The organism is Micromonospora sp. NPDC007208 (genome assembly GCF_042869175.1).
Taxonomy (GTDB): Bacteria; Actinomycetota; Actinomycetes; order Mycobacteriales; family Micromonosporaceae; genus Micromonospora; species Micromonospora foliorum.
In genome coordinates, this window is record NZ_JBIAFG010000007.1 from 56,543 (window position 1) to 280,349 (window position 223,807).

The following is a 223,807-nucleotide window of genomic DNA, read 5'->3' on the forward strand; positions in this document are numbered from 1 at the left end:
CAGATCCCTCTCGTCGGCGGCACGGCGGACGGGCAGACCATCACCGTCGAACTGGACAGCAACGGCCGGCCGCCGCTGACCCACCACCACCTCGGCTCCGGTGGGCTGGCCGACGCGCAGATCTACGAGTTGGAGACGGCCCGCGAGGAGGCCCGCGAGTGGCGCTACCGGTGGACCGGCCCGGCGGTGTGACCGCCCGTCAGACCCGGGTGAGGGCCTGACTGCGCAGGCTCTCCAACACGCCACGGGTGACCTCCGAGGTGCCCCGCGCCTGATCGCACACCTCCGCCACCCGCCGTGCGGTGGCCTCGGCGCGTTGTTCCCGCTCGTCCCAGAGTCGGTCGACCTCGGCCAGCAGCGGCCCCTCGACCTCCCGCTCCACACCACGTAGCGCCGGCACACCGAGCCGTTGGGCCAGGTCGAAGACCTTGCCGGCGTACGGCAGGGGCAGGAACGGCGTACCGACCATCGCCGCGAAGATCAGGAAGTGCAGGCGCATGCCGACGGCCAGGTCGAAGTGGCGCATCAGCCCCAGCACCTGCTGCGGAGAGTAGGTTCCGTGCAGGATTCGGCCCCGCTCGGCGGCGACCATGTGCGACAGCACCCCGTGGGAGTGCCGGATGTCGTCGCGTTCCATCGGCACGAACAGCACGTACGCGTCGATCCGGTGCACCAGGAAGTCACCGATCTGGGCCAGCAGCCGGTGGTAACCATCCACGTCGAGGCGTTCGGCGGCCCGGCCCGGCTCCCGCACGCTGATCCCGACCAACCGTTTGCCGACCGGCACACCCTCCTCGGCCAGCAGGTGGGCCGGGAACTCCTCCGGTTGCAGGAGGAACGCCGGGTCCGCGGTGACCGTGATCGGGTTGAGTAGACCGGCCTCCTCCAGCACCATCCGGGACTCCTGGTCCCGGACGGTCACCTGGGTCGCGCTGGAGAGGGTTTCCCGGACCATGCCGGTGTCCACCCCGTCGCTGAGCGGCCCGACCCCCACCGCGTACGTGATCAGTGGCAGGCCCCGCTCCTGGGCGACCCGGACCACCCGCAGGTAGCGGCGGGCCTCCCGGTCGTAGAGGATGCCGCCGCCGCCGAGGATGAGCAGGTCGAGCTGGGCCAGGACCAGGGCGGAGTCGGTACGGCTCACGCCCTCCCAGGGCACCGCTTCGACGTCCGGGTGCGCGGCCCGGGTGTGCTCCGGGTTCCGGGAGAAGACGATGATCCGGGCGTTCGGTTCCTGCGTACGCAGATCGGTGAGCAGGCCGGTGAGGATCGCCTCGTCGCCGAGGTTTCGGCCACCGTACGAGCCGAGCACACCGATGGTCAGTCCGGCGCCATGCGTCATCCGTCGCTCCTCCCCAGGTGCGGTCCGCGCCGGTTTCCCGCTGGGCAGGTGAACAGTCCTGCCGAGGGGACCCGTCCCTGGGGGTCGCCGGCGGGTCAGCTCGCCGGGGTGAGGCGCTTCGCCATCTGCTGCGAGGTGACCTCGAAGCCCAGACTGCGGTAGAGGCCGATCGCCACGGTGTTCGTACCGAAGACGTTCAGCCCCAGCTCGGGCACGCCGAGGTGGGCGAGTTCGGCCTCGATGAGCTGAATCATCCGGCGCGCGTACCCGCGTCCCCGGTGCTCCTCGTGCACCTCGATGTTGTGGATCCAGGCCTGGTCCGGGGCGGCGGCCGTGGGCAGGGTCACCCAGATCCAGCCGACCTCGGTGTCGTCGACCCGGCCCATCCGCAGCAGCGCCCCCTCGGTGTCCACCCCCGCCGGCAGCGACTCCCGGATCTGGGTGACCGACCGCTCCAGGGCCGCCTCCGGGGTCATCCCCCGGTGCGCCACCAGGTCCTCGGCGTACCCCTGCTCCAGTGACCCCAGCAGGCGGTCCAGCTCGGGTGCGGTCATCGGCGTCAACGTCAACTCCACCGCGTCTCCCCCTTCGTCGTCGGCAGCGGGTAGTGCAGCAGAACCGGCCCGGACACGCCAATGGTTTCCTCGCCCGGACGGACGGCTCGGCTACCCGCTGCCTGTGGCTGACGGTGATCCTGGTCAGGGCACCGTGGGTGCCGACTCCAGTTGGTGCGCCAGTTGGGCCAGATCGGCCAGGCGCAGGTCACCGTCGAGCCCCTTGAGCGCGGCGGTCATCGCCCCGGCCGCCCGCCCGGCCCGCAGGCCAACCTCGGCGTCCTCGACGACCAGGCAACGCCCCACGGGTACGCCCAGCAACGCCGCGCCCCGCAGATAGCCCTCCGGGTCCGGCTTGCCGACGCTGACGTCCTCCACCGTGACCAGCACCGGTGCCTTGATGCCGGCGGCGTCGAGCCGGGCCTCGGCGAGCCGCCTGTCGGCGCTTGTCACCACCGCCCAGGGCAACCCCAACCGGGCCAGCGCGTTCAGCAGCTCGTGCGCCCCCGGGGTGGCCGTCACGTCGGACAGGTCGTCGTACTGCAACGCCAACTGCCGGGCCGCGGCAGCGGCGACCGCCGCCTCGTCCAGCGCGGGCAGCAGCCGGCGGATGGTCCGGTCGGCCGGGCTGCCGTGCGCGATCGCCAACGCCGACGCCGGGTCGACGGCGTACTCGGCGGCCCACCGCTCCCAGGCCCGCTCGACGGCGGCGTCGGAGTCGACAAGGGTGCCGTCCATGTCGAACAGCACCGCGCCAATGCCTGCCAGTTCCATGACCACGCTCCCGAGTCCCCGCCTCACCCTCCCCCACCTCGCAAGATCCGCGCAACTTCGGTGATCCTGCTGTCTCGTCGCCTGGCGAGGCAGCCGGATCACTGAAGTTGCACGGATCATGGCGGCCCGCCGGGTCGGCAGGCCGTCGAGGGTCGCGGGGATCGGACCTGGCGGTCGAAGCGAGGCGTCCGATGACCGCCAGACAGGACATCGGCACGGCCAGATGATCGTTCGCATGACGACGACACTCAACGACAAGGTCGCCCTGGTGACCGGGGGCTCCCGGGGCATCGGAGCCGGCATCGCACTGCGCCTGGCCAGGACGGGGCCGACGTGGCGCTTACCTACCGGCAGGACGCCGAGCGGGCCGCGATCGTGGTGAAGCAGATCGAGGCGCTGGGCCGGAGGGCGCTGGCGATCCAGGCGGACGGCGCCGACCCCGCCGCCGTGCAGGGCGCGGTCGACCGGGCGGCCGCCGAACTGGGTCGGCTGGACATCCTGGTGAACAACGCCGCGGTGTTCCTGGTCGGCGCCCTGGACGAACTCGGCCCGGCGGAGCTGGAGCAGACGATCGCGGTAAACGTCCGGGCACCGTACGTCGCCGCGCGGGCGGCCCTGCGGCACCTGGGCGACGGCGGACGGATCATCAGCATCGGCAGCAACGTCGGTGAACGGGCGGTCTTTCCCGGGCTGACGCTCTACGCGATGAGCAAGACCGCTCTGGTCGGGCTGACCTGGGGCCTGGCCCGTGAGCTGGGCCCACGGGCCATCACCGTCAACCTGGTCAACCCCGGGCCGACGGACACCGACGCCAACCCGGCCGACGGACCGAACGCGGCGGCGATAAGCGGATTCACCGCCGTCGGCCGGTACGCCCGCCCCGCCGACATCGCGGCCACCGTCGCGCACCTGGCCAGCCCCGAGGCCAGCTACGTGACCGGTGCGGTGGTCAACGTGGACGGCGGCTTCACGAGCTGAGGAACCCGGGCGGCGTCGCCGCGCCATCCGGTGCCGCCCGGCCTCAACCATCTCTTGGGCGGGAGGCAGCGTGTGCCCGCCACCGGCTACTGAGCGGCGTCCGGATCCAACACCGGGCGTACCGCGTCGACGAACAAGATCCGCCGATTCGTCCGTACCTCGATCGCCGCGAGCCAGCGCTCCCGGTGCCGGTCGCGCAGCGGCGCGCTCCCGTCGCCCGGCTCGTCACCGAACCGGCGCTGGTCGGCGTACTCGGTGGTGAGGCTTGTCAACACGGCCCGGCCGGCCGCCGCGACCTCCGTCGGGCCCTCCAGCAACACCAGGTTGTACGCCTCGTCCACGGCCCGCATCGCCGCGTACGCCTCGTCGTAGCCGGGCACCGGCTCACCCCCGCCGACGTCCAGCCACCGCCGGTCCAACTGCCGGTACGCCTGGTCGCAGGCGCTCAGGAACCGGACGTACGCGTCCCGCCGCAGCTCGTGCCGACGCGTCGCCCGGCGCTCGACGCTCTCCTGCCGGGCGACGGTGAGCTGGTGGGCCAGTTGCCGACGGGTACTGAGCGCGCCGACCAGCCCGGTCAGGGCGGCGGCGGCCAGGGTGGACAGAGAGGTGATCAGCGCGACGGCGACGGTGTCCTGCACCCGCCCATCATGGCGTCACCGCTTCGGTCCCGCCCACTGGGCGCCGACGCCTTCCTGGTTGACGTGATCAAGTGATGAGAAATAGGTGCCGGGCGCCTTGCTGACCTACTTTTCATCACCTGATCACGTCAGGCTCGCAACCGGCCGATCAGGACGGCCGGTCTCGGCCCCTATCTCACGGCAGTTGGGCGTGACACACTTCGAAAATGAGTGAGCCGCCAACGCCTGACTCTGTTATTGAGTGGTTTTTGGGGCTATTGTTCGGCTCCCCCTCCTTGGTGGTCTCAACATTTCTGGTAGTGAGCACCCTGTGGGCCTGGTGGAGTTTCGGGCGAGATGCGGTAAGTGTGACCTCAGTCTTACTGGACCGCTCGCACGACCAGTTCAGGCTCGGGTCGTTCAAAGTGCAGGCCACGCTACGGATGGCGGTGGCCTGGAGCATCCTCTACCTGGCGGCCTCATTTGTTACCCAGATTTGGGCCGGCTCTCAGTTCTCGCCGGACCAGGGAGGCGGGCTCAGGGAACTCTTGCAGTGGTCGGGCATTTTCGGCCTCATTGCGGCCGCCGGCTGCCTGTACCTTGTTCCGTCGCGAGCGCCGAAGCATGGGGATCAACACTGGGCACCGCTGCTCGGTGTTTTCGGTGGATATCTTCTCGGCCTCGTGTGGGCCGTGCTGGCCTTTACTCAGAAGGGCGGGCCAGACCCGGGGGACTGGTGGGTCTGCCCCGCGATGAGCTGCGTCGGTGTCCTCGGGTCCGCTCTGCGGATGAGGAAGAAGTCGGTTCAGTCGTGGACGGATCACCAACCGGCCTGAGCGACCTGGTGTTTTCAGGCCAACTCCGGCGTGAAGCTGGGCTTCCCATTCCACCGGCTGGTGGCCACGGTGACCACGAGGTGGCGGCCGGCCGGAACGTCGACCTCCTGCTCTCCTGCCTGGAGGTGGCCCTGCTGCAATTGACAACGGATGCGATGAAGGCCCGGTGTGACCAGGCGAGTGACGCTCTCGCCGCCGCCGAGATTTCCCACGTGGTCGGAGTCGATCCACACCGCCAATGGCACCCATTTCCCTTGTACGCGTGCCACTCTCCGGACCTCAAGCCGTGCTTGACCGCCGGGCGAGACCACACCGCAGTTGGGGCAGTTTGGCGCGCTATCCGCCACTCTGTGGCCACATTCACGACACGACACCAGCGCCATATCTGGAACCCTCTCTCCATGCTGGACCCGCTCGGGTATCGCTAGATTCGGTCCCACTAGAGCCTGTCTTTTTACCGTACGGGTGCCACCGAGGATTCTTCGTGTCAGATTGCCGCCAAGGCTCTGGCCAAGGCGCGTACGTCGGCTCGCGCGTCGCGGGCCACACCCAAGCCCACTACCGATGCGCGCATGTCCCGCCGGGGCAGCCCACGCCGGCTCGCTGTGCGGGCCCACCGCCACGAAAGTCGCCGGGTATCCGGCGACCCTCGTCACTTGCTGGTCAAGGTTGTGGGCGCGGCTGGTTTCGAACCTGCGACCTCTCGCCTATATTCTGGGCGCACTGTCCGGCGACATCTGCTTGCGTACGCGACCTCGGACGAGAGTTCACGCTCGTCTGCGGGGCGACTGTCCTCGTCCCGGCTGGTTGCAGTGTCGCATCTGCTGACGTTAACCGTTGCTCACCGCTGTATCGCGCACGGATCGGGCGTGCTTGGACGCTGTGTCAGCCATGCCATCACCGTCGACGGTTCGCCCTCGCAGCCTGGATGGCCCAGACGTTGGCGAGAAAAAGGCCGCCCAGTAGTCCAGCAAAGAGTGCGCCTCCCCCGCCAGCCATGCCGGTCACTTTGAAGAAAATCCAGGCGGCCACGGCAACGACTGCCGAAGTGATGCCGAGCCCTGCCGGAATCCCCTTGCCGGAAAGCCATCGCTGCATCCCGACGACTATCAATGACGATCCGATCAGCAAACCCGCGAGCAGACACAGCGCCGATGTAAGGGCCCGTGCAGAGCTTGCGGTCACTGCGACTCCGAAAGCGATCGCGGCCAGGCCAACGACTAGGGAGATTGGCCCCGCTCCACGCGGCCACGCACGATCATCGCGATGCGGAACCTGCTCGGCTTCAGTCACGGCCCGAGATACTGCCATGCTGGCTGACCACAGATCGAAAGGCCAGCGGCAAGCTGTTGCCATCCCGATGCTCCTATGGATGTCAACCCGCGACCCCTTGACCCCCAGGCAACAATCAAGGCGTCTCCACCTGGCCGGATCGGGGTTAGGCGCTGGCTCTCACGTCCGCTGTCGTCCAGGGGCGTCCCACCTTCTTCACCCCGATGGTCACTCACTCCAGGTTTCGAGTTCCGCCGGCCGAAGCCTCACCTGCTGGTTGTGACAAGCGAAGTCGACGACAACCGCATCGAGCCAGACACCACCGGCCGGAAGTTGGCTGCCGCTCGGGAGCGTGGTGAGCTCCATCAGAGCCAGCGCATCGGGCTGACCTTCGATGTCGGCGAAGACACCAAACGGCATCGTCACGAGCACGCGTGCCCGGACTCGTGCACCCACAGGCAGTGTCGACAGGGTCTGCGACCATGAACGCCTTGCTCGCTCGGCTCTGCCGTCGAGCGGCCTCCAGACGTCCGGGCCCATGGCCGCACATCTTCATGATCACTCTGGACCGGTGCCGAGTGAGCTGGTCTCGACGCAAAGCCTCCCGGGTACGGTCACGCCGTGGACCTTCGATCTCAGCGAGCTGCCAGCAAGCGTGTACTTGGAACGATGGCAATAGCCGGCGGTCTCCTAGCCTCCGTGCTCACCATGGCGAGCGACTCCGGGCAGGCCGAAACGCATGTCATTGCGGGCCTCCTTGTCCTGACAGGAATCGGGCTGCGCATTGAGGCTGCGATCACTGACACTCGGGGTTAGGAGCTTGACCCGGCGCGCCAGGTACGCCGACACGACGGGCCGGGACTGACCTCTTCGGTGTGAACGAATGACCGTGGCGGCACCACCTGTCCCCCTCTACCCGTCCTGGCGAAGCAGTCCGTCATCGTCCACCGACGTCCGGACCTGCTCGCCCGCGTCGTCACTCAGTCGGTGTCGTGACACGATCATGCTCGTGCCTGCTAGTCGATCCTTTGTCCTGCCGCCATCGAGGGGCCGCCGGTGAGTCTGATTGGCCGCCTCATGTGCCTCGGCCTAGTCACCGGTGCAGCATGGCTGGCCCTTCTCTGGATCTGCATCCACCTCTTCGAGGGCATTCAGCGACTATGGCACCGCCTGACCAGGAAGCGATCCCGCCGGCTATGAGACCACCGAAGGTTCCAGGCTCCGCCAAGCGTGGATCGCAGAGAAGATCTGTTGTGGCGACCTGAGCTTTACGACGACTGAGGGCCAAGCGCGGGTTGACGTCCGCAAGGCGCGACAGGGCCGTGGTGGGATGCGGCGCCTGTAACCCAGGGCAGGCCCTCGCCTGCCGGCGACGCCGGCCCTGAGGGGTCGCAGAGGCTCCGGAGTCAAGGGCGGCCCGCAGGGCGGTCGCGCAGCGATGCGAAGCACCCTTGAGGTCGGAGGGGCGGCCCCGCATCCTCCGCGCCGCATCCCCACCACGGCCGGCGCTGACTCGCACTACGGCGCGGCGGTGCGACGGCCGCCGCGCCCCGGCCGGCTGCCGGCCCACGGCCTGGTCTTCCCCTCCGAGGTCGGCACGCCGATGGAGCCGCGCAACCTCAACCCGCACTTCGCCGGCCTTCGGGAGAAAGCCGGCTGCCTGACATCCGGCTGCACGACCTGCGGCATACCGTCGCCTCGCTGCTGTCGCCGCCCCGAGAGCTGATCTTCTCGGGGCGGTTTCGGCTGATGGTGAACGGTGGGCGCGGCAGGTTTCGAACCTGCGACCCCTCGCTTGTAAGGCGAGTGCTCTCCCACTGAGCTACGCGCCCGGATCGCCCTGTGGCGGGCCGGTGGCTGGCAAGCTTACCTGCCCACCACCGACCCGGGCGCACGGCGTACCCCGGTCAGGTGGTCGCTTCGGCGATGGCCTTGCGCCAGCCCTGCTGGTCGCGGGCCTCGCCCGGGCCGTTCATCTCGGCGAACCGGACCACGCCGGTCCTGTCGATGACGAAGGTGCCCCGGTTGGCGAAGCCGGCCACGTCGTTGAAGACCCCGTACGCCTGGGCGACGGCGCCGTGCGGCCAGAAGTCGGCCAGCATGGGGAACTGGTAGCCCTCACGGTCGGCCCAGATCTTGTGGCTGTAGGCCGAGTCGACGCTGACGGTCAGCACCTGGACGTCGTCGTTCACGTAGTCGCCGAGGTTGTCGCGCACCTCGCCCAACTCGCCCTGGCAGGTGCCAGTGAAGGCGAGCGGGTAGAAGACCAGCAGCACGGTGCGCCTGCCCCGGAAGTCCGAGAGTCGGACCTCCTGGTTGTTCTGGTCCTTGAGTACGAAGTCCGGCGCTTCGGTACCAACCTCGATGGGCATGCGAACTCTCCTCGCGTCGAGCCGGGTGAACGGCGCAGCCTGCAACCCGGCGGTGGGCGGACCGTCGGGTCAGCGGAGCGGCGGTGGCTACTTCTTGGCCTTGGCTCCTCGACGCAGCACCAGACGTGCGCCGCTCCAGTCCCGGCCGGCGTTGACGGTCGAGGTCTGCTGCAGGCCGGCGGTGGGCGCGGACTCCGCGACCTCGCTCGGCTCGACGTGCCCCTCGCGCCCCGCCTTCGGGGTGAGCAGCCACACGACGCCGTTGTCGGCCAGCGGGCCGAGGGCATCGACGAGCAGCTCGAAGAGGTCACCGTCGCCGTCGCGGTACCACACCAGCACGGCGTCGACCACCTCGTCGGTGTCCTCGTCGACCAGATCTCCACAGCGGTCGGTCAGGGCGTCTCGGAGATCCTGGTCGACGTCGTCGTCGTACCCCATCTCCATGACGACCATCCCCGGTTCGATTCCGAACCGGTCCGCCAGGCTGCGTACCCCGTCGGCGGCCTGACCAGCGGTCGCGCTCACTGTCGCGTGCCTCCTCATCTCGTCCCTGCTCGCGGCGTCGGCGACGCCGTCAGGCAAAGTCCACACAGTTGTTGGTCTGCGCGCAAGTGGCGCACCGGGTGGAACGGAATTTACCGTGCCAGCAGCGTACGGGCACCGTCGGTAATGGCTTCCGCGGAGACCAGTACGTGACGTGCTGCCGGACCTAATGGTACAAACGAGTCAACTCCGGCCACTCGACGTGCGGCTCCGACATATCCGGCGTCGACCAGCGCGGCGATCACGCCCTCGCCGACCCCGCCGGAGCGGCGCGTCTCGTCCACGACCAGCACCCGACCGGTCGCCGAGGACTCCCGGATGATGTCCGCCACCGGCAGTGGGGCCAGCCACCGCAGATCCACCACGCGGGTGCCCACCCCCTCCTCGGCGAGGACGGCCGCGGCCCGCAGCGACATCCGCACTCCGTTACCGAAGGTGATGATGGTGAGGTCGTCCGCCGAGCCGACCCGGTAGACCCGGGCCCGGCCGATCGGCACGTGCCCGGCCACCCACCCGCCCGGCTCCGGATAGCCGGCCAACCACTCACCGTCACCCTCCGCGTACAGGTCGCGGGTGTGGTAGAGCGCGATCGGCTCCAGGAACACGCAGACACTGCCGTCCACCGCCGCGCTCGCCAGACAGGTTCGCAGCATGGGCGCGGCATCGTCCGGCCGCGCCGGCACCGCGACCACCAGACCGGGCACATCCCGGAGTACGGCCACCGAGTTGTCGTTGTGGAAGTGCCCGCCGAACCCCTCCTGGTACGCCAGGCCCGCCACCCGCACCACCATCGGGTTGCGGAACGCCCCCTGCGAGAAGAACCGCATCGTGGCCGCCTCACCGCGCAGTTGGTCCTCGGCGTTGTGCAGGTACGCCAGGTACTGGATCTCCGGCACCGGCAGCATCCCGGCCAGCCCGGCACCGAGGCCCAGCCCGAGCACCGACGTCTCGTCGAGGAGGGTGTCGAAGACCCGGGCCGCCCCGAAACGGTCACGCAGCCCCTTCGTCACCCCGTACACACCGCCCTTGGCGGCCACGTCCTCACCGAAGACCGCCATCTGCGGGTGGTCGAGCATCCCGTCGGCGAGTGCGGCGTTGATGCTCTGCGCCAGCGTCATCGGCCCGGCCAGCTCCGGCGGCTTGCCACCGAACGCCTCTTCCCGCGCGCCCGCGCCCGGCCCGCTGGCCCGCGCCGCGGCGTCGGCCACCGCCCGCGCCACCCGCACCGGACGGCGAGGTGCCAGCGCCGACACCACGTCGGCCGCGGACGCCAGCTTCGGCTCGCCCAGCACCTCCTCGGCCAGCCGACGTACCTGCCAGCCGGTCTCGTCGTACCGGGCCAACAGCTCCTCGCCGGTCGCCACGCCGGCGTCGACAAGCAGCCGCGCGGTGGCGGCCACCGGGTCCCGGTCCAGGTCCTCGGCCAGCTCGGCCGGGCTCCGGTACGCCGACTCAGCATCCGCCCCGGCGTGCCCCATCAGCCGTACGGTGCGCAGGTGCAGCACCGCCGGCCGCCGGTTGCGGCGTACCCAGGCCGCCGCCTCCGCCGCCACCGCGTACGTCCCCACCGGGTCGGCCCCGTCCGCGCTGAAGTAGCGGATGCCCGGCTTGGCCCGCAGGGTCGCCTCGACCCAACCCTCCGGCGAGCGGACGCTGATGCCCAACCCGTTGTCCTCGCAGACGAAGAGCACCGGGATCCGCAGCCCGGCGTGGTCGTACCATCCGGCGGTGTTGAAGGCGGCGGTGGCGCTGGCGTGGTTGACCGAGGCGTCGCCGAAGGAGCAGACCACTATCGCGTCCGGTGGCCAGGGGGCGTGCGCCGCGCCCGCGCCGCTACCCACCCGCACCCCGGCCCCGGTACGCCGCCCGACGCTGTCCAACCGGCGTAGCCGCTCCACGGCCAGTCCCATCCCGACCGCGCGGGGCAGGTGCGAGGCGATGGTGGAGGTGGTCGGCACGATGGCCAGATCCGCCCGTCCGAACACCTTGTGCCGGCCCCCGGCGACCGGCTCGAGGCTGGAGGCGACCATCCCGCGCAGCACGTCCCGGGCCGCGTCGGCGTACGCCGCGAACCCGGTGGTGGCCCCGGTCGTCGAGGTCGGCTCGGTCCCGGACGGCTCCGACGCCCGCGGATCCGCGGTCGACTCGGGTTCGTGAGCCGATGCGCCGTGGACGGTCGGCTCGGAGTCGGCGGTCCGCGCCGCGTCGGCGATCCGCGCTGAGTCGGTCCGCGCCGCGTCGGCGATCCGCGCTGAGTCGGTCCGCGCCGCGTCGGCGATCCGCGCTGAGTCGGTCCGCGCCGCGTCGGCGGACCGTGCCGCTTCGACGGTCCGCGCCGCGTCGGCGGACCGTGCCGCTTCGAGGGTCCGCGCCGGGTCGGCGGTCTGCCCCCGGTCGGGGGTCAGCGCCGGGTCGGCGGCGGCCTGGGCGGCACGAAGGCAGTAGAAGGCGCCCGAGCGGTAGTGCAGCAACGCCGGATCGGTGGGACGCAGCGCGGCGGCGACCGCGGCGTTGCCCTCGTGCCCCGCCGAGCCGATCGTGTAGAAACCCTCCCCGAAACTGCGCAACCAGCGCCCGGCCAGGTCGAGCTGCCGGCTGGTCACCTGCGCGTCGAACAGGTCCAGCACCTGTGCGCCGGTCAGTGGGGCGTCGTCGGTGACCGGGTCGGCGGGGTCACGCCGCCGCTCGGCGGCGGGCAGCGCCGCCAGCGTCTCCCGGAACCGGTCGTCGAGATCTTGCGGGGTGGTCACGTCGGACAGCATTACCGACGGAAGCCCTGCTCGCCCAGTGGGACACGGCCGGCAGGGTTGCGCTCACTCCGGCCCGCAGGACTCCGGACAACCGCCGTCGGACACCTTCCAGACCAGCTCACGAAGGGTGTTCAGCTCCTCGTCAGTCAGCCCGGACAGGAGTCGGGAGTCGGACATCACCTCGATCACCCGGGCCCGCACGACCCGCCCCTCCCCGGTCACCAGCAGCGTCTTCTGCCGCCGGTCCGTCGGGTCGGTGCGGCGCTCGACCAGCCCAGCCTGCTCCAGCTTGTCGACCAGCACCGTCACGTTCGACCGGTCGCAACCCAGCTGACCGGCGAGATCCCGGGCCGGCAGGGGGTGGTCCGGGTCCAACTCCTGCAGTGCCCGGGCCGCCGCCGGGGTGAGCCCCAACTCGGCGAACGCGGAGCCCTGCCGGTGCCGCAGCGCGTCGGTGACGTGCGCCATCCGCCGCACCACATCGACGGCGAGACCGGCCCGATCCACCGGCTTGCCCACTGCGGAACCCACCTGCCGCGTCACGACCACATCGTACGCAGCACACCCGTCCGGCCAGCTCCGCGATCAGGGCCGGGCACACCGACCGGACGGGCAGGGCCCGACCACACCGGTCCGCAGCCCGGCCCCCGCTCGGCCCGTCACTTCGCAGCCCCGCCCCGCCCCAGCCCGCCACCCCGCCTCGCCGAGTCCACGTAAGCCGCTGCCCACGCAACATCAGGGAAACTGCTGCCTCAGCACGGGTTCAGGCAGCAGTTTCCCTGATGTTGCGCGGATCTTGACAAGGCGACGGACTGCGCGAGGTGCCGATCAGCCGCCAGACGGGGGCGACGGCCCTCCGCCGCGCGCAAAATCCTGGATTTAGTGGCCTTCCGCACGCCAAACCCCACTACATCCAGGATCGAGCACGATCTTGCAGGCGCGGCGCCTGGGGCGCGCGGCGGAGGGCGAGCGCGGGGCTAACCGCCCGCCGGCGGGCGGTTAGGCGGGGAGGAAGGAGAAGCGGACCTGGCGGGTCGGGTTGTCGCCGTTGGTGTCGACGAGACAGATCGACTGCCAGGTGCCGAGCGCGAGCTGGCCGCCGAGCACCGGCAGGGTGGCGTACGGCGGGATGAACGCCGGCAGCACGTGGTCGCGGCCGTGGCCGGGTGAGCCGTGTCGGTGTCGCCAGCGGTCCTCGGCGGGGAGCAGGTCGCCCAGCGCGCTGAGCAGGTCGTCGTCGGAGCCCGACCCGGTCTCGATGATCGCCAGGCCGGCGGTGGCGTGCGGCACGAAGACGTGCAGCAGGCCGTCGCTTTCGCCGGAGACGAACTGTTGGGCCTCCGCGGTGATGTCCCGGACGGTCGGCCGGGACCCGGTCTGGACGGTGATCACGTCGCTGCGCATACGTCGCATTCTGCCGCAGGGCGCGGTCAGGAGCTGCCGCCACCGCCACCAGAGTCGCCGCCGCCGGACCAGCCCCCGCCGGAGTCACCGCCGGACCAGCCCCCACCGGATGAGCCTCCGCCGGAGTCACCGCTGGACCAGCCCCAGCCGGACCAGCCGCCGCCCGAGTCGGTGCTGCCGCCGACCGGTTCCGTACCGTCGGAGTGGTCGTGGTCGCCGTCCCGCTGGCGGTCTGCGTGCCAACCGCTGCCGACGTCCCCGGTCGGCCCGGCGTAGAGGCCGTACCCGGCGCCGTCGGTGTGTGAACGGCGCCGGCGGGCCGCGCGGTTCGTCTGCCGCAGCAGGGCCGCGCCGAGCACGACCAGCAGTACGCCGAGGGCCACCAGTCCCACCATCGGCCAGTTGGTGCCGGAGACGAGGGCGACCGCACCGATGACCAGGCCGGCTGTCCCGACAACGATCATGCTCGTGGCGACCGCGACAGGGCGTCCGTTCATGGTGGTGACGGTAGGAGTGGCGGTCAAACCGCTCAGGTTCGGTCCGGTCGTCGCGCTAAGTTACCGGCGAGTACCTGTGTTCAGCATCGCGTCGGGGGGACCTAGACGTGACGACGGGTGCCACCAGGGGGCAGGATGGCGCTAGAGACCTATCCCACACACAACCGAGGGAACGCCTGTGGCTACGGAACGCAAGCGCCCGGTGATCAGCGACGGCCTACCGAGCCAGCTTCCGGACATCGACCCTGAAGAGACCAGCGAATGGGTCGAGTCGCTTGACGGTGTCATCGACGAACGCGGCGCCAAACGCGCCCGCTACGTCATGCTGCGCCTGCTGGAGCGGGCCCGTGAGCGCCAGGTCGGGGTTCCGCCCCTGACCACCACCGATTACATCAACACCATCCCGTCGGAGCGCGAGCCCTGGTTCCCGGGTGACGAGCACGTCGAGCGGCGGATCCGGGCGTACGTCCGGTGGAACGCCGCCATGCTGGTGCACCGGGCGCAGCGTCCGGAGATCGGCGTCGGCGGGCACATCTCCACCTTCGCCAGCTCGGCGTCGCTCTACGAGGTGGGCTTCAACCACTTCTTCCGGGGCAAGAACCACCCGGGCGGTGGCGACCAGATCTTCTACCAGGGCCACGCCTCCCCCGGCATGTACGCGCGGGCGTTCCTGGAGGGGCGGCTTAGCGAGCACCAGCTCGACGGGTTCCGCCAGGAGCTGTCGCACCCCGGTGGTGGGCTGCCCTCGTACCCGCACCCTCGGCTGATGCCGGACTTCTGGGAGTTCCCCACCGTCTCGATGGGCCTCGGCGGTCTGAACGCGATCTACCAGGCCCGGTTCAACCGGTACCTGCAGCACCGCGGCATCAAGGACACCTCCCAGCAGCACGTCTGGGCGTTCCTCGGCGACGGCGAGATGGACGAGCCGGAGACGCTGGGCGCGATCGGCGTGGCCGCCCGCGAGGAGCTGGACAACCTCACCTTCGTGATCAACTGCAACCTCCAGCGGCTGGACGGGCCGGTCCGGGGCAACGGCAAGGTCATGCAGGAGCTGGAGGCGTTCTTCCGGGGTGCCGGCTGGAACGTGATCAAGGTCGTCTGGGGCCGTGAGTGGGACCCGCTGCTCGCCGCGGACACCGACGGCGCGTTGGTCAACCTGATGAACACCACGACCGACGGCGACTACCAGACCTACAAGGCGGAGTCCGGCGCGTACGTGCGGGAGCACTTCTTCGGCCGTGACGCACGGACCCGCAAGATGGTCGAGCCGCTCAGCGACGACGAGATCTGGAACCTCAAGCGGGGTGGGCACGACTACCGCAAGCTCTACGCGGCCTACAAGGCGGCCACCGAGCACACCGGTCAGCCCACTGTCATCCTGGCGAAGACGATCAAGGGCTGGACGCTCGGCTCGCACTTCGAGGGCCGCAACGCGACCCACCAGATGAAGAAGCTCACGCTGGAGGACCTGAAGACCTTCCGCGACCGGCTCTACCTGGACATCCCGGACTCGGCGCTGGAGGACAACCCCTACCTGCCGCCGTACTTCCACCCCGGTGAGAAGTCCGAGGAGCTGGCGTACCTCAAGGAGCGGCGCGAGCAGCTCGGCGGGTACCTGCCGTCCCGCCGGACCAGCACCAAGCGACTGGCCATCCCCGGCCCGGAGCGGTTCGCCGACATCAAGCGCGGCTCGGGCAAGCAGAAGGTGGCCACCACGCAGGCCTTCGTCCGTCTGCTCAAGGACGTGATGAAGGACAAGGAGTTCGGCAAGCGTTGGGTGCCGATCATCCCGGACGAGGCCCGCACCTTCGGTCTCGACTCGATCTTCCCGACCGCGAAGATCTACTCGCCGCACGGCCAGCGCTACACCTCGGTCGACCGGGAGCTGTTCCTGTCGTACAAGGAGTCGACCTCCGGGCAGATCCTGCACGAGGGGATCAACGAGGCCGGTTCGGTGGCCTCGTTCACCGCGGCCGGCTCGGCGTACGCCACGCACGACGAGCCGATGATCCCGATGTACATCTTCTACTCGATGTTCGGGTTCCAGCGGACCGCCGACGGGCTGTGGGCCGCCGCCGACCAGATGGCCCGGGGCTTCCTGCTCGGCGCCACCGCGGGTCGGACCACGCTCAACGGTGAGGGCCTCCAGCACGAGGACGGGCACTCGCTGCTGATCGCCGCCACCAACCCGGCCGTGGTCGCGTACGACCCGGCGTTCGCGTACGAGATCGCGCACATCCTGGAGCAGGGTCTGCACCGGATGTACGGGGACGCGCAGGAGAACGTCTTCTACTACCTGACGGTCTACAACGAGCCGACGCTGCAGCCGGCCGAGCCGGCCGATGTGGACGTGGAGGGCCTACTCAAGGGCATCTACCGCTACTCGCCGGCACCGCAGGTCGACGGCCCGAAGGCCAACCTGCTCGCCTCGGGCACCGGCATGCAGTGGGCGCTCAAGGCCCAGCAGCTGCTCGCCCAGGACTGGGGGGTGGGCGCCAACGTCTGGTCGGTGACCTCCTGGACCGAGCTGCGCCGCGACGCGGTGGAGACCGAGGAGTACAACCTGCTCAACCCGGGCGCCGAGGCGAAGGTTCCGTACATCCAGCAGAAGCTGGCCGACGCGGACGGGCCGAAGGTCGCGGTCAGCGACTTCATGCGCGCGGTACCGGACCTGATCGCCCGCTGGGTGCCTGGCGACTACACGTCGCTCGGCACCGACGGTTTCGGCATGTCGGACACCCGGCACGCGCTGCGCCGGCACTTCCACGTCGACGCGGAGTCGATCGTGGTGGCCACGCTGCGGCAGCTCGCCCGCAGCGGCGCGGTGGCGACCACGGTTCCGGCCGAGGCCGCCAAGAAGTACGCGATCGACGACGTCAACGCCGCCCCGGTCGGCGAGACCGGCGGCGACAGCTGACCCAGCACCACTGAGAAGGGCCCGGCGCATCCCCGCGCCGGGCCCTTCTCGGTGTACGGAGCGGCGGTGGTCCGGGGGCCCTGGCGGGGATCCGGACCACCGCCGTCGCGGGTGACGCCGGGAGGATGGGCGCTCGTCAGCCGACGGCGGCCAGGTCGGTGAGCCGGGCCAGCGAGTCCTCCAGGTCGGCGCCGACCCGACGCAGTCCGAGGCGCAGCAGGGCCGCCTTGACCGGGCCGGCCGGCCAGCGGACCACGATGAGGCGCACGATGGTCCCGCCCTCCTCCTCGTCTCCGGTGAGCTGGACGTAGATCTCGGTGCGTGCCTCCGCCCGAGATCCGGCGCCCTTGGCCCGTTCCCGCCAGCCGATCAGCGTCGGCTCCTGGTAGGCGATCACCTCGGCCTCATGCGCCGAGCCGCGCCCCGCCTGGACCAGTTGTCGCCGTCCGAAGCCCTCTCCCGAGAGCACTTCGGCCGCGCGGACCCCGGCCAGCCAGGCCGGCAACTGCTCGGCCCGCTGTACGACATCCCAGACCACTTCAATTGGCGCCGCCACGTGCGCACTGCGTTCCACGAGGATCATTTCCGTCTTTCCTCCGGTGAGGACATCCCACGATATCGGCACTCTATGCGCTAAATCGGACTTACCTGGACGGGTTCGGAAAAAGACACGCCGATCAACCATTGCGTATTGCGCCAGGCCGGCCTATGGCGCATTCATCGAGAGCGCCCTAAAGTCCCGAACACGTTTCACGTTGACCGGGAGGGCGCATGTCGACCGCACCGATGCCCCAGTTCCCCACCGGCTTCCGCTGGGGCGTCTCCACATCGGCCCACCAGATCGAGGGCGCCACCACGGCCGGCGGCAGAGCTCCGTCCATCTGGGACACCTTCGCCCAGTCCCCCGGGGTGATCAGCGACGGCAGCAGCGGTGCGGTGGCCTGCGACCACTACCACCGGTACACCGAGGACGTGGCGCTGCTGGCCGGCCTGGGCGTCTCCGCGTACCGGTTCTCCGTCGCCTGGCCCCGGGTCCAGCCCGCCGGCGCCGGCCCGGCCAACGTGGCCGGCCTGGACTTCTACGACCGCCTGGTGGACGAGTTGCTGGCCGCCGGGGTCGACCCGGTGGCCACCCTCTACCACTGGGACCTGCCACAACCCCTCGAAGACGCCGGCGGCTGGCTGCACCGCGACACCGCCGCCCGGTTCGCCGAGTACGCCGAGAAGACCGCCGCCCGCCTCGGCGACCGGGTCCGGCTCTGGATCACCCTGAACGAGCCGTTCATCCACATGAGCCTCGGCTACGGCATGGGCGTGCACGCCCCCGGCCGGATTCTGCTGTTCGACGCCTTCCCGGTGGCCCACCACCAACTGCTCGGGCACGGGCTCGCGGTCGCCGCGCTGCGCGCACACACCGCCAGCCCGGTGGCGATCGCCAACAACTACTCGCCGGTGCGGGTGCTCGGCGACCGCGACGCCGACCGGGCCGCCGGTGCGGCGTACGAGGCGCTGCACAACCGGCTCTTCACCGACCCGCTGCTCGGCCGCGGCTACCCGGAGCTGCCCGGCTTCGACCCGAGCGTCATCCACCCCGGCGACCTGGACACGATCGCCGCACCGATCGACGTGCTCGGGGTCAACTACTACAACCCCACCGCGGTACGGGCGGCCGAGGAGGGTTCACCCCTGCCGTTCGACCTCGTGCCGCTGGACGGCTACCCGCGTACCGCCTTCGACTGGCCGGTGGCCCCCGACGGGCTTCGCGAACTGCTCGGCTGGCTGCGCGACACGTACGGCGGCGCGCTGCCGCCCATCGAGATCACCGAGAGCGGCTGCGCGTACGACGACGCACCCGACGCCGACGGGCGGGTGGCCGACCCGGAGCGGATCGCGTACCTCGACGGACACCTGCGGGCGGTCCGGGCCGCCATCGACGACGGGGTGGACGTCCGCGGGTACTTCGTCTGGTCGCTGCTGGACAACTGGGAGTGGGCCGAGGGGTTCACCAAGCGCTTCGGGCTGGTGCACGTCGACTACGCCACCCAGACCCGTACGCCGAAGTCGTCGTACACCTGGTTGCGCGACGTGATCGCGGCCAGCCGGCCGGGGTCGGCGCGGTGACCACCCTCGACCCGACGCCGGCGTCGCTGCCGGCGGCGCTCGCCGAGCCGACGGTGCCGGTGCGGCGCGGCTGGATCGGCCTGATCTTCGCGGCCAACCTCGGTGTGTGGATGGCGTTCTTCACGCCCATCCAGGTGCTGCTGCCCCAGCAGATCGAGCAGATCGCGCCCGGCGGCAAGGAGAACATGCTGGCCGTGGTCACCGGTCTCGGTGCGCTGGCGGCGGTGCTGGCCAACCCCCTCGCGGGCGCGCTCTCCGACCGGACCTGCCTGCGGATCGCCGGCCGCGAGTTCGGTCGTCGGCACGTCTGGACGGCGGGCGGGGCGGTGCTCGGCGCGGCGGCCCTGGTGCTGCTGGCCCAGCAACGGACCATCCTCGGGGTCGCCCTCGCCTGGGTCGCCGCGCAGGTCTGCTTCAACGCGATGCTGGCCAGCCTCAGTGCCGCCATCCCGGACCGGGTTCCGGTGACGCAACGCGGCGGGGTCTCGGGTTGGGTGGGCATCCCGCAGGCGCTCGGGCTGGTGCTCGGCGCGGTGCTGGTCACCGCCGTGGTCACCGGCAACGCCGCCGGCTACCTGGCCATCGCCGTGGCCGTCCTGCTGCTGTCGCTGCCGTTCGCGCTGCTCACCCCCGACGAACCGCTGCCGCGTACCCATCGGCCGGCGATCCGGGCGCGGGCGCTGCTGGCCTCGATGTGGATCAGCCCGCGTCAGCACCCGGACTTCGCCTGGGCCTGGATCACCCGGTTCCTGGTCCAGTTGGGCAACGCGCTGGGCACCCTCTACCTGCTGTACTTCCTCACCGACGGGGTGCGCCACCCCGACCCCGAGGGCGGCCTGCTGGTGCTGATCCTGCTCTACACGCTCGGGATGATGCTGACCGCGGTGGTCGCCGGCCGGTTGTCCGACCGGTCCGGCCGCCGCAAGATCTACGTGATCGTCTCCGGGCTGATCATGGCGGTGGCGGCGCTGCTGCTCGCGGTCGCGCCGGTCTGGCCGATGGCCATCGTCGCGGCGCTGCTGCTCGGCGCCGGCTACGGCGTCTACCTCTCGGTGGACGCCGCGTTGATCACGCAGGTGCTGCCCCGGGCCACCGACCGGGCCAAGGACCTGGGCGTCATCAACATCGCCAACTCGGCACCGCAGGTGCTCGGCCCGGCGCTCTCCGCCCCGCTCGTGGTATACCTGGGCGGCTATCCCACGCTCTACGCGGTCACCGCCGTGGTCACCCTGCTCGGCAGCGCCCTGGTCGTCAAGATCCGCTCGGTGCCCTAGGGGGCGGTGGCGGAAAGCAGTCGCGTACCGCCGTAGGCTGGGGCACGTGACAGTACGTGTGCGATTCGCCCCTTCCCCGACCGGTATGTTCCACGTCGGCGGCGCCCGCTCGGCGCTGCAGAACTGGATCTACGCCAAGCAGCAGGGCGGCGTGTTCGTGCTGCGCATCGAGGACACCGACGCGGCGCGCAACAAGCCCGAGTGGACCGAGGGCATCCTCTCCGCGCTGGACTGGATCGGGATCTCCCGGGGCAGCTACGAGGGCCCGTACTTCCAGTCGGCGAACGCCGGCGAGCACCGGGCCGCTGCCGCCCGCCTGTACGACTCGGGCCGCGCCTACTACTGCGACTGCACCCGCGAGGACGTGCAGGCCCGTACCGGCTCGCAGTACCAGGGCTACGACGGCTACCACCGCGACCGTGGCCTCGGCCCGGGCCCGGGGCACGCGCTGCGCTTCCGTACGCCGGACGAGGGCACGACCGTGGTGGTCGACCTGATCCGCGGTGAGCCCACCTTCGAGAACAAGCTCATCGAGGACTTCGTCATCGCCCGCGGCGACGGCTCGCCGGTCTTCCTGCTGGCCAACGTCGTCGACGACATGACCATGGGGATCACCCACGTGATCCGGGCCGAGGAGCACCTGCCCAACACGCCCAAGCAGCAGCTGCTCTGGGAAGCCCTCGGGGTCAAGCCGCCGATCTGGGCGCACGTGCCGGTGGTGGTCAACGAGAAGCGGCAGAAGCTCTCCAAGCGCCGGGACAAGGTCGCCCTGGAGGCGTACCGCGACGAGGGTTACCTCGCCGGGGCGATGCGCAACTACCTCATGCTGCTCGGCTGGGCCCCCTCCGGCGACCGGGAGATCGTTCCCTGGTCGGTCATCGAGGACGAGTTCCGGCTGGACGAGGTCAACCTCTCCTCGGCGTTCTTCGACGAGAAGAAGCTGCGCGCGTTCAACGGTGAGTACATTCGTGCGCTGCCGGTGGCCGAGTTCATCGACGCCTGCCAGCCGTGGCTGACCGGCACCGGGACCATCGCGCCGCCGCCGTGGCAGCCGGAGGAGTTCGACGCCGAGGCGTTCGCGGCCGTGGCGCCGCTGGCCCAGACGCGGATCGCGGTGCTCAGCGAGATCGTGCCGAACGTCGACTTCCTCTTCCTGGCCTCGCCGCTGATCGACGAGGCCGCCTGGACCAAGACGATGAAGGACGGCTCCGCCGAGCTGCTGGACGACGCCGTCGCGGCGTTCGAGGCGCTGGAGTCCTGGGACGCCGAGTCGCTGAAGTCGACGCTGGAGGCGGTCGGCGCCGAGCGGGGCCTCAAGCTCGGCAAGACGCAGGCGCCGGTGCGGGTCGCGGTCACCGGCCGCACCGTGGGTCTGCCGCTGTTCGAGTCGCTGGAGGTGCTCGGTCGCGAGCGCACCCTCACCCGGATCCGCGCCGCCCGCCTGCGCCTGGTCTGACGGAGGACAACCGCGCCGATCTTGCAGTTTCGGTTGTCGACATGAGTGGGATGCCCCTTGTGTCGGGACAGCAAGTGCAAGATCGCGGAGCGGAGCGGAGCGCAGTGCGCTCCGCTCCGCTGGTCACTGAGCGCGTCGGCGGCGGAACACGAGGCTGGCTCCTAGCGCGGCGAGCAGGACCAGGGCGCCTAACGCCCAGAGCCACCAGCGACCGCCGGAGTCGGACTGCTCCGACGCCGCCGGCACCGGGGAGGCCGTCGAGCTACCGGGTGTCGCCGACGCGGGCCCGGCGGAGGGTACGCCGACAGCTGTGGGCGAGCCGGTCGGGCTGGTGCTGGCGGCGGCCGACGGCGAGGCGGACGGGTCGGCGGCGGTGCCGGTGGTGAGGGTGAACCGCACCTCGCCCTTCACCGGATGCCCGTCGGACGACGCGAGCTGGTAGCCGACGATGTAGAGCCCCGCGGCGGCCGGCTTGAACGGCACCCGTACGCGACTGCCGTCGAAGGCGGGAGTCCCGCCAGCGACCACATTGTCCGGTCCGGTTATTGTGATCTTCGTCGTAGTCGGCGACGGCTTGGCGAGGAACCGCAGCTCGACCCGAGCCGGTGCCGCCGCCACGCGGGCGCCGTCGCGCGGGTTGCTGCCGGTCAGTTCGTTGTGGGCGGCGGCCGGTGTCGCCGGCACCAGAAACGACACACCGAACGCCACGCCGAGCACCACTGGCACGACCCGGGCCGTACGTGTAACCCTGCCCCCCATGAACCCCTCCGTAAGGGTACGATCCGCCCGCTGATCAAACGGCTCCTCATTAGTCGAGCAGAGATCGCAGATAGTTCCAAATACTGTTCCAAAAGCTGCAACTCATCGACGTTCTGCGGAGTCTGTAGGAGTGGGCGCGACCATCTGGTCGATGTCACACCGGCAGGTCGGTCCGGACGTCACGACGAAGCCATCCATCGAACGGGGCGAGGAGGCGGGATGGTCCGACACATGAGGCGGTTGGCCGCCGTGTTGGCGGGCACGCTGGCGGCGGCGCTGCTGTCGCTTGGCACCGCCGGCTCGGCCTCGGCGGCGCCGAAGCCGGCACCCGCCGGAGTGGACATCACCGGCACGGGGCTGTCCGCGCCGTTGCGGATGCACGCCGACAAGGAGCCCGCCCTCGTGGGCGCGGTCATCGACCAGGTCAACTTCCTCGCTCGCACCGGCATGCCGACCGGTCCGAAGGCCGCCAACCTCGGTCCGAAGTACACGGTCGTGGTGCTCGCCGGCGAGACGCCGAAGCAGACGTACGACCTCTACCCCAAGGCGATCGGCGGCCCCCGCGTCTACCGGCCTGCGAAGCAGCCCGACGGCCGCAAGACCAGCGCCGGCTGGTTCCTGGGTCGGCTCAGCATGTCCGAGACCCTGCGCACCGCCGGTGTGCCGCTGGAGCGGCAGTTCGACACGGTCAGCGGCGGCGCGGGCGGCGGCGAGCGGGTGCTCCCGGAGGACACCCTCGACCCGGCCAAGGACCTCGACGAGGCGCTCGGCGACCTGCAACGCCTGCTGCTGCTCAACGTCGGCGTGATGCTGACCATCACGGTCGGCCTCGCCGGGATCGCCCTGCTGATCCGCCGCCGCACGCGCTGAACTGGCGCACGCGCCGCACCCGACGCACTCGCAGATCAGCGGGTGCGTCGGCGGTGATCGCCACCAGCGTCGGCGGTGATCAGCACCAGCGGCGCGGTGGGCGCTCCCGTCGGGTGGCCCGCGGCCGAGGTCGGACAGCGCCGTGCCGATGCGCCCCGGCCCAGCCGGGAAGTTCGCTGAGGCAACCAGCGGGCACGTCCGAGTCGGGCTCGGCGAGGCCAGTGGGCTCGGCGGAGCGCTGACGCGGAAGCGGGACGTCATCGTCGGCTCGGCCGGCGAGCGGCTCCGCCGGGTGCGATGGTGCGCCGCCGACCGCCCGGCGGTGCTTGCCAGCCGCCTGCGGGTCGTGGTGCCCCGGCCGGCAGGGCTCGCCCTGGGCGCAGCCGTGCTCGGCCTCCCCGTGCGCCATCCCCGGTCTCCTCACGCTCGTCCCACCCTCGGGTGCTCTCCCCGAGGTGCCCTGTCACCGTACTGGCCGGGACCGACGGGCCGCGCGCAGCGTACCCGGGGTCCGGGCCGGCCGGTCCACCACGACGACGGGGAGCGCGGGACCCGGTTGCGCAGTTCACAGCTTCTTCCCGCACCGTTCACCCGCCGTGCCGACGGCCGAGGGCGCACCCGCCGCCGGAGCGGTCCGCGTACCCCTTTCGGCGCATGGCGGTGCCGTCGAGGTCCTCCCCCGGTCGGAGTTCGGCGGGCGGCGGCTGTGGTGGGATCGGGGCATGCGTCCGCCACCGTGGCTCGACTCCGGCACTCTCGGCCGTGACGTGGTGCTGGCCGGCGCGTCGCTGGCCGGTGGTCTGGTGCTGTACACGCTGGGTTGGCAACCGCAGGTCCGCTCGAACGCGGACGTGCCGTCGGCGCTGTTCCTGCCGCCGTTGGTGGCGGTGTGCGTCGCCGTCGGCCTGCGCCGGGTCGCGCCGCGCGTCAGTCTGGCCGTGGGAACGGGCGCGCTGGTGGTCGACACGGTGCTGGGCAGTTCGCTGGGCACGCTCCTGGTCTACACGCAGGTGCTCTACGACGCCTGCGTGTACGGCCCGCCCCGGCTGTGGCGGTGGTTGCTGCGGATCGCCGTGGCGCTGAGCCTGGTCGGGGCGGTCGTCGGCGTGCTCGGGTACGGGCAGTGGAGCGGGGCGGCGCTCGGGGTGCTTGTGGTGCTCGTCGGGCTGCTGCCGGTGCTGACCGGGATCAGTGTGCGGCAGTACCGCGACCAGGCCGCCGCCGAGCGGACGCGGGCCGAGCAGACCGCCCGGCTGGTCGAGTTGGACCGCCGGCAGGCGGTCAGCGCGGAACGGGCCCGGATGGCCCGGGAGCTGCACGACGTGGTCGCCAACCACCTCAGCGCGGTGGCCATCCACGCCACCGCGGTGCTCTCCGTGCCCGGGTTGGATCGCGGTCAGGTGGAGTCGGCGTTGCGGGTCATCCGGGAGAGCAGCGTGCAGGGGCTGGCGGAGATGCGGCAGATGATCGAGGTGCTGCGCGAGCCCGGGACCAGCGGCGGCGCGGCCACGCCGGAGGTGGTCACCGCGCGGCTGGCCGAGGCGGACGGACTGGTCGAGCGGGTCCGGGCGGCCGGCCTCGCGGTGCGGTTCCGGACCGACGGCACGCCCGGCGCGCTGCCGGTGGGGGTGGACCTCGCCGCGTACCGGATCGTGCAGGAGTCGCTGACCAACGCGCTCAAGCACGGAACGGGTGAGGCGGACCTGACGATCGCGTACCGGCCGTCCGAGGTGGTGCTGACCGTGGAGAACCCGGTCCGCCGCGACGGGGCGGGGCTGCCGGGCGCCGGGGCCGGGCTGATCGGTATGCGGGAGCGGGCCACCCTGCTGGCCGGCCGGTTCACCGCCGGGCCACACGACGGCCGCTGGCAGGTGCGGGCGGCCCTGCCCACCGGGGAGGGCGGGTGACCGGGCCGGCGCGGCCACCGGGCGACGCGGGCGCGGCGACGGTACGGGTGGTGCTCGCCGACGACCAGCCGGCGGTACGGGCCGGGCTGGCCCTGATCCTGAACGGCTCACCGGGCGTCGAGGTGGTCGGGGAGGCTGCCGACGGCGACGCCGCGGTGCGCCTGTGCCGGGAGCTGCGCCCCGACGTGGCGGTGCTGGATGTGCGGATGCCGCACCGGGACGGGATCTCCGCGACCCGGGCGATCGTCACCGACGGGCTCGCCGACGTGCTGGTGCTCACCACCTTCGACCTGGACGAGTACGTCTTCGGGGCGTTGCGGGCCGGCGCGGCCGGGTTCCTGCTCAAGGACACCGACGCCGACGGCCTGGTCAGCGCGGTACGGACGGTGGCGCGCGGCGACGGGTTCATCGCGCCCACGGTGACCCGCCGGCTGATCACCGCGTTCGCGGCCACCGCGCCGGGCGCGTCGGCGGACACCCGGGCCGCGCTGGACACCCTCACCCCACGCGAGCGCGACGTGCTGGCCTGCCTCGGGTTGGGCCTGTCCAACCAGCAGATCGCCGATCGGCTGGTGCTGGCGGAGAGCACCACCAAGACCCATGTGAGCCGGATCCTCGCGAAGCTGGACCTGCGCAGCCGGGTGCAGGCCGCGATCCTGGCCCAGGAGGTGGGCCTGCCGCCTCCCCCGCACCGGTGAGACGGGCCCGGTGGGCGCGCCGACGGTGAGCGGCGGACCGGTGCCGACGTGGTTGGCCTGCTCACGACGTGTCAGGCTAGGGCGGTGAGCACGCCGGGCGGTGGGGAGCTGTCGGCCACGCTGCGCCGGATCGAACGATCGGCGGGGGCGTTGGCCACCTCCAGCGTGGCCCGGATGGACGAGACGCTGCCCTGGTTCCGGGCGCTGCCGGCCGACCAGCGCTCCTGGGTGATGCTTGTCGCCCAGGCGGGCGCGAGGTCGCTGGTGCAGTGGCTGCGCGAGGGCGGCGGAACGGCGGACAGCACCCAGGAGGTCTCGGACGAGGTCTTCGCCGCCGCCCCGCAGGCGCTCGCCCGGTCGATCACCCTCCAGCAGACCGTGGCCTTGATCAAGGTGACGATCGACGTGGTCGAGGAGCAGGTGTCGCACCTGGCCGCCGAGGGCGAGGAGCAGCAGCTGCGCGAGGCGGTGCTGCGCTTCTCCCGGGAGATCGCGTTCTCCGCCGCCCGGGTGTACGCGCGGGCCGCCGAGTCGCGCGGCGCCTGGGACGCCCGGTTGCAGGCGCTGCTTGTCGACGCGCTGTTGCGTGGTGACTCGCCGGACGTCCTGGCCAGTCGGGCCGCCGCGCTCGGCTGGACGGACGCGCCGCCGGTGGCGGTGGCGGTCGGTCGGTCGCCCGGCGGCGAGGTCTCCGCGGTGCTGCACGTGGTCTACCGGCAGGCCCGCCGGATCGGCGTGGAGGTGATCGGCGGCGTCCACGGCGACCGGCTGGTGATCGTGCTGGGTGGGGCACCGGACCCGCTGACCGCCACGGCGAAGCTGCTGAGCGCGTTCGGGGACGGCCCGGTGGTGGTAGGTCCCGCCGTTCCGAGTCTGGACGAGGCGACCGAGTCGGCACGGGCCGCGCTCTCCGGCTTTCGGGCCGCGCCGGCCTGGCCCAGCGCGCCCCGGCCGGTGCCGGCCGCGGACCTGCTGCCGGAGCGGGCCCTCGCCGGCGACGCGGAGGCGCGTCGGCGGCTACGCCACGATGTGTACGCGACACTGGTGCGTGCCGGTGGGGAACTGCTGGCGACCCTGGACGCCTTCCTGGCCGCGGGTGGCACGCTGGAGAGCGCGGCCCGGGCACTGTTCGTGCACCCGAACACGGTGCGTTACCGGTTGCGCCGGATCGCCGAGGTGACCGGGTTCTCCCCGCTGTCGCCGCGGGACGCGTTCGCCCTCCAGGTCGCGCTGACCGTGGGTAGGTTGGATCCGGTTGTCCCGCTCGTCTCGCCGGTCCCAACTCAGACAATGACCCCGGCTAACCGGAAATCCGCGCAAACCGAGGATGATCCCCGCCGATCTTTGTAGGAAACCTCCAAAGGTCCTAGTGTGGTTTGGTCGAAGGCGGCACCGCGTTACCCGCCTTTATCCGGGAGAGTCATAGGCGTGCTCGCCGTACTTAGTCCCGGCCAGGGTTCTCAGAAACCCGGCTTCCTGACCCCCTGGCTCGACCTGACCGGCACTGAGGCGCGACTGCGCGAGTGGTCGGCGTTGGCCGGGGTCGACCTGCTGCACCTGGGCACCGCCGCCGACGCCGACGAGATCAAGGACACCGCCCGCACCCAGCCGTTGCTGGTCGCCGCGGCGTTGCTCGCGGCCGAGCAGCTGCCGCTGGACGGCGTCGCCCTCACCGCCGGCCACAGCGTCGGCGAGTTGGGTGCCGCCGCCCTGGCCGGAGTGCTGTCGGCCGACGCCGCGATCACCCTGGCCGGCGTACGCGGCCGGGAGATGGCCGCCGCGTGCGCGCTGGAGCCGACCGGAATGGCCGCGGTGCTCGGCGGTGACCCCGACGAGGTGATCGCCGCGATCGAGGCGAACGGGCTCTACCCGGCCAACCGCAACGGCGCCGGGCAGATCGTCGCCGCGGGCGCCCTGGACGGGCTCGACAAGCTCGCCGCCACGCCGCCCGCCCGGACCCGGATCATCCGACTCCAGGTGGCCGGCGCGTTCCACACCCCGTACATGGCTCCGGCCGAGACCGCGCTCGCCGCGGAGGCCGCCGCGATCACCCCGGCCGACCCGGCCCGGACCCTGCTGTCGAACCTCGACGGCACCGCGGTCGACAACGGCGCGGCCATGCTTCAGCGCCTCGTCCGTCAGGTCACCGCGCCGGTGCGCTGGGACCTGTGCATGCGTACGCTGGCCGACCTCGGGGTCACCGGCGTGATCGAGCTGCCCCCGGCCGGCACCCTCGCCGGCCTGGTCAAGCGGGAACTCAAGGGCGACGGCGCCCCGGAGATCGTCACCCTCAACACCCCGGACGACCTGCCGGCCGCACGGGACCTGATCGCCCGTATCGGAGGTCGTTCATGACTGGCAGTCGCATCGTCTCGATGGGGCACTACCAGCCCTCCCGGGTGGTGACCAACGACGACATCGCCCAGCTCGTCGACACCAACGACGAGTGGATCCGCGACCGGGTCGGCATCGTCAGCCGGCGGATCGCCGACAGTGAGACGGTCGCCGACATGGCCGCCGCGGCCGCCGGCAAGGCGCTGGCCAACTCGGGCCTGACCGCCGCCGACATCGACCTGGTCGTGGTCGCCACCTGCTCCTCCATCGACCGCAGCCCCAACGTGGCCTGCCGGGTCGCCGCCAAGCTGGGCATCACCGCGCCGGGCGCGTTCGACCTCAACACCGCCTGCTCTGGTTTCGCGTACGCGCTGGGCACCGTCGACCACGCCATCCGGGCCGGGGCGTCGCGCAACGCGATAGTCATCGGCGCGGAGAAGCTGTCCGACTTCACCGACTGGACCGACCGCTCCACCTGCATCATCTTCGCGGACGGGGCCGGTGCCGCGGTGGTCTCCGCCACCGCCGACGACGAGCCGACCGGCATCGGCCCGGTGGTCTGGGGCTCGGTGCCGGACAAGAGCGACGCGGTCCGCATCGAGGGCTGGCGCCCGTACATCCAGCAGGAGGGGCAGGCGGTGTTCCGCTGGGCCACCACCGCTATCGCGCCGCTCGCCCTCCAGGCCTGCGAGCGGGCCGGGGTCGACCCGTCGGAGCTGGCCGCGTTCGTGCCGCACCAGGCCAACGCCCGGATCATCGACGGCATCGCCAAGCGGCTCAACATCCCCGACGCGATCATCGCGAAGGACATCGTCGAGTCCGGCAACACCTCCGCGGCGAGCGTGCCGCTGGCCCTGTCCAAGCTGGTCGAGCGCCGGGAGGTGCCCTCGGGCGCGCCGGTACTGCTGTTCGGCTTCGGCGGTGGCCTGACCTACGCCGGTCAGGTCGTCCGCTGCCCCTGATGACCCCCTCGGGCGCGTACGCGTCGAGGAGTGGCGGTCGGCGACGCCGACCGCCGGAGAACCCCGATGAAAGGAACCAACCGCAATGACCCGTGACGAGATCACCACCGGCCTCGCCGAGATCCTCGAAGAGGTTGCCGGGGTGAACCCGGACGACGTGGCCGAGGGGAAGTCCTTCACCGACGACCTCGATGTCGACTCGCTCTCCATGGTTGAGGTCGTGGTTGCGGCCGAGGAGAAGTTCGGCGTCAAGATCCCGGACAACGAGGTGCAGAACCTCAAGACCGTCGGCGACGCTGTCAGCTACATCTCGGCGCAGTCCTGATCATGAGTCGTCCTGACGTCGTCGTCACCGGGCTCGGCGCGACGACCCCGCTTGGCGGGGACGTCGCGTCGACCTGGGACGCAATGCTCGCCGGCCGCTCCGGGGTGAGTGCCCTCACCCAGGAGTGGGCCGAGCAACTGCCGGTCCGGATCGCCGCCCAGTTGGCCGTGGAGCCGTCCGAGGTGCTGGACCGGGTCCGCCTGCGCCGCCTGGACCGTTCCGAGGCGATCGCGCTCATCGCGGCGCAGCAGGCCTGGGCGGACGCCGGCCTGGCCGGCTCCGACCTCGACGGGGAGCGGTTGGCGGTCAGCGTCGGCTCCGGCATCGGCGGTGCCACCACCCTTCTCGCCCAGGACGACATCCTGGAGGCCTCCGGGCCACGGCGGGTCTCCCCGCACACCATCCCGATGCTGATGCCGAATGGTCCGGCCGCCTGGGTCGGGCTGGAGCTGGGCGCCAAGGCCGGCGTGCACTCGGTGGCCAGCGCCTGCGCCACCGGCGCCGAGGCGATCGCCCTCGGTCTGGACATCATCCGCTCCGGCCGGGCCGACGTGGTGGTGGCCGGCGGCACCGAGGCGGTCATCCACCCGCTGCCGATCGCCGGCTTCAGCTCGATGCGGGCCATGTCGGCCCGCAACGACGACCCGGAGCGGGCCTCCCGCCCGTGGGACCGGGGCCGGGACGGCTTCGTCCTCGGCGAGGGCGCCGGCATTCTGGTGCTGGAGCGGGCCGAGCACGCCGCCGCCCGGGGCGCCCGGGTGTACGCGCGCCTCGCCGGCGCCGGCATCACCTCCGACGCGTACGACATCGTGCAGCCGCACGCCGAGGGCGAGGGCGCCATCCGGGCCATCGCCAAGGCGATCGCGGACGCGGACATCGCAAAGCGGGACATCGTGCACGTCAACGCGCACGCGACCTCGACCCCGGTCGGGGACATGCTGGAGATCGGCGGGCTGCACAAGGCGCTCGGCGACCACCCGGTGCTGTCCGCGACGAAGTCGATGACCGGTCACCTGCTCGGTGCGGCCGGTGCGCTGGAGTCGATCGCCACCATCCTGGCGATCCGCGACAGTGTCGTCCCTCCGACGATCAACCTCGACGACCCGGAGCCAGGCCTCACCCTGGATGTCGCCGCGCACAAGGCCCGCCACATGGAGATCCCGGCCGCGTTGAACAACGCGTTCGGCTTCGGTGGCCACAACGTGGCGCTCGTCTTCGCCCGTCCCTGAGACCCTTCGCAAGGGCCCTTCCTCTCGTCGAGGAGGGGCCCTTGCGTCGTTCAGCCCCGGTTGCGGGGGTGCTGTTTCGCGGTGCGCTCGTTGCCGTGGCGGTAGTTGCCCGTCCAGCGGGCCATCACCAACTGCGGGTCGTCGTCGACCTCGGCCAGGAACTCCGCGGCCCGAGCGCCGCGCAGCGTGCCGGCGACCCGGCCGTGGTGGGTGATCACCACAGTGCCGTCCGCCCGTTGCTCGTGCCGGAATCCTGCTGCCGCTCCCATGGGGTGAGGCTGTCAGACCGACCGGGGCGCGGGCGACCCGATTACCGCCGCGCGGGCACGCCGATCCCGATTGACGTCGAGAGACCGCACGGCTTAGATGGGCCGACTGAAGATCGACTGACGGGGATCACCACCATGGACACTCGTACCCGCGTCGCCGTGTCGGCGGCGCTCACCCTCGGCCTGCTGGCCGGCTGCGGCGACGACGCCGCCGCCCCCACCGGGCCCGCGGCCGGCGGTCCGGCCCCACAGGCCACGGGCGAGCCCTGGTACGACGAGACGACCCCGGCGTCGCCCGGCGGCACCACCGGCGGCACGGGTTCCCCCTGCCCGGTGCCAGTGTCGTTTCCGCTGGCCGACGGGTGGACGGCGAAGGCAATCGAGCCGCCCAAGGGCGAGCTGGCCGAGCTGGTCGGCGAGGCGCTCACCAAGCGCGGCGGCACCACCGTGCGCTGCGAGGTGGACGGCCGGCAGGCCGGCGGCGGATTCCTGCGGATCTGGGCGGCGGACTCGCCGACGGTCGCGCCGCGCGCCGCACTGGAGGGTTTCGCCGCTGGGGCCGGCGAGACGGTCGCCGGCCGACAGTTCCGCGACCTCCGCGCCGGCGACTTCGACGCCACCGAGATGACCTGGCTCGCCACCAACCCGCTGGCCGAGGAGGAGTCGCGCAACTGGGCGCTGGCCGTCCAGTCGGCGGGGCAGACGCTGGTCTTCGCGGTCAACGAGGGGCTGATCACCGAACGGACCGACGTGCTGCCGGCGTACCGGCTCGCGGTGCGGGGGCTCGCAAAGGGCGAGTGAGGTCGCCCGAGAGCGGCTGGTCCCGGCGCGCCGAACCGCTCCCCCGGCGAGCCTTCCACACTGGATCACGCGGGACTGGCCGCCTGGTTGGCGACAGCTACCATGCGGGCGTGCCCGACGACAGCGCCGACGGCATCGAGCCGGAGTCCGGTCGACGGTTCGTGGTCTGCGGCGACAACGCTCTGGCCCGCCGACTGATCACCGAACTGGTCGACCGGCACGGCGTCGCGGTCACCGTCCTACTGCCATCGTTGGCCGACAACCACGCACCGGACATCGCCGAACTCGCCTCGGACCCGGACGCGCCGGGCTCACGCCCCGAGGTGGTGGTGGCTCGCCGGCTGACCGCCGAGGTCCTGGACCGGGCCGGCGTACGGGCCGCGGCGGCGGTCGCGCTGGTGAGCGCCGACGATGTGGCAAACGTGGATGCCGCGCTGATCATCCGGGAGTTCGACCCGGACGTACGGATCGTCGTTCGCCTGTTCAATCCGGTGCTCGGCGAGGGCGTGGCCACCATGCTCGGCGACTGCGCGGTGCTGTCCGGTTCGGAGATCGCCGCGCCCGCGTTCGTCGCGGCCACCCTGGGCGACGACACGCCGACCTTCCTCCGGCTGCCCGACGACGAGTTGCTGCGGACGGCGAGCCGGGACGCGCTCGACCCGGCCACCACGGACGTGGTCTGCGCGCTCGCCGACACCAGCGGCCTTGAGCCGATCACGCTGCCCGAGGACGAGGACTCCGCCGATCTCGTGCTGGTGCGGGCGTACGGTCGGCAGCGTCCGGTCCGGGCCCGGCCTCGCCGACAGCTGCTGCAGACCGCCCGGCTGATTCTCGGCAGACGCCTGCGCTGGGCGCTGGGCGCCTCGGCCGCGCTGCTCGCCGTCGGCAGCGTGCTGCTCGGCCAGGCCCGGAACCTGGACCCGGTTGAGGCCGGCTACCTGACAGTGCTCACCGCCCTGGGCAGCGCGGACGCGGATCCGACCGGGTCATCGGTGGAGAAGCTCACCGCCCTGCTGCTGGTGATCATGGGGGTGGCCCTGGTCCCCACGGTGACCGCGCTGGTGGTCGATTCGGTGGTACGGGCCCGGCTGGCGGTCGCGGCCGGTCGGCTCACCGAACCGCTCGACGACCACGTGATCGTGGTCGGGCTGGGCAACATCGGTACCCGGGTGATCCAGGAACTGCACTCGTTCGGCGTGACCGTGGTGGCGGTGGACCGAGCACCGACGGCCCGTGGCGTGGCGGTGGCCCGCGAGCTGGGCCTGCCGTTCCTGATCGGCGACGCGACCAGCCCGGAGACGTTGCGGGCGGCGTCCGTGTCGACCTGCCGGGCCCTGGTGGTGCTCTGTGCGGACGACGTGACGAACCTGGAGACGGCACTGCTCGGGCGTTCGCTGCACAGGGCGGCGAACGGCGGTGTGGCGGCTCCGCTGCGGGTCGTGCTGCGACTGTTCGACGAGGGGTTCGCTCAGCGGGTGCAGCGCGCCTTCGGGATCAACCACTCGCGCAGCGTCTCGTACCTGGCGGCTCCGGCGTTCGCCGCGGCCATGATGGGCCGTGAGGTGATCGACACGATCTCGGTGGGCCGGCGGGTCCTGCTGGTCGCCGAGCTGCCGGTCGGGGCCGGCTCGGATCTGGAGGGGCGTTCCTGTCCGGAGGTCAGCCGCCCGCGCGAGGCGCGGGTGATCGCGATGCGGACCGGGCGGGCTGGGCAGACCATCTGGTCACTGCCGCAACGCCGGCCCCTGGTGCGCACCGATCGGCTGCTGGTCGTCGCCACCCGGGCCGGGCTGGCGGCGCTGCTCGGCCGCACGGCGCCCAGCGCCGACCCGCCACCGATGTCACCGGCCACGGTCGGTGGTACGCCGCTGCGGTTGTTGCGCCCACCGGTGACCCGCCACCCTGCCGACCAGCCGGAAGCGGACGCCCCGCTCGGCCCTGCGCCGGCCGGCGAAGACCGCACCGACCGGCCGACGGCCGAGGGTGGGCGCTGATCCGTCCGCGCCGGCCGGTGGGGTGGGGTGGCCGATGACGCGCGCCGGTCAGGTGCGACAGGTCGTGGCGGGCAGTCCGCGGACGGCAACCGGAGACCGGCCGCCCGGCCGGGCCTTGCCGGCGAGCACGGCGGCCAGGCCGGTCATCGACGCCCGGCTGGAGGAGTACGTGGCCAGCAGAGTCGGTGACTTCGCGTCGGCCAGCACGTACGGGGTGTCCATGGCGACCGTGACCGCCGCGTCGGAGCGCAGGTCGCTGGCCCCGTCGCCGTAGCCCACCAGGTGCACGATCGTGCCGCCGCTCGGCTTGACCTGCACCCCGGCGGCGGTCAACGCGGCGGTGAGCGTGGCCCGGGTGCCGTCCCGACCGCCGGACGAGGTGACGGTGACCGGCCCGCGTACCGCTGCGCCGCAGGCGCCCCGCAGCACGGTGACGGCGGCGGTGGCCAGCGCGTCGGCGGCAGCCCGGTGCGCCGGGGTGTTCAGCGTGGACATCTGCGCCGCCGGCAACTCCGCGAGCTGGAACTTCATGGTCAGCACCCGGGTGACCGCCTCGACCAGCCGGGTCCGGGGCAGCGACCCGCCGCGCAGCGCGGCGAGCAGCCCGTCGTACGCCTGGCCGACGTTCGGGGTCATCAGGATGAGGTCGTTACCGGCGTTGAGCGCCCGGACCGCCGCCTCGCCGGGAGCCCAGCGCTTCGCCGGCGGCATGTTCATGCCGTCGGTGATCACCACGCCCTTGAAGCCGAGTTGGCCGCGCAGCACGTCGGTGAGCAGCTTGTGGGAGAACGTCGCCGGGGTCCCCGGGTCGATCGCACGCGCGTCCAGGTGACCGGACATCACGGCCATCGCGCCGGCCTCCATTCCGGCGGTGAACGGCGGCCACGCGCCGCTCTGCAACGCCGCTGCGGTCTGGGTGAGCACCGGAAGGTCCTTGTGCGAGTCGTCGGCGCTGTGGCCGTGCCCCGGGAAGTGCTTCAGGGTCGCGGCCACCCCGGCCGCCTGGAGGCCCCGGACCGCGCCGCCCACCTGTGTGGCGGCCTGCTTCGGGTCGGCACCGTACGACCGGGAGCCGATCACGGTGCTGCGGGTGGCCAGCACGTCGGCCACCGGGGCGAAGTCGATGTTGATGCCCATCGCGGCCAGCTCGGTCCCGGCGGCCCGCCAGGCGGCCTCGGTCAGCTTCGGGTCACCGGCCGCGCCGGCCGCGAGGGCGCTGGGCAGCACGGTGACCCCGTCGCTCACGCGGGTGACCACGCCGTACTCCTGGTCGGTGCCGATCAGCAGCGGCGCGGGACCGGCGGCGAGCCGACCGGCGGCGGCACGCAGCCCGGTGGTGAGCTCGTGCACCTGCTTCGGATTGTCGACGTTCGTGGTCTCCTGGTTGCCCTTGGTCGGGTCGTCGGCGCTGAAGCCGACCAGGATCAGGCCACCCAGTCGGTACTTGGCGATCATGTCGGCGGGGGTGTCGACCCCGGCGAGGGCCTGGTTACCGGCCGCCGAGCCGGCGGAGACCTTCGTCGCCGAGTCGCCGTAGGCGTACGGTATCAGCACCTGGCCGACCAGATCCTCGTCGGAGAGCGTCGCGACCAGCGCGGCAGCACGGCTGGCGGGGTCGCTGGCCGGCGGCGCGGCCGGGACGCTCGGGCCCGCGGACGTGCCGACCGGGCTCGGGGTCGGGGTGGGGCGCTCCGGGTCACCTGAGCAGCCGGAGACGAGCAGGGCGGTCAGGGCGGCGACAGCGAAACTGGCGCGCCACGGGCGATTCGACACGCCGCCCATCCCACCAGCTTCCCCCTTATCGGGGCAACTTGACCTTACCGGTCGTCACCGGCTCGACGGCGTACGGCCAGCGGCCCGTCGGCCGGGTCAGCCGACCCGAGTGAGCAAGGTCACCGGGGCGCCGTCGCCGGCGTACCGGTAGGGCTCCAGGTCAGCGTCCCACGCCGTGCCGAGCGCCTTGTCGAGGGCGTGCGCCAGCGCCTCCGGCGCCCGGGAGGCCGCCATCAGGGCCCGAAGTCGGTCCTCGCCGAGCTGGATGTCGCCGGCCACGCCGACCGTTGCCCGGAACAGGCCACGGGCTGGCACGTACATGAAGCGCTCACCATCGGCACCGGGGCTCGGCTCCTCGGTGACCTCGAAACGGATCATGGGCCACTGCCGTAGGGCAGCAGCCAGCTCGGCGCCCGTCCCCGGACGACCGGTCCACCCGCACTCTGCCCGGCGTGCGCCGGGGTCGACGGGCTGAGCCGTCCACTGCAGGTTGACCGGCGCGGCTAGGACGCGCGCGATCGCCCACTCGACGTGTGAGCACACGGCGAGCGGGGTCGAGTGGACGTATACGACGCCACGCGTTGGCACGGTGACCTCCCGGAGAGCGAGGTGCGTCTTCCCCTACGACCTCGTCCACCCAGGTGGCTGCTGCAACACATGATGACTCCTGTGACGCGTGGTGCGCCAGGGAATCGGAAAAAACGCCGGCTGGAATAGCCGGACGGGTGGTCGCCGTTGCCTCTCAGGACACCGCGACGACCAGCATGATGTCGTGGTCCTGTACAGTTCCACCGGCGGCTTATGCCGCGTTACACCTTCGCGGGCCGAGTCACGTACGACCCGCACACAGCCCCCGGACGTCCAGTCCTCCCGTACGTCTTGCAAGGAGTACCTCCGTGGCGAGCAACACCTCTAAGACCGCGCGCGCGTCCGTCCGGGCCGGCCAGGCTGGCCAGGGTGGCGCCCTCAGCGTGCTGGGCGAGTTCAAGTACCTCATCCCGCTCAACGGCGGCAAGCACGCCTACGTGCGGAACCTGACCAACGGCAAGACCGCGCACCTGCGCACGGACTCCGACGCCTTCGTCGAGGAGATCCGCGTGCTGGCCGCCGCCGGCCACGCCGCCAAGATCCGGGCGGAGATCAACAACCTGGCTGCCACCCACCCGGGTGACGGCTGGGAGGCCACCGAGAAGCGCCTGGTCGCGGCCGGCGTCTTCGAGGGCTGAGCCCTCCCCCACCGCACCAACCGAACCGCCCGCCGGGAGTTCCCGGCGGGCGGTTTTGCGTATCCGGGGCCGGGTCAGCCTGGATCGAGCAGGGCGACCTCGCCGGTGGCCAGGTCGTAGAGTCCGCCGACCACGGCCACCCGGCCGGCGGCCACCGGCCCGGCCAGCAGGTCGTCCTGGCGCAGCGTACGCACCGTGCGCCGGACGTGCCGGCGGATCGCCAGCGGCTGCACCGCCGGATCGTCGATCCCCGCCTCGATCACCGCCGGGGCGATCTCGTCCACCAGGTGCGCCAGCGACCCTCCGGGACGCTGCCCGGTGCGCAGCGCCTCCACCGTGGCCTGCACCGCGCCGCACCGCTCGTGGCCGAGGACCATCACCAGCGGTACGCCGAGCTGGCCGACCACGTACTCGATCGAGCCGCAGACCGCGCGATCGAGCACGTGTCCCCCGGTACGGATCACACAGATCGCGCCGAAGGTCTGGTCGAAGATCGCCTCCAGCGGCACCCGGGAGTCGATGCAGCCCAGCACCACGGCGTACGGCTGCTGGTCGCCGGAGGCCGCGGCGGCGGCCGTGACGTCGTGTCCGTGCACCGGCTGGCCGCTGACGAACCGCCGATTACCGGCGAGCAGGTCGGCCAGCGCGGCGCGGGGCGTACCGCCGGCCTGCCGCCCCTGCCCCGACGTCGCGCCCATGGGCGCTCCCGACGACCTCATGCCGTTCAGCTTGGCCCGCCGCCGTCCAGCACGGGCGAGGACGGGAATGTTCGCCACGCCGCGATTGGCGTGGTGTCATGGCGGGTAGCCGGTGTTACCGCCGGGTATCCCGGTGCTGGTGGTACTGGGCGGCCCTGGGGAGGTGGCGATGCCGGAGCGGTTCGAGGTCGGTCTGCCGGACGGTGTACGGCTCAACGTCGAGGCGACGGGTCCGACGGACGCCCAGGTCACCGCCATCCTGCTGCACGGCTGGACGCTGGACGGGCGCGCCTGGCACCGGCAGGTCGACGCGCTCACCGAGGCGCCGTTCGGCGGTGCGGTGCGGGTGGTCGCCTACGACGCGCGGGGGCACGGCCGGTCCAGCTGCATGGCGCTGCCCACGGCCACCCTGGCCCAGTTGGGTGACGACCTGGCCGCGGTGATCGACGCGGTGGCGCCGACCGGCCCAGTGGTGCTGGTCGGGCACTCGATGGGCGGCATGACGATCATGGAGTACGCCCACCGCCACCCCGCGCACTTCGCCGCCCGTACCGCCGGCCTGGTCTTCGTCTCGACCACCGCCGAGGGGCACACGCACACCGTCTACGGGCTCTCGCCGCGAATCGCTCGGTTGATCCGGCTGGCCGAGACGACCGGCGCCGGCGTGCTGGCCCGGTGTGGCTCGTGGCGCGCGCCCCGGGCACTGCTGAACGCGCTGCAACCGAGCATCCGGTGGATGCTGTTCGGTGACCGTTGCGAGCCGGCCGACATCCGCCTGGTGACGTCGGCGGTGGCTCGTGCCTCGCTGCGCTCGATCGGCGGGTTCCGCGCCTCGATCGGCACCCAGCACCGACTGGACACCCTCGCCGCGCTGGCCCACCTGCCGGCCGCCGCCCTGGTCGGCGACCGGGACCGGCTGACCCCACCGCCGTGCGCCGAGTCCATCGCGGCGGCTCTGCCGGCCACCGAGCTGACCGTCTGCCCGGGCGCCGGCCACATGCTGATGATGGAACGCCCGGACGAGGTCAACGCCGCGCTCACCAGCGTGCTGCGGCGGGTGCTCGCGGAACCGCCGCCGGCCCACCGTGCCACGACCCCCGCCGAGACGGCTGCCTGAGCACGTTCGCGCACCTCGGGCGCGGCGGGTCGGGCCCGGGGCCGTACTCTTCTCGGTTGGCCCGCGCGGTTCCCGCCGCCTGCCGGCGACCCCTGAAGGAGCGTGCGTTGACCGACCAGACCGGCCTGGAGCAGGAGATCGCCGTCGAGCAACGACACCTCGACCGGGTGTACGCCCGACTGGCCGAGCTGCGGCAGTCGGCCGTCCGCGCCGAGCGCGACGGCTACCGGATGGCGCGGGTGGGCACGCACGGCGCTCTGGTCGAGCGCGACGCGATGGTCTTCCACGCGGCGCAGCGGCGGCACACCCTGGACGCCGAGCACGAGGGGTTGGTCTTCGGCCGGCTGGACCTGCGCGACCGTCAGGTGCTGCACGTCGGGCGACTCGGGATCCGCGACGAGAACGCCGTCACGCTTGTCGTGGACTGGCGCGCGCCGGCCGCCGCCGCCTTCTACCAGGCCACCCCGGCGCAGCCGCTGGACGTGGTGCGGCGGCGCACGATCCAGTCCCGCGCCGAGCGGGTCACCCGGATCGAGGACGACCTGCTGGACCCGACCGCCGCCCCGGAGGGGATGACTGTCGTCGGTGACGGCGCGTTGCTGGCCACCCTGTCCAAGGCCACCGGCCGGGGCATGCGCGACATCGTGGCGACCATCCAGCGGGAGCAGGACGAGGCGATTCGCTCGCCCGGTTCCGGGGTGACGATCGTCGCGGGCGGCCCCGGCACCGGCAAGACCGCTGTCGCCCTGCACCGGGCCGCGTTCCTGCTGTACTCCGACCGCAGCCGCTACGCGGGCGGCGGCATCCTGGTGGTCGGCCCGTCGTCGGTCTTCGTCGAGTACATCGGCTCGGTGCTGCCGTCACTCGGTGAGGACACCGCGACTCTGCACTCACTGGGCACCCTGTTCCCGGGAATGACCGCCACCCGCCCCGACCCACCCGAGGTGGCGGCGGTGAAGGGCTCGCTGCGGATGCGCCGGGTGCTGGAGCGGGCGGCCCGCGACGCGGTGCCGGGCGGCCCGGGTGAGCTACGGCTGCTCTACCGGGGCACGCTGCTGCGGCTGGACCGGGCCGCGCTGGACCGGATCCGGGACCGCGCGCTGCAACGCGGCGCACGGCGCAACGAGGTGCGCCGGGCCGGTTTCGACGGGGTGTTCGCCGCGCTCTGGGCACAGGCCCGTGAGCTGAGCAGCGGTCGACTGCCGGAGCAGCCGGCCTTCGAGGCGGAGATCGCCGAGCGGCCGGAGTTCCGGGAGTTCCTCAAGGCGTGGTGGCCTCGGCTGCACCCCCGGCACGTGCTCGGCTGGCTGGCGCAGCCGGACCGGCTGCGCCGGTACGCCGGGGGAATCCTCTCCTCGGCGGAGATCCGGCTGCTCAACGCCGCGTACCGGAACCTGGACTCGGCCGGGCTGACCATCGCCGACGTGGCGTTGCTGGACGAGTTGGACGCGCTGCTCGGCAAGCCCGCGCAGCCGGCCAAGGCGCGACGCGACCCGTTCCAGCTCGCCGGTGGCGTCCGCGAGCTGAGCACCCTCGGCGAGCGGCAGCGGGCCGCCCGCGCGGCGGCCCGCGAGCGCCCGGAGGACTACCGGGAGTACGCGCACGTGGTGGTGGACGAGGCGCAGGACGTCTCGCCGATGCAGTGGCGGATGATCGGTCGCCGCGGCCGGCTGGCATCCTGGACCGTGGTGGGCGACCCCGCGCAGACCGCGTGGACCGGCGATCCGGAGGAGCTGACCCGAGCCCGCGACCAGGCGCTGGGCCGGCGCAAGCGGCACGACTTCACGCTCACCACCAACTACCGCAACTCGGCGGAGATCTTCGCGGTGGCGGCGGCGGAGATCCGTCGGCTCTACCCGGACCTGCCGCTGCCGACCGCCGTCCGCTCCACCGGGGTCGAGCCGGTCGAGCTGGTGGTGCCCCCGACGGGGTTGGAGACCGCGACCGTGGAGGCCGCCGCCGGCCTGCTGGCCGAGGTGGAGGGCACGGTCGGGGTGATCACGCCGGTCCCCCGCCGGGACGAGGTCGCCGGTTGGCTCGGCGCGCTCGGCGCGCCGAGGTTGCAGGTGGTGACCAGCCTGGAAGCCAAGGGCATGGAGTACGACGGGGTGGTGCTGGTCGCCCCGAGCGAGATCCGGGCGGATCCGGGCGCCGGGGTACGCACCCTGTACGTGGCGCTCTCCCGGGCCACCCAGCGGCTCACCACCATCGACCCGACCGGCTGACCCGTACGGACCGCCGCCGGCGGGAAGGCGCTACCCGTACACTTGCATACATAGCGATGTGAGCATACATTTGACCGGGTCCCGACCAGCGGCGGAAGGTGGTTCTCGTGGGCGCAGGTCATGACCACCACCATGGGTCCGTCGCCAATGCCGCACACCAGCACCGGGGTCGCCTCTGGGCGGCATTCGGTCTGCTCGCCACCCTGATGGTGGTCGAGGCGGTGGCCGCCCTGCACACCGGCTCGCTCGCCCTGCTCTCCGACGCCGGGCACATGTTCACCGACGTGCTCGGCATCGGGATGGCGCTCGCCGCGATCACGGCGACCCGCCGGGCCACCGGCGACCCGCAGCGCACCTTCGGCCTCTACCGGCTCGAGGTGCTCGCCGCGCTGGCCAACGCCGTCCTGCTCTCCGGCGTCGCGATCTACGTGGTGATCGAGGCGATCCGCCGGTTCGGCGACCCGCACCAGGTCATCGCCGGTCCGATGCTCGCGGTGGCCGTGCTCGGCCTGCTCGCGAACATCGCCGCCTTCGCCATGCTGCGCGCCGGGGCCCGGGAGAGCATCAACCTCCAGGGCGCCTACCTGGAGGTGCTCGGCGACCTGCTCGGCTCGCTCGGCGTCATCGGTGCGGCGCTGCTCATCAGCGTCACCGACTGGTGGTGGGCGGACCCCCTGGTCGCGGTCGCCATCGGCGTGTTCATCCTGCCGCGCACCTGGCGGCTGGCCCGCGCCGCCCTCCGCATCCTGGTGCAGGCCGCCCCGGAGCACCTCCAGGTGACCGCCGTGCACGACCGGCTGGCCGCGGTCCCCGGCGTCGTCGAGGTGCACGACCTGCACGTCTGGACGCTCACCTCGGGCATGGAGGTGGCCTCCGCGCACCTGACCATGGCACCCGGCGCGGAGGTCGGCGCCGTGCTCACCGCGGCGCGTACGGCCCTGCACGACGACTTCCGCATCGAGCACGCGACGTTGCAGATCGAGCCGGGCGCCGCCTCCGGGGCGTGTGGCTCCATCGAGTGGTGACCGGGCCGTGATTTTCCGTGGTGACGCACGCACCGTCCGTCACATTGGCTGCAGCCGCCCCACCGGCACCGGTAGGCTCGGTCCCGGCCTCCACCAGGCGGCGCCCTCCCGGCGCCGGTGGCGGTCGCCGCCTAATCGCCCACCTGGGCGAACCGGGGAACCATGTTCCTGGGGTGCATCCGCGTCAGCGGTAGGGATCTTCCGTCCCGAACCCGTCAGCTAACCCGGTCGGCGGCTGACGGAAGGACATGCGCAGTGGCACCAGCACGACCACCCGCCGCCCGACTGGCGGCCCTGATCGTCGCGATGTTCGCCCTCGGCGTCGCGCTCCCGGCCGGCACCGCCTCGGCCGCTCCCCCGACCGGCCTACGGGCCGCCGCACCCGACTCCGACGAGGAGGGCGGCACCCCGGCGCTGCGCGCCCAACTCGAGGCGGCCAGCAAGGGCTACCTGGACGCGAAGCGCGCCCTGGACACCTCCGTACAACGGCAGCAGCAGCTCGCCACCCAGCTGAAGACCATCGAGGTCGAGATCGACCAGCGCAACGGCAAGGTCGGCGAGATCGCCGAAGTGGCCTACCGCACCGGCCGGCTCGGCGCGATGTCGGCGCTGCTCAACAGCAACACACCGGAAGGCTTCATGGACCGGGCCGCCGCGCTCGACGCGGTGGCCGCCAACGAGGACCGGGTGCTGCGCGACCTGCTGAACAGCAAGGACAAGGCCAACCGCACCCGGGTCGCCCTGGACGGCGAGATCAACGAACAGCGCAAGCAGGTCGCGGTGATGGCCAAGCGCAAGGAACAGGCCGAACGGGCCCTGACCGTGGCCACCACACCCAAGCCGCAGACCACCGCGGACACCGACTCCAACCGGGGCACCTCCACCGCCAACGCGACAGCCGCGCCGCGCAACTCCGACGGCTCCTGGCCCTCCGAGTCGTGCAGCATCAACGACCCCACGCCGGCCAGCGGCTGCATCACCCCGCGCACCCTGCACGCGCTCAACCAGGCGAAGGCCGCGGGTTTCACCCGGTACGTCTCGTGCCACCGCCCCAGCGGCTCCGGTGAACACCCGAAGGGCCGGGCCTGCGACTTCGCGGCACAGAAGGGCGGCTTCGGTGGAGCCGCGACCGGTGGCGACAAGACCTACGGCAACAACCTGGCCGCGTACTTCATCCGCAACGCGGACCGGCTCGCCGTGCTCTACGTGATTTGGTACAAGCAGATCTGGCTGCCCAGCAGCGGGTGGAAGTCGTACAGCGGGGCGCAGGGCACCCCGTCGACCGACCACACCAACCACGTACACCTGTCGGTCTACTGACCCCAGCCGTTCCCTACGGGTCGTGATGCCTGTGAGTCATCGTGATGACTCACAGGCATCACGTGCGTCCAGGGACCGGGCTACGTCGCCGGGCGTACCCCTGATGTCGTCGCTCGTCGGACGACCCGGCCGGCGTCGGCGGGCAGCATCGCGGTATGCCTCGGATCCGACCCACCACCCGCAAGGCCCTGCTCACCCTGCACCTCGTCACCTCGCTCGGCTGGCTGGGCACCGACCTGGTGCTGCTCACCCTCGGCATCGCGGTGCAGCGGGGCGCCGACCCGGCGGTGGTCTATCCGGTCACGGCCCTGGTCGGCACGGTGCTGTTCGCGCCACTGAGCGTCCTGGTCTGGCTGATCGGAGTCGCCAGCTCGCTGCTCACCCCGTGGGGCCTGCTGCGCCACCGCTGGGTGCTGGTCAAGCTCGTGCTCACCACGGTGATGGTCGGGCTGGTGCTGTTCCTGCTCACCCCGAACCTGCGCCACGCCGGGGCGGTCGGCGCGACCCTGCCCGCACGCGATCGGGCCGACCTCGTCATCGCGCCGGCGGTGTCGACCAGCCTGATGATCATCGCGACGGTGCTGTCCACCTACAAGCCGTGGGGCCGACGCGCCGCCGCCCGAACCACCCGCACGAACCGTGATCGCGCTGCAACCACGACCTAGCTGCCCGCCCTGCTCCGCGATCTTGCACTTGCTGTGCCGGCATTTGGGGCATCCCACTGATACCGACAACCGAAACTGCAAGATCGGCGCACGGTGGGGGCGCAAGCCCTCGGGGCGGGCGGGTCAGGTGGGCGGGGGGTTGGCGGTGCGGTCGAGGGCCGCGCCCAGCCGGGTGGCGAGGGCGAGGTGAGCGGCTTGGGCCTGGCGGAACGCGTAGCGGAACAGCGGCGTCGGCGCGGTCAGGGTGATCTCGACGTCGATGCGGACCAAGCCGTCCGGCTCGGCGCGCAGTCGGGTGTGGTTGCGCACCGTGGTGGCTGGCCACTGGCGGGCCACCATGACGATCTCGTCGGCCTCGCTGATCAGCACGTCCGCGTGGTAGGTGGTCCGGAAGCGCAGCGGGCCGGCCGCCAACCGGTCGTTGATCGTGTAGCTGGCCTGGGCGCCGGGCCGGGGCGGCACCCGGCGGACCCGGACGATCAGTGGGTGCAGCTCACCCTGCCGGGTCAGGTCGCTGAGCAGAGCCGCCGCCTCGGCGGGTGAGCACCGGGCCTGGACGGTGTAGCTGAAGGTATCGCTGCTGAGCACACCGTCTCCCGCCGTCGTTGGTCGCCCGATCGTCCCGTACCGATGTCTGGCTGGCAACGCCCGACGGCCCCGAGCGCCGCGCCCGGACCGGGTCGATGGCACGACCTGCCACTACCTGCGCGATTAAGGTCGGTTAGTACGAAATCTTCCGAAGGTGCCGGAGGGCGACCAGCATGAACGGCGACGACCGATGAGTGGGCACGTGATGGTCTTCGCGCCCACTCCACAGCTGACGGTGACCGTGGACCAGCCCAACGACCACCCTGAGCTGCACCTGCACCCCGGCGGGCAGGGCGTCTGGCAGGCCCGGATGGTGATCTCCCTCGGTGTCGACGTGGTGCTCTGCGCCGCCCTTGGCGGTGAGATCGGCCAGGTGCTGGAGCCGTTGCTGGTCAGCGAGGGCGTCGACCTCAAGGTGGTGGTCCGTGACTCCGGTAGCGGCGGGTACGTGCACGATCGCCGGGAGGGCTCCCGGCAGGAGATTGCCGACGTGCCCGGGCAGCCGCTGAGCCGGCACGAGATCGACGAGCTGTACAACCTCGCCCTCGGCGAGGGCCTACGGGCCCCGGTGAGCATCCTCAGTGGGCCGAACGAACCATGGCTCGTACCCGCCGACCTGTACCGACGCTTCGCCGCCGACCTCGGGGCCAACGGCGGCCGGGTGGTCGTCGACCTCTCTGGCGACCACCTCGGTTCGGTGCTGGAGAGCGGGGTGTTCTTCCTCAAGGTGAGTCACGAGGAGTTGATCCGCGACGGCCGCGCCCGCAGCGACGACAGCGCGGAACTGACCCGGGCCATGTACGAGCTGCACGTCGGCGGCGCCGAGACGGTGGTGGTGAGCCGCGCCGACCAGCCGGCGTTGGCGCTCATCGACGGGGAGTTGTTCCAGGTCGAGATGCCCCGGCTGGAGGCCGCCGACCCGCGCGGGGCGGGCGACTCGATGACCGCCGGAGTGGCGGCCGTCGTGGCCAGGGGCGGGGACATCCGGACCGCCATCCGCACCGGCGCCGCCGCCGGCGCGCTGAACGTGACCCGACACGGCCTGGGCACCGGGCGGCTGGACTCGATCACCGGCCTGGTGGACCGGGTCCGGCTGGTGCCGGCGGACAGCCGGCAACAGGAGCGGACCACCCCGGACGAGCTGGCCGACCGGGTGGCCGAGCGATGACCCTGCGGGTGTTGATCACCAACGACGACGGGATCGCGGCACCCGGCATCCAGGCGCTGGCCTGGGCGGCCCGGCAGCGGGGCCTGGACGTGGTGGTCGCCGCGCCGATGGAGGAGGCGAGCGGCACCAGCGCCGCGATGAGCGCCATGGAGCGCGACGGGCGGGTGGTCGTGAACGACCACCCGCTGTCGGACCTGGCGGGCGTAGCAGCGTACGGGGTCGCCGGTTCCCCCGGCTTCATCACGCTGATCGCCCTGCACGGGGCGTTCGGCCCACCGCCGTCGGTGGTGCTCTCCGGTGTCAACCGGGGCGCCAACGCCGGCCGGGCGGTGCTGCACTCCGGGACCGTGGGCGCCGCGTTCACCGCCGCCACGAACGGCTGCCGGGCGATGGCGGTCTCCCTCGACGTGCTCTCGGCCGGTGCGGCGACGGCCGCGAGCGGTGGCGCCGCGGTGGACGCCGCCGCCCGCGTACGCGACGCCGAGCGGCACTGGGACACCGCCGCGCGGGTCGCCCTGGACCTGCTCCCCCGGTTGACCTCCGCGCCGCTGGAGAGCGTGCTCAACGTGAACGCCCCGGACCTGCCGCACGGGCAGCTGCGCGGGGTACGGCGAGGCACCCTGGCCAGCTTCGGCCAGGTGCAGATGACGGTGGCCGAATCCGGCCACGGGTACGTCCGTACCTCACTGGAGGAGCCGGGGCAGGCCGCACAGCCCGGCACGGACGTGGCGTTGCTGGCTGCCGGGTACGCGTCGGTGACGGCCATCCGAGCGGTCACCGAGGCGACCGACATCGACCTGACCGGCCTGGACGAGCAGCCCTGACGAGGACGCCTGGCGCGCTCAGGCGCCGGGCAGCACCTCGGGGGTGGCGGCGCCGGCGAAGTAGGGCTCCGGGGCACCGAAGAGGCCGAGCAGGCCGGTCACCCAGAGCTGCCGGTGCACGAACCGGCTCGGTTCGGTGACCACCAGCTTGACGTCGCTGACCTCGGCTGTCTGGAAGCCGGCAACCATGGCGCTGATGCCGACGGAGTCGATGAAGGTGACCAGCCTCATGTTGAGTTCGATGCGCAGCGGGCGGCCCTTGGCCAGCACCTCCGCGATCGCTTCGCGCACCTCGTACGCTGTGTCGACGTCGATCTCGCCCCGCGGGGCGATCTCCACGACACCACCGGACAGAACCGACTTCACGATCGACAGGCTCACGCGAGCACCTCCACCCGCCCGTCCCCCGGGCGCCTCATCAGTACGCGGGCCGCGACCGAGAGTATTCCTCCGACGGCCTCGGTCGCCACCCCTCGGGATGAGCAATTCGCGGATCCCGACCCACAAAGCCGCCCATATCCGCACTTTTCAGTATCTGATTACTCAAGACTTTTTGTTATTTGACCCATCGGCGATCGGTCGTGACCGACGCGCCGCCGAACCAGGGTAGCGGTCCGGACCGGGCGCACCCGACAACCGGCCCGGGATGTACGCCTGCCCCGTGTGCCGTCGGCGTGTCGCCCACAGCCGGCCGGTGCGGATCGCGCCCATGGTTGCCGACGCGCCCTAGCATCGGCCGGGAGACACCACCGCGACGGAGAGGATCTTCGATGATCAAGCGACTTGCCGGCCTGGCCGGCGTCGGCGTCCTGCTCGCCCTTGTCTTGGCCTGCGGTTTCGGTGGCGGAGACGACGATGACGATGACGACGACGACTTCGCCCGGGGCGTCGCCGTGTCCGCGGTCCGCTGAGGTGGTGGCGCGTCGAGTTCCGGCGCGCCGAGCTGCCGGTGCTCCGCGGTGGTCGGGGTTTGCGTCCGGCTGACGCGGGGCACTGCGGGTAGACGACACCGTGACGCGCTGGAAAGACGCCGAAGTCCGAAGTGGCCGGCGGCTTCGGCACCCGAGGAGGTAACCACGATGTTCGGAACCAACCTGCTGGACCGCCGCAGCAAGCCGGAGCGGATCGCGGACCAGGCCTGGGAGCACCTGCTCTCGGCCGTCAGCTATGCCGGAGACAGCGTGCGGGACACCGCCCGCTCGGCCCGCCAGAACAGCAGCGACCTCGCCGACGGGGCGGGTGACCTGGTGGGATCCGCCGCCGAGGAGGCGCGACGCCGCGCCTCGCTGGCCTTCGACGCGCTCGCCGGCCGCCAGCCGGCACTGCCGTGGACGCTCCTGATCGGCGCCGCGCTCGTCGGCGCGGCGGTCGGCTGGGCCGTCGGCTCCGCCGCGCGGGCCGCTGGCAGCCGCGACGACCGTGCCGTCGACGACGTGGAGTTCGTCGACGTCGACCGCCCCAACTCCCCCGCCATCTGAACGACAGCGTCACCACGGGCCCCGATCGACTCAGGTCGAGCGGGGCCCGCCGTCGCACGTCCGCGTCCGCGTCCGCCCGCGTCGATCATGCAGTTGTGGTGGTGGACGAGTGTGGCGGGAACGAGCATTTCTCCCACCACGACTCCATGATCAGCGAGGGTGGATGGGCGCGAGGGTGGGTGGGCCGGCCCGCCGGGTGCCGGACCCCTCAGGCGGCCCGGCGGACCGGTGTACAGGTGGTGATCCGGGTCCCGGTTCCGCTCGGGATTCAACCCCGGGGGACGGGGTCGATCGCCTGGGTGACGCCGTGGCCCGGGGGACGAGCACGACGACGGGAACGGACGGAGCTGCCCCGGCTCCACCACCCGACGCGACGGCTCCCGCAATCGAGGAACGCGATTACCGTAACCGAAAGCCGCTCGCTTTGGAAGCGCTCCCATCATCGATGTTCGTCCTACCTCCGCGCCCGTGCCGCCCTGGTCCGGCCACGCCGTCACCCGTTCCGGGCGAGGACGGCTCACCCCGGGCGGCGGCAGGATCGCAGCAGGGCGGACCTCCGGCCGCAGCCACCACCCCGGTCCGCCACGGAACAGCGGAGGAGGGACAGATGGCCATCGCGGAGATCAACCGCACCGACCAGGACATCCAGTCCGCCGTGCTCGACGAGCTGACCTGGGAACCGCGGGTGCAGCCGCACGAGATCGGCGTGACCGTCGCCGAGGGCGTCGTCACCCTGACCGGCCGGGTGGACAGCTACGCCAAGAAGTGGGCCGCCGAACGGGCCGCGCACCGGGTCGCCTCGGTTCGGGCGGTCGCCAACGACGTGGCGGTGCAGCTCAACAACGGCACCGAGCGCGCCGACAGCGACCTGGCCGCCGCGGCCAGCCACGGGCTGGAGTGGGACGCGTTCGTACCCATCGAGAAGCTCCAGGTCACCGTCTCGGCCGGCTGGGTGACGCTGCACGGCGACGTCGAGTGGGAGTACCAGCGCCGAGCCGCCGAACGCGCGGTCGCCCGGCTAACCGGCGTACGCGGGGTGAGCAACGGCATCACCGTTCGACCGGCCACCGCGCCGGACGGCCGCAACCTGGCCGACCGGATCGTCGACGCCCTCGCCCGGGCCGGAGCGACCGAGGCCGAACGGATCAGCGTCCGGGTGCACGGCGACACCGCGATACTCGCCGGCTTGGTGCACTCGATGCCCGAACGGGCCGAGGTCGAACAGGTGGCCTGGTCCGCGCCGGGCATTCGGGAGGTACAGAACCACATCGCGGTCGCACCGGTGCTGCACTGAGCCGGCGCGGGTGCCCGCCCAGCGGGCGCTGAACAGGCGCGGAACCACCCGGGGTGGGTGAGCCCACCTCACCCACCCCGGGAGCAGGCTGGTGGCATGAGTGATCCGAACGGGCTGATCCAACCGGGGCGCACCGCGCCCGGTTTCACCCTGCCGGCCACCCCGGACGGGGCTTTGCTGGGGCCCGAGCAGTTCCGTGGCAAGCCGGTCGTGCTCGCCTTCTACCCCGCCGACTGGAGCCCGGTCTGCGGTGACCAGATGTCGCTCTACCAGTCGGCGGCACCCGTCTTCGCCCAGTACCAGGCGGTGGTGCTCGGTTTGTCGGTCGACGGCATCTGGTCCCACCGGGCGTTCGCGGAGAGCCGCGGCATCGAGTTCCCGCTGCTGGCCGACTTCGAGCCGAAGGGCGAGGTGGCGCGCCGCTACGGCGCGTACATGTCGAACGGTGAGGCGGCCCGGGCGCTGGTGGTGTTGGACCCGGCGGGGAACGTGGCCTGGAGCTACCTGTCGCCGCCCGACGTCAACCCCGGCGCCGACGGGATCTTCGACGCGCTGGACCAACTCGCCACCGATCGGAAGGTGATGGCCGGATGAGCACGCCACTGCAGGTCACCGCCCGGCTTCGGGACCCGGTGACCACCGACGACCACATCCGGGGGCCGGCCGACGCGGCGGTGACCATCGTCGAGTACGGCGACTTCCAGTGCCAGTTCTGCGGTGCCGCGTACCCGAACCTGCACGAGTTACTGCGGCAGCGGGCCGACACCGTACGGCTGGTCTACCGCTACTTCCCGATCGCCAACGTGCACCCGTACGCCGAACGCGCCGCCGAGACGGCCGAGGCCGCCGGGGTTCGGGGCCGGTTCTGGGAGATGCACGACTGGCTCTACGAGCATCAGGACCAGCTCGACCCGGTGCACCTCTCGCTCGGCGTCGAGCAGGTCGGGTTGCCGCCGGACGAGTTGAACGCCGAGGTGGAGAACCGTGCGCACGCGGACCGGGTGCGCCGGGACTTCGTGGGGGGCATCCGCAGCGGGGTGAACGGCACCCCCACCCTGTTCGTCAACGGCATCCGGCACGACGGCGGGTACGACCTGCCCGACCTGCTGACGGCCGCGGACGCCGCCGCCAACGCCTGACCCGCTCAGATCAGCCGCAACTCGCGCGCCCGCCGGACCGCTTCACGCCGGCGGGTGGCGTCGAGTTTGCGGTAGATGTTGCGGACGTGGGTCTTCACCGTGTTGACCGAGAGGGACAACTCGCTGGCGATCTCCACGTTGGACAGGATGCTCTGCAGGTAGCGCAGGATGGTCAGCTCCCGCTCGGTGAGCGGCTCGTCGAGCGCGCCTCTCGGGCTGGCGGCCGGCCCCGCGGTGCTCTGCCCCGCGCCCCGTACCAGGTCACTGACCAGCGCGAAGTGCGCGGTGCCCGCGTCCAGGTGTGCGGCCAGTAGGTCCCGCACGGGGGGCTCGGCCCGGGTGAACACCCTTCGGCAGCCCTGCGGGCCGGCCAGGTCCAGCGTCTGTTCCAGGATCCGACCCGCGCGACGTCCGTCCCCGGCGCGCTCGGCCAGCACCGCGTCCAGCAGACCGGCGTCCAGACGTACCGGTAGCGGCCAGGCCGTGGCCGCCGGCGCCTGCCAGTCCGGCAGGGTTCGCTCGGCGGCGGCGGGGTCGCCGGCCAGCAGCCGCACCTTCGCCAACGTCACGGCGAGCACCGGGTCGGCCCCCTCGTCGGCGGCGCCGGCCAGCAGGTCACGGACGGAGTCCAGGTCGCCCCGCGCGGCACGCAGTTCGGCTTCGGCGGCCCGCAGCAGACCGGTCAGCTCGGCGGCGGCGGGCCGGCCAGCCAGCGCCTCCCGGGCCCGGACGAGCAGCCGCTGGCCGGCCGCCGGGTCGCCGGAGTCGCGGTGCAGCTGCGCCCGGCACAGCGCGGCCACCGCCGCCGCCACCGGTTCGTCGGAGGCAGCGGCCAGCCGGTCGTCGCCCATCTCGGGGTTGCCGGCCCAGCCGCCCGCCACGTCGAGCGCCGGAAGGGCGAGGGCGAGGTTCGCCGTGGCCTCCTCGGGCTGGTCCCGCAGCAGTGCCACCACGGCGAGGGCCAGGTACGCGTAGCCGCAGTCGAGCCGACAGGACCAGCCCCGGCTGGGTGGCATGCCGAGCGCGTCCCGGGCCGCCTGCTCGGCCGCCCGCAGCTCGCCGCGCACGGCGAGCAGCAGCGCGGCGCGGCTGGTGCCGACCAGCTCGGTACGCGGCCGGCCGGCCTCCCGAGCCGCCGCTCGGGCCCGGACGAACCGGGCCGTGGGAAGCGCGCCGTCGGCCAACTCGACCAACCCGAGCGCGGTGCCGGTGAACGCCCGCAGGTCCAGGTCGTCGGCCGCGCCGCCACCGCCGGCCGTCGGAGCGGAACCGGCCACCCCGGTCGGCACACCGGCCACCCCGGTCGGAACCCGGGTCGGCGTGGCTTCCGCCGGGCGGGTGCGCAACAGGCGAGCGGCGGCGGCCCGGGCCTCGGCACGGTCGTCGGCGAGCCGGGCCACGGTCAGCTCCAGCGCGGTGACCAACCGCAGGAACCGGTCCCGGCGCGGCACCGGTAGGCCCGCGGCGTGTTCGGCGGCGGCCCGCAGGTGACCGGTGGCGGCCGGCAAATCACCGGCGTACGCGCGCTCGGCGGCGCAGGCCAGCGCCACCTCCGGGTCGGCGCGGACCACCTCCGCTGGCGGTGGCGCGGGTGCCGGGGCGTGCACCGGGTCCCGGTCGTAGCGGGCCAACTCGGGCCAGTGCGCGACGAACAGGTCACCGGCCAGGTCCCAGCGGCCGGCGGCCAGGGCGTGCCGCAGACCGTCGGCGGGCCGGCCCTCGGCCGCGTACCAGTCGGCGGCCCGGACGTGCAGCTCGCGCAGTTCGTCGGCGGGCAACCGGGCCAGGCCGGCGCGGAGCAGGTCGGCGAGGAGCGGCTCGCACCGGTACCAGGGCGGCCGGGTGTCCTCCCGGTGCAGTAGACCACCGGTCCCGGCCAGGTCGGCCAGCGCCTGCCCGGCGTCGGAACGACCGGTCAGGGCTTCGGCCAGGTCGGCGCAGACGCTGTCGACGAGGGCGGTCCGGCGCAGCAGGTCCTCCTGGGCCGGGTCGAGCGTCGCGAGCACCTCCTCGTGCAGGTAACCGGCGATCTCCGGTTGGTCTCCGCCGAACTGCCCCACCCAGCGCTCCGGGTCGGGCTGTCCGCGTACCGCCAGGGCCGCGATACGCAGCGCGGCCGGCCAGCCGCCGGTGCGCTCACGCAGCCGCCGCACGGCGGTCGCCGGCAGCGCGGCGGCGTGGGCGGTGAGCAGGTCGGCCACCTCGTCGTCGGTGAACGCCAGCTCGTCCGGGCCGATCTCGGTCAGCTCGCCGGCGAGGCGGAGCCGGTGCAGTGGCAGGTGCAGTCCGGCTCGCGCGCCGATCACCAGACGGAGCCGCCGCCCGGCATGGCGCAGCAGGAACTCCAGGCCGGTCAACGCCGCCGGGTCGGCGACCCGGTGCAGGTCGTCCAGGATCAGCAGCACCGGCCGGTCGGCGGCGGCGAGCGTGGCGGCCAGCGCCTCCAGCTGGTCGGGACGCGGCGGCCGGTCGGGCACCGGGCCGCCCTCCGCCGACCCGGTCGCCGTCCCCAACGCCGCGGCGAGGTACGCCCAGAGCCGGTCCCCGTCGTCGCCGGCCTCCACCGACATCCAGGCGGAGATCGGGTCGTCGGCGGACGAAACCGACAGGTCACCGGAGTCGGGCACGACCGCGCCCGGCTCGACGTCGGGCGAAGCGCCGCCCAGCCGCACCCAGGAGGCGAGCAGGGTGGTCTTGCCCCAGCCGGCGGGGGCGGCCACCAGGGTGACCGGTCCCGCGCTGCCCTCGTCCAACCGGCGCAGCAGGCGGGGCCGGGCCACCACCGGCTCCGGCGGCACGGCCGGCGTCAGCCGAGACGCCAACAGCCGTGGCCCCGGTGCCGGCTCGACCCGTACGCGATTCTGTTCCGGCACCCAGCCCCACCCCCACCACGCGCTCCGCCCCCGGTCGGCGAGCGGTTACCCGGCGCGGGCCGGTTCACCCCTTCCGGGCGAGCGCGCTTCACCCGACCCGGACCGACGATCGGGGGACGTGGACCGGGAGGACGGGTGGTACCGATGGGACGGCTGGCGCGGGCGGGACCCGCCCTCGGCGGCGCGGCGCGGGCCGGGGCGGCACGGTTGCTGCGCGTACCCCGTCGGGGTGGCCGGCCTGGCGCGGACGGCGACCGCGCCGCGCCGGCCCGGTGGGAGGTGGTGACCGTCGACCGGCCGCCGGAGCAGGTGCTTCCCGACGGCCGCTGGCCGGAGCCGCTGCGCCGCCTGGACGGGGCGGTCGAGGTGCGGGTGCGGCCGGCGCCCGGCGACCGGGGCACCGAGCTGGCCGCCCGGCCGCTGGCCGGCGTCACCCCGCCCACCGGGCTGGCCGCGCACCTGGTCGGTGACGACCCGGGTCTGCTGGTCCGCCGGACACTGCGCCAGATCAAGCAACGGGTGGAGGCCGGTGAGGTGCTCCGCGCGGACCGCTCCGCGCTGGACCGTCCCGAGGCCCACGGGTGAGGGCGCTGTGCTGGGAGGCCGCCGGCGAGCTGGGGGTACGCGAGGTGCCCGACCCGGAGCTGCGCAACGAACGTGACGTCATCGTCCGGGTCCGGCGCAGCGCCACCTGCGGAGGTGACCTGCCGCTGCTGGCCGGCCGGCACCCGCTGCTGCGGCCCGGCGACGTGCTCGGCGCGGAGTTCCTCGGCGAGGTGGTCGAGGTCGGCCCCGGGGTCCGCCGACACCGCACCGGCGATCGGGTGGTCGTCGGCGCGAGCGTGGCCTGCGGCGGCTGCTGGTACTGCCGCCGGGGCCTGCACTCCTGCTGCGACAACGCCCATGCCGACCTGGCCAGCGTCGATCCCGACTGGGCCCGCTCGGACACTGGCTGCTTCGGCCGGCCCCGGGCGGCGGGCGGCTTCGCGGGCGGCCACGCCGAGTACGTGCGGGTGCCCTACGCCGACGTGAGCGCCTTCCGGGTGCCGAACGCCGTCGACGACGACCGGGCGGTGTTCGCCGCGGACGTGGCGCCGACCGGGTGGCTCGCCACCGAGTTGGGTGCGGTGCGCCCCGGCGACGTGGTGGCGATCTGGGGCGCCGGGGCGGTGGGCCAGTTGACCGCCCGGGCGGCGGTGCTGCGCGGCGCCGCCCGGGTGCTGGTCGTGGACCGGCACGAGGAGCGGTTGCGGATGGCCGAGCGGCACTCCGGCGCCGAACCGCTCGACTACCGCCGCACCGACGTCGCGACCGAGTTGCGCGACCGCAGCGGTGGGCGCGGGCCGGACGTGTGTGTGGTGGCGGTCGGCCCGCCGCCGGCCCGGTCGATGGCCGACCGGTTCGGTGGCCAGCACGCCGACCGACCGGACGCGCTGCGGGAGGCCGTGCACGCGTGTCGCAAGAGCGGCGTGGTGGTGGTGCTCGGCGGGACGGGCGGTTTCGTCGACGCGTTCCCGCTGGGTGCGCTGACCGAGCGTCGGCTCACGCTGCGCGGCGCTGGTCGGCCGGATCTGCGGGACGTGCCGATGCTGCTGGACCGGATGGCCCGCGACGAGCTGCGGACCGAACACGTGGCCACCCACCGACTGCCGTTGGCGCGGGGCCCCGAGGGGTACGCGCTGTTCCGGGACCGGGCCGACGGCTGCGTACGCGCCGTGTTCACGCCCTGACCGCCTCCTCGTGATCGCTGATCGGCGACCACGAATGGCAGACTCGGAGGATGACTGGCGAGCGAACGTACGACGTGGTGTTGTTCGGGGCGACCGGGTTCACCGGTGGCCTGACCGCCGAGTACCTGGCCCGACACGCGCCGGCCGGGCTGCGCTGGGCGCTGGCCGGGCGCAACCCGCAGCGCCTCGCGGCCGTACGGGACCGGCTCGCCGCGATCGACCCGGGCCTGGCCGACCTGCCGCTGCTCGCCGCGGACGTGACCGACGCCGACTCCCTGCGGGCGGTGGCGGAGAGCGCCCGGGTGGTGGCCAGCACCGTCGGCCCGTACATCCACCACGGGGAGCCGCTTGTCGCGGCCTGCGCCCGGGCCGGCACCGACTACCTGGACATCACCGGCGAGCCGGAGTTCGTCGACCTGATGTACGTGCGTCACCACGCCGAGGCGACACACACCGGCGCGCGGCTGGTGCACGCCTGCGGCTTCGACTCCATCCCGCACGACCTGGGCGCCTGGTTCACCGTCAAGCAGCTGCCCGCCGACGTCCCGATCACCGTGGACGGGTACGTGCGCGCCGGCGGCCGGTTCTCCGCCGGCACCTACCACTCGGCGCTCACCGCGTTCTCCCGTACCGGGCAGGCCAGCCGGGCCGCGCGGGACCGTCGGGCGGTCGAGCCGCGCCCCACCGACCGGCGGGTCCGGGCGGTGCCCGGCCGGCTCGCCCGCTCGGCGGAGCTGGGCATCTGGACCGTGCCGCTGCCGACCATCGACCCGCAGGTGGTCCGTCGCTCGGCCGCGGCCCGTCCCGAGTACGGCCCGGACTTCCGCTACCGGCACTTCGCCGCGGTGAAGCGGCTGCCCACCGTGCTGGCCGGCGCGGCCGGGCTCGGCGCGCTGATCGGGCTGGTGAAGCTGCCGCCCAGCCGGCGCTGGCTGCTCGGCCGGCTCGCGTCCGGGCAGGGGCCCACCGCACAGCAGCGGGCGTCGTCCTGGTTCCGGGTCCGGTTCGTCGGCACCGGCGGCGGGCAGCGGGTGGTCACCGAGGTCGCCGGCGGTGACCCCGGCTACGACGAGACGGCGAAGATGCTCGCCGAGTCGGCGCTGTGCCTGGCGCTCGACGAGCTGCCGCCGACCGCCGGCCAGCTCACCCCGGTCGCCGCGATGGGTGACGCGCTGCTCGACCGGCTGGTCCGGGCCGGCCTCACCTTCCGGGTGCTCGAGCCCTCGGCTTGACCCTCAACCCGGTCGAGGGGGCAGGATGCCCAGCGTGAGTGACCTGCACAGCATCGGCGAGCTGGCCCGGGCCAGCGGCCTGACCGTCAGCGCCCTGCGCTTCTACGACTCGGCGGGGGTGCTGGAGCCCGCCCTGGTCGACCCGGTGACCGGCTACCGCTGGTACACCGAGGAGCAGATCACCCCGGCCCGGCTGGTGGCCGGGCTGCGCCGGATCGGCATGCCGGTGCCGGAGATCGCCGCCGCGGTCCGCGCCGAGGCGGCCGTGGTGCACCACCTGCTCGACGCGCACCTGCGCCGGCTCGCCGACGGGCTCAGCGACGCCCGCCGCGAGGTCGACCGGCTCCGGGCCCTGGTGGATCCGGCCCCGCCGGCCGCCACCACGCTCCTGGTCTCCCCCGCCGCCCTGGCCGCCGCGCTCGACGCGGTGCGCTTCGCCGTCGGCGTCGACCCGGAGCTGCCGATGCTCGCCGGCGTGCTGTTCGACGTGGAGTCCGACGGGGTCCGGCTCGTCGCCACCGACAGGTACCGGCTCGCGCTGGCACGGGCCGGGGCCGACGTCGACGGACCGCCGGTGCGGGTGTTCGTGCCGGTGGCGCTCGTCGACCAGCTCCGGCCCCTGCTCGACACCGCCGGCACCTGGCCGGTACGGCTGACCGTGGCGGGCGCGGACCTACGGGTGCGGGTGGCCGACCGCACGTTGACCGGCACCGCCCTGCCGTACGACTTCCCGGACTACCACCGGCTGCTGCGTAAGTCCGTCGGTGAGCGGCCGACCGCGCGGCGGATCCCGGTGGACGTGGCCGCGCTGCGCGCCGCGCTGGCCGATCCGGCGGCCCCCACTGTCGCCCGCGACCACGACGGCACGACCCGGGCGGTCACCGTGCTCGGCGTCGACGACCAGGGCGGGCTGCGGCTGCTCCCCGCCGCCGACCTGGGCACCGACGCGCTGCGGGTCGGGGTGGACGGTGGTTACCTGTTGGACGCGCTGAACGCGGCCGGCGCGCCGCAACTGGTGCTGGAGCTGGACGGGCCGATCGCCCCGCTGGCCGTACGCCGACCGGACGACGCGGACACCTACTCGGTGCTCATGCCGATCCGGCTCTGAGTCGACTGTCAGCACTCCCCGTCCCGGGAGGAAAAGCCCGCGACGGTAGCATCTGGTGGTTCACCTGTGAACCCCGGACGGAGGCGTACGGAGCAGCATGCTCGACATGGAGTTGATCCGGAAGGATCGCGAGGCGGTGGCGACCGCGCTGGCGAAGCGTCTGGATCCCGCCGAGGTCACCCGTGCCCTGGACGAGATCCAGCGGCTCGACCAGGAACGCCGCGCCCTGATCACGGAGATCGACGCCGAGCGGCAGCGCCGCAAGGCCGAGGCCCGGGCGTACGCGCAGGCGAAGCGGGCTGGCGAGGAGCCGCAGGCCGCCGCTCCGGAGGCGGAGCGTAAGCAGCTCGCCGACCTGGAGTCCCAGCTGGACGAGGTGCAGTCCCGGCTGCGCGACGCGATGAGTGAGCTGCCCAACCTGCCCAGCGACGACGTCGTGGCCGGCGGCAAGGAAGCCAACCGGGTCGTGAAGACCTTCGGCGAGCCGCCGGTGATCGAGAAGGTCCGCGACCACGTGGAGCTGAGCCGCGCGCTGGGCCTGGTCGACTACGAGCGCGGCGTCAAGCTCGGTGGGTCCGGTTTCTGGATCTACACCGGGGTCGGCGCCCGGCTGGAGTGGGCGCTGCTCAACTACTTCGTCGACCAGCACATCAAGGCCGGCTACGAGTTCCTGCTCCCGCCGCACCTGCTGCTCGATTCGGCTGGGTTCGCCGCCGGGCAGTTCCCCAAGTTCTACGACGACGTCTACCACCTGGACTCGGCGTCCGCCCCGCGCGGCCAGTTCCTGCTGCCCACGTCGGAGACGGCGATCCTCGGCGCGTACCAGGACGAGATCCTGGAGACCCCGAAGCTGCCGCTGAAGGCGTTCGCGTACACCCCGTGCTACCGGCGCGAGTCGGCCGGCTCGCACTCGGACGAGCGCGGCACGGTGCGCGGGCACCAGTTCAACAAGGTGGAGATCTTCCAGTTCACCCTGCCGGAGCAGGCCGACGCGGCGCTGGAGGAGATGCTCGCCCACGCCGAGAGCCTGGTCGAGGGGCTGGGTCTGCACTACCAGCGCACGCTGCTCTCGGCCGGTGACGCCAGCGCCTCGATGAAGAAGACCCTCGACATCGAGGTGTGGATGCCGAGCACCGGCAAGTACAAGGAGGTGTCGTCGGTCTCCTGGGCCGGCGACTACCAGGCTCGTCGGGCGGCCATCCGGTACCGCGAGCCGGGCGGTAAGCAGACGCGCTTCGTGCACACCCTCAACGGGTCGGCGCTGGCCACCAGCCGCCTCTTCCCGGCCATCCTGGAGCAGTACCAGCAGGCCGACGGCAGCGTCCTGATCCCCAAGGTCCTCCAAGACCGCCTAGGCACCGACCGCCTAACCCCCCGCTGACCGGACCCCTCCCCCTCCCCGTCCCCCCTCCCGCCTTCCCGCGTCGATCATGACGTTATTGCCCTCCGCCTCGGCGTGTCAGGGCAATAACTTCATGATCAACAGGGCTGGATGGGGGGTGGCGGCGGGGGCGTCTCGTTAGGGCTGCGGTCAGTAGGAGGGCCGCCAGGGCGGCCAGCAGGAGGGCCGGGCCGATGGTGTCCAGGGCATTGGCCACTGTGTGTTGTAGCTGGGACGCCGCTCGGATGACCGGGTCGTGGAGTGCGTCGCGGCGGTTGGCGGCGAGCCGCAGCTCGTACCAGCCGTACCAGGCGACGTAGCCACCGGCGAGCAGCAGCACCAGACCACTGAGGCGGGGCACCAGCGCCCCGGCGACGCGCAGCCGGGCCACCAGGCCGTCGCGCAGCAGCGCCACCCCGAGCGCGGCGACCGCGACCACCAGACCCATCCCGAGGGCGTACGCGCCGAACAGCGCCAACCCCGCACCGGTCGAGCCGGCCTGGAGGCTGGTCACCACGATGGCCAGGAACGGCGCGATGGCGCAGCCGAGCGACGCCAGCGCGTACGCCGCGCCGAACAGCGCCATCGACGGCCAGGACCGGGTCAGCCGGGGCGCCCGGGCGGACCAGCCGGGGGCGGGCAGCCGCCGACCGGCGAGCAACCAGCAGCCGGCCACCACCAGCAGCACGCCGAGCGCCACGGTCAGCCACGGCAGCCGGGGCCGCAGCCAGCCGGCCAGCGGCGCGAGCGCCAGGCCGAACGCGCCGAACACCAGCACGTACCCCACTGTCAGCCCGGCCGCCGCGTTGAGCGCGCGGCCGACCGCGCCCCGGGTGTCCGAGCCGGCGACCAACAGCGAGAGGTACGCGGGCAGCAACGCGAAGCCGCACGGGTTGACCGCGCCGAGCATGCCGGCGGTCAGCGCGAGCAGCAGTGCGGCGGTCACGCCCCGGCCAGTGCGGCGACCTTGGCGGTGAGCGCCTCACCGTCCAGGAATCCCTGGTGGACGACCGTGCCGTTCCGGTCGATGATCACGAAGATGCTCTGCTCGGTCACCTTGAACCGCTTCCAGAGCGCGCCCTTGCTGTCCTCGATCTGGGGCGTCGCGCCGAGGTCGAACTCGGTGACGAACTCCTTCATGGCCTTGCGCTCGCCCAGCCCGGCGACGCCGACGATCGGCACGGTGTCCCGGTACCGGGGTGCGATCTCGGCCACCGTCCAGGCCTGGCTGGCGCAGGTGGCGCACCACGGCGCCCAGAACCACAGCACCACCGGTTTGCCGGCGAGCTGTGCCGCGTCGAACGCGGCCCCGCCGAGGGTGGTCCCGGTGAAGCGCAGCACGTCCGGGACCTGCGCTGGGGCACCGGGCGGGGCACCGGTCGGCGTGCCGGTCGGGGTGGGCGGGGCGCCGGTCGAGGGCGGGGCCGATCCGGCGGTGGGCCCACCCGGCGCGGTGCCGCTACAGGCGGCAATGCCGAGCAGGGCCACCACGAGCGCCCCGGCGGTGGCGGCACGGCGCACCTGCCCGGCCCCTGTCCACGCCATGCCGATCCGCATCCGCTTCTCCGTTCCGGTCCGGAAGGGACCCTTGCTGGGCCTGACGCTTCGCTACTCGGCCTTGGCGAGTCGGAGAGCCAGCTCCGGGCAGACCTTGACCGCCTTCAACGCGCCCTCCCGCAGCCAGGTCGGCACGGGGGTGGCCGGGAAGGCGGGATATCCGTTCGCGTCGAGCCGGATGAAGTCCGGTACGACGTGCGCGCACAGGCCGTGCCCGTCGCAGCGCGACCAGTCCAGGGTGAGCTTCTGCGGGTTCACATCGGGTGCGCCCGGCAGCCCCATCACGCCCTTGACCCGTCGGCCACAGCCGTCACCGGTGCTGTGCAGCCGCAGGTCCTCGGCGAAGACCTCGATCGCGGAGAGCGCGAACCGGGCGGTGCCGTCCGGGTGGCTGCACGCGCCCCGGCCCTTCACCTCGCCGGCGGCGGCGCGCACCACGTCCGCCGGTTGGCTGCCGGCGACGGCCAGGTCCACCGCGCGGGCCAGGTCCGGCAGGCCCATCTTGCACGGTCCGCACTGGCCGGCGGACTCGCCGGCCAGGTAGCGCACCACCTGGGCGGCCTCACCGAGCGGGCAGGTGTCGACACCGAGCGGGATGATGATGCCCGCGCCGAGGGTGCCGCCGACCGCGGCCAGCCCCTTGCGGGACACCTCTGCCTTCTCCGCCGCCTCCGGGGTGATCCACTTGCCGTGGTAGCCGCCCATCAGGATGCCCTGGACGTCCGGGACCTCGCACAGGTCGAGGACGTCGCGCAGCGGCATGCCGGCGGTGCACTCCACCACTGCCGGTCGGCCGGCCGCGCCGGTCACGGTGAGCAGCACGGTGCCCGGCTCGTCGTCGGTGCCCAGCGCCGCGTACTCGTACGGGCCCAGTCGGGCGCCGATGGCGAGCTGGGCGTACGTCTCGGCGTTGGACAGCAGGGTGGGCAGGCCGCTGACCCCGGAGTCGCTGGAGCGCTTCTTGGTGCCCGGCGGGATGTGCGGCAGCCCGTTGATCCCGTTGACAAGTGCACCGCCCTCGCCGGAGATGAACCGGTGCGGCACGGTGACGATCGTCGTCTGCACCGGCATCCGGCGCTCTTCGAGCGCATCCATCAGCGAGTCCCGGCCGACCCCGTCGTCCGCCACGCCGATCACGATCTCGTCGGCGTCCAGCGCGTACGCGGCCAGCGCCGCCCCGTCCAGGATCAGGTGCGGGGCGCGGGTCAGCAGCACCTTGTCCTTCCAGCTGGCCGGCTCCCCCTCGCTGGCGTTGACCACCACCACGGCGGCGAGGTCCTGCCGTTCGCAGGACTCCAGCACCGCGCGCATTTTGCGGGCGAACGGGAAACCCGCCCCGCCCTTGCCCTTGAGCTGCATGCCCTCGGCGAGCTGGAGCAGCTGCGCCGGCTCCATCGGGCCGATCGGCCCGTGCACCTCCTCGTGCGCGAGCAGGTCGAGTCGGCCGTACTCGGCGAAGCCGGCGGTGAGCCGGGGCTCGCCCACACAGGCGACCGGTGGCACGGCGGTCCGCATCACTTCGCCTCACCCCGCAGCCCAGCCCAGTACGCCCCGTCCACCGCGTCGGCGCTGGCCTTGCGGCGCTTGGACTTGCCCTCGCCGGCCGCCCGTCGGGCACGGCGGGACGCCAGGTCGACGAGGGTCGGGGTGTCGTCGACGGGCGGCGCCACCTCGTCCGGCACGTACCGGGCCGGTGGACGCCAGTAGTCCGGCTCCTCGGGCAGGTCGTCGTCGGCGCTGTGCCGGCCGCTGCCGCTGCGCGGCGCCGACGAGATCGGGCTGCTGGAGACCGGGCCGGCCGAGATCGGCTCGACGGAGATCGGGCCGGCGGAGATCGGCTCGTCGGCCTGCCACCGGCGCGGACTGTCCCACGGCTCCTCGGGCTCGGCGAGGGTCGGCTGCGGCGGCGCCGAGTAGCGGGTGCCGTCGTCCTCGCTGCGGGACCGGCGGCGGGACCGCTCGGGGGCCGGCTCGTCGGCGCGTCGCCGGCCGGTCGGCACGGCCTCGTCGCGGGAACGGGAGCCGCGCCGGCGGGTCACCGGCTCCAGTTCCTCCTCGTCGAGTCGGAAGGTGCCGGTGTCCTCCACGCTGCGGCGGGCTGATCGGCTGGTCGTGGTCTCCTCGGTCCGCCGGCTGCGCGAGGACCGTTCGGTGTCACGGCGGGCCGCCGGCTCCTCGTCGCGCCGTCGTCGTCTCGGCCGGGTCGGCTCGACGAGGGAACCGGGCTCGGGCACCACCGGGACGGTGAACCGTTCGGGGTCACGCCGCGCGGCCGGCGCGGCCCAGGTGGCGGTGGTGGTCTCCGCCCAGGCGGGACGCTTGTCGGCGGCCTTGCTGCGCCGACCCAACCCGGCCAGCAGCGATCGGGCGGTCTTCGCCTCCTCGGCCCGGCCTGCCATCACCGCGTTGCGGACCGCGGCCTGGTGCTGCTCGCGGCTGCGCCGACCGATGGTGACCGAGAACCGGACCAGCAGGGCAAGCACCACCAGCAGGATGCAGCCGAGGTAGCTGAACATCACCCAGGGCGCCGCGGCCCGACCGGCGTTGAGGCCGTGAAAGACAGCGAACGGCCAGGCCAGGTACGCGGTGGAGTGCAGCGTGCGCCACAGCCACTTCGGACCGACGCCGGCGAAGCGGGCCCGGATGATGCCGGTCCAGATCACGCTGACCATCAACAGCGCGGCCACCGTGCCGAGCCCGACGTAGAGCCCCCGGCCGCCGACGAACGGCACCAGCGCGTCGGTCGCCGCCGCCCGCCCGGTGGCGATCTTGGTGAGCACGTGGAAGCCGAGCCCGGCCACGCCCAGCACGCCGGTGGCCCGGTGCGCCGACTGCATCAGCACCCGGTGCGAGATGCGCAGCACCAGCCGGTCGGTGGCGAGCAGGCCGAGCATCACCGTCAGGCTCAACGCCACCAGGGAGATCACCCCGGCGAAGAACTCGGTGAAGAAGAAGCCGTACGCGTACGCCGTCTGACCGGCGCCGGTCAGCATGATCGCCGCCCAGAGCGCGGCGAGCACCGACGCGATCAGCAGGGCGCCCGCCGACCGGGACGGGGTACGCACCCCCCGACTGCTGGCGCTGGTCCGGACCGTCGCCGCCTTCTTGTCCTGCTGTGCCCGGGCCATCTGCTCCTCGATCGTCTCGCGGCGGCGCACCACCGGCCGACCCCTGCTCCCCCATCCAGTACGGACCGGCGGGGCGCGCGGATCACCCGCCGACGGAAATTTCTGGGCCGAAATCGAACCGAGGGGCACGGCCGTGCGTTGTCTTCACCCCCACCCACCGATCTGGACAGTGACGACTGTCCATGCATTGACAGTTCCTGCAACACGCTTGTAACCTTTCAGCAAATTTCAGCCAGGCTTGCAAGATTCCGGCAAGCCGGCACTCCCGCACCGCACCACCACCCCCCGCTCCCGTCAGGAGTCCCCATGCACCGACGTCGACGCGGCTCGGCGCTCCTCGCCCTCGGCCTGATCGCCAGCCTGCTCGTCCCCACCACCGCGACGGCACCCCCGGCCGTCGCCGCCCCGTCCGGCGGCAAGAAGGTCATCGTCCAGCTCTTCGAGTGGAACTGGCCCTCGGTGGCCAGCGAGTGCCAGAGCACCCTCGGCCCGAAGGGTTACGGCTACGTGCAGGTCTCGCCCCCGCAGGAGCACGTGCGGGGCAACCAGTGGTGGCTGGCGTACCAGCCGGTCAGCTATCGGATCGAGTCCCGCAAGGGCACCCGGGCCCAGTTCCAGTCGATGGTGAACACCTGCCACGCGGCCGGGGTCAAGGTGATCGTCGACGCGGTGATCAACCACATGTCCGGTCAGGACAACGGCGGCACCGGCTGGGCCGGCTCGGCCTACTCGCACTACGACTACCCGGGCATCTACCAGACCCAGGACTTCCACCACTGCGGGCGCAACGGCGGCGACGACATCGCCAACTACAACGACCGGTACGAGGTGCAGAACTGCGAGCTGGTCAACCTCTCCGACCTGAAGACCGAGTCGGACTACGTCCGTACGAAGATCGCCTCGTACCTCAACGACCTGCTCGCACTCGGCGTGGACGGCTTCCGGATGGACGCCAGCAAGCACATGCCGGCCGCCGACATCGCCGCCATCAGGGGCAAGCTGTCCCGCTCCGCGTACATCGTGCAGGAGGTCATCTACGGCGCCGGCGAGCCGGTCCAGCCGACCGAGTACACCGGCAACGGTGACGTGCACGAGTTCCGCTACGGCAAGGACCTGGCCCGGGTGTTCCGCTCCGAGCGGTTGGCGTACCTGCGCAACTTCGGCGAGGGCTGGGGTCACCTGCCCACCGGCCCGGCCTCGGTGTTCGTCGACAACCACGACACCCAGCGCGACTCCGGTGGGGTGCTGACCTACCGCGACCGGGGCATCTACGCGCTGGCGAACGCGTTCATGCTGGCCTGGCCGTACGGCTCCCCGACAGTCATGTCCAGCTACACCTTCAGCAACCGGGACGCCGGCCCACCGTCGGACGGCGCCAACAAGACGCTCAACACCACCTGCTACTCCGGCTGGGAGTGCGAACACCGCTGGCCGGTGATCGCCAACATGGTCGGCTTCCGCAACGCCACCGAGGGCGCCGGCGTGGTCAACTGGTACGACAACGGCAACAACCACATCGCGTTCAGCCGCAGCGGCAAGGGCTTCATCACCGTCAACGACGAGGACGCCGCGGTGAACGGCCGCTCCTACTACACGGGGCTGCCCGCCGGCCGATACTGCGACGTCATCCACGGCACGTACGCGGGCGGCACGTGCAGCGGACCAGTGATCACGGTGGACGGTAACGGCTGGTTCGTGGCCAACGTGCCGGCGCACGACGCCGTGGCCATCCACATCGGCGCACGAATCTGATTCGACCGGGGCCTCCGGACGGCGGTTCTCGCCGAACCGGGGGCCCCGAGGCATCCGCCACCATAGAGTGGTTTCGTGCCGTTTGACCGAAAGACTCCGTACCGTCGTCGCGGCGTCTGGGTGGCCGCCGCGATAGGCGTACCCGCGCTGCTTGTGACCGCGCTGCTGGTCGGCCAGGCCCTCACCCCCAGTTCGACGGTCCCCGACGACCGCAACGTGGTGGTGGCCGACCCGACGCCGAGCAGTGTGGACCAGAGCCCGGAGGAGTCGATCCCCCCGGCCGCGCCCGCCCCGGACGGGTTGCCGGTGGTCGACTACGACCCCGCACCCGGAGGGTTCCCCGCCGATCCGAACACCATGGACGTCACGCCGCTGACCGACGGCGCGCACCCGACCAGACGGATCGCCGCGTACGACGCGCCCGGCGGTCGGCCGCGCGCCTTCCTCGAACCGACAATCAACGGTGTCGAGCTGACCATGCCGATCGCCCAGCGGCGTGCCGGCTGGACCGCCGTCCTGCTGCCCTCGGCCAACCGACGGCTCGCCTGGCTACCGCCCGGCGGGTTCGAGACCGTGCCGCTGCGCGACCAGATCGTGGTGGAACGCAAGGTCCACCGGCTCACCTGGTACCGGGCCGGCAAGGCGGTGCGCTCCTGGGAGGTCAGCCTCGGCCAGTCGGGCCAGGAGACCCCACTCGGGCGGACCTTCATCCTGGGCCGCACCCCACCGCCGGAGGAGGTCTACGGCGGAGTGGACATCTACGCCCTCGGTTCGGTGCCCGACGACCCGGAGTCGGTGCCGTCCGGGCTGCGCGGGGCGCACATCGGGGTGCACACCTGGCACCACGACGACGAGCTGGGCGAGAACACCACAAACGGCTGTATCCGGCTGACCCGCAGCGGTCAACGGGAACTGCTCGCCGAGGTCCGTCCCGGCAGCAGCGTCGTCGTGGTCGACCAACTGGCCGCCCCGCCGCCGACCGCCTGAGCGCCGGCACGCGCCGTCACTCGCCGAGCAGCCAGCCGTTCTGCTCGGCGACCCGGAGCGCGTCGGCCCGGTTGCGGGCACCGGTCTTGCCGATCGCCGCCGACAGGTGGTTGCGGACCGTGCCCTCGGACAGGTGCAGCGCCCTGGCCAGGTCGGCGACGGTGCCACCGCCGCGTGCGGTGCGCAGCACCTCGGTCTCCCGCTCGGTCAGCGGGCTGACCCCGGCGGCCAGGGTCTCCGCGGCCAGCGTCGGGTCGACCACCCGCAGGCCGGCGTGCACCCGGCGGACCGCGTCGGCGAGCTGCCGGGCCGGGGTGTCCTTGACCACGAAACCGCCCGCGCCGGCCTCCATCGCCCGGCGCAGGTAGCCGGGCCGGCCGAAGGTGGTCACCACCAGCACCCGGCAGGTCGGCAGCGCGGCCCGCAACGCCGCGGTGGCGGCGATCCCGTCCAGACCGGGCATCTCCACGTCCAGCAGGGCGACGTCGGGGGCGGTGCGGCGGGCCTCGGGCACCACCTCGTCGCCCCGGCCGACCTCGGCGACCACTGTCAGGTCCCCCTCCAACGAGAGCAGGGCGGCCAGCGCACCCCGGACCAGCGCCTGGTCGTCGGCGAGCAGCAGCCGGATCGGCGTGGACCCCCCGTTCACCGGGCCTCCCCCGGCGCGTGCACCCGCAACAGAAAACCGTCACCCGCCGGTCGACGACCGACGGTCACCACCGCGTCCAGCCGCCGCGCCCGCTCCCGCAGGCCGACCAGCCCGTGCCCGTTCGCGTCCGGAGTGGACGGGCCACGACCGTCGTCACTGATCTCGACCCGATCCGGGTGCACCCGGATCACGCAGCACCGCGCCCCGCTGTGTCGGACCACGTTGGTCACCCCTTCCCGTACCGCCCAGCCGAACAACCGGTCCCACTCCTCCGGCAGGTCCGGCACCTCGGCCGACACGTCCGCCGCGATGCCCGCCGCGGCCAGCGCGGAGCGGGCGCCGGCCAGCTCCGCGGCGAGACTGACCTCGCGGTACGCCCCGACCGTCTGTCGTACGTCGGCCAGCGCGGCCCGGGCCAGCGCCTCCACCTCGGCGATCTCGGTGGCGGCCCGCTCCCGGTCGACCTCGATCAGACGCCCGGCCAACTCGGCCTTGATCGCCACCACGGTGAGCGAGTGCCCGAGGATGTCGTGCAGGTCGCGGGCGGCCCGGGCCCGCTCCTCGGCGACCGCGAGCCGGCCGATCTCCTGCTGGGCGGCCCGGAGTTCGCTGTTGCGCTGGGCCAGCCGGGAGACCCCGAACATGGCGAACGAGGCGAGCAGCACCGCGAAGGTGACAGTGCTCTCCCCCGTCCAGGTTGGCACCAGCCAGGCCCCCACGAGTGGGATCAGCGCGCAGAGCGCCACGATGATCAGCGCCTGCACCGCCGACAGCAGGAACACCGCCGACGCGGCCACGAACACCAGCGTCGCCGTCCAGTCCCCGGCGGTGCCTGGAATGCTGGCCAAACCCAGCACGACCAGCCCCACCAGCGCGATCCCGGCGCGGCGTGGAGGGATCGGTCGGAGGTGCTCGCGCAGGTTACGGGCCCACTGGAACAGCAGCACGTAGCCGAGGCCGAAAGCGAACAGGGTGGCGACGCCGACGATCCGCCGCCACGGCTGCGGCTGCTGTAGCGCTGTGGAGAGCGGCACGTTGAGAAAGAAAAGCCACACCCCAGCCAGCAGCCAACCGGTGAACCGCCATCGGCGGCCCACCGGTCGGGGTTGACCCGTCAGGGAGTCCATCGGGTTCACGCTAACGGTCGCGGCCGGTCAGACCCGCGCGGTGTCCCGGCGGAACAGCCGGGCCGCTCCGACGCCGAAGAGCAGCGCCCAGACGACGAGGTTCGCCACCGCCGCCATGCTCACCCCGTCGCCGGTCAGTGGGGCGCGGGCCAGCACGCCCATGCCGTACACCGGGGTGAACTTCGCGACCTGCTGGAGCACGTCCGGCAGCACCTCGACCGGGACGAACAGCCCGCCGAACATGGCCAGCACCGCCAGCACCGGGCCGATGATCTGCATGACGTTCTCGGCCGGTGCCAGGTAGCCGATGAAGAGACCGAACGCGGCGAAGACCAGCGAGCCGAGCCAGGCCGCGAGCCCGGACAGCAGCCAGACGTACGCCGGAACGCGGACACCGGCCACGGCACCGACCAGGAACTCGACGACGACCGCGAGCAGACCGAGGCTCATCGCGGTGATCAGCTTGGTGGCCACGTACGCCGCCGGGCGGAGCGGGGTGAGCCGCAGCTGTCGGCTCCACCCCAGCGCCCGCTCGGTGGCCACCGCGCCACCGACACTTGTGGTGGCCACCATGGCCGCGTACACCGCCAGGCTGATCATGACGTACGCCGTCACCGGCCGACCGTTGTCCAGTGACTGCCCGCCCTGCGGCAGGCCGAAGATGAGGAAGAAGACGCCCGGCATTATCAGCGTGAAGGCGAGGGTGCGGCGGTTGCGCAGCACCCGGCGCAGCTCGATGCGCAGGGCGCCCGGGGCGAACCCGCCCAGTGCGGGCAGCCGACGGTCCGGCTCGGTGACACCGGCGCGGGTGGGGGTGGCGGTGGTCATCTCAGGCTCCGGTCTGCGCGGTGGTCAGGGCGAGGAAGGCGTCCTCGAGGTTGCGGGAGGTGATCTCGACGTCCCGGGCGCCGGTCCGGGTCAGCAGGTACCGGGCGATCGCGTCCGAGTCGCCGGTCCGCACCAGCACGCTGTCGCCGCGCACCTCCACGGCGTCCACGCCGGGCAGCGCGGCGAGAGCGGCCTGGTCGGCGCCGGGCAGGGTGGCCCGCACCGTACGGCCGGCGGCCAGGTTCTTGATCTCGGCGGTGGTGCCGTCGGCGACGATCCGCCCCTGCCGGACCAGCACGATCCGGTCGGCGTACGCGTCCGCCTCGTCCAGGTAGTGGGTGGCGAAGATGACCGTCCGTCCGCGCCGGGCGTCACGGCGCAGGGCCTGCCAGAAGTCCCGCCGGCCCTCGACGTCCATGCCTGTGGTCGGCTCGTCGAGCACCATCAGGTCCGGGTCGGGCAGCAGGGCCAACGCGAAGCGCAGTCGCTGCTGCTGACCACCCGAGCAGCGCCCGACCACCCGGTCGGCGATGTCGGTGATGCCGGCGCGCTCCAGCACCTCCGCCGCCGGGCGGGTGTGCCGGTAGAAGTAGGCGGTCATCCGGACCGTCTCGCCCACGGTGAGGTCCTTGAGCAGCCCGCCGGTCTGGAGTACGGCGGCGACGCGGCCCCGGGCCACCGCGTCGTCCGGGGTGCCGCCGAGGACCCGGACGGTGCCCGTGTCCGGACGGGACAGCCCGAGCAGCATGTCGATGGTGGTGGTCTTGCCCGCGCCGTTCGGGCCGAGGAACGCCACCACCTCGCCGGGCTGCACCCGTAGGCTCAACCCGTCGACAGCGGTGACCGCGCCGAAGCTCTTGGTGAGGCCGTCCAACTCGACAGCCGGATGCGTACTGGTCATGCCACTGATGCTCCAGCGGCGCGTACCCCGATGCCCGGAGCGGTCGTCACGCCCCGGCCGTGACATTTGTCAGGGCGGCCGGATTCCGGACGGGCACAACGGGTAACCGCCGGGCCGAGCCGCGACACCGGGAGGACGCGATGGGTGCCACGCCGCAGGGTCAGGTCGACACGGTCGTGCTGATCCACGGGCTCTGGATGACGCCGCGCAGCTGGGAGGGGTGGGCCCAGCGGTACACCGAGCGCGGCATGCACGTCATAGCCCCCGCCTGGCCCGGGATGGACCGGTCCGTGGAGCAGTTGCGCGACGACCCCAGCCCGATCGCCGAGCAGAGCATGGCCACCATCGTGGCGCACTACGACAAGATCATCCGGGCGCTGCCCCGACCACCGATCATCATGGGGCACTCGTTCGGCGGTCTGTTCGCCCAGGTCCTCGCCGACCGGGGTCTCGGCGCGGCGGTGGTGGGTGTGCACCCCGCGGCGGTGAAGGGCGTGCTCAAGGTGCCGCTGAGTCAACTGCGCTCGGGTTTTCCGATCCTGCGCAGCCCCGCCAACCGGGGCAAGGCCGTCCCGTTCACCCCGGACGACTTCGCCTACACCTTCGGCAACACGATGAGCCGCGAGGACTCCGACCGGGCCTGGCAGCGATACGCGGTCCCCGGCGCCGGACGGGTCTTCTTCGAGGGCGCGTTCGCCAACCTCGACCCGCGCTCGCCCGCCCGGGTCGACTTCGGGCGTACCGACCGGGCGCCGCTGCTGCTGATGGCCGGCGAGGTCGACCACGTGGTGCCGGCGTCGGTGGTCCGCAGCAACGCCGGGCTGTACCAGAAGTCCCGCGCTCTCACGGCGTACGAGCAGTTCGCCGGCCGATCACACTTCACCGTCGCGCAGGACGGCTGGGAGCAGATCGCCGACTACGCGCTGGACTGGGCGCTGCGCGCGGCGGCCCTGCCCCGGGAGGCAACCATCGCCAGCGAAACCCCCCGCCGCTGACCTCGGCTCGGCCCTCAGGCAGGCACTCGTTGCGCGGGTTGCCCGGCTTGGAGGTCGGCCCGCCCGTGGTCGGGGCAACCACCACCGCACCTTGGTTCACCCGGGGGCAGGGCCGAGCGGCCAGGTCGATCGAAGGCGATATACCTCAGAGGTATTTTTATGACTCAGAGGTATACCGCTCATTGAGACATCGGGCGGCACGCGCTGAGCTTGGGTCAGGTCGGCATGTCCACGGTCAAGCGGGGTATCTCGGCGGAATGAGGGCCAGTTTCCGGCTTGGCCGGGTCGCGGGAGTGCCGGTCGGCGTCAACTGGAGCGTGCTGGTCATCTTCGCGTTGATCGCGTGGGGGTTGGCCGCGAACCAGTTCCCCCGTTCGTACCCCGACCATTCGCCGGTGGCGTACACCCTCGCCGGGCTGGCCGCGGCGGTGGTGTTCTTCGTCGGCCTGCTCGCCCACGAGGTGTCGCACGCGGTGGTGGCCAAGCGCAACGGGCTGACGGTCGACGGCATCACGCTGTGGCTGTTCGGCGGCGTGGCCGAGTTGCGGGGTGAGCCGCGCGACCCGGGCGCGGAGTTGCGGATCGCGGGCGTGGGCCCGCTGGTCAGCCTGCTGATCGGGGCGTTCTTCGGTGCCATCGCGGCGCTGCTCGCGCTGGCCGGGCAGGGCGGGCTGCTGTTCGGGGCGGTGGCCTGGCTGGCGGGCATCAACGTGCTGCTGGCCATCTTCAACGTGCTTCCGGCCGCGCCCCTGGACGGTGGCCGGTTGCTGCGCGCCGCGGTCTGGAAGGCCACCGGTGACCGGACCCGAGCGTCAGTGGTCGCCGCTCGGGCCGGCTGGGTGCTGGGGGTGCTGCTGATCGGCCTGGGGTTGTGGCAGTTCCTGTCCGGCGTCGGCTTCGGCGGGCTCTGGCTGGCGCTGATCGGCTGGTTCCTGATCGGCGCGGCCGGGATGGAGGAGCGGCAGGCCCGCACCGGCAACGCGCTACGCGGCATACGGGTGGGCGACGTGATGACCCCGCAGCCGCAGACCGCGTCGGCGGAGATGACTGTCGCGGACTTCGTCGACCACTACCTCTTCGCGTACCGGCACTCGGCGCTGCCGCTGACCGAGGACGGCCGGCCGACCGGTCTGGTCACCGTCGACCGGGTGCGGGGCGTACCGCCGGAGCGGCGGGCATCGACCACGCTGGCCGAGGTGGCCTGCCGAGCCGACCAACTGGTGCTTGCCCAGCCCGGTGAACAGCTCAACGACCTGCTCCCCCGGCTCAGCGAGTGCGCCGACGGCCGAGCCCTGGTGGTGAGCGAAGACGGTCACCTGACCGGCATCGTCTCCCCCAGCGACATCAGCCGAGCCGTCCAACGCAGCACCCTCCGCACCCCCACCCCCTCCCGTTGATCATGAAGTTATTGCCCCGACACGCCGCGCCGGGTGGCAATAACTTCATGATCAACGCAGATAGCAGAGGGACGGTCAGCGGGGAAGGTAGCGGTCCAGGGCGTCGGTGCGGAACGTTCCCTTCGGGTCCAGGTCGGCCAGGAGCGCGGCGAAGTCGGCGTACCTCGGGTAGCGGGCGGCCAACTCGGCCGGGTCGGTGACGAAGACCTTGCCCCAGTGCGGGCGGGGCGCGAAGGGCGCCAGACGCTCCTCCACGGCGGCCACCACCGGCAGCACCGCCGCGGTGTCGTCGACCCAGGTGAAGTGCAGCACGAAGCTGTCGCGCCGGTAGTTCGGGCTGAGCCACAGCTCGTCGGCCGCCACGGTCCGCAGCTCGGACACCAGCAGCACCGGGGCGATCAGGTCCGCCACGTCGTCCAGCGCGGCGAGCGCGGCGGCCGCCTCCGTCCGCGCGACGTGGTACTCGGACTGCAGTTCGTCGCCGCTGCTCGGGGTGAAGCCGAGCTTGAAGTGCGGCAGCCGCTCGTGCCACGGGCCCGGCTCGCCGAGCTGTGGGGTGCAGTTCTCCGCCGGCATCCCGAGCACCGGGTGCCGGGGCTGCTCGGCGGCGGCGGTGCCCAGCCACTCCGCCGGGGGCGGCGGCTGATCCGCCAACTGTTTGCGCCACACCTCGCGCAGCCGGGGCGTACGGAAGTCGGTGAAGACACTCACGCTGTACGCCGAGCCGAGCGCCTCGTCCAGCGCCGTCCGGTCGAGGTCGAGGCGTACGTACTGGCACAGCGCGAAGGTCGGCACGACGTCCAGGGTGACGCGGGTGACCAGGCCGAGCGCGCCCAGCCCGACCACCATGCCGGCGAACGTGTCGGTGTCCCGGTCGACCCGGAGCAGGTCGCCGTCGGCGGTGACCAGTTCCAGGGCGGCGACCGCGCTGGCCAGGTTGCCGTGGGTCTGGCCGGAGCCGTGGGTGGCGGTGGCCACCGCGCCGGCCACCGAGATGTGCGGCAGCGAGGCGAGGTTGGCCAGCGCGTACCCCTGGGTGTGTAGCTGTCGGGCGACGTCGCCGTAGCGCAGCGCGCCGCTCACGGTGACCTGCCCCCGCTCGTGGTCCAGCTCGACGACCGGGGGCAGCCCGGCGAGGCTGACCAGGTCGCCGTCGGTGTCGCCGAGACGGTTGAAGGAGTGCCCGCTGCCCACCGCCCGGATCCGGCTGCCGCCGGCGACGAGCCGGCGCAACTCGTCGACGGAGGTGGGCCGGTGGAACGCCTTCGCGGCGTACCGCACGTTGCCGGCCCAGTTGCGGCGCGGAACGTCGGTGGTCGACGCGGTCTGCGGTCCCTGCGCGGTCATGTGGCGGTCTCCCGATCGGTGGTCTGGTGGTCGGCCAACGCGGCGACGAGGGCGTGCAGAACCGTATCCGTCTGGAGCGTGTGGTAGCCACGCTGGGCGATCGGCAGACCAGCCGTGGTGGCGCGTTCGATCTCCCCCCGGGCCGCCTGCCGGGTCGACGCGTCCCCGGACACCAGGGCGTCCTGCCCGCGTCGGATCAACCGGTCGACCCGGTCCATCTGGTAGCCACGCAGGCCGACCGGGAGGGCCGGGGCGTCGAAGGCGGCGCGACGCAGCGCGAGCAGGTCGACGAAACGGCCACCGGCGTGCTGGGTGAGCGCGGCGGACACCTGCTCGGGCTGCTCGCGGACCTGGTCGAGAACGAGCAACTCGACGGCGGGTCGGCCGTCGAGCGGATGACGGGCGGTCACCGGCTCGATCGTCACGCCCGGCACGGGAACCACCAGCAGTCGCGGCGGCTCCGGATGGCCGTCACGCCGGGGCGGCTCGTCGAGGACCAGCACGTCGACCTCGGCCCACCGGATATCCCGACGCAGGCCGGGCCGCCGGATGGTGAGCCCCTCCGCGTGGATTCCGAAGCGGAACGGACGCATCGCGCTGACCAGCGCCACCGCGCCGAGCGCGATCGCCCCCACCGCGATGATCGTCCGTAGCAGGGCGCCGTCGCTGGGATAGACCAACAAGAGCACTCCACCGAGTACGCAGACCAGGGCGAGCAGCCGGGCGCCCCGACTCCGGCGCAGTTCCACGCTCGGACCCCCGTTCATGACCGTGGCGTCGGTCCCCGCATCCTCCGCCAAACCGGGCACCGAGGACACCGGTCGATCGGGCACGGTTGTTCTCGTCATCGTCGGGGAACCCTACGCTCATGAGCAGCTACCGTGATCCGGCCCCGCGGGGCGACGTGTTCCCCTCCGAGGAGGAGCTGGACCCCACCGGCACCGGGGTCGAGCAGGCCAGCGCGCCGCCGGCCGGCGGGTTGCCGAGCCACCCGTCGCCCACACCCGGTCCTCGGCCCACACCGGCGCCCGCGCCCGCCCCGACGCCGGTGCCGACACCCGGCCCGCCGCCGCGCGCCCCCGGCGGACAGTCGATCGTGACCCGCCACCTGGACGGCTCGGTGGAGGTGGTCACCGACCTCGACGGCGACGGCGTCGCCGACGTCGTCCAGATCGACGTGGACGGCGACGGGATTCCGGACATCACCTATGTGGACAGTGACGGCGATGGGCTGCTGGACACCGTGCTGCGCGACCCGAACGCGGTCGGGACCGGCGCGCACCGAGCCTGACCGGCGGCACCCGGCCGACTCAGAGCTTCGCCATCACCTCACTGGCGACCAGCTCCAGGTGCTCCAGGTCACTGAGGTCCAGCACCTGGAGGTAGAGCCGCTCGCTGCCGATCTCCGCGTACCGGCCGATGGTGTCCAGCACCTCGGCGGGCGTCCCGGCCAGGCCGTTGGCCCGCAGCTCGTCCGGTTCGCGGCCGATGGCGGCGGCCCGGCGGGCCACCTCGGCGTCGTCGCGCCCGCAGCAGAGCACCAGGGCGTTGGACCAGACCATCCCGGCCGGGTCCCGGCCGATGTCGACGCAGGCCGCGCGGACCCGGTCGAACTGCGCCGCCGTGTCCGGCACCGAGGCGAACGGCAGGTTGAACTCGTCGGCGTAGCGGGCGGCCAGCCGAGGGGTGCGCTTCGGGCCCGTCCCGCCGAGCAGGATCGGTGGGCGCGGCTGCTGCACGGGCTTGGGCAGGGCGGGCGAGTCGCGGACCGGGTAGTACCGGCCGTCATGGTCGAACCGCTCCCCCGGCGGCGTGGACCAGAGCCCGGTGATGACGGCGAGCTGCTCCTCCAGCCGGTCGAACCGCTCGGCCAGCGGCGGGAACGGGATGCCGTACGCGCTGTGCTCCTCGGCGTACCAGCCGGTGCCGATGCCCAGCTCCACCCGGCCGCCGCTCATCTGGTCGACCTGCGCCACGGTGATCGCCAGCGGGCCGGGCAGCCGGAAGGTGGCGGCGGTCATCAAGGTGCCGAGCCGGATGCGGCTGGTGTCCCGGGCCAGGCCGGCGAGCGTGGTCCACGCGTCGGTGGGGCCGGGTTCGCCGCTCACGTCACCCATCATCAGGTAGTGGTCGGACCGGAAGAACGCGCCGTAACCGGCGTCCTCGGCGCAGCGGGCCACCGCGAGCAACTGGTCGTAGCTGGCGCCCTGCTGGGGCTCGGTGAAGATCCGAAGTTCCATGATCCGAGCATAGGGAGCCGATCGGCGGTGCCGCGTCGGGATGGAGACCACGATCGTATGCTTTGACAGTCATATGACCGATGAGGCATATTGGGCTGGTGTCCACCGACGCCTTCACCGTCCTCGCCGAGCCCACCCGGCGCCGGATCCTCGATCAGCTCCGCGACACCGAACGCAGCGTCGGCGAGCTGGTCGACGGGCTCGGGGTCAGCCAACCGGCCGTCTCCAAACACCTGCGGGTGCTTCGCGACGCCGGCTTCGTCACCTGCCGGACGGCCGCCCGCCAGCGGATCTACCGCCTCGACCCGGGCCCGCTGCGGGCCGTCGACGGCTGGCTCGACCCGTACCGGCGGCTCTGGACCCACCACCTGGACGCCCTGGAACGGCACCTCGACAGTCAGGAGCAGTGAATGGACCGCGACGCGTTCCGCCCGAGCCCACCCGCCGAGGTGCGCGCCGAACCCGCAGGCGCCGGCGCGACCCTGGTCTTCGTCCGCGACCTACGCCATCCGCCGGCCACCGTCTGGGCGGCGCTGACCGACCCGGCCCAGCTCGCGCAGTGGGCGCCGTTCCTCGCCGACCGCGACCTCGGCACCACCGGCACCACCGTGCTCACCCTGATCGACGGCGAGACCACCCAGGAGGACCCGGCGACGGTACGCCGGGCCGAGCCGCCGCACCTGCTGGAGTACACCTGGGGCGACGACCTGCTGCGCTGGGAGCTGAGCCCACTGGGCAGCGGCACCCGGCTGACCCTGCGGCACACCGTCGCCGACCGGGGCATGCTGCCGATGGTCGCGGCCGGCTGGCACCTCTGCCTCGACGTGGCCGACCGGCTACTCGACGGCGACCCGGTCGGCCCGATCCGCGGCGCCGAAGCCAAGGACTTCGGTTGGCCCGAGCTGCGCGACGCGTACGCCGAACGGCTCGGTGAGGGCTGACCGGTGCGGTACCGGCGGCCCCGGAGCCCGGAGCCGCCGGAATCCGGTCAGACGTACGGCCGCTTGGCGTACGCCTCTCGGAGCGCGGCCAACCCGGTGGCCTTCGGCGTAAGGGTGCCCCACCCGGAGTTGAAGTAGTTGGTGCGCACGATCCGTGGCCCACCCTCGGCGTTGAGCTGGGCGATCGCCGCCGGCACGGTGGCGATCCACGCGGCCTGGTTCGGGATCTCGGCCGACCTGACCCCCCACTCGGCGATGATCACGGGCCGGGACAGCGCCACCGGGCCGAGGTCCGCCACCGCCCAGTCCTTGGTGCGCCGAAACCGGGCCAGCGCCGTGTGGCTGGCGTTGGTGCCGTACGCGTTCCACTGGAGATAGTCGAGGCGGGACATCAGCGACTCCGGGTGGGTGCGCTGGTAACAGGCCCGGTCGAAGCCGCCCAGTCCCACCGAGAAGGTCGTCCCGGCCGGCAACGTCCGTGCCTTGAACCACGTCAGGATGTAGTTCATCGCCTGCACCGCCCGAGCGTCCGACTCGGCCCAGTTGTACGCCTTGCCGTCCTCGGTGGTGCCGAACTCGTGGTCGGTGTCCAACTCCGAGGCGAGCTGGATGTTCACCCCGAAGCCGAGCGTCCGGTACTGCGACAGGGCGCGGGCGAACAACCCGTCGCACTGCCCCTTGAGCACCTGGTCGTACCCGTACGCCCTCGGCCAGGTCGTGCCGGGCCGCTGCTGGATGGTCATCGTCGGTGCCGGGACGGTGTAGCTGGTGCCGTCCACCGCGAAGCTCTGCGGTCCGTAGTTCGGCGCGCCGTAGTGCTTCAACTCCAGGACCATGTTCATCTGCACCCCGGCCTTGCCCAGGTTGACCAGCCAGGGCCGGTTGTAGCCGGGGAAGATGTAGCCGTCGGCGAAGCTGCGGTACTGGGTGAGCGACCGGAAGTTGCCGCCGGCCATGTCGGCGGTCGGGTCGGCGCCACCGGAGAGGTAGTAGCCGCCGAGTACGGGTTGGCCCAGGCTGTAGTCGGCGACGGCCGTCGCCGTGTTGCCGGCGGCGTCACGGACCTGGACGGTGACCCGGGCCATCACGCCACCGACCGATAGACAGCCACGGAGCCGTTGTCGGAAACCCGGGTCCAGGTACGCCCGGAGTTGTCGGTGACGGTCACGGTGAGCGGGTCGATGACCGCCGTGACCTTGACCGGCGCGCTGCTGTTGCCCTGCGCGTCGGTGACCACGATGGTGACGGTAAGCGGTTTGGTGTCGGCGTCCGAGTAGGTGACGGTCAGCAGCATCTGGTCACCCGGCGCGAAGACGGATGCGTTCAAGGCTGCGGTTGCGATGGGAGCGGCCATGTCGGGCCCTTTCTGGCTCGGTCGCCAGGGCTCGGCGCGCGGTCGAGCGACGCCGGACCCCGGCGGGGTCCACAGTGCGAAAGGCCGGCGGGGCACGGGGACGGTAGGCACGTCCGGCGGACCGTGTTGCCTGACTGCCGGCGGTGCTGACGTCCTTGTCCCGATGGGCGGAGGCACCGCTGCGGGCGCCCGCAGGGGTGTCGGTGGCAGCCACGGCTTGTCGTACGCGCGATCGGAACGGCAGCTGTGCCGTGACCGCCACGGCTTCGAGGCCGGGCTGGGTGAGGGCGGCACCGGTGCGGACGATGTTGTCCCCGCCGGGCCGGAGGATCGGGATGTGGCCCGCCACCCGTCTACCTCCACCTGCCCCTAACAGTGCTCTACCAGGGGCTTTACCGTCTTGTCCGGTTTGCGACAACCCCCGGTGAGGCCCGGCGAGAGGGGCTACTCGGGCGTCGCGCCCCGCACGGCCCAGGCCCGCGCGGTGAGCCGGATCGACCCGTCCGGCTCGACTGGCAGCCGGGTGGCCAGCAACTCCCGCAACGCGGTCCGGTCGGACTCCGCCAACGTCGCGACGTACCCCGGCGCCGACCCCTGACCGCCGAGGAACGGCGTCCAGTAGTCGGCGAAGTCGGTGAAGGTCGTCCTCACGTCGACCGGCCACACCGACACGTCCCGCAACCCGGCCCGCTCCCACAGCGTGCGCAGCGCGTCGGGCTGGCACACGGTGGTGCGGTTCCCCTCGTCCAGCTTCGCCGACGGCGGGTCGAGCTGTGCGGCGGCGGCCCAGAAGTGCCGCATCATCGCCATCCCCTCGGCGTAGTCCCAGACGTAGGCGGCCACCACCCCGGCCGGCCGGGCCACCCGGGCGAACTCCGTCACCGCCCGCGCGGGCTCCGGCACGAAGTTGAGCGTCAATCCGCTGACCACCACGTCCACGACGTGATCGGGCAGCGGCAGCGCCCGGGCGTCACCGACCTGGAAGGCCGCCCGGGGGTCGGTGACCCGGGTACGCGCGACCGCGACGAAACCCTCCGACGGGTCGACGCCGGTTATCTCGACGGGATCGTCGTGGGTGAGGATCGTCGAGGTCAGCGCCCCGGTGCCGCAGCCCACATCGAGCCAGCGCCGCCCTGGCGGCACGGCCAACCCGCGCAGGAAGTCCACAGCCACCAGGCGGCTCCACCGACCCACGTACGCCTCGTACGCGTCGCCGTTCGCCCACACCGGCTGCGCCATCCCGGAACGATACGACAGGCCAGGGCTGTCGATGCTGGTGTTCAGTCGAGATGGTCGGCGGGGGCGGTCTGGAGCAGCCAGGCCAGCGGCATCCGTGCCCGCGTCTCGTAGGTGCCGTCCCCGCTCAGCCGGTGCAGGGTGACCGTCTGCGCGCCGTCCCGATCGACCACCCAGTACTGCGGGATCCCCGCCGACGCGTACTCGCGGACCTTGGTAACCGAGTCCATCGCCTCCGAGCCCGGCGAGACGATCTCCACGACGAGTACGACGTCGGCGACCGCGGCCCAGACGCTGCGGGACGGCGGCATATGCCAGACACTCAGATCGGGGATGCCGGCGCCGAGCACCGCACTCGGAGGCTCAGCGACGTCGCCGCGCCGGGTCGAGCAGGGCGGGCGGGGTGTCGAACTTCTCGTGTGCGGCAAGGTCGACCCCCGGTGCGACGATGGCGTCGATCGCGTCGAGCACGTCGTTGGGGAGCACGGTGTCCGCGGCGGCGAGCTGGGCGTGCAGGTGGTCGATGGTGCGGGGGCCGATGATCGCGCTGGTCACCGCCGGGTGCGCGGTAACGAACCCGAGGGCGAGCTGGATCAGGGTGAGCCCCGCCTGGTCGGCGACGGTGGCCAGTTGCTCGACGGCGGCGAGGCGGGCCTGGTTGGCCGGGACGCTGAGGTCGAAGCGGGCGGGCAGCAGCGCCGAGCGGCTGGTGGTGATCTCCCGGCCGGCGCGGACCGCACCGGAGAGCCAGCCCGAGGCGAGCGGGCTCCAGGCGAGCACACCGAGCCCGTACTGCTCGGTCACGGGCAGGACGTGGGCCTCGATCCCTCGTTGCAGGATCGAGTAGCTGGGCTGCTCGGTGACGTAACGGCTCAGGTGGTGCTCCCGCGCGGCCCACTCGGCCTGCACGAGGCGGTACGCGGGGAAGGTCGAGGAGCCGAAGTAGCGGATCTTTCCCGCCCGTTGCAGGTCGGTCAGCGCCGACAGGGTCTCCTCGTCGCTGGTGGTCGGGTCCCACCTGTGGATCTGGTAGAGGTCGACATGGTCGACGCCGAGGCGGCGCAGGCTGTTGTCCAACTCGGTGACCAGCCAACGGCGCGAGCTGCCCCGCTGGTTGCGCTCGTCGCCCATCGGCATGCCGGCCTTCGTGGCCAGCACGATGTCGTCGCGGCGGCCGGCGATGGCCTTGCCGACCATCTCCTCCGACTCGCCCTGGCTGTACATGTCGGCGGTGTCGATCAGGTTGATCCCGGCGTCCAGCGCCGCGTCGACGATCGCCGTCGCCTCGCTCTGGGTGGTGTGCCCCAGCTTGCCGAAGTTCATCGCGCCGAGCACGAGGGTGCTGACCTGGACGCCGGTGCGTCCCAGGGTGCGGTACTGCATGGCTGTTCCTCCTTGGAAGGGTGAGGTGGCACCGGCCCACCCGCTCTGGCATCCTGAGCAAGTGGAACCATGTTCCGCTAAGAACGATACGGAACATGGTTCCGTTTGCCAAGTCGAGTAATGGGGGTAACGGCGCGGTGGCCGACATCGACAGCGGGTCGGGGGGATCGACCCCGCGGAAGCGGGCCGACGCCCGGCGCAACGAGGCGACGCTGCTGGAAGCCGCCGCCTCGGCCTTCGCCACCTCGGGCGTGGACGCGCCCGTACGCGACATCGCCGCCCGGGCCGGCGTCGGTGTGGGCACGATCTACCGCCACTTCCCGACCCGCGCCGACCTGATCGTCGCCGTCTACCGGCACCAGGTCGAGGCATGCGCGGCGGCTGGCCCGAGGCTGCTGGCCGACAGCAGCACACCGCACGCCGCCCTCGCCCAGTGGATCAACCTCTTCGTCGACTTCCTGGTCACCAAGCACGGCCTCGCCGAGGCGCTACAGTCCGACAACGCGGCCTTCGAGACCCTGCACGCCTACTTCCTGGACCGCCTCGTGCCGGTATGCGCCCACCTGCTCGACGCCGCCGCCACGGCCGGCGAGATCCGCCCCGACGTGACCGCCTTCGAGTTGCTGCGCGGTGTCGGCAATCTCTGCATCGGCGCCGGCGAACCCCGCTACGACGCCCGTCGCATGGTCGACCTCCTCGTCGCCGGCCTGCGCCAAGGCCGGAACACCGGGCCGCGATAGCTTATTGATCATGGTGGAATGGGAGCTTCGGCCGGCCTCGGTGACGGATGTCGAGGCGGTGGCCGAGTTACGGGCGGTGGTGCTGCGGGCCGATCTGGAGCGGCTCGGGCGGTACGACGACCAGCGGGTGCGGCAGCGCCTGCGGGACGGTTTCGCACCGGCGTACACCTGGGTTGTCGAGGTGGACGGTGCGTTCGCCGGCTGCGTGGCGCTGCGGCCCGACGCGGACGCCCACTGGCTGGAGCACTTCTACCTGGCCCCGCAGCTACAGGGCAGCGGCATCGGCACAGCCGTGCTGCGCGAGTTGCTGGACCGGTGCGACCGTGCCGGCACGCCGGTGCGGCTGAACGTGCTGCGGGGCAGCCCGGCCCGGCGGCTGTACGAGCGGCACGGTTTCACGCTCGACACCGAGGATCCGGTGGACGTGTTCATGGTCCGCGCACCCCGGACGATCATCGAAGAGTTCCCAACGGTGTCAATGTAACGTTGACAGATGACGTCGGAGCTGGCTCGGTTGGTGGAGGTTCGCGCTACCCGCGCCCGTCTGGACGAGCAGGAGCTGGAGATCATCGACCGGGCGCGCCACGACGGTGCTACCTGGGCGCAGATCGCGACGGCACTCGGCCTCGGCAGCCGGCAGGCCGCCGAACAGCGTCGACAACGGCTTGTGGCGGCGCGGTGGTCGCGGCGGCGGCAGCTCGACCTCCAACTGCCCCCGCAGATCTCGGCGTTGCGGGCGGCGGTGGCCGACCTCGGCCGGTGGATCGGTGCCGATCAGCGGTGGGACAGCCGATTTCGTCGGGCGGCCCTCGTACGGAGCACTGTGGACGCCGCGCTGGATGCCGCCCCGGGCTCGCTGCACGCGTTGGCAGTGCACCTCGCCACCGATCTCGCCGAGGCGGGCGAGCGACTGCCCGCGCCCGCCCGCACCGCCGCGACGAAGCTCGACGTCGCCTTGTCAACGTCTCGTTGACAGGGCACGGCGGCATTGCCTGCATTCCGCTCAAGCTTGAGGATGTGAGTCACCTCGACTCAACTCGGAGTGCTCATGCGTCGCAACGCGGGCCTGTTCGTGGCGATCTCCCTCCTGTCCGGCTTCGGCAGCAGCGCCATGTCCCTGGTCGCCGGCATCTGGATCCTGGACCTCACCGGCTCGACCAGCCTCGCCGCTCTCGCCGGGCTCTGCGTGTACGCCCCGGTTCTCGCCGGCCCGTGGCTCGGCGGTCTGCTCGACCGGGCGCCCCGACGGCCCCTGGTCATCGCCGTCAACCTCATGCTGGCCGCCGCCCTGCTGACACTCCTCGCGGTGCGCGGGGCGGGCCAGACCTGGCTCCTCTTCGCCGTCTCGTGCGCCTACGGCGTCAGCTACGTGCTGATCGACGCCGGCGAGACGGCGCTGCTGCCGTCGGCGCTGGCACCGGCCGAACTCGGCGACGTCAACGGGTGGCGCTCCAGCGCACAGGAGGGCATGAAGCTCCTCGCTCCCCTGGCCGGGGCCGGTCTCTACGCGTGGCGGGGCGGCCACGCGGTCGCCGTCCTCAGCGCGGCCATGCCGATCCTGGTCGCCACCCTGTACGCGGCGCTCCGCCTGAACCGGACGCCCTCGGACCAGCCCGCCGAACGCCGCGGCGGCCCGCGTACCGGACCGATGGTCCTGTTTGGACAGCGAGCGACACGTCTGCCGGTCGTGCTCGCCGCGGTGTCGATCGCCATGTCCGGCTTCACCACGGCGGGGATCTACGCGGTCGTCGTGACCGAGCTACGCCTGCCGACGACGTTCCTGGGGGTGCTGGCCAGCGCGCAGGGCGCCGGTTCCATTCTCGGTGGCCTGATCGTCGGTCGGCTCATCGCGGCGAAAGGTCCCGGTGCCGTCGGTGTCGCCGGAACGGCGCTGTTCGCGATCGGCTGCCTGGCACGTTGCCTGCCGTGGTGGCCGGCCACTGTCGTCGGGGCGGTGGTGGCCGGCGTCGGGCTGCCCTGGACCCTGGTCGCGGCGGTGACCGCCGTGCAGACCCACACGCCGTCGGCGCTGCTGGGGCGGGTCTCCGCGACGGCCAACACCGCGATGTTCGGGCCGCTCGTCGTGGCGATCCCGCTCGGCTCCGCGGCCGTGCACCTCGGCGCCCGCCCGCCGCTCATCGCCGCCGCGGCGATCTGCCTGACAGCCGTGGTGGCCACGTTCCAGGTCGCGCGGCGTGGTTGACTATCGAACCATGCCGCTCAGTCCGGACGAGGTCGAGCTGTTCGAGCACTCCAGGGCCCGCCTGGAGGCGATCGCCTACCGCCTGCTGGGCTCGGCCAGCGACGCGGAGGACGCCGTCCAGGACACCTTCCTCCGCTGGCAGGGCGCCGACCGGGAGCACATCGAGACGCCCGAGGCGTGGCTGACGAAGGTCCTCACCAACGTGTGCCTGAATCAGCTGACCTCGGCGCGGGCCAGGCGGGAGACCTATGTGGGCACCTGGCTGCCCGAGCCGGTCCTCGCCGGCGACCGGATGCTCGGCCCGCTCGACACCGCCGAGCAGCGCGAGTCGGTCTCGATGGCGGTGCTCACCCTGCTGGAACGGTTGTCGCCAAACGAGCGCGCGGTGTACGTGCTGCGGGAGGCCTTCGGCTACTCGCACGGCGAGATCGCCGAGATCCTCGGCATCACCGAGTCGAACTGCCAGCAGACCTACCGGCGTGCCAAGCAGCACGTCACCGCCGAGCGGGCCCGCGCGGAGGTCGACCAGGCCGCCGCGCGGAGGATCGTCGCGGAGTTCCTCACGGCGGCCAACAACGGCGAGATCCAGCGGCTGGTGGAGTTGCTGACCGACAACGCGACGAGCACCGCCGACGGCGGCGGCAAGATCCCGGCCCGGGCCGCGCCGATCGTCGGCGCGTTGGCGGTGGCGAAGTTCCTGCGCGGCCTCTTCAAACCGGCCGACGTCAAACGGGACCTGGTCGGTGGCAGCCCCGCCCTGTACGTCACCACCGCCAACGGCGCTCCGGCGGTGGTGGTCGTGATCGACGACCGGGTCATCGGCGTGATGTCCCTGGAGGTGACGCCCGAGGGTGTCACGGCCATCCACAACCAGGTCAACCCCGACAAGCTCGTCCGCGCCACCCGGCAGTGGTCCGCCTCCGAGCACGAGGAGCCCACCCTCCACGTCTGGTGACGTGCGGTGCGGCTGCTCAGTTCTCGCCGGCGGTGATCAGGCCGGTCTCGTAGGCGCAGATCACCGCCTGGGTGCGGTCGCGGAGGCCGAGTTTGGTCAGCACGTTGCTGACGTGGGTCTTCACGGTGTGCTCGCTGACCACCAGGGTCTGCGCGATCTCCGCGTTGGCCAGGCCGCGGCCCAGCAGGTGCAGGGTCTCCCGTTCGCGGGTGGTGAGCACGTCGAGGCGGGCGTCGGGCGCGGCGACCAACCGGGGCGATCCGGGCCGGCGGCGGCCGGTGATGTCCGAGATGATCTGCCGGGTCACCGACGGGGCCAGCAGCGAGTCACCGGCGGCCACGACCCGCACGGCGTGGACGAGGTCGTCGCGGCGCACGTCCTTGAGCAGGAAACCACTGGCCCCGGCGTAGAGCGCCTCGTAGATGTAGTCGTCCTGGTCGAAGGTGGTCAGCATGATCACCCGACTGGCGCTCTCCGCGCAGATGCGGCGGGCGGCCTCGATGCCGTCCATCGTCGGCATGCGGATGTCCAGGAGCGTCACCTCCGGCTGGTGCTCCCGGACGGCGGCCACGGCCGCGGCTCCGTCACCGACGTCGGCGACGACGGTGATGTCCGGCTGGGCGTCGAGGATCATGGAGAATCCGCTGCGGACAAGCTCCTGGTCGTCTGCGATCACCACCCGAATCGTCACGCCGGGAACGGTAGCCGAGCCTCGACGGTGAACCCGCGTCCACCTATGACCGGTTCGGCACGCGCCGTACCGCCGCAGGCGGTCGCGCGTTCCCGGATGCCGACGAGGCCGTGTCCGCCGCCCAGGCCGCCGGTGCCGGCGCCGTCGTCGGTCACGGTGACCGTGAGGGCATCGGGCGACCAGCCGAGGTGTACGTCGACAGTGCTGGCCGCCGCGTGCTTGACCGCGTTGGTGAGGGCCTCCTGCACGATCCGGTACGCGGCCAACTCCACGTCGGCCGAGACCGGGCGCGGCTCGCCGGTCACCCGCAGGCCGGCCACCGGAACACCGTCGATAAGCGTCCGCAGTTGGGCCAGGGTGGGCTGCGGGTTGCGGGGCCCGGGCTCGGAGCGCAGCAGGCCGAGCATGCCGCGCAGTTGCACCATGGCGTCCCGGCCGGCGGAGGCGATCGCGTCGAACGCCGCCTCGGCCCGGTCCGGTGCGGTGCGTACCGCGACCGGCCCGGCCTCGGCCTGCACGATCATCAGGCTCACCGCGTGGGACAGCACGTCGTGCATCTCCCGGGCGATCCGGGCCCGCTCGCGGACGGCGGCCCGATCGGCCTCGAACTCGCGCTCACGCTCGGCCCGCAGCGCCCGGTCCTCCAGGGCGGTCGCGCGCTCCTGCCGGGCGGCGCTGAGCCGACCCAACACGTACGCGGTGAAGAAGACCAGGAAGGTGTAGAAGTACTCGCTGAGGCGGTTGGTGTTGAACGCCACCCCCGCGGCCACCCCCGGGAAGGTCGCGGCGAGTGCCGCCCAGCGCTGCCGGCGGCCACCGAGTGCGGCGACCGTGTAGAGGGCCACCAGCCCGCCGTACGCGAGCGGCTGCCCCGGCGCGTCCGCGGCCTTACCCGCGATCGTGGCCAGTGCCACCACCAGCAGGACGGTGAGCGGCACCCGTCGCCGCCAGATCAGCGGGATCGCCGTACCGGCGGTCAGCAGGTAGGCCAGCGGCCCGGGCTCGCCACCCGGTCGGGGAAGCACGAACGGCAGGGACACCGCGATCAGGACGAACACGGTGACCGCCGCGTCCACCACGTACGGGTTGGTGGTACGCACGAGACGGGCAAGCGACATCGCGACAGTATTCACAGCCCCTGACCTCCTCCCCCATGGGCACCCGATCCCCCGGTGGTTGGGGGGACCGGTTCGGGACTCGTCACTCAGGCGAGAGCGGGCACCGGCTGCGTCGGGGCGGCGACTGCGCCCCGGGCCAGCGGGAGGAAGGAGACCAGCAGCAGGGCCGAGCCCAGCGGGATCAGGTCCTTGTCGATGAACGGCGTGGCGAGGTCGGCCAGCACCAGCACCGGCGTCCACAGCTTGACCCGGCGCTGCACGGCGAGCAGGACGACCAGCACGAGCTGGCCGAGATAGAAGGCGTAGGGCCCGAAGTCGTAGGCCAGCTGCGAGATGCCGGGCAGGGTACGCACATCGTGGATGATCATGCTCATGCCGTAGTTGTCGGTGGCCAGGAAGCCGGCGACGAGGTCGATCGAGAACTGGGTGATCAGCGCCAGCGCCCCGACGGTGCCGGCCGCAGCGCTCACCGTCGCGAGGGTCCGGCCGCCAGCCATGCCGCGCATCTGCCAGAACACCGAGATGAACGCGACGAGCGCGCCGAGGAACGCGAGGTGCCCGATGGTCCAGGCCGGACCGGGACCGCGAACACCGTCCAGGCCGTCGATCAGACGGATGATGCCGTAGCCCATGACCAGGACGGGGGCGGCGATGAATGCGGGGCGAAACTGCATTGTGGTGACTCCTTGGGAGGCGTTTCACGTCGGTTGTTCGACGTGATTGAGCCTGCCGTTTCGCCGCCGCTCGGACATCGCTCCGCCCGGCGATCTTGCCGCTGCCCGGCACCTCCCCCGCACGCATGAGCCTCTCCCTCGCACGGGCGATTGGAGATCAACGCCTGGTGACCCAGGTCATAGCCCGGCCCTGTCAGGAATCGCGCCGCTGTCCGGTTCAGGAAGCGACCACCACCGAGACAGGAGTGCCACCATGAAGCACCGCATCGTCGTCCTCGGAGCGGGGTACGCCGGAGCCATGGCCGCCGGGCGCCTCGCCAAGCGGCTGCACCCGGACGACACCGAGATCACCCTCGTCAACGCCGACGAGGACTTCGTCGAGCGGGTCCGCATGCACCAACTCGCCACCGGCCACGACCTCAAGCGCCGCCCGCTGAGCGAGGTCTACGCCGGCACCGGCGTCAAGCCCCAGCTGGCGCGGGTCACCGCCGTCGACGCCGACCGCCGGACCGTCGCGCTCACCGACGACCACGGCACCGACGAGATCGCGTACGACACTCTCGTCTACGCCCTCGGCAGCGCCGCCGCGGACCATGGCGTCCCCGGGGTCGTCGAGCACGCGTACGACATCGCCGGCCGGCCCTCGGCGCTGCGGTTGCGCGACCGCCTCGCCCACCTCGCGGCCGGCGGGACCGTGCTCGTCGTCGGCGGCGGCCTCACCGGCCTCGAAGCGGTCACCGAGATCGCCGAGACCCGGCCGGACCTCGATGTCGCGCTCGCCGCCCGCGGCGGTCTCGGCGACTGGCTCAACGGCAAGGCGCAGCAGCACCTGCGCGGCGTCTGCGACCGGCTCGGCATCACCGTGCACGAGCACACCGACATCGCGCGGGTCGAGGCGGCCGGTGCGGTCACCCGCGACGGTCGGCAGATCCCCGCTGAGGTGACCGTCTGGACGACCGGCTTCGCCGTGCACCCCATCGCCGCCGCCACGACCCTCGCGGTCGCGGAGACCGGGCAGATCATCGTCGACGCCAGCATGCGGTCGGTCTCACACCCCGAGGTGTACGCGGTGGGCGACGCCGCGATCGCCGAGGGACCGGGCGGGAAGCCACTGCGGATGTCCTGCGCCTCGGGTATCCCGATGGCCTGGCAGGCCGCCGACGCCATCGCCGCACGGCTGACCGGTCGGGCGAAGTTCCCGAAGGCCCCGCTGCGCTACTTCAACCAGTGCATCAGCCTCGGCCGCCGCGACGGCATCATCCAGTACGTGACCGCCGACGACCGGGCCAGGCCGGCCCTCCTCACCGGGAAGCTGGCGGCCCGGTACAAGGAGTTCGTCTGCGCGGGCGCAGCCTGGAGCATCGCGCACCCGGTCCTGTACCCGGTCCGCCGCCACCGCGTCGTCCCGACCCGGACGGAGATCCGCACGGCCGCGTCGTGACCGGACGTGCGCCAGCCCTGGGCTGACGCGACGGCGGCGGCTCTCATGGCCCTACCTGAGTCGGCGCCCCGAACCTGCTAGCTGTCGCCGTAGTGATACCGGCAGGCGATGATCTCGACGTCATCCTTGGCGATCCGGTACACCAGCCGGTGTTCACGATCGATGCGGCGGGACCAGAAGCCGGACAGCTCTCCCCGAAGGGGCTCCGGCTTTCCGATGCCCTCGTACCCGTTGTCGGGCGGGCCACAGCCCCGGTGGGAGCGGCCCGCCCGCATGCACCCGAAGCCGACTATCCGGGGTAGTTCCAACCGGCTTGAGCTGGCGCGGCCATCCAGGTGACGGCCAGGATGGCTCCGAGGGCAGTTGCGTAGATAAGACGACGGATTCGCATGAGCTCTCCCTCTCCAGGGGTGTGTGCTGCCGCTTGAAAGGCGACAGCGCGGACGGATCGTTGGGGCCCCACGTATCGGCGAAACTCGTCACCCAATCCTGCTGGCCAGCGTCCCGGGCGACCTGTCTTCAGCGTATTGACGCCACCTCAGCGTCCGCCACGGTCGATGCCTGTTCCGAACAGAGGCACCCTGTCCTGGCTGCTCACAGGTCTGTTCGGAGTTGTTCGGGCCACTCAGCGCTCGGCCCGCTGTCGCTGCATCAGGGTGTCACCCGGGTGGCCGGGCTGTCGCCCGGCAGACCCCCCGCGTCGCGGTCCGTCTCGACCGGCGGCAGCGGGGTGGTCCCGAGGACACCGCCGGTTCTGGAGTACGCGGTGAGGGTGGCCGGCTGGTCCGGTGGCACCCGGGTGGTGCCGGCGTTCGACGCGTCGAGGGCGACCGTGGTCGGGGGTGCGCCTCCGACCGTCACCATGACGCGGGCCGCGTCCGGCGGGGCGATCACCCGCACCTCGCCGGTGGGGGGCCGGGCGCCGTCCTCGGTCCGGACCCGCCAGCCGACCGGTCGCTGGTCGGCGCCGTCGGCCGGCAACAGCAGCCGCAGGTCGATCCACCAGCCGGTCCGATCGTCGCCGTGCATGGCGTAAGCGATCACTCCACCGCCGGCCGGCTGCACGGTGAGCAGCGCGGCGGCCCGGCCGTTCCCGCTACCCGACCACCGCACCCGTACGGTCGCGCCGGCGGCCGGGAGGTGGCTGTCCTGGAGTGCCGTATGGACGAAGTTGCGGAGGTTGGCGTCGTCGAGCGGCGCGCCTCGGGCGGGTCGGCGAGCACCGGTGAGCAGGGCGTCCATCGCCGGGCCGGTCGGGTCGAGTCCGGCGTACGGGCCACCGCCCAGACCGCCCTGGAAGAACACCCGGTCGCCGCGGCTGACCCGGACGACGGGTTCGTGCGGCAGGGGTTCGGGAGGCAGCACGGCGAACCCGACTCCGCCGCCGTCCGCCCTGGCGATGTCCTGGTACTCCACCGTCCCCGTCGACGTGTATCGGGGGGCGCCACTGATCGTCACTGTGGATTCGGGCGGACCAACGGCGACCGCGAACCCGGCCCGGTCGGGGTAGGCCTGCATCAGCGTCATCACCGGGTCGTCGTCACCCTCGCTGTGACCGCCGTACCGCATCTGCTGGGCACCGGCTCCGGCCGGACCCACGTACCAGACCAGTGCCTCCCTGGTCAGCAGGCCGAACCGCAGCGGCACCGCGACCAGCGCGACCCGGTGGCCCGGCTGGTCACTGCCGTAGACCAGCCGGATCCGGTCACGGTCGCCGACCTTCCATTCACCCACCGGGGCGTCGATTCGCACCGGCGGATCGGCGCTGATCCGCGTCCGGAGCGCGTCCAGCCAGGCACGGTCCCCGGCCAGCGCTCCCCGCGGTGGCGCGTCGAGCAGCGCCGTCGGAGTGGCGGCGACCGCGATGCCCGGTGCCCATCCGGGCAGCGGAACCACGTTGGTCTGGACCCCGACGAGCGCGACCCCGACCGCGGCGGCCAACGCCGTGCGGACCAGCCGCGTCCGCTGGTGCCGTCGCTCCCGGCGGGCGAACCCCGGCCAGGGATCCTCGGGTACGTCGACGGCGTGCGCGGCCTGCCGCAGCGCCGGACTGAGCGTCGAATTGGCGAAGCTTCCGGTCATGCCAGTTCCTCCTCGAGCCGTACCGGGGACTGAGCGGCGGGTGGGGCGGCGAAGTCGCTCCGCAGCCGGGCCAACCCGCGCGACGCCTGGCTCTTCACCGCGCCGACGGAGCAGCCGAGAACCTTGGCGGTGTCCGCCTCGCTGAGATCCTCGAAGTAACGCAGCACCAGTACCGCCTGCGTCCTGGGCGGTAATCGCCGCAACGCGGCGAGGAGCAGTTGCCGCTGCTCCACCTGCACGTACGCGTCATGCGTCGGCTGGCTGTCGCCGGTCAGCAGCGGCACCTCCAACGGCCGCCGTCGACGCCGCCAGGAGATCGCCGTGTTCACCATCGCCCGGCGTACGTAGACCTCGGGCGCGTCCCTGCGCAGCACCCGACCCCAGCGCCGATGGGTCTTCTCCAACGCCGACTGCGTCAGGTCCTCGGCTGTCCCCCGGTCACCGGTCAGCAGGTAGGCCGTTCGGAGCAGCGATCCCCACTGTCGTTGGACGAACAGCCGAAACTCTTCGTCGTCCTCGTGCCGACTCACGCCACCTCCAGGTCGCGTCCACCTCGCGTCTAAGTGCGGACGCAGAGTGAGACGCCACCGGCGGCCTCCGGGGTTGAGTGCAGGGTCGCACGCCGGGCGTCGTAGACATATCCCGCTCCGCGTCGACCGGGTGAGGTCGATGCGGAGCGGGACCGTCGGCGGTCTACCCGTCAGAACCCGGCCATTAGTAGGCCGAGCATTTCCAGGTCTTCCCGCCATCCTTCGAGTCGCAGAGCACGAGGATCTTGCCGAGGACCGGAAGGCTGAAAGTGAAGAGGTGGCCCTTGTTCTTCGCGTACACAACGCCGGACTTCTCGGCGATGTCGGCCAGCGCCCACTGGGGGTCCGGTCCGTTCACGGTCGCCACCCGGCGCATCGACTCGATGTCCTTGCCGTCGAGGAGTTCCTTGATCTCGTCCGCCGAGGGCTCACGATCACCGACCAGTGTGTCCACCGTGTACGGACCGTCGACGGCGACGCCCTTGGCCTTCTCGAAGGCGGCCTTCGTCTCGCCGACCGTGGTGGCGCCGGCGAGGTCAAGGGTGAGGATCAGGTCGCCCGTCCGACGCGACAGCAGGCACTCCCAGACGGACTTGCCCGAGGCGACGCACATGGTGAGGCACCACTCCCGGCCGTCGGGGGTGGACGAGGCGAAGAGCAGGGAGGTCGCTGTCCCGTTGTCGCCCCTGCCGTCGTACGCCCCGTCGGCGAGGTCGGCCATGGTGGTGCCGAGGACGTCCCGGCTGCCCGGGATCGTGCCGACGACCTTGACCCCGTCGACCTCCTTGCCGGCGGCGAGCGCTTCGAGTTGGTCGCCGGTGAGGTTCCGACCGCCGGTGTCGACGGCCAGCACCTTGTCCAGGTCGCCGACGGGCCGGCCGGTCAGGTCCTCGAACTGTCGAAGCATCGTGCCCGGTGCACCGGGGTGGTCGGTGACCGTCGTCCGGGCCTCGCCGTCGGCGGCCTGCGAGGGGGCGTACGAGGCGGTCAGCCCGACGATCAGTGCGGCCGTGACGATGGTGGCGCGCCTGGTGATGTCCCGCAGAGTTGTCATCCTGTCCTCATCTCAGTCGATCGGTGTCGGCGGGGCGGAACGCGCTACCAGCGACACGTGACGATGTCGCCGAAGTCGTTCGGGGAACCGACGTCGCAGTGGTCGTCGATCCACTCACCGATCTCGCCGATCGTGTCCACGATCCAGGCGAACACCGACTTGATCGCGCCCCAGATGCTGAAGTAGACGACTGTCGTCTCGGGGGTGCCGCCGGCCTCGTCGATGACGTCCTTCGTCGACATGGCGGCATTGGGCTTCTCGATGATGTCCAGCACCCGTATTCCGGTGTCGTCCTTGCCGGCCAGCAGCGCCTCGACCTGCTCCGGGGTCCGCTCCTTGCCGTCGTCGACCGCCACGATCGCGCGGTCGACCAGCACCTCTCGGCTGCCGCTGACGGCCTGGGCGATGCCAGCGATCTCGCCCACCGTGAGGTCGTTGCCGAGCGCGGGGCCGGTGAACCGCCGGACCGAGACCGCACCCGCCGGGTCGATCTGGATCTCGCCGGCGGCGATCATGTCGTCCGCAGCGAACGGTGCCCAGGCGAACGTCCACTTCCCGGCGACGCAGCGGAACTGGCCGTACTCCCGGCCTTCGGGCGCGGTCTCGGTCCGGACGATCTCGCCGCGCTCGTCGACGTGCTGGACCACGCAGTCGGCGCCCTTCTGCGGCGGCTTGTCGGCCTGGGCCACGGCGGCGGAGGACATGGCCAGCACCGTCCCGCTGACCACCCCGATCACCGCGAGGCGGTGTGCCAAACGACTCATCGAACGCTCCATTCCTGGTGCGGAAGAAACTGGTGTCCGAAGAGTGCCGGGCCGCGCTGAAGCGGCCCGGAAACGGCGCGGAAAGCGGGGTACGTCAGCGAAACCGCGTGGCGTCGAGCTGTTCGAGGTCGGCGCGGATCGAGTCGGCGTCGGCATCGCCGAGTTCGTCGAGAATGGTCAGGGCTCGGCGCCACGCGGCACGGGTGGCGGCGAGGTCGCCCAGGGTGCGGTGACTGCCCCCGAGATTGACGTACGTGCTCGCTTCGGCGTAGCGGTCGTTGACCTGGGTGAAGAGTTCGAGGGCGTGCTCGTAGCAGGCGACCGCCCGCCGGTCGTCCCCGAGTTGGTGGTGGGCGTGGCCGAGGCTGTCCCAGGTGTCGGCCTGCCCCTGGACGTCGTCCACCTCCTGCAACATCCGCAGCGCCTCGCCGCACGATTCGAGGGCGTGGTGGTAGTTGCCGAGCAGCGCCTCCTGCCAACCGACCGCGTTGAGGGTGTACCCCTGCCCGGCCCGGTTCCCGGCCCCCCGGAACAGGGTCAGCGCCCGCCGGGAATGGCGCAGCGCCTGCTGGTGCTGCCCCTGCCGCTCCGCCAGTTGGCCAAGGTTCAGGCAGGTGTGCGCCCGGCCGGCGTCGTCGCCGACGTCGGTGAACAGGTCGAACGCGCGCCGCAGGTGGTCGTCGGCCTCGTCGTACCGGCGCAGGCGGGAGCAGGCGAGACCGAGGCTGCGGTGCGCGTGGCCCTGCCCCGCCTGATCCCCGATGCGGGACGCGGCGGCCAGGGCGATCCGTTGCGTGCCGAGCCAGTCCTGCCAGTGCCCCTGCCGGTGCAGAAAGCCGGCCATGGTCCAGGCCAGCCGCCAGGCGTGTCCCTCGAACCCGGACCGCGCCGCGAGCGGTACGGCGGCGAGCAGGACGGGGACCTCGGTGGCGAACCACGCCGCGGCGGCCGACCGGCTCCTGGGGCGCTCCGGCGTCACGCCAACCGGGGGTTGCGGGAGGCTGATCGCGCTGAAGTGCGGGTGCAGTGCGAGGTCGGCGGCGTGGGCGGTGTGCAGGCAGTGGTCGAGCAGCCGATGCATCGCGTCTTGACGCTCGGCCGGTGGTTCGGCCTCCTCGGCGAGGTTGGCGGCGTACGCGCGCAGCAGGTCGTGGAACGCGTAGCGCCCGTACGTGTGCTCGGTGAAGAGGTTCGCCCGGGTCAGCTCGGTGAGCAGCGGGCCGATCGCCTGCCCGTCGACGCCGGCCAGGCTGGCCACGGCCGGGGCCGAGACGTCCGGGCCGGGGTGCAGGCTCAGCAGCCGGAACAGCCGGGCCGCCGGCGGGCTGAGGGTCCGGCACGACCAGGAGAAGACCGCCCGTACGTCGGTGGCCTCGTCGCCGGCGCGGAAGGCGTCCAGGTCGCCCAGTTCACCGGCGACGGCGGCCAACGAGAAGTGCCGGTTGGTGGCGGCTCTGGCGGCCACGATGGCCAGGGCGATGGGCAGCCGCGCGCAGCGGTCGGCGATGGTGTCGGCCGCCGCGGGTTCGGCGGCGACCTGGCGCTCCCCGAGCCGGCGGACCAGCATGTCGCGGGCTTCGCCGGGGCTCAGCAGGTCGAGGGGCACCGGTTGGGCGCTTTCGGTGACGACCAGCGGGATGAGCTGGTCGCGGCTGGTGACGATCGCGAGGCAGTCCGGTGAGCCGGGCAGCAGCGGCCGGACCTGTTCCGCGTCGCGCGCGTTGTCCAGCAGCACCAGCAGACGCTTGCCCGCCACGGTTGTGCGGTACAGGCTCACCATCGTGTCCGGGTCGCTGGGCATCCGTGCCACCGGAACGCCGAGCGCCTCCAGGAATCCGCGCAGCGCCCGCGCCGGGTCCGTCGGTGTGGCCGCCGGGTCGAAGCCGCGCAGGTTGACGTAGAGCTGCCCGTCGGGGAAGCGCGCGGCCGCGCGGTGCGCCCAGTGCACGGCGAGCGCGGTCTTGCCGACGCCCGCGGTCCCGGACACCACGACGGCGCCGCCCCGGTCGACGAGCGCGTCGAGGGCGGCAAGCTGCGCGTCGCGTCCGGTGAACGTGGGTACGGGAGGAGGCAGTTGCGCCGCGACCCGTGCCGCCGCGGCCGGGGCAGGTGCGGCGAGCGCGGTGTCCTGGCGCAGGATGGCGCACTCCAGGTCCCGTAGCCGCGGACCGGGGTCGATGCCGAGGTTCTCTCGCAGGTTGTCGCGCAGCCGCCGGTACGTGGCGACCGCCTCGCCCTGTCGGCCGTCGCGGTACAGGGCGAGCATCAACTGGGCGTGCAAATGCTCGTCGAAGGGGTGTTCTCGAACGAGCCGTTCCAACCCGGGGACCAGCCCGGCGTGCTCCCCGACGGACAACCGGGCCTCGGCCAGCGATCGTTCGGCCTCCAACCGCAGGCGTGCCAGGTGTTCCGCCTGCTCCTCAAGCCAGGGCGAACCGGCCACGTCGGCCAGCGGTGGACCCCGCCACAGTGCCATGGCGGCCGTCAGGTGCTCCACCTGCTCGTTCCGGTCCGTCGAGCGCCGGGCCAGCTCGATGAGACGCTCGGCGGCCTGGACATCCGTGGAGTCCGGCCCCGTGTCGAGCAGATAGCCGGGCTGGCGCGCCACGATCGAGCCGGGCTCGCCGAGCACCCCGCGTAGGTAGGAGACGTGGCGCTGCAACGTGTTCGCCGCGGTGGCCGGTAGCTGGTCGCCCCAGACCACGTCGATGAGCCGATCGACGCTGACCACCCGGCCCACGTTCAGCGCCAACGTCGCCAGTACCGCCTTGCGGCGCAGGCCGTTCACCGCCTGCGGTCTGCCGGCGACGACCACCTCCACCGGCCCGAGCAGCCTGACGCGTACGCCCGTGCCAGCCATTGACATCACCGAATCAGGCTAAATCTCCAGTCCGGCAAGCTCGGTCTGTTCGTCGCGATCTGGACACGATGCGGCGGCCCGCCGGGCTGCCGGCACTACCAATACCCCCAGGGGGTAGTTACGCTGTGGGAATGCGCGAACGGGTGATCCTCGTCGTCGGGTACGACGGGGCCGAGCTGCTCGACATCGCCTGCGTCACGTCCAGTCTCGACATCGCCAACCGGATCGGCGCCGCGCCGCCGTACCGGATCGTCCTGGCCACCCCCGGTCAGCGGGAGATCACCTGCGACTCCGGGTTGCGACTGGCGGGCGAGGCGAGCCTGGAACGGTTCACCGGGCCGGTGCACACCCTGCTGGTGACCGGCGGCCGTGGGCATGAGCGGGCGGCGGCGAGCCGGCACCTCGTCGGCCACGTCCGGCGGCTGGCCGGTCTGGCGGAGCGGGTCGCGTCGGTCTGCACCGGGTCGACGGTGCTGGCCGAGGCCGGTCTGCTCAACGGCCGGCGGGCCACCACGCACTGGATGTACGCCCACCGGCTGGCGGAGCGGTTCCCCGACGTACGGGTCGACGCCGAACCGATCTACGTCCGGGACGGCACCGTCGCGACCTCCGGTGGCATGACGAGCGCACTGGACCTGACCCTCGCCTTCATCGAGGAGGATCACGGGGCTGCGCTGGCCCGGGGCGTGGCGATGGGCACTGTGGCGTACCTGCAACGACCGGGCGGGCAGGCCCAGATGAGCATGTTCCTGGCCCGCCGGACCACCGACGACGTCCTGGTCCGCGAGATCAGCGACCACATCGTGAGCCACCTCGCCGACGACCTGAGCACCGCGGCGATGGCCCGGCTCACCGGCGTCAGCGAGCGTCACCTGTTCCGACTGTTCGTCGACCACCTCGGGCAGACGCCGGGGCGCTACGTGCGCCGGGTGCGGACGGAGGCCGCCGCGCAACTGCTGGCCTCGACCGGCCTGCCACTGGTGGCGGTGGCGCGACGATGCGGATTCGGCTCGCCGGAGTCACTGCGGCAGGCGTTCGTCGACCGGTACGCCATGCCGCCTTCCCGCTACCGGACGATGCGGGCGGCGGCTCCCACCGGTTGATGCCACGGCTTCGGCCCAGCGCCCCAGCGATTCGGACACGATCGATCCCGAAACGGTGCCGACCGCGGCGACGCCGCCAGGATCGTGGCCATGACTGAACAGTCGTCAGTGCGCAGGCCGCGACTGGCCGACCGGTGGCCGATCGCAGTCGCGCTCGTCGTCGTCGCGGGCGCGACCACCGTGATCGCCCTGGTGAACGAGCAGGCGGAGCTGTTCGGGCCGGCGGTGGCCACCATGGCCGGTATCTACCTCATGGCGTACGCCCTCGGCCGGCCGTGGACCGCGTGGCTGGCATTCGTCATCCTGAGCGCCGTGGTGACCGGCCTGCACCTGCTGGCACGGCTGCTCGCGCTGCCGGTCGACCCGGCGGTCGGGATGACACTGCTGCTGGTGCCGTTGTGGGTCTGGGCGGCAACTCGACGTCGGTTCAGCCCGGTCCGGACGTTCTCGGTGCAGACCGCCGGCATGATGGTCTTCGGCGCGATCACTCTGCTGACCGCGGCGACGCAACCGCAGGTGGGCACCGCCGTGGCGGGTGTCGGCTTCCTGGCACACGGCATCTGGGACGCCTACCACTACCGGGCCCGGCTGGTGGTGACTCGCTCGTGGGCGCAGTTCTGCGCGGTTGTCGACCTCGGCGTGGGCATCGCACTGATCATCGCGGCCGTAGGCTGATACCCGGCACACACCGACGTCAATGGAGAGTCCGCAATGACCTCACGTAACGGCAAGGTGATCGTCAACCAGACCATCTCGGCCGACGGGTACTCGGCCGGGCTCAACCAGAGCGAGGACCGCCCGTTCGGTGACGACGGCGGTGACGGCTGGGGCGGCCGGCTGCATTCCTGGATGTTCGACTTCGGCGACGAGAACCGGGCCGAGGTCGACCAGATCGATGCCGTCGGCGCGGTCATCATGGGGCGCAACATGTTCGGCCCGATCCGTGGCGAGTGGGATCGGGAGTGGAACGGCTGGTGGGGTGAGGATCCGCCATTCCACACCCCGGTCTTCGTGCTCACCCACCACGCGCGCGAGCCGCAGCCGATGAAGGGCGGCACCACCTTCCACTTCGTCACCGACGGCATCGAGGCGGCGCTCGCACAGGCCCGCGCGGCGGCCGGTGACGGCGACGTCTCGATCCACGGCGGTGCCACCACCATCAACCAGTATCTCGCCGCCGGTCTGGTCGACGAGCTGCGGCTGCACATCGTGCCAGCCACCCTCGGCGCCGGCGTGCGGCTGTTCGAGGGCGTCCCGCCGCTGAACCTCGAACAGGTGACGGCGCGTGCGGCAAGCACCGTCCTGCACGTCACCTACCGCGTGCTCGTCACCCCCTCTCAGTAGCCTGCCCGACGAGCCGGCGGAAAGCCGGAGCGGCAGAGTCGTACGACGGAGGATGCGTTGTCTGCTATCGCGTCACTGACAGTGGTCCGCAGGGACAGCATCACCGAGCTGGCCCGCCTGGCCCGCACATCGCCGTCGTCGTTCCGCGCGTACCTGGCGGAACACGGGAGCAAGACGCGGCAGGAGTACGACTGGTCCGGGTACTGCATGCTCTACGTCCTGACCTATCTGGAGGAGCGCGGCATCGACCTGGAGCCGCCGGAGTTCAATGCCGAGTCGGAGGCCATCACCAGCGCGTACGGCCTGACCACGCTCATCACTCCGGCCCCAGGGTTACTGGATCAGCTCGACCCCGCCCAGCACCGCGAGGAGGAGTTGGTCGCCCACTTCGAGGAGATGGGGATGGACTTCGAGGAGAGCGGCACGGCCGGTCTGGACACGCTGAGGCTGTTGCGCGACTGCATCTCCGACCTCCGCGACAACCAGGTGTTGCTGCTCAACATCGGCTGAGTTGGAACGGTTGGGAAGGGTTCATCGAGCCGTTCGGCGAGGATGTGGATCTCCCATAGGCGTGGCTCTCACTCACCGGCTGCCGGGGCTTCTCGTCGGGCGGTCTCCCAGACCGGTCGCTGGGGCTCGTCGTTGTGCACGACGATGTCGGCGTGCCGAGTGGGGCGGACCGTAGCGAAGTAAAGCTGCTGCGAGGGGATGTAACGCTCGCGCCAGCGTCGTTCGATGTCGGCCCGAGTTGACGCCCGGCGCTCTCGGATCAGGGCACGATCCACTGTCTTCTCCAGTGCCGTCGACACGAAGATGCGCAGGTCCCACCGGTCGATCAGTTCGGGGCGCAGGAGGAAGACGCCGTCGAAGACGAGCACGGCGTCGGCTGGGGCGGTCGTGACCGGCGGGGACGCCACAGCATCCGCGTAGCGGTCGTAGACGGCAGGTTGGAAGCGTCGATCCCCGTCCGGCCCGAGCGGATCGAGCAGGACCCGGTTCAGCGCGTCGTTGTCGTGGGCGTCGTGGTAGCAGCCTTCGGCCGAGTACTCGCCGCGCGGATAACGCTGCGCTCGGGGAAAGAGGAAATCGTCGATCGTGGCGCGGATGACGTCACGGCCCTGCTCGCGCAGGACGACGGCCAACTCGTCGGCGAGGGTGGTCTTGCCGGCGGCAGGCGGTCCGTCGACGGCAACCCGCGTCGGGTGGGCGACCGCGATGGCCCCGACTGCCTCAGCCAAACGCCTTATCAGCTCGTCGCGAGTGCCTTGAACCATGCCACCATCCTGCCGGGTCTGTTGGCGCGGTGGCCGAAGCACCAGCAGCTTGAGAATTGTCGATGTCTGGCTGTAGCGTTCCGCCAGTGGGACGGCTGGTGGACCGACACCGTGACCTCGCCGGATGGCTGGTGACGCCGCTGCTCACCCTGGTAGCGGCTCCAGTATTGGCCTGCTTCATCGGGGTGTTGGGAAGCCTCGTGGACCACAACGGCCCGCCGGCGCTGTGCAAGGAGGCCATCGCTGAAAACATGTGCGAGGAGACCAGCCTCGGGGTGGTTGGCGCACATGTGGTCATCTCAGGCGCCATGTGGTTGCTGCTCTGGCTTATCCCGTGGTGGCGAGGTCTTCGCACGGTGCGCGTTCTGCTGGCCATCGCTGCGACCGTCGTTCTCGTACTCCTGCCAGTGCGGATGTTCAACTGGTCCTAGTCCACACCGGGCTGTGCTGGGGGCTGAGCTGGCCGCGCTACGGATTGTAGGGCGGGCGGGACTCGAACCCGCGACCGAGAGACTACGAGATCCAGATGAACGATCCAGCGGCCTGCCCGGCGGCCTTGGGATTAGAAGAAGATTGCGGATCGCTGGTGGCGTAGGTGCTTCCCTGGTCAGCCTGTCCGTCGCCGTCCGTTGCCCCTGGCGGCGGTCTTGGCTGCGCCGATGGCTATACAGTTGATCTATGGCGGCGGCTGAGAAAGGGAACGCCGGGCGCTTCCGCGATCCGAGGCATTGGCTGGGCGGCTTGGCTGCTGGCGAGGTCTTTGTCCGCTGCCCACGCTGTGCAGAACGCGCCTCGGTCCTTCCCTGTCCCGAGGAGCTGGCCGACGGTACTCGGCATGATGTTTGGCTGCGTCGTCGGCTTAGTTGTCTCGGTTGCGCGTATACGGACCTCTGGGATGCTCCTCGCCTCGCGAACAACGCGCGCGCCTTCCCTGAGTTCTCGGGTCCGAATGACCCCTACTTTGGCCTGCCACTCTGGTTGTCGACAGAGTGCCGTGGGCGCGTGCTCTGGGCGTACAACGCCGAGCACCTGCACCTGGTGGAGACGTACGTGTCCGCTCGGTTGCGGGAACGCGGCCAGCACATGGGAAGCCAGACTCTGGTTGAGCGCTTGCCAGCGTGGATCAAGGATGGCAGGCACCGCGCCGAGGTGCTGGGCGCAATAGAGCAGCTCCGGGCGCTACTTGCCTGACCGCCGGCTAACCGGCAGAAGTTGCAACAGCGTCCGGACCTCGACGCGGTTCGCCTAGGGCGTCGGCAGCATGGCTGACCAGTGAAAATGGCTGGTGGGGCGGGCGGGACTCGAACCCGCGACCGAGGGATTATGAGTCCCCTGCTCTAACCGGCTGAGCTACCGCCCCGAACACCGCGCCGGATCTTATCCCGCTCGGCGGTCAGCAGCCAGCACCGAGCCGGCCGGCGCCCACGCCTGCACCAGCACGATGGGCAACAGGAATATAACAGCGTGCTCGGGTACGCCTGTCAGCCGGCGCGCAGCTCGTCGAGCACAGCGCCGGCGGCGCGCCAGCCGCTGGTGAGGGCGCCTTGGATCGATGGGCTGTCCCGGTGGTCGCCGGCCACGAACAGGCCCTCCCCCATCGCCACCGGCTTGCGCAGCCGCCCCTGCGGCGGTGGTGCGGCGGGTAGCGCCTCGGGGACGGCCACGGTGGTGAGGTGGGTCCAGTCGGCGGTGGAGCGGCCGTACAGCCGGGTCAGCTCGGCCCGGATGGTCGGCTCGGGTGGGGCCGTCGGGCCGACCACCGAGGTGGCGATCAGGTGCCGTCCTGCGGGCGCGTACGTCGGGGCGGCGTTGCTGAGCACCACCGTGTTGGCGACGAGTTCGCGTCGGTCGCCGTCGACGAGCAGGATCGGTTCGGTGAGCGGCGGCTCGGGGGCGCTGTGGTAGTAGGTGGTGTAGCTGTGCATGCGTACCCTCGCCAGGGCCGGCAGCAGCGCGGCCGCGGCGGGCGGGTCGACGGCGACCACGACGGCCCGGCAGCGGATGTCGCCGGCCTGGGTGCGGACCCGGCCCGGGGTGACCTCCGCGACCGGGGTGTCCAGGTCGAGCAGGTCGGCGGGCAGCGGTGCGGCGATGGCGCGGGGCAGCGCGGCCATGCCTTCGGCGGGCAGGCCGATCCGGCCACGGGCGAAGGAGCGCAGCACCATCGCCAGCACGTGACTGGAGGTGGAGAGTTCCCGTTCGATGAACACACCGGACAGGAACGGTCGCAGCAGCTCCTCGATTATCGCGTCGGAGAGGCCGGCGCGGCGCAGCGCCGTCTCGGTGCTGGTCTCCGGGGCGGCGAGCAGCCGGGACGCGGGCAGGGTGGCGCTGCCGGTGGCGAGCGCGGCGAAGCGCAGCCGGTCGAGCAGGGAGCCGACGCCGGCGAGCGCGGTGCCGGGCCCGCCGGTCGGCTCGCGCAGCGGGTTGACCAGCCGCAGCAGGTTGTCGCCCTTGCGGACCAGCACACCGGAGGTGAAGTACCCGAGGTTGAGCTGGTCGGTGTCGAGCAGCGTGCCGAGGCGGGGGTAGGCGGTGTTGAGCACCTGGAAGCCCCGGTCGATGAGGTAACCGTCGACCACGTCGGTGGCGACCCGGCCGCCGAGCCGGCCCTCGGCCTCCAGCAGCCGCCAGGGCACGCCGGCGCGGTGCAGCCGGCGGGCGGCGGCGAGGCCGGCCAGGCCGCCGCCGACGATGACCACATCGGTTTCAGCCAGCACCGCGCGCCTCCCGCTCACCGTTCGCCCGGGACAACCGGCCCGGCCACCAGATCTTCGGCCCGATGTCGTACGCGAGTGCGGGCACCAGCAGCGACCGGACGATGATGGTGTCGATCAGTACCCCGATCGCGACCGCCGTACCCAACTCGACGAGTATGACCAGGGGCAGGACGGCGAGGGCGGAGAACGTCGCGGCGAGCACGATGCCGGCGGAGGTGATCACGCCGCCGGTGACGGCGAGGCCGGCGAGCACCCCGGCGCGGGTGCCGCGCTTGACCGACTCCTCGCGGACCCGGCTCATCAGGAAGATGTTGTAGTCGATGCCGAGCGCGACCAGGAAGACGAACGCGAACAGCGGGAACGACGAGTCCACGCCGGGGAAGTCGAAGACGTGGCGGAACAGCAGCGCGCAGAGGCCGAGGGTCGCCGCGAAGCTGAGCAGCACGGTGGCGATGAGCAGCAGCGGGGCGAGCAGCGCACGCAGCAGCAGGGCCAGGATCACCGCGATGACCACCAGCACCACCGGGATGATCACGTTCTGGTCGCGCTTCGCGGCGTCCGAAGTGTCCACATTGATCGCGGTGAAGCCGCCGACCACCGCGTCCGCGCCGGGCACCTGGTGTACGGCCACCCGCAGCTCGCGGATGGTCCGCTCGGCGCCGTCGCTGTCGGGTGGGTCGGTCAGGGTCGCGTCCAGTTGCACCCGCCTGTCGACGATTTTCGGGGCGGCACTCGGATCGGGTGGGCCGGTCTGCGGGCCGGCCGTGAGGGGGCGGACGTCGGCGACGCCGGGCACGTCCTTCGCCACCTGGGTGACCTGTCGGGCGGTCTGCTCGGTGGTGAAGATGGTGGCCGGGCTGCCGGTGCCGGCCGGGTAGTGCCGGGAGATCACCTCCTGGCCGTCGACCGAGTCGGTGCGCTGGGTGAACAGGTCGGACTGGCCCAGGGTGGTGGCGCCGAGCTGGGTGAGGCCGAGCGTCAGCAGGGCCAGCACGACGGCGGTGCTCAGCCAGATCGGGCGGGCGTGCCGGGCGACGAAGCCGGCGACGCGGCTCCAGATGCCGTGTTCGGCCCGCGGGTCGGCCTGGTCGGCTCGGGGCCGTCGGGGCCAGAACGCCCACCGTCCGCCGAGCACCAGCAGCGCGGGTAGGAAGGTGAGCATCACCAGTAGGGTGGCGGCGATGCCGATGGCGGCGACCGGGCCGAGCGCCCGGTTGGAGTTGAGGCTGGACAGCAGCAGGCAGAGCAGGCTGACGATGACCGTGCCGCCGGACGCGATGATGGCCGGCGCGGCGCCCTTCCAGGCGGTCTTCATGGCGCCCCAGGGGCGGTCGTGCCGGTGCAGTTCCTCCCGGTAGCGGGCGATCAGCAGCAGCGCGTAGTCGGTGCCGGCGCCGAAGACCAGCACGGTGAGGATGCCCTGCGCCTGCCCGTTGAGCTTGACCACGTCGGCGTCGGCGAGCAGGTAGACGAAGACCGAGGCGAGGGCGTACGACATCCCGGCGGCGAGCAGCGGGAAGATCCAGAGGACCGGGCTGCGGTAGACGATCAGCAGGATGACCAGCACCACGACCAGGGTGACGAGCAGCAGTGGCCCGTCGATGGCGGAGAAGACCTCGATCAGGTCGGCGAGCAGGCCGGCCGGGCCGGCCACGTCCACGGTGAGGCCGTCCCGGTCACCGCCGGCGATGTCGCGCAGTTGCTGGACGACCGCGCCGATCTCCTCGCCCTCGGCGTCGTCCACCGGTACGACGACCTGGAGGGCCTGGCCGTCGTCGCTCGGGATGGGCGGGGGCAGGGGGGTGACCACGCCGGGGATCTGGGCGAACCGGGCGGCGTCGGCACTCACCCGTTGCCGGTCGGCGTCGGTAATCCCGGCGGGCCGCTCGTAGACGACGAGCGCCGGGATGGTCTGCCGGTCGACGAACTCGCCGGCGAGGTCCTGGGCGCGGGTCGCCTCGGCGTCGGTGGGCAGGAAGGCGGCGTTGTCGTTGGTGGCGACCTCGCTGAGGCGCCCGGCGTACGGGCCGGCCACGCCGCCGATCACCAGCCAGGCCAGCACGACCGCCACCGCGATCAGCGTTGCCTTGCCGCCTCGTCCGGACATGCACTCACCCCAAGGATCGACGCATCAATCGACGCAGCGGGAGCCTCAGTCGACATCGACCATCCTGCCGGGCAAGCAGGTCGCAGGTGGGTGAAACCGGGTCACACACACGAAAACGCCCGTCGGCCGGTTGGCTGACGGGCGTACGTGGGAAAGCTCCCCCGATTGGACTCGAACCAATAACCTGCCGGTTAACAGCCGGCTGCTCTGCCAATTGAGCTACAGGGGATCGTGCTCCGCGCGACTCCGGATCTCCCCGACGCCGTGCGACGGGACAAGAGTACAGGACTTCCCCCGGTGGTGGTCCAGTGGGTTCCCTCCCCGCCGTCGCATTGACAATAGGGGTAAATCGCCATCCCGGCACAAGCATGCTTGAGCGGAGAGCAGGATGGGTAGTTAGCTGCGGACAGAGGACGCAGGCGCGAACAGGTCGCCTTCCGACGGGGCAACTCGCCGGGGCGACGGCGCGTCAGGTACGGAAGGAGCCGCCATGCGCGGAAAGATCATGTTTCTTGGCGGGCTGGCTGCGGGATTCGTCCTGGGCGCCCGTGCCGGCCGGGAAAAGTACGAAGAGCTCGTGGTCCGGGGCCGCAAGGTGCTCGACCACCCGACCGTCCAGGAGGCGGCCGGGGTCGCGCAGGCCCAGGCCAACAAGCTCTACAGCGAGGGCAAGGACAAGCTCGGCCAGACCAAACTGGCCGAGAAGCTGGGCACCGGTAACGGCAGCACCGGCAAGCAGGAGCTGACCGCCGCCGACGACGCGTTCGCCGGCACGCCCGCCACCGTGGGCGCCAAGGCGGGCACCAGCACGGTCGGCACGACCTCCGGGTCGCCGTCGTCCACGAACCCCCGCACGAAGCCGTCCGGCTCGGGCACGAACGCCAGCACGCTCTGACCCATCGCACGTCGACGGGCCGGTCGCCGCAGGGCGACCGGCCCGTGGTCTGTCCGACGTGCGGTCAGTCCTTGCTGCTGAACGCCGCGTCGAAGGCGGCGCTCGGTGCGTCGAAGGCGAGCCGGCGGACGAACTGCAACGCCTCCGGGGCGCCGACCAGCCGGTCCATGCCGGCGTCTTCCCACTCGACCGAGATCGGGCCGGTGTAGCCGATCGCGTTCAACGCGCGGAAGCAGTCCTCCCAGGGCACGTCGCCGTGGCCGGTGGAGACGAAGTCCCACCCGCGCCGCAGGTCGGCCCAGGGCAGGTGCGAGGCGAGCCGGCCGCGCCGGCCATCGCCGGTACGCACCTTCGCGTCCTTGCAGTCCACGTGGTAGATGCGGTCGGCGAAGTCGAAGATGAAGTTCACCGGGTCCAGCTCCTGCCAGACGAAGTGCGACGGGTCCCAGTTCAGCCCGAACGCGGGCCGGTTGCCGATCGCCTCCAGCGTCCGCTTCGTCGTCCAGTAGTCGTACGCGATCTCGCTCGGGTGCACCTCGTGCGCGAACCGCACCCCCACCTCGTCGAACACGTCGAGGATGGGGTTCCACCGGTCGGCGAAGTCCTGGTAACCGCGCTCGATCATCGACGGCGGCACCGGCGGGAACATCGCGAGAGTGTGCCAGATCGACGAACCGGTGAAGCCGACGACCGTCTTCACCCCGAGCTTCGCCGCCGCCCGCGCGGTGTCCTTGATCTCCTCGGCGGCCCGCTGGCGGACCCCCTCGGGCTCCCCGTCGCCCCAGATGCGGCCGGGCAGGATGTCCTGGTGCCGCTCGTCGATCGGGTGGTCGCAGACCGCCTGACCAACGAGGTGGTTGGAGATCGTGAAGACCTCAAGGTTGTGCTTCGCGAGGGTCTCCCGCTTGCGCTCGACGTACGAGTCGTCGGCGAGCGCCTTGTCGACCTCGAAGTGGTCGCCCCAGCAGGCGATCTCCAGACCGTCGTAGCCCCACTCGGAGGCGAGCCGGCAGACCTCCTCGAACGGAAGGTCGGCCCACTGGCCCGTGAAGAGCGTGATGGGTCGCGCCATTGTCCTTCTCCCCTGTTGTGATGGGGATTCCATGTGCGGACCGGGGCGAGGGTGACCGGACGTACGCGGCACGCGGGCGGTCACCGGTGGGTGCGGAACACACCTGAGCCCGGCGGGTTGCGCCTCCCACCGGGTCACCGGCCACCAGCACGGTAGCCGCCCCCCACCCTATTTCCGCGCTACCCCATCGGGGAAGCCCTGGGGTCGGCCGATCATCCGATCATTTCCTCGGGTGCGGGCAGGACCGCCCGTACGGTGAAGCCGCCGCCGGCGCGCGGGCCGGCCGAGAACGTGCCGCCGAGCCGCTCGGCGCGCCTGCGTACCCCCAGCAGACCCCGACCGGCGGCAGGCGTGCCACCGCCGGACGGAGTGGGACCGGCGCCGTCGTCGCGTACCTCGATGGTGATGCCCGCGGCGTCGTAGCGCAGGCGGACCCCGACCGGGGCGCCCGGCGCGTGCCGGCAGGCGTTGGTGAGCGCTTCCTCGATGATCCGGTACGCCACCACGTCGACCGGGCCGGGCAGCGGCCGGGGTTGCCCGGCCATGGACCACCGCACCGGTTGACCGGCGGTGAAGCCCTCCACCAACGCGCCGAGACGGTTCAGGCTGGGCGCCGGCTCGGACGGGTCGTCGGGCTCGTCAGGCCGGCCCAGCGCACCGAGCAGCTGATGGCCTCGCGCCAGCACCGTCCCACGCCACTGCGCCAACAACCCCATGCAGGTCAAGGTACGGCAGCCGGCTGTGAGCCGGGCCGCGGGCATCCGCGGGTCGGCGGGCGAATAAGTACGAGCGTGATGCCTCTGGGTCATCAAGATGACTCAGAGGCATCACGCTCGTGCGGGACACCGCTTCCCGACCCGCCGTCGCGTCGGCCGCCGGGGCACGCCGGCCGGGCTCCGGGCTCAGTCGGTCAGGGCAGGGTCCACTTCTGGTTGGCCGCGTTGAGGCAGGTCCAGAGGTGCACGATGGTGCTGTCCGCGGAGTTGTTGCCGGAGACGTCCAGGCACTTGCCCGACGACGGGTTGCGCAGGGTGCCGTCGGACGCGGCCGCCCAGTTCTGCGCGCCGCTGCCGTTGCAGGTCCAGAGCTGGATCTTGGTGCCGTCGGCGGTGCCGCTGCCGGAGACGTCCAGGCACTTGCCGAGCGCCTTGATCGTCGAGTTCGGCGTCACGGTCCAGGTCTGCGCCGTGCTGCTGTTGCAGGTGTAGATCTGGATCTGGGTGCCGTCGGCGGTGGCGCCGTTGCGCACGTCCAGGCACTTGCCGGCGAGACCCTTGATCGGACCGACCCCGGTGCCGCCCCCGGTGCCTTTGACCAGTGTGAAGTCGTCCAAATCGAAGAGCCCCGTGCCGCTACCGGTGAAGGTGAGGTAGAGGTTCTGGGTGCTGGACGGGACGTTGGACAGCGCCGTGGAGACGTTGGCGAAGGTCGTCCAACTGCCGGTGTTGGGCACGGCGACAGTGCCGAGCACCGGGCCGGTGGCCGAGCCGGTGCGCACCTGGATGTTGCCACCCGCGCCGCCGGAGACGACCCGGGCCGTGAACGAGGTGACCCCGGCCAGGTTGACCCCGTTGTACGCGGCCCAGTCACCCGGGTCGATGTAGCCGACGGTCTGCCCACCGTTGGCGCCCGCCTTGGTGAACGCGGAGACGCCGTTGGCCGAGCTGAACGCCTCGGCCTGGATCGTGCCGGTGGGCGGCGGCGTGGTGCCCAGCTCCTTGATCCGGATGTTGCGGAACGAGGCGTCGTCACCGGTGCCGTGGTTTTGGATGCCGATGTGACCGGCCAGCGAGCGGACCGGGTTGGTGTTGGTGAAGTCGTTGATCTTCACCCCGTTGAGGAAGATCTGCAGCCGCTCGCCCTCGACCAGCAGCTCGTACGTGTTCCACTCCCCCGCCGCGTTCAGCGCCGCGTCACGAGCGGCGATGTCGGCGGACTTGAAGGTGTAGACCGCGCCGGTGGTGCGGTCGGCCGCGTCGGTGGCGTCGATCTGGATCTCGTAACCGTTGTCCACCGCCGACCACGGGTCACTCGACGGTGGGAACCCGATGAAGATGCCGGAGTTGTCGTCACCGGCCAGCTTCCAGTCCAGCTTCAACGAGTAGTTCGTGAACTGCTTGGCGTTGTACCAGTACAGCCCCATGCCGCCGACCGAGGTCAGGGTGGCGTCGGAGTTGGTGAAGCTGCCCGGGCCGGCCTGAGACCAACCGGCCGTCGAGCCGTTGAACAGCGGGGTGTAGCCGGTCTCGGGCCGGCAGTCGGCCTTGCTCCGACCGGAGGCGTACCGGATGCCGCCGAGCAGGTGGTTCCGGAACCCGGACTCCGCGTACGACGCCTGGGTGTGCCCCGCGCCGGTGTAGAAGGACCGGCCGCCGCTGTAGCTCTTGCACCAGCTCAGGGGGTGGTCGGCGCCCATGCCGCCGCCGGAGTACGACGACTCGTCCAGGGTGGCCAGCACGTGGGCGCTCGACCGGGCGTTGGTGCGGTAGTTGTACCACTCGTCGGTGCGGGTCCAGGTCTGCGGCAGGTGCGCGGTCGCCGCGTGGCCCCGGTCCTCCACCTTCATGTTGGCCTGCTGGATCGCAGGGTGCGAGGCGAACCACGCGCCCACGAGGTTGCCGTAGAACGGCCAGTCGTACTCGGTGTCGGCTGCCGCGTGCACGCCCACGTACCCGCGGCCCGAGCCGATGTACGACTCGAAGGCGGTCTGCTGGCTGGCGTTGAGCACGTCGCCGGTGGTGTTGAGGAAGACGACCGCCTCGTACTGGTTGAGGTTGCTCGTCGTGAACGCGGCGGCGTCCTCGGTCGCGGTGACGGTGAAGTTGTTCGCCGCGCCCAGGTCGCGGATGGTCTGGATGCCGACCGGGATCGCGTCGTGCCGGAAACCGGCGGTCTTGGAGAAGACCAGCACGTCGTAGGGGGCGTCGGCGGCGCTGGCCGGGGTGGCCGGGGTGGTACAGGCGATGACGGCGAGTGCGGCCATGGCCGCACCGAGGACGGGTCGCAGGCGTCTGCGCATATCGCTCTCCTAATTGCGGTTAGGAGGGGCCCCTCGCACCACACTAGGCGCTGTCGAAGGGCCCCTCCAGCCAGCTCAGGGCAGGGTCCACTTTTGGTTGGCGGCGGCGGTGCAGGTCCAGAGGTGGACCACCGTGCTGTCAGCGGAGCTGTTGCCGGAGACATCGAGGCACTTGCCCGACGACGTGTTGCGCAGCGTGCCGTCGGCCTGGGCGGCCCAGTTCTGGGCCGCGGTCCCGTTGCAGGTCCAGAGCTGGATCTTGGTGCCGTCGGCGGTGGCACCACCCGACACGTCCAGGCACTTGCCCAACGACTTGATCGTGGAGTTGGGGGTGACCGCCCAGGTCTGCGCGGTACTGCCGTTGCAGGTGTAGATCTGGATCTGCGTGCCGTCGGCGGTGGCGGCGTTGCGCACGTCCAGGCACTTGCCGCCCAGGCCCGTGATCGGCCCGGCCCCACCGGCCGGGGGCGTCCCGGTCACGAAGGTGAAGGCGTCCAGGTCGTAGAGCGCCCCGGTGCCCGACCCGGCGAAGGTCAGGTAGAGCGTGGTCGTGCCGGTCGGCGGGCTGGTGATCGTCCCGGTGACCGTGGTGAAGGTTTCCCAGCCGCCGGTCACCGGGACCGTGGCCGAGCCGAGCACCGTGCCGGTGGCCGAGCCGGCCCGGACCTGGAGGGTGCCACCGGCACCCGCCGAGGAGACCCGGGCGTTGAACGAGGTCACGTTGCCCAACCGGTACGGCTGGAACGCGATCCAGTCGCCGTTGTTGATGTCACCGACGGTCTTGCCACCCTCGGCCGGGGTCTTGCTGAACACGTTGACGCCGGACGAGGTGCCGTAGAACTCGGCCTGGCGGTGCCGCGGCGGCAGCGTGTGCTGGGTGTGCGTGGTCAGCCCACCGGCGTCGGTGTACTCGGCGTCGAAGATCGCGAAGATGTTCGCCGCGTCGTCGTGCTCACCGTCGACCGGGATGGTGATCGAGCCCGAGCAACCGGTCTTCGAGGTGATCTGGTGCCCGTGCTGGTCGTGCCCGAGCACGTAGGTCATCTTGACCTTCGTGCAGTCGATGGTGCCGTCCTCCGGGTCGGTCACCGTGATGCTGTAAGGCACCGTGTCCCCGAAGCTGAACAGCTGACCGTTGCCCGGGTTGTTGATCGTGACGGTGGGCGCGGTGTTGCCGACGCTGATCTGCACGCTGCTGCTGCCGGTGGCGCCCTGCGGGTCCCGCACGGTCAGCGTGGCGGTGTAGGTGCCGTTGGCGCTGTAGGTCTTCGTCGGGTTGGCAGCGGTCGAGGTGGTCCCGTCGCCGAACGCCCACGAGTAGGTCAACGCGCCGCCCTCGGGGTCGGACGAGCCGGCCGAGGAGAAGGTCACCGCGAGCGGGGCGGCACCAGAGGTGCGGTTGGCGCTGGCTTTCGCGGTGGGCGCCCGGTTGCCGCCGCCGACGTAGTCGAAGCGGTAGAGCGCCGAGTTGGCGTCACCGTTGAAGTAACCGGTGCCGTAGTCGAGCACGTAGTACGCGCCGTCCGGGCCGAACGCCGAGTCCATCACCTGCTTGCCGACCCAGGGGAAGGTGTCGATGGTGCCCCGGGAGCCGTCGGAGTTGACGTGGATCGGCTTGATCCAGCCCCGGCCGAACTCGGTGGCGAAGAACTGCCCGTCGAACGACTGCGGGAACTTGGTGGTGGAGGTCGACGAGGCGTTGTACCGGTAGACCGGGCCGCCCATCGGCGACTCGGAGCCACCGCCGAACTCGGTCGGGGTGCCGGCGTCGCCGGCGTACCGGATCCAGGCCGGCTGGGCCGGCGGCAGGGTGGTCAGGCCGGTGTTGCGGAACGAGTTGTTGGTCGGCCCGCCGGTGCAGTTGTACTTCGCGCCGCTGGCGTTGGTGCCGAAGTCGAACTCGTTGTACGTCTCGGTGGAGGTGTTGGTGCCGGTGCAGTACGGCCAGCCGTAGTTGCCCGGCGCGGCGACCCGGTTGAACTCCACCTGGCCGGACGGCCCCCGGGTGGCGCTGGTGGAGCCGGCGTCCGGCCCGTAGTCACCGACGTAGACCACACCGGTGGCCTTGTCGACGCTGATCCGGAACGGGTTGCGGAACCCCATCGCGTAGATCTCCGGCCGGGTCTTGGCCGTGCCGGGGGCGAACAGGTTGCCCGACGGGATGGAGTAGGTGCCGTTGGCGTTCACCTTGATCCGCAGGATCTTGCCGCGCAGGTCGTTGGTGTTGCCGGCGCTGCGCTGCGCGTCGTACGCGGGGTTGCGGTTGGTCCGCTCGTCCAGCGGTGAGTAGCCGGCCGACTCGAACGGGTTGGTGTCGTCGCCGGTGGAGAGGTAGAGGTTGCCGGCGGCGTCGAAGTCGATGTCACCGCCGACGTGGCAGCAGATGCCACGGCTGGCCGGGACGTCGAGGACGTCGACCTTGCTGGACTGGTTGAGCGTGAAGTCCGAGTTGAGCGTGAACCGGGAGAGCCGGTTGACGCCGTTCCAGGCCGAGAAGTCGGTGCCGGTGGCCGGCGCGTCACCGCCGGGGGTGGTGAGCGGCGGGGCGTAGTAGAGGTAGATGTAGCGGTTGCTGGCGAAGCCCGGGTCGACGCCGACGCCCTGCAACCCCTCCTCGTCGTGCTGGTAGACCGACAGGGTGCCGATCACGGAGGTGGTGCCGTTGGCGTCGGTGCGGCGCAGGGTGCCGTTGCGGGCGGTGTGCAGGACCGAGCGGTCCGGCAGCACCGCCAGTGACATCGGCTCACCCATGTCGGTCACACCGCGGGCCAGCTCGACCTGCTGGAAGTCGCTGGCGACGATGGTGTGCGCCTGGGCGGGGGCCGACCCGGCGGCGAGTGTGACAGTGCCGGCGGCGACCGCCAGCAGCAGCGCTGATCCGGCGGAGAACCATCGTCGGGACCGTTGTCTGGGAGCGTCCTTCATGGACATTTGTGCTGTCCCTTCCTGACGAGTGACTGCCAGGCCGGGCGCGCGCCGTCGCGCCGGATGCCGTAGCGGTGATGGGGGTCGATGGGTTACCGCGCCGCCGGTTCACCTCGACGAAACATTGTCGTGTTGGTCACGACACTAAGTCGCACGTGTCGATGTGTCCATACCTTCCGGCGGTTCAGCATCAACTTTTGTCGATTTGATCGAAAGTCGCCGGTCAGGCGCGTCGGTCGATCGCCTGCCCGGCCAGCGCAACCAGGGCCGCGCGGGCCTCGTCGGCCACCATGGCGCTCTGCAGGGCGGAGAGCGCGGCCTCGGTGCGGACCCGGATCATCTGCTCGATCCGCTCCAGGGCACCGGTCGCCTCGATGATGTCGCGTAGCTCCGCCGCGCCGTCGGCGTCCAACGCCGGGTTGCCGAACAGCTCCCGCAGCCGGATGGTCTGCGTCTTGTCGGCGGCGCTGCGGGCCAGCGCCATCATCACCGTGGGCTTGCCCTCACGCAGGTCGTCCAGGACCGACTTCCCGGTGACCGCCGGGTCACCGAACACGCCCAGGACGTCGTCGCGAAGCTGGAACGCGTCACCCAGCGGGTCACCGAACTCGCCCAGCGCGGCGATCAGCTCCGGCCCCGCGCCGGCCAGGGCCGCGCCGATCTGCAACGGCCGGGTGACGGTGTAGCGGGCAGCCTTCATCCGGATCACGGTGAGCGCGCTGGCCACCGAGCCGTCACCCACGCCCGACACCAGGTCCAGGTACTCCCCCGCGATCACCTCGGTACGCATCAGCGCGAACACGCCGTACCCCCGGTGCACCTGCTCGGTGCTCAGGCCGCACTCGTGGAACATCTGATCCGACCAGGCCGCGCAGAGGTCCCCGCAGAGCAGCGCGGTGTTGCGGCCGTACGCCTCGGGGTCACCGCGCCACGACGAGCGGGCGTGCAGGTCGGCGAAGAGCCGGTGCACCGACGGCTCACCCCGGCGGCGGTCGCTGCCGTCCAGGATGTCGTCGTGGATCAGCGCGAACGCGTGGAACAGCTCCAGGGCCGCGGCGGCCACCACGATCGGGGTGCCGTCGGCCGCCCCGGCGCCGCGCCAGCCCCAGTAGCAGAAGAGCGGTCGCAACCGCTTGCCACCGGCCAACACGAACCGTTGCAGCGCGGTGAACACGCCTCGCGGCGCACCGTCCGGCCAGTCCGGGCCCTGCCGGCTGAGAAACCCGGCCAGCTCCGCGTCGAAGCGCGCCCGCAGCTCGCTGGCGTCGGTGGGCGCGACGGTGACCGTCATGCCCCCTCCCCCGAGCCACCCGCACCGCCGGGGCTCAGCCCGGCCAGCTCCAGCAGCAGCGCCTTGACCTCGGTCGCCGCGATCTTGTCCCGGGCCGCGCTCGGGTCGGAGCAGAGCAGCACCGGGCCGTCCGCCGGGTCGTCCGGCAGCCGCCCGTGCGAGCCCCGCACCGCCCGCGCGCCGGCGTCCAGGCCGACAGCGCTCATCAGGTAGCGCATGCCGAGCTTCTTGCGGGCCAGCGCCACCCCGGCGCGGGCCTTCGCGGCACCGGGGTTGGCCGGGTCGAAGAACAGCTCCGCCGGGTCGTAGCCGGGCTTGCGATGGATCTCCACGAGCCGGGCGAAGTCCGGCGCGTTGGTGTCGTCCAGCCAGTAGTAGTAGGTGAACCAGGCGTCCGGCTCGGCCACCAGCACCAGCTCACCGGCGCGCGGATGGTCCAGCCCGTGCGCGGCCTTGCCCTCGGCGTCGAGCACCTCGGCCACCCCGGGCAGGCCGGCGCAGAGCTTCGCCACCGCCGGCACGTCGGCCGGGTCCTTGACGTAGACGTGCGCGATCTGGTGGTCGGCGACCGCGAACGCCTTCGACGTCCACGGGTCGAGGTACTCCATGCCTGCCTGGGTGTGCACGTGCAACAGCCCCTCGGCGCGCAGCAACCGGTTGACGTCCACCGGCCGGGACACGTCGGTGATGCCGTACTCGGACAGCACCACCACTGTGGCGTCCCGCGCCCGGGCGGCGTCCAGGAGCGGGCCGAGCACCGCGTCCAGCTCGGCTGCCGCCGCGGCGGCCTGCGCCGACGAGGGACCGAAGCGTTGCAGGTCGTAGTCCAGGTGCGGGACGTAGACCAGGGTCAGGTCGGGTGACACGTCGGCGAGAATCTGCTCCGCGGCCTGGCAGATCCACCGCGACGACGGCAGCCCGGCCGTCGGCCCCCAGTAGGTGAAGAGCGGGAACGTGCCCAACCGCCCGGTGAGCGCGTCGTGCAGCTCCGGCGGGTCGGTGTAGCAGTCCGGTTCCTTGCGCCCGTCGGCGTAGTAGACCGGGCGGGGCGTCACCGTCCAGTTGACGTCCGCGCCCATGGCGTACCACCAGCAGACGTTGGCCACGGTGTAGCCGGGCTCGGCCCGACGGGCGGCCTGCCAGAGCTTGTCCCCGCCGACCAGCGCGTTGTGCTGCCGCCACAGCAGCACCTCGCCCAGCTCCCGGAAATACCACCCGTTGCCGACGATCCCGTGGCCGCTGGGCGGCTCGCCGGTGAGGAAGGTGGACTGCACCGAGCAGGTCACCGCGGGCAGCACGGTGCCCAGTTCGGCCCGGAAGCCGCCGTCGGCGACCCCCCGCAGTCGAGGCATGTGCGCCAGTAGTCGTGGGGTCAACCCCACCACGTCGAGGACCACCAGTCGCCGGCTCATCGCGTCACCCCCATGCTCACGGTTCGCTCTGCGGTCAGCCCGAGGCCGACCAGTTCATCCCGGGCGAAGGCCAGCTCCGCGGCGATGCCGGCGGCCAGCTCCGCGTCGGTGCCGGGCCGTCGTGCGGCCGGCAGCACCCCCCAGGTGTACGTCTCGACGTCGAGGTGGTCGCAGCCGGCGGTCGGGCCGTCGAAGAGCGCTCTCAGGGCCGCGCGGAGCACCGGCAGGGTCGAGCCGAGTGGTTCCTCGGGTGGGGCGTGCAGGGGCACGTGGTAGTGCACCCGCCACGGGCCGGGCAGCGCCCGGTCCAGTGCCTCGTCCAGGTCGTCGGCCGCGTACGCGGGGTCGGCCGGGTCGGCGAGACCGGCGCAACCGGCGCCCCGGGTCTGGTGCAGGAAGCGTGGCTCCACCCAGCGGCGCAACGCCTCGGCCCCGCCCTCCGGGTCGGCGGCCTCGACGGCGGCCGAGACCTGCACCTTCACCACCGGCAGTCCGGCCGCCCGCAGTCGGTCCAGCGCCTCGGCCGGCTCCTCCCAGGCGCAGGCCAGGTGGGCCAGGTCGACGCAGACACCCAGCCGTTCGGTGTCCATCCCGGACAGCAGCTCGGCCGCCTGACCGGTGCTCTCCACCACACAGCCGGGCTCCGGCTCGAAGGCGATGCGCACCTCGCGGCCGGTGTCCCGCTGCACCGTGGCCAGGCCGGCGGCGAGCTGGTCCAGCCGGCGTCGGGCCGCGTCGGCCCGGCCGGTGTCCCACGGTTGCCGCCAGGCCAGCGGCAGGGTGGAGATCGAGCCCCGGGCGGCGTCGTCGGGCAGCAGGTCGGCGAGCACCCGGGCCAGGTCCAGGGTGTACGTCAGGCGCTGCTCGGTGGTCCAGTCCGGGTGGTACACGTCCTGCTTGACCACCGGCGCCTGGAAGGCCGCGTACGGGAAGCCGTTGAGGGTGACCACCTCCAGCCCACGCGCGCCGAGTTCGGTGCGCAACCGGCGGCGTAGCGCCGGGTCGGCGGCCAGTTCGGCGGCGACCGGTGCGGCCAGCCACAGGCCGAGCCCGAGCAGGTCGCTGCCGAGCGCCTCGCGGACCGGCACCGCGTAGGTGTCCAGTTGACCGAGGATGCCGGCGAGGTCCTCGGCGGGGTGCACGTTGGTGCAGTAGCCCAGGTGGACGGTCTCGCCGCCGGCATGTCGCAGCCGCATCAGCTGCCGCCGCGCAGGATCGAGTTGCCGGTCTGCGGGTCCACGGCGGCGGCGACGTCCAGGTCGCTGAGGTCGAGCCGCCCCGACTGCCCGTAGAACTCCACCGGGTTTCGCCACAGCACCGTGTCGACGTCGTCGTCGCTGAAGCCGGCCGACAGCATCGCCTCGCCGGTGGCCCGGGTCAGCAGCGGGTCGGAGCGCCCCCAGTCGGCCGCCGAGTTGACGAGCATCCGCTCGGTGCCGTACTCCCGCAGCAGCTCGACCATCCGCTGCGGGGTCATCTTGGTGTCCGGGTAGATGGAGAAACCCAGCCAGCAGCCGCTGTCGCGGACCAGCTTGACTGTCACCTCGTTGAGGTGGTCGACCACCACCCGACCCGCGTCGATGCCGGACTCGGCGACCACGGCGAGAGTCCGCTCGCAGCCGCGCGCCTTGTCCCGGTGCGGGGTGTGCACAAGCGCCGGCAGGTCGTACGCCACCGCGAGGGCGAGCTGTGCTGCGAACGCCTCGTCCTCCTCGGGCGTCATCGAGTCGTACCCGATCTCGCCGACCGCCACCACCGCGTCCTTGTCCAGGTAGCGGGGCAGCAGGTCGAGGACCGGGCGGCAGCGCGGGTCGTTGGCCTCCTTGGGGTTCAGCGCGATGGTGGCGAAGTGGCGCACCCCGAACTGCCCGGCCCGAAATGGCTCCCAGCCGATCAGTGAGTCGAAGTAGTCGGTGAACGAGGCGGCGCTGGTGCGGGGCTGACCCAGCCAGAACGCCGGCTCCACCACCGCGCGTACCCCGGCGGCGGCCATCCGTTCGTAGTCGTCGGTGGTGCGTGAGGTCATGTGGATGTGGGGGTCGAAGATGCGCATTCACGCCTCCCGGGGCAGTGCGGCGGTGAGCCGGTCGAGCAGGTCGGTGGCGTCGGCGGGCAACTCCCGGCCGGCGGCGTGCCGTTCGGCGGCCAGCGCGGCCAGCATCGCGGCCAGCTCGCCGTCCGCCCGGGTGTCCAGGTCGGCCACGGCGGCCAGGGGGACGCCGCTGAACACGCACTTGAGCACCGCCTGTCGCCAGGCGGCCGGGTCGAGGTGCCGCGCGTACGGGCCGAGCGCGGCGGCGACCAGCCGGGTGTCGTTGGTCCGGATCGCGTCGTGCAGCAACGCCACCGCGTCGGCGCCGATCGGCAGCAGTGGCAGGGCGCGCAGCACGGCTCGTCGTTCGGCCGCGTCACCGTGCTGGTAGAGGCGCTCGGCGTACGCGGCGTGGTCGCCGGGCAGGCTGGTGAGCAGCAGCACCCGGGCCGCGTCGTCGGCGGTCCAGCCGGGGGCGTCGGGCAGCGCGGCCCGTCCGCAGCGTCGGCCGACGGCGGGAAAGAGCCGGGTGATCGCGGTGGGCTCGGTGGTGACCCGGCGCAGCGCCGTGTCCAGCCAATCGGGATCGGGTACGCCTCCCAGCGCGGCCCGTAGTGAATCCGGTGTCATCCCGTCTCCTCCCCTTGTTGCTACGCAGGCACCCCAGGAATGTCTGCGGGCAGTTCGTCCTTCGTGCGGCCGGCCTGTGCGGCGGCACGCAGGAACTCGATCGACCGGGCGGCCACGGCGGGTGCGGCGTGCGAGTCGCGGGGCAGCTCGACGGCGACCAGGCCGCGGTAGCCGGCGTCGCGCAGCGCGGCCAGCACCGGCGGGAAGTCGATCTCGCCGACGCCGAACTCCAGGTGCTCGTGCACACCCCGGCGCATGTCGTCGATCTGCACGTTGACCAGGTGATCGGCCACCTCGGCGACGCACTGCGGCACCGGCCAGGGCTCCAGGCACCGGCAGTGGCCGATGTCGAGGGTGATGCCGAAGCGGGCCGGGCCGTCGAGAGCGGCGTGCAGCCGACGCCAGTCCGCGATGTCCTGCACCAACATGCCCGGCTCCGGTTCGAAGCCGAGGGTGACGCCGGCGGTGTCGGCCGCGTCGACCACTGTGGCGCAGCCGGCCACCAGCCGGTCCCAGGCGCACTGCGGTGACACCGCCTCGGGTCGGACACCGGCCCAGAACGAGACAGCCTCCGCGCCCAGGTCGGCGCCGATCCGCACGGCCCGGCGCAGGAACTCGATCCGCCGGGTCGGGTCGTCGTGCAGCAACGTCGGGGCGTGCTTCTGCCACGGGTCGAGCAGGTAACGGGCCCCGGTCTCGATGACCACCGCCAGGCCCAGCGACTCCAACCGTCGAGCGACAGCGGCGACCCGGCGGGTGAGCCCGGGCGCGAACGGGTCCAGGTGGTCGTGGTCCAGGGTGAGCGCCACCCCGTCGTAGCCGAGATCGGCGATGACGGCGAGCGCGTCGTCGAGACGGTGGTTGGCGAAGCCGTTCGTGCCGTACCCGAGGCGCAGCGTCGTGGCGTCGGCGGCCGGCGCGCCCGGCCGGGGCTGGGGAACGCTCATGTCGGGGAGACCTTCCGGGCCAACCGTCGGCCCAGCGGCGCTGCCGCCGCGACGGCCACCCCGAGCAGGCCCGCTCCACCGCGTGCGGTGAGGGCCCCCTGGAGGGCGGGCAGCCCGGTGATCCCGGCGCCGACGGCCGCGCGGACCCGTCCGGCCGACGGGTCGCGGACGACCTCGGCCTGGGCCGCGCCGTACCGGGCGGCGTACCAACCGGCCAGCACGGCGGGCAGCACCGCGGCGATCGTGGCCGAGCGGCTGCGAGCCGGGCGTACCGCGACCTCGTGGACCGCGTCGGCCCGGTCGGTGGCCCCGGCCCGGTCCGCCGTTCGGGCGGCGGCGCGTCGGGTGCCCGGCACGGCGACGGCGGCACTGGCGGCGACCAACGCGGTGCCGGCGAGGGTACGCATCGGCAGGGTGGCGTCGGCGCCGGTGACCTCCCGGCGGGACAGCGCGGTGACCGTCCAGGTGTGCGCGGCGACGGTCGCCGCCGCCGGCAACGCCCGGGTCATCCGGCCGCCGGACGCGCCGAGCAGCACGTCCAGCCCCCGACAGGCGGCCATCACGGCCGGGCCGGCTGCGGTGTTCTTGGCCAGCAGGTCGTACCCCCAGATGGTGGCGGCCAGCGGCACGGCGAGCGCGGCGGCGCGGCGACCGCCCACGGCGGCGGCCAGGCCCACGCCGGCGGCCGTGAGGCCCGCCGCGAGACCGACCGCGGCGGCCGGGGTGACCCGCCCGCTCGGGATCGGCCGCTCGGGTCGTTCCTCGGCGTCCAGGCGCCGGTCGGCCCAGTCGTTTGCGGCCATGCCGGCCCAGTAGAGCAGCACCGAGGCGCCGGCCAGGGCAGGGGTACGCGGGCTCAACGCGCCGGCCGCCGCGGCTCCGGCGATCACGTCGCCGGGCACCGAGAGCGCGGCCGGTGCCCGGACCAGCTCGGCGAGATCAGCCAACGTTGTCATGAACACCGTCCCCGCCGTCGTGCAGGTTCCGGGTGAAGGCGGTCAGCCGGGCCCACTGCTCGCCCAGCGAGTGGGTGGGCGAGCCCAGCGGGTCCTTGAAGAAGAAGCCCAGGTCGGCCAGCGGCCCCACCTGGCCGGCGGCGTGCGCGGCGGCGGTGAGTCGGGCCAGGTCGAGCACCAGCGGCGCGGCCAGCGCGGAGTCGCAGCCGTGCCAGGTGAACTCCATCCGCATGCCGGTGCCGAGGAAACCGCTGAAGGTGATCAGATCCCAGGCGGTCTTGAAATCGCCCAGGTCCTCGACGTACTCGATGCGGGTGCCGCCCTGCGGCACGTAGCCCAGCGTCTCGCCGAGCACCCGCTGCTTGCTCTGCACCTTCGCCGCGTTCGCGGCCGGGTCGGCGAGGGTGGCGCCGTCGCCACCGCCGAGCAGGTTGGTTCCGGACCAGGAGCGCACGTCCAGGTTGCGCATCGCGAACATCGGCGCGAGCACCGACTTGACCAGGGTCTCCCCGGTCTTGCCGTCGTGCCCGGCGTACGGCAGTCGGGCTTCCTCGGCCAGCGCGGCCAGCGCCGGCAGCCGCAGCCCGGTGGACGGGGTGAAGTCGACGTACGGGCAGCCGGCGAGCACCGCCGCGTAGGCGTAGAGGGAGCTGACCGGCAGCACCTCGTCCGGCCCGTCGAGGGCTGCGCGCAGCGCGGCCGGGTCGGCGTGCCCGGGGTGCGGTGCGGGGGCCGGCTCGGTGGCGGAGACGTTGACCACCACCACCCGGTCCAGGTCGTGTCGCTCGCGGAAGCTGGTGAGGTCGCGGACCACGGCGGCGGCCCGATCGGCCTGGGTGACGCCGGTCGGTGCGGGGCGCAACTCCTGCTCGACGACGCCCAGCTCGTCGCGGAGCGCGGCGACCAGCCGCCAGGGGATGACACCGGCGTCAGCGAGGGCCTCGGCGCGCTTGCACAGCGGGGTGGTGGCCAGGTCGTGACCGCCGAAGACCAGATCGGCGAAGGCGGGCAGGGCCGGGCCACGCAGCTCGGGAAGCTCGGTGACGCAGCCGGTGGGCCCGGCCAGGCCGGCCCGCAGCGCGAGCCCCCCGACGATGCTGGTGGTCGCGACGGATCCGCGCGCTCCTACCAGCCAGACACCTGTTCGCATGGTGCTCCTTCCCCGTCCACGAGGAACCGTCGGTACCGCTAAATATAGGAATATCAGAATATGTTTCGGAAAGATACGGCCAGGTTTCGGAAAGTTTCGGGCCGGGTGGATGGGCCCCGTCCGCCCGCCCCGCACCGGGACAGCACCGGCTTCCGACGTCGGCGTCGGCGGCGACGACGCCGGACCGGATCCCGGCAGGTGCGAGCAGACGGGGCTGGTAGGCAGGGTCGGGTCGGCGTCTCGACCCTGCCTCCCCCGCATCCGGCCGGTCGGGGCGTCTGGCATGCCCCGGCCGGGCGTCTCAGGCCGCCGCGCCCACCGGAGAACCGACCGAACCACGACCCGCCGGGAACCGGCGAGCGGGTGCGGTACGGGTGGGGGCAGCGGCGGGCGGTGTCATCAGGTCCTCCGGAACGTCACCGGTGGTGGCGGTCCTCCGGTGCGGCCGGGGAATCCCGGTCCGGTCGCACCGGACGACCGTCCTGCTCGTGCGCCACCGGGCCGTACGGCCCGGCTGCACGCTCTCCGAAACCGACCTCTGGCCCGGCCACGGGGCGCAATCCGTGGCTGGTCCCTCGCCGGTCGGCTTCGGAAAGCCGGTCGGGCGACGGCGGTGCGAACACCGCCGTCGCGGATGGTCGATGGTCAGACAGCGGCCGCGGTCAGCGTCGGTTCCACCTCGGCCCAGGAGGAGCCGAGCTCCGCCGAACGGGCCACCGCGTCCAGCACCAACTGGACCTGCAACGCGTCGGCAAAGGAGGGAGTCGGGTCGACGCCGGTGGCGACCGCCTCGATGAAGTCGCGCATCTCGTGCGTGAAGGAGTGCTCGTAGCCGATGATGTGGCCCGGGGGCCACCACGCCGACATGTACGGGTGCTCGCCCTCGGTCACCAGGATGCGGCTGAAGCCCTGCTCCACGGCCGGACGGGTCGCGTCGTAGAACTCCAGCTCGTTGAGGCGCTCCAGGTCGAAGACCACGCTGCCCAGCGAGCCGTTGATCTCGACACGCAGCGCGTTCTTACGGCCGGTCGCGAACCGGCTCGCCTCGTACGTGGCCAGGGCGCCACCGTCGAGCCGCGCCACGAAGACCGCGGCGTCGTCGACGGTGACCGTCCCGGTGGGCGCCGTGTGGCCGTCCACCGAGGCCGCCAGACCGCTCGACTCGGCCGGCAACGGCCGCTCCTTGACGAAGGTCTCGGTGACCGCGCTGACGCCGCTGATCCGCTGACCCGTGACGAACTGGGTCAGGTCGATGATGTGCGCACCGATGTCACCGAGCGCGCCGGAGCCCGCCCTGTCCTTCTGCAACCGCCAGACCAGCGGGAACTGCGGGTCCACGATCCAGTCCTGCAGGTACGTCGCACGGACGTGTCGAATCACCCCGAGCCGTCCGTCGGCGACCAACTGGCGCATCATCGTGACCGCGGGGACCCGGCGGTAGTTGAACCCGCACATCGACCGCACTCCGGTGGCCCGGGCGACGTCCGCCGCGGCGGTCATCGCCCGTGCCTCCTCCACCGAGTTGGCCAACGGCTTCTCGCACAGAACGTGCTTGCCCGCGGCCAACGCGGCGAGAGCGATCTCGGCGTGGCTGTCGCCCGGGGTACAGATGTCGACGACGTCGATATCGTCCCGGTTGATCAGGTCACGCCAGTCGGTGGTGTACGCGTCCCAGCCGAGTGTGTCGGCGGCCTCGGCCACCTTCGCTGTGTCTCGGCCGCAGATCAACGCCATCCGGGCCCGCGCCGGCAGGTCGAAGACGCGGTTCACGGTGCGCCACGCCTGTGAGTGCGCGGCGCCCATGAACGCGTAGCCGACCATGCCGACCCGCAGTTCTTTGTCTGTCGTGGACAAGGTGGGTCTCCCCCCGGTATGTCAGAACCCGAGCTTGTCGTAGCTGCTCGCGTTCTCCTTGGTGATCGTCTCCGAGGCCAGGGTCACTTCCTTGGGCACCTGCAGCTCCGTCAGGTCGCCCAGGCCCCGACCCTGCGCGATGAGCCGCGCGAGCGAGACCGCCGAGGAGGCCATCGACGGGTTGTAGGTGACAGTGGCCTTCAGCACGGTGTTGTCGGCCTTGATCGCGTCGATCGCGAGCTTGGAGCCCGCGCCGCCGACCATGAAGAACTCCGACCGGTTGGCCTGCTTGATGGCCGCGAGCACACCGATGCCCTGGTCGTCGTCGTGGTTCCAGATGGCGTCGATCTTCGGCAGCGCCTGGAGCAGCTGGGACGCCTCACGCTGGCCGCTGTCCGAGGTGAACTCGGCCGAGCGACGGTTGGTCACCTTGAACCCGTACGTCGCCAGGGCGGCCTTGAAGCCCTCGCTGCGCTCGACGGTCAGCGGGATCTCCAGACCGGCGATCTCACCGATGACCGGGTTGGCGACGCCCTTGTCCTTGAGCATCTTGCCGATGTAGTGCCCGGCCGAGACGCCCATGCCGTAGTTGTCGCCCTTGATGACCAGCCGCGAGGCCAGCGCGTCGGGGAACGCCCGGTCGAGGTTCACGATCGGGATGCCCGCCTGCATCGCCTGGAGGGCAACGGCGTTGACCTCCTTGCCGTCGTGCGGCAGCACGACGATGATGTCCGGCTTCTGGGCGATCAGCGTGCCGAGCGTGGAGCGCTGGGCCTCGGAGTTCGACCCACCGTCGACCTCCTTGAACTCCACGTCCGAGTACGCCGCGGCCTGGGCCTTGGCGTTGGCGTGGATCGCGCCCATCCAGCCGTGGTCGGCGGCCGGCGCGGAGAAGCCGATGACGACCTTCTTGCCGGGGGCGTTGTTGCCTTCACTGTTTCCGGCGGCCTTGGTCTGGGTGCTGGCGGCCGGGGTGTCGTTGCTGGTGCAGGCGGTGAGGAGGGTGGCAGCGCCCACTGCGGCTCCACCGAAGAGCAACCGGCGGCGCGACAGGTCGCGACTGTGCTGGGTCATGAATGACCTCCTGGGAGCGGGATTTGACCTATTGAGGGTGTGCGAGGCCCGGCCAGCGTCGAATGTCTCGACGTCGCCAGGACAACGGTGCGGTGCGTCAGGTTGCGGTGGTGACCCTGTTCCGCGCGAGGAGCCGAGTGACTGACTTGAACTGGAACTGCTGGACCAGGACGGCGGCGACGATGATGCCGCCCTTGACCATGTTCTGCGCCTCGATGGAGAGGCCGTTGATGGCGAAGAGGTTCGTGATGGTGGCGAAGATGATGACGCCGAGCAGCGAGCCGACGATCGTGCCCCGACCGCCGCTGAGCAACGTCCCACCGATGATCGCCGCGGCGATCGCGTCCAACTCGTACAGGTTGGCCATCGCCGCCTGCGCCGAGGTCGCCTGCGAGGTGAGCATGATCGCGGCGATGCCGCAGCAGAGACCGGAGAGCGCGTAGAGCAACATGGTGTGCCGCCGGACGTTGATGCCGGCCAACCGCGCCGCCTCCGGGTTACCGCCGACGGCGATGGTCCGCCGGCCGAAGGTCGTGCGGTTGAGCACGACCCAACCGGCCAGCACTACCGCGCCGAGGATGTAGACGAGGATCGGGATCCCGATCACCTTGCGCGCCGCGATGTCGTTGATGAAGGTGCTGCTCGACACCTGGGTCTGCTTGTTGGAGATCGACGCCGCGAGCCCACGCGCGGCCACCAGCATCGCGAGCGTCGCGATGAAGGGAACCAGCCGCCCGTACGAGATGAGCACACCGTTGACGAGGCCGACGCAGATGCCGACCGCGAGGGCGGCGAAGATCATGCCGCCGGCGCCGTAGCTCTGGGTGGCCACAGTGGTGCACCAGACCCCGGCCAGCGCGACGATCGCGCCTACCGACAGGTCGATGCCACCACCGATGATCACGAAGGTCATCCCGACCGTGACCACGCCGACCACCGAGGCCAGCTGGAGGATGGCCAGGACGTTGTTCCAGACCCAGTTCGGGTCGCCGTACAGGTCGGGCTTGGTGACCGCGCCGACCACGATGAGCGCGGCCAGCACCCCGATCAGACCGAGGTTGCGCTTGGCGCCGTCGCCACCGTCACCCCGCCACCAGGAGAGCTTGCCCCCGGATCCTGCCTTGTTATGGGCCACCGCCGTCTCCGCCGGGTCCACCGGCGGCGACTGCGCCGGAAGCTGCGGGCGCTCCGGTGTCGCGGTGGGAGTGGGAGTCGCGTCGCTCATGCCGGTGCGCCTTCCATCAAGGACCCCGCCATCACGAGGTCAAGCACAGTGTTCTCGTCGAGTTCGCCGGCCGCGGCTTCGCGGACGACCCGCCCTTCCCGCATCACCAGCACCCGGTCGGCCAGACCCAGCACCTCGGGCACCTCGCTGGAGACCAGCAGCACCCCCACGCCCTGAGCGGCCAATGCCCGGATGACCTGGTAGAGCTCGGCCCGGGCGCCCACGTCCACGCCCCGGGTCGGCTCGTCGAGAAGCAGCAACTTGGTGCCGCCGAGCAGCCAACGCCCGACCACCACCTTCTGCTGGTTGCCGCCGGACAGCGTGCGTACCGGCCGGTCGACGTCCCGGGGCCGCAGCTCCAGGGTCTCCGCGATCCGGTCCGCCTCGGCGCGTTCCTTGCTGGCGTTGGTGAAGCCGAGCCGCGCGTACCGACCGAAGGTGGCAAGCGTGACGTTGCGGTAGATCGGCTCGCCGAGCAGCAGCGCCTGGCTCTTGCGTTCCTCCGGGGCCATCCCCATGCCGGCGCGAACCGCCGCGCCGACGCCGGGACGTAGGGCCTTTCCGTCCATCCGCACCGTGCCGGCCTCCGGGAGGCGGGCACCGTAGATCGTCTCCAGCAGTTCGGAACGACCGGAGCCGACCAGCCCGGCGATGCCCACGATCTCTCCGGCGCGCACGCTCAGCGAGACGTCGGCGAACTCGCCCGTGCGGGTCAACCCCTCCACCTGGAGCAGGTCGGCACCGGCGGAGTCCTCGGTCGGCCGGTCCGGGAAGACGTACTCGATGGTGCGGCCGGTCATCCGGCTCACCAGGTCGCGGGTCGGGGTGTCGCGCGCCGGCAGGTTCGCCGCCGTGGTCCGGCCGTCCTTGAGTACGGTGACCCGGTCGCCGATCTCGCGGATCTCCTCCAGCCGGTGGGAGATGTAGATGACGGCGATGCCCTGCGCGGTCAGCTCACGGATGATCCGGAACAGGTTGCCGACCTCGTCGTGGGCCAGCACCGCGCTCGGCTCGTCCATGATGATCAGTCGGGCCTCGTGCGACAGCGCACGCGCCATGCTGACGATCTGCTTGCCCGCCGCCGGCAGTGACCGGACCATCCGCCCCGGCGGAATCTCACCGTGGCCGAGCCGGCTGAGGATCTGCCGGGTGTGCCGGGCCATCCGGCCGCGCCGGACGAACCCGAAGCTGCGGTACTCGTGCCCGAGGAACGCGTTCTCCGCGACCGACAGATCCTCGACGAGGTCGAGCTCCTGGTAGATCGTGGCGATGCCGGCCTTCATGGCGGCCTGCGGGTTGGTGAACGTGGCCGGCTCACCGCGCCACTCCACCTGCCCGGAATCCGGTTGGTGTACCCCGGCGAGCACCTTGATGAGGGTGGACTTACCGGCGCCGTTCTGCCCGAGCAGGCAGTGCACCTCGCCGGCACGCACCTCCAGCTGCACGCCGTCGAGCGCGCGTACGCCGGGGAAGGTCTTCACCACATCGGTGAGGCGCAGGACCACCTCGCCCGCGACGGTGTCGGCGGGAGCCTCGACCAGCGGCGCCTCGGCGACGGCCTCGGCCGACGCGGTGGCGGGGTCATCCTCGGGCAGAGCCACAGTCTCCTCCTCGCTCACGACGGAATCTCGAACAGCTTCATGCGGCTTCCCCGAAGGCGACGTCGCTCGCGAGCACCGCCGCGCCGGTGACACCGGCACGGCCGCCCAGCTCGGACAGGACGACGGGAAGGTTGCCGGTGGCCAGCGGCAGTGACCGGCGGTAGACCACACTGCGGATCTCGGCGAGCAGGATGTGGCCCAGTTGGGCCAGCCCACCGCCGATCACGATCATCGACGGGTTGGTGAAGCTGACCAGGCCGGCGAGCACGCCGCCGACCCGCCGTCCGCCGTCCCGGATCAGCTGGATGCAGGTCACGTCGCCCTCGACGGCGCCCTCGGCGACGTCCAACGCGGTCACCACACCGCGCAGGGCCAGCCGCTCGGCCAGCGCCGGCGACGTCCCACTGCGGGCGGCGGCAGCGGCGTCCTTGGCCAGCGCGGCACCGCTGAACAGCGCCTCCAGGCAGCCGACGTTGCCGCAGGAACACATCGGGCCGTGCGAGTCGACCTGGATGTGGCCGATGTCGCCGGCACAGCCGTCGGTGCCCCGGTACACCTCGCCGGTGAGGTAGATGCCGCACCCGATGCCGGTGCCGATCTTCACGAAGAGGAAGTCGTCCACCGAGTGGGCCACCCCGCCGTGCCGTTCGCCGATCGCCATGATGTTGACGTCGTTGTCGACCACCGCCGGGCAGCCGTGCTCCCGGCTGAGCAGCTCACGCACCGGGTACCGGTCCCAGCCCGGCATGATCGGTGGTGAGACCGGAACGCCGTCGCGGAAGCTGACCGGGCCGGGCACGCCGATGCCGACCGCGTCCAGTCGCTCGTACGCGCCGTCGACCCGGGCCTTGTGCAACAGCTCGTTGACCCGTTGCAGGGTCACCTTCGGGCCGTTGCGGATGTCGGCTGCCTCGGCGTAGTGGGCCACCGGTTCGAGGCGGCCGTTGACCACCTCGACGTCCATCGAACTGGCACCGAGGTCGACGGCGGCGAAGCGGAGCTTCGGGTTCAGCTCGACGAGCGTCGAGCGACGCCCGCCTCGGGAGGCGGCGAGCCCGGCCTCGGCGACGTAACCCAGTGTCACCAGGCGATCCAGCTCGGCCAGCATGCGTGGACGCGGCATCTGGAGTCGGTCGCCCAGCTCGGCCCGGGACACGGCGCCCTCGTCGCGGAGCAACCGCAAAAGTCGCACGTGTAGGGGGTCGACGGTGCGCACCCGGGGCCCCCTCTTCTTTGGCAGCGTTCACATCGACGCAATGCCGATGTGTTGTGTCCGACACAGTAAGAGCGTTCCACGCCGCCTGTCCAGAGCTTCAACCGTTTTGCGACCAACTTTTGTCCGAAAGAACAAAAGCTACTAGTCGATCAAGGAAAGGATCACGGACCGCCCGTGGCCCCTCGCCCCCAGTTCCATCGACGGACACGCAAACGCCCCGCCAGCCGATCCTCGGTGGCGGGGCGTTTGGCGCGGGACCGTCAGCGGCGACCCCCGGCGTTGCGCTTCTTCTTGAGCTTGCGGTCGTCGCGCAGCTCGACGTACGGCTCGTCGTCCACCGCGTGACCGGCCGAGATGGCGCGACCGCGCTCCAACTCCGCGTCGAACTCCGCCCCCAACAGGATCGCGATGTTGCTCAGCCAGAGCCAGACCAGGAAGATGATCACCCCGGCCAGCGTCCCGTACGTCTTGTTGTACGAACCGAAGTTGCTCACGTAGAAGGCGAACAGGCCGGAGATCACCAGCCAGATCACCACGGCCAGCACCCCGCCCGGGCTGACCCAGCGGAAGCCGCCGTGCCGCGCGTTCGGTGAGGCCCAGTAGAGGATCGCGAACATCAGGCTGACCAGGATCAGCAGGACTGGCCACTTGGCGACGTCCCACACCGTGACGGCCGTTGAGCCCAACCCGATCACGTCGCCGACCGATTCGGCGAGACGCCCGGTGAAGACCACTATCACCGCGCTGACCAGCAGCAGCACCCCGACCACCGCGGTCACGCCGAGCCGGATCGGGAGCGTCTTCCAGATCGGCCGCCCCTCCGGCACGTCGTAGATGGTGTTGGAGGCGCGCATGAACGCGCCGATGTAACCGGAGGCGGACCAGAACGCGGCCAGCAGACCGATGATCGCCGCGATGCTGGCCAGGCCGCCGTTCCGTTGGGCGGTGTCGATCGCGCCTTCGATGATCTTCTGGATGCTGTCGTTCGGCACCGCCTGGTTGACGGTGTCCCTGACGCCCTCGGTGGCGCTCTCGCCGAGCAGGCCGAGCAGGGAGATCAGCACCAGCACACCGGGGAAGATGGACAGCACCCCGTAGTAGGTGAGTGCCGCCGCCCAGTCGGTCAGGCTGTCGTCCTGGAATTCGCTTATCGTCCGGCGCAACGCCGCCTTCCACCCACTGCCGGGCAGGTCGGTGGGGCTGTCCGGGCCCGCGTCGGGCCCGACCGGCGTGGTGGCGGGATCACCCTCACGCTCACGCTGGGCGGAAGACTCGTCCGAGGCCATCGCCCCTCCTCCTGGTCGGCGGTGTCACCTCCGGACATGCCCCGTCGACGGGCGCGGGTAACCCCTACTTGTAGAGCAACCTCGCCATTCGGCGGGAAGCCACCAGCAGGCCGACCGCCACCATCGCCAGCAGGTAGAGCACGTCGAGCAGCCAGAGCCAGCCACCGCCGCCCAGCGCGACCCCACGGATCAGGTGCACCGACCGGTACAGCGGGGTGACCTCCACGAGCCAGTGCAGCACTGTCGGATAGGCCTGCGCCGGCACGAAGGTGCCGGAGAAGAGGAAGAGCGTGAACTGTGCGGAGCCCATCAGGTCGAAGTCCTGCCAGCTACGCATGAAGGTGGAGATCGCCATGCCGAGCGCCCCGAACGCGAACCCGACCAGCACCGCGGCCGGAAGGGCGGTCAACGCGCGGGTGACGCTTGTCAAGTCCAGCGCGACCATCACCCCGAGGAACGCCGCCGAATAGGCACTGCCCCGCAGCATCGCCCAACCCAACTCGCCCAGGGCGATCTCGAACGGCCGTACCGGGGTGGCGATCATCCCGTCGTACAGCTTCATGTACTTCATCTTGCCGAAGAAGTTGAATGTGGTCTCCGCGAGCGCCCCGGTCATCGCGGAGGAGGCCAGCATCGCCGGGGCCACGAACTCGGCGTACGAGACCAGCCGCCCATCGGGCAGCGGCAGGTCGCCGACCAGCGCGCCGACGCCCACCCCGATGGACAGCAGGTAGAGCAGCGGCTCGACGAAACCGGAGAGCAGCAGCAGCCAGTAGACCGACTTCAGCGCCGCGACGTTGCGCTCGACCACCGACGCCGACCGCCGGGACGCGGCGGAGACGTCGACCAGTCGGGGCAGGATCAGCGTGACCACGACACCCTCTCTGCTTGCTCTTCAGACGACGGGTTGCTGTTCAGGTTTGTCAGACGACGAGCTTGCGCCGGAACGCGCGCACCGCCAGCAACCAGCCGGCGACCGCCCAGGCGGCCAGGTAGAGCAGGTGCCCGGCGATCGACCACTGTGGGGCGACGCCGAGCGTTGCCGCGCGGCACAGGTCCACGGCGTGCCACAACGGCGTCGCGTACGCCAGCCACCGCAGCGCCTCGGGCAACGACTCGACCGGGAAGAACACCCCGGCGAAGAGCGTCATCGGGATGACCGCGAACCGGAACAGCATCGCGAGCCAACTGTCGCTCGACACCGACGCGGCGTACGCGAAGGTCGGCGCGGCGACGGCCAGCCCGAGCAACGCCACCACCGGCAGGGTGGCCACCGCCCACGGCGACCGCAACGCCCCGAAAAGCCCGGTGACCAGCAGGAACGCCGTAATCGTGGTGAGCACCCGGAACAGCACGAAGGCCAGGTGCCCGGCCACGATGTCACCCACCCGCAGCGGCGACGCGCCCTGCGCGAAGTAGGTCTTGACCCACTGGAAGTTGCTGAACACCGGCCAGGTCGAGTCACCGACTGTCACCTGGAGGGCGGTCGAGGCGATCAGCCCGGGGACCAGCCAGTCGAGGTAACGCACCCCGCCGACGCCCTGGTCGATGTAGGCGCCGACGCCCAGCCCGAAGCCGAGCACGGTGAGCACCGGCAACAGGAACGAGGAGAACACCCCGGCCCGCCAGGTGCGGCGCAGACCCACCATGTAGTGCTCGAACACCGCGTACGCCGGCACCCATGGGAACCGCGCCGACCCCGTCACACTCACCCGACCACTCCGCCCGCCGCGCCGGCCACCACGACCTGTCTACCCCCGGGGTACGACAGACCGCCGGTCACCCTACGACGACCCCGCCGACGTGTCGCCCGGGTTTCCCCGCGTTCGCCCTGGGCTCCGCTCGTTGATCGACTCGGTTTCCAGGAAGTCGCGGTGTCAGAGCCGCCCGGATGCCCCGACTTCCTGAAAGCCGAGTTGATCTGGACGGCGTGGCCGCTGTCTACCGGCGAACGGCGTCGGACTCGACGAACGCCCGCCACGCGTCGGGCGGGAAGACCAGCACCGGACCGACCGGGTCCTTGGAGTCGCGGACGGCCACCAGCCCGGGCAGGTTGGCGGCAACCTCCACACAGTTGCCGCCATCCGGGCCGCTACGAATGCTCTTGCGCCACCGAGCACCGGTTAAATCCATGTCTCCGCCACTTCCGCCATGAGATCGAGGGACTGCCCGTGCGATAGTGCCTCACCGCGAATCGATTCCCACACCTCGACCATCTGACGGACGTACTCGGATCGGTCGATGACCTGCCCGTGACGCTGTCCGGCGAGATAGACAAGGTCCTCGCCCTGCGACGAGCTTGCGATCACGAACGGCCCTCCGAGCCCAGCGTAAGCACCGGCGGGAGTCGGCACGACCTGGATCCGGACCCTCGGGAATGCCGTTCCGACCTTCACGAGGTGCTGGATTTGCTCGCGCATAACTTCCGGCCCACCGACAGATCGGCGCAGCACGTGCTCGTCGATCACGGCGGTGAGCAGCGGCGGCCGGTCCCGGGTGAGCAGTCTCTGACGGTCCATCCGGGTTGCCACCTGCTGTTCGACCTCGTCCGCCGCGAACAAGCCGCCGCCGGTCAGTAGCGCGCGGGCGTACCCCTCGGTCTGTAAGAGGCCTGGCACGCACAGCGGCTCGAACGAGCGCAGCGCGGTGGTTTCCTGCTCGACGCCGGCCCAGTCGCGGAACCATGGCACCACGGCCTCCCGGCTGATCCGCCGCTGGATGCGTTCGAACCGACCGTCGGCCCCGAACACGGCGTCACACCGGCGGGCGAAGTCGAGACTCGGCCGGCGCTCGGATGTCTCCACCTTGGCAACCAGCGCCCCGGAATAGCTCAACGCCTCGGCCAGCGCGGTCTGCGACATCCCGCTGGTGGCCCGGGACAGCCGCAGTTCCTCGGCGAAGTGCTCCAGCATGGACGAACTCTCCACGGACAACCTCCGTACATTCCCGTACCGCGCCGGGCCGACCGCCGTACGCGCTGGTCGTCGGCGTGCGGAACCTCCCACCGTAGTCGGATGCTCACCAGACTGTCACGCAGCGGAACCGCTCACGGGATCAGACGGCGGGCGGAACCAGGCCGGGAGCGCCCCGTGACCCCCCGATCCGGGGCGCTCCCCACCCACCCGACGGAGGTTCCCTCGTGCGACTCACCTGGTCGGCTCAGCACGGTGGCGGGCACTGATGCCCCGGTACCGCCCACACGTGGCGGCACGCCCGTCCTGGCGCTGCCGGGTCTGCGGCGCGGCGTGGCCCTGCTCGCCGGCCCGCCTGGCGCTGCTCGGCGAGTACCGCGAGAACCGGATCGGCCTGCTCATCTACCTCGCCACGGTGCTCTACGAGGCGGCCGGGGACCTCGCCGGCCAGGCCGGTCACGACCGGCTGACCGACCGATTCATCACCTGGGCCCGCGCCCGTTGAACGGCGATTCGTTTGGCAGCAGGTCAGGCCGGTCGGTACGCGCGGACCAGCGCCTGCACGGCGTAAGCGAGCAGCAGCACTCCCGCGCCGACGCCGACCACCAGACCGGCGGAGACCCCCGAGGCGAGACCGGTGACGAGCCCCAGCGCCGCGACCAGGCACAGCGCGGCACCGAGCGGACGAAGCAGCGGGTCCCGCAGGAGCGGGGCGAGCGGGAAGAAGTGCAGACCGACCACCAGGCAGACCAGCACCGGAACGTACTCGGACCAGCCGGCGGCGACCAGCACGGCGGCACCCAGCCCGGCTGCCGCGAACTCGGCGACGACGATGAGCACGTACGGGCGGTCGGCGGCCCGGTCCCGAGGGCTGCCGGCACCCCGCAGTCGGGCGGACAGCACACCGCCCAGCACGGCGGTGAGCAGTGCGACGAGGCTGCCCACCACGAGCAGGGCGCGAAGCGGTTGCTCCGCCGCCGGCACACTGAACCAGACCATCGCGAAGATGCCCAGGTAGAGGGCGGTGAGCCCGGCCTGACGTCGGTTGGCGGTCACCAGATCAGACATGAAACCCCCGTGGTCGGAAGCCGACTCGGTGAGTTCACTGATTCGGCTCGGCGATGTTACGCCCAAGATCAAAGGCAGTCGAGCGGTGATCGGGGGCGGTCAGTCGACCAGGGTGCGGCCGGTCAGGTGCAGGAAGACGTCCTCCAAGCCGCTGCGCCGGACCAGCACGTTGGCCGGCTGGAGCCCCAGGGCGGTGACCTCGGCGACCGCCGCGTCACCGTCCGGCACGTAGAGCAGGACCCGGTCGGGCAGCACCTCGACCCGCTCCCCCAGCCCGTCGAGCTTGTCGGCGAACGGCTCCTGTGACTCGGCGGTGAAGCGCAGCTCGACCACCTCACGTGTCGAGTGCTGCTCGATCAACGCTCGGGGTGAGCCCTCCGCGACGATCCGGCCGCCGTCCATCACCACCAGGCGGTCACAGAGCTGCTCGGCCTCGTCCATGTAGTGCGTGGTGAGCACCAGCGTGACGCCCTGCTGCTTGAGTCGGAACAGCCGTTCCCACACCAGGTGCCGGGCCTGCGGGTCGAGCCCGGTGGTCGGCTCGTCGAGCAGCACGATCTCCGGATCGTTGACAAGCGCGCGGGCGATGGTCAGCCGACGCTTCATGCCACCGGACAGCGGCTCGACCTTGCTGTCGGCCCGCTCGGTCAACTGGACGAAGTCGAGCAGCTCGGCGGCGCGCTCCCGGGCCGCCCGCCGGGAGATGCCGAAGTAGCGGGCGTAGACGGTCAGGTTTTCCCGGACGGTCAGCTCCGGATCGAGATTGTCCAGCTGGGGGCACACCCCGAGGCGCGCCCGGATCGCCGGCCCGTCAGCCACCGGATCCATGTCGAGGATGCGCAGCTCGCCGCCGCTGGGTGGGGAGATGCAGCCGACCATCCGCATGGTGGACGACTTGCCCGCGCCGTTGGGCCCGAGGAAGCCGAACGCCTCACCCGGGCGCACCTCGACGTCGATGCCGTCCACGGCGGTGAAATCGCCGAACCGCTTCACCAGCCCGCGAGCCTGAATAAGTGGTCGCCCCGAAGTCACCGCCCGACCCTAACCGCCCGGTCCGACAGCCCTCCACGCAAATATCCGCCGACGACCGGCCGGTCACACCGGTGTCCGTACCACAGGCGGCGAAACGCCGATCGATGCCCCACCCGTCAGCCAATCGACGTGTATCGTCCTTTTGTGTCGCCCATCAGCTCGCCCGATGGTTCGCCGTTACCTGCCCGACCAGCCAACTCTCCCGTTGATGGGCCCGCAGCGAGCCCCGGCGGCGGGCCACCCCGACCACGACCGGAAGCCGAGCCGACGGAGCCCGGTGAACGCGGCAGCACCCACCCGCCCAACCCCACCACCCTCGGGACCGAGCCCGACTCAAGCGGGCCCGACTCAAGCGGGCCCGACCCGAGCAAGGCCCACCCGAGCGACCCCGACCCGAGCGGGCCGAGCGTGGCCGAGCGGGCGACCCGGGACCTGGCCGCCCAGTTCGAGGACGAGAAACCGGGACGGGTGCTCTCCGGGCCGGCGGGGCTGCTCCTCACCGCGGCGGCGTTGGCGGTCGGCGCTCTCGCCCTGTGGCAGGTGTTCCGCCCGCTGTCGCAGGGCAGCAAGTACTACCTGATCATCTTCCTGGCCGGCGTACTCCCGTTGGTCTTCCTCGCCTACCCGGCCGACCTGCGGCTGCCGACCCGCCTCCGCGCCCGGCGACGACCGGCCTCGGCGCGGCCCACGGTGACCGACTGGGTTCTGGTCGTCCTGGCGGTCGCGGCCTGTCTCTATCCGGTCCTGCCGATCCGGATCGGCAGCGGTGGCGGCGGCTACAACGCGTTCCTCGACCGGCAGGGCCTGCTGGCGCCGACGGATCTGGTGCTGGGCACCGTCCTGCTGCTCCTGCTGCTCGAAGCCTGTCGACGTACCACCGGTTGGATCCTGCCCGCGGTCTGCCTGCTGTTTCTCGGCTACGGCTACTACGGCGGGTTGCTGCCGCAGTCCTGGCCGGTCGCGCACGCCGGGCTCGACTTCAGTCAACTGGTCGACGCGTTCTACAACTCGGACAGCGGCTTCTACGGCACGCCACTCGACGTGGCCGCCTCGTACATCGTGCTGTTCACCATCTACGGCGCGGTGCTGGAGCTGTCCGGGGCCGGCCGGTTCTTCGTCGAGCTGTCGGCCGCGGCGTTCCGGCGCTCGCGTACCGCCGCCGGGCGGACGGCGGTGGCCTCGGGCTTCCTGCTCGGCACCGTCTCCGGCTCCGGCGCGGCGACGACGGTGAGCATCGGGGCGGTCACCTGGCCGCTGCTGCGCCGTGCCGGCTACCCGCCGGAGCGGGCCGGCGGCATGTTGGCCGCGGCCGGGGTGGGCGCGATCCTCAGCCCGCCCACCCTGGGTGCGGCGGCGTTCATCATCGCCGAGTACCTGGGCGTCTCGTACCTCCAGGTGTTGGGCTGGGCGACGGTGCCGACGGTGCTCTACTACCTCGGCATCCTGCTCGCCGTGGAGATCGACGCCCGCCGCTCCGGCGTACGCCCGGTGGTGATCGACGTCGGCTCGCCCTGGCGTCTGCTGGCCCGGTTCGGCTACCACTTCGCCTCGCTGATCGCCATCATCGTGTTCCTGGCGGTCGGCGTGTCCGCGACGAGGGCTGTCGTCTTCGCCATTCTGCTCGCGGTCGCGCTGTCGTTCCTGGACCGTACCCACCGGCTCAGCCCGGGCCGGCTGGTGACCGCGCTCGTCACCGGCGTCCGCGGCGTCCTCGCCGTCACCGCGGTCTGCGCCGCCGCCGGCATCATCACGGCGACCACCACGAAGACCGGCCTCGGGCCGCAGGCGGCGGCGCTGCTGATCGGCGGGGCGCAGGCGGCCACCTCGGACCCGACGCTGGTGCTGGTGCTCACCGCGCTGCTCGCCGCCGTCGCGCTCACCCTGCTGGGCCTGGCCGTGCCGGTCACCGCGTCGTTCGTGATCGGTTGGGTGATCGTCGGTCCGGCCCTGCTCGACCTGGGCGTCACCGCACCGGCGGCGGCGATGTTCGTCTTCTACTTCGCGGTGCTGTCCGAGGTGTCCCCACCGACCGCGCTCGCCGCGGTGGCCGCCGCCGCGGTCACCGGCGGCCGGCTGGTGCCGACCATGTGGCAGACGCTGCGGTACGCGCTGCCGGCGTACCTGATCCCGATCGCGTTCGTCATCACGCCGGCCGGGCTCGGTCTGCTCGGCATCGGCGGCGTCCAACGGATCGCCTTCGCCGCCGTGGTCACCGCGTTGAGCGTGGCGGTGCTCGCCGTCGCCGCCGGTGGCTGGCTGCCCGGCGTGGGCCCGGCCGGTCCCCCGGAACGGGTGCTGGGCGCCCTCGCCGGCGTCACCCTGCTCTGGCTCGAACCCGTGCCGGTCACGGTCGGCGCGGCGCTGGCCGCCGTCGCGGCGGCGGGTGTGTTCGTCCGACGCGCCGGCCGGTCATCGTCCGGATCGCCAGCCAACCCTGTGGAGGAACAACTGTGAGACGAATCGACGTACGGCTCGCGGCGGGCCTGAGCGTGCTCGCCCTCGTCACGGGTTGTGGAGGTCAGCAGGGCGGCGCGGCGACTGACGACACGGCCAGCGAGGTCACCTGCGAGGTGACCAAGGAGACCCGCGTCGGCATCGCCACCGGCAACGCGACAGGCGTCTACTACGTGGTCGGCAACGCCCTGGCCGGGCAGTTGTCCGGGACGACCGGCGGCAAGCTCACCGGCACCGCCGCCGAGACCGGCGCCTCGGTGCAGAACGTCGAGCAACTGGTCGGTGGCCAGTACGACGTGGCGTTCTCGCTCTTCGACACGGCGGTCAACGCGGTGCAGGGCAAGGGCAGCTTCACCGCGCCGCAGCCGGTGGAGGCGCTGGCCCGCATCTACGACAACTACACGCAGGTGGTGGTCCGCAACGACTCCGGGATCACCTCGGTGGCCGACATGCGGGGCAAGCGGATCTCCACCGGCTCACCGAAGTCCGGCACCGAGGTGATCGCCAACCGGCTGTTGGAGGCCGCCGGTCTCGACCCGGCCAAGGACATCCGGGCGCAGCGACTGGACCTGACCAAGACGGTCGAGGGGATCAAGGACGGCAGCGTCGACGGCTTCTTCTGGTCCGGTGGCCTGCCCACCGGGGGCCTCACCGACCTGTTCACCACGGCCGGCGACTCGGTGAAGTTCGTCGACATCTCGCCGTTGCTGCCGAAGATGACCGCGTTGAGCCCCGCCTACCAGCCTGGGACGATCGGCCGGGACGCGTACCGCACGGCGACCGACACCCCGACCATCGTCGTACCCAACGTGTTGTTGGTCCGCAAGGACCTGGACGCCAACGTCGCCTGCGCGATCACCCGGACGGTCTTCGACAAGCGGGACACGCTGGCCCAGGCGAACCCCGCGGCCCGGGGCATCTCGCTGGAGACCGCCCGCAAGACCGACCCGGTGCCCCTGCACCGCGGCGCCGACAAGGCGCTGAAGGACCTCGGCGCGAACTGACCCGGCCGGTCAGACGTCGGCCGGCGCGGTGGCGGCGCGGGCCACGCCGACCAGCCGGTCGGTCTCGGCGAGCAGGGCCTCGTCGTCCGCCGGAGTGCCGGGGTCGAGTCGGACCGTCCAGGTCAGACCGTCGACCCCGGCCACGCGCCGGGCCGCGACCCGCGCCGCGCCGCCGGGCACCGGCTGGTGCTCGGTGTACGCGACCGAGCGGGTCACCCGGGCCCGCACCTGGTGCGGCAGCTCCCCCGGGTCGAGCAGCAGGTACGTCTCGGCCGGACCGTCGGCGACCACCGTGTAGCCGTCCCGCTCGACGACCGGCTCGGCGGGGGTGACGGTCAGCTCCCGGCCGGACCAGACCGCCTTGAGGATGGTGTGCCAGCCGAGCCGGTGCCCCCGACCGGGCAGCCACAACCCCAGGTTGGTGGCGACCACCACCCCGTCGCCCTCACCGTTGCCGGCGGCGGCCCAGGCCAACACCCGCTCGTCGGCGGTCAGCGGCGGCCGGTCGGCCGGCGGCAGCTTCGGCTTACGGCTGAACAGTCCCATCTAGAGGCCTCCCGCGGCCTGCTCGCGCAGCGCCCGGGCGTGCTGCTCCAGGGACAGCAGCTCACCGAAGGCGGCGAAGTACTCGTCCTTGTTGTTGACCGGGTTGATCCGCTGGATGCGTGACTTGAGGTCCCGGACCCGGGCGGTCACCGACCCGAACTGCACCCGGGCCATGGTGATCCCCACGTAGCGGGGGTCCGGTTCGCCGTCGATCCGCAGTGGTTCGACGGCCAGCTCACCAACCAGCGCCGCGGCCGCCAGGTCGTCGCAGGCGTCGCGGACCGACTCGATCCAGACCGCGCCGCCGGTCGCCGACGCGGCACCACCGGCCGCGGCGATTGCCGTACGCACCGCGACGTGCACCGGGTGCCGGTATTCGGTGGCCTCGACCGCGTCGAACATCGGCCCGGCCAGGACGGGTTGCTGGAGGGCGAGTTTCAGCGCCTCCCGCTCGACCATCGACTGCGGGCTGTCCACCGCCGGCTCGGGGCGGGCCGAGGTTGGCCGGGCGGCAGGGGCGGCGTCGCGGGTGCCGGACGGCGCGGTGTTGCCGGCGGCGAGCACCGCCCGCTGCACCGGCTCGATCTCCATGCCGAGGTCCATGGCGAGCTTGCGGACGTACTCTGGCCGCTTTTCCCGGTCCTTGAGTCGCGCGACCAGCGGCGCGGCGTGCCGCATCGCCTCGACCCGGCCGTCGACGGTGTCCAGGTCGAAGCGGCTGATCACGTGTCGCAGCGCGAAGTCGACGAGCGGCTCGCGGCGGGCGACCAGGTCACGCACCGCCAGGTCGCCCTTGGCCAGCCGCAGGTCGCACGGGTCCATGTTGTCCGGGCTGACCGCGATGAACGTGCGCCCGACGAAGCGCTGGTCGTCTTCGAAGGCGCGCAGCGCGGCCTTCTGCCCGGCGGCGTCGCCGTCGAAGGTGAAGATGATCTCGCCGGCCACCTCGTCGCTGTCGAAAAGGAGCCGACGCAGGACCGAGATGTGGTCCGCGGCGAAGGCGGTGCCGCAGGTCGCCACCGCCGTGGTCACCCCGGCGAGGTGGCAGGCCATCACGTCGGTGTAACCCTCGACGATCACCGCCCGACCCTGCTTGGCGATCTCCCGTTTGGCCTGGTCGATGCCGTAGAGCACGTGCGACTTCTTGTAGATCGGCGTCTCGGGGGTGTTCAGGTACTTCGGGCCGTCGTCGTCGTCGAAGAGCTTGCGCGCGCCGAAGCCGATCACGTCGCCGGCGAGGTCGCGGATCGGCCAGAGCAGCCGACGGCGGAACCTGTCGATCAGGGTGCCGGAGCGGGACTCGCGGGACAGCCCGGCGGTGACCAACTCCTGGTGGGTGAAGCCCTGCTGGCGCAGGTGCTTGGTGAGTAGGTCCCAACCCTCGGGCGCGAAACCACAGCCGTAGCGCTCGGCGGCGGCCCGGTCGAAGCCCCGGCGGGCCAGGAACTCCCGTGCCGGCCGGGCGCCGGCGGTGCTCAGTTGCGCGCGGTAGAACTCGACGGCGGCGGCGTGCGCGGCGACCAGGCGCTGCCGCTGACCCTGCTGCGGGCGGGGGCGCGGGGTGCCCTTGTCGTCCTCGATGTAGCGCAGTTGGATGCCGGCGCGGCCGGCCAGCCGCTCGACGGACTCCACGAAGCTGAGGTGGTCGGCGTCCATCAGGAACTTGATCGCGTCCCCGCCGGCCCCGCAGCCGAAGCAGTACCAGACGTTGCGGGCCGGGGACACGTTGAACGACGGACTCTTCTCGTCGTGGAACGGGCACAGGCCCTTGAGGTTGCCGCCGCCGGCGGACTTCAGGGTGACCGTCTCGGAGATCACATCCCCGATCGAGGTGCGTTCCCGGACCAGTGCGATGTCCTCGTCCCGGATCCGCCCAGCCATGCGCCACCCCCTCGCCGTACATCCTGCCCTGCCGGACCGACGACACGCCGGCCGGGGGACGCCGGTGTGGCGGCGGCCGCTGCGGGCTGGGCGGTTCCGGCCCGCAGGCCGGGTCCGCACGGGGACCATGACCAGATGCGCAGGGTACGGACCGACGTTCCCCGCCTGCCCAGATGGCTGGCCGGTCGGATCGGACTGAGCGGACAGGCCCCGGCGGCAGACGAGGCCGGACACCGGCACGCCACCTGGCTGGAACTCTTCCTCGACCTCATCTTCGTGTACGCGCTGGCGGCGGTGGTGGCCCGGCTGGGCGTCGACCCGACCCCGTCCCCACACGCCGTGGTGGCCGTGATCGGGCTGTTCGTGGTGATCCAGTGGGCCTGGGTGGGACAGGTCTTCTACGACACCCGGTTCGACCCGGACGACACGCTGCACCGGGTGCTGGTGCTCGTCGCGCTGGTCGGCGCGGGGGCGATGACACTCGGGGTCGACGAGGTTCCGGAGAGCGTGCTTCTGCCGGTCGGGTACCTGATCGTGCGGGGGGTGCTGCTCCTGCTGTACCTGCGCGCCCGGCCGACCAGCTCGATGGCCCGCCTGGTGACGACGATCTACCTGATCGGCTTCGGGACGGGCTGGCTGATCTGGCTGGTGTCGCTGACCGTGCCCACCCGGCAGCGCCCGGTGCTGTGGGTGGTCGCGATGGTCATCGAACTGGCCACGCCCTGGGTCGGTGCGCGCTGGCTCAACCGCTGGCCGGTGGACAACCGGCACCTGCCGGAACGGATCGGGCAGTTCACGATCATCGTGCTGGGTAGCGCCCTGGCCAGCCTGCTCTTCGCGGTGCCCGACCACCCACCGCCCCACATGATCCTCACCGCCGGGTTGGCCTTCCTGATCCCGGCGGCCGTCTGGTGGGTCTACACCACCTTCGTCACCACCCGACTGACCCAGAGTCATCTGCGGGGCGGGCAGGCGTACAGCTACCTGCACATTCCGCTCGGCGGTGCACTGTTGCTGCTCGGTTGGGCGCTCGGGCAGGTGGTCCGGTTGGTCGACGCCGACGCGCCGCGACTGCCGTTGGAGCTGCGGCTGCTGCTGGCCGCCTCGATGGTGATCTGGACGGTGTGCGGCCTGGCCCTGTACTGGCTGTGGACCCGACCGAGTCTCGCCCGGCTGGCGATCGCCGTCTACGGGGTGGTCTCGGTCAGCGTGATCACCGGGACGGTGCACGAGCCGAGGCTGATGCTGTCCCTGCTCGCCGTGGCGATCGTCGGATACGCCGTGCTGCTCAGCCGCCGACTCGCCAGGGCCGGCGAGTCGAACCGGACGCCCGAGGGGTGAGCGGCGCTCAGGCCGCCGCGGCAGGCGCCGGGATGGCTGTCTCCTCGGCCGCCACCTGCTGGTTCCAGTCGGCCTTGGTGGAGCGCCAACCCTCGTCGTCCATGCCACGCCGCCAGTAGCCGGAGATGGAGAGCTGCCCGAGCGGTATGCCCCGCTCGCCGCGCAGCAGCCGGCGCAGGTCCCGGACGAACGCGGCCTCGCCGTGCACGAACGCGTGCACCTGGCCGGCCGGGAACTCCAACGCCCGCACCGCCTCCACCAGCGCCTCGCCCACCGGGCGGTCGCCGCGATGCAGCCAGGTCACCTCCACCGCCCCCGGGCTGAGCAGCTTCTGCTCCTCCGCCGGGTCGGCGATCTCCACGAAGACGTGGGCCGGGGCGCCCAGCGGTAGGCGCTCGCACGCGGCGGCAATCGCCGGGAGGGCACTCTCGTCACCGACCAGCAGATGCCAGTCCGCGTCCGGGTTCGGGGCGTACGCCCCGCCGGGGCCGACGAAGTGCACCGGATCGCCGGGGCGCAGCGCGGCGGCCCACGGCCCGGCCAACCCCTCGTCGCCGTGGTGCACCACGTCGACGGTCAACTCCCCGGCCAGCGGGTCCCAGCGCCGCACCGTGTACGCGCGCAGCCGGGGCCACTGCTCCCGGGGCAGGTCGCGGCGGATCGCGGCGAGGTCCAACGGCTGCGGGTACTCGGCCCCCGGCTGCGGGAACACCACCTTGATGTAGTGGTCGGTGAACTCGCCCACCGGCAGGCCAACCAGCTCGTCCCCACCGAGGACGAGCCGGATCAGGTGCGGGGTGGGCCGCTCGGTGCGCAGCACCCGGGCCGAGGTGACGTTCCTGGGGCGTTCCGTCATGTCAGTTAGGTTAGCCTAAGCTGGCTCGTGGTCAATCGGCGGCGTGCCTCCGCCGACGAGCCGGGTGTGCCAGGTCACCGCCGCCGGGTCGGTGAGCGAGGCGACCTGGTCGATCACGACCCGCAGCCGGGCCGTGTCGTCCGGGGCGGCCCGCCACAGCGGGGCGAAGATCGGGTCGAGCCCCTCCGGGGCACGCCGGACCAGCGCGGCGACCAACTCCGCCAGCATCGTCCGCTGCCGCTCGTAGCGGCCCCGGAAGCCACTGCGACGCATCACGTACCGCAGCGCGATGCCCTTGAGTAGCGCGCACTGCGCCCGGACCAGGCGAGGCACCACCAGGTCGGCGGCGTAGCGGCGGTGCGGGCCCGGCCCGAAGCGCTCCTCCGTGGCCGCCACCGCCGCGGACACGAACAGCCCGGTCACCCCGCTGGTGGTGGCCTTCAACGCGACCTGGGCGCGGTGGCTGCCGTCGTACCCGGCGAACGGGGCGAGCAGCGGACCGGCCAGCAGGTCGACGAGCACCTCGGCCAGGTCCGCCGCCGACTCCCCGGAGTAGGCGGCGGCCACGTCGGCGCAAAGCGCGGCCCGCTCGTCGGCGTCGGTAAGCAGCGGGCGCAACGCGACGTAGCCGCCGTGGATGCCGTCCTCCACGTCGTGCACCGAGTACGCGACGTCGTCCGCCCAGTCCATCACCTGGGCCTCCAGGCAGCGCCGGTCGCCGGGCGCGCCGGCCCGGATCCAGTCGAAGACGGCCAGGTCGTCGGAATACACCCCGAACTTGCGCTCCCCCGGCCGGCGCGGCCACGGGTACTTGCCGATGGCGTCCAGCGACGCCCGGGTCAGGTTCAGCCCGGCGGACGAGCCGTCCGGCGCGAGCACCTTCGCCTCCAGGCGCGTCAACACCCGCAGGGTCTGCGCGTTGCCCTCGAAGCCACCGCACGGCGTGGCGAGCAGGTCCAGCGCAGCCTCGCCGTTGTGCCCGAACGGCGGGTGCCCGAGGTCGTGCGCGAGCCCCGCGACGTCCACCACATCCGGGTCGCAGCCCAGCCGGGCACCCATCTCCCGAGCGATCTGCGCGACCTCCAACGAGTGGGTCAGCCGCGTACGCAGGAAGTCGTCCGTGCCGGCGGTGTGCACCTGGGTCTTGGTGGCCAGCCGGCGAAACGCCGCCGAGTGCAGCACCCGGGCCCGGTCGCGCTCGTACGGCGACCGGCGGTGCCCGGTGTCCTTGGGCGGCTCCTCGACCAACCGCGCGTCCGCCGCCCCCGGCTCACTTTTCACGCAGGACGCAGAACTCGTTGCCTTCCGGATCACTCAGCACCGTCCAGTCGACCTCACCCTGACCGATGTCGACGTGCCGGGCGCCCATGTCGACCAGGCGCTCGACCTCGGCCTCCTGGTTGGCGGGGCGCAGGTCGAGGTGCAGTCGGTTCTTGCGCTCCTTGCCCTCGGGCACCGGGCCGAAGAACAGGGCGGGCAACTGGTCCGGGGACTGGCGGATCTCCACGCCGCTCGGAGTCTCGGTGACGACCTGATAGCCGAGCGCCTCGGCCCACCAACGGGCCAGTCGGGCCGGATCGCGGGCGTCGACAGTCAGGCTCTCCCAGACACTGGTCATGCAGTCACCTCTTCCCGTTCGACGCGGCGCCCAATCGGCCGTGTGCGAGCGAGCCAAGATTACGCCCGCCCCCGCTGCTCGACCCGCTCACGACGCATCGACGAAGGGCACACAACCACCGATTGGCTCGCAGTTGCCGACCGATCGCCGAGGGTTACGGGCTCGCGGCCGGAAGTGGCCAGCGGTAGCGTTCCCAGCGCGGAACGTGACCAGCCGACCGACACGCAGAGCCAACCGGTGAGGGGTAACGCTCGTGGACGCAGACACGGTGATGGGAACGGAGCTAGCCGGGTTGCGCCAGCGGCGACCCGACATCGCCGGGACGGTGCTGGCGGGCACCGACGGCCTGCTCATCTCCAGCGACCTCCCGAGCACCGACGCCACCCATCTCGCCGCGCTCGCCGCCGCGAGTTTCGGGCTCGGTCACCGGGTGGCCGACACCGCCCGGCGGGGTGAGTTCCGGGAGTCGGTCGTGTCCACCACCGCCGGCTGCGTGGTGACCTACCCGGCCGGGCGCAGCGCCCTGCTGACCCTCGTCACCGTGTCGACGGCAGGGGACCTGGAGGCGCTGCACGAGGAGGCGCGGGCGGTGGCCCGCCGGGCGGGCTCGTTCCTGGACGTTCGCGGCGGAGGCATCGGCGCTACGTCGGTGCCGGACGCGCACGCCCCGCTCGCCACGCGTACCCCGATGGCGACCCTGCCGGCGCAGTTGCGCCGCTCGTCCCGACCCACCTGGCGTCGCCCGCCGATCTGAGCGTCGGCGGCGACCCGGGTGACCAGGCCGCCGCCGACGCGCGTCAGCGGCTGTCCGACCCGCCGCTCTCCACGACCGCCCGACCGGCCTCCAGCCGGGCCACCGGCACCCGGAACGGTGAGCAGGACACGTAGTCCAGGCCGACCTCGTGGAAGAAGTGCACCGAGTCCGGGTCGCCACCGTGCTCACCGCAGATGCCGAGCTTCAGCCCGGGCCGGGCGGCCCGGCCCTCCTCGGCGGCGATCCGCACCAACCGGCCGACGCCGTCGCGGTCGATCGACTCGAACGGCGAGATTCCGAAGATGCCCAACTCCAGGTAGCGCCAGAAGAACGCGCCCTCGACGTCGTCGCGGGAGAAGCCCCAGCCCATCTGGGTCAGGTCGTTGGTGCCGAAGGAGAAGAACTCGGCGGCCTCGGCGATCTGCCCGGCGGTCAGCGCCGCCCGGGGCACCTCGATCATGGTGCCGATCAGCACCTCGACGCCGCTGTCCCCGACCACCTCGGCAATGATCTTCTCGGCCTCGGCGCGGACCGTCTCCAGCTCCTGCACCGCCCCGACCAGCGGCACCATGATCTCCGGCTTGGCCACGCCCCCGTTACGGGCGCAACTGACCGCCGCCTCGGCGATGGCCCGGACCTGCATCGCGAACAGGCCGGGGATGACCAGGCCGAGGCGTACGCCGCGCAGCCCGAGCATCGGGTTCTCCTCGTGCATCCGCCGGACGGCGGCGAGCAACGCCTCCTCCTTGGCCACGTCCTCGCCGCGTTCCTGGGCGACCGCCACGTTGACGGCGAGCTGCTCCAACGGCGGCAGGAACTCGTGCAACGGTGGGTCGATGAGCCGGACGGTGACCGGCAGGCCATCCATCTCCCGGAAGATCTCCTCGAAGTCGGCCCGCTGCAACGGCAGCAGCGCCGCCAGCGCCGCCTCCCGCTCGCCGGGGGCCCGGGCCAGGATCAGCCGCTCGACCAGCTCCCGCCGGTCGCCGAGGAACATGTGCTCGGTTCGGCACAGCCCGATGCCCTCGGCGCCGAAACGCCGGGCCCGGGCCGCGTCCGCGCCGGTGTCGGCGTTCGTGCGGACCGCGAGCCGCCGCTTCCCGTCGGCGTGCGTCATGATCCGGTGTACGGCCCGGACCAGCGCGTTGTCGATGTGCTCGGGGTCGAGGCTGCCCTCGAAGTACTGCACGACCTCCGACGGCATGACCGGCACCTCGCCGAGGTAGACCTTGCCGGTGGTGCCGTCGATGGACACCACGTCGCCCTCGTTGACGGTCCGCCCGGCCACGGTGAACCGCTTCGCCGGCACGTTCACCTCGATCTCGTCGGCGCCGGAGACACAGGTCTTGCCCATGCCCCGAGCCACCACCGCGGCGTGGCTGGTCTTGCCGCCGCGCGAGGTGAGGATGCCCTGCGCGGCGATCATGCCGTTCAGGTCGTCCGGGTTGGTCTCCCGGCGCACCAGGATCACCGACTTCCCCTCGGCGGCCAGCTCGACGGCCCGCGCGGAGGTGAAGACCACAGTGCCGGACGCCGCGCCGGGCGAGGCGCCGATGCCCTTGGCGACCGGCTGGAACTCGTGGTCGAGCTGGAAACGCGGGAACATCAGCTGGGCCAGTTGCGCGCCGTTGACCCGGTGCAGCGCCTCGTCCAGGTCGATCAGACCCTCATCGACGAGCTGCCCGGCGATGACGAACGCGGCGGCGGCGGTGCGCTTGCCGACCCGGGTCTGCAACATCCACAGCTTCCCGCGCTCGATGGTGAACTCGATGTCGCACAGGTCCTTGTAGTGCTCCTCCAGCCGGGCCATGATGCCGAGCAGCTCGTCGTAGGAGGACTTGTCGAGCTGCTCCAACTCCTGCAACGGCACGGTGTTGCGGATGCCGGCGACCACGTCCTCACCCTGGGCGTTGGCCAGGTAGTCGCCGTAGATGCCCTGCGCGCCGCTGCCCGGGTCGCGGGTGAACGCCACGCCGGTGCCGGAGTCGGGCCCGAGGTTGCCGAAGACCATGGTCACCACGTTGACCGCGGTGCCGAGGTCGGCCGGAATCCGCTCCTGGCGGCGGTAGAGCACCGCGCGCTCGGCGTTCCACGACTCGAAGACCGCGCGGATGGCCAGGTCGAGCTGTTCGCGCGGCTGCTGCGGGAACTCCCGACCGGTGTGCTTCAAGAAGATCTTCTTGTACGCGTCGACAAGCCCGCGCAGGTCGTCGGCGTCCAGATCCAGGTCGTTGTGGGTGCCCTTGGCGTGCTTGGCCTCGTCGAGCGCGTGCTCGAACTCCTCACCCGGCACCTCGCAGACGGTCTTGCCGAACATCTGGATGAGTCGCCGGTAGGAGTCCCAGGCGAACCTGTCGTTCTGTCCCGCCTGGGCGGAGAGCCCAACCACGCTCTGGTCGTTGAGGCCGACGTTGAGGACGGTCTCCATCATGCCGGGCATGGAGAACTTGGCACCGGAGCGGACGGAGACCAGCAGTGGGTCCTGCGGGTCGCCGAGGCGCTTGCCCATCGCGCGCTCCAACGCTTCCAGGTGCGACTCGATCTGCCCGGCGAGCCCGTCCGGCTCCAGTCCCGTCGCGAGGTACGCCTGGCAGGCCTCGGTGGTGATGGTGAAGCCGGGTGGGACGGGCAGGCCCAGGTTGGTCATCTCGGCGAGGTTTGCCCCCTTGCCGCCGAGCAGTTCCTTGAGATCCTTGTTGCCTTCGGAGAAGTCGTAGACGTACTTGTGATCGACGGTCTCTTGCGCTGCCACCAGAGCCTCCACAACACACGCGCCGGATTGACACTTAACGAAGGTTCAGTTTTCTTCTTCCCCGGGACGGACCGCCGGTAATCCCGGGGTCAACGCCGATCGGTGGGCGAAGGTTAAGCGAACATCGAGTGACCTGGGACCGTTCGGTGACAATTGGCACAGCCATCACGACTATCCGTGTTCGTACCGGTTTTTGGGAACGCTTCCATGCGCACCATCACGCATCCCGGCCGAGCGTCGTACGCTTGACGCCACGCCAGCCGGTGAACCTCACTTTTGCCATAACCGACGCGAATACACCCCCCGGAGTCGCCGCCGTGTCGACCATCCCCTCCCCCGGTCCCACCGCCGTCCCCGCGCCGCTGCCGGCGGGGGAACCGGACGCGGCCACGCTGGCGCGCGCGGCCGAGCAGACCGCGGCCACGCTGCTCGCCCCGGCGGCCCCACACCGGCTGGCCGACGTCGTCCCCGCCCCGCGGCAGGTCCAGCCGGACCCGGCCGCCGACTGGGTCCTCCCGGCCGAAGCGGTCATCGTGGCCAGCGCCGACCCCGCCGCGCTGGCGGTCGCCGAACAGCTCGCCCAGCTCCTGCGTCCGGCCACCGGCTACCCGCTGCCGGTCACCGACGCCACCACGCCGGAACCCGCGGGTGGCATCGCGCTGGTGCTGGACGACAGCGCCGACCTCGGCGCGGAGGGCTACCGGCTCGACACCACCACCGACGGGGTACGCGTCACCGCCACCACCGCCGCCGGCCTCTTCTACGGCGTCCAGACGCTGCGCCAGCTACTACCAGCGGCGATCGAGAGCCCCACCCCGGTCACCGAACGCTGGGCGCTGCCCGGCGGCACCATCACCGACGCACCCCGCTTCCCCTACCGGGGCGCGATGCTCGACGTCGCGCGGCACTTCTTCCCCGTCGAAGACGTGCTGCGGGTGGTCGACCACCTGGCCCGCTACAAGCTCAACCACCTGCACCTGCACCTCACCGACGACCAGGGCTGGCGGATCACCGTCGACTCCTGGCCGAAGCTGACCGCCGTCGGCGGCACGACCGAGGTCGGCGGCGGCCCTGGCGGGCACTACACGAAGGCCGACTACGCGCGGATCGTCTCCTACGCCGCCGCCCGCCACATCACCGTCGTACCGGAGATCGACCTGCCGGGGCACACCAACTCGGCGTTGGTCGCGTACCCGGAACTGGCACCCGACAAGATCGCACCACCGCCGTATACCGGCACCGAGGTCGGCTTCAGCTACGTCGACCCCGCCGACGAGCGGACGTACGACTTCGTCGCCGACGTGTTGGGCGAGGTCGCCGCGCTCACCCCCGGCCCCTGGCTGCACATCGGCGGCGACGAGGCGTTCAAGGTCAAGGGCGAGGTCTACACCGGTTTCGTCGAGCGGGTCCAGCGCATCGTGGCCGACCTCGGCAAGACCGTCGTCGGCTGGCACCAGCTCGCACCCGCCGCCCACCTCGACGGGAGGGTCCTCCAGTGGTGGGGCACGAACGGCGAAGACGACCCCACCACCGTCGACGCCGTACAACGCGGCGCCCGGCTGATCGTCTCCCCCGGCAACCACGCCTACCTGGACATGAAGTACGCCCCGGACACCCCGATCGGGCACGACTGGGCCGGCCTCATCGACGTACGAAAGGCCTACGACTGGGATCCGGGTACGCACGTCGCCGGCGTACCCGCCGAGGCCGTCCTCGGTGTGGAGGCCCCGCTCTGGACCGAATCGGTCACCTCGCTGGCCGACATCGAACTCCTGCTCCTGCCCCGCCTCCCGGCCATCGCCGAATTGGGCTGGTCACCCCGGGCAAGCCACGACTGGGCCAGCTTCCGCGACCGCCTGGCCGGCCAGGGCCCGCGCTGGACGACTGCCGGGATCACCTTCCACCGCGCGCCCGAGATCCCGTGGCCGACCACGCCAGCCATTCCGGCACAGCGCAACGTGCCCCAAACCGACACCACCACGCCCTGACCGGCCCGCCCACAGGCTGAGCGATGTCCTCGCTCGCCCTCACTGGGCGGTCCTGCCCCCATGATCGCGCTCGATCCTTGTTGTAGTGGCCTCGTGGCATCAGGAGGGGCCTCTTTCGTGGATCGAGCACGATCTTGTCTCGGGCCGCACCGCGTTGTGCCGGACCGCACCGCGCAATGACCTCGGACCGGGGCGATCCGCCCGACACTCTGCCCGTGCCCCCTCGCCGGGGCCCCTGCCTCGGCCCCGGTCCAGCCGCGCGAACCGCCTAAACCAGCATGATCCACTCGGTTTTTGTGAAGTCGGGGTATCCCTGGCACCCGGACACCGCGATTTCCGTGAGCCCGAGTCGATCACCCCGTCTCGGCCGCCGTATGCGTAATCGTCGCTGGGCCGGGCTGCGTGGGTTGTCCGCTTTGGCCGTTGGTGTCGGGTGGTCGGGGCCACCCCGTCGCCGGAATCGGCGGCCGGGCCGGGTCGTTATACCTGGCGGACCACCGCGACTTTCCAGGTCATGGGGTGCGGCAGCCGCCGGGAACATCCGCCAGGCCGGGCCGGTTACATCCCCGGACGGCCGAGCACCACGACGGCGGCCGGGCACGGCAGCCGCCGGGAACATCCGCCAGGCCGCCTCGGTTACACCCCCCGATCAGCCGAGCACCACAACCTGGCTGGCCCCCGCAGGTAGGCGGAATGCCCCCGCCACCGCGAACCGTTACACCCTGTCCCGACGCCGACCCCGCTTCGCGGGTCACCGGGCAAACCCCCCTCGAACTTTCCCCGCACGGCCACACCCCCCGGAGGTGGTGTGCGGGGCACCCCCGATGCAGAGGAGCACGCCATCATGCGTACCGATCTGATCCGTAAGACCGCCCTGACCGCCGCGGGCCTCGCCTTCACCGGCGGCGCCATCGCCGGCCCCGTCACCACCGCGTTCGCCGCGCCGAGCACCGCCAAGCCCACCACCCAAACCCAGACCGACCGTAAGGGTCACGGTGAGCGGGAACTGGGTGTGCGCTACGAGGCGCAGCCGAACTTCTACTACTGCGGGCCCGCCGCCACCCGAAACGCCCTGAGTGTGCAGGGTAAGAACATCAACGTTGATGACATGGCCAAGGAGATGGGCACCACCGAGGCCGGCACCAACTCCATCAACGACATCACCCCCGTCCTGAACAAGGAAACCGGCAAGACCAACGCCTACCGGTCCGTCGAGATCAGCACCCCCGACGCCGACGGCAAGCAGACCGACACCCTGCGCGCCGACATCGTCAAGACCGTCGACGACGGCCGCGCCGTGGTCGCCAACATCGCCGGCACCAGCACCGACACCGACGGCACCACCCACTCCTACGAGGGCGGGCACTACATCAGCGTCGTCGGCTACCGCGACAACGGCAACACGGTGAAGATCGCCGACTCCGCCGACCCGAACACCGCCTCCTACTGGATCAGCACCGAACACCTCGCCGACTGGATCGCCACCCGCGGCTACGCCACCAGCTGACCCCGCACACCAGCACACCAGGCACGAAGCGAAGGGCCGGACCCCACACGGGGGCCCGGCCCTTCGGCACATCCAGACCAAGCCGTCCCGACCACGGCAGGCCACCCCGGTGACTTCGTGACGGGTCCTTTGGAGCTGATGTCGTAGACGAATGGCCGCGGGGCGCTTCCGCCCGACCGGCCAGGGACTCAGTCGACCACGCACCCCGGGACTCGGCCGACCAGCGGCTCAGCCGCCGGAGTCGTCCATCTCGGCGCCCTCGGGGACGGTGTCGTCGTCTCGGCTGGCCAGCCAGCCGTCCGGCAGGGCGACCTTGCCGGGCGAGTTGGTGCGACCGCGCGGCTGACCCAGGGCGGTCACCGGGAACGGCTCCGCCGGGTCGAGCTTGCCGAGCAGGTCGTCGAGCTGGGCCAGGCTTTCGATCATCGCCAGCGAGCGGCGCAGCTCGCCGCCGACCGGGAAGCCCTTGAGGTACCAGGCGACGTGCTTGCGGAAGTCGGTGCAGCCGTCCCGTTCACCTCGGGCCGGGTTGCGGGCGCCGGCCGAGAACTGGTCGACCAGCAGCTCGGCGTGCCGGCGCATGGTCAGCGTCACCTCGCCAAGGGTGGGCAGCCGCCGCTCCGGCCGACCGTTGAAGGCGGCCTCCAGGTCGGCGAAGAGCCACGGACGGCCCAGGCAGCCGCGCCCGACGACCACGCCGTCGACGCCGGTGTGGGCGACCATGCGCAGCGCGTCGTCGGCCTCCCAGATGTCGCCGTTGCCGAGCACCGGCACGTCGAGGGCCTGCTTCAGGGTGGCGATCGCGTCCCAGTCGGCGGTGCCCGAGTAGCGCTGCGAGGCCGTGCGCCCGTGCAGGGCCACCGCGGCCACTCCGGCCTCCTGAGCGGCGAGCCCGGCTTCGACGTACGTCAGGTGGTCGTCGTCGATGCCCTTGCGCATCTTCACCGTGACCGGCACCCCGGACGGTGACGCGGCGGCCACCGCGGCCCGCACGAGTCGCGCGAAGAGCCGGCGCCGCCACGGGAGCGCCGCGCCGCCGCCACGCCGGGTGACCTTGGGTACGGGGCAGCCGAAGTTGAGGTCGATGTGGTCGGCCAGGTTGCGCTCGACGACGATCCGCACGGCGGCGGCGGTGATCTCCGGATCGGTGCCGTAGAGCTGGAGGCTGCGGGGCTTCTCGTCGCCACCGAACGCGATCATGCGCAGCGTCTTCGGGTTGCGCTCGACAAGCGCCCGGGTGGTGATCATCTCGCAGACGTAGATGCCGCCGCCCTGCTCGCGGCAGAGCCGACGGAACCCGATGTTGGTGATCCCGGCCATCGGCGCGAGCACGACCGGCGGCCACACCTGGTGCTGGCCGAGAGTCAGCGGGCGCAACACGGGCACGGTCGAGGCAGTCACCGGACAAGTGTACGGGGCCCCGACCGGCGCTTATCGCGTCGGCCGAGGCCCCGTGCGCGGAGTCTCAGCAGCCGGGGAGACGCTCGATCAGGTAGCGCTCGACCTGGTCCAGGGAGACGCGCTCCTGGGCCATGGTGTCCCGGTTGCGCACCGTCACCGCGTTGTCGTCCAGGGTGTCGAAGTCGACGGTGACGCAGAACGGGGTGCCGATCTCGTCCTGCCGGCGGTAGCGGCGCCCGATCGCCTGCGAGTCGTCGAACTCCACCACCCAGCGCTTGCGCAGCAGCGTCGCGAGGTCCTTGGCCTTGGGCGACAGCGCCTCGTTGCGGGACAGCGGCAGCACCGCCACCTTGACCGGGGCGAGCCGTGGGTCGAACCGCATCACGGTGCGCTTGTCCACGCCGCCCTTGGTGTTCGGCGCCTCGTCCTCGTCGTACGCCTCCAGCAGGAAGGCGAGCACCGCGCGGGTCAGACCCGCGGCCGGCTCGATGACGTACGGCATCCAGCGCTCACTCTTGCTCTGGTCGAAGTACGACAGGTCGACGCCGGAGTGCTTGCTGTGCGTGGAGAGGTCGAAGTCGGTGCGGTTGGCGACACCCTCCAGCTCGGCGAACTCGGTGCCGCCGAACTGGAAGCGGTACTCGATGTCCACCGTCCGCTTCGAGTAGTGCGACAGCTTCTCCTTGGGGTGCTCGTAGAGACGCAGATTGTCCGCCGAGAGGCCGAGGTCGAGGTACCAGTTCCAGCGCTCCTGGAGCCAGTACTCGTGCCACTGCTCGTCGGTGCCCGGCTCGACGAAGAACTCCATCTCCATCTGCTCGAACTCGCGGGTCCGGAAGATGAAGTTGCCCGGGGTGATCTCGTTGCGGAACGACTTGCCGGTCTGCGCGATGCCGAACGGCGGCTTCTTGCGGGCGACCGTCTCGACGTTCTTGTAGTTGACGAAGATGCCCTGCGCGGTCTCCGGGCGCAGGTAGTGCAGCCCCTCGTCGCTCTCCACCGGGCCCAGGTAGGTCTTCATCAGGCCGTTGAACATCTTCGGCTCGGTGAAGGTGCCCTTGTTGCCGCAGTTGGGGCAGTTCAGCTCCGCCAGGGAGGTCAGCGGCTTGCCGTGCTTCTCGGCGTACGCCTCTTCCAGGTGGTCCGCCCGGAACCGCTTGTGGCAGAACTGGCACTCGGTGAGCGGGTCGACGAACTCGGCGATGTGGCCGGACGCCTCCCACACCTTGCGGGCCAGGATCACCGCCGAGTCCAGGCCGACGACGTCGTCGCGCTGCTGGACCATGGTCTTCCACCACTGCCGGCGGACGTTCTCCTTGAGCTCCACGCCGAGCGGGCCGTAGTCCCACGCCGATCGGGTGCCCCCGTAGATCTCACTGGAGGGGAAGACGAAGCCTCGGCGCTTGGCGAGGCTGACGACGGCGTCGATACGGTCGGCTGGCATGTTTCCTCCTACGCCGGCTGGCGGTCGGCGGGGGCGAGATGTGGATGGAACGGTCGGTTCGGGGACAACGGTACGACCACCGTCCCCCCGAGCCCAGCAGAATACCGGGGGCGGGTCAGCTGACCTCGCAGACCTCCACGCCCCCGGTCTGCCCGTCCTGCCCGAGGCTGACCTGCTGCCGCTCCCGGTCGCCGCCGGCGAGCGTCACGTCGACCGGCACGGTCAGGTCGGTCTGGTCCACCTCGCCCACCCGGAACGCGGTCACCTGGGGTTCGGCGGCGGCGCGCCGCTCGAACTCCGGTCGGGACTCACGCCGCTGCGCGTCGTCGCAGAGCTGGTCGTACGCCCGCCCGTAGTTCCGCTCGACCAGCGCCTGGTAGTAGTCGCTGGTCACGGTGCGGGCCTGTTCCCGGATCGCCTGGACTCCGCTGACGGCCAGGCCGACGACGGCGGTGCCACCCCCGCCGCAACAGAGCACGAGGGCGAGCGCGCCGACGCCGAGGCCGATCCAGAGCCGGTTCCGGCGGCCCTCGGTGGGCGGCGCGGCGAACGGCGGAGCCACGCCGGGACCGGGTGGCGGGGCGGGTGCGGTCATAGGAGCAGCGTAGTGTCCGCCGGCTCAGCGGTAAGGACCCGCAGCCCGATCACTCTCGGCGACGACCACGGCCCCGCCGGGGGCGGCGGTGGCCAGCGCCTCGTACGCGGACGGCTCGTCGACGGACTCGGCGAGCAGCGGCACGGCGCTGACCTTGACCTCGAAGGCGCCCAGCGCCCGCCGGTACGTGCCGACCGACTCCCATTCGGTGACCAGTGACCAGTGCCGGGGGTCGTCCAGCGCCCGGACCAGTTGGCCGCGCAGGTAGCCGGGTCGGCCGGCCAGCGCGGTGAGGGCGGCGTGCGCCCGTTCGGTGAAGCCGTCGGCGGTATCGACGTCGACCACGAACCGGTTGGTCACCAGCACCGGGGGTTCCTCCTCGTAGAGTCTGTGGGATGCAGCGTACGCAGCGCCCTCTGCTCGCCCGGTTGGCCGGGGCGAACCCGACGTCGGTGTTCCTGCTCACCCTTGTGGTGGTGCTGGTGGCGTTCTTCACGCCCGGGGTGATCGGCGGGCTGTTGACGCTCGCGCTCGCCGGGGTCCTGATCGCCCTGTTGGCGACGACCTGGGCGGTTCAGGCGCCGCAGACCCGGCTGATTCGACTGGTGATGCTGACCCTGCTGGTGACGGTGGGCCTCGCGAAGCTCCTCTGACATGCAATCATGCGTTTTTGACAATCATTATCGTTGCCACGGACAGTTGACGACATGACCAACCGCGCCACGTACCGTGTCCTGGCCGCCGCGACCGCCCTGCTCGCCCTGGGTGCCGGGGCCGGCTGCTCCACCGGTGGTGCCGCCGGCGCCGACCCTCAGCGAGTCGACGTGGTGGCCGCGTTCTACCCCCTGCAGTTCCTGGCCGAGCGGATCGGCGGCGACGCGGTGCGGGTGACCAACCTGGCCAAGCCCGGCGCCGAGCCGCACGACCTGGAACTCAACCCGAGCCAGGTCGGTGAGGTCAGCGACGCGGAGCTGATCGTCTACCTCAAGGGGTTCCAGCCTGCCGTGGACGACGCCGTGGCCCAGAACGGCGGCGACCGGGCATTCGACGTGACAAGCGTGCAGCCGCTGTTGGACGCGTCCGCTGGCGGGCACGACCACGAGGGCGAGGAGGGGCACGCCGAGGAGAGCGGCGGCAAGGACCCGCACGTCTGGCTCGACCCGACCCGGCTGGCCGGCATCGGCGACCAGCTCGCCCAGCGGCTGGGCAAGGCCGACCCGGACCACGCCGCCGACTACACCTCCCGGGCCGCGGCCCTGCGCGCCGACCTGACGACCCTGGACGGCGAGTTCAAGAACGGTCTGGCGACCTGCCAGCGGCGGGAGATCGTGACCAGCCACGCCGCGTTCGGCTACCTCGCCGACCGCTACCAGCTCGACCAGGTCGGCATCACCGGGCTGAGCCCGGACGTCGAGCCCTCGCCGCAGCGCCTCGCGCACGTGATCGAGGAGGCGAAGGAGCACCAGGCCACCACGATCTTCTTCGAGACCCTGGTCAGCCCGAAGGTGGCCGAGACCATCGCCGGTCAGGTCGGCGCGAAGACCGCCGTGCTCGACCCGATCGAAGGGCTCGCCGCCGGCAGCAACGGGGATTACCTTTCGGTGATGCGCACCAACCTGCGGACCCTGCAGACTGCCTTGAGCTGCTCGTGACCTCACCTGTCATCACCGTCGAGCACGGGGTGGTCGGCTACGACGGCCGCCCCGTGCTCCGGGACATCTCGCTCACCGTGACCGCCGGCGAGGTGGTCGCGATTCTCGGCGCCAACGGCTCTGGCAAGTCCACCCTGATCCGCGCCGTGCTCGGTCTGGTGCCGATCAGCGCCGGCTCGGTCACCCTCTTCGACCGGCCGTTGCGCCGGTTCCGACAGTGGGCACGCATCGGGTACGTCCCGCAGCGCCTGGGCGCCGGCGGCGGCGTGCCGGCCACCGTCCGCGAGGTGGTGGCCTCCGGCCGGCTGGCCCGTCGGGGCGTGTTGCGTCCTCCCGGTCGAGCCGACCGGTCCGCCGTCGACGGCGCGCTGCGGGCGGTCGGGCTCGCCGACCGGGCCGGTGACCCGGTGTCCACGCTCTCCGGCGGCCAGCAGCAGCGCACCCTGATCGCCCGCGCCCTGGCCGGCCAACCGGAGCTGCTGGTTCTCGACGAACCCACCGCCGGGGTGGACGCGGCCAGCCAGGAGGCGTTCGCCGGTGCGCTGCGTGACTTCGTCGCCGACGGTGGAACGGTGCTGCTCGTCGCCCACGAACTGGGCCCGCTGCGACCGGTGATCAGCCGGGCCGTCGTCGTCCACGAGGGTCGCATCGTTCACGACGGCGCGGTGCCGGACCCGGCCGGCCATCACGCGGAGCCCGACCACGACCACGTGCACCCGCACTGCTACGACGAGCCCGCCGGGCTGTGGAGCAACTGACCCATGGAACTCTTCCAGTACCCCTACATGCAGCGTGCCCTGATCGGGGCGCTGGTGATCGGCCTGGCCGCGCCGGCGCTCGGCATCTACCTGGTGCAGCGCCGGCTCGCGTTGATCGGCGACGGGGTGGGGCACGTGGCGCTGACCGGCGTCGGGGCGGGGCTGCTACTCAACCGCTCACCGGTGCTGGTCGCGGTGATCGCCGCCACCATCGGCGCGATCGCCATCGAGATCGTCCGGGCCCGCGGGCGTACCTCCGGTGACCTGGCCCTGGCCCTGCTCTTCTACGGCGGCATCGCGGGCGGCGTACTCCTGGTCGGCCTCTCCGACGCGACAAGCGCGAACCTCAACGCCTACCTGTTCGGGTCGCTGACCACCATCTCGCCCGCCGACCTGACCACCATCGCGGTGCTCGGCGCGGCGATCCTGGTCACGATGATCGCGTTGCGGCCGGCGCTCTTCGCGGTCAGTCACGACGAGGAGTACGCCCGGGTCTCCGGCCTGCCGGTCCGCACGCTGAACCTGCTGATCGCGGTCGCCACCGCGGTCACCGTGACCATCGCCATGCGGGCTGTCGGAGTGCTGCTGATCAGCGCGCTGATGGTGGTGCCGGTCGCCACCGCCCAGCAGGTCACCCGGGGCTTCCGCAGCACGATGGCCGCCGCGATGGCGCTCGGGTTATTCGCCGCCGGCACGGGTGTCTGGGTGGCGGCCACGGCGGACACCGCGCCGGGCGCCTCGGTGGTGCTGGTGGCGATCGCCTCGTTCCTGGTGGTGGCCGTGGCCGGCGCTGCCTGGCGGGTCGTACGCCGCCGGACGACGCCGACCGCCGCACCAACACCGGAACCCCACGAGGTCGTGCTGAGCTGAGCCTGATCAGCGGGACGTCGGTGGTATTGGTTACCGTTGCGGAATGACCAGCGCGACGGGCTACGACGGGTTCGACGGGGCCAGCGAGTTGCTCCGCGCCCTGTCCGCGCCCATTCGGCTGGCCATCGTCAGTGAGCTAGCCGGCGGCGAGCGGTGCGTGCACGAGTTGGTGGAGAAGCTCGGCGCGGCGCAACCGCTGGTCTCCCAGCACCTGCGGGTGTTGCGCGGAGCGGGCGTGGTGCGCGGCTCCCGCCGGGGCCGGGAGATCGCCTACAGCCTGGTCGACGAGCACGTCGCGCACATCGTGGCGGACGCGGTCAGCCACGCCGGGGAGGGATCATGAGCGAGAGCAGCGCCGCGGTTCGCAACACCCGGCAGCGCTCGGCGGTGAGCGCGCTGCTGGGCGAGATGGAGGGCTTCCACAGCGCTCAGGACCTCCACGCGATGCTGCGGCAGCGCGGCGAACGGGTCGGCCTGACCACCGTCTACCGCACCCTGCAAGGGCTCGCCGACGCCGGTGAGATCGACGTGATGCGTCCGCCGGGCGGCGAGCACCTCTACCGCCGGTGCAGCGAGGGGCACCACCACCACCTGGTCTGCCGGGTGTGCGGCCGTACGGTCGAGGTGGCCGGCCCGGCCGTGGAGAGCTGGGCCGATCGGGTCGCCGCGCAGCACGGGTACGCCAACGTCAGCCACACCCTGGAGATCTTCGGCACCTGCCCGACCTGCCCGCGCTGACCAACCGCGCCCCGGCTGACGCGTCCCGGGCTCACTTCGCGGCTATTCGGAGCGGGGCGTTCGTGGCACGCTGGCCGGCGTGAAAATCTATGCCGATCAGTTTCCGACCGCCGCCCGTCAGTTGCTCACCGACCTGCTCGTCGTCGCCTGGGTGTACGCGGCGATCCGCGGCGCGCTGTGGCTGCACGACCTGGTGCAGAAGCTCGCCGTACCGGGGCAGAAGTTGGAGGGCGCGGGCAGTGGGCTCGCCGACAACCTCGCCGACGCCGGCAGCAAGGTCCGCCGGGTGCCGCTGGTCGGTGACGAGCTGACCGCGCCGTTTCGGCAGGCCGCCGACGCCGCCCGAGGGCTCGCCGACGCCGGCCGCGACCAGCAGCACCTGGTCGACCAGTTGGCCCTCGCCCTCGCCATCGCGGTGCTGATCTTCCCGCTCGGCATCGTGCTGTTCGGTTGGCTGCCGCTGCGGGTCCGCTGGATGCGCCGGGCCGGATCCGCGGCGAAGCTGGCCGCCGGGCCGGCCGGCCGGGACCTGCTCGCCCTGCGCGCGCTGGCTACCCAGCCACTGGGCCAGCTGACCCGGATCGGCCCGGACGTCGCCGAGGCGTGGCGGCGCGGTGACGACGCGACAGTAGACGCCCTGGCGGCCCTGGAGCTGCGCCAACTCGGCCTCCGTAACCGGGCCCGCTGAGCTCGCTCCCCCGTCGCGCCGATCTTGCAGTTTCGGTTGCCGACATGCGTGGAATGCCCCTTGTGTCGGGACAGCAAGTGCAAGATCGCGGAGCTGGCAGAGGTGAGCCCGGCCGGGCGCGGGTTCAGCTCGACGAGGGTGTCGTTAAGGTCGTCGGGTGTTCTACTTCCTCGTCGTCATCGCCGTCCTGCTGCTCGGCTACGCCGCCGTCCTGGTCTACTTCGTCCGCCGGGGCAAGAAGATCCCACCTGCGGCGTACCTGGCCCTGGCCGGGCTCAACGGCCTGATCCTGGCGGGAGTGCTGGCCTGGGCGGTCTCCCGCTGACCGACGCCGCCAACTCCGCGCCGCCGTCGGCCGCACGGCGGCGAGCCCGCACGGCGGCGAGCCAGCACGGCGAGCCGGCACGGCGACCAGCCCCGCGCGGCGGCAGGCCGGGCCGGGTCAGGGCTTTGGGGGGATGCGGCGGCGGACGTCCTCGGCGGTGGACGGGCCGGGCGACCAGCGGGCCACCCAGGGCAGCTCGTCGGACGGGGTGAGCACGCCCTCCTCCAGTCCCGCGTACCGGCCGGCGAGGATGCGCTTCGCGGCGGCGGTGTCGACCGAGTCGGTGTTGTCCCAGAGTGCGGCGAACAGGGCGTCCACCCGCACCCGCGCCTGCCGGCAGAACAGGTCGGCCAGCTCGACGTTCTCCGGCCGGCTGTCCCGTTCGGCCGTGGCCCGGACGCAGACCGCGGACATCGCGAACAACTCGGCCCCGATGTCGACGATCCGGCCGAGGAACGCCTGCTTGCGCTCCATCTTTCCCTGCCAGCGGGACATCGCGTAGAACGTCGAGCGGGCCAGCTTGCGTGACGAGCATTCCACCTGCCGCAGGTGCGCGGCGAGCGGGCCGAACTCGGCGTACGCCGAAGGGCTCTGACCCCGGCCCACGGCGAGGGTCGGTAGCCACTTCGCGTAGAAGGCCCCCGCTCGCGCGCCGGCTCGGGCCTTGCGGCCCAGCCCCGCGTCCGGGTCGATGATGTCGCCGGCCACCGACAGGTGGGCGTCGACCGCCTCCCGCGCGATCAGCAGGTGCATGATCTCGGTGGAGCCCTCGAAGATCCGGTTGATCCGCAGGTCGCGCAACATCTGCTCGACGGCGGCCGGGCGTTCGCCGCGGGCGACCAGTGACTCGGCCGTCTCGTAGCCGCGCCCGCCGCGGATCTGGATCAGCTCGTCGGCGATCTTCCAGGCCATCTCGCTGGCGTACAGCTTGACCAGTGCCGCCTCGATCCGGATGTCGTTGCGGTCGTCGTCGGCGAGCAGGCAGCAGAGGTCGAGCATGGTCTCCATGCCGTACGTGGTGGCGGCGATGAAGGAGAGCTTCTGTGCGACAGCCTCGTGCTCCCCCACCGGCCGTCCCCACTGGACCCGGTCGGCGGCCCATCCCCGGGCCACGTTCAACGCCCACTTGCCGGCGCCCACGCACATGGCCGGCAGCGAGAGCCGGCCGGTGTTCAGGGTGGTCAGGGCGATCTTCAGCCCCTTGCCCTCGCCGCCGATGACGTTCTCGGCGGGGACGATCACGTCGTGGAAGCGGGTCAGGCTGTTCTCCAGGCCGCGCAGGCCGACGAACTCGTTGCGCCGCTCGACCGTGATGCCCGGGCTGTCGCCGTCCACCACGAACGCGGTGATCCCGCCGCGACGTCCCTCGGTGGCCGGCACTCGGGCCATCACCACCAGCAGGGTGGCCACGATGCCGTTGGTGGCCCAGAGCTTCACCCCGTTGAGCCGGTAACCCGTGCCGTCCTCGGTCGGCTCGGCGATGGTGGCCAGCCGGGCCGGGTCGGAGCCGACGTCGGGCTCGGTGAGCAGGAACGCGGACACCTCACCGGCGGCGAGCCTGGGCAGGAAGCGTTGCTTCTGCTCGGCCGTGCCGAACATCTTCAGTGGCTGTGGCACACCGATCGACTGGTGTGCCGAGAGCAGCGCGCCGATGGCCGGGCTGACCGAACCGGCCAGCATGAGCGCCCGGCAGTAGTGCAGGTTGCTCAGCCCGAGCCCGCCGTACTTCCGGTCGATCTTCATGCCGAACGCGCCGAGGTCGGCCAGGCCGTGGAACACCGAGTCGGGTATGGACGCGTCCCGTTCGATGGCCGCGCCGTCCACCTCGGAGGTCAGGAAGGCGCGGAACCGACCAAGGAACTCCTCGGCGCGAGCCACGTCGTCCGGATCCGATTGGGGCCACGGGTCGATCAGGTCGAGCCGGAACCGGCCGAGGAACAGCTCCTTGCCGAAGCTGGGCCGGTCCCAGGTGGACTCGCGGGCGGCCTCGGCGACCTGCCGGGCCTCCTTCTCGGTGACCTGCCCGGCTTCCGCGGGCAGTGGCGCGGCGGCGCCGGCGGTGGTTTCGGAGTCGGGGCCGTCCGGTGCCGGTCGGCCGTCCTGCGTCGTGGTCACGGCTGCCCCCTCGAAGCTCGGTGCGGCTGCGTCGACGTGCGCGACTACCGTCACGCTACCCCCGGTTGTTACCCAGGGGTAGCGCTGCGTGAAGATCGGCGCGGTCAGCGACCGCTGATCGTGTCCGGGTCGTCGTCATCGTCGTCGATGTCGTCCTCACCCCAGTTGCGGCGGGCGAACGGCAGGGCCACCCAGAACATGAGGAACCAGATTCCGGTGAGGGCGCTGAGCACGAACGCGATCGGCCGGTCCAGCACGAAGTCGGTGATCAGCAGCACCGCGCTGACCATCGCGATCAGCATGAAGGCGAGGCCGCCGGTGGCCATCCGGTGGGCGAAGCGGACCAGCTCCGGTTTGCGCCCCTGCCGGAACAGCGCCCGGTGGAACGCCACCGGCGAGATGATCAGTGCGGTGGCGGCGGCGGCCGCGAGCAGCGCCACGATGTAGACGTCCCGCTGGAACTCCGTGGTCTCGGTGAACCCGTTACTGAACGGCAGGGTGAGCAGGAAGGCGAAGAGGATCTGCACGCCGGTCTGGGCGACCCGCAACTCCTGCAGCAGGTCGGCGAAGTTGCGCTGCCAGCGCTGCTTCTCGGTCTCCTTGGACACGCGCTACCTCCGGTGAGACGCTACTGCCGGCGGTCCCGGCCGCCGGCAGCAACGCCAATGCCCCACCCGACGGAGCGCGAAACAGGTTCACGACATCTGCCGTTCATCTCGGTGACGCACGTCGGCCACCGGCACCGTGTCAGGACCCGCGTCGGATGCGGCCCGCGTACCGCGCTTCCAGCTCGTTGTTGTGCGCGTCGCCGTCCGGGATGTTCGCCGACAGGTAGACCGGGGGCCGCTCCCCCGCCGCCAGCAACCGCGCCACCACCTCCACGGTCACCTGCTGCGCCAGCAGCGCCGCGGTGATCGAGGAGACCGCGCCGACCGCGCCGCCGCCGGGCAGGGGCAGCGTCGCGTCGCCGTACGGCGCGCCGTTGTCGAGCACCACGTCGGCGAGGTCGCTCAGCTTGCGCCCGGACGGGTGCCGGGAGGTCATCCGGCCGGAGTGCTGCGCCGAGGTGATCGCCACCAACCCGTGACCGCGCTCCTTCACCAGCGTGGCGAACTCCACCATCGCGCCGTTGACCCCGGAGTTCGAGGCGAGCACGAAGACGTCGGTGGGGCGCACCGGGGCCAGCTCGTAGAGGCGGTGGGCGACGGACGGGTCCCGTTCCAGCAGCGGGCCGAGCCGTTCGGCCGGTTCGCCGCCGAGCAGCACCAGGTCGCGCAGCGCGATCCGGTTGGTCGGCACCAGCCCGCCCGCCCGTCCGGCGATCTCCATGGCGAGGGCCTCCGAGTGCCCGGTGCCGAACGCGTGCACCACGCCGTCGGCGCGGACGGCCTCGGCGATCAGGTCGGCGGCCCGCCCCACCGCCTCCCGCTGGCTGGCGGCCACCCGGCCGATCGTCTCGGTCACCACGGCCAGATAGTCCTCGGATCTCACCGTCATACGTCCTCCGTCGTTCGATTGCGGGCCAGCCAGCCCGTTGGCGTCCACCACCACTCAGGCCGTTCCGCCGACTCGGGCCAGGATCGCCTCGGCGAGCGGGGCCGGCGCCGCGTCCGGGATCCAGTGACTCACCCCGGGCAGCTGTACGAAGCGGTAGTCCCCGGTGACGTTCGCCTCGCACGCCTCGGCGGCGGGCCGGCCGATGGCGACGTCCCGGTCACTCCAGACGTACGTGGTGGGCACCGCGACCGGGCCGACGCCGGCCAGGTCGGCGCGGGACATCGCCCGGTACCAGTTCAGCGCGGCGGTGAGCGCCCCCGGCTCGCGCATCGGGTCGGCGTACCGGTTCACCCGGGCCGTGTCGCCCACCCCGCCGAGCAGCTTGCGCAGCGCGGTGGCGTGCCACGCCAGCAGCACCTTCTCCGCCTTCTCCGGCTTGCGGAACAGCGCGATGTACGACGAGCGGGCCTTCTGCTGGGCGTCGGTGCTCAGGGCGTGCGCCATGGCCGCCGGATGCGGCACGGACACCGCGGTCAGCGTGCGGACCCGCTCGGGGTGCCGGGCGGCGACCGCCCAGGCCACGATCGCGCCCCAGTCGTGGCCGACCAGGTGCGCGGCGTCCAGCCCGAGCGCGTCGAGCACCGCCACCACGTCGGTGACGAGCTCGGGGATCCGGTAGTCGGCCACCGACGTGGGCCGGGCGCCGGGTGAGTAACCGCGCTGGTCCAGCGCGTACGTGCGCAGCCCACCCGCGTGCAGCGTCGGCACCACGTCGTCCCACTCACCGCTGTGCTGCGGGAAACCGTGCAGCAGCAGGACGGGTACGCCGTCCGTCGGACCGCCGACGGTCACCTCGAACGTGAAGCCTCGCGCGTCAACCCGCATGATCGGAAGCGTACCCAGCCTGCGGCGGGCCGGCCTCTCCCGCAGGTCAGGCGGATGCCCTGCTGGGCCCGCGCCGCAGGTCGGTGTTAGCGTCAGCGAGACAACTTCATATCCGACAGGGGAGCGCACAGCGCTGAGAGTGCGGGCACGCCCGCAGACCCTCGAACCTGATCTGGGTAATGCCAGCGCAGGGAGTTCGGTCGACCTCCAGCCGCGCCGCAGTCCGGTGCCACCGGACGCGGCGTGCGTCTTCTCCTGGTTCGCACTCACGAACTGGGAGCAACACATGAGATCCACCACCGACACACACCGTTGGCGCACCATCGACATCGTGGTCGCCTCGGTGATCGCGGTCGCCTTCGGCGTCATCTTCTGGGCCTGGGGCCTGGTCTGGAGCGCCACCGAGGGCGCGTTCGCCTTCTTCCCGCCGGCGCAGACGCTGCTCTACGGCGTCTGGCTGATGCCGGCGGTGATCGGTGGGCTGGTCATCCGCAAGCCCGGCGCCGCGCTCTACTGCGAAACGGTGGCAGCGGTCCTGTCCGCCCTGCTGGGCAGCCAGTGGGCCGGCACGGTGATCCCGCAGGGCATCGTGCAGGGCATCGGCGCCGAGCTGGCCTTCGCCGCCTTCCGGTACCGGTCGTTCCGGCTGCCGACCGCGGTGTTCGCCGGCGCGCTGACCGGCCTGAGCGCCGCGCTGTTCGACTTCTTCGTCTGGAACGTCGACTACGCGCTGACCGACTACCGCATCCCGTACGCGCTGCTCACCATCGTCAGCGCCACCGTGATCGCCGGCGTGGGCGGCTGGCTACTCACGAAGGCCCTGGCCAACACCGGCGTCCTGGACCGCTTCCCGGCAGGCCGAAACCGAGCCCTGATCTGACCCCCACCCAATAGCGTTGATCAAGAGGTTTGCGTCAACGGAAGCCGATTTCCTGACGCAAACCTCTTGATCAACAGGGGGGTGGGTGGGGGGCGCGCGGGCCGGGGAGGGGTGGGTTTTGTGGGCGGGGTACTGCTGCGGGGGTTTGGGTGGCGGCACGCTGGGCGGCGGGCTTGGGCGGTGCGCGGGGTTGACCTGCGGGTTGAGGCTGGGGAGCGGGTTCTGCTGCTTGGGCCCTCCGGGGCCGGGAAGAGCACCCTGCTCAGCGCGTTGGCCGGGCTGCTTCCCGAGGACTCCGGCGAGCAGGAGGGCACCGTCGAGATCGACGGGCTCGACCCGCGCAAGGGGCGGGAACGGGTCGGCATCGTCTTCCAGGACCCGGAGACCCAGCTGGTGATGGCGCGCTGCGGCGACGACGTCGCGTTCGGGCTGGAGAACCGGGGCGTGCCGGCCGACGAGATCTGGCCCCGGGTGGACGAGGCGCTGCACCGGGTCGGCTTCCCGTACTCCCGGGACCGCCACACCGCGGCACTCTCCGGCGGCGAGCAGCAACGCCTCGCCCTGGCCGGCGCGCTGGCCCTGCGCCCCGCCCTGCTGCTGCTCGACGAGCCGACCGCCAACCTCGACCCGGCCGGGGCCGACCTGGTCCGGCACGCGGTGGCCGGCGCGTTGGACGCCGACACCACGCTGATCCTGGTCGAGCACCGGGTGGCCGAGGCGCTGCCGCTGGTCGACCGGGTCGTCGTCCTGGAACCGGGTGGCGGCGTCCGCGCCGACGGCACACCCGAGGCGGTCTTCGCCGCCCACGGCGCCGCCCTGGCCGCCGAGGGGGTCTGGGTGCCCGGTCACCCCATCGCGCCCCGTGCGGCCACCGCCGGCCCCGGGGAGCTGTTGCTCACCGCCGACCGGCTCGGCCTGCCGCCCCGGCTGGGCTCCACCGACCTGGCGGTACGCGCCGGTGAGGCACTCGCCATCCGCGGACCCAACGGTGCCGGCAAGTCCACCCTGGCGTTGCTGCTCGGCGGTCTGCTCCGGCCGGGCAGCGGGCGGGTCACGGCGTCCGCCGAGTTGGCCGGCGCGGACCACCGCACTCCCCCACACCGGTGGCGGGCCCCCGCGCTGGCCCGGCGGATCGGGTCGGTATTCCAGGATCCGGAGCACCAGTTCGTCACCAGCACGGTCTTCGACGAGTTGGCGCTCGGCCCGCGCCGCACCGGCCAACCCGAGGCGGCCGTCAAGGAGACAGTGGCCGGGCTGCTGGAACGGCTGCGGCTGGCCCGGCTCGCCGCCGCCAACCCGTACACCCTCTCGGGTGGTGAGGCGCGGCGGCTGAGCGTGGCGACCGCCCTGGCCACCGCGCCACGCCTGCTGATCTGCGACGAACCCACCTTCGGCCAGGACCGGCGGACCTGGCGGGAGTTGGTCGACCTCTTCGCCGACCTGCGCGACGCCGGGCACGGCGTGGTCACGGTCACCCACGACGCGGACTTCGTGGCCGCGCTCGCCGACCGCACCGTCACCCTGCACCGCGACCCGGACGACCACCGATGATCAGCATCGAGCCGGTCGCCGCGCCGGGCGCGCCGTTGGCCCGCCGCAACCCGGTGGCGAAGGTCGCCGCCGCACTGGTCTTCTCGTTCACCCTGTTGGCGACCCTGGACCCGGTGGCCCCGGCCATCGCCATCGCCCTCGAACTGGCCGTCCTGCCGCTGTTCGGCATCCGCTACCGGGTGCTGGCCCGACGGGCCTGGCCACTGCTGCTCAGCGCCGCCGGCATCCTGGTCACCCTGGTGCTGTTCGCGGCCGACCGCTCCGGCCGGGTCCTACTGGACGCGGGACCGGTGCTGGTGAGCACCGGCGTGCTGCTCACCGCGCTCGGCCTGGTGCTGCGGGTGTTCGCGGTGGCACTGCCCGGTGTGATCGTCTTCGCGACCACCGACCCCACCGACCTGGCCGACGCGTTGATCCAGAACGCGAAGGCGCCGGCCCGGTTCGCCATCGGGGCGCTGGCCGCGTTCCGGCTGGTGCCGCTGCTCGGCCAGGAGTGGCAGATGATCAGCATGGCTCGCCGCGCGCGAGGCGTCGACGCGGGCCGCAACCCGGTCGCGAAGCTACGGCTCTTCACCTCCACCGCGTTCGCGCTGCTGGTAGGGGCGATCCGTCGCGGCACCCGACTGGCGGTGGCGATGGACGCGCGCGGCTTCGACGCCGGCACACCCCGCACCGTCGCCCGCCGACAGCACTTCACCCGCGCCGACGCGCTCCTCATCGCCGGGTCCGTCGTCCTGGCCGGAGCCGCCCTCACCACGAGCGTCCTCCTGGGCACCTTCCGCCCCCTGATCAGCTGACCCAGCCCGCCGCGCGCTGCCCGCTGTCCACGGGCAAGATCCGCACAACATCAGGGATGTAGTGGTCTCGCTGGCGAGGGAGGCCACTACATCCCTGATGTTGCTGCCACCGCCCAGCGCCCAGCGCCCAGCGCGCCACCCCCGTCGATCTTGCGGTTTCTGTCGCCGATTCGACCTGATATGTCGGTGATGCGAGGACAGTGCAAGATCGACGGGGTGGGGCGGGGCGGGGTGGGGCGGGGCGGGGTGGGCCGGGCGGGGCGGGCCGGGTTGGGGCGGGCTCGCGCGGTGCTGGGCTGGGTGGGGTGGGTGGGGTGGCTCGGTTAGCTGCGGCGGAAGGCGTAGCGGCGGGCCTGCCCGGCCTGTTGGCTGCGGCCGCCGGAGCGGTTGCCGCCGCCCTGCGGTGGCCCGGCCGTCGGCGCCTTCGGTCGGCCGGTCGGCTTCGGTAGATCGCCCATCGAAGGCGCGTCGACAACCGCTGGCACATCGACATCGTCCGGCAGCGCCACCTCGTCCGGGACGGCCGCAGGCAGCGCCGGTTTCACCAGTGCCGCAGGCAGCGCCGGCTCGGCCCGCAGCGCCGGCTCGACGAGCACCGCCGGCAGGGCTGGTTCGACCGTGAGGTCGAGGGTGGGGAGGGTGGGTGGGAGCGGACCGTGGTCGGCCGCCGGGTCGACGCCGAGCGGAGTCGTCCTCGGGGTACGGGTCTTCTTCGGGTTACGCCTGGCAGGCATCCGGGCCTCCTTCAATGCCGACCGGCACGGCCGGTCCCGCGCTGCGGCGGTCGGTCGGATCGGCTGGTGACCGCCGTTGCGCGACGGTCGAGTGGGGAAGGGACTGCTCACCGGGGTCAGCCAGGGCCTTCGCCGCCGAAACGGCGGGAGGGAGTGCGGGACGCCCGGGAGCGCACGGACCGCGACGCGGGACGGCGGGCCGGCTCGGAAGTGGGGCGTCAGTTACGCATGTTCGTAACCTAGCCACGGCCCGACCGACGCGCATCCGTTTTTACTGGCACGATCGGCACATGCTGATCGCGTTCTCGATCACCCCGCTCGGCGGTGACGACTCCGTGGGTGACCTGGTCGCCGAGGCGGTGCGGGTGGTCCGTGCGTCCGGCCTGCCCAACCGGACCGATGCCATGTTCACCACAGTCGAGGGCGAGTGGGACGAGGTGATGGCGGTGGTGAAGCGGGCGGTCGACGTGGTCGCCGCGCGGGCGCCCCGGGTGAGTGTGGTGCTCAAGGCGGACGTCCGGCCCGGGGTGACCGACGCGCTGACCGGGAAGATCGCCCGAATCGAAGCCCGTCTCGCCGAAGGCTGACGCGGGCGGCACGGGATGACGACAGGTTTCCCTGCGCCGGGCTCACCGACCACTGCCGAGGGTCCGAGCCGCCACCGGCAACCTCCACATCACGTGCAGTAACGGGACGTCGGTCACTGGTCCGTATCGGCTCACATCACGGTAAGTTTCCAAACGCTGATAGTGGTGTGACGAGAGGTGGCGGCACGAATGGCTGATCAGGCGAGGGCACAAATCGGTGTGACCGGACTGGCGGTGATGGGTCGCAATGTGGCCCGCAACCTGGCCCGCAACGGCTTCACGGTGGCAGTGCACAACCGCTCACCGGAGCGCACCCGCAGCCTGGTCGCCGAGCACGGCGACGAGGGCACGTTCGTGCCGGGCGAGACGATGGCCGATTTCGTGGCGTCACTGGAACGACCCCGCGCGGTCATCGTCATGGTCAAGGCCGGCGCGCCCACCGACGCGGTGATCGACGAGTTGGTGCCGCTGCTCGACGAGGGCGACATCATCGTCGACTGCGGCAACGCCCACTTCGCCGACACCCGTCGCCGCGAGGAGGCGCTGCGGGCGCAGGGGCTGCACTTCAGCGGCACCGGCGTCTCCGGCGGCGAGGAGGGCGCGCTGCGCGGGCCGAGCATCATGCCGGGCGGCTCCGCCGAGTCGTACGCGAAGCTCGGGCCGATGTTCGAGAAGATCGCCGCCCAGGTGGACGGCGTGCCGTGCTGCACGCACGTCGGGCCGGACGGCGCCGGGCACTTCGTCAAGATGGTGCACAACGGCATCGAGTACGCCGACATGCAGCTCATCGCCGAGGCGTACGACCTGCTCCGGGCCGGCCTGGACGCGACGCCGGCCGAGATCGCGGAGATCTTCCGGGAGTGGAACAACGGCGAGCTGGAGTCGTTCCTCATCGAGATCACCGCGGACGTGCTCGCGCACACCGACGCGGCGACCGGCCGGTCCTTCGTGGACATCGTGCAGGACCGGGCCGAGCAGAAGGGCACCGGTCGGTGGACCGTGCAGAGTGCCCTGGACCTGGGCATCCCGATCACCGGGATCGCCGAGGCGACCTTCGCCCGTTCGCTCTCCGGGCACGTCGACCAGCGCGAGGCGGCCCGCCGGGCGTTCCCGGACGCGGGTGAGAAGTGGCAGGTCACCGACCGGGAGACGTTCGTCGAGGACGTCCGCCGGGCGCTGCTCGCTTCCAAGATCGTCGCGTACGCGCAGGGCTTCGACCACATCCGCGCGGGCAGCCAGGAATACAACTGGGACATCGACCTGGGCGGCACCGCGACGATCTGGCGGGGCGGCTGCATCATCCGGGCCCGCTTCCTCAACCGGATCCGCGAGGCGTACGACGAGCAGCCCGACCTGCCGACGCTGCTGGTGGCGCCGTACTTCGCCGAGGCGGTCAGCGCTGGCGTGCCGAGCTGGCGTCGGGTGGTGGCCGACGCGACCCGGGCCGGGGTGCCGACGCCCGCGTTCTCGTCGTCGCTGGCGTACTTCGACGCGTTGCGCGCGGAGCGGCTGCCGGCCGCGCTGATCCAGGGTCTGCGGGACAACTTCGGCGCGCACACCTACCAGCGGGTGGACCGCGAGGGCTCGTTCCACACCACCTGGGCCGCCGACCGCACCGAGTCCCCGGCGTAGCCGGGGCGGCGCCCTGCGCGCCGCCGTGATCGTGCTCGATCCTTGATGTAGTGGTCTCCCCGGGCGGGGAGACCACTACATCCATGTTCGGGCGAGATCATGGGGAAGGCCGCGCGGGTGGCGGTCAGGCGACCGTGGCGTGCATCTCCCAGACGAGGATCTCGGCCGGTTCGTCGGCGGTGACCCGCCGGCCGCCGGTCATGGTGAGCCGGGCGGCGTCGCCGCTGCCGAGCGGGCCGCTGCCCTCCAGGGTCACCGTGCCGTCGGGCACGTAGACGTGCACGTAGGGCGCGTCGGGAATGGTGACCTCGTCGCCGGGGGCGAGACGGGCGGCGTGCAGGGTCGCGTACCGGTTGCGGATCCGGATCGCGGACGCGCCGTCGTAGCGGTCCATCCCGGAGGCGATCGGCACCAGGCCCCCTCGGAGCAGCTCGTCTTCGATCTCCAGCTGCTCGTAACCGGGGTCGACGCCCTGCTCGTCGGGGAGCACCCACATCTGCACGAAGTGCACCGGGTCGCTGTGCGGCTCCTGGTTGTTGAGCCGCCAGGCGTCGTTCTTCTCCGAGTGCAGGATGCCGGTGCCGGCGCTCATCCGCTGGGCCAGACCGGGGTAGATCACCCCGGAGTGCCCGGTGGAGTCCTGGTGCACCAGGGAACCGCGCAGCACCCAGGTCACGATCTCCATGTCCTGGTGCGGGTGGGTCTCGAAGCCGGCCCCCGGTCGGACCACGTCGTCGTTGTTGACCAGCAGCAGGCCGTGGTGGGTGTTGGCCGGGTCGTAGTGCCGGGAGAACGAGAAGGAGTGCTTGGAGTCCAGCCAGGAGATCCGGGTGGCGAAGCGGTCATCGGCACGACGGATGTCGACCGCGGGCGCGGGAGCGGTCACCATGCACGCTGCCCGGCGTCGGGGGTGGATGGCGCCCAGGTCAGGGCCGGCTCACCGGTGGCCAGTTCGGCGATCTCACCGGTCCGCAGCTGCGGTGTGTGGCCGAACTCGGCGCAGTGCTGCTCGGCGATCTCGGCACAGATCTCGGCCACCTGCTCGCAGATCGGGTCGCCCAGATCGGCGGCGTTCAACGCCATGATCATCTTGAATCGGAGATCCCGCATTTCCTCCCCAACCGCCGTCGTCCCACCACCTCCGGACCCTACCCGCCCCCCTTCCGCAGGACCCCGAAACGACAGCACCCACCCCACCTCGACACCACCCGCGCCAACCCCAACCGCACACCCCACGCCTGCGCTCCCCACCCCGGCCGCGCCCCACCCCGCCCGCCCCACCCCGCCCCGCGATCTTGCACTTTCTGTCCTCGCATCACCGGCATACCGGGATGAATCAACGACAGAAACCGCAAGATCGGCGGGGGCGGGGGCGGGGGCGGGGCGGGGCGGGGGTGGGGATGCGACGGCGCCGCCCGCACGGAGGTGCGGGCGGCGCCGGGGAGAGCTGGGGGTTGGTCAGAAGAAGCGGCGGCGCTTGGCCTTCTGCGGACGCATCAGGTCCGCACCCTTGGTCAGCAACCGGGTCGCCCCGGAGGGACCACGCCGGGCCTCCAGGGTGTGGCTGAGCCGACGGGCGCCGGCCGCGGCCAGCGGCACAGCGATCGCCATCACCGCCCACTGGGCAATGCGCTTCTGGATCATGTGGGTTCACCTCCGTCAGTGGCTTCTGACGTCTCTGATACCCAGAGTGACGTGCGGGTAAGCGCGTCGGCTCAGATAACCGGGGCGACCGGGTTGGGCAGTGCGCCACCGAAGCGGCGGTCCCGCTGGGCGTACAGCTCGCACGCGTACCAGAGGTGGCGGCGGTCGAAGTCGGGCCAGAGCGTGTCCAGGAAGACCAACTCGGCGTACGCGGTCTGCCAGAGCAGGAAGTTGGAGATCCGCTCCTCCCCGGAGGGACGCAGGAACAGGTCCACCTCCGGGATCTCCGGGTGGTAGAGGTACTTCGCCACGGTCTTCTCGGTGACCTTCGCCGGGTCCAGCCGGCCGGCCGCCACGTCCCGTGCGATGGCGGCGGCGGCGTCACCGATCTCGGCCTGCCCGCCGTAGTTGACGCAGAACTGCAGGGTCAGCGTCGAGTTGTCGCGGGACATCTCCTCGGCGGTCTGCAACTCGGAGATGACGCTCTTCCACAGCCGACCGGGCCGGCCCGACCACACCACCCGTACGCCGAGGTCGACCAGCTGGTCACGGCGGCGACGGATCACGTCCCGGTTGAACCCCATCAGGAACCGGACCTCGTCGGGCGAGCGCCGCCAGTTCTCGGTGGAGAACGCGTACGCCGACAGGTACGGGATGCCCATCTCGATGGCGCCCTCGATGGTGTCGAAGAGGCTGTGCTCCCCCGCCTCGTGCCCCTTGGTGCGGGGCAGCCCGCGGTCCTTGGCCCAGCGGCCGTTGCCGTCCATCACCACCGCCACGTGCCTCGGCACCGCGTCGGTGGGCAGCGCCGGCGGTCGGGCCCCGGACGGGTGTGGCACCGGCGGCGTCGGCTCGCGCCGGCCGGCCTTCTTCGATCGGATCACTCGGTCACTCCCTGTTCGCGCCGTCCGCCCCGGCCTCGACGTCGCCACGTGGCCGGAGCACCACGGCCCCGGTGCCTTCCGGCGGCGAGGCCGCGCCGGCCGCCGAGGAACCCCGGTCGACCAGCGGCAGCGAGCGTAGCGCGCGCTCCAGGTGCCACTGCAGGTGAGCCGCGACCAGCCCACTGCACTCCCGACGTACGGCGGCGTCGGTGGCGTCGGCGACCACCCAGTCGCCGGTGGTCAGCGCGGACATCAGATCGATGGTGGCCGGCGCGGGATGCGCCGCCCCGGGTGGCCGACAATCCGGGCAGACCGCGCCGCCGGCCGGCACCGAGAACGCCCGGTGCCGCCCGGGCGTGCCGCAGACCGCGCAGGCGACCAGCGCCGGCGCCCAGCCGGCCAGGGACATCCCGCGCAGCAGGTACGCGTCGAGCACCAGGGTGGTGGCGTGCTCACCCCGGGACAGCGCCTTCAGCGCGCCGATGGTGAGCTGGAACAGCCGCAGCGACGGCTCCCGTTCCACCGGGGTCAGCCGCTCGGCGGTCTCGGCGATCGCGCTGGCCGCCGTGTAGCGCGGATAGTCGCCCAGGAACCGTTTGCCGTACAGGTCGATGCCCTCGACCTGGCTGACGGTGTGCAGTGAGCTGCCGTGGTTGCCCTTCGGGTCACCGGCGAGCTGGAGGTCGACGTGCCCGAACGGCTCCAGTCGGGCACCGAACTTGCTGGTGGTGCGGCGGATCCCTCGCGCCACCGCGCGCAGCCGGCCGTGCCGGCGGGTGAGCAGGGTGATGATCCGGTCGGACTCGCCGAGCTTCTGCACACGCAGGACCACCGCGTCGTCGCGGTAGAGCTGTCGGCGATACCCGGCCATCGGGCCATTCTCCCTCGGGGTGTGAAATCAGGGTTGGTTCGGGGTGCAAGCGCGGATGAACCCCGATGCGGCCGACTCGCGCTCGGTCGTAGCGTGCTGGTCATGGCACTGCAGCTGACCACCACCCCGCGCCGTCGTCGCGTCGTCGCTCCCGTCGCGCTCGGGCTCGCCACCACCCTCATCGTGCTCGCCGGGTGCGACAACCTGGCCATGCGCCGGCTCGACTACGACGACACCGAGGCGGTGAAGATCACCACCATCCGGGTGTTGCCGGGCTCCGGTGACGTGATCGTCCGCGGCAGTGGTACGGCCGCCGAGGCGCGGATCAAGCGGGTGGTGCGTTACCAGGGCGGCGAGCCAAAGGCCCGGTACGAGATCAAGGGCAGCGAGTTGGTGCTGGACACCGACTGTGGTGACCGGTGCAGCGTCTCCTACGAGGTGGCCGTGCCGGAGGGCGTGACCCTTCAGGGCGAGTCCGGTTCCGGCGACGTCGAGCTGAGCCGCGTCGGCGCGGTGGAGCTGCGGCTGGGTTCCGGCGACGTTCGGATCACCGGCGCCTCCGGTGCGGTCGGGGTGGAGACCGGCTCCGGAAACATCGAGGTGAGCGAGGCCAACGGGGCGATCCGCCTGCGCACGGGCTCCGGGGACATCACGGCGCGCCGCCTCGGTGGCGCGTCGGACGCCGAAGCCGGTTCCGGTGACGTCACCGTCGAGCTGGACAAGCCCGCCTCGGCCCGGGCGCACGCCTCCAGCGGCGACGTCACGATGCTCGTACCGGCGGGCAGGTACCAGGTGCGCTCCAGCACCGGTTCCGGCGACGCACGGATCACCGTCGCGCACGACCCCGCCGCGACCGACGTGCTCGACGGTTCGGCCGGCAGCGGCGACGTCACGATCAGCCAGCGCTGACGTCGCTTCGTGCCACCGCGGCCCGCTGCGGTGGCACCACCCGCCCGAGCGCCCCGATCGGCTCCCCGTCGGGATGGCCGCGCCGCTCGGTGTCGGGCCGGTCGGCCGGCTCGGCGGCCCGGACCGGGCCGCCGGGGACCAGCTCCGGACGGCGGCGGGCGGCGACGTCCTCGACCCAGCCGACGGCCAGGGCGACCAGCCCGACCAGGGCGAAGACCAGCAGCACCCGGATGGCCAGGCCCACCGGGTCCTGGTGGGACCAGCCCACCACGTCGACCAGCGGAGTGAGCGCCACCACGAACGGCATGTGCCAGAGGTAGACGGTGAGCGCCCGCCGGTTGAGCACTGTCACCGCCCGGTCGACCAGTCGGCTCCGGCTCAGCCAGGCCACCCCGGCCGGTGCCCGGCCCAGCACGACCAGGATGAACGCGGCCGACCAGAGGGCGTTGCCCAGCGGGTTGTCGTTCAGGTCGTACCCGCGCGGGCCGGGATGCCCGACGATCCAGGCGCCGCCGCCCACGGCGAGGGCGAGCGCCACCGGGTACAGCAGCCGCCCGGGAAGTCGGCGCAACATCCCGGCGTGGTGGGCGAAGCCGAGCAGCCAGGCGCCGAAGTAGAGCCCGAACTCGCGCAGCACCGGCGGCGCCGGGTAGATCCCCACCTCGATCGTCACCAGCAGGAGGTACGGGGCGAGCAGGGTCAGCAACGGGGCACGCCGGAACAGCCAGTACGCGACCGGCGAGGCGAGCACGAACCAGAGGTAGTCGCGCAGGTACCAGATGACGCTCAGCGCCAGCGCGCCCCAGTGGTTGGCCGGCGGGTCGGCGATCGGGAACAGCCACAGCAGCACCCGAGGGCTCACCGTCAACCCGGTGAACAGCATGGCCGGTACGAAGACCACCGCGAGCACCCACAGCGACGGCAGCAGCCGACGTAGCCGACGCCCGACCGCCGCCGGTCCGGAGCGGGTCAGCGACGCGGCCATCAGCGAGCCCGCCAGCGCGAACATCACCGACATGGCGGGGAAGACGAGGGTGAGGGTCGCCCATCCGGTGACGTGGTACACCACCACTCGAACGATGGCCAGGGAACGGAGGAGGTCAAGGTACCTGTTGCGCATCAGCCTGCATCTGGGTCGGGGACGCCGGGCACAACATCCCTACCCTGCGTGCCGTCCGCACCAAACGACGGCGACCCCAACCGAACGTGAACATCCTCCGCTGCCCGACCGAGGGCGATCGTGCCGCCGGTCGGGCGCCGCCGACGAGGTGGGTCAGAAGCCCAGCTTGCGCAGTTGCCTCGGGTCGCGCTGCCAATCCTTCGCGACCCGCACGTGCAGGTCGAGGTAGACCCGGCTGCCGAGCAACTCCTCGATCTGCTTGCGGGCCTGGGTGCCGACCTCCTTGAGCCGACTCGCCTTGTGCCCGAGCACGATGGCCTTCTGGCTGGGCCGCTCCACGTACAGGTCGGCGTAGATCTTCATGACCTGACCCTCGGGGATCATCTCCTCCACCACCACGGCGATGGAGTGCGGCAGCTCGTCGCGGACCCCCTCCAGGGCGGCCTCCCGGATCAGCTCGGCGACCAGCACCTGCTCGGGATCGTCGGTGAGCATGTCGTCCGGGTAGAGCTGCGGCGACGGCGGCAGGTACTTGGTCATCACGTCGACGAGAGTGTCCACCTGGTGCCCGGACACCGCGCTCACCGGCACGATCTCGGCGAACTCCCCCATCTTGCTGACCGCGAGCAGCTGCTCCGCGAGGCGACGCTTGTCCACCAGGTCGGTCTTGGTGACCACCGCCAGCACGGTCGCCTTCAACTCGGCCAGCTCGCCGGTGATGAACCGGTCACCGCGCCCGACCGGCTCGTCCGCCGGGATGCACAGGCCGATCACGTCGACCTCGGTCCAGGTGGACCGGACCAGGTCGTTGAGACGTTCGCCGAGCAGCGTACGGGGGCGGTGCAGGCCCGGTGTGTCGACGAGGACCAGCTGTGACTCCGGTCGGTGCAGCACCGCCCGGATGACGTGCCGGGTGGTCTGCGGCTTGTTCGAGGTGATGGCGATCTTCGTGCCGACGATGGCGTTCGTCAGCGTCGACTTGCCGGCGTTGGGACGGCCGACGAAGCAGCCGAACCCGGCCCGGTACGGTCGCGCCTCCGGATCCTGCACGGGGCTCACTGGGTCACCGTGCCGAGGACCGTGCCGTCCGGAGCGGCCACGTGGACCGGTGCGTCCGCCGCGAGGTCTCGTACCGCCGCGTGCCCGGCGCCGTCCAGCGTCGACGCCTCGGTCACCACCGCCGCGGCCTCCAACCGACTCGCCCCGGCCGCCACGGCCGAGGCGACAGCCAACTGCAACGCGGTGAGCGTCAGCGACGGCAGCGCGACACTTGCCGCCGCGTACGTCCGGCCGTCCTGGTCGCGGACGGCGGCGCCCTCCACGGCGCCGACCCGCGCGCGGGCTCCCCGGGCCAGGACGACGAGCTTGCCGTCCTCGGCGCTCAGCGTGCCCGACGCGGTGGGGGTGGGCCGGGCGGCAGGCGCGGCGGGTGTGTCAGGCATCGGCGGGTTGCCTCTCGTCGTCTCGGTAGTTGTCCGTGTCGTCCCCGGGGCCGGCGTGCTCGCCGCGCCCCGCGCTGTCCTGCTCATGGCCCGGCTCCACCCGGCTGACCAGGACGGTGTCGATCCGGTTGCGCCGGCCGGTGGTGCCCTCGGCGACCAGGCGGAGACCGGCGACCTCGGCCTCGGCACCCGGGATCGGCACACGCCCCAGCGACTGGGCGAGCAGGCCGCCGACCGTCTCCACCTCGTCGGTGGGCAGGTCGGTGTCGAACATCTCGCCGAGATTCTCCACCGGCAGGCGAGCGGTCACCCGCACCGAGGAGTCCGCCAGACGTTCGACCGGCGGGCGCTCGACATCGTACTCGTCGGTGATCTCACCGACGATCTCCTCCAGGATGTCCTCGATGGTGACCAGACCGCCGGTGCCGCCGTACTCGTCGACCACGATGACCAGGTGGTTGCGGGCCGCCTGCATCTCGGACAGCAGGTCGTCGACCGGCTTGGACTCGGGTACGAAGGTCGCCGGGCGCATCAGCTCGGCCACCGGCAACTGCTCGGCCATCGGGTCCCCGCCACGGGAGCGCCGGATGAGGTCCTTGAGGTAGAGCACCCCCAGCACGTCGTCGACGCTCTCACCGATCACCGGAATGCGGGAGAAACCGGACCGCAGGAAGAGCGCCAGCGCCTGCGCGAGCGTCTTGCCCTCCTCGATCCACACCATCTCCGTACGCGGCACCATCACCTCACGGGCGATGGTGTCGCCGAGCGCGAAGACGGAGTGGATCATCTGGCGCTCGCCGTGCTCGACCACGCCACGCTGCTCGGCCAGGTCGACCAGCTCCCGCAGCTCCACCTGGGTGGCGAACGGGCCCTCCCGGAAGCCGCGCCCCGGGGTGACCGCGTTGCCGATCAGGATCAGCAGCGACGCGAGCGGGTTGAGCGCCCGGCCCAGCCAGCGGACCAGCGGCGCCACCGCACGACCCACGGCGTAGGCGTGCTGCCGGCCGATGGTGCGTGGGGCCACGCCCACCACCACGAAGCTGACCACTGTCATCGCGCCGGCGGTGACCAGCGCGGCCCGCCAGCCCGCACCGAAGCTGTCCACCGCCACGAGCGCCACCAGCGTGGTGGCGGTCAACTCGGCGAGCAGCCGCAACAGCAGGAGCAGGTTGAGGTGCCGGACGACGTCGCCGGCGACGACCTGGAGGGTGCGGGCACCGCGCACGCCGTCGCGGGCCAGCTCGGCGGCTCGGGCCGGTGAGACCGCCGCGAGGGCCGCCTCGGTCATCGCGATCAGGCCGGCCAACACCACCAGGCCGGCCGCGAAGACGATCAGCTGGAAGTCGGGAAGGCCGGCGGTGGCGCCGGCCGCCAGTAACGGAGGAGTGGACATCACTGGGTGCGGGTCGACCGCCAGCTCGCCAGCAGCCGAGCCTGGAGTGCGAACATCTCCCGCTCCTCCTCCGGCTCGGCGTGGTCGTAGCCGAGCAGGTGCAGCACCCCGTGCACGGTGAGCAGGTGCAGCTCGTCGGCCGGTGCGTGCCCGGCGGTCGCCGCCTGTTTGGCCGCCACCTCCGGGCAGAGCACGATGTCGCCGAGCAGGGCGGGCTCGCCGCCGGCCGGTGCGGACTCACCCGGGCCGTGGTCGACGCTGCCCTCGTCCATGGGGAAGGCGAGCACGTCGGTCGGGCCGTCGCCACCCATCCAGCGGTGGTTCAGCTCGGTCATGTAGTCGATGTCGACCAGCAGCACGGACAGCTCGGCGAGGGGGTTGACCCCCATCTCGTCGAGGGCGTGCCGGGCGACGGCGAGCACGGCGTCGGTGTCGACGTCGACACCGGACTCGTTGGCGATCTCGATGGACAACTGCTTTCCTCTGCTTTAGCGGCGGCGGGTGGCCCGGCCGCCCTGGGCGGGTCGCCCAGGAACGGCGTGAACGCCCTGCGCCTGCTGGTTCTCCCGCTCGGCGTCCCAGCGGGCGTACGCGTCGACGATCTCCCCGACCAGCTGGTGGCGGACCACGTCGGAGCTGGACAACTGGGAGAAGTGCACGTCATCGACGTTTTCCAGGATCTCCCGAACCACCCGCAGGCCGCTGCTCGTCCCGCCGGGAAGGTCCACCTGGGTGATGTCACCGGTCACGACGATCTTGGAGTTGAAGCCGAGTCGGGTGAGGAACATCTTCATCTGCTCGGGCGTCGTGTTCTGCGCCTCGTCCAGGATGATGAACGCGTCGTTGAGCGTCCGACCCCGCATGTAGGCGAGGGGGGCGACCTCGATCGTGCCGGCGGCCATCAGCTTCGGGATGGTCTCCGGGTCGAGCATGTCGTGCAGCGCGTCGTAGAGCGGGCGCAGGTACGGGTCGATCTTCTCGTTGAGCGTGCCGGGCAGGAAGCCCAGTCGCTCCCCCGCCTCGACCGCCGGCCGGGTGAGGATGATCCGGTTGACCTGCTTGGCCTGCAACGCCTGGACGGCCTTCGCCATCGCCAGGTAGGTCTTTCCGGTGCCGGCCGGGCCGATGCCGAAGACGATGGTGTGGGTGTCGATCGCGTCGACGTACTTCTTCTGCCCGAGAGTCTTGGGGCGGATGGTGCGCCCGCGCCGGGAGAGGATGTTGAGGGTCAGGACCTCGGCGGGCCGCTCGGCGCTGCCCTGCTCGAGCATGCCGACGGTACGCCGGACGGCGTCACTGGTCAGGGTCTCGCCTTTCTCGATGAGTTCGAGGAGCTCGCTGAAGACCCGCTCGGCGAGAGCGTTGTCCGCGGGGTCACCGGTGATGGTGATCTCGTTGCCGCGGACGTGCACGTCACTGGAGACCGAGCGTTCGACGAGTCTGAGGATCTCGTCGCCTGCGCCGAGCAGATTGACCATGATCTTCGGGTCGGGCACGGTGATCCTGGTCTGCACCCGGGGCGGGCCGGGAGGTGGGGTGCCGGTCATAGGTTGGGCCGAAGGGCCCTGCGCCACCTGCTCTCGATCTCGGCGCCGGCCTGCTGGCCTGGCGTGCGGACGTTACACCCATCGTATCGGTTCAACGCGGGCCGCATCGCGCCCATTTCCGCTGGCCGCGATCAACTCCCGGACCGGAAGTCGTACCGGTCGAAGGTCTCCTGATGGCGGGTGAACCGGTACGTCGCCCAGTGCATCCGGACCACCGCGCCGGCCTCGTCCCGGGTCAGCCGCAGCAGCTCACCGGCCTCCCGACCGGAGACCACCCGGAACACGTCCGGCTGGTCTGCCAGCGGGGTGAAGATCGCCGGCGGACGTCCGGCCGGGTCACCGACCCCGCGCGCCCGCAGGGTGCCGTCGTGCCAGGAGAAGACGTACTCGGAGCCCTCGCCCCACCAGCGGCCGAGCGCACCCCGCAGGGCCGCCGGCGCGGGCGCGCCGGGCCGCCAGGGCTCGATCTCGGCCGGGTCGTGCTCGACCGCCGCGGCGAGCAGCCGGTGCGACAGGTCGAACAGTTCGGTCGCCGTACCGGACGAGCCGAGCACCGCGGCGCCCATCGCGCCGGCCGTGCCGTCGCCGCCCCGTCGGCCGTACACCCCGGCCAGGAACCCGGGCATCGCTCCGTCGTGCCCCACGTGCATCACCCGTTCCCCCTGCGGGATCAGGATCAGCCCGAGCCCGAAGCCCGCCGCCCAGAGCGTCTCGTCGGTGGTGGTCAGCGGCCACCGCATCTCGTCCAGGGTGGCCGGGGCGAGGACCGCGCCGGCCGGGTCCAGCGCCGCCGGGTCGGCCAGGAACGCCGCCCAGCGGGCCATGTCGGTCGCGGTGCTCCAGAGCTGGGCGGCCGGGCCGACCGCGCCGAAGTCGGTCGGTGGTTCCGGGTGCGCCTCGTCGGAGTACGCGTCGACCAGGAACCCGGTGGCCGCCGTCGGCCGTGGGGTCACCGTGGTGTCGGTCAGCCCCAGCGGCGTCAGGATCCGCTCGGTGAGCGCCTGCGCCCAGTTGCCGCCCCGGAGCCGGGCGACGAGTTGGCCGAGTACGGCCAGGCCCAGGTTGGAGTAGTGGAACCGCCGGCCGGTCGGCAGCACCCGCTCGGCCCGGTCCAGCTCGGCGACCAGTTGGTCGGCGTCCGGTGCGCGCAGGCTGTCCCACACATCGCCGAACGGCTCACGTTGCAGGCCGGCGGTGTGTGACAGCAACCGACGCACGGTCAGCTCGCCGTGCGCCGGGAGGTCCAGGTGCCGGCCCACCGGGTCGTCCAGGTCCAGCAGCCCGTCGTCGCGGCACTGGAGGACCAGCACCGCGGTGAACGTCTTGGTGACCGAGCCGATCCGGAACTGGGTGCCCGGCCCCAGCGGGCTGTCGGTGCCGGTCTCGCCGACGGTGCAGCTCCAGAGCGGTCGGTCGGCCCGGTGCAGCGCCGCCGACACCGCCGGCACCCGCGCCTCGGCCTGCACCCGCCGCACCAACCGGTCCAGGTGCTCGTTGCCGCGACCGTCGGGATCGCGCTCGCTCACGCCGCCGCTCCGCTTCGCTGCGCGCCGGCGCGAGGCGCCGCGCTACTGAGCCTGCTGGTTCGCTCGCTGCGCTCGCTCACGCCAGGTCCCGGGCGAGCATCGGGCCGAGCGGCGCACCACCGAGCAGGTGCGCGTGCACGTGGAACACCTCCTGCCCGCCGTACGCGCCGGTGTTGAACATCAGCCGGAAACCGTCGCCGAGCAGGCCCTCGTCCTCGGCCACGGCGGCGGACGTCGCCAGCACGTCGGCGGCCAGCGCCGGGTCACCCTGGGCCAGCGTGGCGATGTCGGCGTAGTGCTCCTTGGGGATGACCAGGACGTGCACCGGCGCCTTCGGGTCGATGTCGCGGAAGGCGAGGGTGGTGTCGGTCTCCCGGACCACGGTGGCCGGGATCTCCCCGGCGACGATGCGGCAGAACAGGCAGTCGGATCCCATCGGGGCAGTGTAAGGACTAACGGGTCGGGGGCGCTCCGGCGCAGCATGCGCCGCCGGCCCGTTCGCGGGGAAGGTACGCCTGAGGCAGGATGGCCGGCATGACGGATCGGGCGGTACTCGTGACCGGGGCCTCGCGCGGGATCGGCCGCGCGGTGGCGATGGCGTTCGCGGCCAGCGGCGACCGGGTGGCGATCCACCACCGGGACTCCGCCGACGCGGCCGAGCAGCTACGCGCGCAGCTCCCCGGCGACGGGCACGTGGTGGTCCGCGCCGACCTCACCGATCCGGACGCGGTCCGGGTCATGGTCGACCGGGCCGCCGAGCTGCTCGGCGGGCTGGACGTGCTGGTCAACAACGCCGGGACGTACGGCGACCGCGACGACCCGCACCCGATCTTCGGCGCCTCGTACGAGGAGTGGCAGAAGCGCTGGCGGCAGGTGCTGGAGACCAACCTGACCGGCGCGGGCAACGTCACCTGGTGCGCCGCCCAGCACATGCGCGAACGCGGCGGGCGGATCGTCAACGTCTCGTCCCGTGGCGCGTTCCGCGGCGAGCCGGAGCAGCCGGCGTACGGCGCCAGCAAGGCGGGGCTGAACGCGCTGGGCCAGTCCCTCGCCGTGGCGCTCGCGCCGTACGGCATCACGATCGCCACCGTCGCGCCGGGCTTCGTGGCGACCGACATGACCACCGAGCACCTGCGCGGCGAGCGGGGCGCGGCCATCCGGGCGCAGAGCCCGTTCGATCGGGTGGGCCGACCGGAGGAGATCGCCGCCGCCGTGCACTGGTTGGCCTCGCCGCAGGCGGAGTGGGCCTCCGGCACCATCGTCGACCTCAACGGCGCCTCCTACCTGCGCAGCTGAGGTCGACGCCGCCGGCAGATCACCCGGCCGGGGAGGTGGTTGGCGGTTCGCGGGCGGGTAAGTCCCACCGACATGGCCGACTCCGCGCTGCTGGACCTCACCGCCGACTACCGGGTGGCCGACGGCCACGACGACGACCCTGTCCTGCTCCGCCCCGACGGCACCCCCGTCGAGACCTGGCGCGAGGACTACCCGTACGACGAGCGGCTGGACCGCGACGAGTACGACCGCGACAAGCGGCTGCTCCAGATCGAGCTGCTGAAACTCCAGGACTGGATCAAGGAGTCCGGCGAGCGTCTGGTGATCCTCTTCGAGGGCCGGGACGCGGCCGGCAAGGGCGGCACCATCAAACGCTTCATGGAGCACCTCAACCCGCGGGGCGCGTCGGTGGTGGCGCTCGCCAAGCCGGACGAGCGGGAAGCCGCCCAGTGGTACTTCCAACGGTGGCTGGCGCACCTGCCGGCGGCCGGTGAGATCGTGCTGTTCGACCGTTCCTGGTACAACCGGGCCGGCGTGGAGCGGGTGATGGGCTTCTGTAGCCGCAAGGAGTACCTGGAGTTCCTGCGGCAGGCCCCGGAGCTGGAACGGATGCTGGTGCGTTCGGGCATCCGGCTGGTCAAGTTCTGGTTCTCCGTCTCCCAGAACGAGCAACGCACCCGGTTCGCGATCCGCCAGGTCGACCCGGTCCGACAGTGGAAGCTGTCCCCGATGGACATCGCCTCGCTCGACCGGTGGGACGAGTACACCGAGGCCAAGGAGGCGATGTTCTTCTGGACCGACACGGCCGACGCGCCGTGGACGGTGGTGAAGAGCAACGACAAGAAGCGGGCCCGCCTCGAGGCGATTCGGCACGTGCTGCACCGCTTCGACTACACCGGCAAGGACCCCGAGGTGGTCGGCACGCCGGACCCGCAGATCATCGGGCCGGCCGGGCTGGACCTGGGGCCGGAGGAAGAGGTGGTGCCGGTCTTTCCCCGCCCCTGATCGAGCCCGAAGCCCCAGTTACCAGCGGCCGAGGCGGGTGGCGAGCACGCTGAGGGCCGCCACCCCGGCGGTGGAGGTGCGCAGCACGGCCGGCCCGAGGCGTACGGGTCGCCCGCCGGCCTCGGCGAAGGCGGTCAGCTCGGCCGGGGCGATGCCGCCCTCCGGGCCGACGACCAGGACGATCTCACCGGTGGAGGGCAGCTCGGCGGTGGTGAGCCGGTCCTCGGCCTCCTCGTGCAGCACGAACCCGGCGGCGGCACCGGCGATCCGGCGGGCCACCGTGGCGGTGGACTCGTCGGGCGCACCGGCCACCACCGGCAGCCACGGCCGGCGGGCCTGCTTGGCAGCCTCCCGGGCGGTGGCCACCCACTTCTCCCGGGCGCGTACGCCCCGGTCGCCGCGCCACTGGGTCACCGAGCGCGAGGCGGCCCAGGGCACGATCTCGTCCACCCCGACCTCGGTCATCGCCTGCACGGCCAGCTCGCCCCGGTCGCCCTTGGCGATGCCCTGCACGACCGCGATCCGGGGGACCGGCGCGTCCGCGTACCCCCGGGAGGTGATGGTGACCTCCAGGCTGCCCCGGCCGACGGCCGTGACCACGGCGGCGGCCGTGCCACCCCGCCCGTCGGCGAGCAGCAGCTCCTCGCCGACGCGCAGTCGTTGCACGGTGGCGGCGTGGTGCCCCTCCGGGCCGTCCAGGGTCAGCGCGTCGCCGGTGGGCAGCGCCTCGACCAGGAACAGCGGTGCGGACACCTCAGGCGTGCCCGTTGAACGCGTCGCGCATCCGGGAGAAGAAGCCGCCCTGCTTGGATAACTCGGCGACCTCCTCACCACGGGTCTTGGCGAAGTCGCGCAGCATCTTCTCCTGGTCCGGGTCGAGCTTGGTCGGCGTCCGCACGTCCAGGTGCACGTAGAGGTCGCCCCGGCCGGTGCCGCGCAGGTGCGGCACGCCCCGGGCGCGCAGTCGCAGCGTGCTGGCCGGCTGGGTGCCGGCCTTGACGTCGACGGTCTCCTCGCTGTCCAGCGTCTTGATGGTCAGCCGGGTGCCCAGCGCCGCCGCCGTCATCGGCACGGTGACCCGGCAGTGCAGGTCGTCGCCCTTGCGGGAGTACACGTCGTGCGGGCGCTCGTGGATCTCCACGTAGAGGTCACCGGCGGTGCCGCCGCCGGGGCCCACCTCGCCCTGCTGGGCCAGCCGGATCCGCATGCCGTCCTCGACGCCGGCCGGGATCTTGACGGTCAGCGAGCGGCGGGTCCGCACCCGGCCGTCGCCGGCGCAGGTGGGGCAGGGGTGCGGGATGGTGGTGCCGTAGCCCTGGCACACGGTGCACGGCCGGGCGGAGACCACCTGGCCGAGGAAGGTGCGCTGCACCGACTGCACCTCGCCCCGACCGCCGCACGCCTCGCAGGTCGCCAGGTGCGTGCCGGCGGCCGTGCCGGCGCCGGAGCAGGTGGTGCAGAGCACTGCGGTGTCGACGGTGATCGGGGCCTCGACGCCGAACGCCGTCTCGTGCAGGTCGAGTTCGAGCCGCAGGATCGCGTCCGCGCCCGGGCGGGTACGCGGCCGTGGGCCACGGGCGCCACCGCCCGCGCCGCCGAAGAACGCGTCCATGATGTCCTGGAAACCGACGAACGGGCCGGCGCCTCCGGGGCCGCCCGGGCCCCCGGCGCCGCCGCCACCCGGGGCGAGCGGGTCGCCACCCAGGTCGACGATCTGCCGCTTCCGGTCGTCCGAGAGGACCTCGTACGCGGCGTTGATGTCCTTGAACTTCTCCTGAGCCTCCGGGTCCGGATTGACGTCCGGGTGGAACTGGCGCGCCAGCTTGCGGTAGGCGCGCTTGATCTCGTCATCGGAGGCTTCCCGGCTCACACCGAGAATGCCGTAGTAGTCCCTGGCCACTGCGTTCCGTGTCCTCATGTTCGTCTCGCGTTGCGCCGGTCGGCGGCCGCAGCCGGCCGCGTCGGCCCTGACCAATCAGTTCTGGGCCAGCAACTCGCCCACGTAGCGTGCCACGGCGCGCACCGTGGCGATGTTGCCGGGGTAGTCCATCCGGGTGGGCCCCAGCACCCCCAGGCCGCCCACGATGGTGGTGCCCGGGCCGTACCCGGTGCTGACCACCGAGGCGGCGCGCAGGTTGTCGAACTCGTTCTCGTCGCCGATCAGCACCCGGGTCGTGCTCGGCTCGGTCTCACCGATGAGCTTGAGCAGCACGACCTCCTCCTCCAGCGCCTCGAGGATCGGCCGCAGCGAGCCCTGGAAGTCGAGTAGGCCGCCCCGGGTGAGGTTCGCGGTGCCGGCGAGCGCGATCCGTTCCTCGTGCCGTTCGACAAGCGTCTCCAGCAGGACGGTGGCGAGCGTGGTCATGGTCGGACGTAGCCCGGTCGGCGCTTCCTCCACCAGCGCCTGCACCAGCGGTGGCGTCTCGGACAGCCGGGCGTTGGCGAGCTTCTCGTTGATCAGTCGGCGCAGGTCGGTGACGTCGTCGGCGGGCACCGGCCCGGGCAGCTCCACGAGTCGCTGCTCCACCCGCCCGGTGTCGGCGATCATGACGAGCATCAGCCGGGTGGTGGAGATCGGCACCAGCTCCAGGTGACGCACCGAGGAGCGGGCCAGGCTCGGGTACTGCACGACGGCGACCTGCCGGGTCAGTTGGGCGAGCAACCGCACCGTGCGGTGCACCACGTCGTCGAGGTCGACCGCGCCGACCAGGAAGCGCTCGATGGCCCGGCGCTCGGCCGGGCTGAGCGGCTTGACCCGGGACAACCGGTCGACGAAGAGGCGGTAGCCGCGGTCGGTGGGCACCCGGCCGGCACTGGTGTGCGGCTGCCGGATGTAGCCCTCCTCCTCCAGCACGGCCATGTCGTTGCGGACCGTGGCCGGGGAGACCCCGAGCTGGTGCCGCTCGACCAGCGCCTTGCTGCCGACCGGCTCCTGGGTGGAGACGTAGTCCTCGACGATGGCGCGGAGCACGGCGAGTTTCCGGTCGTCGAGACCCATCCTCCGCACCTCCTGTCGCACGTCGGCCGCCGGCCCTGCGGGCCGGCCGGGCCGTCCTGGCACTCGACTGTAACGAGTGCCAGTCTACGTCGGCGGGCCCGCCGACGCGATGATCAACGGCCACCCGTCGGTGCGGCCCGCGCCACCCCGCTGGGCCGATCGGCCCGCACCGCCAGGCGGTGTCGCTCTGGTGCGGCGTTGCCACCGGCCCCTACCGTGACATCCATGACTGAACCTCCTCGCCCTCCCGGATCGGGCGACTCCGGCAACTACCCGCCGGAGCCCACCTCGCCGGGCCCGTTCCCGTCGGCCGAGCCACCCACCGCACCACTGTCCGGGGCGCCCGGCCCGGCCGGGTATCCCCCGGCCGGTGGCTATCCACCGCCCACCGGTGACCAACCGCCGTCGGGCGGCTACCCTCCGGCAGGCGGCTATCCCCCGCCCGGGGGCTATCCGCCACCCGGCGGCTACCCGGCCGGTGGGGCCTACGGCGGCCCCGGCGGCGGCTACGCCAACAACGAGGACAAGACCTGGGCGCTGGTCGCGCACTTCGGCGGCGCCCTCGGCGCGCTGGTCAGCTTCGGTCCGCTGGGCTTCGTCGCCCCGCTCATCGCCTACCTGGCCCGGGGCCAGCAGTCGCCGACCGTGCGGGCGCACGCCCTCGCCGCCCTGAACTTCCAGATCCTCTGGTCGATCATCGCGTTCGTGCTGCTCTTCGTGAGCTGGTGCCTGCTCTTCCTGCCCAGCATCGCCGTCGTGGTGATCCAGATCCTGTTCGGGATCATCGCCGGCATCAAGGCCAACGAGGGCACCCCGTACCGCTACCCGATGACTGCCAACTTCATCAAGTGAACCGGGCCGGCCGCTCCCCCGGCCGGTCCGGACCACCGCCGCCCCCGTCCAGGGGCGGCGGGCCGCTCAGGGCAGCAGATCGCGGACGACGGCGTCGGCGAGCAACCGCCCGCGCAGGGTGAGCACCGCCCGGCCGGCGGCGTACTCGTCGGCGGCCAGCAGGCCGCCGGCCAGCGCCCGCTCGGCGCCGGCCCGGCCGGTGGCGTCGAGCACCGCCAGCGGGAGGCCGCTGGCCAGCCGCAGCCGGAGCATCACGTCCTCCATGTGCGCCTCGTCGACCGTGAGCACCTCCCGGGCCAGACCGGGAGACGCGCCGGCGGCCAGCCGCTGGGCGTACGCCGAGGGGTGTTTGACGTTCCACCAGCGCACCCCGCCGACGTGGCTGTGCGCCCCCGGCCCCAGCCCCCACCAGTCCGCGCCGGTCCAGTAGAGCAGGTTGTGCCGGCAGCGGGCCTCCTCGGTGCGGGCCCAGTTGGAGACCTCGTACCAGGAGAGCCCGGCCGCGTCGAGCGCGGCCTCCGCAGCCAGGTAGCGGTCCGCGGCCACGTCGTCACTGGGGTACGCCAGCTCGCCGCGCCGCATCCGGGCGGCGAGCCGGGTGCCGTCCTCGACGATCAGGGCGTACGCGCTGACGTGGTCCACGCCGGCGGCGACGACCTGCTCCAGCGAGGCGGCGAAGTCCTCCGCCCGCTCCCCCGGGGTGCCGTAGATCAGGTCCAGGTTGACGTGCTCGAACCCGGCGTCGCGCGCCTCCAGGGCGGCGGCGGTGGCCCGGCCGGCGCTGTGTTTGCGGTCCAGGATCGCCAGCACCCCCGGGGAGGCGGACTGCATGCCCAGCGAGACCCGGGTGTAGCCGGCGGCCCGCAGCAGCTTCAACGATTCCGGGGTGACCGACTCCGGGTTGGCCTCGGTGGTCACCTCGGCGTCGGCGGCCAGCCCCCAGGTGCGGTCGATGCCGTCGAGGATGCGGGCCAGGTCGTCGGCGGGGAGCAGGGTGGGCGTGCCGCCGCCGACGAAGACGGTGTCGACCCGAGGTGGCGGGCTGTCGCCGAGCACCCGGGCGGCGAGCGTCAGCTCGGCCAGGACGGTGTCGGCGTACCCCTCGCGGCTGGCGCCGCCGCCCAACTCGGACGCCGTGTAGGTGTTGAAGTCGCAGTAGCCGCAGCGGCTGGCGCAGAACGGCACGTGCACGTACACGCCGAAGCCGCGCGCGCCGACCGACGTGGTGGCGGTGGCGGGCAACGATCCGTCGACGGGGACGGTCTCACCATCTGGAAGGACGCCGGGCATGGCCACTAGTGTGCCCGGCATGACCTCTCCCGACGTCCTCGTGCGGGTCGCCACGGCCCGTGGGGTGACCACCCTCACCCTGGACAGCCCGCACAACCGCAACGCGCTCTCCACCGGCCTGATGACCCAGCTGCTGGCCGGGCTGGCGGACGCGGTCGCCGACGAGGCGGTCCGAGTGATCGTGCTAAACCACACCGGCCCGGTCTTCTGCTCGGGCGCGGACCTGAAGGAGACCGCCGCGGCGTACGCCAGCGGGACGGTGCCGGCCGGCATGCTGGGCGACGTGCTCGCGGCGCTCTGGGAGTGCCCGAAGCCGGTGCTGGCCCGGGTCGGCGGGCCGGCGCGGGCCGGTGGGCTGGGCCTGGTCGCCGCCGCCGACCTGGCGGTCTGCGCCGACGAGGCGACGTTCGCGTTCACCGAGGTACGCATCGGGGTGATCCCGGCGGTGATCTCGGCGACCGTGCTGCCCCGGCTGCACCCCCGCGCCGCCGCCGAGCTGTACCTGACCGGGGACACCTTCGACGGCCGCCGGGCCGCCGAGATCGGCCTGGTCACGGCCTCGGTTCCGGCGGACGGGCTGGACGACGCGGTACGGGGCTACTGCGACTCGCTGGTGCGCGGCGCGCCCGGGGCGCTGGCCGGCGCGAAGGAGCTGCTGCGCCGACCGGGCAGCGCCGAGTTGCGCGCCGACCTGGCCCGGCTCTCGGCCGTCTCGACCGGCTACTTCCTCTCCGACGAGGGGCGCGAGGGGGTCACCGCGTTCCGCGAACGTCGACCGGCGCGCTGGGTGCCCGCCCTCGACGACTGACGGTCGGGGCGCCACCGGGAGCGGCGGCGCCCCAAGGTCGGGTTACCAGGCGGTCGCGCCGCCGTCGACCGGGTAGTTCGCCCCGGTGATGTACGACGCCCGGTCGGACGCGAGGAAGACCACCAGCTCGACGACCTCCTCGGGGCGCGCGAAGCGCTTGAGCAGCGTCTTGGCGGTGATGGCGTCCCGCGCCTCCTGGTTGTCACCGAGGTCGCGTTCGCTGGCTGGGGTGAGGGTGGGCCCGGGGCTGATCGCCACCGCGCGGATCCCGTGCGGCGCGCCTTCGAGCGCGAGCTGTCGCGTCATGCCGATGATGCCGGCGTTCGCGGCGGTGTGACCGACCATCGGCGGGACGTGGCCGCCGATCATCCCGGCCATGGAGGCGGCGCTGATGATGACACCCCCGCCGCGTTGGACCAGGTGCGGCCAGGCGAACTTCGACACGAAGTACGGGATGTCGAGTTCCCCGGTAATGGTGTAGCGCCAGTCCTGCACCGAGAAGTCGGGCATCGGGCCGAAGCGGAGCGCGGCCGCGTTGTTGTAGACCACGTCGAGCCCGCCATAGGCGGCGGCAGCGTCGTCGACGAGCTTCCGTACCTGCTCGGGGTCGGTGAGGTCGACCGGCGCGATGCCGGTCATCTCGCCGCCGGCGGTGCGGACGAGCTCGACCGTCTCGTCGTTACCGGCGACCTGGAGGTCGGCCCCGACGACCTTCGCGCCCTCGCGCGCGAAGGTCAGCGCCGCCACGCGACCCAGACCACCGCCGGTGCCGGTGATCAGTACGACCTTGCCATCGAGCGTTCCCATGGAACTCCTCCTCGTTCGGCGACCGACGCGCCCGGGTATGGGTGGTAGGTCGGATTGACATGTCAACTAAAGTCCTTGACAGGTCAATCGCTTCCCGATTTCGCATACCCGGTGACACGCACAACAGCCCACCGCGACGGGGTGACCGAACGACCCGGCAGGTGAGATCCCGACCGGAGCGGGAACGTCGCCAACCGGTACGCGACATCGGAGCCGACCCCGAACCGGTCGGAGCCGACCAGGTCAGGCCCAAACCGCTCGGACGACCCGGGAAGGGCCGGCGGGGACGTACGCTTGTCAGACTGTCGATCTGGGGGTGTGGGTGCGAACTCGGGCAACCGTGGCGGGTGGAGTGGTGCTCATCCTCGTCGCCGTGATCGCTGTCTGGCTCGTCGTACGGCAGGTCGGCGACAACCTCACGTTGCCGCTGATGGCACGGAAGTGCACCGTGCAGGCCGACGGACGGGTCGCGTTGGACGCCGACCAGATGGCCAACGCGGCGACCATCGCGGCGATCGGCGCGAAGCGCGGCATGCCCGAGCGGGCCGTCGTGGTCGCGCTCGCCACCGCGTACCAGGAGTCCGGGCTGCGCAACCTCGCCGACGGCGACCGCGACTCGGTTGGCCTGTTCCAGCAGCGACCGAGCCAGGGTTGGGGCACTCCGGCGCAGATCCGCGACCCGCGCTACGCGGCCAACCGGTTCTACGCCTCCCTCAAGAAGGTGCGCGGCTGGGAGAAGATGCGCGTCACCGACGCCGCCCAGCGGGTGCAGCGCTCGGCGTTCCCCGAGGCGTACCAGAAGTGGGCCGACGACTCCGAGGTGCTCAGCCGAGCCCTGCTCGGCGACGCAAGCGGCGCGGTCGCCTGCACGGTGGGGCGTACCCCGGCGATGCACGGCGCGGCGGCTGCCGCGCAACTGACCCGCAACCTCGTGCTGGACTGGGGGTTGGAGGGCACCGACCCGACCGACCCGACCGGGCTGGCGGTGACTCCGGGCGACCAACGCGACGGCTGGCGGTACGCGCACTGGCTGGTGTCGCACGCCCAGGACCACGGGGTGAAGCGGGTCCGCTTCGGCGACCTGGAGTGGACCGCCCGCGACGGCTCGTGGGGCCGGGTGGACGGCCGACAGAGCCCCGCCGGCCAGGTGGTGGCCGAGGTGTTCAACGAGGGTTGACCGACCCGGATCTCTTAACCGGCAGTCACCGCACAAACCGGCAATGTGCGTTAAATCGCGCTATTGATCGCTCAGATCTCACTCTGTGCGCTTCTCCCGCTGCGTGGGGTCCCACGGCGGCCCAATCCCGCACCACACCCTCCCCGACGCCGGGGCCACCGCGTTACGATCGGCGGCCTGTGCCAGAAATGGTTTCACCTCATGGGGAGGGGTACGACGCGGTGTTCGATTACGGCGACCGGACCGGTTACGAACCGATCAGCGACACTGACCGCAAGGAGTTCCACGAGCAGGGCTTCCTCCTGCTGCGCAACGTCCTGACGGAGGACCACCGGGCGGCGCTGGAGGCGGCGGTCGACCGCGTCTACGCGGAGGAGCAGGCGAAGGGCACCACCAAGAAGGACGGCACCCTGCACCTGCTGGGCTTCCTGGAGCGCGACGAGCTCTTCGGTGAGCTGCTGACCCACCCGATCGCCTTCCCGTACATGTGGGGGCTGGCCGGCTGGAACATCTACACCCACCACAACCACCTGGACGTCACCCCGCCGGCCGCCGAGCCGGAGAAGCCGTACTGGGGTTGGCACCAGGACGGGTACCGGCAGAACTCCGACCCGGAGACGATGGACCCGAACCTGCCTCGGCCGATGTTCTCGCTGAAGGTCGCGTACGTGCTGTCGGACCTCTCCGAGACCGGCCGCGGCGCCACCAAGGTCATCCCGGGCAGCCATCTCAAGAACTCGCTGCCCCGGCCGGCGGACCTCACCGTGCAGAACCCCGACCCGGAGGGCACGGTGGAGATCACCGCCAACCCGGGCGACGCCTTCATCTTCGACCGCCGGCAGTGGCACTCGCGGTCGACGAACCTGTCGACGATCACCCGCAAGATGCTCTTCGTCGGCTACACCTACCGGTGGATCCGTCCGCTGGACGAGCTGCACCCCGACGTGAACGGCGAGTGGTACCGCAACCGCACCCCCGTGCAGCGCCAGCTGATCGGCGAGGGCACCCACACCGCCAACTACTGGGGCATCAACTGGGACGGGTACGTCGACGACGAGATCCCGCTGCGCAAGGAGCTCAAGGAGCGCGGTCTGCTCGACCGCAACATCCCCTGGCTCCGCTGACTTCTGCTCGTCGGACGGCCCCCTGCCAACGCTCAGCGATGGCAGGGGGCCGTTCCACGTCCACCCGCTGAGCGAGTGCGTTCCGGCTCACCGGCCACCGTACGGTCGGTAGCGTGGCGGGTGCGCGGGGTCGGGGCGCAGCGCCCCCGCCCAGGGCGCGGGGTGGCACAGGAGGCAGCCGCAGTGACGTCCGCTCCGCTTCCCCGGATCCTCCGCCGCCGCGGCGAGCCGGAGTACCCGACGTTCCTGGAACTCTTCTTCGACCTGGTCTACATCTTCATGTTCTCCCGGCTCGCCGCCAGCCTGGCCGAGAACCTCACCCTTCGGGGCGCGGCGCAGACCGCCGTCCTGCTGCTGGCCGCCTGGTGGGTCTGGGTGCTGACCGCCTGGCTCACCGACCTGTTCAACCCCCGCCTGCCGATCATCCAGGCGACCACCCTGCTGGTCATGCTCGGCACCCTGCTGATGGCGATCGCGACGCCGTTCGCCTTCGGTCGGTACGGGTGGCTCTTCGTCGCGGCGTACTTCGGCATTCACCTGGTCCGGGACGCCGTCCTGATCCCCGGCACCCGGGTGAACCGTCCGATCCAGGCCAGGAGCATCCGGGTGTTCTTCTGGTTCGGCATCACCGTGACGCCCTGGGTGGCCGGCGTGTTCGTGGACGAGAACGCTCGACTGGCGCTCTGGTCGCTCGCGGTGGCGGTCGACCTCGGCTCAGCCCGGATCGGCTGGCCGACGCCAGGGCTGGGGCGTACCGAGCTCGCCAGCCAGATCTTCACAGGGGTGCACCTCTCCGAGCGGCACCGGGCGATCTTCATCGTCGCGCTCGGCGAGTTGATCCTGAACACCGGCACGGGGCTGGCCGGCAGCGGATTCACGGCCGGCGCGGTGGCCACCGGCGCGGTCGCGTTCCTCAGCGCGGTCCTCCTGTTCCAGCTCTACTTCCAGCGGGTCCAGCGGATCCTGGCGCCACCGACCGTCGCGACTGTGGAACGGGTCCGCTCCGGCACCTCCACCTCGTACACCCATCTGGTCATGGTCGCCGGGGTGGTGCTGGTCTCGACCGGCACGTCGCTGGTCATCGACCGGCCGTTCGGCCGCGCCCCGGTCGAGCTGATGGTCGCCATCCTCGGCGGACCGCTCCTGTTCCTGCTCGGCACCGTCCTGTTCGATGCCGTGGTGACCGGCCGGATCCTCTGGTCCCGGGTGCTGGCGATCGTGGTGTTGGGTGCCCTGATGGCACCCGCCACTTTCCTACTTCCGCCCCTGGCCGCCCTGATGCTGGCGAACATGGTCCTGCTGACCACCCTGGTCGGCGAAGGGCTGGCCGCGCGCGGTCGCCCGGTCGGGGCCGCCGCGCCAGCACGATGAGGGGCCGCCGTACGAGTCAGCGCATCGTCGGCGGTGCCGGCGTACGCGCGTGTCGCCTGGTGCTCACCAGGTTCGCCGCGGCGATCAGCGCCAGCACGGTCATTGCGAGCAGCGCGACAAGCAGCGGCGGCAGCAGGGGCGTGGCCGGCGCCACGCACGCCAACAGCACCAGCCCGGCCGACCGGGACCGCGAGATCCGCCCGAACACGGTGAAGTCGAGTACGCCCCGTCCGACCAGGTACAACGCCGGGCCACCGAGGATGACCGCAGCCCACGACGGCGGGGTCTCACCCCACGGGCGGACCACCACGAGGTGACTGGTGACCGCCGCGCCGACGATTCCGGCCACCATGATCAGATGGGTGACCGCCGCGGACTGGATGAGCAGCGCCGGGTTGGACGACCGGGCGATCGCCTCGGTCAGCAGCTCACCGGCCCGGTAGATGTAGATCCGCCACATCAGCACCACGGTGGTGAACACCACGAGCAGTGCCCAGGCCCGTTCCATCGTGTACTCGCTCATGCTGAAGGTCGTTCCGGTCACGAAGATCGAGACACCGAGCGCGACGATGACGAACTGCCGGTAACGCTCGGCCACCCGTTCTCCGGCCAGCCGCCAGTCGCGCGCTCGTGAGTGCCCGATCCTGGGCACCGGCCAGCCGAACCCGGCTGCCGAGTATTCGACGACGACCGTGAGCGCCCAGATCGGCAACTGGCCCGAACCGCCGACGACCGCCCCACCGATCCAGCCGACACCGGCGACGCCCTCCCAGATCTGGATCCGGATGATGCTGGGAAGCAGGGTCCTGCCAGGGGCGACAAGGGAGTAGTAGACGGAGGTGCTGGCGTGGATGAGCACGTACGTGACCGCGAAGAGCACCGCGTGATCGCCGTACGCATCGGCCGCGGCCGCGGCCAACAGCAGGCTGACCGCCGCCACCCAGATGAGCTGCCCCTGCCCGGACGGGCGTTCCAGGTCGAGGCTGTCCGCCCCCCACACGGTCAGCGCCCAGATCATCGTGAACGCGAGCAGCAGCACCAGCGTCTCGGCGCCGCCGGTCCAGGTCAGGTTCTCGGCCAACGTGGTCGCCAAGGTGACCAGCGCGAAGACGTAGACCAGGTCGAAGAAGAGTTCCAGGAACGCCGGACGCTTGAAGTCCGGATCGGTGGGTGACGCCGCCGGGGCACCGCCCTCCGTTGCCATCGACATCGCGCTCCACCCGGTCCCCCGCCGCAGGCCCTCGATGGGGACAATACGGGCAACCGTCCGCCGTTGGTCCCGTCCTCCGGTTCTTGTCGGCTGCCAGCTACCCCGACCCGGGCAGGATGGCCGCGTGTCGGCGCGACAGCGCGGTCAGCCGCGGGAGGCGAGGCGGCGGCGGGCCTTCTCTCGGATCGGCTCCGGCAGATCCTCGGCGTCGAGCAGCCGAGGCAACAACTCCGGCTCCAGGCTGGTCGCCCGGAACACCTCACCGATGGTCACACCGTGCGCCGGCCGGTCCACCACCTCGACCGGGTCGCCCGCGCCGACCTCCCCCTCGCGCAGCACCCGAAGGTAGGCGCCGGGCGAGGCCCGGACGGTGAACCGCTTGATCAGATCCGGTACGCCCCAGAACCCGGCGAACGTGGTGCAGGGGGTGCGCGGCTTGGTGACCTGAAGCAGGGCGGAACCGACCTGCCACTGCTCACCGATCACCGCACCCGTCACGTCGACCGCGTAGGTGGTCAGGTTCTCGCCGAAGCCGCCGGGCGATATGGCGCGGCCCAGTTCGGCCACCCACCAGGCGGCGTCCTCCTCCGCATAGGCGTAGACGGCCTGGTCAGGGCCACCGTGATGGGCCCGCTCGCCGATGAAGTCGCCCGCCAGGCCGCCGGTGAGCAGCGGAACCGGGCCGTCCACCGGCCGCTTGTCGATGCCGCTGCGACCGCTCGCGTCGCCGGCCCACCCCGCCTCGGTCACGATGCCGAGGTTCACCGCTGCCACCCTGCCCGTCATGACCGTCAGCCTAGTGGCGGTCCGACGCCGGCCAACCCTCCCGGGGCGGGGGCCCAGCGCCGGCGTCGGCCCCCGCGGCGCGGCGTCAGCCCTTGACGGCGCCGGCCACCAGGCCGGAGACCATCCGACGCTGCACCAGCAGGAAGAAGATGATGACCGGCAGGGTGAACAGGGTGGACGCGGCCATCACCGGCCCCCAGTTGGTGTCGTCCCGACCGAAGAAGAAGGTCATCGCCACCGGCAGGGTGTAGCTGCCCTGGTCGTTGATGAACGTCAACGCGAAGATCAGCTCGTTCCACGCCGTGATGAAGGAGAAGATGCTGGTTGCCACCAGGCCGGGCGCGACCAGCGGGAAGAGCACCCGGCGGAAGGTCTGGGCCCGGCTGGCCCCGTCGATCGCCGCCGCCTCCTCCAGTTCCTTCGGCACCGCGGCGACGAAGCCGCGCAGCATCCAGACCGCGAACGGCAGCGAGAAACCGAGGTACGTGAGGATCAGGCTGGGCAGGGTGTTGTAGAGCCCCAGCCGCTGGATCATCAGGAACAGCGGGATGACCAACGCCTCCAGCGGGATCATCTGCACCACCAGCAGCATGATCAGGAAGCTGGTCCGCAGCTTGAAGCGGAACCGCGCCACCGCCGTCGCCGCCAGCAGGGCCACCAGTCCACTGAGCACCACAGTGGAGACGGCGACCAGCGCGCTGTTGAGGAAGAAGTCGAGGAAGCTGACGCCGGGGATCAGGTTGCCGGTCAGGATCTCCCGGTAGTGCGCCAACGTCGGATGGGTCGGCACCGGCTGCGGGGTGGCCGAGAAGATCTCGTTGCTCGGCTTCAGCGAGGTGGAGATCATCCAGTAGACCGGGAACGCCGCGAAGAGCGCGACCAGCAGCCCGGCGCCGTTGAGGGCTACCTTCTTCACGACTCGTCCTCCTGCCTGAGCACCATCCGTACGTAGAAGCCGGTGACCACCAGCAGGATCAGCGTCAGGATCACCGCGATGGCCGCGCCGAGTCCGTACTTCGGCGGCGGAGAGAAGGCTTCGGCGTACGAGTAGATGGCGAGCATGAACGTCGGCCGGTCCTGGGTGCCGCCGGCCAGCACGAACTGCTGGGTGAAGACCTTGAAGTCCCAGATCGTGGAGAGCACGATCAGGATCCCGAAGACCGGGCGCAGCAACGGGAAGGTGATCTTCCAGAAGACCCGCCACGGGCTGGCGCCGTCCACCCGGGCCGCCTCGTGCAGCTCACTCGGCACGCTCTTGAGACCCGCCAGCACGCTCACCGCGATGAACGGGAACGAGTGCCAGACCACGACCAGGGTGAGGATGGCGAAGAAGAGCAGTGGCGAGTTGAACCACCCGTAACCGGTCCAGTCGCTGCGCCCGAACAGGCTGTTCGAGAGCCCGTCCGGCAACGCGTTGAACAGCCAGGTGACCAGGCCGCTCGTGTCGTCGAAGATCCATTTCCAGACGATGGTGCCGGTCAACGCCGGCGTGGCCCAGGCGAGCATCACGCAGCTCGCCACGAACGTCGCCATCTTGCGCCCGAGCCGGTTGAGCAGCAGCCCCACCAGGGTGCCGAGCACCATGGTGAGCAACACGTTGGCCGCGGCGAACAGAACCGTGTTGCGCAGCACGGTCAGGAAGAACGGGTCGGAGAGGATGTCGGTGTAGTTGCCGAGCCCCACCCACGGCCACTCCCGATCGCCGCGCAGTTGCCGGACGCTGTTCAGGCGGTAGAAGGACATCACCACGACCTGGCCGAGCGGCCAGAGCAGCAACACCCCGATGATCAGCAGTGCGGGCAGGAGCAGCAGGTAGGGCAGGCGGTCCACCCGGCGACGCCGCCGCGCGGGGGTCTCCCGCGCGGCGGCCGCCTCGGCGCTCTTGGTCAGTAAGCTCACTTGCTGTTCAAGATGCCTTCCATCTCAGCGGCCGCGTCGGCGGTAGCCTTCTCGACCGTCTTCTGACCCTTCATGACCGAGCTGTTCATCGCCTGGGTCACCGTCTTGGTCCGGCTGACCTCCACCCACTTCGGGGTGAGCGGCGTGAGCTTGGTGTTCTGCATGGTGGTGGCGAACGACGCCATCACCTTGTCGTTCGCGTACGCGTCACCGGAGACCAGGTCCTGGTAGACCGGGAAGAAGCCGAGGCTGCTCGCGAAGCTCTGCGCGTTCTTCTTGTTCAGCAGCACGGTCAGGTAGTCCCAGGCCAGGTCCTGCCGCTCGCTGTCCTTCCAGATCGCCACGTCCGAGCCGCCCGCGAAACCGGGCGCCGCCTTGCCGTCCGGGCCGGGGATCGGGAACGTACCCCAGACCTTCTCGATCTCGGGGTTGTCCTTCTTGATGGCGCCCTGCTGCCAGCTACCGGCGAAGGCCATCGCGGCCTTGCCGGTGGCGAACTGGGTACGCGCGTCGATCTCGTTCCAACCCGCCGCGGCCGGCGGGGCGACCTTGTGCACGGTCACCAGGTCGGTCCAGAACTTGACGGCCCGCTGCGCCTCGGGCGTGGTGTAGCCGGACTTCCAGGTGCCGCCCTGGTTGCTGGCGATCTCGCCGCCCGCACCCCAGAGGAAGGAGTAGAAGGGCAGCTCGGAGTTGCCGGGAAGCGCGATGCCGTAGGTGCCCTTCTTCTTCGCCTGCACGGCCTTGGCCACCGTGACCAGGTCGTCCCAGGTCTTCGGGGGCTGCACGCCGGCCTCGGCGAACCAGTCGGTGCGGTAGTAGATGGCCCGCACACCCGCGTACCAGGGCACGCCGTACTGCTTGCCGTCGAGCTGCGCGTTGCGCACCAGGTCGGGCAGCAGATCCTTGCCGTCGGCCCAGCCGCCCATCCGACCACTCACGTCGGCGAGCGCCTCCTGGGCGGCCCAACCCTGAGTCTCGGTGTTGCCCAGCTCGGTGATGTCCGGACCCTCACCCCCGGCGAGCGCGGCCTGGAACTTCTTGGGCGCCTCCAGCCAGGGGATGTACTGCACGACCACGTCGGTGTCGGGGTGCTTCTGGCGGAACTCGGTCTCGACCCCGTCGAGGAAGGAGTTCTGTGCGTCCCCGCCCTCACCCATCATCCAGACCGTGAGCTTGCTGTCGTCGGCCGCGTCGTCGCCGGAGCCTCCACAGCCGGTCAGCACCATCGCGGCCGAGGCCACCATGGCGGTGACCGGGGCCAGCCGCTTCCACCTGTTCACGCCACTTCTCCCCTCGCGCCACTTGGAACTAACCTTCTCCGCCGCACCCTAGTACGGAGAATTCCTTTACGACAGTGGGCGGAACTGGCCGAAGCGTGGCGACCGTACCGCAACGGCCCGACGACCGGCGCTCCGGCATCGGGCCAAAGTCGGGCACTTCAGCACGAAAGAGCGCCCGGCTCTTGGCCGGGCGCTCTTTCCAGTCGTGCTGTCCTACCAGTGGTGCTGTGTCGCCAGATGATGCCGGGTCGTTATCGGGTGACGCTGCGGCGGCGACCCACACCGGCCACCAGCGCGACAGCGATCGCGGCCACCACGACCTGCACCAGCAGCTCGCCCCAGTCGACACCGTTCGTCTCGGTCGCGATGCCGATGGCCCGCGCCAGGACCGTGCCCAGCAGCGCAGCGCCGACACCGATCAGCAGGTGCAGCCAGATCGGCATGTTCTGCCGGCCCGGGACGACCAGGCGGCCGAGCGCGCCGACGATGAGACCAACAACGATCGCAGTGATGATGCCCCACACGGTGAGCTCCACGGCCACCCTCCTTCAAAGAATGTCTGACACACGATGTGTGTGCTTCCTGTCGTGACCGTTAATTGCCCGACCCACCTAAATTCCAAACCGACTTCGCTCACGAAACGATCACGACTTGGCCGACAAGAACACGTTCCACCGCAGCCCACCGGCCGCTGAGCCGCCGAGCGCGCACCCATCGAGGCGGCCTGGAACGAGTGGAACGCGGCGGTGGCCGTCGCGGTGGGCGGAACGCCGATGGGCGCCCGACCTGTCGGTCGGGCGCCCATCGGCGGTGGTACGGGTTGGTGCGCGGTGCTGTTACCGGGTCACGCGGCGGCGGCCACCCACACCGGCCACCAGCGCGACAGCGATCGCGGCCACCACGACCTGGACCAGCAGCTCGCCCCAGTCGACACCGTTCGTCTCGGTCGCGATGCCGATGGCCCGCGCCAGGACGGTGCCCAGCAGGGCCGCGCCGATACCGATCAGCATGTGCAGCCAGATCGGCATGTTCTGCCGGCCCGGGACGACCAGACGGCCGAGCGCGCCGACGATGAGACCAACAACGATCGCAGTGATGATGCCCCACACGGTGAACTCCACGGTCGCCCTCCTTCTAAAGAATGTCTGACACACGAGGTGTGTGTGCTTCCTGTCGTGACCGCTAAGTGCCCGACCCACCGAAAGCCCAAACCGACTCACCGCAAAGGACAACGTGAGTCGTCAATGCTCCAGCGGTGCGTCGGTTGGCGCATGAGGACGTCCACACAGGTGGGAGGCCATCTCGTCGACCCGCCGACCGCACGACAGCGACAGAAAAATTCTCCAGGCCCGGCGGTCGTCTCGCCGCAGCGCAGCGCTCAGCCGCCAATCGCGCGAGCACCCGGGACGCCGGGAAACGCGACGCGCCCGGGCGCGGTTGGCACCCGGGCGCGTACGGCGTCGCGACCTACTTCTTGCCGGCGGCCTTGCCGTCGCCGGAGTCGGAGGAGAGGGCGGCGATGAAGGCCTCCTGCGGCACCTCGACCCGGCCGACCATCTTCATCCGCTTCTTGCCTTCCTTCTGCTTCTCCAGCAGCTTGCGCTTGCGGCTGATGTCGCCGCCGTAGCACTTGGCGAGAACGTCCTTGCGGATCGCCCGGATGGTTTCCCGGGCGATGACCCGGCTGCCGATGGCCGCCTGGATCGGCACCTCGAACTGCTGGCGCGGGATCAGGGTGCGCAGCTTGGCGGCGATGGTGACGCCGTAGTTGTACGCCTTGTCCTTGTGCACGATGGCGCTGAACGCGTCCACCGGCTCGCCGTGCAGCAGGATGTCCACCTTCACCAGGTCGGACGCCTGCTCACCGGAGGGCTCGTAGTCGAGCGAGGCGTAGCCCTTCGTACGGCTCTTCAGCTGGTCGAAGAAGTCGTAGATGATCTCCGCGAGGGGCAGCGTGTAGCGCAGCTCCACCCGGTCGGCGGAGAGGTAGTCCATGCCCAGCAGGGTGCCGCGCCGGCCCTGGCAGAGCTCCATGACCGCGCCCACGTAGTCGTTCGGCGTCAACACGGTGGCCCGGACCACGGGCTCGTACACCTCGGCGATCTTGCCGGTGGGGTACTCGCTCGGGTTGGTGACGACGATCTCCTCGCCGTCGTCCGTGATCGCCCGGTAGACGACGTTGGGCGCGGTGGAGATCAGGTCGAGGTTGTACTCGCGCTCCAGCCGTTCCCGGATGATCTCCAGGTGGAGCAGGCCGAGGAAGCCGCAGCGGAAGCCGAAGCCGAGCGCGCCGGAAGTTTCCGGCTCGTAGTCCAGGGCGGCGTCGTTGAGCTTGAGCTTGTCCAACGCCTCGCGCAGGTTCGGGTAGTCGGACCCGTCGATCGGGTAGAGGCCGGAGTAGACCATCGGCTTCGGGTCCTTGTAGCCACCCAACGCCTCGGCCGCCGGCCGACTGTTGATGGTGACCGTGTCACCGACCCGGGACTGCCGCACGTCCTTCACACCGGTGATCAGGTAGCCGACCTCGCCGACGCCGAGCGCCTCGGCCTTGACCATCTCGGGCGAGATGACGCCGATCTCCAGCAGCTCGTGCACCGCGCCGGTGGACATCATCTTGATCCGGTCGCGAGCGCTGATCCGGCCGTCGATGACCCGGACGTACGTGACGACACCGCGGTAGACGTCGTACACCGAATCGAAGATCATCGCCCGGGCGGGCGCCACGGCGTCACCGACCGGTGGGATGAACTGCCGGACGATCTCGTCGAGCAGGTACGGGACGCCCTCGCCGGTCTTGCCGGAGACCCGGATGCAGTCGGCGGGGTCGCCACCGATGAGGTGGGCCAACTCCTCGGCGTACTTCTCCGGCTGCGCGGCCGGCAGGTCGATCTTGTTGAGCACCGGGATGATGCGCAGGTCGTTCTCGAGAGCCAGGTAGAGGTTGGCCAGGGTCTGCGCCTCGATGCCCTGCGCGGCGTCGACCAGCAGCACGGCACCCTCGCAGGCGGCCAGCGACCGGGACACCTCGTAGGTGAAGTCCACGTGCCCCGGGGTGTCGATCATGTTGAGCACCGCGTGCTCACCGGCCCGCTCACCCTCGCGGATGGTCCACGGCATGCGGACGGCCTGGCTCTTGATGGTGATGCCGCGCTCGCGCTCGATGTCCATCCGGTCCAGGTACTGCGCGCGCATCTGCCGCGGGTCGACCACGCCGGTGAGCTGCAACATCCGGTCGGCCAGGGTCGACTTCCCGTGGTCGATGTGGGCGATGATGCCGAAGTTCCGGATGCGACCGGGGTCGGTGGCACCAGGGGCGTTCGCGCCGGGATCGAGCTTCGGTGGCACAGCGGTCCGTTCTGGTCGGCTGACGTGAACAGGCCGGCGCGCCGCCGACCCCCTCTATGTTCCCACGCCGCCGGGGTGCGCCCGCTGCGCGGGCGATGGATCGACCCGAGGACCCCTCACTCCATCGGCGGCTCGACGAAGAGCGCGGCCAGCCGGGGCAGCCGCCGACGCGCCTCGTCCTCGTCGTCGAAGTCCCAGAAGTCGTTGAGGTCCGGCGTCCGCACCGGGTCGCGGTCCGCCGGCAGTTCGGTCGCGGTGGCCTTGCGGTACGCGTCCCAGGGCACCGAGAGCATCTGCTCGGCGGAGAACTCCTCGCCGCTGAGCGAGGCCGCCCGCACCTGGGGCAGTTCGGCCAGCGAGTCCGGTTCGGTGACCGCGCGGGCGAAGACGGCACGACCCTGGGTCATCAGCCAACCCCGGAAGTGTTCGAAGCCGTCCGCCGAGGCGCCACCGTTGATCAGGTACGCCGCACCCCACAGGTCCGCCTTGTGCGAGGCGGCCAGCACCCGCGTCTGGTGCCGCGCGTACCCGATGATGTCCTCCGGGTCGCGCGCGGCGAGCAGCGCGACGGCCCGCGCGGCGACCGGGCCGGGCTCACCCCCGCCGCCAGCCCGCGCCTCGTCGATCAGCTGCCAGAAGTCCTCGGTCCTCATGGCTTGGCAGTCTGGCAGTGTCGCCGTGCGTCGCGCACGTACCCCGGGGCAGCATGGTGGGATGTCTGCTCCCCTGCTGCCGCCGGTGCCGTACCACGCGAGCGCCCTGCGCCCGTCCTGGCCGGCGTTGCCGGCGGCGCTGCGGGCCGCGGTCGCGGAACGGCTCGGCGCGCCGGTGGTCACCGCCCGGGTCGCGGGCGCGGGCTTCACCCGGGGGTTCGCCGCCGTGCTCGACACCGCCGACGGTGGTCGGGCCTTCGTCAAGGCCGCACCCGCCGCCGAGCAACCGCATCTGGTCGACTGGTACGCCCGAGAGGCCGCGATCCTCGATCGGCTGCCGGTGGACCTGCCGGCGCCCCGCCCCCGGTGGACCCTCTCCGCGGCCGGGTGGTTCGTGCTGTGCACCGACGCCGTCGACGGGCACACCCCGCGCCTGCCCTGGGTGCCCGCCGAGCTGGACGCCACCCTCGCCGGGTACGCGCAGGTCGCCGCCGCCCTGGCCGACCCGCCGGCCGAGCTGACCGGGCTGGGTTTGCCGCACCTGGCCGACCTGGCCCGGTCGGACATCCTCTGGTGGGAGGAGGTCGCCGCCGGTCGCGAGCCCACCCCACCACTGCCCGCGCCGCTGCTGGACCGGCTGCCCGAGCTGGTGGAGCTGGAGTCCCTCCTCCCCCGGTACGCCGCCGGGGCGACCGGCCTGATCCACGGCGACCTGCGGGTCGACAACGTGCTGATCGACTCGGACGGCGGCGCCTGGTTCTGCGACTGGACCTGGGTCTGCTCCGGTCCGGCCTGGTTCGACCTGGCCGGCCTGCTGCTCACCGCGTACGCCAGCGGGCTGGACGCGGACCGGCTCTTCGCCGCGCACCCGGCCACCGTCGGCGCTCCCCCGGACGCGCTGGACGCGACACTGGCCGCGTTGGCCGGCTACTACCTCACCGGCGCCGCGGCGGCACCGCCGACGGCCTCGCCGCACCTGCCCGCCCACCAGCGATGGAGCGGCGAACAGTCGCTCGACTGGCTGGCCCGCCGCCAGGGCTGGCAGTGACGCGGACCGGCCTGGGGGCGGGCTGGGGCGGGGCTGGGACGGTGGCGCGGACCGGCCTGCCGCCGAGGCTGGCGGTGAGGCGCCGCTGTGGCCGAGGGCGTAACCTGGTCCCCGACGGGCCGGGTCCGTCCGCGCGAAGGCCGAGCCGTTTTGGCTCGTCCCGGGCGACCTGGTAACCTGGCTCTTCGCGCAGCGATGACGCATGTTCGTCATCACGCGCAATAAGCTGACCAACCCGAGCTATCAAGACGAGGCTGTCGCGTGGCGAACATCAAGTCCCAGATCAAGCGCAACCGGCAGAACGAGAAGGCCCGGCTGCGCAACAAGTCGGTCAAGTCGTCGCTGAAGACCGCCGTCCGGAAGTTCCACGAGGCTGCCGAGGCCGGTGACGTCGAGAAGGCGACCGCGCTCATGCTGGACGCCTCTCGCAAGCTGGACAAGGCCGTCAGCAAGGGCGTGATCCACTCCAACCAGGCCGCGAACCGCAAGTCCGCGATCGCGAAGCGCGTGGTGTCGCTCTCCGCCTGACGACTTCACCGTCAGACTGATTCGGAAAACCCCGGGCCCCGGCCCGGGGTTTCCGTGTGTCCAGAGGCCGGCCGGGTTCCTCCGGGCCGGCCCGTTCTGTGTCATGCCGGCCGTGTTCTCCCGGGTCGGCGGTTCTGTGCGCTGCCCAACCGGTTCTCCGGCTGGCGGTTCTGTGCGCTGCCCGGGCGGGTCGGCGCTCAGTCTGACGGGTTGGCGCGCCGGGGCGGTGGCACGGGGTCGGCGGTGATCACCACGCCGGGAACGCTGTGCGAGACCCACTCCACCCGGGCTCGGCCGACCACCGGTTCCATCTGCCGGCGAAACCGATCCCGTTCCTGCTCGGGCACGAGAGCGGCCGAGCGGACCACGATCGCGGCCACCATGTCGTTGAGCTTCACCATGGCCGCCACCACGACCGGCAGCACCAGCACCGCCCACCAGCTGACCAACTCGGCGAGGGCGAGCAGCACCGCCAGGGCGATGGCACCCTCGAAGAAGAGGAAGCACAGCACGCCTCCGGGGTTGACGAACCGCAGGCCGAGGAGCCGGGCGTAGAGCGGCCGGTAACGCTCCTCGTCCACGGGGATGGTGGCCCACGCTGGGCGGTTCGCTCCCGTCACCTGGTGCTGCCCTGCCGGGCCGCCGCGACCGAGAAGACCGCACGTTCCAGGGCGTACGCCCGGTCGTCGGAGCCGCCCTTGACGGCCGCGTTGCACTCGGCGGCGACCTGCATGGCCCGGACCAGGCCCTCCGGCGTCCAGCCCCGCCCCTGCCGCTGCGCCCGCTCGACCTTCCAGGAGGGCATTCCGAGGCTGCTGGCGAGCTGGTACGCGTTACCCCGCCCGGCCGACGCCACCCGGGCCACCGTGCGCACCCCGTCGGCCAGGGCGTCGGCGATGGGCACCGGATCGACCCCGACGTGCAGGGCCCACCGCAGTGCCTCAAGCGCTGCCGGCACGTCGCCGACCATGGTGGCGTCCGCCACCGTGAAGCCGGTCACCTCGACCCGACCCCGGTAGTAGCGGGAGACCGTCTCGGCGCTGATCCGCCCATCGGTGTCGGCGATCAGCTGGGAGCAGGCGGCGGCCAACTCCCGCAGGTCGTTGCCGACCGCCGCGATGAGCGCCTCGGCGGCATCGTCGGTGCACTTTCCGCCAGCCCGGCGAATCTCGTCGCGGACGAAGGCCACCCGGTCGCGGTGCCCCTTCAGCTTGGCGGCCGGGACGACAGTCGCGCCGGCCGCCCGCAGACCGTCGGCGAACGCCTTGCCCTTGGCACCACCCAGGTGCAGCACCAGCAGTTGGACGTCCGGGTCGGGGTTCTTCGCGTACGCCAACAGCGCGGCGACCAGATCTTTGCGGGCATCCTGGCCGGAACGCAGGATCAGCAGCCGCCGTCCGCCGAAGAGCGAGGGGCTGAGCATCTCGGCGATCTCGCCGACGGTGAGCGCACTGGCCTGGTACTCGCGGACGTCCACCTCGGGGTCGACGGCGCGAACCTTCGCGACAGCTTCGGTGACCGCGCGCGTGGCGAGCAGTTCCTCGTCACCGAGGACGAGCAGAATGGGGGCGAGGCTGGCGGCGGTCACGCCGCCCATATTCGCACGGCCTGCGGTGGGATCGTGCCTGCTCATTCGCTGCTTGGTCGGCGCAGCCCGCACACAGCGCAAATCCCGACATCCACCTCAATTGCTTGCTTAATCCGCAAGTCGCCCACCCAATCGGAAGCCGCTGTGCTGACCGGCAGCTCAGGGCCGTCGGCCTGCGGGCACACCTCGCCGGGCTACCGCCAGACCGTCGCCCGTTCGGACCGCCGCCACGTCTCCGTCCGTGTCGGTACGCAGCACCCGCACGCCACCCCTGCTCAGTCGGGCGAGCAGACCCGCACTCGGGTGTCCGTAGGTGTTGCCCGTGCCCACCGGCACGAGCGCCACCGCCGGCCGCACCGCGTCGAGGAAACCCGGGTCCTGATACGCCGAGCCGTGATGCGCGACCTTCAGCACGTCCGCCCGTAACTGGCCGGGGGCCGCCCGCGCCACCATCGCGTGCTGCTCCTCGGTCTCCGCGTCGCCGGCCAGCAGGATCCGTATCCCGGCCACCGTGGCGCGCAGCACCAGCGAGTTGTTGTTCGGGTCGGACCTGGTCCCGGCCAGCGGGTACGGCGGGCCGAGCACCAGCAGGTCGACCCCGCCCACGGGGTGGCGAGCGCCAGCGACGGTGGTCAACAGCGCGGCCCGCCCGCCGGTGGCCGACGCCCGCACCAGCTCCCGGCCGCTCTCCGGGTCGGTCGACGACGGCGTCAGCACGGCACCCACCCGCCGCCCCCGGAACACCCCGGCCACCCCGCCCACGTGATCCACGTGGAAGTGGCTGATCACCAGCAGGGGCACCTCCCGTACGCCGAGCCGACGCAGGCAACCGTCCACCGCCCCCGGTTCCGGCCCGGCGTCCACCACCACGGCCCGGCCGGGGTCGACCGGGAGCACCAGCGCGTCGCCCTGGCCCACCGCGCAGGCCACCACCACCCAACCGGCGGGCGGCCAGCCGGCGGCCACCAGCCGAACCGGCAGGGCACCCAGCACGGCGGCGACCCCCACCACCGCCACCAGCCGGCGTACGAGGGGCCGGCGCACCGCGATCAGCAACGCGACGGTCAGCCCGGTCAGCAGCAGTGCACCGGGCACCCCGCCCGGCCACGGCAGGGTGCCACCCGGCAGTCGGGCACCCTGGCGGGCGATGAGCACCAACCACCAGGCCGGCCAACTCGCCAGCCACGCCACGAACTCGGCGCCGGCCGGCCAGATCGGCGACACCACGGCCGCCAGCACGCCCAGCACGGTCGCTGGAGCGATGGCCGGCACCGCCAGCAGGTTGGCGGGCACCGCCACCAGGCTCACCGTGCCGGAGATCCCGGCGACGACCGGACCGCAGGCAAGTTGGGCGGCCGCCGGCACGGCCAACGCCTCGGCCAGCCCCGGCGGGACGCCTCGCCGACGCAGCCCGTCCCGCCAGCGCGGCGCGAGCAGCAGAAGACCACCGGTGGCCAGCACGGAGAGGGCGAACCCGGGATCCCCGGCCAGCTCGGGGTCGACGAGCACCAGCACGGTGACGGCGGTGGCCAGCGCGGGCAGCGCCGCCCGGGGACGACCGGCTGCCAGGGCGGCGAGCCCGATCGCTCCCATCGTGGCGGCCCGTACGACGCTCGGCGACGGGCGGACCAGGATGACGAAACCCACCAGCGCCACCCCACACAGCGCGGCGGCGAGCCACGGGCCGGCGCGCGACCAACGGGCCAGCAACAACACCGCACCCACCACAATCGCCACGTTGGAGCCGGAAACCGCGTTGAGGTGGGTCATTCCGGTGGCCTGGAAGTCCTGTTCGACGGCGGGCGGCAGTCGGCTGGTGTCGCCCACCACCAGACCGGGCAGCAGCCCACCGGGGTCGTCGGGCAGCGGCGCGCAGGCGCGTTGCAGGCCGGTACGCAGCGTCCCGGCGGCGCGCTGCGCCCAGGACGGCGCGCCGTGCCGCTGCGGCGGGCCGTTGGTGCTGAGCACCGCCGCGGTGAGGTCGCCGCCGCGCGGAACGCCGAGCCGGCCGTCGGCGGTGAGGCGCTGCCCGGGGAGCAGACCCTCCCACGCCGGGTCGGTCGCCAGGACGAGCAGCCGCACGGAGGCGTCGATTCGTCGACCGTCCGGGTCGGTGAGTCGGACCAGTTCGGTCGACACCAGCAACATGCCCGGCCGCCCGGCGCTCCGGATCGGGCGCGGATCGTCCCGGACGACGAGGTCGGCGGTGATCGGAGCGCGTTGCTCGGCGAGGGCACGGATCGCGGGCGCGTCACGAACGGCGAGCCGGGCGGCGGTGGCCGCACCACCACAGACCACACCCAGGCCGACCGCCACGGCCACCCACCCGTAGCGCCGCACCACAGCTCGGGGACGGCCGAGGCGGCCGAGCAGATGCACGGCACCAACCGCGGTCAGACCGGCCGCCGTGCCGGCCACCAGCAGAACGGCGCGGGTGCCGAGGTGCAGGCTGGCGAGCGCGGTGAGCCAGGCAGCCACGGCGAGCCCGGCCAGTCGCAGGTCCGGCGGCTCGGACCGGGCCTGGCCGGCCGGTAACGCGGGCTGTGCCTGCCCGGCCAGCGGCCCGGACTGAGCCCCGCCGACCGGTGGCGGCTCGGCGGTTACGGCGAACCCGCTCATACCGTCACCAGATCCTTGAGCTGCTCGTAGCGGGCATCGCCGATCCCGTCGACCTGCCGTAGGTCGCCAACGGACTTGAACCCGCCGTGCTGCTCCCGGTGGGCGAGGATCCGTTGGGCGAGCACCGGGCCCACCCCGGGCAGCGCGTCGAGCTGCGCCAGTGTCGCGGTGTTGAGGTTCAGCGGCCCGGTGGCGGGAGCCGCACCTCCCGCCGCAGGCCCGGCCGCACCTGCCGGCATCGGCGGTGGCGTCACACCGACCACGATCAGCTCACCGTCGGTGACCTTTCGGGCGGGGTTGAGCAGCGCCACGTCGACCCCGGGCAGCGCGCCGCCGGCCGCCTGCACCGCGTCGGCGAGACGGGAACCGGCCGGCAGGCGTACCAGACCGGGTTTTCGGACCTTGCCCGCGACCGCCACCACCACCTCGCCGGAGCCGGACACACTGGGGTCAGCCGCGGGAGCGGCCGACGCGGTCTCACTGACCAGCGGGGCGACCGGCTCCGACTGCGGCCGGGCCTGCCAGGCCCAACCTGCCGCACCCACGACCACCACCACGGCGACCACCGCCAACGCCCGCACACCGCGCCGCCCGGGGTCGAACGCCCCCGGCCCTGGCAACCACGACTCGGGCGGGACCGCAAGGCCCCCCGACGCCGACTCCGCGACCAGCTCGGCGGACCGGTCCGCAGGCTGTACGCCGACGACCAGGGACAACGGGGGTACGCCCGCGAGCGGCGCCTCCGGCCGGGGCGGCGGTGCGACAGCCGCCTCGGTCAGCCGGCGCAGGCGCTGGCGTACCTCTGTCTCCTCGTCGTGCGACACAGCGCGACGCTATGGCGGCGGCCGGGACGGTGGAGGGAGACGGCGTCGGCCTGTGGACAACCAGCGCCCTTGTGGACAACGCCCTGATCATGCCCCCATCTGCTACGCGAGGGGTCGAGCTGCGGAGCGTGGCCTGGGAACGATGATGCGGGGTGGCGGCGCGGAAGAGCACGCCGGGCAGGCAAAGGCGTACCGGAGGTTGCAGCGCGCACGTGGTCACCCGATCGCGGGAAGGTTCCGATGCTCGCGCCGGTCACCCCATCAATCAGTAAGGATCCCCAGGCAGGGGTTCTTCGGCAGTGGAGATACCCAAGGACTGATGGAGCTGTTGGTCAATGCCCGTCTACACAGGCTCGGACATCCCTGCTTCGGTCGGGCGCGGCATCCTCGACGCCGAGTTGAAGGCGTGGCTGCCGACCGGGCCGGTGCTCGGCGCCGACGTGGCGATCTCCCAGGGCCGACGTGACCACACGGTGCTCGGCGCCGGCCCGTGGCCGGAGATCGGCGCCGTCGACACGTTCGCCCTCCCCGGACCGCACGGGTCCCTGACGGTTCGCAGACACACCCCGACCCGCGCCGCCAGCAGGCCCGCCGGAGCTTTGGCCTACATCCACGGCGGCGGATTCAGCTACGGCACGCTCGACGAGTTCGAGGTGGGGCTCCGGGTGGTCGCGGAGCGCGCCGGCATCGTCACGTACGCGATCGACTACCAACTCGCCCCCGAGGCGAAGTACCCGGTGCAGATCGACGAGATCGAGTTCTTCGTGCGATGGCTCTTCGACAACGCCCACTCCGAGGGTGTCGACCCCAACAAGATCGCGCTGGGCGGCGACTCGGCAGGGGGCAACATGACCTGCGTCGTCGCGCTCAAGCTCCGCGACGAGAACGGTCCGCAGCTCGCGTTGCAGGTGCCGCTATATCCGGAGGCCTCGTTTCCGGGCGACACCCTTTCGGGTAGCGAGAACCGCGTCGGGCTCTATCTGGAGACCAACGGCATCTACGAGATGGTCCGCAACTACATCAAGAACTCGGATGACGGCCGCCATCCTTACATCACGCCTTTGAACGCACCGTCGCACGCCGATCTGCCGCCGACGATCCTCGTCACAAACGGCTTCGACCCCCTGCGCGACGTCGGGCACGCGTACGCGCAGAAGCTCGCCGCCGCCGGCAACGCCATCACCTACGTGCACCATCCCGACCTGACCCATGGCTTCTTGCAGTTCACCCGGTACGCCGCCGCCTGCCACCAGGCCACTCTGGAACTCGCGGACCTGATCAAGCAACACATCGGCTGATCCTCCGTCTCGGGATCGGGGCGTCGGCGGCACCCGCCGCACAGAGGTGGTGTCGGCTCCGGGGGACGAACCACAAGAGCCGACATCGTCCTCGACGAGCGGCGCAACCAACCCCTACAGGTACGGCCGGGTGATGATCTCGATGGCGTGGCCAGCCGGGTCGAAGAGGTAGAAGCCCCGGCCACCGTGCTCGGTGTTGGTCTCGCCCTCCCGCTTCAGCTGCGGGTCGGCCCAGTACGTGATGCCACGGCCCTCGACGAACGCCAGACACCGCCCGAACAACTCGTCGTCGACGAGGAACGCGTAGTGCTGCATCTGGATGTCCACCGGCGGCTCGGCGAACTGGAGAAGCACACCCTCGTCCAGTTGGACGTTGGTGAACGGCCCCCACGAAGGCGCCTCCGGCAATTCGAACAGCTCCCGGTAGAACGCGGCCGAGGCGCTCTTGTCCTTGCTGGCGATGATGGTGTGGTTGAACGTGACAGTCATGCGTACCGTCTTCTTCCCGGTCGATCCGAAGACCCGACCGGAGGCCCACAGCGTTCACCCAGCCACGCAGATGACAAAGCCCCGAGGGCGCCGACGCCCCGGATCCCGCACGAGAGACGCGTACGTCGCGTCGATCTCGGCGTGGTGGCTGAAGTAGCCAGAACCTCCGGGGGGTAGGCCCATCTGGGGCGCGCACGGAGGCTAACACAGCGGCCGGAGCGTCTGCGCCACGAGAACGGGTCAGCGGGCCTCTGGGTCGAGGCCGAGCACGGCGCGTCCGCCGTCCACAGGCAACGTCACGCCGTTGATGAAGCTCGCCGCGGGCGACAGCAGGTACGCGACCGCCTCGGCCACCTCCTCGGCCCGCCCGATGCGGCCCACCGGGTGCAGCCGGGTCAGCTCGGCGTCGATCCACTGGGCCTGGCTGGGCTCCTGGGTGGCGAGGAATTCGGCGTGCCGCTCGGTGGCGATCGAGCCGAGCGCGACCGCGTTGGCGCGGATGCCGTGCCGCCCGTACTCGACGGCCAGCGCCCGGGTCAGCCCTTCCACGGCGGCCTTCGCTGTCGCGTACGGCAGGGCACCGGACACCGGTCGACGGGCCTGGTGCGACGAGACGTTGACGATCGCGCCGCCGGCGGCGCGGGCCAGGAAGCGGCGGACGGCGACCGAGGCGCCCACCACGGCCGGGCGCAGGTTCAGCCCGATCAGGTCCAGCACCGTGTCGGCCGACGTGGAGTGCAGCGTGGCATCCCGGAACACCGCCGCGTTGTTCACCCAGCCGGTCAGCGGCGCAGCGCGGTCCGCCAGCTCGGCGGCGCGCTCGGCCACCTGCTCGTCGGCGGCGTCGCCGACCACAGCGACGAGCCGATCGGCGGCCGGGTGGCCGGCCAGCCAGTCGACCGCGTCGGCGTCACGTTCCAGGACGACGATGGTGGCACCGGTCGCCACCAGCCGTTCCACCACGGCCCGGCCGACACCGCGACCACCCCCGGTCACGACGCACGACGTGGCCACGGCTCAGGCCTCCGGTCGGCGGTGGACGACCACGCAGGCCAGGCCCGGCCCGGCGTGCGCGGCGACGACGGCACCCGCTTCGGAGACGTACGTGTCGTGCAGCCGGTCACCGAACCGCTCGGTCAGCGCGGCCCGCAACGCCTCGGCCCGTTGTGGCGCGGCCAGGTGGTGCACCCCGAGGTCCACGTCGTCGTCGCCGGCCACCTCGACGGCCAGGTCCACGAGCCGGGCCACTCCCCGGCTGGCGGTGCGGACCTTCTCGCGCAGCACAATCGCCCCGTCCGGCATGTGCATGATCGGCTTGACGGACAGCGCGGTGCCGACCAGCGCCTCGGCGGCGTTGATCCGGCCGCCCCGGCGGAGGAACTCCAGCGTGTCGACGTAGAACCAGACGGTGGTGCGGGCGATGGCGGCGAGCGCCGCGTCGCGTACACCGGCAAGGTCTGCACCGGCCTCGGCGGCGGTGGCGGCGGCGATGGCCGGAAAGCCCAGGCCCATGCCCGCCGAGCGGCTGTCCACGACCTCGACCCGGCCGTCCAGGTCGGCGGCGGCCAGCCGGGCGGCCTCCACCGTGCCGGACAGCGCGGCGGAGATGTGCACCGAGACGATCCCGTCGGCGCCGGCGTCGAGCAGTCGGCGGTACGTCTGGGCGAACTGCTCGGGTGCCGGGCGGGAGGTGGTCGCCGTGACCCGGCGCGCGCTCAGTGCCCGGGTGGCGTCGGCCGGCTGGGTCTCCACCCCCTCCAGCCCCTCCGCGCCGTTGAGCACGACGGTCAACGGCACGACGGTGAGCCGGTGCGCCTGCACCAGCTCGGGCGGAAGGTAGGCGGTGGAGTCGATGACAACCGCGACGGGCATGCCCGGCACGCTAGCCGATCGGGGCGGCGAACGCCGAGGCGCGAGTGCTCAGACCGCGTCGACGGCGACCGGGGCGGTGATCAGGCCGACGTTGTGCGCCCGCAACTGCCACCCGCGGACGTCGTCGTGGCGCAGCTCGGTCCAGTGGCAGTTGGCCAGCGACCCGATGGTGCGCAGCACGGCAGTGTCCCACCCGAGTAGGCGACCGATGCCCTGCCGGGAGCCGCCACCGTGAGTGGCGATCACCACCGTGCCGCCCGAGGCCAGGTCGGCTGCATCCTGTAGCGCGGCACCCACCCGCTCGCCGAGGTCGTGCAGGGGCTCCAGGTCCGCGCCCGGGTCGGGGTCACCGGCCCGCCAGCGCGCGTACTCCTCGGGGAAGCGCTCGGCGACCTCGGTGAGGTACAGACCCTGCCACTGGCCGAAGTGCCGCTCGCGCAGCCTCGCGTCGGTGCGTACCGGCAGCCCCGTGAGCGCGGCGAGCGCGTCGGCGGTCTCCGCGGCGCGGCTCAGGTCGCTGGCCACGATGGCGTCGGGCCGCCGCGCCGCGAGCAGCGGGGCGGCGGCGCGGGCCTGGTCACGGCCAAGCTCGTTAAGGGGTACGTCGAGCTGCCCCTGGACACGGTTGGCGGCGTTCCAGTCGGTGTTGCCGTGCCGCCAGACGATCAGTCGGGTCATTCGGCGGCGGCGGACCCGCTGGCGTCGGCCTCGACCAGGTCGCGGTCGACGAACGGGATGGTGGGGCAGTCCTTCCAGAGGCGGTCGAGCCCGTAGAACTCCCGCTCCTCGGTGTGCTGGACGTGCACCACGATGTCGACGTAGTCGAGCAGCACCCAGCGACCACCACGCTCGCCCTCGCGCCGCACCGGCTTCGCCTTCTCCGGCAGCTCCAGCAGGCTCTCCTCGATGGCGTCGACGATGGCCAGCACCTGACGCTCGTTGGGGGCAGCGGCGAGCACGAACGCGTCGGTGATGGCGAGCTGGTCGCCGACGTCGATGATCGTGATGTCCTGCGCCTTCTTGTCGGCGGCGGCCTGGGCGGCCGCGATAGCCAGCTCGTGAGCGCGTTCGGAAACTGTCACCGTTCTCCTTCGATCAAGCGTGCGATCCTCCAAGCGTCTCATACCCGGCGGCACCCCGATCGTGCAGTTCTGGTCGGTTAGGTGCATGAACCTGGGCATAGCGGGTGCGCTCAGCGCTGATAGAGGCTCCGCTTGGCGATGTACTGCACCACACCGTCGGGCACCAGATACCAAACCGGCTCACCCCTGGCGACCCGAGCACGACAGTCGGTCGACGAGATCGACATCGCGGGCACCTGGATCAGGCTGACCGTATCCGCCGGGAGGTGCTCGTCGGTCAGCGGAAAACCGGGCCGGGTCACGCCGATGAAGTGAGCCAGTTCGAAGATCTCGTCCAGGTCTTTCCAGGACAGGATGCGTTGCAGGGCGTCCGCGCCGGTGATGAAGAACAACTGCACCTTCGGGCCGTACTCAGCGTGCAGGTCACGCAACGTGTCGACCGTGTAGGTCGGCCCACTTCGGTCGATGTCGACCCGGCTGACCTGGAAGCGGGGGTTGGAGGCGGTGGCGATCACGGTCATCAGGTAGCGGTCCTCGGCCGGGCTGACCGGCTCGTCGGCCTTCTGCCAGGGCTGCCCGGTGGGGACGAAGACCACCTCGTCCAGCCCGAACCGGTCCGCCACCTCGCTGGCCGCCACGAGGTGCCCGTGGTGGATCGGGTCGAAGGTGCCACCCATGATCCCGATCCGCCGGATATCTTCCTCCACCCAGTGATCGTAGGCCGAGCGTCCTGGCCGACCGTTCCGGCCCGGGCAGAGCCGCACGTCGAAGGGCTGCCGCACAGGGGCGGCTTCAGAAACGCGGCGCGCAAGGGGTCGCGGCACCCTTGAACGTCGGCGTATATTCGTGGACGAGTAACCGTCGGCGAGCGAGGGGAATCATCGTGCCGAAGCGGCGCAAGGTCGGCAATCTGCTGGCGCTGGCCGTGCTGTCCGCCCTGGCCCAGCGGCCGATGCACCCGTACGAGATCGCCACCGCACTGCGAGCCTGGGGCAAGGACCAGGACATGGAGTTCAAGTGGGGGTCCTTCTACACGGTGATCGGCAACCTGGACAAACACCACCTGATCGAGGCGGTGGAGAGCGTGCGCGAGGGTCGACGCCCGGAACGCACGGTCTACCGGATCACCGACGCGGGGCGGGCGGAGCTGGTCGACTGGGCCCGCGAGCTGGTTTCCACCCCGATGACGGAGCATCCCCGTTTCCGGGCCGGGTTGTCCGTGCTCGCCGCGCTGCATCCCGACGAGGCCACCGCCCTGCTGCGGCAACGCCTCGATCTGCTGGAGGTCGCGATCCGGCAGGACCGCGACGTGCTCGACGCCCACCTACGGGAGATCCCACGGCTGTTCCTGGTGGAGTCGGAGTACGACCTCGCCATGCGGGGCGCGGAGGCGGCCTGGCTGCGGGCACTGCTCGCGGAGCTGACCTCGGGGAGCTACCCCGGGTTGGACACCTGGCGGACCTTCCACGAGACCGGCGAGATGCCGGCCGAGCTGACCGAGTTGGCCGAGCGAACGAACACCAGCAGCCGGAGAACCGACACCACCGGCTGAAGAACGGCCCCGGCGAGGTGCGCCAACACCTCACCGGGGCCCTGACCCCGAACCGACGCCTGGGAAGGCACCCGGCCCGAAGCGGCAACCACGAGGATAACCGGGTTCCCTCCCAGGTCCGCGCGCTCGCGCACCGACCACACCAGGTCCGCGCGCCGCGCACCGACCACACCAGGGAGAGAGCATGACCACGGTACGAACCGCGATCGTCATCGGCGGTGGCATCGCCGGGCCGGTGACAGCGCTCGCGCTGCGCCGCGCCGGCATCACCGCAACCGTCTACGAGGCGTACCCGACCACGGCCAGCGGCATTGGCGGCACCCTCGCCCTCGCGCCCAACGGCGTGGCGGCTCTGCGTACGGTCGACGCCCACCAGGCGGTGACGGCGATCGCCACCCCGATCGGACGCAGCGCTCTGGCCGTCGGCCGCCGCCGCATCGACATGCCCACACTGACCGGGGTGCCGCCGCTGCACGTGGTGCACCGGGCCGAGCTGTACCAGGTGCTGCACGACCAGGCATTCGCCGAGGGCGTGCCGTTCGCGTACGGCAAGCGGCTGGTCGACGCCGAGCAGACCGGCGACGGCGTGACCGCACGTTTCGAGGACGGCAGCACCGCGACCGCCGACATCCTCGTCGGCGCGGACGGGATCCGCTCGACCGTCCGGGGTCTCATCGACCCGGCCGCGCCCGGTCCCCGGTTCACCGGGCTGCTCGGCTTCGAGGCGGTAGCCCGACACGAGGTGGACGCCGAGCCGGGCACGATGACGTTCGCGTTCGGGCGACGCGGCTACTACCTGTACTGGCCGGAGCCCGGCGGCGGCACCCGGTGGGGGGCCAACCTGCCGCAGCAGCGGCCGATGAGCCTCGTCGAGGCCCGGGCGGTGCCGGCGGAGCAGTGGCTGGACACGCTGCGCGCCACCTACGGCGACGACGACCCGGGCCGGGAACTGGTCGCGACCAGCACCGCCGACGAGCTGCAGGTGGTCGGGTCGTTGCAGATCATGCCGCCCGTGCCGCACTGGCATCGGGGCCGGATGGTGCTGGTCGGCGATGCGGCGCACGCGCCGTCGAACAGTTCGGGGCAGGGCGCGTCACTGGCCATCGAGAGCGCGGTGCAGCTCGCCCGCTGCCTGCGCGACCTGCCGGACGTCCAGGCGGCGTTCGCCGCGTACGTGCGGCTGCGTCGTACCCGGGTGGAGAAGGTCGCCGCCCGCGCGGCCCGGATCAACCATGCGAAGGCCCCGGGTGCGGTCGCGCGGACGCTGATGCCGTTGCTGATGCCGCTGATGGTGCGCACGGTGCTGGACCCGGAGAAGACCGTCGCCGACGAGCAGCGCTACGTCATCGACTGGGACGCGCCGGTCACCGCAGAGCCCGCCCTGCGCTGAACTGTGGCCGCGCGGGGTGGCCAACCAGCCACCCCGCGTGGGCAGCGTTCAGGCCGAGGCGGCGGCCACCGCCGTCCGGGCGACCAGCGCGCGGCGCAGGTCGTCGTCGGCGTCGGTCACCACCCGGCGCAGGCCGGGAGTCAGGTCGTCGCGGGCCAGCAGCGCCGCGGCCGCCTCCCGGGTGGGCTGCGCCACGGCGTAGCGGGGGAACGCCAGGGCCGCCACCCGGTCGGCCGTCCAGGCGGTACGCCGGTGCGCGGCGGCCGGCATCTCCGCGAAGTACTGATCGACGTACGCGGCGGTCAGGTCGGCCTGTTCGGGTTGCCAGAACCCCTCGGCGGTCGCCTCCAACAACCGGGTGGACAACTCGGTGTCCCGCACGAGGATGTCCCAGGCTGCCTGCTTGGCTGCCGGGTCGGGCAGGGCCGCGCGGCAGCGGGCGGCCCACTCGGCGCCGGTGGAGCTGTTGTCGGCGGCCACCTCGATGGCGATCTCCGCCTCGCCGGCGACCCCCAGCACCACCAGTCGGCTCAGCACCGCCCAGCGCAGCTCCGCGTCGACCTTCAGACCGGCCGGTGCGTCGCGGCCGGCGAGCCAACCGACGAGCAGGTCGGCGTCGGTGGTGGCGGCGATCCAGCCCCGCGCGGCGGCGAGCTGCAACGACCCACCGGCCGGCGCGCCGTCGAGCAGCCGCTGGCATGACGCGGCGACCCGGGCCAGGGCCGTGGAGCGGCCCAGCGGGTCGAGGTAGCGGTCGACGAGTGACCGGCTGAGCGTCAGCACGTCCTCCGCGATGATCACCTCGGTCTCGGCGGGGAGCGCGGCGACCATCAGGTCGACCAGGCCGGTGACCGGCCGCTCTCCGTCCTTCGTCGCGTCCAGTGCCTCGCCCCAGAGCACCGCCCTCGCCAGCGGGTCGGTCAGACCGGGCAGCACCAGCGGGACAGCGCTCGCGGAGGCCGGGTCGAGGCGCACCTTGGCGAACGTGAGGTCACCGTCGTTGAGCAGCAGCAGCCGGGCTGCCGGCGCGCCGGTCAGCGCACCGAGCACCGTCCGGCCTCCCTCGGCGGTCGGGTCGATGTCGACCTCGTCGCGTCGCACGGTGCCGTCCGCCGAGTAGCGGCCCACGCCGAGCCGGTGCGGGCGCAACACCGGGTGAGAATCGGGCGCGGTCTGCACCACGGCCACCTCGGTGTAGCGGCCGTCGGCGTCCACGGCGACCTCGGCACGCAGCGTGTTGACCTGCGGCCGGCGCAACCACAGCTCGGCCCAGGCGGACAGGTCCCGTCCGCTGCTGGCGGAGAGGCTGGCCAGCAGGTCGGCGAGGGTGGCGTTGCCGAAGCGGTGCGCGGCGAAGTGCGCGTTCAGGCCGGCGAGGAACGCCTCGTCACCGAGCCACGCGACCAGTTGCCGCAGCACGCTGGCGCCCTTGGCGTACGAGATGCCGTCGAAGTTGAGCAGGCCCTCGTCGGTGTCGGCCACCTCCTGCGGGGCGACCGGGTGGGTGGAGGGGCGCTGGTCGGCGGCGTACCCCCAGGCCTTGCGGCGCATGGCGAAGGTGGTCCACGCCTGGTCGAAGCGGGTGGCCTCGGCGGTGACCCGGGTGCCCAGGTACTCCGCGAAGGACTCGTTCAGCCACAGGTCGTCCCACCAGCGCATGGTGACCAGATCACCGAACCACATGTGCGCCATCTCGTGCGCGATGGTGGTGGCCCGCAGCTCGCGCTGGGTGTCGGTGACCGCCGAGCGGAACACGTAGTCGTCGCGGAAGGTGACGAGGCCCGGGTTTTCCATCGCGCCGGCGTTGAACTCGGGCACGAACGCCTGGTCGTACTTGCCGAACGGGTAGCGCTCGGTGAAGAGCTGATGGAACCGGTCCAGGCACTGGCGGGTGACGGTGAAGATCTCCTCGGCGTCAGCGTCCAGGTGCTCGGCGAGCGACCGACGGCAGTAGATGCCCAGCGGTACGCCGTCGTGCTCGGCGCGCCGGACGTGGTACGGCCCGGCGATCAGCGAGAAGAAGTAGGTGGCCAGGGGCGCGGTCGGGGCGAACTCCCAACGACCGGGCGCGGGGTTGGCGGCCACCTCGGCGTTGGCGGCGACGGTCCACTGCGGCGGCGCGGTGACGGCGAGGGTGAACGGAGCCTTGAGGTCGGGCTGGTCGAAGGCGGCGAAGATGCGCGGCGCGTTGTCGAGGAAGGAGACGGCGTAGAGGTAGGTCTCGCCGTCGGCCGGGTCGACGAAGCGGTGCATCCCCTCCCCCGTCTTGGAGTACGCCATCTCGGCCTCGACGACCAGCCTGTTGTCGTCGGCCAGGTCGTCGAGCGGCAGCCGGTTGTCGCTGAGCAGATCGGGATCGAGGTCGCGGTCGTTGAGGCGTACGCCAAGCAGTTTGGCGGGCTTGACCTCGGCGAAGGTCGCGGCGCCGGCGGTGGCCCGGAACCGGATCTCGACGCGGGAGCGGAACAGGTCGCCGTCGCCGGTCAGGTCGAGGTCCACCTGATAGGACTCGACAGTAATCGCCGCGCCACGCGCGGTCGCCTCTACACGGGTCAGGCTCGGCATCCGCTTATCCTGCCCGATGGGGATCGGCACCCGGTCACCACACGACCCTCGGCACTGGAGGAAAGAACCATGGCGCAGCACCCCAAGGGCGACTTCGACCTCTCTCGGGCGGTCTGGCAGCGGGCCGAGGGGGACACCTCCGACAGCGCCGTCGAGGTCGCCTTCGTCGACGACCTGATCGGGATGCGCAACTCGGCCGAGCCGGACGGGCCGGTGCTGGTCTTCACCCAGGCCGAGTGGGACGCCTTCGTGGCCGGCGCGCAGGACGGCGAGTTCGACCTGGACTGATCGCGCCCGCCGACCCGTCGGCGGTGGATGGCCGTGCCGGTGCCCGTGGTCGGGACACCGGCACGGCCACGCGGGCGGGCCGGCCGGCGGACGTCCGGATCGACCACCCGGGGCTGGTGCTCAACCATCGCCGGGACCGTCGCCGTCGCCCCAGCCGAGCCCACCGGGGCCCGGGGCGTGGTGGAAGCCCGGATGGTCGGCCACGTCGACGCAGCGCTCCCCGTCCGGGCCGACCGCGCCGCAGAACAGCCGCTCGGCCCGCTGCCAGGCGTCCGCCGGTGACAGGGCCGCCGCCCCGAGTGCCACCTCCGAGCGGAGCAGGCTCAGCGCCTCGGCGTACGCCACGGCCAACTCGCGCGCCTCGGCCGGGCCCGGCGCGGTGAAGCCCAAATGCACCGTGAAGAACCGGTGCGGACGGGTGGGCCGCCGCGGCGGCCCGATCAGCGACCGGCCGTCACGGCCTCCGCCCAGTGCTGCGGCCGCTCGCCGCTGCCGCCAGTGCGGCGATCTGTTGTCGCGCATCCGCCCTCCCCGTGGTTGTCCCACCAGCAGCAAACCAGGTTCCGCCGCCCCTGGGAGGGGCCAGCCGGGCGGGATTCAGCGGCGTCGACGGGGGTAAGCGCGGTGGTCTACGCGACCAGCCGCACCTGCGTGTGAGGAGACCCAATGGCGACCATGCCGGCCGACCGCAGCCCGGACAGCACCCTCGCGATGCTCCGCGCCGGTTACCGGTTCGTTAGCGAGCGCTGCGAACGGCACGGCAGCGACATCTTCCAGACCCGGATCCTGCTCGCCCCGACCATCTGCCTGCGCGGCCGGCCGGCCGCGGAGCTGTTCTACGACACCGACCGCTTCCAGCGCGCCACCGCGATGCCGCTGCGGGTGCAGCGGACGCTGACCGGTCGGGGCGGGGTGCAGGGGCTGGACGGGTCGGAGCACTCCGACCGCAAGGCGATGTTCATGTCGATCATGACACCGGCGGCCATCCAGCGGCTCGGTCAGCTCTTCGACGACGAGTGGCGGGCCCGCATCACCGCCTGGGAGGGCGCCGGCCCCGTGTCGCTCTACGACGAGCTGGGTCGGTTGCTGACCCGGGTGGTCTGCGCCTGGGCCGGGGTGCCGCTGCCCGCGTCGCAGGTCGAGCGCCGCGCCGTCGAGCTGCACGCCATGATCGAGGCTCCGGCGGTGATCGGCCCCCGCCACTGGCGGGGACGGCTGGCCCGGTACCGGGCCGAACGCTGGCTCGCCGACCTCATCGAACGGACCCGGGTCGGTCTCGCCCCGCCGCCAGCCGGCAGCGCCCTGGCCGTGATCGCGGAACAACGCGACGGGCGCGGCAACCTCCTGCCCCGGCGGATCGCGGCCGTGGAGCTGCTCAACCTGCTGCGCCCGGTGGTCGCCGTCGACCAGTACATCGCCTTCGCCGCGCTCGCCCTGCACGACCATCCGTCCTGGCGGGAACGGGTCCGTGACGACGACGAGGCCACCGAGCACTTCGTCCAGGAAGTGCGCCGCTACTACCCGTTCTTCCCGATGGCGGCGGCCCGGGTCCGGCGGTCCTTCGACTGGCAGGGCCACCACTTTCCGAAGGGCCGACGGGTGCTGCTCGACCTCTACGGCACCAACCACCACCCAACGCTCTGGCCGCAACCGGAGCTGTTTCGCCCGGAACGGTTCGCCGGCCGGCGGGTGGACCCGTTCGAGCTGATCCCGCAGGGCGGCGGCGACCACTGGGCCGGGCACCGCTGCCCTGGCGAGTGGATCACCATCGACCTGATGAAGCGGGCGGTCACCAACCTGACCGCCGCCATGCGCTACGACGTTCCCGTCCAGAACCTGGCCCTGGACCTGCACCGGATGCCCGCGCTGCCGCCTCTCGGCCTCACCCTCACCAACGTCCGCCGCACCGGCTGACCCCCGCCCCGCCGGCCGCGGTGACCGGCGAGGCGGGTGCGTCCCGGCCCGTCAGGGATGCAGGACGCTGCGCAGACAGCCGTCTTCCTTCTTCTCGAACAGCTCGTACCCCTGGGCGCCCTGTTCCAGGGAGAGCGGGTGGGTGGCCAGATAGCCGGGGTCGATCTCGCCGGCGGCGAGCCGGTCGAGCAGCATCGGGATGTAGCGCTGCGCGTGCATCTGCCCCATCCGCAGCACCAGGGCCTTGTTCATGGCCGCGCCGAGCGGAAACTTGTCGACCAGACCGGCGTACACACCGACGATGCTCACCGTGCCGCCCTTGCGGCAGGCCATGATCGCCTGGCGGACCGAGGTCGGACGGTCGGTCTGCAACCGCGCCGCCTGCTTCACCCGGTCGTACGCGTAGGTCGGCCCCACGTCGTGCGACTCCATCCCGACGGCCTCGATGCAGGCGTCCGGTCCACGCCCGGCGGTCAGCTCGCGCAGCGCCTCCAGCACGTCGGTCTCCGCGTAGTTGATCGTCTCGACCCCGATCCGTTCGGTGGCGGTGGCGAGCCGGTCCGGAAATCGGTCGATCATGATGACCCGCTCCGCGCCCAGGAGTTGCGCCGAACGGGCCGCCATCTGACCGACGCCACCGGCACCCCAGACGGCCACCACCTCGCCGCCGGTGAGCCCGCAGAAGTCCGCCGCCATCCACCCGGTGGGCATCGCGTCGGAGGCGAACACCACCGAGTCGTCCGGCACCCCGTCGGGTACGGCGAAGGCGCCGATGTCGCCGAATGGCACCCGGATGTACTCGGCGTGTGATCCGGCGTAGCCACCGGCGGCGTGCGAGTAGCCCAGAATGCCGGCCGGCGAGTGCCCCCACAGCTTCTCGGTGAACACCGGTTGCGGATTGGAGTTGTCGCAGAGCGAGTACTGCTCGGTCCGGCAGTACCAACAGCCACCGCAGGCGACCACCGACCCCACCACCACCCGGTCGCCGACCCGGTGCCGTCGTACGCCGGGGCCGGTCTCCACCACCTCGCCCATGAACTCGTGGCCGAGGATGTCCCCCTCCCGCATCGCCGGCAGGTACCCGTTGATCAGGTGCAGGTCGGAGCCGCAGACGCTGCTGGCCCGAACCCGGACGATGATGTCTCCCTCGGCGCGGATCTGGGGCTCCGGCACGTCGCGGACCGCCAGCTTGCCGACGCCTTCCCAGCAGAGCGCCCTCACGCCCGTCCTCCCGTCATCAACGTCTCCCGTACCTTGTCGGTCGCCTTCTCCTGGCCAGGGCTCCGGCCGGACGGGTCGTCCCGGGTGTCCACCACCTGGCCACACTCGATCAGCGCCTTCACCCGCCGCAGCGCGTCCCGCAGCGCAAGGTCCGGCTCGTCGCCGCCGACCAGGCCGGCCAACCGACGCACCGGACCGGAGCGGTAGCGCAGCTCGGCCCGGATCTCGGTGCCCCGGCCCTGCGGGGCTTCGGCCAGCTCGATCCGCCCCAGCTGCGGCGTCGGCCCGTCCTCGACCCGCCACCGCAGGGTGCCCGCCCCTTCGACGGTGATCTCGGCCCGCCACTGCGTCTCACCGCCGGCCCGGTCGCGGGCCACGCACTGCCAACGCCGCTCGTCGAGCTGCTGCAACGTGGCCCACCCGGCCAGCGCGCGGTCCAGCCGTTCGCGGTCGGTCCAGAAGCCGATCACGTCGTCCCGGGACCGGTCCACGGTCACCCCGCGACGCACCACGTACCAACCGTCCTGCCGCTCCGGCTGATGCCGATGCCGACGGCGGGCCACCGCCCGGCCCACGCCGACCGCCGTCGCCGCGGTGACGCCGAGCAGCGCCCACCTGGTTCCGTTGTTGGTCATGACGTCTCTCTCCTCCACCCGGAC

Annotated in this window: 217 protein-coding genes, 3 tRNA genes, 5 pseudogenes and 2 riboswitches (1 of these 227 only partly in view); of the genes and pseudogenes, 90 read left to right on the forward strand and 135 right to left on the reverse strand. The window is 71.8% G+C overall.

The features are described from left to right. On the forward strand, positions 1-192 hold the 3' portion of the coding sequence (locus ACFYL6_RS16335; protein ID WP_238657264.1) for a hypothetical protein. The gene continues 15 nt to the left of window position 1, outside the view; 192 of the gene's 207 nt are visible here — the last part of the coding sequence; its start codon lies beyond the left edge, outside the window; it ends in the stop codon at positions 190-192. Positions 193-199: 7 nt separating this feature from the next. Here the strand turns inward: ACFYL6_RS16335 and ACFYL6_RS16340 are convergent, their stop codons facing one another. From ACFYL6_RS16340 to ACFYL6_RS16350, 3 genes are all read right to left on the reverse strand, one after another. Then, positions 200-1,342: a polysaccharide pyruvyl transferase family protein gene (locus ACFYL6_RS16340; protein ID WP_238687233.1), complete on the reverse strand. Its 1,143-nt coding sequence runs from the start codon at positions 1,340-1,342 to the stop codon at positions 200-202. Positions 1,343-1,437: 95 nt separating this feature from the next. Further along, positions 1,438-1,917 (reverse strand): GNAT family N-acetyltransferase, encoded by a 480-nt coding sequence (locus ACFYL6_RS16345; RefSeq protein ID WP_387171871.1) that lies wholly within the window; start codon positions 1,915-1,917, stop codon positions 1,438-1,440. 123 nt (positions 1,918-2,040) lie between these two features. Next, positions 2,041-2,670 (reverse strand): HAD-IA family hydrolase, encoded by a 630-nt coding sequence (locus ACFYL6_RS16350; RefSeq protein ID WP_387171873.1) that lies wholly within the window; start codon positions 2,668-2,670, stop codon positions 2,041-2,043. A gap of 235 nt (positions 2,671-2,905) precedes the next feature. Between ACFYL6_RS16350 and ACFYL6_RS16355 the strand changes: the two are divergent. Continuing rightward, a pseudogene (locus ACFYL6_RS16355) lies at positions 2,906-3,648 on the forward strand (SDR family NAD(P)-dependent oxidoreductase). Positions 3,649-3,734: 86 nt separating this feature from the next. Here ACFYL6_RS16355 and ACFYL6_RS16360 read toward each other — a convergent pair. Then, positions 3,735-4,289 carry a hypothetical protein gene (locus ACFYL6_RS16360; RefSeq protein ID WP_387171874.1) on the reverse strand — a complete coding sequence of 185 codons (555 nt, stop codon included), beginning with the start codon at positions 4,287-4,289 and terminating at the stop codon, positions 3,735-3,737. A gap of 206 nt (positions 4,290-4,495) precedes the next feature. Here ACFYL6_RS16360 and ACFYL6_RS16365 point away from each other — a divergent pair, with 206 nt between their 5' ends. Further along, a complete protein-coding gene (locus tag ACFYL6_RS16365) occupies positions 4,496-5,104 on the forward strand; it encodes a hypothetical protein (RefSeq protein WP_387171876.1) in 609 nt (202 codons plus the stop codon). 14 nt (positions 5,105-5,118) lie between these two features. Here ACFYL6_RS16365 and ACFYL6_RS16370 read toward each other — a convergent pair whose 3' ends face one another. The 11 genes and pseudogenes from ACFYL6_RS16370 to ACFYL6_RS16420 form a co-directional block, all read right to left on the reverse strand. After that, complete coding sequence (locus ACFYL6_RS16370; protein ID WP_387171878.1) at positions 5,119-5,373, reverse strand: hypothetical protein; 255 nt, start codon at positions 5,371-5,373, stop codon at positions 5,119-5,121. A 628-nt stretch (positions 5,374-6,001) separates the two neighbouring features. Further along, positions 6,002-6,397, reverse strand: a complete 396-nt coding sequence (locus ACFYL6_RS16375; protein WP_387171880.1) for a hypothetical protein — start codon at positions 6,395-6,397, stop codon at positions 6,002-6,004. 207 nt (positions 6,398-6,604) lie between these two features. Beyond that, positions 6,605-6,808 carry a hypothetical protein gene (locus tag ACFYL6_RS16380; RefSeq protein ID WP_387171882.1) on the reverse strand — a complete coding sequence of 68 codons (204 nt, stop codon included), beginning with the start codon at positions 6,806-6,808 and terminating at the stop codon, positions 6,605-6,607. 1,328 nt (positions 6,809-8,136) lie between these two features. After that, a tRNA-Val gene (locus ACFYL6_RS16385) sits at positions 8,137-8,208 on the reverse strand. Positions 8,209-8,283: 75 nt separating this feature from the next. After that, on the reverse strand, positions 8,284-8,748 hold the full coding sequence (locus ACFYL6_RS16390) for a peroxiredoxin (RefSeq protein ID WP_387171884.1): 465 nt from the start codon (positions 8,746-8,748) through the stop codon (positions 8,284-8,286). A gap of 87 nt (positions 8,749-8,835) precedes the next feature. Beyond that, positions 8,836-9,273, reverse strand: coding sequence for a DUF3052 domain-containing protein (locus ACFYL6_RS16395; protein ID WP_030330240.1), 438 nt, complete (start codon positions 9,271-9,273; stop codon positions 8,836-8,838). A gap of 110 nt (positions 9,274-9,383) precedes the next feature. After that, on the reverse strand, positions 9,384-11,189 hold the full coding sequence (locus ACFYL6_RS16400) for a thiamine pyrophosphate-dependent enzyme (RefSeq protein ID WP_387172245.1): 1,806 nt from the start codon (positions 11,187-11,189) through the stop codon (positions 9,384-9,386). After that, a pseudogene (locus ACFYL6_RS16405) lies at positions 11,162-12,053 on the reverse strand (transketolase); the annotation flags it as partial. The pseudogene ACFYL6_RS16405 and the gene ACFYL6_RS16400, both read right to left, overlap by 28 nt. Positions 12,054-12,104: 51 nt before the next feature. Further along, a complete protein-coding gene (locus ACFYL6_RS16410; RefSeq protein ID WP_387172247.1) occupies positions 12,105-12,509 on the reverse strand; it encodes a MarR family winged helix-turn-helix transcriptional regulator in 405 nt (134 codons plus the stop codon). Positions 12,510-13,040: 531 nt separating this feature from the next. Then, complete coding sequence (locus ACFYL6_RS16415) at positions 13,041-13,445, reverse strand: YjbQ family protein (protein ID WP_387171886.1); 405 nt, start codon at positions 13,443-13,445, stop codon at positions 13,041-13,043. Between the two features lie 26 nt (positions 13,446-13,471). After that, the gene (locus ACFYL6_RS16420; RefSeq protein ID WP_387171888.1) at positions 13,472-13,942 is read right to left on the reverse strand and encodes a hypothetical protein; all 471 of its coding nucleotides are present in this window, start codon (positions 13,940-13,942) and stop codon (positions 13,472-13,474) included. A 178-nt stretch (positions 13,943-14,120) separates the two neighbouring features. Between ACFYL6_RS16420 and aceE the strand changes: the two genes are divergently transcribed. Further along, on the forward strand, positions 14,121-16,859 hold the full coding sequence (gene aceE, locus ACFYL6_RS16425) for a pyruvate dehydrogenase (acetyl-transferring), homodimeric type (RefSeq protein WP_387171889.1): 2,739 nt from the start codon (positions 14,121-14,123) through the stop codon (positions 16,857-16,859). Between the two features lie 136 nt (positions 16,860-16,995). Here aceE and ACFYL6_RS16430 read toward each other — a convergent pair whose 3' ends face one another. Further along, positions 16,996-17,442 carry an SRPBCC domain-containing protein gene (locus ACFYL6_RS16430; RefSeq protein WP_030488771.1) on the reverse strand — a complete coding sequence of 149 codons (447 nt, stop codon included), beginning with the start codon at positions 17,440-17,442 and terminating at the stop codon, positions 16,996-16,998. Positions 17,443-17,630: 188 nt separating this feature from the next. Here ACFYL6_RS16430 and ACFYL6_RS16435 point away from each other — a divergent pair, with 188 nt between their 5' ends. The 3 genes from ACFYL6_RS16435 to gltX are packed head-to-tail and all read left to right on the forward strand — an operon-like array spanning position 17,631 to position 21,710. Further along, positions 17,631-18,980, forward strand: coding sequence for a GH1 family beta-glucosidase (locus ACFYL6_RS16435; protein ID WP_387171891.1), 1,350 nt, complete (start codon positions 17,631-17,633; stop codon positions 18,978-18,980). After that, positions 18,977-20,254, forward strand: coding sequence for an MFS transporter (locus tag ACFYL6_RS16440; protein ID WP_387171893.1), 1,278 nt, complete (start codon positions 18,977-18,979; stop codon positions 20,252-20,254). Before ACFYL6_RS16435 ends, ACFYL6_RS16440 begins: the two co-directional genes overlap by 4 nt. Before the next feature lie 46 nt (positions 20,255-20,300). Beyond that, positions 20,301-21,710, forward strand: a complete 1,410-nt coding sequence (gltX, locus tag ACFYL6_RS16445) for a glutamate--tRNA ligase (RefSeq protein ID WP_387171894.1) — start codon at positions 20,301-20,303, stop codon at positions 21,708-21,710. A gap of 123 nt (positions 21,711-21,833) precedes the next feature. On the opposite strand, the gene ACFYL6_RS16450 is transcribed toward gltX, so the two are convergent. Further along, a complete protein-coding gene (locus tag ACFYL6_RS16450) occupies positions 21,834-22,469 on the reverse strand; it encodes a copper resistance protein CopC (protein ID WP_387171896.1) in 636 nt (211 codons plus the stop codon). 219 nt (positions 22,470-22,688) lie between these two features. Here ACFYL6_RS16450 and ACFYL6_RS16455 point away from each other — a divergent pair, with 219 nt between their 5' ends. Then, positions 22,689-23,339, forward strand: a complete 651-nt coding sequence (locus ACFYL6_RS16455) for a hypothetical protein (RefSeq protein ID WP_387171898.1) — start codon at positions 22,689-22,691, stop codon at positions 23,337-23,339. A gap of 79 nt (positions 23,340-23,418) precedes the next feature. On the opposite strand, the gene ACFYL6_RS16460 is transcribed toward ACFYL6_RS16455, so the two are convergent. Further along, positions 23,419-23,748, reverse strand: coding sequence for a hypothetical protein (locus ACFYL6_RS16460; protein WP_387171900.1), 330 nt, complete (start codon positions 23,746-23,748; stop codon positions 23,419-23,421). Positions 23,749-24,061: 313 nt separating this feature from the next. On the opposite strand from ACFYL6_RS16460, the gene ACFYL6_RS16465 reads away from it, so the two are divergent. The 7 genes and pseudogenes from ACFYL6_RS16465 to fabF all read left to right on the forward strand — a co-directional run bounded on the left by ACFYL6_RS16465 (position 24,062) and on the right by fabF (position 30,794). After that, complete coding sequence (locus ACFYL6_RS16465; RefSeq protein WP_387171901.1) at positions 24,062-25,246, forward strand: sensor histidine kinase; 1,185 nt, start codon at positions 24,062-24,064, stop codon at positions 25,244-25,246. Further along, complete coding sequence (locus ACFYL6_RS16470) at positions 25,243-25,944, forward strand: response regulator (RefSeq protein WP_387171903.1); 702 nt, start codon at positions 25,243-25,245, stop codon at positions 25,942-25,944. The genes ACFYL6_RS16465 and ACFYL6_RS16470 overlap by 4 nt, the downstream gene beginning before the upstream one ends. 48 nt (positions 25,945-25,992) lie before the next feature. Then, complete coding sequence (locus tag ACFYL6_RS16475; protein ID WP_387171905.1) at positions 25,993-27,294, forward strand: PucR family transcriptional regulator; 1,302 nt, start codon at positions 25,993-25,995, stop codon at positions 27,292-27,294. Between the two features lie 78 nt (positions 27,295-27,372). Next, positions 27,373-28,290 (forward strand): annotated as a pseudogene (locus tag ACFYL6_RS16480) (ACP S-malonyltransferase); the annotation flags it as partial. A 5-nt stretch (positions 28,291-28,295) separates the two neighbouring features. Next, the gene (locus ACFYL6_RS16485; RefSeq protein WP_091409280.1) at positions 28,296-29,240 is read left to right on the forward strand and encodes a beta-ketoacyl-ACP synthase III; all 945 of its coding nucleotides are present in this window, start codon (positions 28,296-28,298) and stop codon (positions 29,238-29,240) included. An 85-nt stretch (positions 29,241-29,325) separates the two neighbouring features. Continuing rightward, on the forward strand, positions 29,326-29,565 hold the full coding sequence (locus ACFYL6_RS16490) for an acyl carrier protein (RefSeq protein WP_354996837.1): 240 nt from the start codon (positions 29,326-29,328) through the stop codon (positions 29,563-29,565). A 2-nt stretch (positions 29,566-29,567) separates the two neighbouring features. After that, entirely contained in the window at positions 29,568-30,794 is a 1,227-nt protein-coding gene (gene fabF, locus ACFYL6_RS16495; protein ID WP_387171907.1) for a beta-ketoacyl-ACP synthase II, read from the forward strand. Between the two features lie 50 nt (positions 30,795-30,844). Here fabF and ACFYL6_RS16500 read toward each other — a convergent pair whose 3' ends face one another. Beyond that, positions 30,845-31,063 (reverse strand): hypothetical protein, encoded by a 219-nt coding sequence (locus ACFYL6_RS16500; protein ID WP_238687213.1) that lies wholly within the window; start codon positions 31,061-31,063, stop codon positions 30,845-30,847. A gap of 135 nt (positions 31,064-31,198) precedes the next feature. Here ACFYL6_RS16500 and ACFYL6_RS16505 point away from each other — a divergent pair, with 135 nt between their 5' ends. Both ACFYL6_RS16505 and ACFYL6_RS16510 read left to right on the forward strand, forming a co-directional pair. Further along, positions 31,199-31,864 carry a lipoprotein gene (locus ACFYL6_RS16505; protein ID WP_387171909.1) on the forward strand — a complete coding sequence of 222 codons (666 nt, stop codon included), beginning with the start codon at positions 31,199-31,201 and terminating at the stop codon, positions 31,862-31,864. Between the two features lie 110 nt (positions 31,865-31,974). Beyond that, positions 31,975-33,858, forward strand: a complete 1,884-nt coding sequence (locus ACFYL6_RS16510) for an NAD-binding protein (protein ID WP_387171911.1) — start codon at positions 31,975-31,977, stop codon at positions 33,856-33,858. Positions 33,859-33,906: 48 nt separating this feature from the next. Here ACFYL6_RS16510 and ACFYL6_RS16515 read toward each other — a convergent pair whose 3' ends face one another. Together ACFYL6_RS16515 and ACFYL6_RS16520 are read right to left on the reverse strand one after the other, a co-directional pair. Further along, positions 33,907-35,640, reverse strand: coding sequence for a glycoside hydrolase family 3 protein (locus tag ACFYL6_RS16515; protein WP_387171913.1), 1,734 nt, complete (start codon positions 35,638-35,640; stop codon positions 33,907-33,909). Between the two features lie 87 nt (positions 35,641-35,727). Next, a complete protein-coding gene (locus ACFYL6_RS16520) occupies positions 35,728-36,219 on the reverse strand; it encodes a DUF3145 domain-containing protein (protein ID WP_091409261.1) in 492 nt (163 codons plus the stop codon). Between the two features lie 308 nt (positions 36,220-36,527). Here ACFYL6_RS16520 and ACFYL6_RS16525 point away from each other — a divergent pair, with 308 nt between their 5' ends. Beyond that, positions 36,528-36,857 (forward strand): hypothetical protein, encoded by a 330-nt coding sequence (locus ACFYL6_RS16525; RefSeq protein ID WP_030330285.1) that lies wholly within the window; start codon positions 36,528-36,530, stop codon positions 36,855-36,857. 74 nt (positions 36,858-36,931) lie between these two features. On the opposite strand, the gene ACFYL6_RS16530 is transcribed toward ACFYL6_RS16525, so the two are convergent. Further along, entirely contained in the window at positions 36,932-37,555 is a 624-nt protein-coding gene (locus ACFYL6_RS16530) for a carbonic anhydrase (protein WP_387171916.1), read from the reverse strand. Between the two features lie 169 nt (positions 37,556-37,724). On the opposite strand from ACFYL6_RS16530, the gene ACFYL6_RS16535 reads away from it, so the two are divergent. The 5 genes from ACFYL6_RS16535 (at position 37,725) to ACFYL6_RS16555 (ending at position 43,907) form a co-directional block, all read left to right on the forward strand. Beyond that, a complete protein-coding gene (locus ACFYL6_RS16535; protein WP_387171918.1) occupies positions 37,725-38,672 on the forward strand; it encodes an alpha/beta fold hydrolase in 948 nt (315 codons plus the stop codon). A 107-nt stretch (positions 38,673-38,779) separates the two neighbouring features. Further along, a complete protein-coding gene (locus ACFYL6_RS16540) occupies positions 38,780-40,897 on the forward strand; it encodes a HelD family protein (RefSeq protein WP_387171920.1) in 2,118 nt (705 codons plus the stop codon). A gap of 107 nt (positions 40,898-41,004) precedes the next feature. Continuing rightward, entirely contained in the window at positions 41,005-41,922 is a 918-nt protein-coding gene (locus tag ACFYL6_RS16545; RefSeq protein ID WP_387171921.1) for a cation diffusion facilitator family transporter, read from the forward strand. Between the two features lie 118 nt (positions 41,923-42,040). Then, a riboswitch (cyclic di-AMP (ydaO/yuaA leader) is annotated at positions 42,041-42,172 on the forward strand. 5 nt (positions 42,173-42,177) lie between these two features. Continuing rightward, on the forward strand, positions 42,178-43,242 hold the full coding sequence (locus tag ACFYL6_RS16550; RefSeq protein WP_387171923.1) for a coiled-coil domain-containing protein: 1,065 nt from the start codon (positions 42,178-42,180) through the stop codon (positions 43,240-43,242). A 155-nt stretch (positions 43,243-43,397) separates the two neighbouring features. After that, positions 43,398-43,907 carry a hypothetical protein gene (locus ACFYL6_RS16555; protein ID WP_387171924.1) on the forward strand — a complete coding sequence of 170 codons (510 nt, stop codon included), beginning with the start codon at positions 43,398-43,400 and terminating at the stop codon, positions 43,905-43,907. Between the two features lie 123 nt (positions 43,908-44,030). On the opposite strand, the gene ACFYL6_RS16560 is transcribed toward ACFYL6_RS16555, so the two are convergent. Further along, positions 44,031-44,495, reverse strand: a complete 465-nt coding sequence (locus ACFYL6_RS16560) for an SRPBCC family protein (RefSeq protein ID WP_387171926.1) — start codon at positions 44,493-44,495, stop codon at positions 44,031-44,033. A gap of 190 nt (positions 44,496-44,685) precedes the next feature. Between ACFYL6_RS16560 and ACFYL6_RS16565 the strand changes: the two genes are divergently transcribed. Both ACFYL6_RS16565 and surE read left to right on the forward strand, forming a co-directional pair. Beyond that, positions 44,686-45,663, forward strand: a complete 978-nt coding sequence (locus ACFYL6_RS16565; RefSeq protein WP_387171928.1) for a PfkB family carbohydrate kinase — start codon at positions 44,686-44,688, stop codon at positions 45,661-45,663. Continuing rightward, the gene (gene surE / locus ACFYL6_RS16570; protein WP_387171929.1) at positions 45,660-46,487 is read left to right on the forward strand and encodes a 5'/3'-nucleotidase SurE; all 828 of its coding nucleotides are present in this window, start codon (positions 45,660-45,662) and stop codon (positions 46,485-46,487) included. Before ACFYL6_RS16565 ends, surE begins: the two co-directional genes overlap by 4 nt. Before the next feature lie 18 nt (positions 46,488-46,505). On the opposite strand, the gene ACFYL6_RS16575 is transcribed toward surE, so the two are convergent. Beyond that, entirely contained in the window at positions 46,506-46,868 is a 363-nt protein-coding gene (locus tag ACFYL6_RS16575; protein ID WP_030330302.1) for an STAS domain-containing protein, read from the reverse strand. A 389-nt stretch (positions 46,869-47,257) separates the two neighbouring features. On the opposite strand from ACFYL6_RS16575, the gene ACFYL6_RS16580 reads away from it, so the two are divergent. From ACFYL6_RS16580 to ACFYL6_RS16600, 5 genes are all read left to right on the forward strand, one after another. Further along, complete coding sequence (locus tag ACFYL6_RS16580) at positions 47,258-47,398, forward strand: hypothetical protein (protein WP_238670080.1); 141 nt, start codon at positions 47,258-47,260, stop codon at positions 47,396-47,398. Between the two features lie 168 nt (positions 47,399-47,566). After that, positions 47,567-47,965, forward strand: coding sequence for a hypothetical protein (locus ACFYL6_RS16585; RefSeq protein WP_091409235.1), 399 nt, complete (start codon positions 47,567-47,569; stop codon positions 47,963-47,965). A 607-nt stretch (positions 47,966-48,572) separates the two neighbouring features. Then, complete coding sequence (locus ACFYL6_RS16590) at positions 48,573-49,259, forward strand: BON domain-containing protein (protein ID WP_387171932.1); 687 nt, start codon at positions 48,573-48,575, stop codon at positions 49,257-49,259. A 96-nt stretch (positions 49,260-49,355) separates the two neighbouring features. Continuing rightward, the gene (locus ACFYL6_RS16595) at positions 49,356-49,853 is read left to right on the forward strand and encodes a redoxin domain-containing protein (RefSeq protein WP_387171934.1); all 498 of its coding nucleotides are present in this window, start codon (positions 49,356-49,358) and stop codon (positions 49,851-49,853) included. Next, complete coding sequence (locus tag ACFYL6_RS16600) at positions 49,850-50,398, forward strand: DsbA family protein (protein WP_091409221.1); 549 nt, start codon at positions 49,850-49,852, stop codon at positions 50,396-50,398. The genes ACFYL6_RS16595 and ACFYL6_RS16600 overlap by 4 nt, the downstream gene beginning before the upstream one ends. 5 nt (positions 50,399-50,403) lie before the next feature. On the opposite strand, the gene ACFYL6_RS16605 is transcribed toward ACFYL6_RS16600, so the two are convergent. After that, positions 50,404-53,271 (reverse strand): LuxR C-terminal-related transcriptional regulator, encoded by a 2,868-nt coding sequence (locus tag ACFYL6_RS16605; RefSeq protein WP_387171936.1) that lies wholly within the window; start codon positions 53,269-53,271, stop codon positions 50,404-50,406. A gap of 144 nt (positions 53,272-53,415) precedes the next feature. On the opposite strand from ACFYL6_RS16605, the gene ACFYL6_RS16610 reads away from it, so the two are divergent. The 5 genes from ACFYL6_RS16610 to serS all read left to right on the forward strand — a co-directional run bounded on the left by ACFYL6_RS16610 (position 53,416) and on the right by serS (position 58,722). Continuing rightward, the gene (locus tag ACFYL6_RS16610) at positions 53,416-53,856 is read left to right on the forward strand and encodes a hypothetical protein (RefSeq protein ID WP_387171938.1); all 441 of its coding nucleotides are present in this window, start codon (positions 53,416-53,418) and stop codon (positions 53,854-53,856) included. Next, complete coding sequence (locus ACFYL6_RS16615) at positions 53,853-55,001, forward strand: alcohol dehydrogenase catalytic domain-containing protein (protein WP_387171940.1); 1,149 nt, start codon at positions 53,853-53,855, stop codon at positions 54,999-55,001. The genes ACFYL6_RS16610 and ACFYL6_RS16615 overlap by 4 nt, the downstream gene beginning before the upstream one ends. Positions 55,002-55,051: 50 nt before the next feature. Next, positions 55,052-56,233, forward strand: coding sequence for a saccharopine dehydrogenase family protein (locus tag ACFYL6_RS16620; RefSeq protein WP_387171942.1), 1,182 nt, complete (start codon positions 55,052-55,054; stop codon positions 56,231-56,233). A 25-nt stretch (positions 56,234-56,258) separates the two neighbouring features. Continuing rightward, a complete protein-coding gene (locus ACFYL6_RS16625; RefSeq protein ID WP_387171944.1) occupies positions 56,259-57,341 on the forward strand; it encodes a MerR family transcriptional regulator in 1,083 nt (360 codons plus the stop codon). A gap of 97 nt (positions 57,342-57,438) precedes the next feature. Beyond that, positions 57,439-58,722 (forward strand): serine--tRNA ligase, encoded by a 1,284-nt coding sequence (gene serS / locus ACFYL6_RS16630; RefSeq protein ID WP_387171946.1) that lies wholly within the window; start codon positions 57,439-57,441, stop codon positions 58,720-58,722. 55 nt (positions 58,723-58,777) lie between these two features. Here the strand turns inward: serS and ACFYL6_RS16635 are convergent, their stop codons facing one another. Genes ACFYL6_RS16635 through ACFYL6_RS16650 form a run of 4 tightly spaced genes read right to left on the reverse strand, consistent with a single transcriptional unit; the run spans position 58,778 to position 63,440 of the window. Then, the gene (locus ACFYL6_RS16635; protein ID WP_387171948.1) at positions 58,778-59,668 is read right to left on the reverse strand and encodes a cytochrome c biogenesis CcdA family protein; all 891 of its coding nucleotides are present in this window, start codon (positions 59,666-59,668) and stop codon (positions 58,778-58,780) included. Then, positions 59,665-60,279 (reverse strand): TlpA family protein disulfide reductase, encoded by a 615-nt coding sequence (locus tag ACFYL6_RS16640; protein WP_387171949.1) that lies wholly within the window; start codon positions 60,277-60,279, stop codon positions 59,665-59,667. Before ACFYL6_RS16640 ends, ACFYL6_RS16635 begins: the two co-directional genes overlap by 4 nt. 51 nt (positions 60,280-60,330) lie before the next feature. Next, a complete protein-coding gene (locus ACFYL6_RS16645; RefSeq protein ID WP_387171951.1) occupies positions 60,331-61,794 on the reverse strand; it encodes an NADH-ubiquinone oxidoreductase-F iron-sulfur binding region domain-containing protein in 1,464 nt (487 codons plus the stop codon). Continuing rightward, entirely contained in the window at positions 61,794-63,440 is a 1,647-nt protein-coding gene (locus tag ACFYL6_RS16650; RefSeq protein WP_387171953.1) for a hypothetical protein, read from the reverse strand. Before ACFYL6_RS16650 ends, ACFYL6_RS16645 begins: the two co-directional genes overlap by 1 nt. 273 nt (positions 63,441-63,713) lie before the next feature. Here ACFYL6_RS16650 and ACFYL6_RS16655 point away from each other — a divergent pair, with 273 nt between their 5' ends. After that, complete coding sequence (locus tag ACFYL6_RS16655; protein WP_387171955.1) at positions 63,714-65,159, forward strand: alpha-amylase family glycosyl hydrolase; 1,446 nt, start codon at positions 63,714-63,716, stop codon at positions 65,157-65,159. A gap of 75 nt (positions 65,160-65,234) precedes the next feature. After that, a complete protein-coding gene (locus tag ACFYL6_RS16660; RefSeq protein WP_387171957.1) occupies positions 65,235-66,146 on the forward strand; it encodes a L,D-transpeptidase in 912 nt (303 codons plus the stop codon). 16 nt (positions 66,147-66,162) lie between these two features. Here ACFYL6_RS16660 and ACFYL6_RS16665 read toward each other — a convergent pair whose 3' ends face one another. Genes ACFYL6_RS16665 through ACFYL6_RS16680 form a run of 4 tightly spaced genes read right to left on the reverse strand, consistent with a single transcriptional unit; the run spans position 66,163 to position 69,651 of the window. Next, positions 66,163-66,795: a response regulator gene (locus ACFYL6_RS16665; RefSeq protein ID WP_387171959.1), complete on the reverse strand. Its 633-nt coding sequence runs from the start codon at positions 66,793-66,795 to the stop codon at positions 66,163-66,165. After that, positions 66,792-67,922 (reverse strand): sensor histidine kinase, encoded by a 1,131-nt coding sequence (locus ACFYL6_RS16670; RefSeq protein WP_387171961.1) that lies wholly within the window; start codon positions 67,920-67,922, stop codon positions 66,792-66,794. Before ACFYL6_RS16670 ends, ACFYL6_RS16665 begins: the two co-directional genes overlap by 4 nt. Positions 67,923-67,949: 27 nt before the next feature. Further along, positions 67,950-68,750, reverse strand: coding sequence for an ABC transporter permease (locus tag ACFYL6_RS16675; protein ID WP_387171963.1), 801 nt, complete (start codon positions 68,748-68,750; stop codon positions 67,950-67,952). Between the two features lies 1 nt (position 68,751). Then, entirely contained in the window at positions 68,752-69,651 is a 900-nt protein-coding gene (locus tag ACFYL6_RS16680) for an ABC transporter ATP-binding protein (RefSeq protein WP_387171964.1), read from the reverse strand. 140 nt (positions 69,652-69,791) lie between these two features. Here ACFYL6_RS16680 and ACFYL6_RS16685 point away from each other — a divergent pair, with 140 nt between their 5' ends. Further along, entirely contained in the window at positions 69,792-70,646 is an 855-nt protein-coding gene (locus tag ACFYL6_RS16685) for an alpha/beta hydrolase (RefSeq protein ID WP_387171966.1), read from the forward strand. Positions 70,647-70,903: 257 nt separating this feature from the next. After that, on the forward strand, positions 70,904-72,043 hold the full coding sequence (locus ACFYL6_RS16690; RefSeq protein WP_387171968.1) for a site-2 protease family protein: 1,140 nt from the start codon (positions 70,904-70,906) through the stop codon (positions 72,041-72,043). Between the two features lie 75 nt (positions 72,044-72,118). On the opposite strand, the gene ACFYL6_RS16695 is transcribed toward ACFYL6_RS16690, so the two are convergent. Together ACFYL6_RS16695 and ACFYL6_RS16700 are read right to left on the reverse strand one after the other, a co-directional pair. Beyond that, on the reverse strand, positions 72,119-73,390 hold the full coding sequence (locus tag ACFYL6_RS16695; RefSeq protein ID WP_387171970.1) for an FAD-binding protein: 1,272 nt from the start codon (positions 73,388-73,390) through the stop codon (positions 72,119-72,121). Continuing rightward, positions 73,387-74,238 carry a hypothetical protein gene (locus tag ACFYL6_RS16700; RefSeq protein ID WP_387171972.1) on the reverse strand — a complete coding sequence of 284 codons (852 nt, stop codon included), beginning with the start codon at positions 74,236-74,238 and terminating at the stop codon, positions 73,387-73,389. The genes ACFYL6_RS16695 and ACFYL6_RS16700 overlap by 4 nt, the downstream gene beginning before the upstream one ends. 20 nt (positions 74,239-74,258) lie before the next feature. Here ACFYL6_RS16700 and ACFYL6_RS16705 point away from each other — a divergent pair, with 20 nt between their 5' ends. Then, positions 74,259-74,681, forward strand: coding sequence for a hypothetical protein (locus ACFYL6_RS16705; protein WP_387171974.1), 423 nt, complete (start codon positions 74,259-74,261; stop codon positions 74,679-74,681). Positions 74,682-74,700: 19 nt separating this feature from the next. Here ACFYL6_RS16705 and ACFYL6_RS16710 read toward each other — a convergent pair whose 3' ends face one another. Beyond that, positions 74,701-75,630, reverse strand: coding sequence for an LLM class F420-dependent oxidoreductase (locus ACFYL6_RS16710; protein WP_387171975.1), 930 nt, complete (start codon positions 75,628-75,630; stop codon positions 74,701-74,703). A gap of 98 nt (positions 75,631-75,728) precedes the next feature. Here ACFYL6_RS16710 and ACFYL6_RS16715 point away from each other — a divergent pair, with 98 nt between their 5' ends. Together ACFYL6_RS16715 and ACFYL6_RS16720 are read left to right on the forward strand one after the other, a co-directional pair. Beyond that, positions 75,729-76,040: an ArsR/SmtB family transcription factor gene (locus ACFYL6_RS16715; RefSeq protein ID WP_387171977.1), complete on the forward strand. Its 312-nt coding sequence runs from the start codon at positions 75,729-75,731 to the stop codon at positions 76,038-76,040. Next, positions 76,041-76,571, forward strand: a complete 531-nt coding sequence (locus tag ACFYL6_RS16720; RefSeq protein WP_387171979.1) for an SRPBCC family protein — start codon at positions 76,041-76,043, stop codon at positions 76,569-76,571. A 47-nt stretch (positions 76,572-76,618) separates the two neighbouring features. Here ACFYL6_RS16720 and ACFYL6_RS16725 read toward each other — a convergent pair whose 3' ends face one another. The 5 genes from ACFYL6_RS16725 to ACFYL6_RS16745 all read right to left on the reverse strand — a co-directional run bounded on the left by ACFYL6_RS16725 (position 76,619) and on the right by ACFYL6_RS16745 (position 80,544). Next, complete coding sequence (locus ACFYL6_RS16725) at positions 76,619-77,656, reverse strand: hypothetical protein (RefSeq protein WP_387171981.1); 1,038 nt, start codon at positions 77,654-77,656, stop codon at positions 76,619-76,621. Beyond that, entirely contained in the window at positions 77,656-77,925 is a 270-nt protein-coding gene (locus tag ACFYL6_RS16730; protein WP_238660463.1) for a hypothetical protein, read from the reverse strand. Before ACFYL6_RS16730 ends, ACFYL6_RS16725 begins: the two co-directional genes overlap by 1 nt. A 444-nt stretch (positions 77,926-78,369) precedes the next feature. Beyond that, entirely contained in the window at positions 78,370-79,164 is a 795-nt protein-coding gene (locus ACFYL6_RS16735) for a class I SAM-dependent methyltransferase (protein ID WP_387171983.1), read from the reverse strand. Between the two features lie 41 nt (positions 79,165-79,205). Beyond that, on the reverse strand, positions 79,206-79,472 hold the full coding sequence (locus ACFYL6_RS16740; protein WP_387171985.1) for a Uma2 family endonuclease: 267 nt from the start codon (positions 79,470-79,472) through the stop codon (positions 79,206-79,208). Between the two features lie 52 nt (positions 79,473-79,524). Then, positions 79,525-80,544 carry an aldo/keto reductase gene (locus ACFYL6_RS16745; RefSeq protein ID WP_387171987.1) on the reverse strand — a complete coding sequence of 340 codons (1,020 nt, stop codon included), beginning with the start codon at positions 80,542-80,544 and terminating at the stop codon, positions 79,525-79,527. 95 nt (positions 80,545-80,639) lie between these two features. Between ACFYL6_RS16745 and ACFYL6_RS16750 the strand changes: the two genes are divergently transcribed. The 5 genes from ACFYL6_RS16750 to ACFYL6_RS16770 all read left to right on the forward strand — a co-directional run bounded on the left by ACFYL6_RS16750 (position 80,640) and on the right by ACFYL6_RS16770 (position 84,442). Further along, positions 80,640-81,284: a TetR/AcrR family transcriptional regulator gene (locus ACFYL6_RS16750; protein ID WP_387171989.1), complete on the forward strand. Its 645-nt coding sequence runs from the start codon at positions 80,640-80,642 to the stop codon at positions 81,282-81,284. Between the two features lie 10 nt (positions 81,285-81,294). Next, positions 81,295-81,768, forward strand: a complete 474-nt coding sequence (locus ACFYL6_RS16755; RefSeq protein WP_387171991.1) for a GNAT family N-acetyltransferase — start codon at positions 81,295-81,297, stop codon at positions 81,766-81,768. Between the two features lie 9 nt (positions 81,769-81,777). Next, the gene (locus ACFYL6_RS16760; protein ID WP_387171993.1) at positions 81,778-82,257 is read left to right on the forward strand and encodes a hypothetical protein; all 480 of its coding nucleotides are present in this window, start codon (positions 81,778-81,780) and stop codon (positions 82,255-82,257) included. 75 nt (positions 82,258-82,332) lie between these two features. Continuing rightward, positions 82,333-83,487: an MFS transporter gene (locus tag ACFYL6_RS16765; RefSeq protein WP_387171995.1), complete on the forward strand. Its 1,155-nt coding sequence runs from the start codon at positions 82,333-82,335 to the stop codon at positions 83,485-83,487. Between the two features lie 10 nt (positions 83,488-83,497). After that, entirely contained in the window at positions 83,498-84,442 is a 945-nt protein-coding gene (locus ACFYL6_RS16770; protein WP_387171996.1) for an RNA polymerase sigma-70 factor, read from the forward strand. 16 nt (positions 84,443-84,458) lie between these two features. Here the strand turns inward: ACFYL6_RS16770 and ACFYL6_RS16775 are convergent, their stop codons facing one another. The 3 genes from ACFYL6_RS16775 to ACFYL6_RS16785 form a co-directional block, all read right to left on the reverse strand. Next, positions 84,459-85,133, reverse strand: coding sequence for a response regulator (locus ACFYL6_RS16775; RefSeq protein WP_387171998.1), 675 nt, complete (start codon positions 85,131-85,133; stop codon positions 84,459-84,461). Beyond that, entirely contained in the window at positions 85,130-86,251 is a 1,122-nt protein-coding gene (locus ACFYL6_RS16780; protein ID WP_387172000.1) for a sensor histidine kinase, read from the reverse strand. Before ACFYL6_RS16780 ends, ACFYL6_RS16775 begins: the two co-directional genes overlap by 4 nt. An 86-nt stretch (positions 86,252-86,337) precedes the next feature. Beyond that, positions 86,338-86,925 (reverse strand): hypothetical protein, encoded by a 588-nt coding sequence (locus ACFYL6_RS16785; RefSeq protein WP_387172002.1) that lies wholly within the window; start codon positions 86,923-86,925, stop codon positions 86,338-86,340. A 253-nt stretch (positions 86,926-87,178) separates the two neighbouring features. Here ACFYL6_RS16785 and ACFYL6_RS16790 point away from each other — a divergent pair, with 253 nt between their 5' ends. Then, a complete protein-coding gene (locus ACFYL6_RS16790; RefSeq protein ID WP_387172004.1) occupies positions 87,179-88,366 on the forward strand; it encodes an NAD(P)/FAD-dependent oxidoreductase in 1,188 nt (395 codons plus the stop codon). A gap of 77 nt (positions 88,367-88,443) precedes the next feature. On the opposite strand, the pseudogene ACFYL6_RS16795 reads toward ACFYL6_RS16790, so the two are convergent. The 6 genes and pseudogenes from ACFYL6_RS16795 to ACFYL6_RS16820 all read right to left on the reverse strand — a co-directional run. After that, positions 88,444-88,599, reverse strand: a pseudogene (locus ACFYL6_RS16795) (Txe/YoeB family addiction module toxin); the annotation flags it as partial. A 418-nt stretch (positions 88,600-89,017) separates the two neighbouring features. Next, on the reverse strand, positions 89,018-90,448 hold the full coding sequence (locus tag ACFYL6_RS16800; protein WP_387172006.1) for a hypothetical protein: 1,431 nt from the start codon (positions 90,446-90,448) through the stop codon (positions 89,018-89,020). Next, the gene (locus ACFYL6_RS16805) at positions 90,445-90,978 is read right to left on the reverse strand and encodes a SigE family RNA polymerase sigma factor (RefSeq protein ID WP_387172008.1); all 534 of its coding nucleotides are present in this window, start codon (positions 90,976-90,978) and stop codon (positions 90,445-90,447) included. The genes ACFYL6_RS16800 and ACFYL6_RS16805 overlap by 4 nt, the downstream gene beginning before the upstream one ends. A gap of 184 nt (positions 90,979-91,162) precedes the next feature. Continuing rightward, positions 91,163-92,032, reverse strand: a complete 870-nt coding sequence (locus tag ACFYL6_RS16810; protein WP_387172010.1) for a hypothetical protein — start codon at positions 92,030-92,032, stop codon at positions 91,163-91,165. Positions 92,033-92,076: 44 nt separating this feature from the next. Continuing rightward, a complete protein-coding gene (locus tag ACFYL6_RS16815) occupies positions 92,077-92,796 on the reverse strand; it encodes a hypothetical protein (protein WP_387172012.1) in 720 nt (239 codons plus the stop codon). Between the two features lie 94 nt (positions 92,797-92,890). Then, positions 92,891-95,662: a BTAD domain-containing putative transcriptional regulator gene (locus ACFYL6_RS16820; protein ID WP_387172249.1), complete on the reverse strand. Its 2,772-nt coding sequence runs from the start codon at positions 95,660-95,662 to the stop codon at positions 92,891-92,893. 125 nt (positions 95,663-95,787) lie between these two features. Here ACFYL6_RS16820 and ACFYL6_RS16825 point away from each other — a divergent pair, with 125 nt between their 5' ends. From ACFYL6_RS16825 to ACFYL6_RS16840, 4 genes are all read left to right on the forward strand, one after another. Beyond that, the gene (locus ACFYL6_RS16825) at positions 95,788-96,759 is read left to right on the forward strand and encodes a GlxA family transcriptional regulator (protein ID WP_387172014.1); all 972 of its coding nucleotides are present in this window, start codon (positions 95,788-95,790) and stop codon (positions 96,757-96,759) included. 90 nt (positions 96,760-96,849) lie between these two features. Next, positions 96,850-97,434 (forward strand): hypothetical protein, encoded by a 585-nt coding sequence (locus ACFYL6_RS16830; RefSeq protein ID WP_387172016.1) that lies wholly within the window; start codon positions 96,850-96,852, stop codon positions 97,432-97,434. A gap of 36 nt (positions 97,435-97,470) precedes the next feature. Then, positions 97,471-98,103: a dihydrofolate reductase family protein gene (locus ACFYL6_RS16835; protein WP_387172018.1), complete on the forward strand. Its 633-nt coding sequence runs from the start codon at positions 97,471-97,473 to the stop codon at positions 98,101-98,103. A 57-nt stretch (positions 98,104-98,160) separates the two neighbouring features. After that, on the forward strand, positions 98,161-98,613 hold the full coding sequence (locus ACFYL6_RS16840) for a hypothetical protein (protein WP_387172020.1): 453 nt from the start codon (positions 98,161-98,163) through the stop codon (positions 98,611-98,613). A 68-nt stretch (positions 98,614-98,681) separates the two neighbouring features. On the opposite strand, the gene ACFYL6_RS16845 is transcribed toward ACFYL6_RS16840, so the two are convergent. Next, the gene (locus tag ACFYL6_RS16845; RefSeq protein ID WP_387172022.1) at positions 98,682-99,377 is read right to left on the reverse strand and encodes a cytidylate kinase family protein; all 696 of its coding nucleotides are present in this window, start codon (positions 99,375-99,377) and stop codon (positions 98,682-98,684) included. Between the two features lie 86 nt (positions 99,378-99,463). On the opposite strand from ACFYL6_RS16845, the gene ACFYL6_RS16850 reads away from it, so the two are divergent. Both ACFYL6_RS16850 and ACFYL6_RS16855 read left to right on the forward strand, forming a co-directional pair. Then, complete coding sequence (locus tag ACFYL6_RS16850; RefSeq protein WP_387172024.1) at positions 99,464-99,808, forward strand: hypothetical protein; 345 nt, start codon at positions 99,464-99,466, stop codon at positions 99,806-99,808. A gap of 247 nt (positions 99,809-100,055) precedes the next feature. Beyond that, positions 100,056-100,568, forward strand: a complete 513-nt coding sequence (locus ACFYL6_RS16855; protein ID WP_387172026.1) for a hypothetical protein — start codon at positions 100,056-100,058, stop codon at positions 100,566-100,568. Positions 100,569-100,660: 92 nt separating this feature from the next. On the opposite strand, the gene ACFYL6_RS16860 is transcribed toward ACFYL6_RS16855, so the two are convergent. From ACFYL6_RS16860 to ACFYL6_RS16875, 4 genes are all read right to left on the reverse strand, one after another. Next, positions 100,661-100,737, reverse strand: a tRNA-Ile gene (locus ACFYL6_RS16860). 121 nt (positions 100,738-100,858) lie between these two features. Beyond that, complete coding sequence (locus ACFYL6_RS16865) at positions 100,859-102,097, reverse strand: FAD-dependent oxidoreductase (RefSeq protein ID WP_387172028.1); 1,239 nt, start codon at positions 102,095-102,097, stop codon at positions 100,859-100,861. Further along, on the reverse strand, positions 102,087-104,204 hold the full coding sequence (locus ACFYL6_RS16870) for an MMPL family transporter (RefSeq protein ID WP_387172030.1): 2,118 nt from the start codon (positions 104,202-104,204) through the stop codon (positions 102,087-102,089). The genes ACFYL6_RS16865 and ACFYL6_RS16870 overlap by 11 nt, the downstream gene beginning before the upstream one ends. 156 nt (positions 104,205-104,360) lie before the next feature. Then, positions 104,361-104,433, reverse strand: a tRNA-Asn gene (locus tag ACFYL6_RS16875). 261 nt (positions 104,434-104,694) lie between these two features. On the opposite strand from ACFYL6_RS16875, the gene ACFYL6_RS16880 reads away from it, so the two are divergent. Continuing rightward, the gene (locus ACFYL6_RS16880; protein ID WP_030330394.1) at positions 104,695-105,099 is read left to right on the forward strand and encodes a hypothetical protein; all 405 of its coding nucleotides are present in this window, start codon (positions 104,695-104,697) and stop codon (positions 105,097-105,099) included. Positions 105,100-105,163: 64 nt separating this feature from the next. Here the strand turns inward: ACFYL6_RS16880 and ACFYL6_RS16885 are convergent, their stop codons facing one another. The 22 genes from ACFYL6_RS16885 to ACFYL6_RS16990 form a co-directional block, all read right to left on the reverse strand. Continuing rightward, positions 105,164-106,171, reverse strand: a complete 1,008-nt coding sequence (locus tag ACFYL6_RS16885; protein ID WP_030488695.1) for a sugar phosphate isomerase/epimerase — start codon at positions 106,169-106,171, stop codon at positions 105,164-105,166. A gap of 212 nt (positions 106,172-106,383) precedes the next feature. Further along, positions 106,384-106,887, reverse strand: a complete 504-nt coding sequence (locus tag ACFYL6_RS16890; RefSeq protein WP_387172033.1) for a sensor histidine kinase — start codon at positions 106,885-106,887, stop codon at positions 106,384-106,386. 194 nt (positions 106,888-107,081) lie between these two features. Further along, on the reverse strand, positions 107,082-109,190 hold the full coding sequence (locus ACFYL6_RS16895; RefSeq protein ID WP_387172035.1) for a ThuA domain-containing protein: 2,109 nt from the start codon (positions 109,188-109,190) through the stop codon (positions 107,082-107,084). Between the two features lie 75 nt (positions 109,191-109,265). Beyond that, positions 109,266-112,121, reverse strand: a complete 2,856-nt coding sequence (locus ACFYL6_RS16900; protein ID WP_387172037.1) for a PQQ-dependent sugar dehydrogenase — start codon at positions 112,119-112,121, stop codon at positions 109,266-109,268. Positions 112,122-112,338: 217 nt separating this feature from the next. Further along, a complete protein-coding gene (locus ACFYL6_RS16905; RefSeq protein ID WP_387172038.1) occupies positions 112,339-113,406 on the reverse strand; it encodes a polyprenyl synthetase family protein in 1,068 nt (355 codons plus the stop codon). Then, positions 113,403-114,818: an alkaline phosphatase family protein gene (locus ACFYL6_RS16910; RefSeq protein WP_387172040.1), complete on the reverse strand. Its 1,416-nt coding sequence runs from the start codon at positions 114,816-114,818 to the stop codon at positions 113,403-113,405. Before ACFYL6_RS16910 ends, ACFYL6_RS16905 begins: the two co-directional genes overlap by 4 nt. Continuing rightward, positions 114,815-116,014 (reverse strand): metabolite traffic protein EboE, encoded by a 1,200-nt coding sequence (gene eboE / locus ACFYL6_RS16915; RefSeq protein ID WP_387172042.1) that lies wholly within the window; start codon positions 116,012-116,014, stop codon positions 114,815-114,817. Before eboE ends, ACFYL6_RS16910 begins: the two co-directional genes overlap by 4 nt. Next, the gene (locus ACFYL6_RS16920) at positions 116,014-116,871 is read right to left on the reverse strand and encodes a TatD family hydrolase (RefSeq protein WP_238658464.1); all 858 of its coding nucleotides are present in this window, start codon (positions 116,869-116,871) and stop codon (positions 116,014-116,016) included. Before ACFYL6_RS16920 ends, eboE begins: the two co-directional genes overlap by 1 nt. Beyond that, on the reverse strand, positions 116,872-117,480 hold the full coding sequence (locus ACFYL6_RS16925; RefSeq protein ID WP_387172044.1) for an EboA domain-containing protein: 609 nt from the start codon (positions 117,478-117,480) through the stop codon (positions 116,872-116,874). It lies immediately after the preceding gene. Between the two features lie 20 nt (positions 117,481-117,500). Next, complete coding sequence (locus tag ACFYL6_RS16930; RefSeq protein ID WP_387172046.1) at positions 117,501-118,427, reverse strand: sugar phosphate isomerase/epimerase family protein; 927 nt, start codon at positions 118,425-118,427, stop codon at positions 117,501-117,503. After that, on the reverse strand, positions 118,424-119,383 hold the full coding sequence (locus ACFYL6_RS16935) for an SCO3242 family prenyltransferase (protein WP_387172047.1): 960 nt from the start codon (positions 119,381-119,383) through the stop codon (positions 118,424-118,426). Before ACFYL6_RS16935 ends, ACFYL6_RS16930 begins: the two co-directional genes overlap by 4 nt. Next, complete coding sequence (locus ACFYL6_RS16940) at positions 119,367-120,533, reverse strand: inositol-3-phosphate synthase (protein WP_387172049.1); 1,167 nt, start codon at positions 120,531-120,533, stop codon at positions 119,367-119,369. Before ACFYL6_RS16940 ends, ACFYL6_RS16935 begins: the two co-directional genes overlap by 17 nt. A gap of 645 nt (positions 120,534-121,178) precedes the next feature. Continuing rightward, a complete protein-coding gene (locus ACFYL6_RS16945; protein ID WP_387172251.1) occupies positions 121,179-122,354 on the reverse strand; it encodes a Gfo/Idh/MocA family protein in 1,176 nt (391 codons plus the stop codon). Between the two features lie 54 nt (positions 122,355-122,408). After that, positions 122,409-123,461 carry a substrate-binding domain-containing protein gene (locus tag ACFYL6_RS16950; protein WP_387172051.1) on the reverse strand — a complete coding sequence of 351 codons (1,053 nt, stop codon included), beginning with the start codon at positions 123,459-123,461 and terminating at the stop codon, positions 122,409-122,411. Positions 123,462-123,558: 97 nt separating this feature from the next. Continuing rightward, positions 123,559-124,686, reverse strand: coding sequence for an ABC transporter permease (locus ACFYL6_RS16955; RefSeq protein ID WP_366631372.1), 1,128 nt, complete (start codon positions 124,684-124,686; stop codon positions 123,559-123,561). After that, a complete protein-coding gene (locus tag ACFYL6_RS16960; protein WP_387172253.1) occupies positions 124,683-126,191 on the reverse strand; it encodes a sugar ABC transporter ATP-binding protein in 1,509 nt (502 codons plus the stop codon). The genes ACFYL6_RS16955 and ACFYL6_RS16960 overlap by 4 nt, the downstream gene beginning before the upstream one ends. Positions 126,192-126,324: 133 nt before the next feature. Beyond that, positions 126,325-127,503: an ROK family protein gene (locus ACFYL6_RS16965; protein WP_238661839.1), complete on the reverse strand. Its 1,179-nt coding sequence runs from the start codon at positions 127,501-127,503 to the stop codon at positions 126,325-126,327. 260 nt (positions 127,504-127,763) lie between these two features. Next, positions 127,764-128,789: a YihY/virulence factor BrkB family protein gene (locus ACFYL6_RS16970; RefSeq protein ID WP_387172053.1), complete on the reverse strand. Its 1,026-nt coding sequence runs from the start codon at positions 128,787-128,789 to the stop codon at positions 127,764-127,766. Between the two features lie 64 nt (positions 128,790-128,853). After that, on the reverse strand, positions 128,854-129,663 hold the full coding sequence (locus ACFYL6_RS16975) for an ABC transporter permease (RefSeq protein ID WP_387172055.1): 810 nt from the start codon (positions 129,661-129,663) through the stop codon (positions 128,854-128,856). A 49-nt stretch (positions 129,664-129,712) separates the two neighbouring features. Next, positions 129,713-130,438 (reverse strand): ABC transporter permease, encoded by a 726-nt coding sequence (locus ACFYL6_RS16980; RefSeq protein ID WP_387172255.1) that lies wholly within the window; start codon positions 130,436-130,438, stop codon positions 129,713-129,715. A 292-nt stretch (positions 130,439-130,730) separates the two neighbouring features. Further along, a complete protein-coding gene (locus ACFYL6_RS16985) occupies positions 130,731-130,922 on the reverse strand; it encodes a DUF397 domain-containing protein (RefSeq protein ID WP_387172057.1) in 192 nt (63 codons plus the stop codon). After that, entirely contained in the window at positions 130,913-131,701 is a 789-nt protein-coding gene (locus tag ACFYL6_RS16990; RefSeq protein ID WP_387172059.1) for a Scr1 family TA system antitoxin-like transcriptional regulator, read from the reverse strand. Before ACFYL6_RS16990 ends, ACFYL6_RS16985 begins: the two co-directional genes overlap by 10 nt. Positions 131,702-131,990: 289 nt before the next feature. Between ACFYL6_RS16990 and ACFYL6_RS16995 the strand changes: the two genes are divergently transcribed. Beyond that, the gene (locus ACFYL6_RS16995; protein ID WP_387172061.1) at positions 131,991-132,206 is read left to right on the forward strand and encodes a flavin reductase; all 216 of its coding nucleotides are present in this window, start codon (positions 131,991-131,993) and stop codon (positions 132,204-132,206) included. Between the two features lie 23 nt (positions 132,207-132,229). Here the strand turns inward: ACFYL6_RS16995 and ACFYL6_RS17000 are convergent, their stop codons facing one another. After that, positions 132,230-132,769 (reverse strand): hypothetical protein, encoded by a 540-nt coding sequence (locus ACFYL6_RS17000; RefSeq protein ID WP_387172063.1) that lies wholly within the window; start codon positions 132,767-132,769, stop codon positions 132,230-132,232. 99 nt (positions 132,770-132,868) lie between these two features. Then, on the reverse strand, positions 132,869-133,801 hold the full coding sequence (locus tag ACFYL6_RS17005) for an ABC transporter ATP-binding protein (protein ID WP_387172065.1): 933 nt from the start codon (positions 133,799-133,801) through the stop codon (positions 132,869-132,871). Between the two features lie 408 nt (positions 133,802-134,209). On the opposite strand from ACFYL6_RS17005, the gene ACFYL6_RS17010 reads away from it, so the two are divergent. Beyond that, positions 134,210-136,255, forward strand: coding sequence for a TRAP transporter permease (locus tag ACFYL6_RS17010; protein ID WP_387172067.1), 2,046 nt, complete (start codon positions 134,210-134,212; stop codon positions 136,253-136,255). After that, complete coding sequence (locus tag ACFYL6_RS17015) at positions 136,252-137,259, forward strand: TAXI family TRAP transporter solute-binding subunit (RefSeq protein WP_387172069.1); 1,008 nt, start codon at positions 136,252-136,254, stop codon at positions 137,257-137,259. Before ACFYL6_RS17010 ends, ACFYL6_RS17015 begins: the two co-directional genes overlap by 4 nt. A 9-nt stretch (positions 137,260-137,268) precedes the next feature. On the opposite strand, the gene ACFYL6_RS17020 is transcribed toward ACFYL6_RS17015, so the two are convergent. Both ACFYL6_RS17020 and dnaG read right to left on the reverse strand, forming a co-directional pair. After that, positions 137,269-137,805, reverse strand: coding sequence for a hypothetical protein (locus ACFYL6_RS17020; protein ID WP_387172070.1), 537 nt, complete (start codon positions 137,803-137,805; stop codon positions 137,269-137,271). Then, a pseudogene (gene dnaG / locus ACFYL6_RS17025) lies at positions 137,806-139,708 on the reverse strand (DNA primase). 113 nt (positions 139,709-139,821) lie between these two features. Between dnaG and ACFYL6_RS17030 the strand changes: the two are divergent. Continuing rightward, the gene (locus ACFYL6_RS17030) at positions 139,822-141,027 is read left to right on the forward strand and encodes a low temperature requirement protein A (protein WP_387172072.1); all 1,206 of its coding nucleotides are present in this window, start codon (positions 139,822-139,824) and stop codon (positions 141,025-141,027) included. A gap of 7 nt (positions 141,028-141,034) precedes the next feature. Here ACFYL6_RS17030 and ACFYL6_RS17035 read toward each other — a convergent pair whose 3' ends face one another. From ACFYL6_RS17035 to ACFYL6_RS17045, 3 genes are read right to left on the reverse strand one after another with little or no spacing between them, the layout of a single operon-like run. Then, positions 141,035-141,883 (reverse strand): siderophore-interacting protein, encoded by an 849-nt coding sequence (locus ACFYL6_RS17035; RefSeq protein ID WP_387172074.1) that lies wholly within the window; start codon positions 141,881-141,883, stop codon positions 141,035-141,037. Positions 141,884-141,898: 15 nt separating this feature from the next. Beyond that, positions 141,899-143,164, reverse strand: a complete 1,266-nt coding sequence (locus ACFYL6_RS17040; protein WP_387172076.1) for a deoxyguanosinetriphosphate triphosphohydrolase — start codon at positions 143,162-143,164, stop codon at positions 141,899-141,901. Further along, on the reverse strand, positions 143,154-143,501 hold the full coding sequence (locus ACFYL6_RS17045; protein WP_387172078.1) for a VOC family protein: 348 nt from the start codon (positions 143,499-143,501) through the stop codon (positions 143,154-143,156). The genes ACFYL6_RS17040 and ACFYL6_RS17045 overlap by 11 nt, the downstream gene beginning before the upstream one ends. 253 nt (positions 143,502-143,754) lie before the next feature. On the opposite strand from ACFYL6_RS17045, the gene ACFYL6_RS17050 reads away from it, so the two are divergent. After that, positions 143,755-144,255 carry a roadblock/LC7 domain-containing protein gene (locus ACFYL6_RS17050; protein ID WP_387172080.1) on the forward strand — a complete coding sequence of 167 codons (501 nt, stop codon included), beginning with the start codon at positions 143,755-143,757 and terminating at the stop codon, positions 144,253-144,255. 43 nt (positions 144,256-144,298) lie between these two features. On the opposite strand, the gene ppdK is transcribed toward ACFYL6_RS17050, so the two are convergent. Further along, positions 144,299-147,007, reverse strand: coding sequence for a pyruvate, phosphate dikinase (gene ppdK / locus ACFYL6_RS17055; RefSeq protein WP_387172082.1), 2,709 nt, complete (start codon positions 147,005-147,007; stop codon positions 144,299-144,301). Between the two features lie 245 nt (positions 147,008-147,252). Here ppdK and ACFYL6_RS17060 point away from each other — a divergent pair, with 245 nt between their 5' ends. After that, positions 147,253-148,995 (forward strand): beta-N-acetylhexosaminidase, encoded by a 1,743-nt coding sequence (locus tag ACFYL6_RS17060; protein ID WP_387172257.1) that lies wholly within the window; start codon positions 147,253-147,255, stop codon positions 148,993-148,995. Positions 148,996-149,839: 844 nt separating this feature from the next. Continuing rightward, on the forward strand, positions 149,840-150,502 hold the full coding sequence (locus ACFYL6_RS17065; RefSeq protein WP_387172084.1) for a C39 family peptidase: 663 nt from the start codon (positions 149,840-149,842) through the stop codon (positions 150,500-150,502). A 228-nt stretch (positions 150,503-150,730) separates the two neighbouring features. Here the strand turns inward: ACFYL6_RS17065 and dusB are convergent, their stop codons facing one another. The 4 genes from dusB to ACFYL6_RS17085 form a co-directional block, all read right to left on the reverse strand. Then, entirely contained in the window at positions 150,731-151,903 is a 1,173-nt protein-coding gene (gene dusB / locus ACFYL6_RS17070; RefSeq protein WP_387172086.1) for a tRNA dihydrouridine synthase DusB, read from the reverse strand. Positions 151,904-151,967: 64 nt separating this feature from the next. Further along, positions 151,968-153,347, reverse strand: a complete 1,380-nt coding sequence (locus tag ACFYL6_RS17075) for a glycine--tRNA ligase (RefSeq protein WP_203150767.1) — start codon at positions 153,345-153,347, stop codon at positions 151,968-151,970. A gap of 115 nt (positions 153,348-153,462) precedes the next feature. Next, positions 153,463-153,942, reverse strand: coding sequence for a hypothetical protein (locus tag ACFYL6_RS17080; protein WP_387172088.1), 480 nt, complete (start codon positions 153,940-153,942; stop codon positions 153,463-153,465). 24 nt (positions 153,943-153,966) lie between these two features. Continuing rightward, entirely contained in the window at positions 153,967-154,308 is a 342-nt protein-coding gene (locus ACFYL6_RS17085) for an antibiotic biosynthesis monooxygenase (RefSeq protein WP_196929963.1), read from the reverse strand. A gap of 29 nt (positions 154,309-154,337) precedes the next feature. Between ACFYL6_RS17085 and ACFYL6_RS17090 the strand changes: the two genes are divergently transcribed. The 8 genes from ACFYL6_RS17090 to ACFYL6_RS17125 all read left to right on the forward strand — a co-directional run bounded on the left by ACFYL6_RS17090 (position 154,338) and on the right by ACFYL6_RS17125 (position 158,973). Next, a complete protein-coding gene (locus ACFYL6_RS17090) occupies positions 154,338-154,595 on the forward strand; it encodes a hypothetical protein (RefSeq protein ID WP_030338196.1) in 258 nt (85 codons plus the stop codon). A 54-nt stretch (positions 154,596-154,649) separates the two neighbouring features. Then, a complete protein-coding gene (locus ACFYL6_RS17095; RefSeq protein WP_387172090.1) occupies positions 154,650-155,594 on the forward strand; it encodes a metal ABC transporter substrate-binding protein in 945 nt (314 codons plus the stop codon). Then, positions 155,591-156,352 carry a metal ABC transporter ATP-binding protein gene (locus ACFYL6_RS17100; protein WP_387172092.1) on the forward strand — a complete coding sequence of 254 codons (762 nt, stop codon included), beginning with the start codon at positions 155,591-155,593 and terminating at the stop codon, positions 156,350-156,352. The genes ACFYL6_RS17095 and ACFYL6_RS17100 overlap by 4 nt, the downstream gene beginning before the upstream one ends. Before the next feature lie 3 nt (positions 156,353-156,355). After that, positions 156,356-157,222: a metal ABC transporter permease gene (locus ACFYL6_RS17105; RefSeq protein ID WP_387172094.1), complete on the forward strand. Its 867-nt coding sequence runs from the start codon at positions 156,356-156,358 to the stop codon at positions 157,220-157,222. A 43-nt stretch (positions 157,223-157,265) separates the two neighbouring features. Next, positions 157,266-157,565 (forward strand): metalloregulator ArsR/SmtB family transcription factor, encoded by a 300-nt coding sequence (locus tag ACFYL6_RS17110; RefSeq protein ID WP_030338189.1) that lies wholly within the window; start codon positions 157,266-157,268, stop codon positions 157,563-157,565. Continuing rightward, positions 157,562-157,960 carry a Fur family transcriptional regulator gene (locus ACFYL6_RS17115; protein WP_387172097.1) on the forward strand — a complete coding sequence of 133 codons (399 nt, stop codon included), beginning with the start codon at positions 157,562-157,564 and terminating at the stop codon, positions 157,958-157,960. Before ACFYL6_RS17110 ends, ACFYL6_RS17115 begins: the two co-directional genes overlap by 4 nt. Before the next feature lie 79 nt (positions 157,961-158,039). Next, positions 158,040-158,648, forward strand: a complete 609-nt coding sequence (locus tag ACFYL6_RS17120) for a hypothetical protein (protein ID WP_387172099.1) — start codon at positions 158,040-158,042, stop codon at positions 158,646-158,648. Positions 158,649-158,805: 157 nt separating this feature from the next. After that, positions 158,806-158,973 (forward strand): hypothetical protein, encoded by a 168-nt coding sequence (locus tag ACFYL6_RS17125; protein ID WP_210786980.1) that lies wholly within the window; start codon positions 158,806-158,808, stop codon positions 158,971-158,973. A gap of 117 nt (positions 158,974-159,090) precedes the next feature. Here the strand turns inward: ACFYL6_RS17125 and ACFYL6_RS17130 are convergent, their stop codons facing one another. The 4 genes from ACFYL6_RS17130 to ACFYL6_RS17145 all read right to left on the reverse strand — a co-directional run bounded on the left by ACFYL6_RS17130 (position 159,091) and on the right by ACFYL6_RS17145 (position 163,470). Then, positions 159,091-161,088 (reverse strand): acyl-CoA dehydrogenase family protein, encoded by a 1,998-nt coding sequence (locus ACFYL6_RS17130; protein WP_387172101.1) that lies wholly within the window; start codon positions 161,086-161,088, stop codon positions 159,091-159,093. Between the two features lie 104 nt (positions 161,089-161,192). Beyond that, positions 161,193-161,696 (reverse strand): DUF6328 family protein, encoded by a 504-nt coding sequence (locus ACFYL6_RS17135; protein ID WP_387172103.1) that lies wholly within the window; start codon positions 161,694-161,696, stop codon positions 161,193-161,195. A 139-nt stretch (positions 161,697-161,835) separates the two neighbouring features. After that, positions 161,836-162,585 (reverse strand): sugar isomerase domain-containing protein, encoded by a 750-nt coding sequence (locus tag ACFYL6_RS17140; protein WP_387172104.1) that lies wholly within the window; start codon positions 162,583-162,585, stop codon positions 161,836-161,838. Positions 162,586-162,639: 54 nt separating this feature from the next. After that, positions 162,640-163,470, reverse strand: a complete 831-nt coding sequence (locus tag ACFYL6_RS17145) for an alpha/beta fold hydrolase (RefSeq protein WP_387172107.1) — start codon at positions 163,468-163,470, stop codon at positions 162,640-162,642. 107 nt (positions 163,471-163,577) lie between these two features. Continuing rightward, positions 163,578-163,682, forward strand: a riboswitch (TPP riboswitch). 74 nt (positions 163,683-163,756) lie between these two features. Here ACFYL6_RS17145 and ACFYL6_RS17150 point away from each other — a divergent pair. The 3 genes from ACFYL6_RS17150 to ACFYL6_RS17160 all read left to right on the forward strand — a co-directional run bounded on the left by ACFYL6_RS17150 (position 163,757) and on the right by ACFYL6_RS17160 (position 166,698). Continuing rightward, positions 163,757-164,350: an ECF transporter S component gene (locus ACFYL6_RS17150; RefSeq protein ID WP_387172109.1), complete on the forward strand. Its 594-nt coding sequence runs from the start codon at positions 163,757-163,759 to the stop codon at positions 164,348-164,350. Between the two features lie 120 nt (positions 164,351-164,470). Then, positions 164,471-165,901 carry an ABC transporter ATP-binding protein gene (locus ACFYL6_RS17155; RefSeq protein WP_387172111.1) on the forward strand — a complete coding sequence of 477 codons (1,431 nt, stop codon included), beginning with the start codon at positions 164,471-164,473 and terminating at the stop codon, positions 165,899-165,901. After that, positions 165,898-166,698: an energy-coupling factor transporter transmembrane component T family protein gene (locus ACFYL6_RS17160; protein WP_387172113.1), complete on the forward strand. Its 801-nt coding sequence runs from the start codon at positions 165,898-165,900 to the stop codon at positions 166,696-166,698. Before ACFYL6_RS17155 ends, ACFYL6_RS17160 begins: the two co-directional genes overlap by 4 nt. A 323-nt stretch (positions 166,699-167,021) precedes the next feature. Here the strand turns inward: ACFYL6_RS17160 and ACFYL6_RS17165 are convergent, their stop codons facing one another. Further along, a complete protein-coding gene (locus ACFYL6_RS17165) occupies positions 167,022-167,432 on the reverse strand; it encodes a hypothetical protein (RefSeq protein WP_387172115.1) in 411 nt (136 codons plus the stop codon). Between the two features lie 290 nt (positions 167,433-167,722). Between ACFYL6_RS17165 and ACFYL6_RS17170 the strand changes: the two genes are divergently transcribed. After that, entirely contained in the window at positions 167,723-168,019 is a 297-nt protein-coding gene (locus ACFYL6_RS17170; protein ID WP_030336432.1) for a thiamine-binding protein, read from the forward strand. Between the two features lie 189 nt (positions 168,020-168,208). Further along, positions 168,209-169,651, forward strand: a complete 1,443-nt coding sequence (gene gndA / locus ACFYL6_RS17175) for an NADP-dependent phosphogluconate dehydrogenase (protein ID WP_354948593.1) — start codon at positions 168,209-168,211, stop codon at positions 169,649-169,651. 124 nt (positions 169,652-169,775) lie between these two features. Here the strand turns inward: gndA and ACFYL6_RS17180 are convergent, their stop codons facing one another. The 5 genes from ACFYL6_RS17180 to recO all read right to left on the reverse strand — a co-directional run bounded on the left by ACFYL6_RS17180 (position 169,776) and on the right by recO (position 173,050). Then, complete coding sequence (locus ACFYL6_RS17180) at positions 169,776-170,540, reverse strand: pirin family protein (RefSeq protein ID WP_387172118.1); 765 nt, start codon at positions 170,538-170,540, stop codon at positions 169,776-169,778. Further along, positions 170,534-170,761, reverse strand: a complete 228-nt coding sequence (locus ACFYL6_RS17185; protein ID WP_091409742.1) for a thioredoxin reductase — start codon at positions 170,759-170,761, stop codon at positions 170,534-170,536. The genes ACFYL6_RS17180 and ACFYL6_RS17185 overlap by 7 nt, the downstream gene beginning before the upstream one ends. A gap of 348 nt (positions 170,762-171,109) precedes the next feature. Further along, positions 171,110-171,295, reverse strand: coding sequence for a hypothetical protein (locus ACFYL6_RS17190; protein ID WP_238660698.1), 186 nt, complete (start codon positions 171,293-171,295; stop codon positions 171,110-171,112). A gap of 71 nt (positions 171,296-171,366) precedes the next feature. Beyond that, positions 171,367-172,179 (reverse strand): isoprenyl transferase, encoded by an 813-nt coding sequence (locus ACFYL6_RS17195; protein ID WP_387172120.1) that lies wholly within the window; start codon positions 172,177-172,179, stop codon positions 171,367-171,369. Between the two features lie 4 nt (positions 172,180-172,183). Further along, positions 172,184-173,050, reverse strand: a complete 867-nt coding sequence (gene recO / locus ACFYL6_RS17200; RefSeq protein ID WP_387172122.1) for a DNA repair protein RecO — start codon at positions 173,048-173,050, stop codon at positions 172,184-172,186. A gap of 102 nt (positions 173,051-173,152) precedes the next feature. Between recO and ACFYL6_RS17205 the strand changes: the two genes are divergently transcribed. Then, positions 173,153-173,959: a DUF4097 domain-containing protein gene (locus ACFYL6_RS17205; protein ID WP_387172124.1), complete on the forward strand. Its 807-nt coding sequence runs from the start codon at positions 173,153-173,155 to the stop codon at positions 173,957-173,959. Here ACFYL6_RS17205 and ACFYL6_RS17210 read toward each other — a convergent pair. The 8 genes from ACFYL6_RS17210 to ACFYL6_RS17245 form a co-directional block, all read right to left on the reverse strand. After that, positions 173,946-175,079 carry an acyltransferase gene (locus ACFYL6_RS17210; RefSeq protein WP_387172126.1) on the reverse strand — a complete coding sequence of 378 codons (1,134 nt, stop codon included), beginning with the start codon at positions 175,077-175,079 and terminating at the stop codon, positions 173,946-173,948. The genes ACFYL6_RS17205 and ACFYL6_RS17210 overlap by 14 nt on opposite strands. A gap of 153 nt (positions 175,080-175,232) precedes the next feature. Next, entirely contained in the window at positions 175,233-176,129 is an 897-nt protein-coding gene (era, locus tag ACFYL6_RS17215; RefSeq protein ID WP_387172259.1) for a GTPase Era, read from the reverse strand. A 5-nt stretch (positions 176,130-176,134) separates the two neighbouring features. Then, on the reverse strand, positions 176,135-176,521 hold the full coding sequence (locus ACFYL6_RS17220) for a cytidine deaminase (RefSeq protein ID WP_387172128.1): 387 nt from the start codon (positions 176,519-176,521) through the stop codon (positions 176,135-176,137). Then, a complete protein-coding gene (locus ACFYL6_RS17225; RefSeq protein WP_387172261.1) occupies positions 176,514-177,938 on the reverse strand; it encodes a hemolysin family protein in 1,425 nt (474 codons plus the stop codon). The genes ACFYL6_RS17220 and ACFYL6_RS17225 overlap by 8 nt, the downstream gene beginning before the upstream one ends. Continuing rightward, the gene (ybeY, locus tag ACFYL6_RS17230) at positions 177,914-178,387 is read right to left on the reverse strand and encodes an rRNA maturation RNase YbeY (protein WP_030491788.1); all 474 of its coding nucleotides are present in this window, start codon (positions 178,385-178,387) and stop codon (positions 177,914-177,916) included. The genes ACFYL6_RS17225 and ybeY overlap by 25 nt, the downstream gene beginning before the upstream one ends. 15 nt (positions 178,388-178,402) lie before the next feature. After that, entirely contained in the window at positions 178,403-179,461 is a 1,059-nt protein-coding gene (locus ACFYL6_RS17235) for a PhoH family protein (RefSeq protein WP_387172130.1), read from the reverse strand. A gap of 131 nt (positions 179,462-179,592) precedes the next feature. Beyond that, positions 179,593-180,987 (reverse strand): serine hydrolase domain-containing protein, encoded by a 1,395-nt coding sequence (locus ACFYL6_RS17240; protein WP_387172132.1) that lies wholly within the window; start codon positions 180,985-180,987, stop codon positions 179,593-179,595. Positions 180,988-181,063: 76 nt separating this feature from the next. After that, positions 181,064-181,423 carry a histidine triad nucleotide-binding protein gene (locus ACFYL6_RS17245; protein WP_357361726.1) on the reverse strand — a complete coding sequence of 120 codons (360 nt, stop codon included), beginning with the start codon at positions 181,421-181,423 and terminating at the stop codon, positions 181,064-181,066. Positions 181,424-181,521: 98 nt separating this feature from the next. Here ACFYL6_RS17245 and ACFYL6_RS17250 point away from each other — a divergent pair, with 98 nt between their 5' ends. Both ACFYL6_RS17250 and ppk2 read left to right on the forward strand, forming a co-directional pair. Further along, positions 181,522-182,283 carry an SDR family NAD(P)-dependent oxidoreductase gene (locus ACFYL6_RS17250; RefSeq protein ID WP_387172134.1) on the forward strand — a complete coding sequence of 254 codons (762 nt, stop codon included), beginning with the start codon at positions 181,522-181,524 and terminating at the stop codon, positions 182,281-182,283. A gap of 72 nt (positions 182,284-182,355) precedes the next feature. Continuing rightward, complete coding sequence (ppk2, locus tag ACFYL6_RS17255) at positions 182,356-183,267, forward strand: polyphosphate kinase 2 (RefSeq protein ID WP_387172136.1); 912 nt, start codon at positions 182,356-182,358, stop codon at positions 183,265-183,267. An 18-nt stretch (positions 183,268-183,285) separates the two neighbouring features. Here the strand turns inward: ppk2 and ACFYL6_RS17260 are convergent, their stop codons facing one another. From ACFYL6_RS17260 to hrcA, 3 genes are all read right to left on the reverse strand, one after another. Continuing rightward, positions 183,286-184,020: a 16S rRNA (uracil(1498)-N(3))-methyltransferase gene (locus ACFYL6_RS17260; RefSeq protein WP_387172138.1), complete on the reverse strand. Its 735-nt coding sequence runs from the start codon at positions 184,018-184,020 to the stop codon at positions 183,286-183,288. A 1-nt stretch (position 184,021) separates the two neighbouring features. Beyond that, positions 184,022-185,167: a molecular chaperone DnaJ gene (gene dnaJ, locus ACFYL6_RS17265; RefSeq protein ID WP_181518639.1), complete on the reverse strand. Its 1,146-nt coding sequence runs from the start codon at positions 185,165-185,167 to the stop codon at positions 184,022-184,024. Positions 185,168-185,242: 75 nt separating this feature from the next. Beyond that, positions 185,243-186,265 carry a heat-inducible transcriptional repressor HrcA gene (gene hrcA, locus ACFYL6_RS17270; protein WP_091409786.1) on the reverse strand — a complete coding sequence of 341 codons (1,023 nt, stop codon included), beginning with the start codon at positions 186,263-186,265 and terminating at the stop codon, positions 185,243-185,245. A gap of 225 nt (positions 186,266-186,490) precedes the next feature. Between hrcA and ACFYL6_RS17275 the strand changes: the two genes are divergently transcribed. Beyond that, positions 186,491-187,117: a DUF4870 domain-containing protein gene (locus tag ACFYL6_RS17275; protein ID WP_387172140.1), complete on the forward strand. Its 627-nt coding sequence runs from the start codon at positions 186,491-186,493 to the stop codon at positions 187,115-187,117. A gap of 66 nt (positions 187,118-187,183) precedes the next feature. Here the strand turns inward: ACFYL6_RS17275 and hemW are convergent, their stop codons facing one another. After that, on the reverse strand, positions 187,184-188,407 hold the full coding sequence (hemW, locus tag ACFYL6_RS17280; protein WP_387172264.1) for a radical SAM family heme chaperone HemW: 1,224 nt from the start codon (positions 188,405-188,407) through the stop codon (positions 187,184-187,186). Positions 188,408-188,426: 19 nt separating this feature from the next. Here hemW and ACFYL6_RS17285 point away from each other — a divergent pair, with 19 nt between their 5' ends. Continuing rightward, a complete protein-coding gene (locus ACFYL6_RS17285) occupies positions 188,427-189,215 on the forward strand; it encodes an enoyl-CoA hydratase-related protein (protein WP_387172142.1) in 789 nt (262 codons plus the stop codon). Between the two features lie 42 nt (positions 189,216-189,257). Here the strand turns inward: ACFYL6_RS17285 and ACFYL6_RS17290 are convergent, their stop codons facing one another. Further along, positions 189,258-190,022 (reverse strand): SDR family NAD(P)-dependent oxidoreductase, encoded by a 765-nt coding sequence (locus tag ACFYL6_RS17290; protein WP_387172144.1) that lies wholly within the window; start codon positions 190,020-190,022, stop codon positions 189,258-189,260. A gap of 316 nt (positions 190,023-190,338) precedes the next feature. On the opposite strand from ACFYL6_RS17290, the gene ACFYL6_RS17295 reads away from it, so the two are divergent. The 3 genes from ACFYL6_RS17295 (at position 190,339) to ACFYL6_RS17305 (ending at position 193,694) form a co-directional block, all read left to right on the forward strand. Continuing rightward, the gene (locus tag ACFYL6_RS17295; protein ID WP_387172146.1) at positions 190,339-191,199 is read left to right on the forward strand and encodes a hypothetical protein; all 861 of its coding nucleotides are present in this window, start codon (positions 190,339-190,341) and stop codon (positions 191,197-191,199) included. A 221-nt stretch (positions 191,200-191,420) separates the two neighbouring features. Next, on the forward strand, positions 191,421-192,323 hold the full coding sequence (locus ACFYL6_RS17300; RefSeq protein ID WP_091409805.1) for a phytanoyl-CoA dioxygenase family protein: 903 nt from the start codon (positions 191,421-191,423) through the stop codon (positions 192,321-192,323). Positions 192,324-192,506: 183 nt separating this feature from the next. Beyond that, positions 192,507-193,694: a low temperature requirement protein A gene (locus tag ACFYL6_RS17305; protein WP_387172148.1), complete on the forward strand. Its 1,188-nt coding sequence runs from the start codon at positions 192,507-192,509 to the stop codon at positions 193,692-193,694. A 16-nt stretch (positions 193,695-193,710) separates the two neighbouring features. Here ACFYL6_RS17305 and ACFYL6_RS17310 read toward each other — a convergent pair whose 3' ends face one another. From ACFYL6_RS17310 to ACFYL6_RS17350, 9 genes are all read right to left on the reverse strand, one after another. Continuing rightward, positions 193,711-194,904 (reverse strand): low temperature requirement protein A, encoded by a 1,194-nt coding sequence (locus tag ACFYL6_RS17310; RefSeq protein ID WP_387172150.1) that lies wholly within the window; start codon positions 194,902-194,904, stop codon positions 193,711-193,713. Between the two features lie 144 nt (positions 194,905-195,048). Further along, positions 195,049-195,690, reverse strand: coding sequence for an MOSC domain-containing protein (locus ACFYL6_RS17315; RefSeq protein ID WP_387172152.1), 642 nt, complete (start codon positions 195,688-195,690; stop codon positions 195,049-195,051). A gap of 85 nt (positions 195,691-195,775) precedes the next feature. Continuing rightward, positions 195,776-196,606: a carbohydrate ABC transporter permease gene (locus ACFYL6_RS17320; RefSeq protein ID WP_387172154.1), complete on the reverse strand. Its 831-nt coding sequence runs from the start codon at positions 196,604-196,606 to the stop codon at positions 195,776-195,778. Next, positions 196,603-197,589: a carbohydrate ABC transporter permease gene (locus ACFYL6_RS17325; RefSeq protein WP_387172155.1), complete on the reverse strand. Its 987-nt coding sequence runs from the start codon at positions 197,587-197,589 to the stop codon at positions 196,603-196,605. The genes ACFYL6_RS17320 and ACFYL6_RS17325 overlap by 4 nt, the downstream gene beginning before the upstream one ends. After that, positions 197,586-198,872 (reverse strand): sugar ABC transporter substrate-binding protein, encoded by a 1,287-nt coding sequence (locus tag ACFYL6_RS17330; RefSeq protein WP_387172157.1) that lies wholly within the window; start codon positions 198,870-198,872, stop codon positions 197,586-197,588. The genes ACFYL6_RS17325 and ACFYL6_RS17330 overlap by 4 nt, the downstream gene beginning before the upstream one ends. A 251-nt stretch (positions 198,873-199,123) precedes the next feature. After that, positions 199,124-199,408 carry a GlsB/YeaQ/YmgE family stress response membrane protein gene (locus ACFYL6_RS17335; protein WP_179780540.1) on the reverse strand — a complete coding sequence of 95 codons (285 nt, stop codon included), beginning with the start codon at positions 199,406-199,408 and terminating at the stop codon, positions 199,124-199,126. A gap of 300 nt (positions 199,409-199,708) precedes the next feature. Continuing rightward, on the reverse strand, positions 199,709-199,993 hold the full coding sequence (locus ACFYL6_RS17340; protein ID WP_124820451.1) for a GlsB/YeaQ/YmgE family stress response membrane protein: 285 nt from the start codon (positions 199,991-199,993) through the stop codon (positions 199,709-199,711). A 346-nt stretch (positions 199,994-200,339) separates the two neighbouring features. Next, the gene (gene lepA, locus ACFYL6_RS17345; protein ID WP_112620143.1) at positions 200,340-202,217 is read right to left on the reverse strand and encodes a translation elongation factor 4; all 1,878 of its coding nucleotides are present in this window, start codon (positions 202,215-202,217) and stop codon (positions 200,340-200,342) included. A 116-nt stretch (positions 202,218-202,333) separates the two neighbouring features. Continuing rightward, on the reverse strand, positions 202,334-202,870 hold the full coding sequence (locus ACFYL6_RS17350; RefSeq protein WP_387172159.1) for a DUF4240 domain-containing protein: 537 nt from the start codon (positions 202,868-202,870) through the stop codon (positions 202,334-202,336). Positions 202,871-202,931: 61 nt separating this feature from the next. On the opposite strand from ACFYL6_RS17350, the gene ACFYL6_RS17355 reads away from it, so the two are divergent. Both ACFYL6_RS17355 and rpsT read left to right on the forward strand, forming a co-directional pair. Further along, positions 202,932-203,918 (forward strand): phosphotransferase family protein, encoded by a 987-nt coding sequence (locus tag ACFYL6_RS17355; protein WP_387172160.1) that lies wholly within the window; start codon positions 202,932-202,934, stop codon positions 203,916-203,918. A gap of 261 nt (positions 203,919-204,179) precedes the next feature. After that, a complete protein-coding gene (gene rpsT / locus ACFYL6_RS17360; RefSeq protein WP_030491765.1) occupies positions 204,180-204,446 on the forward strand; it encodes a 30S ribosomal protein S20 in 267 nt (88 codons plus the stop codon). A 197-nt stretch (positions 204,447-204,643) separates the two neighbouring features. Here the strand turns inward: rpsT and ACFYL6_RS17365 are convergent, their stop codons facing one another. The 4 genes from ACFYL6_RS17365 to ACFYL6_RS17380 form a co-directional block, all read right to left on the reverse strand. Continuing rightward, entirely contained in the window at positions 204,644-205,066 is a 423-nt protein-coding gene (locus tag ACFYL6_RS17365) for a hypothetical protein (RefSeq protein WP_091409841.1), read from the reverse strand. Beyond that, entirely contained in the window at positions 205,063-206,043 is a 981-nt protein-coding gene (gene holA, locus ACFYL6_RS17370; protein WP_387172266.1) for a DNA polymerase III subunit delta, read from the reverse strand. The genes ACFYL6_RS17365 and holA overlap by 4 nt, the downstream gene beginning before the upstream one ends. Before the next feature lie 150 nt (positions 206,044-206,193). Beyond that, on the reverse strand, positions 206,194-208,653 hold the full coding sequence (locus ACFYL6_RS17375) for a ComEC/Rec2 family competence protein (RefSeq protein WP_387172163.1): 2,460 nt from the start codon (positions 208,651-208,653) through the stop codon (positions 206,194-206,196). Then, complete coding sequence (locus ACFYL6_RS17380) at positions 208,650-209,477, reverse strand: helix-hairpin-helix domain-containing protein (protein ID WP_387172165.1); 828 nt, start codon at positions 209,475-209,477, stop codon at positions 208,650-208,652. The genes ACFYL6_RS17375 and ACFYL6_RS17380 overlap by 4 nt, the downstream gene beginning before the upstream one ends. 335 nt (positions 209,478-209,812) lie before the next feature. Between ACFYL6_RS17380 and ACFYL6_RS17385 the strand changes: the two genes are divergently transcribed. Next, positions 209,813-210,775: an alpha/beta hydrolase gene (locus ACFYL6_RS17385; RefSeq protein WP_387172167.1), complete on the forward strand. Its 963-nt coding sequence runs from the start codon at positions 209,813-209,815 to the stop codon at positions 210,773-210,775. Positions 210,776-210,889: 114 nt separating this feature from the next. Here ACFYL6_RS17385 and ACFYL6_RS17390 read toward each other — a convergent pair whose 3' ends face one another. The 6 genes from ACFYL6_RS17390 to nadD form a co-directional block, all read right to left on the reverse strand. Further along, positions 210,890-211,264, reverse strand: a complete 375-nt coding sequence (locus ACFYL6_RS17390; RefSeq protein ID WP_387172169.1) for a VOC family protein — start codon at positions 211,262-211,264, stop codon at positions 210,890-210,892. A 240-nt stretch (positions 211,265-211,504) separates the two neighbouring features. Continuing rightward, a complete protein-coding gene (locus ACFYL6_RS17395; RefSeq protein ID WP_387172171.1) occupies positions 211,505-212,260 on the reverse strand; it encodes an SDR family NAD(P)-dependent oxidoreductase in 756 nt (251 codons plus the stop codon). Between the two features lie 21 nt (positions 212,261-212,281). Continuing rightward, positions 212,282-213,136 carry a DegV family protein gene (locus ACFYL6_RS17400; protein WP_387172173.1) on the reverse strand — a complete coding sequence of 285 codons (855 nt, stop codon included), beginning with the start codon at positions 213,134-213,136 and terminating at the stop codon, positions 212,282-212,284. Positions 213,137-213,184: 48 nt separating this feature from the next. Further along, a complete protein-coding gene (locus ACFYL6_RS17405; protein WP_387172175.1) occupies positions 213,185-213,814 on the reverse strand; it encodes a histidine phosphatase family protein in 630 nt (209 codons plus the stop codon). Beyond that, positions 213,811-214,218, reverse strand: coding sequence for a ribosome silencing factor (gene rsfS, locus ACFYL6_RS17410; RefSeq protein ID WP_030336526.1), 408 nt, complete (start codon positions 214,216-214,218; stop codon positions 213,811-213,813). Before rsfS ends, ACFYL6_RS17405 begins: the two co-directional genes overlap by 4 nt. Positions 214,219-214,328: 110 nt before the next feature. Next, positions 214,329-214,925 (reverse strand): nicotinate-nucleotide adenylyltransferase, encoded by a 597-nt coding sequence (gene nadD, locus ACFYL6_RS17415; protein ID WP_387172177.1) that lies wholly within the window; start codon positions 214,923-214,925, stop codon positions 214,329-214,331. A gap of 176 nt (positions 214,926-215,101) precedes the next feature. Between nadD and ACFYL6_RS17420 the strand changes: the two genes are divergently transcribed. Together ACFYL6_RS17420 and ACFYL6_RS17425 are read left to right on the forward strand one after the other, a co-directional pair. After that, complete coding sequence (locus ACFYL6_RS17420) at positions 215,102-215,770, forward strand: PadR family transcriptional regulator (RefSeq protein ID WP_387172179.1); 669 nt, start codon at positions 215,102-215,104, stop codon at positions 215,768-215,770. A 184-nt stretch (positions 215,771-215,954) separates the two neighbouring features. Further along, positions 215,955-217,160, forward strand: a complete 1,206-nt coding sequence (locus tag ACFYL6_RS17425; protein WP_387172181.1) for an FAD-dependent monooxygenase — start codon at positions 215,955-215,957, stop codon at positions 217,158-217,160. A 48-nt stretch (positions 217,161-217,208) separates the two neighbouring features. Here ACFYL6_RS17425 and pepN read toward each other — a convergent pair whose 3' ends face one another. Next, positions 217,209-219,725 (reverse strand): aminopeptidase N, encoded by a 2,517-nt coding sequence (gene pepN, locus ACFYL6_RS17430; protein WP_387172183.1) that lies wholly within the window; start codon positions 219,723-219,725, stop codon positions 217,209-217,211. Positions 219,726-219,794: 69 nt separating this feature from the next. Between pepN and ACFYL6_RS17435 the strand changes: the two genes are divergently transcribed. Beyond that, positions 219,795-220,013, forward strand: a complete 219-nt coding sequence (locus ACFYL6_RS17435; protein ID WP_030336536.1) for a DUF397 domain-containing protein — start codon at positions 219,795-219,797, stop codon at positions 220,011-220,013. Positions 220,014-220,133: 120 nt separating this feature from the next. Here the strand turns inward: ACFYL6_RS17435 and ACFYL6_RS17440 are convergent, their stop codons facing one another. Beyond that, the gene (locus ACFYL6_RS17440) at positions 220,134-220,535 is read right to left on the reverse strand and encodes a hypothetical protein (protein ID WP_387172185.1); all 402 of its coding nucleotides are present in this window, start codon (positions 220,533-220,535) and stop codon (positions 220,134-220,136) included. A gap of 144 nt (positions 220,536-220,679) precedes the next feature. Between ACFYL6_RS17440 and ACFYL6_RS17445 the strand changes: the two genes are divergently transcribed. Further along, positions 220,680-221,927 carry a cytochrome P450 gene (locus ACFYL6_RS17445; RefSeq protein WP_387172187.1) on the forward strand — a complete coding sequence of 416 codons (1,248 nt, stop codon included), beginning with the start codon at positions 220,680-220,682 and terminating at the stop codon, positions 221,925-221,927. Positions 221,928-221,978: 51 nt separating this feature from the next. Here ACFYL6_RS17445 and ACFYL6_RS17450 read toward each other — a convergent pair whose 3' ends face one another. Next, the gene (locus ACFYL6_RS17450; RefSeq protein WP_387172189.1) at positions 221,979-223,148 is read right to left on the reverse strand and encodes a zinc-dependent alcohol dehydrogenase; all 1,170 of its coding nucleotides are present in this window, start codon (positions 223,146-223,148) and stop codon (positions 221,979-221,981) included. Next, the gene (locus tag ACFYL6_RS17455; protein WP_387172191.1) at positions 223,145-223,783 is read right to left on the reverse strand and encodes a cyclase; all 639 of its coding nucleotides are present in this window, start codon (positions 223,781-223,783) and stop codon (positions 223,145-223,147) included. The genes ACFYL6_RS17450 and ACFYL6_RS17455 overlap by 4 nt, the downstream gene beginning before the upstream one ends. Positions 223,784-223,807 lie beyond the last annotated feature (24 nt).

Excerpts from the sequence above, each read along its gene's own strand:
- ACFYL6_RS16670 (WP_387171961.1), bottom strand. The coding sequence starts at position 67,922 with ATGGACTCCCTGACGGGTCAACCCCGACCGGTGGGCCGCCGATGGCGG.
- ACFYL6_RS16685 (WP_387171966.1), top strand. The coding sequence starts at position 69,792 with ATGGGTGCCACGCCGCAGGGTCAGGTCGACACGGTCGTGCTGATCCAC.
- ACFYL6_RS16830 (WP_387172016.1), top strand. The coding sequence starts at position 96,850 with ATGACTGAACAGTCGTCAGTGCGCAGGCCGCGACTGGCCGACCGGTGG.
- ACFYL6_RS17220 (WP_387172128.1), bottom strand. The coding sequence starts at position 176,521 with ATGCCTGACACACCCGCCGCGCCTGCCGCCCGGCCCACCCCCACCGCG.
- ACFYL6_RS16985 (WP_387172057.1), bottom strand. The coding sequence starts at position 130,922 with ATGGATTTAACCGGTGCTCGGTGGCGCAAGAGCATTCGTAGCGGCCCG.
- ACFYL6_RS16750 (WP_387171989.1), top strand. The coding sequence starts at position 80,640 with ATGGTTCCGTTTGCCAAGTCGAGTAATGGGGGTAACGGCGCGGTGGCC.
- ACFYL6_RS16530 (WP_387171916.1), bottom strand. The coding sequence starts at position 37,555 with ATGGGCGCGACGTCGGGGCAGGGGCGGCAGGCCGGCGGTACGCCCCGC.
- ACFYL6_RS17185 (WP_091409742.1), bottom strand. The coding sequence starts at position 170,761 with ATGCGGGATCTCCGATTCAAGATGATCATGGCGTTGAACGCCGCCGAT.
- ACFYL6_RS17275 (WP_387172140.1), top strand. The coding sequence starts at position 186,491 with ATGACTGAACCTCCTCGCCCTCCCGGATCGGGCGACTCCGGCAACTAC.
- ACFYL6_RS16500 (WP_238687213.1), bottom strand. The coding sequence starts at position 31,063 with ATGGGAGCGGCAGCAGGATTCCGGCACGAGCAACGGGCGGACGGCACT.
- ACFYL6_RS17145 (WP_387172107.1), bottom strand. The coding sequence starts at position 163,470 with ATGCGGGTTGACGCGCGAGGCTTCACGTTCGAGGTGACCGTCGGCGGT.
- ACFYL6_RS16390 (WP_387171884.1), bottom strand. The coding sequence starts at position 8,748 with ATGCCCATCGAGGTTGGTACCGAAGCGCCGGACTTCGTACTCAAGGAC.
- ACFYL6_RS17245 (WP_357361726.1), bottom strand. The coding sequence starts at position 181,423 with ATGGGATCCGACTGCCTGTTCTGCCGCATCGTCGCCGGGGAGATCCCG.
- ACFYL6_RS16920 (WP_238658464.1), bottom strand. The coding sequence starts at position 116,871 with ATGCGCATCTTCGACCCCCACATCCACATGACCTCACGCACCACCGAC.
- ACFYL6_RS16415 (WP_387171886.1), bottom strand. The coding sequence starts at position 13,445 with ATGCGCAGCGACGTGATCACCGTCCAGACCGGGTCCCGGCCGACCGTC.
- ACFYL6_RS16810 (WP_387172010.1), bottom strand. The coding sequence starts at position 92,032 with ATGACAACTCTGCGGGACATCACCAGGCGCGCCACCATCGTCACGGCC.
- ACFYL6_RS17140 (WP_387172104.1), bottom strand. The coding sequence starts at position 162,585 with ATGACGGTGAGATCCGAGGACTATCTGGCCGTGGTGACCGAGACGATC.
- ACFYL6_RS16910 (WP_387172040.1), bottom strand. The coding sequence starts at position 114,818 with ATGAGCCGGCGACTGGTGGTCCTCGACGTGGTGGGGTTGACCCCACGA.
- ACFYL6_RS16790 (WP_387172004.1), top strand. The coding sequence starts at position 87,179 with ATGAAGCACCGCATCGTCGTCCTCGGAGCGGGGTACGCCGGAGCCATG.
- ACFYL6_RS16410 (WP_387172247.1), bottom strand. The coding sequence starts at position 12,509 with ATGGCGCACGTCACCGACGCGCTGCGGCACCGGCAGGGCTCCGCGTTC.
- ACFYL6_RS17310 (WP_387172150.1), bottom strand. The coding sequence starts at position 194,904 with ATGTCGATGGCAACGGAGGGCGGTGCCCCGGCGGCGTCACCCACCGAT.
- ACFYL6_RS16880 (WP_030330394.1), top strand. The coding sequence starts at position 104,695 with ATGCGCGGAAAGATCATGTTTCTTGGCGGGCTGGCTGCGGGATTCGTC.
- ACFYL6_RS16730 (WP_238660463.1), bottom strand. The coding sequence starts at position 77,925 with ATGGCCGCTCCCATCGCAACCGCAGCCTTGAACGCATCCGTCTTCGCG.
- ACFYL6_RS16655 (WP_387171955.1), top strand. The coding sequence starts at position 63,714 with ATGCACCGACGTCGACGCGGCTCGGCGCTCCTCGCCCTCGGCCTGATC.
- ACFYL6_RS17110 (WP_030338189.1), top strand. The coding sequence starts at position 157,266 with ATGACCAGCGCGACGGGCTACGACGGGTTCGACGGGGCCAGCGAGTTG.
- ACFYL6_RS16460 (WP_387171900.1), bottom strand. The coding sequence starts at position 23,748 with ATGGCGCACGGGGAGGCCGAGCACGGCTGCGCCCAGGGCGAGCCCTGC.
- ACFYL6_RS17190 (WP_238660698.1), bottom strand. The coding sequence starts at position 171,295 with ATGATCCAGAAGCGCATTGCCCAGTGGGCGGTGATGGCGATCGCTGTG.
- ACFYL6_RS16465 (WP_387171901.1), top strand. The coding sequence starts at position 24,062 with ATGCGTCCGCCACCGTGGCTCGACTCCGGCACTCTCGGCCGTGACGTG.
- ACFYL6_RS16905 (WP_387172038.1), bottom strand. The coding sequence starts at position 113,406 with ATGACGGTCACCGTCGCGCCCACCGACGCCAGCGAGCTGCGGGCGCGC.
- ACFYL6_RS17250 (WP_387172134.1), top strand. The coding sequence starts at position 181,522 with ATGACGGATCGGGCGGTACTCGTGACCGGGGCCTCGCGCGGGATCGGC.
- ACFYL6_RS16970 (WP_387172053.1), bottom strand. The coding sequence starts at position 128,789 with ATGGCCTCGGACGAGTCTTCCGCCCAGCGTGAGCGTGAGGGTGATCCC.
- ACFYL6_RS17455 (WP_387172191.1), bottom strand. The coding sequence starts at position 223,783 with ATGACCAACAACGGAACCAGGTGGGCGCTGCTCGGCGTCACCGCGGCG.
- ACFYL6_RS16420 (WP_387171888.1), bottom strand. The coding sequence starts at position 13,942 with ATGAACGGACGCCCTGTCGCGGTCGCCACGAGCATGATCGTTGTCGGG.
- ACFYL6_RS16835 (WP_387172018.1), top strand. The coding sequence starts at position 97,471 with ATGACCTCACGTAACGGCAAGGTGATCGTCAACCAGACCATCTCGGCC.
- ACFYL6_RS16740 (WP_387171985.1), bottom strand. The coding sequence starts at position 79,472 with ATGCCGCCGTCCCGCAGCGTCTGGGCCGCGGTCGCCGACGTCGTACTC.
- ACFYL6_RS16610 (WP_387171938.1), top strand. The coding sequence starts at position 53,416 with ATGGGACGGCTGGCGCGGGCGGGACCCGCCCTCGGCGGCGCGGCGCGG.
- ACFYL6_RS17045 (WP_387172078.1), bottom strand. The coding sequence starts at position 143,501 with ATGACCAGTGTCTGGGAGAGCCTGACTGTCGACGCCCGCGATCCGGCC.
- ACFYL6_RS16675 (WP_387171963.1), bottom strand. The coding sequence starts at position 68,750 with ATGACCACCGCCACCCCCACCCGCGCCGGTGTCACCGAGCCGGACCGT.
- ACFYL6_RS16820 (WP_387172249.1), bottom strand. The coding sequence starts at position 95,662 with ATGTCAATGGCTGGCACGGGCGTACGCGTCAGGCTGCTCGGGCCGGTG.
- ACFYL6_RS16700 (WP_387171972.1), bottom strand. The coding sequence starts at position 74,238 with ATGACGAGAACAACCGTGCCCGATCGACCGGTGTCCTCGGTGCCCGGT.
- ACFYL6_RS16350 (WP_387171873.1), bottom strand. The coding sequence starts at position 2,670 with ATGGAACTGGCAGGCATTGGCGCGGTGCTGTTCGACATGGACGGCACC.
- ACFYL6_RS16340 (WP_238687233.1), bottom strand. The coding sequence starts at position 1,342 with ATGACGCATGGCGCCGGACTGACCATCGGTGTGCTCGGCTCGTACGGT.
- ACFYL6_RS17180 (WP_387172118.1), bottom strand. The coding sequence starts at position 170,540 with ATGGTGACCGCTCCCGCGCCCGCGGTCGACATCCGTCGTGCCGATGAC.
- ACFYL6_RS17080 (WP_387172088.1), bottom strand. The coding sequence starts at position 153,942 with ATGACCGCACCCGCCCCGCCACCCGGTCCCGGCGTGGCTCCGCCGTTC.
- gndA (WP_354948593.1), top strand. The coding sequence starts at position 168,209 with ATGGCTGATCAGGCGAGGGCACAAATCGGTGTGACCGGACTGGCGGTG.
- hrcA (WP_091409786.1), bottom strand. The coding sequence starts at position 186,265 with ATGGGTCTCGACGACCGGAAACTCGCCGTGCTCCGCGCCATCGTCGAG.
- ACFYL6_RS16785 (WP_387172002.1), bottom strand. The coding sequence starts at position 86,925 with ATGCAGTTTCGCCCCGCATTCATCGCCGCCCCCGTCCTGGTCATGGGC.
- ACFYL6_RS17355 (WP_387172160.1), top strand. The coding sequence starts at position 202,932 with ATGTCTGCTCCCCTGCTGCCGCCGGTGCCGTACCACGCGAGCGCCCTG.
- ACFYL6_RS17440 (WP_387172185.1), bottom strand. The coding sequence starts at position 220,535 with ATGCGCGACAACAGATCGCCGCACTGGCGGCAGCGGCGAGCGGCCGCA.
- ACFYL6_RS16940 (WP_387172049.1), bottom strand. The coding sequence starts at position 120,533 with ATGCGAACAGGTGTCTGGCTGGTAGGAGCGCGCGGATCCGTCGCGACC.
- ACFYL6_RS16815 (WP_387172012.1), bottom strand. The coding sequence starts at position 92,796 with ATGAGTCGTTTGGCACACCGCCTCGCGGTGATCGGGGTGGTCAGCGGG.
- ACFYL6_RS17020 (WP_387172070.1), bottom strand. The coding sequence starts at position 137,805 with ATGGGACTGTTCAGCCGTAAGCCGAAGCTGCCGCCGGCCGACCGGCCG.
- eboE (WP_387172042.1), bottom strand. The coding sequence starts at position 116,014 with ATGCGGCTGCGACATGCCGGCGGCGAGACCGTCCACCTGGGCTACTGC.
- ACFYL6_RS16455 (WP_387171898.1), top strand. The coding sequence starts at position 22,689 with ATGGTCCGACACATGAGGCGGTTGGCCGCCGTGTTGGCGGGCACGCTG.
- ACFYL6_RS17385 (WP_387172167.1), top strand. The coding sequence starts at position 209,813 with ATGCCCGTCTACACAGGCTCGGACATCCCTGCTTCGGTCGGGCGCGGC.
- ACFYL6_RS16690 (WP_387171968.1), top strand. The coding sequence starts at position 70,904 with ATGAGGGCCAGTTTCCGGCTTGGCCGGGTCGCGGGAGTGCCGGTCGGC.
- holA (WP_387172266.1), bottom strand. The coding sequence starts at position 206,043 with ATGGGCGGCGTGACCGCCGCCAGCCTCGCCCCCATTCTGCTCGTCCTC.
- ACFYL6_RS16720 (WP_387171979.1), top strand. The coding sequence starts at position 76,041 with ATGGACCGCGACGCGTTCCGCCCGAGCCCACCCGCCGAGGTGCGCGCC.
- ACFYL6_RS16450 (WP_387171896.1), bottom strand. The coding sequence starts at position 22,469 with ATGGGGGGCAGGGTTACACGTACGGCCCGGGTCGTGCCAGTGGTGCTC.
- ACFYL6_RS16645 (WP_387171951.1), bottom strand. The coding sequence starts at position 61,794 with ATGCGGACCGCCGTGCCACCGGTCGCCTGTGTGGGCGAGCCCCGGCTC.
- ACFYL6_RS16955 (WP_366631372.1), bottom strand. The coding sequence starts at position 124,686 with ATGAGCGACGCGACTCCCACTCCCACCGCGACACCGGAGCGCCCGCAG.
- ACFYL6_RS17435 (WP_030336536.1), top strand. The coding sequence starts at position 219,795 with ATGGCGCAGCACCCCAAGGGCGACTTCGACCTCTCTCGGGCGGTCTGG.
- ACFYL6_RS16705 (WP_387171974.1), top strand. The coding sequence starts at position 74,259 with ATGAGCAGCTACCGTGATCCGGCCCCGCGGGGCGACGTGTTCCCCTCC.
- ACFYL6_RS16765 (WP_387171995.1), top strand. The coding sequence starts at position 82,333 with ATGCGTCGCAACGCGGGCCTGTTCGTGGCGATCTCCCTCCTGTCCGGC.
- ACFYL6_RS16885 (WP_030488695.1), bottom strand. The coding sequence starts at position 106,171 with ATGGCGCGACCCATCACGCTCTTCACGGGCCAGTGGGCCGACCTTCCG.
- ACFYL6_RS17095 (WP_387172090.1), top strand. The coding sequence starts at position 154,650 with ATGACCAACCGCGCCACGTACCGTGTCCTGGCCGCCGCGACCGCCCTG.
- ACFYL6_RS16990 (WP_387172059.1), bottom strand. The coding sequence starts at position 131,701 with ATGCTGGAGCACTTCGCCGAGGAACTGCGGCTGTCCCGGGCCACCAGC.
- ACFYL6_RS17160 (WP_387172113.1), top strand. The coding sequence starts at position 165,898 with ATGATCAGCATCGAGCCGGTCGCCGCGCCGGGCGCGCCGTTGGCCCGC.
- hemW (WP_387172264.1), bottom strand. The coding sequence starts at position 188,407 with ATGCCCGGCGTCCTTCCAGATGGTGAGACCGTCCCCGTCGACGGATCG.
- ACFYL6_RS16980 (WP_387172255.1), bottom strand. The coding sequence starts at position 130,438 with ATGGTGGGTCTGCGCCGCACCTGGCGGGCCGGGGTGTTCTCCTCGTTC.
- ACFYL6_RS16950 (WP_387172051.1), bottom strand. The coding sequence starts at position 123,461 with ATGACCCAGCACAGTCGCGACCTGTCGCGCCGCCGGTTGCTCTTCGGT.
- ACFYL6_RS17165 (WP_387172115.1), bottom strand. The coding sequence starts at position 167,432 with ATGCCTGCCAGGCGTAACCCGAAGAAGACCCGTACCCCGAGGACGACT.
- ACFYL6_RS16625 (WP_387171944.1), top strand. The coding sequence starts at position 56,259 with ATGCCCAGCGTGAGTGACCTGCACAGCATCGGCGAGCTGGCCCGGGCC.
- ACFYL6_RS17030 (WP_387172072.1), top strand. The coding sequence starts at position 139,822 with ATGCGCAGGGTACGGACCGACGTTCCCCGCCTGCCCAGATGGCTGGCC.
- ACFYL6_RS17065 (WP_387172084.1), top strand. The coding sequence starts at position 149,840 with ATGCGTACCGATCTGATCCGTAAGACCGCCCTGACCGCCGCGGGCCTC.
- ACFYL6_RS16760 (WP_387171993.1), top strand. The coding sequence starts at position 81,778 with ATGACGTCGGAGCTGGCTCGGTTGGTGGAGGTTCGCGCTACCCGCGCC.
- ACFYL6_RS16725 (WP_387171981.1), bottom strand. The coding sequence starts at position 77,656 with ATGGCCCGGGTCACCGTCCAGGTCCGTGACGCCGCCGGCAACACGGCG.
- ACFYL6_RS17170 (WP_030336432.1), top strand. The coding sequence starts at position 167,723 with ATGCTGATCGCGTTCTCGATCACCCCGCTCGGCGGTGACGACTCCGTG.
- ppk2 (WP_387172136.1), top strand. The coding sequence starts at position 182,356 with ATGGCCGACTCCGCGCTGCTGGACCTCACCGCCGACTACCGGGTGGCC.
- ACFYL6_RS16770 (WP_387171996.1), top strand. The coding sequence starts at position 83,498 with ATGCCGCTCAGTCCGGACGAGGTCGAGCTGTTCGAGCACTCCAGGGCC.
- ACFYL6_RS16590 (WP_387171932.1), top strand. The coding sequence starts at position 48,573 with ATGGCCATCGCGGAGATCAACCGCACCGACCAGGACATCCAGTCCGCC.
- ACFYL6_RS16535 (WP_387171918.1), top strand. The coding sequence starts at position 37,725 with ATGCCGGAGCGGTTCGAGGTCGGTCTGCCGGACGGTGTACGGCTCAAC.
- ACFYL6_RS16430 (WP_030488771.1), bottom strand. The coding sequence starts at position 17,442 with ATGATCCTCGTGGAACGCAGTGCGCACGTGGCGGCGCCAATTGAAGTG.
- ACFYL6_RS16710 (WP_387171975.1), bottom strand. The coding sequence starts at position 75,630 with ATGGAACTTCGGATCTTCACCGAGCCCCAGCAGGGCGCCAGCTACGAC.
- ACFYL6_RS16895 (WP_387172035.1), bottom strand. The coding sequence starts at position 109,190 with ATGCGCAGACGCCTGCGACCCGTCCTCGGTGCGGCCATGGCCGCACTC.
- ACFYL6_RS16935 (WP_387172047.1), bottom strand. The coding sequence starts at position 119,383 with ATGACAACGTTGGCTGATCTCGCCGAGCTGGTCCGGGCACCGGCCGCG.
- ACFYL6_RS16600 (WP_091409221.1), top strand. The coding sequence starts at position 49,850 with ATGAGCACGCCACTGCAGGTCACCGCCCGGCTTCGGGACCCGGTGACC.
- ACFYL6_RS16490 (WP_354996837.1), top strand. The coding sequence starts at position 29,326 with ATGACCCGTGACGAGATCACCACCGGCCTCGCCGAGATCCTCGAAGAG.
- ACFYL6_RS16365 (WP_387171876.1), top strand. The coding sequence starts at position 4,496 with ATGAGTGAGCCGCCAACGCCTGACTCTGTTATTGAGTGGTTTTTGGGG.
- ACFYL6_RS16800 (WP_387172006.1), bottom strand. The coding sequence starts at position 90,448 with ATGACCGGAAGCTTCGCCAATTCGACGCTCAGTCCGGCGCTGCGGCAG.
- ACFYL6_RS16565 (WP_387171928.1), top strand. The coding sequence starts at position 44,686 with ATGAGTGGGCACGTGATGGTCTTCGCGCCCACTCCACAGCTGACGGTG.
- ACFYL6_RS17375 (WP_387172163.1), bottom strand. The coding sequence starts at position 208,653 with ATGAGCGGGTTCGCCGTAACCGCCGAGCCGCCACCGGTCGGCGGGGCT.
- fabF (WP_387171907.1), top strand. The coding sequence starts at position 29,568 with ATGAGTCGTCCTGACGTCGTCGTCACCGGGCTCGGCGCGACGACCCCG.
- ACFYL6_RS16580 (WP_238670080.1), top strand. The coding sequence starts at position 47,258 with ATGATCAAGCGACTTGCCGGCCTGGCCGGCGTCGGCGTCCTGCTCGCC.
- ACFYL6_RS17150 (WP_387172109.1), top strand. The coding sequence starts at position 163,757 with ATGAGATCCACCACCGACACACACCGTTGGCGCACCATCGACATCGTG.
- ACFYL6_RS16620 (WP_387171942.1), top strand. The coding sequence starts at position 55,052 with ATGACTGGCGAGCGAACGTACGACGTGGTGTTGTTCGGGGCGACCGGG.
- ACFYL6_RS16900 (WP_387172037.1), bottom strand. The coding sequence starts at position 112,121 with ATGTCCATGAAGGACGCTCCCAGACAACGGTCCCGACGATGGTTCTCC.
- surE (WP_387171929.1), top strand. The coding sequence starts at position 45,660 with ATGACCCTGCGGGTGTTGATCACCAACGACGACGGGATCGCGGCACCC.
- ACFYL6_RS17000 (WP_387172063.1), bottom strand. The coding sequence starts at position 132,769 with ATGTCTGATCTGGTGACCGCCAACCGACGTCAGGCCGGGCTCACCGCC.
- pepN (WP_387172183.1), bottom strand. The coding sequence starts at position 219,725 with ATGCCGAGCCTGACCCGTGTAGAGGCGACCGCGCGTGGCGCGGCGATT.
- ACFYL6_RS17315 (WP_387172152.1), bottom strand. The coding sequence starts at position 195,690 with ATGACGGGCAGGGTGGCAGCGGTGAACCTCGGCATCGTGACCGAGGCG.
- ACFYL6_RS17350 (WP_387172159.1), bottom strand. The coding sequence starts at position 202,870 with ATGAGGACCGAGGACTTCTGGCAGCTGATCGACGAGGCGCGGGCTGGC.
- ACFYL6_RS16825 (WP_387172014.1), top strand. The coding sequence starts at position 95,788 with ATGCGCGAACGGGTGATCCTCGTCGTCGGGTACGACGGGGCCGAGCTG.
- ACFYL6_RS16930 (WP_387172046.1), bottom strand. The coding sequence starts at position 118,427 with ATGAGCGTTCCCCAGCCCCGGCCGGGCGCGCCGGCCGCCGACGCCACG.
- ACFYL6_RS17205 (WP_387172124.1), top strand. The coding sequence starts at position 173,153 with ATGGCACTGCAGCTGACCACCACCCCGCGCCGTCGTCGCGTCGTCGCT.
- ACFYL6_RS16855 (WP_387172026.1), top strand. The coding sequence starts at position 100,056 with ATGGCGGCGGCTGAGAAAGGGAACGCCGGGCGCTTCCGCGATCCGAGG.
- ACFYL6_RS17290 (WP_387172144.1), bottom strand. The coding sequence starts at position 190,022 with ATGGGAACGCTCGATGGCAAGGTCGTACTGATCACCGGCACCGGCGGT.
- ACFYL6_RS16585 (WP_091409235.1), top strand. The coding sequence starts at position 47,567 with ATGTTCGGAACCAACCTGCTGGACCGCCGCAGCAAGCCGGAGCGGATC.
- ACFYL6_RS16845 (WP_387172022.1), bottom strand. The coding sequence starts at position 99,377 with ATGGTTCAAGGCACTCGCGACGAGCTGATAAGGCGTTTGGCTGAGGCA.
- ACFYL6_RS16640 (WP_387171949.1), bottom strand. The coding sequence starts at position 60,279 with ATGCGGATCGGCATGGCGTGGACAGGGGCCGGGCAGGTGCGCCGTGCC.
- ACFYL6_RS17400 (WP_387172173.1), bottom strand. The coding sequence starts at position 213,136 with ATGCCCGTCGCGGTTGTCATCGACTCCACCGCCTACCTTCCGCCCGAG.
- ACFYL6_RS16695 (WP_387171970.1), bottom strand. The coding sequence starts at position 73,390 with ATGACCGCGCAGGGACCGCAGACCGCGTCGACCACCGACGTTCCGCGC.
- ACFYL6_RS16870 (WP_387172030.1), bottom strand. The coding sequence starts at position 104,204 with ATGTCCGGACGAGGCGGCAAGGCAACGCTGATCGCGGTGGCGGTCGTG.
- ACFYL6_RS17210 (WP_387172126.1), bottom strand. The coding sequence starts at position 175,079 with ATGCGCAACAGGTACCTTGACCTCCTCCGTTCCCTGGCCATCGTTCGA.
- ACFYL6_RS17115 (WP_387172097.1), top strand. The coding sequence starts at position 157,562 with ATGAGCGAGAGCAGCGCCGCGGTTCGCAACACCCGGCAGCGCTCGGCG.
- ACFYL6_RS16890 (WP_387172033.1), bottom strand. The coding sequence starts at position 106,887 with ATGGGGTTGTTGGCGCAGTGGCGTGGGACGGTGCTGGCGCGAGGCCAT.
- ACFYL6_RS16435 (WP_387171891.1), top strand. The coding sequence starts at position 17,631 with ATGTCGACCGCACCGATGCCCCAGTTCCCCACCGGCTTCCGCTGGGGC.
- ACFYL6_RS16945 (WP_387172251.1), bottom strand. The coding sequence starts at position 122,354 with ATGGTCGGCTACGCGTTCATGGGCGCCGCGCACTCACAGGCGTGGCGC.
- ACFYL6_RS16595 (WP_387171934.1), top strand. The coding sequence starts at position 49,356 with ATGAGTGATCCGAACGGGCTGATCCAACCGGGGCGCACCGCGCCCGGT.
- ACFYL6_RS16735 (WP_387171983.1), bottom strand. The coding sequence starts at position 79,164 with ATGGCGCAGCCGGTGTGGGCGAACGGCGACGCGTACGAGGCGTACGTG.
- ACFYL6_RS17035 (WP_387172074.1), bottom strand. The coding sequence starts at position 141,883 with ATGACGGAACGCCCCAGGAACGTCACCTCGGCCCGGGTGCTGCGCACC.
- ACFYL6_RS16485 (WP_091409280.1), top strand. The coding sequence starts at position 28,296 with ATGACTGGCAGTCGCATCGTCTCGATGGGGCACTACCAGCCCTCCCGG.
- ACFYL6_RS17390 (WP_387172169.1), bottom strand. The coding sequence starts at position 211,264 with ATGACTGTCACGTTCAACCACACCATCATCGCCAGCAAGGACAAGAGC.
- ACFYL6_RS17075 (WP_203150767.1), bottom strand. The coding sequence starts at position 153,347 with ATGCCAGCCGACCGTATCGACGCCGTCGTCAGCCTCGCCAAGCGCCGA.
- ACFYL6_RS16925 (WP_387172044.1), bottom strand. The coding sequence starts at position 117,480 with ATGACACCGGATTCACTACGGGCCGCGCTGGGAGGCGTACCCGATCCC.
- recO (WP_387172122.1), bottom strand. The coding sequence starts at position 173,050 with ATGGCCGGGTATCGCCGACAGCTCTACCGCGACGACGCGGTGGTCCTG.
- ACFYL6_RS16755 (WP_387171991.1), top strand. The coding sequence starts at position 81,295 with ATGGTGGAATGGGAGCTTCGGCCGGCCTCGGTGACGGATGTCGAGGCG.
- ACFYL6_RS16555 (WP_387171924.1), top strand. The coding sequence starts at position 43,398 with ATGCCTCGGATCCGACCCACCACCCGCAAGGCCCTGCTCACCCTGCAC.
- ACFYL6_RS17425 (WP_387172181.1), top strand. The coding sequence starts at position 215,955 with ATGACCACGGTACGAACCGCGATCGTCATCGGCGGTGGCATCGCCGGG.
- ACFYL6_RS17235 (WP_387172130.1), bottom strand. The coding sequence starts at position 179,461 with ATGACCGGCACCCCACCTCCCGGCCCGCCCCGGGTGCAGACCAGGATC.
- ACFYL6_RS16745 (WP_387171987.1), bottom strand. The coding sequence starts at position 80,544 with ATGCAGTACCGCACCCTGGGACGCACCGGCGTCCAGGTCAGCACCCTC.
- ACFYL6_RS16505 (WP_387171909.1), top strand. The coding sequence starts at position 31,199 with ATGGACACTCGTACCCGCGTCGCCGTGTCGGCGGCGCTCACCCTCGGC.
- ACFYL6_RS17285 (WP_387172142.1), top strand. The coding sequence starts at position 188,427 with ATGACCTCTCCCGACGTCCTCGTGCGGGTCGCCACGGCCCGTGGGGTG.
- ACFYL6_RS17445 (WP_387172187.1), top strand. The coding sequence starts at position 220,680 with ATGGCGACCATGCCGGCCGACCGCAGCCCGGACAGCACCCTCGCGATG.
- ACFYL6_RS17405 (WP_387172175.1), bottom strand. The coding sequence starts at position 213,814 with ATGACCCGACTGATCGTCTGGCGGCACGGCAACACCGACTGGAACGCC.
- ACFYL6_RS16515 (WP_387171913.1), bottom strand. The coding sequence starts at position 35,640 with ATGGGCGGCGTGTCGAATCGCCCGTGGCGCGCCAGTTTCGCTGTCGCC.
- ACFYL6_RS16680 (WP_387171964.1), bottom strand. The coding sequence starts at position 69,651 with ATGACCAGTACGCATCCGGCTGTCGAGTTGGACGGCCTCACCAAGAGC.
- ACFYL6_RS17105 (WP_387172094.1), top strand. The coding sequence starts at position 156,356 with ATGGAACTCTTCCAGTACCCCTACATGCAGCGTGCCCTGATCGGGGCG.
- ACFYL6_RS17090 (WP_030338196.1), top strand. The coding sequence starts at position 154,338 with ATGCAGCGTACGCAGCGCCCTCTGCTCGCCCGGTTGGCCGGGGCGAAC.
- serS (WP_387171946.1), top strand. The coding sequence starts at position 57,439 with ATGCTCGACATGGAGTTGATCCGGAAGGATCGCGAGGCGGTGGCGACC.
- ACFYL6_RS16780 (WP_387172000.1), bottom strand. The coding sequence starts at position 86,251 with ATGTCGCTTGCCCGTCTCGTGCGTACCACCAACCCGTACGTGGTGGAC.